Annotated in this window: 203 protein-coding genes and 4 pseudogenes (2 of these 207 running past the window's edge); 97 read left to right on the top strand and 110 right to left on the bottom strand. The window is 59.4% G+C overall.

The genetic code is table 11. The features are described from left to right. From D781_RS11190 to dpgD, 5 genes are all read left to right on the top strand, one after another. On the top strand, positions 1-833 hold the 3' portion of the coding sequence (locus D781_RS11190) for a PLP-dependent aminotransferase family protein (RefSeq protein ID WP_015672438.1). 421 nt of this gene lie to the left of the window's left edge; only the last 833 of its 1254 coding nucleotides appear in the window; its start codon lies beyond the left edge, outside the window; its stop codon occupies positions 831-833. Between the two features lie 96 nt (positions 834-929). Beyond that, positions 930-2015, top strand: a complete 1086-nt coding sequence (gene dpgA / locus D781_RS11185; RefSeq protein WP_015672437.1) for a 3,5-dihydroxyphenylacetyl-CoA synthase DpgA — start codon at positions 930-932, stop codon at positions 2013-2015. A gap of 22 nt (positions 2016-2037) precedes the next feature. Beyond that, positions 2038-2679 (top strand): enoyl-CoA-hydratase DpgB, encoded by a 642-nt coding sequence (dpgB, locus tag D781_RS11180; protein WP_015672436.1) that lies wholly within the window; start codon positions 2038-2040, stop codon positions 2677-2679. 7 nt (positions 2680-2686) lie between these two features. After that, positions 2687-3946 carry an enoyl-CoA hydratase/isomerase family protein gene (locus D781_RS11175; protein ID WP_015672435.1) on the top strand — a complete coding sequence of 420 codons (1260 nt, stop codon included), beginning with the start codon at positions 2687-2689 and terminating at the stop codon, positions 3944-3946. Positions 3947-3993: 47 nt separating this feature from the next. Next, positions 3994-4806 carry an enoyl-CoA-hydratase DpgD gene (gene dpgD, locus D781_RS11170; protein WP_015672434.1) on the top strand — a complete coding sequence of 271 codons (813 nt, stop codon included), beginning with the start codon at positions 3994-3996 and terminating at the stop codon, positions 4804-4806. A gap of 78 nt (positions 4807-4884) precedes the next feature. On the opposite strand, the gene D781_RS11165 is transcribed toward dpgD, so the two are convergent. After that, entirely contained in the window at positions 4885-5823 is a 939-nt protein-coding gene (locus D781_RS11165) for a LysR family transcriptional regulator (protein ID WP_015672433.1), read from the bottom strand. Positions 5824-5930: 107 nt separating this feature from the next. Here D781_RS11165 and D781_RS11160 point away from each other — a divergent pair, with 107 nt between their 5' ends. Beyond that, a complete protein-coding gene (locus D781_RS11160; RefSeq protein WP_015672432.1) occupies positions 5931-6371 on the top strand; it encodes an ester cyclase in 441 nt (146 codons plus the stop codon). A 78-nt stretch (positions 6372-6449) separates the two neighbouring features. Continuing rightward, positions 6450-7187 (top strand): SDR family oxidoreductase, encoded by a 738-nt coding sequence (locus D781_RS11155; RefSeq protein WP_015672431.1) that lies wholly within the window; start codon positions 6450-6452, stop codon positions 7185-7187. A 31-nt stretch (positions 7188-7218) separates the two neighbouring features. Here the strand turns inward: D781_RS11155 and D781_RS11150 are convergent, their stop codons facing one another. After that, a complete protein-coding gene (locus tag D781_RS11150; protein ID WP_015672430.1) occupies positions 7219-7833 on the bottom strand; it encodes a hypothetical protein in 615 nt (204 codons plus the stop codon). Positions 7834-7981: 148 nt separating this feature from the next. Beyond that, the gene (locus D781_RS11145) at positions 7982-8191 is read right to left on the bottom strand and encodes a hypothetical protein (protein ID WP_015672429.1); all 210 of its coding nucleotides are present in this window, start codon (positions 8189-8191) and stop codon (positions 7982-7984) included. 430 nt (positions 8192-8621) lie between these two features. Between D781_RS11145 and D781_RS11140 the strand changes: the two genes are divergently transcribed. Both D781_RS11140 and D781_RS11135 read left to right on the top strand, forming a co-directional pair. Next, a complete protein-coding gene (locus D781_RS11140) occupies positions 8622-9053 on the top strand; it encodes a MerR family transcriptional regulator (RefSeq protein WP_015672428.1) in 432 nt (143 codons plus the stop codon). Positions 9054-9130: 77 nt separating this feature from the next. Further along, entirely contained in the window at positions 9131-10360 is a 1230-nt protein-coding gene (locus tag D781_RS11135; RefSeq protein WP_015672427.1) for an NADH:flavin oxidoreductase/NADH oxidase family protein, read from the top strand. Between the two features lie 64 nt (positions 10361-10424). On the opposite strand, the gene D781_RS11130 is transcribed toward D781_RS11135, so the two are convergent. Continuing rightward, entirely contained in the window at positions 10425-11225 is an 801-nt protein-coding gene (locus tag D781_RS11130) for a MetQ/NlpA family lipoprotein (protein ID WP_015672426.1), read from the bottom strand. Positions 11226-11360: 135 nt separating this feature from the next. Beyond that, entirely contained in the window at positions 11361-12254 is an 894-nt protein-coding gene (locus tag D781_RS11125; RefSeq protein ID WP_015672425.1) for an alpha/beta hydrolase, read from the bottom strand. A gap of 85 nt (positions 12255-12339) precedes the next feature. On the opposite strand from D781_RS11125, the gene D781_RS11120 reads away from it, so the two are divergent. Then, positions 12340-12705, top strand: a complete 366-nt coding sequence (locus D781_RS11120) for a MerR family transcriptional regulator (RefSeq protein ID WP_015672424.1) — start codon at positions 12340-12342, stop codon at positions 12703-12705. Here the strand turns inward: D781_RS11120 and D781_RS11115 are convergent. The 3 genes from D781_RS11115 to D781_RS11105 all read right to left on the bottom strand — a co-directional run bounded on the left by D781_RS11115 (position 12702) and on the right by D781_RS11105 (position 15466). Beyond that, on the bottom strand, positions 12702-13319 hold the full coding sequence (locus tag D781_RS11115; protein ID WP_015672423.1) for a GrpB family protein: 618 nt from the start codon (positions 13317-13319) through the stop codon (positions 12702-12704). The two genes, D781_RS11120 and D781_RS11115, sit on opposite strands and share 4 nt — an antisense overlap. A gap of 79 nt (positions 13320-13398) precedes the next feature. After that, entirely contained in the window at positions 13399-14409 is a 1011-nt protein-coding gene (gap, locus tag D781_RS11110; protein WP_015672422.1) for a type I glyceraldehyde-3-phosphate dehydrogenase, read from the bottom strand. Positions 14410-14488: 79 nt separating this feature from the next. Then, a complete protein-coding gene (locus D781_RS11105; protein WP_015672421.1) occupies positions 14489-15466 on the bottom strand; it encodes a helix-turn-helix domain-containing protein in 978 nt (325 codons plus the stop codon). 399 nt (positions 15467-15865) lie between these two features. On the opposite strand from D781_RS11105, the gene D781_RS11100 reads away from it, so the two are divergent. Beyond that, positions 15866-16699 carry an alpha/beta hydrolase gene (locus D781_RS11100; protein WP_015672420.1) on the top strand — a complete coding sequence of 278 codons (834 nt, stop codon included), beginning with the start codon at positions 15866-15868 and terminating at the stop codon, positions 16697-16699. Positions 16700-16981: 282 nt separating this feature from the next. Here the strand turns inward: D781_RS11100 and D781_RS11095 are convergent, their stop codons facing one another. The 6 genes and pseudogenes from D781_RS11095 to tcuB form a co-directional block, all read right to left on the bottom strand. Continuing rightward, positions 16982-18295, bottom strand: a complete 1314-nt coding sequence (locus tag D781_RS11095) for an ATP-binding protein (RefSeq protein WP_015672419.1) — start codon at positions 18293-18295, stop codon at positions 16982-16984. Then, positions 18292-19032: a response regulator gene (locus D781_RS11090; protein WP_015672418.1), complete on the bottom strand. Its 741-nt coding sequence runs from the start codon at positions 19030-19032 to the stop codon at positions 18292-18294. Before D781_RS11090 ends, D781_RS11095 begins: the two co-directional genes overlap by 4 nt. Positions 19033-19113: 81 nt before the next feature. Next, positions 19114-20070, bottom strand: coding sequence for an alpha/beta hydrolase (locus tag D781_RS11085; RefSeq protein WP_051032630.1), 957 nt, complete (start codon positions 20068-20070; stop codon positions 19114-19116). Between the two features lie 66 nt (positions 20071-20136). Next, positions 20137-21456 carry an epoxide hydrolase gene (locus D781_RS11080; protein ID WP_015672416.1) on the bottom strand — a complete coding sequence of 440 codons (1320 nt, stop codon included), beginning with the start codon at positions 21454-21456 and terminating at the stop codon, positions 20137-20139. A gap of 9 nt (positions 21457-21465) precedes the next feature. After that, a complete protein-coding gene (locus D781_RS11075; RefSeq protein ID WP_015672415.1) occupies positions 21466-21939 on the bottom strand; it encodes a DUF6130 family protein in 474 nt (157 codons plus the stop codon). Between the two features lie 179 nt (positions 21940-22118). After that, a pseudogene (gene tcuB / locus D781_RS24000) lies at positions 22119-22271 on the bottom strand (tricarballylate utilization protein TcuB); the annotation flags it as partial. 417 nt (positions 22272-22688) lie between these two features. On the opposite strand from tcuB, the gene D781_RS11070 reads away from it, so the two are divergent. Beyond that, positions 22689-23861 carry a Gfo/Idh/MocA family oxidoreductase gene (locus D781_RS11070; RefSeq protein ID WP_015672414.1) on the top strand — a complete coding sequence of 391 codons (1173 nt, stop codon included), beginning with the start codon at positions 22689-22691 and terminating at the stop codon, positions 23859-23861. 146 nt (positions 23862-24007) lie between these two features. On the opposite strand, the gene D781_RS11065 is transcribed toward D781_RS11070, so the two are convergent. Then, complete coding sequence (locus D781_RS11065) at positions 24008-24841, bottom strand: oxidoreductase (protein ID WP_015672413.1); 834 nt, start codon at positions 24839-24841, stop codon at positions 24008-24010. A 159-nt stretch (positions 24842-25000) separates the two neighbouring features. Here D781_RS11065 and D781_RS11060 point away from each other — a divergent pair, with 159 nt between their 5' ends. Then, the gene (locus D781_RS11060) at positions 25001-25942 is read left to right on the top strand and encodes an AraC family transcriptional regulator (protein ID WP_015672412.1); all 942 of its coding nucleotides are present in this window, start codon (positions 25001-25003) and stop codon (positions 25940-25942) included. 10 nt (positions 25943-25952) lie between these two features. Here D781_RS11060 and D781_RS11055 read toward each other — a convergent pair whose 3' ends face one another. Further along, positions 25953-26297 carry a GlpM family protein gene (locus D781_RS11055; protein WP_015672411.1) on the bottom strand — a complete coding sequence of 115 codons (345 nt, stop codon included), beginning with the start codon at positions 26295-26297 and terminating at the stop codon, positions 25953-25955. A 166-nt stretch (positions 26298-26463) separates the two neighbouring features. Here D781_RS11055 and D781_RS22730 point away from each other — a divergent pair, with 166 nt between their 5' ends. Continuing rightward, positions 26464-26895 carry a putative T6SS immunity periplasmic lipoprotein gene (locus tag D781_RS22730; RefSeq protein ID WP_080062378.1) on the top strand — a complete coding sequence of 144 codons (432 nt, stop codon included), beginning with the start codon at positions 26464-26466 and terminating at the stop codon, positions 26893-26895. 83 nt (positions 26896-26978) lie between these two features. Next, complete coding sequence (locus D781_RS11050) at positions 26979-27872, top strand: PhzF family phenazine biosynthesis protein (protein ID WP_015672410.1); 894 nt, start codon at positions 26979-26981, stop codon at positions 27870-27872. 71 nt (positions 27873-27943) lie between these two features. Here D781_RS11050 and D781_RS11045 read toward each other — a convergent pair whose 3' ends face one another. After that, on the bottom strand, positions 27944-28402 hold the full coding sequence (locus D781_RS11045; protein WP_015672409.1) for a GNAT family N-acetyltransferase: 459 nt from the start codon (positions 28400-28402) through the stop codon (positions 27944-27946). A 289-nt stretch (positions 28403-28691) separates the two neighbouring features. Further along, on the bottom strand, positions 28692-29879 hold the full coding sequence (gene fdhA, locus D781_RS11040; protein ID WP_015672408.1) for a formaldehyde dehydrogenase, glutathione-independent: 1188 nt from the start codon (positions 29877-29879) through the stop codon (positions 28692-28694). A gap of 804 nt (positions 29880-30683) precedes the next feature. Here fdhA and D781_RS11035 point away from each other — a divergent pair. Both D781_RS11035 and D781_RS11030 read left to right on the top strand, forming a co-directional pair. Beyond that, on the top strand, positions 30684-32033 hold the full coding sequence (locus D781_RS11035) for an MFS transporter (RefSeq protein WP_015672407.1): 1350 nt from the start codon (positions 30684-30686) through the stop codon (positions 32031-32033). A 141-nt stretch (positions 32034-32174) separates the two neighbouring features. Then, entirely contained in the window at positions 32175-33071 is an 897-nt protein-coding gene (locus D781_RS11030) for a PhzF family phenazine biosynthesis protein (protein WP_015672406.1), read from the top strand. A gap of 93 nt (positions 33072-33164) precedes the next feature. Here D781_RS11030 and D781_RS11025 read toward each other — a convergent pair whose 3' ends face one another. Next, the gene (locus D781_RS11025) at positions 33165-33527 is read right to left on the bottom strand and encodes a helix-turn-helix domain-containing protein (RefSeq protein WP_015672405.1); all 363 of its coding nucleotides are present in this window, start codon (positions 33525-33527) and stop codon (positions 33165-33167) included. A gap of 95 nt (positions 33528-33622) precedes the next feature. On the opposite strand from D781_RS11025, the gene D781_RS11020 reads away from it, so the two are divergent. Next, the gene (locus D781_RS11020; RefSeq protein ID WP_015672404.1) at positions 33623-34372 is read left to right on the top strand and encodes a glucose 1-dehydrogenase; all 750 of its coding nucleotides are present in this window, start codon (positions 33623-33625) and stop codon (positions 34370-34372) included. Between the two features lie 569 nt (positions 34373-34941). On the opposite strand, the gene D781_RS11015 is transcribed toward D781_RS11020, so the two are convergent. Next, positions 34942-35400 (bottom strand): NUDIX domain-containing protein, encoded by a 459-nt coding sequence (locus tag D781_RS11015; RefSeq protein WP_015672403.1) that lies wholly within the window; start codon positions 35398-35400, stop codon positions 34942-34944. Between the two features lie 284 nt (positions 35401-35684). Between D781_RS11015 and D781_RS11010 the strand changes: the two genes are divergently transcribed. After that, on the top strand, positions 35685-36281 hold the full coding sequence (locus D781_RS11010) for a hypothetical protein (protein ID WP_015672402.1): 597 nt from the start codon (positions 35685-35687) through the stop codon (positions 36279-36281). 61 nt (positions 36282-36342) lie between these two features. Here the strand turns inward: D781_RS11010 and D781_RS22725 are convergent. After that, positions 36343-36471 (bottom strand): annotated as a pseudogene (locus tag D781_RS22725) (cupin); the annotation flags it as partial. Between the two features lie 203 nt (positions 36472-36674). Between D781_RS22725 and D781_RS11000 the strand changes: the two are divergent. Continuing rightward, a complete protein-coding gene (locus tag D781_RS11000) occupies positions 36675-36890 on the top strand; it encodes a YicS family protein (protein ID WP_015672401.1) in 216 nt (71 codons plus the stop codon). 76 nt (positions 36891-36966) lie between these two features. Here the strand turns inward: D781_RS11000 and D781_RS10995 are convergent, their stop codons facing one another. Continuing rightward, positions 36967-38100: a GGDEF domain-containing protein gene (locus tag D781_RS10995; protein WP_015672400.1), complete on the bottom strand. Its 1134-nt coding sequence runs from the start codon at positions 38098-38100 to the stop codon at positions 36967-36969. 594 nt (positions 38101-38694) lie between these two features. On the opposite strand from D781_RS10995, the gene D781_RS10990 reads away from it, so the two are divergent. Both D781_RS10990 and D781_RS10985 read left to right on the top strand, forming a co-directional pair. Beyond that, positions 38695-40080, top strand: coding sequence for a diaminobutyrate--2-oxoglutarate transaminase (locus D781_RS10990; protein WP_199557134.1), 1386 nt, complete (start codon positions 38695-38697; stop codon positions 40078-40080). Between the two features lie 15 nt (positions 40081-40095). Next, complete coding sequence (locus tag D781_RS10985) at positions 40096-41562, top strand: aspartate aminotransferase family protein (RefSeq protein WP_015672398.1); 1467 nt, start codon at positions 40096-40098, stop codon at positions 41560-41562. Positions 41563-41619: 57 nt separating this feature from the next. Here the strand turns inward: D781_RS10985 and D781_RS10980 are convergent, their stop codons facing one another. Further along, positions 41620-42015, bottom strand: coding sequence for a helix-turn-helix domain-containing protein (locus tag D781_RS10980; protein WP_015672397.1), 396 nt, complete (start codon positions 42013-42015; stop codon positions 41620-41622). Positions 42016-42146: 131 nt separating this feature from the next. Between D781_RS10980 and D781_RS10975 the strand changes: the two genes are divergently transcribed. The 10 genes from D781_RS10975 (at position 42147) to D781_RS10935 (ending at position 53102) form a co-directional block, all read left to right on the top strand. After that, positions 42147-43202, top strand: a complete 1056-nt coding sequence (locus tag D781_RS10975) for an NAD(P)-dependent alcohol dehydrogenase (RefSeq protein WP_015672396.1) — start codon at positions 42147-42149, stop codon at positions 43200-43202. A gap of 383 nt (positions 43203-43585) precedes the next feature. Continuing rightward, on the top strand, positions 43586-43741 hold the full coding sequence (locus D781_RS23865) for a hypothetical protein (protein ID WP_158497481.1): 156 nt from the start codon (positions 43586-43588) through the stop codon (positions 43739-43741). Between the two features lie 133 nt (positions 43742-43874). Further along, a complete protein-coding gene (locus D781_RS10970) occupies positions 43875-45362 on the top strand; it encodes an NAD-dependent succinate-semialdehyde dehydrogenase (RefSeq protein WP_015672395.1) in 1488 nt (495 codons plus the stop codon). Positions 45363-45364: 2 nt separating this feature from the next. Beyond that, positions 45365-46768, top strand: a complete 1404-nt coding sequence (locus tag D781_RS10965) for an aminotransferase (RefSeq protein WP_015672394.1) — start codon at positions 45365-45367, stop codon at positions 46766-46768. A gap of 14 nt (positions 46769-46782) precedes the next feature. After that, the gene (eutB, locus tag D781_RS10960) at positions 46783-47811 is read left to right on the top strand and encodes a hydroxyectoine utilization dehydratase EutB (RefSeq protein ID WP_015672393.1); all 1029 of its coding nucleotides are present in this window, start codon (positions 46783-46785) and stop codon (positions 47809-47811) included. Then, the gene (locus tag D781_RS10955) at positions 47783-48733 is read left to right on the top strand and encodes a cyclodeaminase (protein ID WP_015672392.1); all 951 of its coding nucleotides are present in this window, start codon (positions 47783-47785) and stop codon (positions 48731-48733) included. Before eutB ends, D781_RS10955 begins: the two co-directional genes overlap by 29 nt. A gap of 85 nt (positions 48734-48818) precedes the next feature. Next, the gene (gene doeA / locus D781_RS10950) at positions 48819-50018 is read left to right on the top strand and encodes an ectoine hydrolase DoeA (RefSeq protein ID WP_015672391.1); all 1200 of its coding nucleotides are present in this window, start codon (positions 48819-48821) and stop codon (positions 50016-50018) included. A 12-nt stretch (positions 50019-50030) separates the two neighbouring features. Beyond that, on the top strand, positions 50031-51044 hold the full coding sequence (gene doeB / locus D781_RS10945; RefSeq protein ID WP_015672390.1) for a N(2)-acetyl-L-2,4-diaminobutanoate deacetylase DoeB: 1014 nt from the start codon (positions 50031-50033) through the stop codon (positions 51042-51044). A 49-nt stretch (positions 51045-51093) separates the two neighbouring features. Then, the gene (locus tag D781_RS10940) at positions 51094-51579 is read left to right on the top strand and encodes an Lrp/AsnC family transcriptional regulator (protein WP_015672389.1); all 486 of its coding nucleotides are present in this window, start codon (positions 51094-51096) and stop codon (positions 51577-51579) included. Between the two features lie 80 nt (positions 51580-51659). After that, entirely contained in the window at positions 51660-53102 is a 1443-nt protein-coding gene (locus D781_RS10935; protein ID WP_015672388.1) for an MFS transporter, read from the top strand. A gap of 57 nt (positions 53103-53159) precedes the next feature. On the opposite strand, the gene D781_RS10930 is transcribed toward D781_RS10935, so the two are convergent. Next, positions 53160-54461 (bottom strand): sorbosone dehydrogenase family protein, encoded by a 1302-nt coding sequence (locus tag D781_RS10930; RefSeq protein WP_015672387.1) that lies wholly within the window; start codon positions 54459-54461, stop codon positions 53160-53162. Between the two features lie 13 nt (positions 54462-54474). Next, positions 54475-54900 carry a DUF2231 domain-containing protein gene (locus tag D781_RS10925; RefSeq protein ID WP_015672386.1) on the bottom strand — a complete coding sequence of 142 codons (426 nt, stop codon included), beginning with the start codon at positions 54898-54900 and terminating at the stop codon, positions 54475-54477. A gap of 558 nt (positions 54901-55458) precedes the next feature. On the opposite strand from D781_RS10925, the gene D781_RS10920 reads away from it, so the two are divergent. From D781_RS10920 to pqqF, 8 genes are all read left to right on the top strand, one after another. Further along, positions 55459-57858 carry a glucose/quinate/shikimate family membrane-bound PQQ-dependent dehydrogenase gene (locus D781_RS10920; protein WP_015672385.1) on the top strand — a complete coding sequence of 800 codons (2400 nt, stop codon included), beginning with the start codon at positions 55459-55461 and terminating at the stop codon, positions 57856-57858. A gap of 307 nt (positions 57859-58165) precedes the next feature. Further along, a complete protein-coding gene (locus tag D781_RS10915) occupies positions 58166-59215 on the top strand; it encodes a dipeptidase (protein WP_041411806.1) in 1050 nt (349 codons plus the stop codon). 126 nt (positions 59216-59341) lie between these two features. Beyond that, a complete protein-coding gene (gene pqqA, locus D781_RS22720; protein ID WP_004937827.1) occupies positions 59342-59419 on the top strand; it encodes a pyrroloquinoline quinone precursor peptide PqqA in 78 nt (25 codons plus the stop codon). Positions 59420-59479: 60 nt separating this feature from the next. Continuing rightward, a complete protein-coding gene (gene pqqB / locus D781_RS10910; RefSeq protein ID WP_015672383.1) occupies positions 59480-60391 on the top strand; it encodes a pyrroloquinoline quinone biosynthesis protein PqqB in 912 nt (303 codons plus the stop codon). Positions 60392-60400: 9 nt separating this feature from the next. Continuing rightward, complete coding sequence (gene pqqC, locus D781_RS10905; protein WP_015672382.1) at positions 60401-61156, top strand: pyrroloquinoline-quinone synthase PqqC; 756 nt, start codon at positions 60401-60403, stop codon at positions 61154-61156. Further along, positions 61156-61434: a pyrroloquinoline quinone biosynthesis peptide chaperone PqqD gene (gene pqqD / locus D781_RS10900; RefSeq protein ID WP_015672381.1), complete on the top strand. Its 279-nt coding sequence runs from the start codon at positions 61156-61158 to the stop codon at positions 61432-61434. Before pqqC ends, pqqD begins: the two co-directional genes overlap by 1 nt. Further along, positions 61427-62572, top strand: a complete 1146-nt coding sequence (gene pqqE / locus D781_RS10895; RefSeq protein WP_015672380.1) for a pyrroloquinoline quinone biosynthesis protein PqqE — start codon at positions 61427-61429, stop codon at positions 62570-62572. The genes pqqD and pqqE overlap by 8 nt, the downstream gene beginning before the upstream one ends. Before the next feature lie 2 nt (positions 62573-62574). Next, complete coding sequence (gene pqqF / locus D781_RS10890; protein WP_015672379.1) at positions 62575-64902, top strand: pyrroloquinoline quinone biosynthesis protein PqqF; 2328 nt, start codon at positions 62575-62577, stop codon at positions 64900-64902. A gap of 8 nt (positions 64903-64910) precedes the next feature. On the opposite strand, the gene D781_RS10885 is transcribed toward pqqF, so the two are convergent. Then, positions 64911-66149 carry a phage tail sheath C-terminal domain-containing protein gene (locus D781_RS10885; RefSeq protein WP_015672378.1) on the bottom strand — a complete coding sequence of 413 codons (1239 nt, stop codon included), beginning with the start codon at positions 66147-66149 and terminating at the stop codon, positions 64911-64913. Between the two features lie 573 nt (positions 66150-66722). On the opposite strand from D781_RS10885, the gene D781_RS10880 reads away from it, so the two are divergent. Beyond that, positions 66723-69155 (top strand): glucose/quinate/shikimate family membrane-bound PQQ-dependent dehydrogenase, encoded by a 2433-nt coding sequence (locus D781_RS10880; protein WP_015672377.1) that lies wholly within the window; start codon positions 66723-66725, stop codon positions 69153-69155. Between the two features lie 192 nt (positions 69156-69347). Beyond that, positions 69348-69806 (top strand): DUF943 family protein, encoded by a 459-nt coding sequence (locus D781_RS10875; RefSeq protein ID WP_015672376.1) that lies wholly within the window; start codon positions 69348-69350, stop codon positions 69804-69806. Positions 69807-69867: 61 nt separating this feature from the next. Here D781_RS10875 and D781_RS10870 read toward each other — a convergent pair whose 3' ends face one another. Further along, complete coding sequence (locus D781_RS10870) at positions 69868-70851, bottom strand: NAD(P)H-quinone oxidoreductase (RefSeq protein WP_041412111.1); 984 nt, start codon at positions 70849-70851, stop codon at positions 69868-69870. Between the two features lie 148 nt (positions 70852-70999). Between D781_RS10870 and D781_RS10865 the strand changes: the two genes are divergently transcribed. Further along, positions 71000-71968 (top strand): LysR substrate-binding domain-containing protein, encoded by a 969-nt coding sequence (locus tag D781_RS10865; RefSeq protein ID WP_015672374.1) that lies wholly within the window; start codon positions 71000-71002, stop codon positions 71966-71968. A 194-nt stretch (positions 71969-72162) separates the two neighbouring features. On the opposite strand, the gene D781_RS10860 is transcribed toward D781_RS10865, so the two are convergent. The 10 genes from D781_RS10860 to D781_RS10815 form a co-directional block, all read right to left on the bottom strand. Next, on the bottom strand, positions 72163-73059 hold the full coding sequence (locus tag D781_RS10860; protein ID WP_041411805.1) for a hypothetical protein: 897 nt from the start codon (positions 73057-73059) through the stop codon (positions 72163-72165). A gap of 123 nt (positions 73060-73182) precedes the next feature. Further along, the gene (locus tag D781_RS10855) at positions 73183-74592 is read right to left on the bottom strand and encodes a glycerophosphodiester phosphodiesterase family protein (protein ID WP_015672372.1); all 1410 of its coding nucleotides are present in this window, start codon (positions 74590-74592) and stop codon (positions 73183-73185) included. Between the two features lie 875 nt (positions 74593-75467). After that, complete coding sequence (locus D781_RS10850; protein WP_015672370.1) at positions 75468-76415, bottom strand: alpha/beta hydrolase; 948 nt, start codon at positions 76413-76415, stop codon at positions 75468-75470. A gap of 50 nt (positions 76416-76465) precedes the next feature. Continuing rightward, on the bottom strand, positions 76466-77107 hold the full coding sequence (locus D781_RS10845) for a TetR/AcrR family transcriptional regulator (protein WP_197664881.1): 642 nt from the start codon (positions 77105-77107) through the stop codon (positions 76466-76468). A gap of 45 nt (positions 77108-77152) precedes the next feature. Next, positions 77153-78808 (bottom strand): alpha-glucosidase, encoded by a 1656-nt coding sequence (locus D781_RS10840; RefSeq protein ID WP_015672368.1) that lies wholly within the window; start codon positions 78806-78808, stop codon positions 77153-77155. A 14-nt stretch (positions 78809-78822) separates the two neighbouring features. Beyond that, entirely contained in the window at positions 78823-79938 is a 1116-nt protein-coding gene (gene ugpC, locus D781_RS10835; protein WP_015672367.1) for a sn-glycerol-3-phosphate ABC transporter ATP-binding protein UgpC, read from the bottom strand. Between the two features lie 60 nt (positions 79939-79998). After that, positions 79999-81360, bottom strand: coding sequence for a family 4 glycosyl hydrolase alpha-galactosidase/6-phospho-beta-glucosidase (locus D781_RS10830; protein ID WP_015672366.1), 1362 nt, complete (start codon positions 81358-81360; stop codon positions 79999-80001). A gap of 30 nt (positions 81361-81390) precedes the next feature. Next, the gene (locus tag D781_RS10825) at positions 81391-82236 is read right to left on the bottom strand and encodes a carbohydrate ABC transporter permease (protein ID WP_015672365.1); all 846 of its coding nucleotides are present in this window, start codon (positions 82234-82236) and stop codon (positions 81391-81393) included. Beyond that, complete coding sequence (locus D781_RS10820) at positions 82233-83222, bottom strand: sugar ABC transporter permease (protein ID WP_015672364.1); 990 nt, start codon at positions 83220-83222, stop codon at positions 82233-82235. Before D781_RS10820 ends, D781_RS10825 begins: the two co-directional genes overlap by 4 nt. Before the next feature lie 33 nt (positions 83223-83255). Further along, positions 83256-84521 (bottom strand): ABC transporter substrate-binding protein, encoded by a 1266-nt coding sequence (locus D781_RS10815; RefSeq protein ID WP_015672363.1) that lies wholly within the window; start codon positions 84519-84521, stop codon positions 83256-83258. Between the two features lie 116 nt (positions 84522-84637). Here D781_RS10815 and D781_RS10810 point away from each other — a divergent pair, with 116 nt between their 5' ends. Beyond that, on the top strand, positions 84638-85570 hold the full coding sequence (locus D781_RS10810) for a LysR family transcriptional regulator (protein ID WP_015672362.1): 933 nt from the start codon (positions 84638-84640) through the stop codon (positions 85568-85570). On the opposite strand, the gene D781_RS10805 is transcribed toward D781_RS10810, so the two are convergent. After that, on the bottom strand, positions 85564-85836 hold the full coding sequence (locus D781_RS10805; protein ID WP_015672361.1) for a PTS transporter subunit EIIB: 273 nt from the start codon (positions 85834-85836) through the stop codon (positions 85564-85566). The two genes, D781_RS10810 and D781_RS10805, sit on opposite strands and share 7 nt — an antisense overlap. A 133-nt stretch (positions 85837-85969) precedes the next feature. Between D781_RS10805 and D781_RS10800 the strand changes: the two genes are divergently transcribed. Continuing rightward, on the top strand, positions 85970-86806 hold the full coding sequence (locus D781_RS10800; RefSeq protein ID WP_015672360.1) for a trypsin-like peptidase domain-containing protein: 837 nt from the start codon (positions 85970-85972) through the stop codon (positions 86804-86806). Positions 86807-86842: 36 nt separating this feature from the next. On the opposite strand, the gene D781_RS10795 is transcribed toward D781_RS10800, so the two are convergent. From D781_RS10795 to mgtS, 3 genes are all read right to left on the bottom strand, one after another. Then, positions 86843-89281, bottom strand: coding sequence for a DUF3772 domain-containing protein (locus tag D781_RS10795; protein ID WP_015672359.1), 2439 nt, complete (start codon positions 89279-89281; stop codon positions 86843-86845). Positions 89282-89437: 156 nt separating this feature from the next. Then, positions 89438-89641, bottom strand: coding sequence for a hypothetical protein (locus tag D781_RS10790; protein ID WP_015672358.1), 204 nt, complete (start codon positions 89639-89641; stop codon positions 89438-89440). Positions 89642-89756: 115 nt separating this feature from the next. Next, positions 89757-89849: a protein MgtS gene (gene mgtS, locus D781_RS23795; RefSeq protein WP_015672357.1), complete on the bottom strand. Its 93-nt coding sequence runs from the start codon at positions 89847-89849 to the stop codon at positions 89757-89759. 381 nt (positions 89850-90230) lie between these two features. Here mgtS and D781_RS10785 point away from each other — a divergent pair, with 381 nt between their 5' ends. Together D781_RS10785 and fusA are read left to right on the top strand one after the other, a co-directional pair. Beyond that, a complete protein-coding gene (locus tag D781_RS10785) occupies positions 90231-90749 on the top strand; it encodes a DUF2778 domain-containing protein (protein WP_041411804.1) in 519 nt (172 codons plus the stop codon). A gap of 658 nt (positions 90750-91407) precedes the next feature. After that, on the top strand, positions 91408-93513 hold the full coding sequence (gene fusA, locus D781_RS10780) for an elongation factor G (RefSeq protein ID WP_015672355.1): 2106 nt from the start codon (positions 91408-91410) through the stop codon (positions 93511-93513). Between the two features lie 37 nt (positions 93514-93550). On the opposite strand, the gene D781_RS10775 is transcribed toward fusA, so the two are convergent. Together D781_RS10775 and D781_RS10770 are read right to left on the bottom strand one after the other, a co-directional pair. Then, positions 93551-94516 (bottom strand): DMT family transporter, encoded by a 966-nt coding sequence (locus D781_RS10775; RefSeq protein WP_015672354.1) that lies wholly within the window; start codon positions 94514-94516, stop codon positions 93551-93553. Positions 94517-94635: 119 nt separating this feature from the next. Then, positions 94636-95466, bottom strand: coding sequence for an AraC family transcriptional regulator (locus D781_RS10770; RefSeq protein WP_015672353.1), 831 nt, complete (start codon positions 95464-95466; stop codon positions 94636-94638). A 178-nt stretch (positions 95467-95644) separates the two neighbouring features. On the opposite strand from D781_RS10770, the gene D781_RS10765 reads away from it, so the two are divergent. Both D781_RS10765 and D781_RS10760 read left to right on the top strand, forming a co-directional pair. After that, on the top strand, positions 95645-96328 hold the full coding sequence (locus D781_RS10765) for a type 1 glutamine amidotransferase domain-containing protein (RefSeq protein ID WP_015672352.1): 684 nt from the start codon (positions 95645-95647) through the stop codon (positions 96326-96328). Between the two features lie 18 nt (positions 96329-96346). Continuing rightward, entirely contained in the window at positions 96347-97780 is a 1434-nt protein-coding gene (locus D781_RS10760; protein WP_015672351.1) for an NAD-dependent succinate-semialdehyde dehydrogenase, read from the top strand. 62 nt (positions 97781-97842) lie between these two features. Here D781_RS10760 and oxlT read toward each other — a convergent pair whose 3' ends face one another. Next, entirely contained in the window at positions 97843-99099 is a 1257-nt protein-coding gene (gene oxlT / locus D781_RS10755) for an oxalate/formate MFS antiporter (protein WP_015672350.1), read from the bottom strand. A gap of 259 nt (positions 99100-99358) precedes the next feature. Then, positions 99359-99548 (bottom strand): annotated as a pseudogene (locus tag D781_RS22715) (LysR family transcriptional regulator); the annotation flags it as partial. Positions 99549-99694: 146 nt separating this feature from the next. On the opposite strand from D781_RS22715, the gene ggt reads away from it, so the two are divergent. Continuing rightward, positions 99695-101368: a gamma-glutamyltransferase gene (gene ggt, locus D781_RS10750; RefSeq protein WP_015672349.1), complete on the top strand. Its 1674-nt coding sequence runs from the start codon at positions 99695-99697 to the stop codon at positions 101366-101368. A 191-nt stretch (positions 101369-101559) separates the two neighbouring features. Here the strand turns inward: ggt and D781_RS22250 are convergent, their stop codons facing one another. The 19 genes from D781_RS22250 to D781_RS10655 form a co-directional block, all read right to left on the bottom strand. After that, a complete protein-coding gene (locus D781_RS22250; protein ID WP_015672348.1) occupies positions 101560-106998 on the bottom strand; it encodes a VWD domain-containing protein in 5439 nt (1812 codons plus the stop codon). A 606-nt stretch (positions 106999-107604) separates the two neighbouring features. Next, positions 107605-108657 (bottom strand): hypothetical protein, encoded by a 1053-nt coding sequence (locus D781_RS10740; protein ID WP_015672347.1) that lies wholly within the window; start codon positions 108655-108657, stop codon positions 107605-107607. A gap of 5 nt (positions 108658-108662) precedes the next feature. Further along, positions 108663-109613, bottom strand: a complete 951-nt coding sequence (locus D781_RS10735) for an ACP S-malonyltransferase (RefSeq protein WP_102024974.1) — start codon at positions 109611-109613, stop codon at positions 108663-108665. Positions 109614-109620: 7 nt separating this feature from the next. Further along, positions 109621-111021: a hypothetical protein gene (locus D781_RS10730; protein WP_015672345.1), complete on the bottom strand. Its 1401-nt coding sequence runs from the start codon at positions 111019-111021 to the stop codon at positions 109621-109623. Continuing rightward, positions 111018-111848: an outer membrane lipoprotein-sorting protein gene (locus D781_RS10725; RefSeq protein WP_041411803.1), complete on the bottom strand. Its 831-nt coding sequence runs from the start codon at positions 111846-111848 to the stop codon at positions 111018-111020. The genes D781_RS10730 and D781_RS10725 overlap by 4 nt, the downstream gene beginning before the upstream one ends. Positions 111849-111872: 24 nt before the next feature. Continuing rightward, the gene (locus tag D781_RS10720; RefSeq protein WP_015672343.1) at positions 111873-112625 is read right to left on the bottom strand and encodes an SDR family oxidoreductase; all 753 of its coding nucleotides are present in this window, start codon (positions 112623-112625) and stop codon (positions 111873-111875) included. Positions 112626-112643: 18 nt separating this feature from the next. Then, positions 112644-113969, bottom strand: coding sequence for an FtsX-like permease family protein (locus D781_RS10715; protein WP_015672342.1), 1326 nt, complete (start codon positions 113967-113969; stop codon positions 112644-112646). Next, positions 113966-114595, bottom strand: coding sequence for a hypothetical protein (locus D781_RS10710; protein ID WP_051032582.1), 630 nt, complete (start codon positions 114593-114595; stop codon positions 113966-113968). Before D781_RS10710 ends, D781_RS10715 begins: the two co-directional genes overlap by 4 nt. A 16-nt stretch (positions 114596-114611) precedes the next feature. Then, positions 114612-115322 (bottom strand): ABC transporter ATP-binding protein, encoded by a 711-nt coding sequence (locus D781_RS10705; protein WP_015672340.1) that lies wholly within the window; start codon positions 115320-115322, stop codon positions 114612-114614. Beyond that, positions 115319-116056, bottom strand: coding sequence for a hypothetical protein (locus D781_RS10700; protein ID WP_015672339.1), 738 nt, complete (start codon positions 116054-116056; stop codon positions 115319-115321). The genes D781_RS10705 and D781_RS10700 overlap by 4 nt, the downstream gene beginning before the upstream one ends. Next, entirely contained in the window at positions 116053-117105 is a 1053-nt protein-coding gene (locus D781_RS10695) for a hypothetical protein (RefSeq protein ID WP_015672338.1), read from the bottom strand. The genes D781_RS10700 and D781_RS10695 overlap by 4 nt, the downstream gene beginning before the upstream one ends. Continuing rightward, positions 117098-118324: a beta-ketoacyl synthase N-terminal-like domain-containing protein gene (locus tag D781_RS10690; protein ID WP_015672337.1), complete on the bottom strand. Its 1227-nt coding sequence runs from the start codon at positions 118322-118324 to the stop codon at positions 117098-117100. The genes D781_RS10695 and D781_RS10690 overlap by 8 nt, the downstream gene beginning before the upstream one ends. Beyond that, on the bottom strand, positions 118321-120879 hold the full coding sequence (locus D781_RS10685) for a beta-ketoacyl-[acyl-carrier-protein] synthase family protein (protein ID WP_015672336.1): 2559 nt from the start codon (positions 120877-120879) through the stop codon (positions 118321-118323). Before D781_RS10685 ends, D781_RS10690 begins: the two co-directional genes overlap by 4 nt. A gap of 65 nt (positions 120880-120944) precedes the next feature. Continuing rightward, on the bottom strand, positions 120945-122174 hold the full coding sequence (locus D781_RS10680) for an aminomethyltransferase family protein (protein ID WP_015672335.1): 1230 nt from the start codon (positions 122172-122174) through the stop codon (positions 120945-120947). Beyond that, a complete protein-coding gene (locus tag D781_RS10675; protein WP_015672334.1) occupies positions 122171-122497 on the bottom strand; it encodes a phosphopantetheine-binding protein in 327 nt (108 codons plus the stop codon). Before D781_RS10675 ends, D781_RS10680 begins: the two co-directional genes overlap by 4 nt. Before the next feature lie 18 nt (positions 122498-122515). Next, positions 122516-123106, bottom strand: coding sequence for a 3-hydroxyacyl-ACP dehydratase FabZ family protein (locus D781_RS10670; protein ID WP_015672333.1), 591 nt, complete (start codon positions 123104-123106; stop codon positions 122516-122518). Between the two features lie 16 nt (positions 123107-123122). Next, complete coding sequence (locus D781_RS10665) at positions 123123-123878, bottom strand: SDR family NAD(P)-dependent oxidoreductase (RefSeq protein ID WP_015672332.1); 756 nt, start codon at positions 123876-123878, stop codon at positions 123123-123125. A 23-nt stretch (positions 123879-123901) separates the two neighbouring features. Then, positions 123902-124354, bottom strand: coding sequence for a holo-ACP synthase (gene acpS / locus D781_RS10660; protein WP_015672331.1), 453 nt, complete (start codon positions 124352-124354; stop codon positions 123902-123904). A gap of 443 nt (positions 124355-124797) precedes the next feature. After that, positions 124798-125742, bottom strand: coding sequence for an MBL fold metallo-hydrolase (locus tag D781_RS10655; RefSeq protein WP_015672330.1), 945 nt, complete (start codon positions 125740-125742; stop codon positions 124798-124800). Between the two features lie 91 nt (positions 125743-125833). Between D781_RS10655 and D781_RS10650 the strand changes: the two genes are divergently transcribed. The 4 genes from D781_RS10650 to D781_RS10635 all read left to right on the top strand — a co-directional run bounded on the left by D781_RS10650 (position 125834) and on the right by D781_RS10635 (position 133130). After that, the gene (locus D781_RS10650; protein ID WP_343228821.1) at positions 125834-126766 is read left to right on the top strand and encodes a LysR substrate-binding domain-containing protein; all 933 of its coding nucleotides are present in this window, start codon (positions 125834-125836) and stop codon (positions 126764-126766) included. A 111-nt stretch (positions 126767-126877) separates the two neighbouring features. Continuing rightward, positions 126878-128074 (top strand): SrfA family protein, encoded by a 1197-nt coding sequence (locus D781_RS10645; protein WP_015672328.1) that lies wholly within the window; start codon positions 126878-126880, stop codon positions 128072-128074. Continuing rightward, entirely contained in the window at positions 128074-130977 is a 2904-nt protein-coding gene (locus D781_RS10640; RefSeq protein WP_015672327.1) for a virulence factor SrfB, read from the top strand. The genes D781_RS10645 and D781_RS10640 overlap by 1 nt, the downstream gene beginning before the upstream one ends. Beyond that, positions 130974-133130 carry a virulence factor SrfC family protein gene (locus D781_RS10635; RefSeq protein WP_015672326.1) on the top strand — a complete coding sequence of 719 codons (2157 nt, stop codon included), beginning with the start codon at positions 130974-130976 and terminating at the stop codon, positions 133128-133130. The genes D781_RS10640 and D781_RS10635 overlap by 4 nt, the downstream gene beginning before the upstream one ends. A gap of 548 nt (positions 133131-133678) precedes the next feature. Here D781_RS10635 and D781_RS10625 read toward each other — a convergent pair. From D781_RS10625 to D781_RS10585, 9 genes and pseudogenes are all read right to left on the bottom strand, one after another. Then, a complete protein-coding gene (locus tag D781_RS10625) occupies positions 133679-134284 on the bottom strand; it encodes a nitroreductase family protein (protein WP_015672324.1) in 606 nt (201 codons plus the stop codon). Positions 134285-134378: 94 nt separating this feature from the next. Further along, positions 134379-135707 carry a D-serine ammonia-lyase gene (locus D781_RS10620; RefSeq protein ID WP_015672323.1) on the bottom strand — a complete coding sequence of 443 codons (1329 nt, stop codon included), beginning with the start codon at positions 135705-135707 and terminating at the stop codon, positions 134379-134381. Positions 135708-135821: 114 nt separating this feature from the next. After that, entirely contained in the window at positions 135822-136301 is a 480-nt protein-coding gene (locus tag D781_RS10615; RefSeq protein ID WP_015672322.1) for a VOC family protein, read from the bottom strand. A gap of 11 nt (positions 136302-136312) precedes the next feature. Further along, a complete protein-coding gene (locus D781_RS10610; protein WP_015672321.1) occupies positions 136313-136666 on the bottom strand; it encodes a DUF1428 family protein in 354 nt (117 codons plus the stop codon). Positions 136667-136769: 103 nt separating this feature from the next. Continuing rightward, complete coding sequence (locus D781_RS10605) at positions 136770-138176, bottom strand: efflux transporter outer membrane subunit (protein ID WP_041412094.1); 1407 nt, start codon at positions 138174-138176, stop codon at positions 136770-136772. A gap of 1 nt (position 138177) precedes the next feature. Continuing rightward, the gene (locus D781_RS10600; protein ID WP_015672319.1) at positions 138178-141321 is read right to left on the bottom strand and encodes an efflux RND transporter permease subunit; all 3144 of its coding nucleotides are present in this window, start codon (positions 141319-141321) and stop codon (positions 138178-138180) included. Position 141322: 1 nt separating this feature from the next. Beyond that, positions 141323-142450 (bottom strand): efflux RND transporter periplasmic adaptor subunit, encoded by a 1128-nt coding sequence (locus D781_RS10595; RefSeq protein ID WP_015672318.1) that lies wholly within the window; start codon positions 142448-142450, stop codon positions 141323-141325. Positions 142451-142756: 306 nt separating this feature from the next. Next, positions 142757-142888, bottom strand: a pseudogene (locus D781_RS24130) (AcrZ family multidrug efflux pump-associated protein); the annotation flags it as partial. Between the two features lie 235 nt (positions 142889-143123). Beyond that, positions 143124-143597 (bottom strand): Rrf2 family transcriptional regulator, encoded by a 474-nt coding sequence (locus D781_RS10585; protein WP_015672316.1) that lies wholly within the window; start codon positions 143595-143597, stop codon positions 143124-143126. Positions 143598-143978: 381 nt separating this feature from the next. Here D781_RS10585 and osmB point away from each other — a divergent pair, with 381 nt between their 5' ends. After that, positions 143979-144191, top strand: a complete 213-nt coding sequence (gene osmB / locus D781_RS10580; protein WP_015672315.1) for an osmotically-inducible lipoprotein OsmB — start codon at positions 143979-143981, stop codon at positions 144189-144191. A 156-nt stretch (positions 144192-144347) separates the two neighbouring features. Here osmB and D781_RS10575 read toward each other — a convergent pair whose 3' ends face one another. Both D781_RS10575 and D781_RS10570 read right to left on the bottom strand, forming a co-directional pair. Next, positions 144348-145604 (bottom strand): MFS transporter, encoded by a 1257-nt coding sequence (locus D781_RS10575; RefSeq protein ID WP_015672314.1) that lies wholly within the window; start codon positions 145602-145604, stop codon positions 144348-144350. Positions 145605-145673: 69 nt separating this feature from the next. Next, positions 145674-146855 (bottom strand): M20 aminoacylase family protein, encoded by a 1182-nt coding sequence (locus tag D781_RS10570; protein WP_015672313.1) that lies wholly within the window; start codon positions 146853-146855, stop codon positions 145674-145676. Between the two features lie 119 nt (positions 146856-146974). Between D781_RS10570 and D781_RS10565 the strand changes: the two genes are divergently transcribed. Further along, positions 146975-147910, top strand: a complete 936-nt coding sequence (locus tag D781_RS10565) for a LysR family transcriptional regulator (RefSeq protein WP_015672312.1) — start codon at positions 146975-146977, stop codon at positions 147908-147910. 47 nt (positions 147911-147957) lie between these two features. Here the strand turns inward: D781_RS10565 and D781_RS10560 are convergent, their stop codons facing one another. Continuing rightward, positions 147958-149676, bottom strand: coding sequence for a penicillin-binding transpeptidase domain-containing protein (locus tag D781_RS10560; protein ID WP_015672311.1), 1719 nt, complete (start codon positions 149674-149676; stop codon positions 147958-147960). 102 nt (positions 149677-149778) lie between these two features. Then, positions 149779-151704, bottom strand: coding sequence for a penicillin-binding protein 2 (mrdA, locus tag D781_RS10555; RefSeq protein WP_015672310.1), 1926 nt, complete (start codon positions 151702-151704; stop codon positions 149779-149781). 325 nt (positions 151705-152029) lie between these two features. On the opposite strand from mrdA, the gene D781_RS10550 reads away from it, so the two are divergent. Next, positions 152030-152311, top strand: coding sequence for a YjcB family protein (locus D781_RS10550; RefSeq protein WP_015672309.1), 282 nt, complete (start codon positions 152030-152032; stop codon positions 152309-152311). A gap of 36 nt (positions 152312-152347) precedes the next feature. Here the strand turns inward: D781_RS10550 and D781_RS10545 are convergent, their stop codons facing one another. The 4 genes from D781_RS10545 to D781_RS10530 form a co-directional block, all read right to left on the bottom strand. Next, the gene (locus D781_RS10545; protein ID WP_199557144.1) at positions 152348-152758 is read right to left on the bottom strand and encodes a lysozyme inhibitor LprI family protein; all 411 of its coding nucleotides are present in this window, start codon (positions 152756-152758) and stop codon (positions 152348-152350) included. Further along, a complete protein-coding gene (locus D781_RS10540) occupies positions 152755-153156 on the bottom strand; it encodes a contact-dependent growth inhibition system immunity protein (RefSeq protein WP_015672307.1) in 402 nt (133 codons plus the stop codon). The genes D781_RS10545 and D781_RS10540 overlap by 4 nt, the downstream gene beginning before the upstream one ends. Before the next feature lie 2 nt (positions 153157-153158). Further along, positions 153159-153992 carry an RNase A-like domain-containing protein gene (locus D781_RS10535; RefSeq protein ID WP_015672306.1) on the bottom strand — a complete coding sequence of 278 codons (834 nt, stop codon included), beginning with the start codon at positions 153990-153992 and terminating at the stop codon, positions 153159-153161. A gap of 154 nt (positions 153993-154146) precedes the next feature. Further along, entirely contained in the window at positions 154147-154431 is a 285-nt protein-coding gene (locus tag D781_RS10530; protein WP_015672305.1) for a hypothetical protein, read from the bottom strand. Positions 154432-154909: 478 nt separating this feature from the next. Between D781_RS10530 and D781_RS10525 the strand changes: the two genes are divergently transcribed. From D781_RS10525 to D781_RS10505, 6 genes are all read left to right on the top strand, one after another. Beyond that, positions 154910-155731 (top strand): mannosyl-3-phosphoglycerate phosphatase-related protein, encoded by an 822-nt coding sequence (locus tag D781_RS10525; RefSeq protein WP_015672304.1) that lies wholly within the window; start codon positions 154910-154912, stop codon positions 155729-155731. Continuing rightward, positions 155724-156938, top strand: coding sequence for a hypothetical protein (locus D781_RS10520; protein ID WP_015672303.1), 1215 nt, complete (start codon positions 155724-155726; stop codon positions 156936-156938). Before D781_RS10525 ends, D781_RS10520 begins: the two co-directional genes overlap by 8 nt. A 504-nt stretch (positions 156939-157442) precedes the next feature. Then, positions 157443-159644: a calcium-binding protein gene (locus tag D781_RS22705; RefSeq protein WP_015672302.1), complete on the top strand. Its 2202-nt coding sequence runs from the start codon at positions 157443-157445 to the stop codon at positions 159642-159644. Then, complete coding sequence (locus D781_RS24315) at positions 159536-161041, top strand: calcium-binding protein (RefSeq protein WP_275450140.1); 1506 nt, start codon at positions 159536-159538, stop codon at positions 161039-161041. Before D781_RS22705 ends, D781_RS24315 begins: the two co-directional genes overlap by 109 nt. Positions 161042-161116: 75 nt before the next feature. Then, positions 161117-163237 (top strand): type I secretion system permease/ATPase, encoded by a 2121-nt coding sequence (locus D781_RS10510; protein ID WP_015672300.1) that lies wholly within the window; start codon positions 161117-161119, stop codon positions 163235-163237. Next, positions 163227-164555: an HlyD family type I secretion periplasmic adaptor subunit gene (locus D781_RS10505; RefSeq protein ID WP_015672299.1), complete on the top strand. Its 1329-nt coding sequence runs from the start codon at positions 163227-163229 to the stop codon at positions 164553-164555. The genes D781_RS10510 and D781_RS10505 overlap by 11 nt, the downstream gene beginning before the upstream one ends. Positions 164556-164572: 17 nt before the next feature. On the opposite strand, the gene D781_RS10500 is transcribed toward D781_RS10505, so the two are convergent. After that, on the bottom strand, positions 164573-165451 hold the full coding sequence (locus tag D781_RS10500) for an AraC family transcriptional regulator (RefSeq protein ID WP_015672298.1): 879 nt from the start codon (positions 165449-165451) through the stop codon (positions 164573-164575). A gap of 176 nt (positions 165452-165627) precedes the next feature. On the opposite strand from D781_RS10500, the gene D781_RS10495 reads away from it, so the two are divergent. The 4 genes from D781_RS10495 (at position 165628) to D781_RS10480 (ending at position 169717) form a co-directional block, all read left to right on the top strand. Beyond that, complete coding sequence (locus D781_RS10495; RefSeq protein ID WP_015672297.1) at positions 165628-166533, top strand: DMT family transporter; 906 nt, start codon at positions 165628-165630, stop codon at positions 166531-166533. A gap of 147 nt (positions 166534-166680) precedes the next feature. Further along, positions 166681-167853, top strand: a complete 1173-nt coding sequence (locus D781_RS10490) for an aminotransferase class I/II-fold pyridoxal phosphate-dependent enzyme (RefSeq protein WP_015672296.1) — start codon at positions 166681-166683, stop codon at positions 167851-167853. A 119-nt stretch (positions 167854-167972) separates the two neighbouring features. Next, positions 167973-168983 carry an alpha/beta hydrolase gene (locus D781_RS10485; protein ID WP_015672295.1) on the top strand — a complete coding sequence of 337 codons (1011 nt, stop codon included), beginning with the start codon at positions 167973-167975 and terminating at the stop codon, positions 168981-168983. Positions 168984-169045: 62 nt separating this feature from the next. Next, complete coding sequence (locus tag D781_RS10480) at positions 169046-169717, top strand: dihydrofolate reductase family protein (RefSeq protein WP_015672294.1); 672 nt, start codon at positions 169046-169048, stop codon at positions 169715-169717. A 34-nt stretch (positions 169718-169751) separates the two neighbouring features. On the opposite strand, the gene D781_RS10475 is transcribed toward D781_RS10480, so the two are convergent. Together D781_RS10475 and D781_RS10470 are read right to left on the bottom strand one after the other, a co-directional pair. Next, a complete protein-coding gene (locus D781_RS10475; protein ID WP_015672293.1) occupies positions 169752-170273 on the bottom strand; it encodes a chromate transporter in 522 nt (173 codons plus the stop codon). Next, positions 170270-170839: a chromate transporter gene (locus D781_RS10470; RefSeq protein WP_015672292.1), complete on the bottom strand. Its 570-nt coding sequence runs from the start codon at positions 170837-170839 to the stop codon at positions 170270-170272. The genes D781_RS10475 and D781_RS10470 overlap by 4 nt, the downstream gene beginning before the upstream one ends. Before the next feature lie 96 nt (positions 170840-170935). On the opposite strand from D781_RS10470, the gene D781_RS10465 reads away from it, so the two are divergent. The 3 genes from D781_RS10465 (at position 170936) to pdxY (ending at position 173785) form a co-directional block, all read left to right on the top strand. After that, positions 170936-171850, top strand: a complete 915-nt coding sequence (locus D781_RS10465) for a LysR family transcriptional regulator (protein WP_041412089.1) — start codon at positions 170936-170938, stop codon at positions 171848-171850. Positions 171851-171975: 125 nt separating this feature from the next. Then, positions 171976-172800, top strand: a complete 825-nt coding sequence (gene pbpG, locus D781_RS10460) for a D-alanyl-D-alanine endopeptidase (protein ID WP_015672290.1) — start codon at positions 171976-171978, stop codon at positions 172798-172800. A 151-nt stretch (positions 172801-172951) separates the two neighbouring features. Further along, entirely contained in the window at positions 172952-173785 is an 834-nt protein-coding gene (gene pdxY, locus D781_RS10455) for a pyridoxal kinase (protein ID WP_015672289.1), read from the top strand. Between the two features lie 34 nt (positions 173786-173819). Here the strand turns inward: pdxY and D781_RS10450 are convergent, their stop codons facing one another. Further along, positions 173820-174542, bottom strand: coding sequence for a flagellar brake protein (locus D781_RS10450; protein WP_015672288.1), 723 nt, complete (start codon positions 174540-174542; stop codon positions 173820-173822). Between the two features lie 209 nt (positions 174543-174751). Next, positions 174752-176485: a GNAT family N-acyltransferase gene (locus D781_RS10445; protein WP_015672287.1), complete on the bottom strand. Its 1734-nt coding sequence runs from the start codon at positions 176483-176485 to the stop codon at positions 174752-174754. A 288-nt stretch (positions 176486-176773) separates the two neighbouring features. Here D781_RS10445 and ogt point away from each other — a divergent pair, with 288 nt between their 5' ends. The 3 genes from ogt to uspE all read left to right on the top strand — a co-directional run bounded on the left by ogt (position 176774) and on the right by uspE (position 179358). Beyond that, entirely contained in the window at positions 176774-177298 is a 525-nt protein-coding gene (ogt, locus tag D781_RS10440) for a methylated-DNA--[protein]-cysteine S-methyltransferase (protein WP_015672286.1), read from the top strand. A 209-nt stretch (positions 177299-177507) separates the two neighbouring features. Beyond that, positions 177508-178269 carry an FNR family transcription factor gene (locus D781_RS10435; protein ID WP_015672285.1) on the top strand — a complete coding sequence of 254 codons (762 nt, stop codon included), beginning with the start codon at positions 177508-177510 and terminating at the stop codon, positions 178267-178269. Between the two features lie 126 nt (positions 178270-178395). Further along, positions 178396-179358, top strand: coding sequence for a universal stress protein UspE (gene uspE, locus D781_RS10430; RefSeq protein ID WP_015672284.1), 963 nt, complete (start codon positions 178396-178398; stop codon positions 179356-179358). A 64-nt stretch (positions 179359-179422) separates the two neighbouring features. On the opposite strand, the gene fabV is transcribed toward uspE, so the two are convergent. The 3 genes from fabV to pntA all read right to left on the bottom strand — a co-directional run bounded on the left by fabV (position 179423) and on the right by pntA (position 183850). After that, entirely contained in the window at positions 179423-180616 is a 1194-nt protein-coding gene (gene fabV / locus D781_RS10425) for an enoyl-ACP reductase FabV (RefSeq protein WP_015672283.1), read from the bottom strand. A 305-nt stretch (positions 180617-180921) separates the two neighbouring features. Further along, on the bottom strand, positions 180922-182310 hold the full coding sequence (gene pntB / locus D781_RS10420) for a Re/Si-specific NAD(P)(+) transhydrogenase subunit beta (protein ID WP_015672282.1): 1389 nt from the start codon (positions 182308-182310) through the stop codon (positions 180922-180924). Between the two features lie 10 nt (positions 182311-182320). After that, entirely contained in the window at positions 182321-183850 is a 1530-nt protein-coding gene (gene pntA, locus D781_RS10415) for a Re/Si-specific NAD(P)(+) transhydrogenase subunit alpha (protein ID WP_015672281.1), read from the bottom strand. Between the two features lie 534 nt (positions 183851-184384). Between pntA and ydgH the strand changes: the two genes are divergently transcribed. Further along, entirely contained in the window at positions 184385-185332 is a 948-nt protein-coding gene (ydgH, locus tag D781_RS10410) for a DUF1471 family protein YdgH (RefSeq protein ID WP_015672280.1), read from the top strand. 234 nt (positions 185333-185566) lie between these two features. Beyond that, entirely contained in the window at positions 185567-186961 is a 1395-nt protein-coding gene (locus D781_RS10405) for an amino acid permease (protein ID WP_041411799.1), read from the top strand. Between the two features lie 32 nt (positions 186962-186993). Here D781_RS10405 and D781_RS10400 read toward each other — a convergent pair whose 3' ends face one another. After that, the gene (locus D781_RS10400; protein WP_015672278.1) at positions 186994-187395 is read right to left on the bottom strand and encodes a hypothetical protein; all 402 of its coding nucleotides are present in this window, start codon (positions 187393-187395) and stop codon (positions 186994-186996) included. Positions 187396-187556: 161 nt separating this feature from the next. Here D781_RS10400 and folM point away from each other — a divergent pair, with 161 nt between their 5' ends. From folM to D781_RS10365, 7 genes are all read left to right on the top strand, one after another. After that, positions 187557-188279, top strand: a complete 723-nt coding sequence (gene folM / locus D781_RS10395; RefSeq protein ID WP_015672277.1) for a dihydromonapterin reductase — start codon at positions 187557-187559, stop codon at positions 188277-188279. Between the two features lie 72 nt (positions 188280-188351). Then, positions 188352-189071 (top strand): two-component system response regulator RstA, encoded by a 720-nt coding sequence (rstA, locus tag D781_RS10390; protein ID WP_015672276.1) that lies wholly within the window; start codon positions 188352-188354, stop codon positions 189069-189071. Further along, complete coding sequence (gene rstB, locus D781_RS10385; protein WP_015672275.1) at positions 189068-190378, top strand: two-component system sensor histidine kinase RstB; 1311 nt, start codon at positions 189068-189070, stop codon at positions 190376-190378. The genes rstA and rstB overlap by 4 nt, the downstream gene beginning before the upstream one ends. A 189-nt stretch (positions 190379-190567) precedes the next feature. Then, positions 190568-191602 (top strand): LacI family DNA-binding transcriptional regulator, encoded by a 1035-nt coding sequence (locus D781_RS10380; RefSeq protein WP_015672274.1) that lies wholly within the window; start codon positions 190568-190570, stop codon positions 191600-191602. A 194-nt stretch (positions 191603-191796) separates the two neighbouring features. Continuing rightward, positions 191797-193104, top strand: a complete 1308-nt coding sequence (locus D781_RS10375; protein ID WP_015672273.1) for an MFS transporter — start codon at positions 191797-191799, stop codon at positions 193102-193104. 33 nt (positions 193105-193137) lie between these two features. Next, entirely contained in the window at positions 193138-193902 is a 765-nt protein-coding gene (locus D781_RS10370; RefSeq protein WP_015672272.1) for an SDR family NAD(P)-dependent oxidoreductase, read from the top strand. Positions 193903-193958: 56 nt separating this feature from the next. Continuing rightward, on the top strand, positions 193959-194375 hold the full coding sequence (locus D781_RS10365) for an RbsD/FucU family protein (RefSeq protein ID WP_015672271.1): 417 nt from the start codon (positions 193959-193961) through the stop codon (positions 194373-194375). Between the two features lie 154 nt (positions 194376-194529). On the opposite strand, the gene D781_RS10360 is transcribed toward D781_RS10365, so the two are convergent. Further along, positions 194530-195438 (bottom strand): alpha/beta hydrolase, encoded by a 909-nt coding sequence (locus D781_RS10360; protein ID WP_015672270.1) that lies wholly within the window; start codon positions 195436-195438, stop codon positions 194530-194532. Between the two features lie 163 nt (positions 195439-195601). On the opposite strand from D781_RS10360, the gene asr reads away from it, so the two are divergent. From asr to D781_RS10350, 3 genes are all read left to right on the top strand, one after another. After that, complete coding sequence (asr, locus tag D781_RS10355; RefSeq protein ID WP_015672269.1) at positions 195602-195862, top strand: acid resistance repetitive basic protein Asr; 261 nt, start codon at positions 195602-195604, stop codon at positions 195860-195862. A gap of 28 nt (positions 195863-195890) precedes the next feature. After that, a complete protein-coding gene (locus tag D781_RS23980) occupies positions 195891-196028 on the top strand; it encodes a hypothetical protein (protein WP_015672268.1) in 138 nt (45 codons plus the stop codon). A 125-nt stretch (positions 196029-196153) separates the two neighbouring features. Beyond that, on the top strand, positions 196154-196966 hold the full coding sequence (locus tag D781_RS10350; protein ID WP_015672267.1) for a serine protease: 813 nt from the start codon (positions 196154-196156) through the stop codon (positions 196964-196966). A 43-nt stretch (positions 196967-197009) separates the two neighbouring features. Here the strand turns inward: D781_RS10350 and hrpA are convergent, their stop codons facing one another. After that, positions 197010-200897 carry an ATP-dependent RNA helicase HrpA gene (hrpA, locus tag D781_RS10345; RefSeq protein ID WP_071823883.1) on the bottom strand — a complete coding sequence of 1296 codons (3888 nt, stop codon included), beginning with the start codon at positions 200895-200897 and terminating at the stop codon, positions 197010-197012. Positions 200898-201328: 431 nt separating this feature from the next. Here hrpA and D781_RS10340 point away from each other — a divergent pair, with 431 nt between their 5' ends. Then, positions 201329-201934 (top strand): FMN-dependent NADH-azoreductase, encoded by a 606-nt coding sequence (locus tag D781_RS10340; protein WP_015672265.1) that lies wholly within the window; start codon positions 201329-201331, stop codon positions 201932-201934. Between the two features lie 52 nt (positions 201935-201986). On the opposite strand, the gene D781_RS10335 is transcribed toward D781_RS10340, so the two are convergent. Genes D781_RS10335 through D781_RS10325 form a run of 3 tightly spaced genes read right to left on the bottom strand, consistent with a single transcriptional unit; the run spans position 201987 to position 205127 of the window. After that, positions 201987-202310 carry a YdbL family protein gene (locus D781_RS10335; RefSeq protein WP_015672264.1) on the bottom strand — a complete coding sequence of 108 codons (324 nt, stop codon included), beginning with the start codon at positions 202308-202310 and terminating at the stop codon, positions 201987-201989. Positions 202311-202320: 10 nt separating this feature from the next. Next, positions 202321-202518 carry a YnbE family lipoprotein gene (locus D781_RS10330; RefSeq protein WP_015672263.1) on the bottom strand — a complete coding sequence of 66 codons (198 nt, stop codon included), beginning with the start codon at positions 202516-202518 and terminating at the stop codon, positions 202321-202323. Continuing rightward, positions 202515-205127 (bottom strand): YdbH family protein, encoded by a 2613-nt coding sequence (locus D781_RS10325; protein WP_041411798.1) that lies wholly within the window; start codon positions 205125-205127, stop codon positions 202515-202517. Before D781_RS10325 ends, D781_RS10330 begins: the two co-directional genes overlap by 4 nt. A 448-nt stretch (positions 205128-205575) precedes the next feature. On the opposite strand from D781_RS10325, the gene D781_RS10320 reads away from it, so the two are divergent. Beyond that, positions 205576-206568: a 2-hydroxyacid dehydrogenase gene (locus D781_RS10320; RefSeq protein WP_015672261.1), complete on the top strand. Its 993-nt coding sequence runs from the start codon at positions 205576-205578 to the stop codon at positions 206566-206568. Positions 206569-206601: 33 nt separating this feature from the next. Beyond that, complete coding sequence (hslJ, locus tag D781_RS10315; protein WP_015672260.1) at positions 206602-207033, top strand: heat shock protein HslJ; 432 nt, start codon at positions 206602-206604, stop codon at positions 207031-207033. Positions 207034-207060: 27 nt separating this feature from the next. On the opposite strand, the gene D781_RS10310 is transcribed toward hslJ, so the two are convergent. Continuing rightward, on the bottom strand, positions 207061-207321 hold the full coding sequence (locus D781_RS10310) for a DUF333 domain-containing protein (RefSeq protein ID WP_041412087.1): 261 nt from the start codon (positions 207319-207321) through the stop codon (positions 207061-207063). Between the two features lie 382 nt (positions 207322-207703). Beyond that, on the bottom strand, positions 207704-208036 hold the full coding sequence (locus D781_RS10305; RefSeq protein ID WP_015672258.1) for an SMR family transporter: 333 nt from the start codon (positions 208034-208036) through the stop codon (positions 207704-207706). Between the two features lie 286 nt (positions 208037-208322). On the opposite strand from D781_RS10305, the gene nifJ reads away from it, so the two are divergent. The 3 genes from nifJ (at position 208323) to D781_RS10290 (ending at position 213690) form a co-directional block, all read left to right on the top strand. Continuing rightward, positions 208323-211856, top strand: a complete 3534-nt coding sequence (gene nifJ, locus D781_RS10300) for a pyruvate:ferredoxin (flavodoxin) oxidoreductase (RefSeq protein WP_015672257.1) — start codon at positions 208323-208325, stop codon at positions 211854-211856. A 352-nt stretch (positions 211857-212208) separates the two neighbouring features. After that, on the top strand, positions 212209-213147 hold the full coding sequence (gene ttcA / locus D781_RS10295; protein WP_015672256.1) for a tRNA 2-thiocytidine(32) synthetase TtcA: 939 nt from the start codon (positions 212209-212211) through the stop codon (positions 213145-213147). Between the two features lie 144 nt (positions 213148-213291). Further along, on the top strand, positions 213292-213690 hold the full coding sequence (locus D781_RS10290; protein WP_015672255.1) for a VOC family protein: 399 nt from the start codon (positions 213292-213294) through the stop codon (positions 213688-213690). Between the two features lie 258 nt (positions 213691-213948). On the opposite strand, the gene zntB is transcribed toward D781_RS10290, so the two are convergent. After that, entirely contained in the window at positions 213949-214932 is a 984-nt protein-coding gene (gene zntB, locus D781_RS10285) for a zinc transporter ZntB (RefSeq protein ID WP_015672254.1), read from the bottom strand. A 258-nt stretch (positions 214933-215190) separates the two neighbouring features. Here zntB and D781_RS22700 point away from each other — a divergent pair, with 258 nt between their 5' ends. Then, positions 215191-215439, top strand: a complete 249-nt coding sequence (locus D781_RS22700) for a hypothetical protein (RefSeq protein WP_015672253.1) — start codon at positions 215191-215193, stop codon at positions 215437-215439. A gap of 37 nt (positions 215440-215476) precedes the next feature. Here the strand turns inward: D781_RS22700 and D781_RS10275 are convergent, their stop codons facing one another. Continuing rightward, positions 215477-216409 (bottom strand): LysR family transcriptional regulator, encoded by a 933-nt coding sequence (locus tag D781_RS10275; RefSeq protein WP_051032626.1) that lies wholly within the window; start codon positions 216407-216409, stop codon positions 215477-215479. 134 nt (positions 216410-216543) lie between these two features. On the opposite strand from D781_RS10275, the gene D781_RS10270 reads away from it, so the two are divergent. Further along, positions 216544-217473, top strand: a complete 930-nt coding sequence (locus D781_RS10270) for an aromatic alcohol reductase (protein ID WP_015672251.1) — start codon at positions 216544-216546, stop codon at positions 217471-217473. Between the two features lie 65 nt (positions 217474-217538). On the opposite strand, the gene D781_RS10265 is transcribed toward D781_RS10270, so the two are convergent. Both D781_RS10265 and D781_RS10260 read right to left on the bottom strand, forming a co-directional pair. Continuing rightward, on the bottom strand, positions 217539-219170 hold the full coding sequence (locus D781_RS10265) for an ABC transporter substrate-binding protein (protein ID WP_015672250.1): 1632 nt from the start codon (positions 219168-219170) through the stop codon (positions 217539-217541). Between the two features lie 168 nt (positions 219171-219338). Continuing rightward, entirely contained in the window at positions 219339-219689 is a 351-nt protein-coding gene (locus tag D781_RS10260) for a hypothetical protein (protein ID WP_015672249.1), read from the bottom strand. 206 nt (positions 219690-219895) lie between these two features. Between D781_RS10260 and mpaA the strand changes: the two genes are divergently transcribed. After that, positions 219896-220615, top strand: coding sequence for a murein tripeptide amidase MpaA (gene mpaA / locus D781_RS10255; RefSeq protein ID WP_015672248.1), 720 nt, complete (start codon positions 219896-219898; stop codon positions 220613-220615). Here the strand turns inward: mpaA and ycjG are convergent. After that, complete coding sequence (gene ycjG, locus D781_RS10250) at positions 220612-221586, bottom strand: L-Ala-D/L-Glu epimerase (RefSeq protein WP_015672247.1); 975 nt, start codon at positions 221584-221586, stop codon at positions 220612-220614. The two genes, mpaA and ycjG, sit on opposite strands and share 4 nt — an antisense overlap. Positions 221587-221797: 211 nt before the next feature. On the opposite strand from ycjG, the gene tpx reads away from it, so the two are divergent. Next, positions 221798-222301 carry a thiol peroxidase gene (tpx, locus tag D781_RS10245; RefSeq protein ID WP_015672246.1) on the top strand — a complete coding sequence of 168 codons (504 nt, stop codon included), beginning with the start codon at positions 221798-221800 and terminating at the stop codon, positions 222299-222301. Between the two features lie 44 nt (positions 222302-222345). Here the strand turns inward: tpx and tyrR are convergent, their stop codons facing one another. The 7 genes from tyrR to pspA all read right to left on the bottom strand — a co-directional run bounded on the left by tyrR (position 222346) and on the right by pspA (position 228416). After that, on the bottom strand, positions 222346-223917 hold the full coding sequence (gene tyrR, locus D781_RS10240) for a transcriptional regulator TyrR (RefSeq protein ID WP_015672245.1): 1572 nt from the start codon (positions 223915-223917) through the stop codon (positions 222346-222348). 310 nt (positions 223918-224227) lie between these two features. Beyond that, complete coding sequence (locus tag D781_RS10235) at positions 224228-225286, bottom strand: YcjF family protein (RefSeq protein WP_015672244.1); 1059 nt, start codon at positions 225284-225286, stop codon at positions 224228-224230. Beyond that, positions 225283-226680 (bottom strand): YcjX family protein, encoded by a 1398-nt coding sequence (locus D781_RS10230; RefSeq protein WP_015672243.1) that lies wholly within the window; start codon positions 226678-226680, stop codon positions 225283-225285. Before D781_RS10230 ends, D781_RS10235 begins: the two co-directional genes overlap by 4 nt. Positions 226681-226761: 81 nt before the next feature. Further along, positions 226762-227007, bottom strand: a complete 246-nt coding sequence (gene pspD / locus D781_RS10225; RefSeq protein WP_015672242.1) for a phage shock protein PspD — start codon at positions 227005-227007, stop codon at positions 226762-226764. Between the two features lie 49 nt (positions 227008-227056). Then, on the bottom strand, positions 227057-227416 hold the full coding sequence (gene pspC, locus D781_RS10220; protein ID WP_015672241.1) for an envelope stress response membrane protein PspC: 360 nt from the start codon (positions 227414-227416) through the stop codon (positions 227057-227059). Further along, entirely contained in the window at positions 227416-227643 is a 228-nt protein-coding gene (pspB, locus tag D781_RS10215; RefSeq protein ID WP_015672240.1) for an envelope stress response membrane protein PspB, read from the bottom strand. Before pspB ends, pspC begins: the two co-directional genes overlap by 1 nt. Before the next feature lie 107 nt (positions 227644-227750). After that, on the bottom strand, positions 227751-228416 hold the full coding sequence (gene pspA / locus D781_RS10210) for a phage shock protein PspA (protein WP_015672239.1): 666 nt from the start codon (positions 228414-228416) through the stop codon (positions 227751-227753). 184 nt (positions 228417-228600) lie between these two features. Here pspA and pspF point away from each other — a divergent pair, with 184 nt between their 5' ends. After that, complete coding sequence (gene pspF, locus D781_RS10205) at positions 228601-229605, top strand: phage shock protein operon transcriptional activator (protein ID WP_015672238.1); 1005 nt, start codon at positions 228601-228603, stop codon at positions 229603-229605. Between the two features lie 2 nt (positions 229606-229607). On the opposite strand, the gene D781_RS10200 is transcribed toward pspF, so the two are convergent. After that, entirely contained in the window at positions 229608-230504 is an 897-nt protein-coding gene (locus tag D781_RS10200) for a LysR family transcriptional regulator (protein ID WP_015672237.1), read from the bottom strand. A gap of 87 nt (positions 230505-230591) precedes the next feature. Here D781_RS10200 and D781_RS10195 point away from each other — a divergent pair, with 87 nt between their 5' ends. After that, positions 230592-230686, top strand: partial view of an NAD(P)H-dependent oxidoreductase gene (locus tag D781_RS10195; RefSeq protein WP_015672236.1) — the beginning only. It continues 682 nt past the right edge of the window; the window shows 95 of its 777 coding nt (coding positions 1-95); it begins with the start codon at positions 230592-230594; its stop codon lies off the right edge, out of view.

Here is a 230686-nt window from a genome sequence, read left to right as displayed (position 1 = left end):
CATCCGTTAAAATCGCTATCGACGATCTCGCCCATCCTGCCGGCGGCGTTGATTTTACGCTGCTGCCGGCGGTGATCGAACAGTATCGCCGGCAGGGTAAGCAGATAAAACTTATCTATATCAATCCTGATTTTAATAATCCGATGACCTACCAACTGAGCGAGGCAGAGAAAAGCACGCTGCTCACGGTCTGCATGCAGCAGGGGGTGAAGATTATTGAGGATGGCACCTATTCGGCGTTTTATTACGAGGGCATACAGCCCCGTGCAATAAAAACGCAGGATAACGCAGGCCAGGTCTATTATATCGGCTCGTTCTCCAAAACGTTATGTCCGTCGCTGCGTCTGGGCTATCTGGTGATAAGCCGGCACGGCGACGAAACCTTTAACCATCTGCTGCATATTAAAGATCACACCAGCCTGAGCAGCAGTGCGCTGAATCAGCAAATTGTCGCCGGTTTTTTAATTGAGCATCAATACTCATTGGAAAACTGGATCCGTCCGATCCGCGATGAATACCGTGCCCGGCGTGACGCGATGCTGCAGGTGCTCGAGCAGGAATTGGGCGCCGGTCTGCTGCAGTGGCACGTACCTGCCGGCGGCTTCTTCGTATATATCCGCTTGCCGCAGGAAATCAACACCGCGCACCTGCTCGACTGCGCGGAGGGGTATCAGGTGACATTTCTGCCGGTCAGTTATGCGGTGCGAAGCGACCGGCAGCGCGCTCATGGTATCCGTCTCGCCTTCAGCTATTACCCGCCGGCCGCGATTGCGGCGGGGACCCGCAAGTTTTGTCAGTTTCTTAATGAAAGACTCTTGCCGCAACAGATCTGAGCGTTAAACAGCTTCATTCACAGAGTGATATTTCATTTTCCCGCTAATCGAATGGCATTCGAACGGGTATTTATAGATGACGGTGGATATTTGCAGATGAAAGAGAGAACGAATAACGGAATGAACGCCTATCTTCTGGCCTGCGCGCATGATGTACCGGAAACCGCCTATTCGCAGAGCGCGGTCTGTGACAACCTTAATATTACCGACAGCCGCATTCGCTCCATATTTATTAACAGCGGAATCAGTAAAAGGCATTTGTCGATAGACAATATGGCGGGAAGTGCCGCCGATGGTGAAACGCATGCGCAAATGCTGGCGCGTCATGAAAAAAATGCGCTCAAACTGGGGGGGAATGCAATCCGCAAATGTCTGGATAAAATTGGCATGCGGATTGAAGATATTGACTGTATTTGCTGCGTGACGTCGACGGGTTTTTTAGTGCCGGCGTTAAGCGCCCGTTTTTGTGAATCGCTGGGGGTGTCGGATTTTTGCAACCGGATCGATATTGTCGGCATGGGCTGTTCCGCCGGGCTGAACGGCCTGGATGCGGTAAAAAACTGGTCGCTTGCCAATCCGGGCAAGCTGGCGGTGGTGGTCTGTACGGAAATTTGTTCTGCGGCCTACATTGAGGACGGCACGCTTCCTACCGCGGTCGTTAACAGTCTGTTCGGCGACGGTGCCAGTGCCGCGGCGGTCATAAGCTTGACGGAAGACGATGCGCCACCTGCCGGCGCGATCACACTGCGGGCGAAGCTCAGCCTGACCGAACCTTCGGCCATCGGCATGATGAAGTTTGATTGGAATGATGAGCAGCATAAAAACCGCTTTTACCTCTCGAAAGACGTGCCGTATGTGGTGGGATCAAAAGTTGAAAAAGTGGTGCATAAACTGCTGGGCGAACATCAACTCAACGTCAGCGATATTGATCACTGGGTCGTACATTCCGGCGGCAAAAAAGTGCTCGATTCAATTTGTATCAATTTGGGATTAACGAAAAGTGACCTGCGCCACACGCGCAGCGTATTAAATGATTTCGGCAATCTTTCCAGTGGTTCATTCCTGTTTTCTTTAGAACGTCTGCAAAATGAAAAAATAACGTCAGCCGGCGATATCGGAGTCTTTATGACGATGGGGCCCGGTGCGGCGATTGAAACTGCCCTGGTGCAATGGGAAAAATAATTTAACGTAATTGAGGTCATTTATGGAACGTCTAACAATCAATTTTACCGGCTCAGCGGCGATCACCAGCGACATGATTGAACAACTTAATCAACTTTGCGCTCAGGTTGAGAATACTCCGGCGATCGATCAGGTGCTGTTCGTTTTTGCGGACGGCGCTACGACAGCGCAGGGAACAGAGAGTATGGATGTCGGTCTGTTGCACAAGTGGGAAAAGGCGCTGCGCCGGGTGGAAAACCTGAATGCGCTGCTGATCGCCACCGCCGACGGCGAATGCGGGCTGGTGGCCTTATCAATTATTGCCATTGCCGATCTGCGTCTGGGTACGCCTGACAGCACCTTTGCGCTGCGCGGGAAAGATATCACGTTGCCGGGGATGCTGATTCATCGCTTAACCAATCAGCTGGCGGCCAACTGGGTGCGTTTGCTGCTGGTGCTGGGGAATACGCTGTGCGCCGAGGAGGCGTTGGCCAGCGGTTTGCTGGACCGCACCAGCACGCAGCCCGCCGCGCTGGCGGAGGATCTGGCGATGGGCATGAACCCGCACGCCTTTACCGATATCCGCGTGCGCCGCAAGCTGATGCTGGAAGCCTGTCATACCTCGTACGAGGACACGATCGGCCTGTCGCTGTCCGCCAGCGACCGTACGCTGCGTCAGGGGTAAGCGCCGGATGATGAGTGAATATACCGATGAGTTCTCCCAGGCGCTGCACCAGCAAACCTCAGCGTTAAAGGCCGCGCTGCAGGTGCATTGCGGCAATAGCGCCCTCAGAGACGATATGATCATTGCCGAATGCGCTGCCGACCCGGACGTTACACAATTTTTCTCGTGCTACGGGCTGGCGTTATACCGGTTATGGACGGAGCACTATTGCCGCTCTCAGCGTATTGAAGCGCTTTATCAGTCTGCTGCGGAACTGCTGTTTGACGAGATTGCGCAAGGCACGCCGCAGCAGGCGGCTGCCGACTACTGTTTTTCGCTTTTCCTGGCGCAGGTGCTGCAGGACGAGGACGCCGGTACGCATCTGTTAGACGCCATGTTGCAACCGAAAGACGCGTCGCTGCCGTTGGTCGAGGCCTTTAACCGCAGCGGTTACGTCAGACTGACGGCGTTGGAGATCCGCCAGGAAGACGAGGCGGCGGTAGTCACTTTCCTTAATGGTGATACCTTGCATGCCGAAGACGGCGACTTTGTCCGCGATTTGGAAACGGCGGCAGATATTGTCCATTTATCGGACAAAGTTAAAGTCGGCGTGCTGCGCGGCGGCGTGGTCAACCATCCGAAGTATGCCGGCCGCCGGGTGTTTTGCTCGGGCATCAATCTGAAAAAACTGCACGATGCCGGCATCTCTTATCCGGAATTCTTGATTGGCAGAGAGATGGGTTGCATCAATAAGTTGATTCACGGCGTCGTTTGCCCGTCAAAGGGGGCTGAAGTCTGCGTCACGAAACCCTGGGTCGCCTTGGTGGAGGCTTTCGCCATCGGCGGCGGTATGCAGATGGTGCTGGCCTGCGATTATGTGATCGGCGAGCAGGGGTGTTATGTCTCGTTGCCGGCAGCCAAAGAGGGCATTATTCCCGGGGTTTCCAATCTGCGGCTTACCAGCGCGGCCAGTGAACGGTTTGCCAAGCAGGTGATTTTGCATGGGCGTAAAGTCAGGGCTGACGATGCTGATGCAGGATTTATCTTCGATCGGGTCGTGGTGCCGGAGGCGCTGGAACGGGCCCTGCAGGAAGCGATCACGCTGATGGCCGCGCCGGCCGTACCGGTAAATAAACGCATGCTGGTACTTGCCAAAGAGCCATTGTCGGCGTTCCGCGACTATATGCAGGCATTCTGTCGTGAACAGGTCATCAGAATGTATGCCGTCGATGTAAAAGAAAAGACCGGTAAATTCGCCAGAAAAGTCCCCGAGACGCTGGCGGAGTAATGCCAGGCGCGCTGATCGGCGTGCCTGATGAAACAGGATGAGACCATATGGCAGAACGAGACAACCTACCGCTGGCGGTGTTATACGAGAAAAGGGGGCATGTTGCCTATATCACCTTGAACCGCCCGGCCGTGCTTAACGCGATGAATCTTGATATGCACAGGCAGTTGCTGACGGTATGGGAAGATTTTAACCATGATGACGAACTGTGGGTGGCGGTGCTGGCCGGCGCGGGCGGCAAGTCTTTCTCCGTCGGTCAGGATTTGAAGGAGCTGAAAACGCGTTACGCCGACGGCGAACCTTTTTCCAGCCTGGGCAGCGCCGGCCGTCCAGGCTGGCCGCGACTGACCGAACGCACTGATATTTACAAGCCGATTATTGCGGTGGTGGAGGGTTACGCCTTTGGTGGCGGTTTTGAACTGGCGCTGGCCTGCGATTTGATTGTCGCCAGTGAAGCGTCAGTTTTCGCTCTGCCTGAAGCCAAGCTAGGTTTGATTCAGGGGGCGGGGGGGATTTTCCGCTTGACCCGGCAGATGCCGATGAAACTGGCCATGGAGATGCTGCTGACGGGCAAGCAGATCTCAGCGCGTCAGGCGCAGGCGTTCGGCATTGTCAATCAGGTGGTCGACGGGGAGAAACTGGCGGATACGGTTGAACAACTGGTGAATGATATTCTGCGCTGCTCGCCGGCGGCGACGCGCGCGATTAAAAATATCGCCTACGACAGCGCCGATAAAAGCCTGCCGGAGGCTTTTCAGGCGCAGTATGTCGCAGAACAGCGGCGATTGCACAGTCAGGACTTGCTTGAGGGGGTGGACGCCTTTCTGGAAAAAAGACCGCCGGTTTGGTCGGGCAAGTGAATATCGTCTGGCCGGCAGCCGGCTCGATGTGGCAACGACGGGATGATCGCCGACGGATTGCGCGCTATGGTGCGCGTATTAGCCAGGTGATGCAGCAGGGGGGGTGTCCATCTCGCGGCACACTGCGGCAATCATTGTTCTGAGCCAGCGGTGCGCCGCATGTTCCTCGGTGCGCTGATGCCACAGCAGATGAAACTCAATCTGCGGCATCGCCAGCGGCGGCGGGTAGCTAAGCAGCGCGTCGCGACAGGCCGCGCCTGCCGCCGCCCGGCGCAGCAGCGTGCTGACATAGTCCGTACCGGGCAGCAGGGCCGGAATGGCGAACATGCCGGGCAGCGTCAGTGCCACCTGGCGGCTCAGTCCGCGCGCCCTGAGCATCTCATCCACCAGACCGTAGCGGTTGCCCTCCGGCGACGCCAAAATATGCTTCATCGCCACAAAGCGCTGCAGAGTCATTGCGGCGGGCGGCGCATCGCCGTTTTTTCCCGTCAGGGTGACAAACTCATCGCTCAGCAGCGGCACGGACAGGATCCGGCTTTGCGTCTTGCTGGGCGTGACGCTCAGCGCCACGTCAATTTTGCCGCTGTCCAGCAGCGCTACCGTTTCATCCCGATCGGTAAAGGCGCGGATATGGAGCGTGCCGTGCGGCGCCTGCGCCGCAAACGCCTTACTCAGCGCCGGCAGCATGATGTGCAGCGGATACTCCGTCAGCCCCAGGGTAAAACTGAGCGCCTGCGCCGCCGGGTCGAAGGCCTCGGCGGGGCGCATAACGCTGCGGATGCGCGCCAGCGCTTCGGCGACCGGCGGGGCGATGCCCTGCGCTTTAGCGGTCGGCAGCAGGCCTTCCGCACTGCGGATAAACAGCGGGTCATCGAACACCCGCCTCAGGCGCGCCAGCGCCGCGCTCATGGCCGGCTGGCTGACGCCCGCCATCGCCGCCGCTTTGGTGACGTTGCGCTCCGTCATCAGCGCGTTAAACGCCGCGAGGAGATTGAGATCGAAACCCTCAAAATTCATATTTTATATATTACTCTATACATGATATTTGTTGGATTGATGATGTCACGGCGGTGAATACTACGCAAGGCGGTGAGCTGCACCGCTGATTGCAAAGGCTTTCAACCATGACTCATACCGACGATCTGACCCAACGTTTACAGACGGAGCGCGCCGCCGTCGAGACGCTGTACCGCGCTTTCAATGATAAAAACCCGGAGCTGCTGAACCAGGCGGTCACCGACGACTGGCAGGATATACCGCTGGCGCCGGGACAAGGGCCGGGGCCGGAAGGATTCAAACCGCTGCTGATCGGCTTTATCGCCGCGTTTCCCGATATTCATATCACCATTCACGAGATGCTGCAGGAGCCGGGCAAGGCCGCCGTGCGCGCCGAAATTACCGGCACGCATCTGGGCGAACTGGTGGGCATCGCGCCGACCGGCCGCCGCATCAGCGTCCGGCTGCACGAGTTCCACACCCTGAACGGCGAACGCGTCACCGCCACCTGGCATATGGAAGACTGGCTGGCGCTGTACCAGCAACTGGGTCAGTTCCCGCCGCTATAATCAATACGCTTGCCGGCGGCGCGGGTGCGTCGCCGATGTCCAATCAGCCCGGCGAAGGCGCCGGACAGGAGAATACGTATGTCAGTGGAGAGCAAAAGCGCCATGGTGACCGGCGCCAGTAAGGGCATAGGGCGCGATATCGCGTTGGCGCTGGCCCGTGACGGCTTTGATATCGCGCTGGGCTTCGGCCGGGACCGCGCGGCGGCGCAGGCGGTGGCGGAGGAGATCGCCGCGCTGGGACGGAAAACCGTCCTGGTGGCGGGAGACGTCGCTTCATCGGAGGGAGTGACAAACCTGTTCAGCGCCGCGCAGAGTACGTTTGGCCGGCTTGATACGGTGGTGATCAATGCCGGCATCATGCGTATGGCGCCGATCGTTAGCGCCAGCCTGGCGGATTTTGACGCGATGATGAGCGTCAACGCCCGCAGCGCGTTTCTGATGATGGCGGCGGCCGGCGAACAGCTGCGGAGCGGGGGCAGCATTATTGCGCTGTCGAGCAGCGTGATTGCCAAATCGATGCCTGGCTATGGCCCCTATATCGCCTCCAAACTGGCCGTCGAGGGGCTGGTGAAGGTGATGGCGAATGAGCTGCGTGGCCGGGATATTACCGTGAATGCGGTGGCGCCGGGGCCGACCGCCACCGAACTGTTTCTGCACGGTAAAAGTCAGCAGCAAATTGACGCGCTGGCGCAGGCCGCGCCGCTGGAAAGGCTGGGGCTGCCGCAGGACATCAGCGCCGTGGTGGCGTTTCTGGCCGGCGGACAGGGGCGCTGGATTAACGCGCAGACGATCAGGGTCAACGGCGGTTTTGCCTGACAGCCTGCGCGCCACGATCCCGACGAGGCGGTTAATCGTAGATCTGCTTCACCGCGCTGCGGGGAATATCGCCGTCCAGATAGAAGGCTTCGGACTCCGCTTCGCCGCGCAGATTTTCCAGCGCTTTTCTGACGGTGTTCGGCGAGACTTTTTGCGCCGCCATCAGGCGGTCCGCATCGTCCAGCAGGATCTGCGCGGTGGTTTTAAAGCGGCCGGTGAAGGCGGTGGCGTCGATTTGCACCACGGTGCGGCCGGCGGCGAAACGGTTGGCGGTTTGCAGTGAGCCGCTTAACGACAGCACGCCGCCGCCGCTGCCGCCGGTACGCGCGGTGTGTTTGATAATATCCGCCAGATAGTCGTCGCCGCGCTTTTTATCCGTTTCGTCGGAACGTTCCAGACCGTAGGCGTCGATCTCATCGCGGTCGGCAACGTGCGCACGATACAGCGTATTGGGCAGCGGGTTGTCGCGAGCGAAGTCCCGCAGGTCGTGAATGGAGCGGAAACCGGTCGGATCGACGCTTCTGTCGTTTTGGTCGGCGCCGCGCTGTAGCAGGTCTGCCACGGTGATGGGGCGCGAGGTTGCTTGCTGCGGCGGCTGATTGACGCGGTTGTTACTGAAGACGTTTTTGATCTGTGGCATTTTCACATTGATGACTCCTGACTGAATAAACTGCCATTGAGTGGCGACAATGCGCGATCGGTTTCAATTTTTTTGTAAAGCCCGGGGATCGACGTATGATAATTCCTACTGCCATCCCGCTGATGATGAAATACTTGTTGGCGTTATTTAGTTATTATTTCCGCCGGGAGTAAAGGCTATTACCCAGGAAGGCGCCAATCAGGGTACAGATAAAAATCCCTATGATAAGCACTACAAGGTTTGCATTCATTTGGTCATCACCATGAATAGGCCCCACGATCCAGTACGCAAGATACGGGAATATCAACAACATGGTGCCAATACCGACAGCGGCGCCAACTAAAATAGCAAGAAAACGTCTCATATAACTCTCCAGAACCAAATTTCTCTTGATTTGAAGTAGTTACTAATGGTGCCTTCCCACGACACCCCCCACTGTGAACGTTATTGGCATATTAAATCCTTTTAAAATACGTCATTCACTATGTAATGGTGCTAAATCATCTTCCTGTGTCCTTGGGCAAACGACATATACACCATATGAATCACAATATAGCTATGTATCCTGAATCTCCCGGTGAGCCGACCAAGGCTCACTCTGTCTCGTGAGACAGACCCAGCTTACTTAATTTTTATGATATGAAAAAGGCTTACAGTTGATGAAATTGCCCCGTTCATTCCTTGGACAAGCACCGTTTAGCTAAAAAGGGGCTGTCGCTGCACGGCTGATGCTATCATGGCCGGCGGTGCCCGTTGGCGCCGCCGATATTTTTGAGTTGAGGCGTAGAGAGAAGATGAAAATCAGCGAGCTGGCGAAGCGTTCCGGGTTGAGCGCCTCACGTATTCGTTTCTATGAGCGGGTGGGATTATTGAAGGCGGTTAAGCGGCAGGCCAACGGCTACCGCAGCTATACGCCGGACGCTGTGCAGGAACTGCGGGTGATCGTGGCCGCGCAGAACGCCGGTTTCAGCCTGGATGAGCTGCGCGCGCTGATGCCGGTGACAGCCGGCCAGTGGGATCACCAGCGGCTGATCGACACCTTGGCCAGCAAGCTGCGGGATATTGAACGGCTTGAGGCGCAGTTGGCACAGAGTAAGGCGCAGTTGCAGACGGTGATGGCGGATATTCTGGCCAAGCCGGCAGAGCTGGACTGTGCCGACAATGCCAAACGGGTGCTGGCGAATATTGAATCCCAGAGCGTAGCGGACGCTAAACCGCAGCATTAATCGCTATATCGCGCTCTTGACCTTAAACTTAACGTTAAGGTTAGGCTTTGGGCTTATTATCTCCCGAGGTAAAGCCGATGAATGTATTTGACGAATTAGTACTGCCGAATGGTTCGCGTATCCCCAACCGTATTGCTAAAGCCGCGATGGAAGAGAATATGGCGGATGCGGATCATGCGCCTTCTGACTCGCTGCTGCAGCTGTATCGAACCTGGGCCGACGGCGGCGCGGGGCTGCTGATTAGCGGCAACGTGATGGTCGACAGCCGGGCGATGACCGGGCCTGGCGGGGTGGTGCTGGAGGACGATCGTCATCTGGCGCGCTTTACCCGCTGGGCGCAGACCGGCCAGGCAAACGGCGCGCAGTTCTGGCTGCAGATCAACCATCCCGGCCGGCAGATGCCGGCGGAGCTGGGGCAAACCGCCTGGGCGCCGTCCGCCGTGCCGCTGGATTTGGGCAACATGTCCAAACACTTCGCCATGCCGCAGGCGATGAGCCAACCGATGATCGACGAAACGATCGCCCGTTTTGCCACCAGCGCGCGGCTGGCGGAGCGGGCCGGATTTTCCGGCGTGGAGATCCATGCCGCCCACGGCTATCTGATTAGCCAGTTCCTGTCTCCCCTCAGCAATCAACGCACCGACCAATGGGGCGGTTCGCTGGAAAACCGCGCCCGCCTGCTGCTGGCGATCGTCCGCGCCGTGCGCGCGGCGGTGTCGCCGCAGTTTGCCGTGGCGGTAAAACTGAATTCGGCCGACTTCCAACGCGGCGGCTTCAGCGCGGATGATGCGCTGCAGGTGGTCGGTATGCTGAATGATTTAGCGGTGGATCTGGTGGAGCTGTCCGGCGGCAGCTACGAAGCGCCGGCAATGCAGGGCGCGGCGCGCGACGGGCGCACCCTGGCCCGCGAGGCCTATTTCCTTGAGTTTGCCGCGACGATTCAGCAGGTGGCCAAAATGCCGCTGATGGTGACCGGCGGCATCCGCCGCCTGCCGGTGGCGCAGCAGGTTATCGACAGCGGGGTGGCGCTGGCGGGCATCGGCACAGCGCTGGCGTTGGATCCGGCGCTGCCGCGCGCCTGGCGGCGGGGACAGCACAGCGAGCCGCGCCTGTCGCCGATCGGCTGGAAAAATAAAACGCTGGCGTCACTGGCGAATATGGCGCTGGTCAAGTTCCAGCTGCGCCGTCTCGGCCGAGATAAAAAGCCGGCGCCGCAGGTTTCACCGCTGCGCGCGCTGCTGGAGCAACAGGTGATCAACGCACTGAGCGTCCGCCGTTACCGACGCTGGATCCGCGCCAGAGAGTGATTGGCGGGGGTGAAGGATAGAGACGGCAGCCTGACGCCGCCGTCTTTTCGTCGTGGAGAGGGACTTACCAGCCTTTAATCGCGTCGCCTTTGTACACTTCCATCGCTTTGTCGGCGACCTGCTGGGACTGGAAGGCGTCTTTCAGTTCCTGAATCTTCTTGCTGTCCTTATTATCTTCACGCGCGACGATCGCGTTGACGTACGGCGAGTCTTTCTCTTCCATAAACAGGCCGTCGCGCACCGCGGAAAGCCCGGCCTGGGCGGAGAAGTTGGTGTTGATAATGGAGATCGCCACGTTCGGATCGTCCAGCGTACGCGCCAGCTGCGGCGTATCTACTTCAACAATCTTCAGGTTTTTCGGGTTGGCGGTAATATCCATGGTGTTTGGCAGATAGCCGACGCCGTCCTTCAGCGTAATCAGCCCTTGCGCCTGCAGCAGCAGCAGGCTGCGGCCCAACGTGGTGACCTCGTTGGAGATGGTGATGGTGGCGCCGTCTTTCAGCTCGCTGATATTTTTTATCTTGTGCGAGTAGGCGGCGATCGGGAACACGAAGGTTTTGCCGACAACGGCAAACTTATAGCCGCGCTCCTTCGACTGATCCTCCAGGTAAGGCAGCGTCTGGAAGGCGTTGGCGTCGACGTCCTTATTGTTTAACGCTTCGTTAGGCAGCACGTAATCGTTAAAGGAGATGACGTCGACGTTCAGGTCATATTTCTCTTTTGCGACCTGCTGGACGACTTTCCAGATGGCCTCATCCGGGCCGGTATTGATCGCCACTTTAACGTTATGTTCGTTATCCGGTGAACAGGCGGATAACAGCACGGCAGAGGTGGCGATTAACGCCGAAAACAGCAGTTTTTTCATCAACAATACTCTCCGGTATCAATTAGTTAACCGATACTATGATATTCATTATCCGCTGTATAGTTGTTTGCTGAAATCATTCTCCTTCCGCTATCCGACAGGCGGCGCGCCCGGGAGCAGCGCGCCGCCGTCCGTTTATTGCGCGCTATGCCGGGCGGCAAACGCCGCCAGCTGCCGGTTAAAACGCGGCGCCTCCTCGATAAACGGCGCGTGGCCGGAGTCGTCATAGATCTGGCTCTCAATGTGCGGGTTGACGCTCCGCGCCCTGGCCAGCGCGGCCTGCGGGTTGACCAGCGCATCGTGCCGGCCATAAATAAACAGCAGCGGCACTCGGGCGTTTTTCAGCCCCTGTTCCAGCTGGATCGTCATCGTCGGTACCGCGCGCTGCATCGGCCAGGCGGCCAGCGCCGCGTTGGCCAGTAGCCGTTCGAAGGTTTCCCGATCCGGCTGCTGATAAAAACACAGGCGCAGGAAAGCGCGCTCGCCGTCCAGATGGGTGGCCAGGCGCTCATCGGTCATTGCGCTGTACACCGGCGGATGGGCGGGGATCTGTGCGGGCGTTAATTCCACCACGCCGTCGACGTAGACGGCGCCGCTGAGGTTTGTGTCGCCGTAGGCCGCCAGATAGTTGGTGATCACCGCGCCACCTAGCGACCAGCCGACCAGCAGCGGCCGCCGGGCCTGCGTCGCATCGATCACGGCGGCCAGATCGTCCGCCCAGCGTTTGCCGTCGCGGTACGCCGCTTCCTGCTGCGGCTTGTCGGAGAGGCCGTGGCCGCGCAGGTCAAAGGTGATCAACCGGTAGCGCTGCAGCTGCGGATCCTGCTGCTGCTTTATCCAGTTCAGGTGGCTGCCCAGCAGGCCATGGATAAAGATAATCGGCGGACCGGCGGGATTGCCGGACTCCTGCACCGCAATGCGCACGCCGTCGGGCGCGCGGACGCTGTAGTTTTTTTCGGCGGCGGGCAGAGCGGCGGAAACCAGCGCCAGCATCAGCGCCAGAAGAAGGTGACGAAGGGATAACGGCATAAAAAGCTCCTGTCTCAATAACGATTCCCGGCTATGCTAAACCCTGACATTAATGTCAGAGTCAAGCGGCTATTCAGGGGGAGCGATGCAGTTATCAATCGGCGAGCTGGCGCAAAAAACCGGTGTCAGCGTACGGGCGATCCGCCATTACGACGCGCAGGGGCTGGTGGCCTCGGCGCGCGGCGAGAACGGCTACCGCTATTTTTCCGAACGGGCGATCGTTCAGGTGCGCCAGATACGGCGGCTGATTACCATCGGCTTCAGCATTGCGGAGATCCGCGCGTTTCCGGACTGCATGCTGCTGGTGGAGGGCGCCGCTTTCTGCCCGGAAACGCAGGCGCTGCAGTATCAACGCCTGGCGGATATTGAACGGCAGATTGAGGAGCTGGAACAGCGGCGGGCGCAGCTGATGGCGACGCTGGCCGGCGCGCCGGCGAGGAAGAGCGCTTAATCCGCGCTGTTACGCAACGCGGCGAAAATTTTCGCGTAAATCTGCCGCACGGTCTCCTGCTTGTTGCGGTTGTAATCGGCCATGGTATTCACGCCTTGCCGCGCGCGCCGTTTACTGGCGACGTACCGCTGCCGGTCTTCGGGGTGGGCGATCAGCCAGTCGCGAAACAGCCGGTGGCGCAGGTGCTCGGGACTGCCGATGGCAAACACGTGCAGATTGATCTGCGGCGCATCCAGACGCAGCATCCGGTGCTGATACCATGACGGTTCGCGTATGGTATGGACGTAGCCCAGGGCGGTCAGCGGCGGTATATAGCCCGCCTCATCCGCCGGGTCGGCCACCAGCAGATCGATATCAATAATCGGTTTGGCCGCCAGCGCCGGCACCGCGGTGGATCCCACATGCTCAATATGCAGCGCGTACGGCCCCAGTGCGCGCTCCAGCCGCGCTTTTTCCTGCGCGAAACGCTGCGGCCAGCGCGGGTCATAATCGACGACGTCGATCTCTTCCTGCCGCGGTTTGCCGGCGACCCACGGGTTTTCATCAGGGTCGCCGTCGGCGAAAGTCATCACGGCTTCACGTTCGGCGGCGGTGAGGGGAAATGAGGCAGACATAACGACTCCGTGGCTGAAGGCAAAAAAACACCGCCGTCGGCGGTGTCGTCAGTATAGCCCGGAACCCGGCGCAAAGGGACTACAGGCCCCGTTTTTCCATCAGCAGCGCCAGATCGATCAGCCGGTTGGAGAAGCCCCATTCGTTATCATACCAGGCGAGGATCTTCACCATCTTGCCGCCAATCACCAGCGTCGACAGCCCATCAATAATGGAAGAGCGCGGATCGCCGCGGTAGTCGCTTGACACCAGCGGCTGGTCGCTGTAGCCCAGAATGCCCTGCAGCGGCCCCGATGCGGCGGCGGCGCAGAACGCGGCATTAATCTCTTCGGCCGTTGCCTCGCGCTGCAGGTTGACCGTTAAATCGACGATGGACACCACCGGGACGGGAACGCGCAGCGAATAACCGGTCATCCGGCCGTCCAGCTCGGGGATCACTTTGCCTATCGCCTTGGCGGCGCCGCTGGAATACGGCACGATGGAGACGGCGGCGGCCCGCGCGCCGCGCAGATCTTTTTCCGGCTGGTCGTGCAGCGCCTGGCTGTTGGTATAGGCGTGGGTGGTGTTCATCAGGCCATGCTCAATGCCGAATGTCTGATGTAGCACCTGAGCGGCGGGCGCCAGGCCGTTGGTGGTGCAGCTGCCGTTGCTGACCACCTGATGCCGTGCCGGATCGTACTGCGCGTCATTGACGCCCATCACGATGGTGATGTCGTCATCTTTAGCCGGGGCGGAGATAATCACGCGCTTGGCGCCGCCGTGGGTGATATGCGCCATTGCTTTGGCTTTCTCGGTGAACAGGCCGGTGGCTTCGATGACCACGTCTACGCCGGCGCTGCGCCAGGGGATCGCCGCCGGATCCCGCTGTGAAAACACGCGGATCGTCCGGCCGTCCACCACCAGCCCGCCGTCAGCGGCCTCGACCTGCGCCGCAAGCGTGCCGGCGAGTGAATCATATTTCAGCAGATGGGCCAGGGTGCGGCTGTCGGTGAGGTCGTTAACCGCCACCACCTGAAAATCCGTCCGTCCGAGCGCCGCGCGCAGCACGTTGCGCCCGATCCTGCCGAAGCCGTTGATGCCTACGTTGACCATGATGAACTCCTTCGTTATCGATGTCTGTCATCAATGTAGTGCGGCGATGTTTTGGCGTAAATGACAATAAACAATCAATTTAGGACAGATGGCGCGCGCAGAAACGCTGCCGGTACTCCGTCGGCGTCAGGTGCAGATTCCTCTCGAACACCCGGCGCAGATTGAGGCCGTTGCCGAAGCCGGTATCCGCGGCGATTTGCTCAATGCCCTGCGTCGTTTGCTCCAGCCGCTGTCTGGCGGCGTTCAGCCGCACCTCTTCAACATATTTGGCCGGCGTCACGCCGGTAGCGCGGGTAAACACCCGGGTGAAGTTGCGCGGGCTCATCGCAACGCGCTCCGCGAGCTGGGTGACGGAGAGCGGCTGGGTGAGGTTCTCCGCCAGCCAGCCCTGCAGTTGACAAATCGGGCCGTCGCCGGCCTGATGCAGCAGATAGCGGCTGAACTGCGCCTGTCCGCCGGGACGCCGCAGGAACATGACCAGATCCTGCGCCACATCCCGCGCCAGGCTAAAACCGTGATCTTCTTCAATCAGCGCCAGGGTCAGGTCGAAGCCGGAGCTGACGCCGGCCGACGTCCAGACCGCGCCGTCCTGCACGTAGATCGGCCCGCGGTCGACCGTCACCCGCGGAAACTCCGCCTGCAGGCGATCCAGCAACCGCCAGTGGGTGGTGGCATGGCGGCCGTCCAGCAGACCGGCCTGCGCCAGCAGCAGCGCGCCGCCGCAGATGGAAGCGATCCGACGGGCGTGGGGTGCGGCCTGCTGCAGCCAGTGCACCACGCTCAGGTTCTCGGCGTCGGACTGGCCCTTGTTGGCCACCATCACGGTGTCGTAGGGGCGTGCAGGATCGAGATCGCACAGTCGCTGGTCGGCCAGCAGATTCAGCCCCGAGACGCCGTGCACCACCCGGTGCGTCTGGGTGGTGGCAACCGTCACCCGATAAGAGGCGCCGGGCGCATCCGGCGGCAGCAGGCGGTTGGCCTGGGTAAGAATATCGGCGACGCCCGCCGCCTCAAACAGCATGCCCCCGTCGGGGACGATAATCAGAAAATCATGCATGGCGGACAATGTCTGTAGAAGATGAATAAGGACACTATAACGCTTGTTTAACGGAGGAGGCTAGCGCTAGTGCTGGTGATTTAATGTGAAGCGCTGCTGAAGTTATTGACATTAAAGCCTGGTTTAAGGTTATCACTACAAGCCGGTGGTTGGCTGGCGTAGGCAGCCCATAGGCAACGTGCGCCAGCCCTGAGGCGGTTAACGCACATGTTGATCCCGTGCGGTGTCTCTGTCGGTCAAACCATTTTGATTGAAAATAGCTAATTATTTAATCATAGCGATAGGGAATGACATCGTGATGAATGCCCGTCTCGCCGCTATGCTTTTACTGAGCCATCGCCGGCATTGCCGCGCAGTTGGCGAAACTGGTTCACACCATAAACCTGAGGGAGAAATGCAATGGGATTTGTCACAACGAAAGACGGCGTCGAGATTTTCTACAAAGACTGGGGCCCGAAGGACGCACAGGTTATCTTTTTCCACCACGGCTGGCCGTTGAGTGCGGATGACTGGGATGCGCAAATGCTGTTTTTCCTGGCGCACGGCTACCGCGTCGTCGCCCATGACCGCCGTGGTCACGGGCGCTCCAGCCAGGTCTGGGACGGGCATGATATGGATCACTACGCCGATGACGTGGCGGCGGTGGTCAGCCATCTCGGCATTCAGAAAGCGGTGCACATCGGCCACTCGACCGGCGGCGGTGAGGTAGCGCACTACATTGCCCGCCACGGCGACAGCCGCGTCGCCAAGGCGGTGCTGATCAGCGCGGTGCCGCCGCTGATGGTGAAAACCGACGCTAATCCCGGCGGGCTGCCGAAGTCGGTATTTGACGATATGCAGGTGCAGCTGGCGGCCAACCGCGCGCAATTTTATCATGATATCCCGGCGGGGCCGTTCTACGGCTATAACCGTCCCGGCGCTAAGCCGTCCGAAGGCATTATCAACAACTGGTGGCGTCAGGGGATGATGGGCAGCGCCAAGGCGCATTATGACGGCATTGTTGCTTTTTCTCAGACCGACTTCAGCGACGACCTGCGCAGCATCACCGTGCCGGTGCTGGTGATGCACGGCGATGACGACCAGATTGTGCCGTATGACATTTCTGGCCCGCTGTCGGCCAAGCTGTTGCCGAACGGCACGTTGAAAACCTACCACGGTTTCCCACACGGCATGCCGACCACCGAGGCAGAAACCATCAACGCCGATCTGCTGGCATTTATCCAGCAGGGTTAATCCGCTTGCATAAGCCGGGGATCTCCCCGGCTTCAGACTGCTGACAGAGTCTGTTATTAGGGAGAGCGTGGCGATGGGGTCGTAGCGGCGTAAGCCGCCGGAGCGCCCCTCGTTACGCTAGGCCCGGGTATCTCTGACTCTCAGACAACGTTGTCATCAACCTCAAGCCGGGGATCACCCCGGCTTTTTTATCCCCGCATGAACACTACCTCCTATGGGGTGGTCAACCACAAACGAAAGAGAGGGCGGCAGGCATAATTATTTCTCTGCCCGCCGCGATAATTATGGCGAGGTTATTTCACGCAGCGTCACGCAGGCGTCGAGACCGCCCTGCGGTAGGTTGCTTAACGTCAGCGTGCCGGCCATCTGGCTTGCCAGCTGCGCGGCGATCGCCAGCCCCAGCCCGGTGCCGCCGGTGTGGCGGTTGCGCGACGCCTCCAGCCGGTAAAAGGGCGCCAGCACCGCCTGCAGCTCATCGTCGGGGATGCCGGGGCCGTCGTCGCACACGTGCAGCGTCACCTGGCCCCGCTGCGGCGCGGCCAGCGTGACCGTCGCCCGGCTGCCGAACTTCAGCGCATTATCAATCAGGTTGGTCATGATGCGCCGTAACGCCTGCGGCCGCACGGCGAAACGGTCGTCGCCGCTGCACGGCAGGAAGACGACGGCTTTGCCGATGTCCTGATAGTCGCAGGCCAGGCTGTCGAGCAAGGCGTTCAGGCTGACGCGCTGCCGCGGCTCTTCCAGCGTTTCCGCCGAGCGGGCAAAGGCGATACCCTCGCGCACCAGCCGGCTCATGGCATCCAGATCGCCCAGCAGCTTGTCACGCAGCGCCGGCTGTTCCGCCATCTCCACCCGCAGCTTCATCCGGGTAATCGGTGTCTGCAGATCGTGTGAGATGGCGGCGAGGATCTGCGCGCGCTCCTTCAGGTGATCCTGAATGCGCCCCTGCATGGCGTTAAACGCCCGCGCCGCCTGGCGCACCTCTGCCGGGCCGTCCTCAGGCATGGCCTGCGCGGCGTCGGCGGTCGGTTTCAGCGCATCGACGGCCTGGGTAAAGCGGGTAAACGGCCGCACCACCTGACGCACCGCCAGCCAGGCGCAGCACAGCAGCAGCAACAGCTGCCCGCCCAGCACCAGCGGCAGCCAGCGCGCAATTGCCGGCATGCGCGGCCAGAGATCGAGCGTCAGCGGGGCGCCGTCGTGCAGCGTCAGGTGCACCTGAATATGCTCGCGCGGCCCCGGAATGGCGCTGATGCTGATGGCGTAACGGCCGCCCAGCGCCTCCTGCAGTGAGCGCACAGCACCGCGCGTGCGCCAACCGGTGGGATAGGGGCCGCTGTCGCCTTTCGTCAGTTGGTAGCGGTAATTGCCGCGCGCCAGCCTGGGCAGCCACTGCGGCCGTTCCGCCGCCGGCAGGCGGTCAAGAATGGCGACGCTGGTTGCCACGTCGTACTCCAGGTTGCCCAGCATCACGCTTTTGGCGCTGCTCATCCGTTCGATCATCAGGCTGACCAGGGTCATGCCGTTGGCCAGCAGCAGGCCGCACGCCACGATCAGCAGTAAACGCGCCAGCAGCGTTCGCGGCCACAGCCTCACGGCTTGGCCTCCTTAATCACCACCGGCGCGGCGAGCACGTAGCCTTCGCTGCGCACCGTTTTGATATAGGCGGGTTCGCGCGCGTCCTCCCGCAGCCGCTGACGCAGGCGGCTGATCAGCAGATCGATAGAGCGTTCGAACAGTTCGGCATCGCGCCCCTGCGTCAGATTAAGCAGCTGGTCGCGCGACAATACCCGCTGCGGGTGATCAAGCAACACCCGCAACAGCCGGTACTCGGCGCCGCTGAGCGCGACGATGGTGTCGTCGCTGTCCAGCAGGTGGCGGTTGACGGTGTCCAGACGCCAGTCGCCAAAGGCGATCACGCGCCCGGCCTCGGTAACCTGCAGGTTGGGCGGCAGCGCGCGGGTGCGGCGCAGGATCGCCTTGATACGCGCCAGCAGTTCGCGGGCGACAAAGGGTTTTACCAGATAGTCGTCGGCCCCCATCTCCAGCCCGAGAATGCGGTCGGTGTCTTCATTGCGCGCCGTCAGCATCAGTATCGGCAGGTTGCGTTGCGCGTCGCTGCGCAACTGGCGGCACAGCGTCAGGCCGTCGTCGCCTGGCATCATGATATCCAGCACCACCAGATCGACATGGCTGGCGGCCAGCACCGCGCGCATTTCGCGGCCGTTTGCCGCACCGACGGCGCGATAGCCGGACTTTATCAGGTAATCCGTGACCAGTTCGCGGATATCGCGGTCATCATCCACCACGAGGATGTTATCAATATGCTCCAAATGAAACCCCTGTTTCTGGTTGGTCGGCGAGCGGCGCAACGCCGGAAAGGCCGCAGCAGGGCGCCGCGGCCTGTACACACCTTACAGCGCGGCGGCGTCCACCACCGCCTGGACAAAGTCGTCCGGCGCTTCTGCCGGCGGGTTATGGCCGATATTGCCGCTAAACGTGCGATGCTGATATTTACCGCTGAATTTCGCCCGGTATGTTGCCGGCGCGGGATGCGGCGCACCGTTGTTATCCCCTTCGATGGTGATGGTCGGCACGCTAATCACCGGCAGCGCGGCCAGCTTGCGCTCATAAGTATCATAGCGGGATTCGCCTTTTTCCAATCCCAGCCGCCAGCGATAATTACTGATGGTGATCGCCACGTGGTCGGGGTTATCCAGTGCCGCGGCCGCTTGCCGGAAAGACGCCTCGCTGAACGACCAGCCCGGCGAGGCCTGTTGCCAGATCAGCCTGGCGAAATCATGGGTGTTTTTGGCGTAGCCGGCACGGCCGCGCTCGGTGGCGAAATAGAACTGATACCACCATTGCTGTTCCGCCTGCGGCGGCAGCGGCTGTTTGCCGAGCGCCTGGCTGCCGATCAGATAGCCGCTGACCGACACCAGCGACGTCACGCGCTCCGGCCACAGCGCCGCGACAATATCGGCCGTGCGGGCGCCCCAGTCGAAGCCGGCAAACACCGCCCGTTTAATGCCCAGCGTATCCATCAGCGCCACCACGTCTGCGGCCATCGCCGACGGTTGGCCGTTGCGCGGCGTGGCGGCCGAGAGGAAGCGGGTGCTGCCGTAACCGCGCAGATAGGGCACGATCACGCGGTAGCCTTTCGCCGCCAGCTGCGGCGCCACCCGGGCGTAGCTGTGAATATCATACGGCCAGCCGTGCAGCAGGATCACCGCTTCGCCGTCGCGCGGGCCGATATCCACATAGCCGACGTTCAGCACCCCGGCGTTCACCTGTTTAACCTGGTCAAACGCCGCTGCGTAATCGGCGGTGGTCTGCGCTGCGGCGAGCGCACTGCCTGCGGCGGTCAGCATCAGCGTCGCCAGCAGAGATTGTTGCATCAGTTTTTTCATCGTGGGTTCCTCAGGGATTAGGGGCGTTCAACGCAGTGGACGGAAGGCGCGGCGTAGCTCGGCGGTGAAAATAGCGGGCTGTTCCCAGGCGGCGAAATGCCCGCCGCGCGGCGCGGCCTGGTAATAGCTCAGCGTCGGAAACGCCTGCTCGGCCCAACGTTGCGGCGTCTGGTAGATTTCCCCCGGGAAGACGGAAATGGCGACCGGCACCTTGACCGCCGTGGTCTGCTGGGCGGACGCGCTGAAGTTGTTGTTATTGTTTTCCCAATAAAAACGCGCGGCGGACGCGGAGGTTTGGGTCAGCCAGTAGAGGGAGAGATCGTCAAGAATTTCGTCGCGCGTCAGTACGCGTTCCGGCTCGCCGTCGCTGTCTGTCCATTGGGCGATTTTATCGTACGACCACGCCGCCAGCGCGGTCGGGGAATCATGCAGCGCGTAGCCGATCGTCTGCGGTCGCGTCACCATCATCGCGCCGTAGGCGGCGTTGCGGGTAAAGAAATGGCTAAGCCGATCGAATGCCCGCTGTTCGTCCGGCTGCAGCGCCACGGGCGTAGGCTGGCCCAGATTAATCGCGCTGACCAGCGCATCCGGCACGGTAGCCGGCATGGTCAGGTGAATACCCAGCAGCCCGGCGGGCGCCTGGCGTCCCATCACGTTGGAAATCACCGAACCGTGATCGCCGCCCTGAGCGACATAGTGCGTATACCCCAGGCGCTTCATCAGCGTATCCCACATGCGTGCAATGCGCGCTGGCTGCCAGCCGGTATCGTGCGGGCGTTGTGAAAAGCCGTAGCCGGGAATGGAGGGGATCACCACGTCGAAGGCGTCATCAGCCCGGCCGCTATGGGCGACAGGATCGGTCAGCGGGCCGATAACTTTCAGAAACTCCAGCACGGAGCCGGGCCAGCCGTGGGTCATGATCAGCGGCATGGCGTTGCGCTGGCGCGAACGCACGTGGATAAAGTGGATCGCCAGGCCGTCAAGGCGGGTCACATACTGCGGCAGGCCGTTGAGCCGGCTTTCCACCTTACGCCAGCTGTAACCGCTCGCCCAATATTCCACTAACGGACGGATTTTATGTAACTGCAGGCCCTGTGAGTCATCGCTCACCGTTTCCTTATCGGGCCAGCGGGTTCTCGCCAGCCGGAATTTGAGATCGGCCAGCTCGCTGTCGGCAATGGCGATGGTAAACGGATGGATCTGGTCGTCGGTCGGCGGCACAACGGGCTGGCGGACCGGCGTCGCCCAGGCGTGATCCAGCAAACCGATGGCGGCGGCGCCCGCCGCGGAGGCCAGCAGTAAACGCCGGCGAGATGCATCGGGTAACTCGTTATCTGAACGGTTCATATTTCACCTTTAATGGGAGGCATGCGATACCGGCGCATGCGGCGGTACGGTGAATTCCACGGTCTTGCTGTCAATCGGCCGGTGCGTCGGGTCGGCGAGGGCGATGGTAACCTTATGCTTACCCGCAGGCAGCCCGACCAGGATCACCGGTTCGCCGCTGGCGTCCGCCCAGTGCCACGGGTTGTCGTCGACGGTTACGTGAATATGGCCGATGCGCGGCGCCACCTTGCGCGCCTCGGGGCCGTATACCGGCTCAATCCGCAGGTTTTCCGCGCGGTACTGAATAAACACCGCGCCTTTACGCAGCGGGCCGGCCAGCGGCGCATCGACAATCAGTTTTGCCGGCGGCTGCGGCCGTTCCAGCGGGGCGACGGCGGCCGGGCCGAGAATATCGGCGGCGCGGTGTGCGCCCGGTTCTGCCGACCAGGCGCAGGTTGCCGAGGTAAAAATCAGTAACGGGGACAGGATAAGTTTACGTAGCATGGTGGTTGCTCCTTGTTAGCGCGCCATCCGGAGAGGAATGACAACGCTGTTAGGAGACCACGCGCATGTATAGGGCGTGTTAGCGGAACGCCGCGTTATTGCATCGCCGTGTACCCGGCTGGCCGGCAGATACATTGCGATACAATAGGCGGCGCGTTAGTGCTTGGCGTGGCGGCGATTCAGCCGTCGGCCGCGTGGCTGCCGCGTCGTTTCTCTATCGCCCATTTGAGCAAGGCGGCACAGCGGTAGAAGCCGTGGGCGAATTTGCCATAGGGGATCGTCAGGAACAGCGCCATCACCACGCCGAGATGGAGGGCCAGCAGGACGCCCATCCAGGCGCCGTCTCCTGACGGCGCCTCAGGGCCGATACCTATGGCAGGATCGCGTTGGAACATCTAACCTATTTTGTTACCCCCCTTATATTGGAATAAGTATTTCATTTTATCATAGCAGCGATTACGCCAAATGTGATGCTGCCGTTTAGCAAACCAGCCGTAACGTCTGCTGCCATGAGAGAGTCCTCATGTGCTCCACCAAAATAAATATGACCGCCATCAAAGAATGTAATTTTCATTATTGTTAACAATGAAATTAACGTTCAGTATCGGGCGAATTTACTCGACAGAGTGAACGGCATAACGGCCGCAGGTAAAAACACGCTACGCGCTTTGTGATGGTCTTCTGCTGCGTGGCGTTGCCGAAAGTTTGCGTTACTTACAGTTCGTCGGTTTTAAACAGGAGACAACCGTATGATTAATGGCGTTAAACCTCTGGACAGATCGCTGCGCTGGGGCATGGTGGGCGGCGGCGGCACCAGCCAGATTGGCTATATTCACCGCAGCGCCGCGCTGCGCGACAACACCTTTACGCTGCTGGCCGGCGCGTTCGATATTGACGCATCGCGCGGGCGTGCGTTTGGCGCAAGCCTGGGCGTGGCGGCGGAGCGCTGCTATGCGGATTATCAGGCGATGTTCGCGGCGGAGGCGGCACGGGAGGACGGTATTGAGGCGGTGTCCATCGCCACGCCCAACAACACGCACTACGCCATCTGCCGCGCGGCGCTGGAGGCTGGCCTGCACGTGGTGTGTGAGAAGCCGCTGTGTTTCAGCAGCCAGGAGGCGGAAGAGCTGGCCGCGCTGAGCCGCCGGCAGAATAAAATTATCGGCGTCACTTACGGCTACGCCGGCCATCAGCTGATTTTGCAGGCGCGGCAGATGATCGCCGCAGGGCAGCTCGGCGAAATCCGCATCGTCAATATGCAGTTTTGCCACGGTTTTCACGCCCAGCCGGTCGAGCAGGACAACCCCAGCACCCGCTGGCGCGTTGACCCGCGCTTTGTCGGCCCCAGCTACGTGTTGGGCGATCTGGCGACCCACACCTTATTCCTGGCGGAGACCATGGCGCCGGCGCTGAAGATTAAACGCCTGATGTGCGCCCGCCAGAGCTTTGTCAAAAGCCGCGCGCCGCTGGAGGATAACGCCCACGTGCTGATGGAGTTTGATAATGGCGCCGTCGGTACGCTGTGGTGCTCGGCGGTCAACAGCGGGTCGATGCACGGGCAGAAAATCCGCATCGTCGGCGAAAAGGCCAGCCTGGAGTGGTGGGATGAGCAGCCCAACCAGCTGCGCTTTGAAGTGCAGGGCGAGCCGGTGCGCATTCTCGAGCGCGGCATGGGCTATCTGGATGCGCAGGCGCTGCAGGACGATCGCATTGGCGGCGGCCATACGGAAGGGCTGTTTGAAGCCTGGTCGAATCTGTACCGTCGCTTTGCCATCGCCATGGACGCCAGCGACCGCCGCGATGAAGCGCTGTTGAAAGACTTCTGGTATCCCGACGTGCACGCCGGAGTGCTGGGAGTGCGCTGGGTGGAACACTGTGTCCGCTCGGCGGATAACGGCGCCGGCTGGGTGGAATTCAGTTAGCAGGCCGGCGCAAACGGTGACAGGGAGGTTACCGTTTCTAATTAATCACGATGGCCTGAAAGAAACATTGGGTTATCACCGTGTAAACGCGCTGCCGGCACAGGGTACGGCAGCGGCTGCGGGGTTATTTTTTCTTTCTTGCTTCTTCAGCCATCGGTTGAACCGCTGACCGTTTCCCAGGCGCTGATCTCCGCCTGCATTCGCTGCAGCTTTTCTCTCACCAGCGTGACGGCATCGCTGCCCAGCAGCAGCGCTGTCGGTGGGGCCGGGCTGTCAATCAGCTGCAGAATGGCGTCGGCCGCCTTGCGCGGATCGCCGGGCTGATGGCCGCTGCGCGTCATCCGCGCTTCCCGGATCGGCCCGAAGCTGTCATCGTAATCACTGATGCTGCGTGCGGCACGCACCATGGAGCGGCCGGCCCAGTCGGTACGGAACGAGCCGGGCTGAACGGCCGTCACGGCAATATTAAACGGCTTCAGCTCCTGCGTTAACGTTTCCGAAATCCCCTGCAGGGCAAACTTGCTGCCGCAGTAGTAGCTGATGCCGGGCATGGTGATAAATCCGCCCATCGAGGTAATGTTAACAATATGGCCCGCGCGCCGCGCCCGGAAGTAGGGCAGAAACGCTTTCATCAACGCGACGGCACCAAAGACGTTGACGTTAAACTGCTGCACCATTTCATCGATGGACGACTCTTCCATTATGCCCTCATGGCCGTAGCCGGCGTTATTCACCAGTACATCGACGGCGCCGACCTCGTGCTCAACCGCGGCAACCAGCGGCGGGATGGCGCTAAAGTTCGTAACGTCCAGGGTACGGCCGAAGCTGCGGCCGGGCGACAGGGCTTCGAACGCCGCTTTGGCCTGTTGATTTCTTACCGTGCCGACCACACGGTGCCCGGCCAGAAGCGCCTGTTCCGCCAGCGCGCGGCCAAAACCGCTGCTGACGCCGGTGATAAAAAATAGCTTGGCTGGTTTCATGATATTTCCTCCGTTATGTGGAGCAGGCAGCATACGGCGGGCAGGCGACGACGCGTAGCCCGGATCCTCTCGGTGTTTTGCCTATTCCTATGAGCCGGCTGGACGCGACAGGGCTGCGGTGGCACACTGAAAATCTTCCCCACGGTTAGCGCAGGTGCTATGACACAGACATCCTCATCGGTTCGTCAGCAGATGGTGACGCTGCTGGATCGCCTGACGCCGCACGAAGGCTACAGCCTGACCGCGTTGCCCGACGTCCGTTTTTTACGATCCAACCGCCCGCTGTTGCGTACGCCGGTGCTGTATGAACCGGGAATTGTGATTGTGGTGCAGGGCAGCAAGCGCGGCTTTCTCGGTAATGATGTCTATTTGTATGACGCGCAGCACTATCTGATGGTTTCAGTGCCGGTACCGTTCACTATGGAAACGGACGCCAGCGCGGCGGAACCGATGCTGGCAATCTATATCCGGCTGGATTTCAATCTGGCCGCCGATCTGATGCTGGCGTTGGATGGCCGCGGAGTGAGCGACGTCGATGCCCCGCGCAGTATGGTATCGAGCCGGATGGATGAGCCGCTCAGCCACTCCGTGCTGCGTTTCCTGCAGATTATGGCCTCGCCGCTGGATGCCGAGGTGTTAGGGCCGTCGATGCTGCGGGAGCTTTATTACCGGGTGCTGACCGGCGAACAGGGGCCGGTGCTGAGAAGCGCGCTCACGCTGCAGGGCCAGTTCGGCAAGGTGGCGAAAGCCCTGCGTAAACTGCATGCCGAGTATCCTTCGCATCTGGATGTGGCCGCGCTGGCGCGCGAGGCGGGCATGAGCGTGCCGACCTTCCACAGCCACTTTAAAACCGTCACCAACACCTCGCCGATGCAATACCTGAAATCGACGCGGCTGCATCAGGCGCGGTTACTGATGCTGCGCAATAATCTTACCGTTTCGGCCGCCGGCGTCCGCGTGGGCTATGAGAGCGTCTCGCAATTCAGCCGTGAGTTTAAGCGCCTGTTCGGGCTGACGCCGCTGCAGGAGGTGGAACGGATGAAACGCACCTTCGCCATACCCGCGCCGGTAACGCCTTCAGCATTTGTCTCTTCGCACTGAGCGGGATGTCTTACCCCTGGCCGTGCCAGCGGTTCCAGGCCAGAATCAGCAGCCAGGCGGCCGCCAGCCAGCATATTACCGCAGCGGTCAGCGCCGTCGGCAGTTTGACATAGCCCAGCAGAATATAGAGTGAAACCAGATAGGCCATATAGGGGAACACCGCCCACATGCCAAACAGGATGGTGGTGCGTAAATCTTCCAGGGAACGTTCGGTGCCGACAATATAGTGGGCGATCAGCGCGAAGGTAGGAAACAGGGGAACCAGACCGGCAATGTAGTAGTTGCGTGATTTGGATAACACGCCGATCAGAATAACCACCAACGCACCGATTAACGCCTTGATTCCCAGCCCCATATCGCACCTTTGTAAGCTTTAAGCTACTGATTTGGTTATGTTGGCACGTCTGCTGGTTTTTTGCACGCGTAAAGTGGGGGGCGATTTTGGCAATGGGGATTTGCAGGGCGGGTAGATGCGGGGCATATTACAGTACCGGGCTCCGGTCCCCGAAAGTCATACAAGGATGATGATGCAAATTCATGTAGGTCGCGCAACGTTACTTTTTGCCTCTGTTTTTCTGCTGGCAGGTTGTCCAGGAACCGGTGACCGGTTAACGCCTGACGAGACAGCCATGGCGAGTAACAACGGGGAAGGTGTGTGTTTCCATGTTCCTGACAGCAAAGACTATCAGCCATCTCTTATCTCTATAAATCCCAGGAATACTCCGCCGCAGCGATTATCGGTGGTTGATGCCCCCGATTTAACGATAAACAACGGTATGTTGTGCATTCCCCCTGGCTTTTACTCTTTTCCGTCAGCAGGACAGTTTATCGTGCGCTATATACTCACCTCGCCGACGGATAGCGAATCACCAAGAAGCGTGGTGGCCGGTATTGAGTTATCGGACGGGCAGATTAAAAATATACCGCTCTCTGACGCAGAGATAACGCGTTGATGCTTACCTGCCGCCAAGCAGTATGGCGGCAGGTAAGCACCAAAATGCATTCAGTACTTATAACAGTCAACTTAGGGCAGACAATGAAAAGACGCTACGTCATTGCGGATGTTTTTACGGATCGGCCTTTTCTTGGCAATCCTGTTGCAGTTGTATTAGACGCAGTGGGAATGAGCACAGAGCAAATGCAACGGGTTGCCGTTGAATTTGGTTATAGTGAAACGACGTTTGTCCTTCCTCCTGAGGAGCCGTCTAATACGGCACAGGTTCGAATATTTACGCCATCACGTGAAATTCCGTTCGCCGGCCATCCCAATGTCGGTACCGCTTTTGTGCTGGCAAGCTATGCTGTCGCCAATGGTGAGGCACTTCCTGATACTTTATTGTTCGAAGAAGGTGCCGGTCTGGTGCCGGTCGAACTGATAAAAAGCGGCGGGATGGTTACCGGCGCTGAACTCGTGGCACCGGAGGCATTGTCATGTCGTTCTGAAGTCAGTCTGGAAAAGGTGGCCGCCTGTCTATCATTGACAACGGAAGATATTTGTACGGACGTGCATAGGCCGCTTATCGCCTCGGTTGGACTGCCATTTCTTGTGGTGGAACTGACCTCTCGAGATGCGCTTCGCCGCTGTGTGCCTAATCTCCAGGGATTTCAGGCCGTTCTGCCGCTCGATGGTGCGGTATCGATCTACGCCTATACGCCGGACGTCAACCACGAAGAGCAGTGTGACCTGCAGGCGCGCATGTTTACACCCCGTATGACTGAAGATCCAGCGACAGGCAGTGCGACTGCGGCGGTGACGGCCCTGTTGGCGCAGACCCTCGGTAAAACACGGCTGTCTCTGCGGGTCAGACAGGGGGTGGACATGGGGCGTGCAAGTTTACTTTGTGCAAGCTATGACGCCACGTCGGCAAAGCCGTGTATCCGGGTAGGAGGCAACAGCGTCATCACGATGGAAGGGACATTTAACGTGTGACGCTGGTGGGGCAGCCATTCAGGAAATCAGCTGGAATTGGCGCATTGGCAGATGCCAGTTATACATGCAGGTCAGGCATCTGCAGCCTGCTTGTAAATATCTTTTTTGGCTATCTGCCAGACAAAATCAGGGCGATTAACCGGCTCGTAACCAAATTTTTTATATAGCCAAGGGGCTGATGAGGTGACCAACATGATTCTACGCAGACGTTGCATTATCGGGTGTGACTGACAACACTCTATCAGCCAGCTGCCTAGTCCTTGATGCTGGTGCTCTTCAAGAATATACACATCGCAGAGATAACCAAAAGTGGCGAAATCGGTTGCAAGCCGCGCAAACCCGATTTGTTTGTTATCCAGATACAGGCCAAAGTTTAAACTATGCGCGATGGCCATGCGCACAGTTTCGACATCAATATTCTCTGCCCAATCAGAGCGGGAAAGATAGGCGTGAATAGCATCAATATCGAGACTGGATGGATCTGTACTGATATGGAAAGGCCCTTTATGCCAGGTAACTGCAGTCTGCACATTAAATCCTTGGTTCAGAGGCTCGGATGGAGACTCTAAAATAATGTAATTATCCGTAAAAACGTACTGAAATCTGCCAGTAATTTCTGCCTCAACGCGCTTCTGCTCCGGCTATTTATGCAATGGTTTATGCTACGCTAGCGAAGAGGGCGAAAGAGAGGTTGAATACCGGGAAGCGGAGTGGGGTGTGCATTGATCTCCCGCGGTTCACATTGTGAGATCAGATATCATCTGACAGATAGCAGCAAACTCACTGCTAACTGTCAGATTAGGCGCAAGCGCATCGCGATTAAGCGAGGATTCCGTGAGGATCCAGCACGTATTTTGCCGCCACGCCGGCATCAAAGCTGGCATAGCCTTCGGCGGCGCTTTCCAGCGGAATCACCTTGGCATTGACAATCTTGGCGATGGGCAGACGGTCATGCAAGATCGCATTCATCAGCTGCCGGTTATAGCGTAATACCGGCGTCTGCCCGGTATGGAAGGTCTGCGCCTTGGACCAGCCGAGGCCAAACTTCAGGCTCAGCGAACCTTCGCGCGCGGCCTGCTCATGGGCGCCCGGGTCATCGGTGACGTACAGCCCCGGGATGCCGATATTGCCGGCCACGCGGGTGATATCCATCATGCTGTTTAATACCACCGCGGGCTGTTCTTTGCCCGAGTGCCCCTTGGCTTCAAAACCGACCGCATCAATGGCCGAGTCAACTTCCGGTACGCCAACCACCTCGGCGATCATCTCGCCAAGCCGATCGTGTTTGCCTAAATCGATCGGCACAAAGCCCATTCTTTCGGCATGCGCCAGACGCTCTTTATTGAAGTCGCCAACCATCACCACCGCAGAACCCAGGATCTGCGCGGAGGCCGCGGCCGCCAGGCCTACGGGACCGGCGCCGGCAACATAGGTGACAGAACCGACGCCCACGCCGGCGGTGATCGCGCCGTGGAAGCCGGTCGGCAGGATATCTGACAGCATGGTCAGATCGAGAATTTTCGCCAGCGCCTGGTCTCTGTCAGGGAATTTCAGCAGGTTGAAATCGGCATATGGCACCATCACGTACTTGGCCTGCCCGCCGACCCAGCCGCCCATATCCACATAGCCGAAGGCGCCGCCCGCGCGTGCCGGGTTAACGGTCAGGCACACGCCGGTATCCAGCTCACGGCAGCAGCGGCAGCGGCCGCACGCCACGTTGAAGGGGACGGAGACGATATCGCCGACGTTAAGCATCTCAACGTCGGAGCCTTTCTCTATGATTTCCCCGGTGATTTCATGCCCCAGCACCATGCCGGCCGGTGCGGTGGTGCGGCCGCGAACCATATGCTGGTCGGAACCGCAAATGTTGGTAGACAGGACTTTAAGAATAACGGCGTGGTCGATTTTCTTGCCCGATGGGCTGACGAATTTTGGTTCATCAATATCCATCACTTCCACTTTGCCCGGCCCCTGGTATACAACGCCTCTGTTTGATGAGTGTCCCATAGTTGCTCCGTATCATGCTGTAAGATGTCTATCTCTGAAGCAGAGCGAGCACTAAGTACCGCGATAGCGCACGGGTTCTGCACGCCCAGTCTAGGGGAAGGCTGGGGTAGCCACTGATCTGATAACGACATAGGTAATTCTTATAACCCGTCTGATCGCGACATCGGGGAAAAAGCGTAGGGTATAGCTGCGCGTCGGCAGTGGCTATGGACGGTGCTGACAGATGAAAGCCGAGCATAAAAAAGAGAATTGCCCATTTAAAACCCTAATAAAGGAGAAATGAATAGAGCAATTCTGAAGGAGGGACGGTACGTGATTATAATTTAATATGATACGGTAAGAATAAAATATAAAGCGGATAAAAACGACATATCAATATCTGAAAACGACCAGCGGCATGATGTATTTTCGAACTCAACCGCTCGATATCGATAGATAATTATCAATAAAAACAAAATCAATCGGTTAGTTTCTATATGCCATTAAATCGGGCGTTTCCTCCCTGTAAATGAAAATCCTATGACGAAGTTAACCCATTTAATTCAGTAGGTTAGGTGTCAATCCCGTCCGATAAAATGCTGCTACACCGCGTATTACCCCGGTTATGTTGAACACGGAATAACTTTATGCAACTCTGTCCGGGTAGCTATATCCTGGCTGTGCTATTTATCCGTAATGGGATTAACATCTGGCCGCCGGTTTTAAAAATAGAATTATTTACGCAATAAACATGCATGGGGAAACCATTCCTCTGTGATGTTAACCCACGTCTGGTCAGAACATTCAAGCAGGGGGAAGATGTCTATGAATAATATAGCGCCCGTTTCGACAGCCACGCTGCGTAAGGTAACGACGGCGGCGGCAATCGGCAATTTTGTCGAGTGGTTTGATTTTGCCGTTTACGGTTTTCTGGCAACGATTATCGCACAACAATTTTTCGCGTCAGATCTGCCGCAGGCGGCATTGCTACAGACGTTCGCCGTCTTTGCCGTGGCTTTTGCCCTGCGCCCGCTGGGCGGGGTGATCTTTGGCATGCTGGGGGATAAGCTTGGCCGCAAGCGTATTTTGTCGTTGACCGTGCTACTGATGGCGGGATCGACCACGATCATTGGTCTGCTGCCCACCTATGCCAGTATCGGCGTGCTGGCGCCGCTGCTGCTGACGTTAACCCGCTGTATTCAGGGCTTTTCCGCCGGTGGTGAATATGCCGGGGCCTGCGCCTATGTGATGGAGCATTCACCCAATCATAAACGCGCCTGGTACGGCAGCTTTATCACGGTTTCTACCTTTTCCGCCTTTGCGGCGGCAGCGACGATCACTTATCTGCTGGATGCCGGCCTGAGTACGCAGCAGATGAGCAGCTGGGGCTGGCGTATTCCTTTCCTGGTGGCGGCGCCGCTTGGCCTGGTTGGGGTTTATCTGCGGCTGCGGATGGAAGAGACGCCGGCGTTTCGCGAGGCGCTGGCTGAATCCGCCAGTGCGCATGCGCCATTAAGCGAAACGTTACGCCAGCAGGCGGGCAACATCCTGCGGCTGGGGGCGTTTATCTCTCTGACGGCGCTGTCGTTTTATATGTTCACCACCTATTTCTCCACCTTTTTGCAGCTGGAAGGGCACTTCGGCCGCGCTTCCGCGCTGCTGGTTTCCACCGTAGCGCTGCTGTTTGCCGCCGGGATGTGCCCGCCGGTCGGGGCGTTGTGTGACCGGATAGGGCGGAGAAAAACCATCGCCCTGGCGGGCGTCTGGGTGATACTGAGCGTTTATCCTGCCTGGCAGCTGGCCAGTTCAGGCCAGCTGTGGGCGGCGATTCTTGGCGATCTGCTGCTGGCGACCGGGGCGGTATTGTCCGGCGTAGTGACCGCGGCGCTGCTCTCGGAAGTATTTCCCACCCGCGCGCGCTATACCGCCTCCGCCATTACCTACAATCTGGCGTATACGATCTTTGGCGGAACGGCGCCGCTGGTGGCGACCTGGCTGATCGATTACACCGGCAGCAGCGTTGCCCCGGCATTTTACCTGGCGCTGGTGGCGTTGCTGGCGTTGGCTGGTGGCCTGGCGCTGCCGGAAACTTCGCGCATCTCGTTAAACGGTGAACAAGATAAAGCGCCGACGCGGGCAGGCTTCAGCGCCCTGAAAGCAGGGGGAGATAACTAGGCATTTCGTCGATACGCATAGGATCCCGGCGCCGTCCGGGATCCGTGCGTTAATGCGTATCTATCTGATTGATCTATTGAACAATCTGCATATTCCGGTAGATTGAGACCCCTCTAAGTCAAACATGGCGGATCAGGGTCAATGCTTAAAAGTGATAACGTAACGCAACGCGCCTACAAACAGGTGGACGTATTTACCAGCTCGCCACTGCAGGGCAATCCCCTGGCGGTGATCCTCAAGGCGGAAGGTCTGGATGAAGCGCAGATGCTGGCGTTAGCGCGCTGGACCAACCTTTCAGAAACGACGTTTGTGTTCAAACCAACCCATCCGAATGCCGATTACCGAGTACGCATTTTTACCCCTGAAAAAGAGTTGCCTTTTGCCGGGCACCCGACGCTGGGTACGGCGCATGCCTTATTGGAAGCCGGGTTGGAAACCCAACGGCCGGGGGTGATTATACAGGAATGCGGCGTTGGCCTGGTGGCGGTGAAAGTCATGCCGGAAGGCAAGCTGGCGTTTGCCGCACCTGAGGTTGCGTTGCGCACGCTGACGGTTGAGGAACGCCAGCAGCTGGCGGCCGCTTTTCAGCCGGCGACTATCGCCACAGAAATGATGCCGGTAGTTGCTGATATGGGCATTCGCTGGCTGATGGTGCGTATGCCAGATGCGCAATCCTGCCTGGCGATGACGCCGGATCAGGCGATGATTAAGCAGATGCAAATTGACTATCAGGTGGATGGCGTGGTGGTTTATGGCGCTTATCCATCCGGCGATCCGGCGGATTATGAAATACGGGCGTTTCTGGTTGAGTGGGATAAATTGGTTGAGGACCCGGTCACCGGCAGCGCCAATGCGTGTCTGGCGCGTTTGCTGCAGGCCAATCACTTTCCCGACGGCGGTTTGACGGCGCAGGGCTATCAGGTGCGGCAAGGCACCCAGCTGCATCGAGAAGGCCGGGTCAGCGTGCGGTTTATTGACGGCGAGCCGTGGATTGGCGGCCAGAGCTGCACCTTGATTGATGGTTTGCTGCGGATTTAGCCGTTGGCGAAATCTGCCAGAGCGCGAATCGATGGCAAATTCCACGTAACTCGCTCAAAAAAGAAGGGCGTTATACGGACAGGGCGAGCGCGCTTACAGACGATCGCTCTGTGGCATCTCTCGGTTGCGCACGATTTTTTCAATCTGCTCCGTATGCCGTTCTCCCCACTGACAGAGCGGCGCTAACGCGCGTGCCAGCGAGTCGCCGAAGCTGGTTAAGGCATACTCAACCCTGGGCGGAATTTCGCCGTAGTCGGTACGCGCGACCACGCCATCTTGCTGGAGTTCTTTCAGCTGTTGAATCAATACTTTGTCGCTTACTTTTCCAATCGCGCGCCTCAACGCCCCGTAACGATGTACTTCATGGGCGAGGTGAAACAGTATCAGCGGTTTCCACTTTCCGCTCAGCACCGCCAACGACGCTTCCAGACCGCAGTTGAATTTTTGATTTAACATAACGCTCATCCGCCAGGTACTTACCAAAAGGTGCATACTATACTAAATATTCAACTCTGTTTATGCTAGGGCTTTCCACTGTTGCGGAGGGCGTTATGAGTAGATTAGCGGGAAAAATCGCGGTGATTACTGGCGGAAATAGCGGTATCGGTCTGGCTGCGGCCAGGCGTTTTGCCCGGGAAGGCGCTCAGGTCGTCATCACCGGGCGCCGCCAGAAAGAGCTTGATGAAGCCATCGCGTTGATAGGCCATGAGGCGCTTGCGATTCAGGGCGATGTATCAAAGCTGGCCGATCTGGAACGTATTTTTTCTCATATCCAGCAGGTGAAAGGAAAAGTTGACGTCCTTTTTGCCAATGCGGGCCTGGGTGAGCTTCAGCCGCTTGGCGCGATTACCGAGCAATCGTATGAGCATACGTTTAACGTTAACGTAAAAGGAACGCTGTTTACCGTGCAGACAGCACTGCCGCTGATGTCGCAAGGCGGCTCAATTATTCTGACCGGCTCGACAACCGGCTCAATGGGCACGCCGGCTTTCAGCGTTTACAGCGCTTCGAAGGCGGCTATTCGTAACTTTGCCCGCAGCTGGGCGCTGGATCTGCAGGGGACGGGGATCCGGGTAAATGTGCTTTCCCCAGGTTCTACCGCAACGCCGGGGCTGTTTAATGTCCTGGAGAGCTCGGGGCAAAAGGAAAGTTTACTGGCCAATTTCGCTCAGGCATCGCCGCTCGGACGCATTGGCGATGCGGATGAGATCGCCGCCGTTGCTTTATTCCTGGCCTCTGACGAGAGCAGCTTTATGACAGGCGGTGAAGTCTTTGTTGACGGCGGACTGGCGCAAATCTAAGCGATAGTCTCTGTGTTATGGATGTGTGCGTTTTGGTGAAATCTGCAGAGTTAGGATAGCCAATAATTCTCAGATTTCACGTAGCGCGATCAAAAAGAGGGCGTTTGGCCGGTTCAGTTTGGCTTTTTGTCGATGCTCCAGTCATAGCTGGTTAAGCGGCATCTGCCGGCAACGCGTAAAATACAAAGAGCGTAGTAAGAAGTCCGCTTGCAGGACTGCGCTAAACCATTGTGGTGCTGGCAACGCAGGGTTCCGACTGTCGAAAGGTTGCGTCACCGGCAGAGACGTTTTCATTAGTGGGCCGGTGAGCGATGATTGAGTATGGAAAACCTTTAAACCAGAATTATGGTCAAAGGGATAAATTTGGCAAATGTTGACACGGAAACCTGGCAAAGGTTGAAGGTTAGGTGGGATAGTGAGTCTGGGGGCCTAGTGCGTCGTCATTGATTTGATTTAACATAATATACATTATGCGCACCAAGGTGACGATGCGCGGAATCTAAGGCTTTGGGCTTTGCCATGGGCTTTATGTGAATCATCCGCGCTTTTGTCACTGCCATCCTACGGGCTCACTTTTTGCCTGTTGACTGGATCGATGCCAACAGCTCAACGATATTCTGCGGATAAACAGTCTCGCTGGTTGTTTTGAGTTCTTGTTCACTCCACCAGTGATGCGCGCTGATTATCTGCTGTTCATCGTGGCTCCGGTTATCACCGTTGATCTGATGACCTGTCACACACACGACGAAAAACTTTTCTTCAGCTTTCACCGTTTCGCCACTCGGTAATGTCATGACAAAATCTCGCTGTGCTACACTTGCGCCTATCTCGTCACACACAATGCCGGTTTCTTCCTGCAGTTCTCTGATGGCGGCTTGTTCAAATGACTCTCCGTGTTCAACGCCGCCGCCTGGCGTTGCCCAGTATGAACGTCCTGCCAGCGCATCGGCATCATGCGTAAACTTAAACAGCAAAACATAGCCTGACGAATTGATAACAAAAAGCCTGGCTGCCGGCCGTGATCGCATCCTTCCTCCCGATCGCGCTACGTGAAATCTGAGAGCTATTGGCTATCCCAGCCCTGCAGATTTCACTAAAACGCGCCATTTTTGGTGTTGTTTTTGCTCAGTTCTGCCAGTTGATTATCTCATCCAGACCAGATAATAATGCTGGAAAGTAACTCTATGCCATAAGACTCATTATGGTGACCGGACATTGTTTATCAAGGAAAGATATGCTTATTTAACGAAGCTACCCATAATAAATCATACAGATAGACATTCATCATCCATGGATAGGTTGTATTCCCGCAATGATAAACCCGCTTAAAAAAAGCCTTGAACTGGGCGCCAGCATTGAAAAACAGATCGGCACTGACGATCCCCAACGGCTTGAATCTATTAAGGATGACTTAAAAGACCAAATGGGTGCGCCGGTCGGCTTGCATACTGCTGGCGTACCGTTAATCTTCAGCGCACTCTTTGCCCTCCTCAGCTTTGTTATGCCGCAGCTCACCGTCTGGATCGCGGTTTTCAACTGGATGGCATGGCCACAACACGCTGTTTTTATAGGGATAATCATAACCGGGCTGGTCTATTGTCTGCTGATGTTCCCGTCAATGACGCTGATTTCCAAAGGCAGTGTGTCAGCACTGAAAGTTTACCTTTTGCTGATGCTGTTAACTGCTGTGGTGGCCGTGCTGTATCTGCTCTACACCATTATCACGTTGTTATTCGCTGCTGAATACCCTATGGGATATCCGATCGGTGCGTTTATCGGGCTGGTCTTTATTCTCGCAAGCTTTATCTGCCTCAACAGCGCCATGTTCGTTAAGACAATGACATTCTATTTACATAACCGCGTGTGGCGTCGGCAACTCAAACTGCGCCAATTGCCTAAACGAAAATAATGGCAGGCGTCCGGTACGAACCAGCAACAAATCGGGATGCCCTTTGGCATCCCGCGATGAGTTAAATCGTCCCTTCTTTTTCGATCACCAGGATGTGCGCCTCTCCCTGCGGATGCGCCACGTGCTCGCATCCGACATTGGCATAGAAGATATCGCCGGCAATTCCTCTGTGATTTAACATAACACCTCGCATCATAACTTCCTGTGACGCTGTCACATATATGTATCCAGAATCCCTCCGCCAGATCAAATTCTTGCGTGATTTACCCGCGGATTTGGTCGTTTTGATCTACGTTTAAAACGAGCGCCGATAAGGTCAGTGAATTTATGAGTGACGCTGTAACCTTTGTGCCTTGCGGGCACGGCACACTTTCACCGCGAGAGGAAAACGACATGATGATCCGATGGATTTTATCCGCCGCCCTGCTGCTGCCTGCCTTTGGCGCGGCGGCGGGCGCTTACGACAGCCTGGCCTTTGCGCTGAATCAGCAAACGTTGATTAACGATCTGCGTGCGCACTGCCAAATCGCCAAAGAGGTGCCGGACGAGAAGATAAAATCGGTCTTTACCAAAACCACGAGGCGCTCAGCGCCACCGCCAGCGCGCTGAAGAACCACCAGCAGGAACAGTATCAGCAGCAGCTGCAGCGTATTCGCTGCCCGGATTTTACCCAGCAGTAGGCTCATCAGTATGACCAGCGGTTACGTCCGGCCTGCTTGGCGCGGTACAGCGCCGCGTCGGCCTCGGCGAGCGTTTGCTGCGGCGTCCACCGCTCGTCGGTGGCGGCAACGCCCAGGCTGACGCTGACAAAACGGCCGATCGCTGAGGCGGCATGGGGCAAGGCCGCTTCTTCTATCCGGGCGCGTACGCGTTCGGCAACCTGTGCCGCCTGCTGTGCATCGGCATGCGCCAATACCAGCGTAAACTCTTCACCACCGTAGCGGGCAACCAAATCTTCCGGCGTTCTGACCGCCGTCGCCAGCAGCCCGGCGACCTTGGTCAGGCAGGCGTCCCCCGCCTGATGACCATAGCGGTCGTTGTAATGCTTAAAGAAATCGACATCGACCATGATCAGCGCCAAAGGAACCTGAACCGCGTGCAGGCTGGCAAGATGAGACTCCAGCGCCCTTCTGTTGGCCAGCCCGGTTAGCGGATCCTGCAGCGTCAGCGCCTCCAAACGGGCAATCAGCTGCCGGTTTTCCTGATGCCTGGCCCAGGCCTCATCGAACCAGCGCAGCAGGATCCGGCGGCCATAAATCACAATAGCGGTGAAGATCAGCCATATGGCGGCAAAATGGAGGTTTATCCCGTGGTTGAGATGGACACTGGCCAGCGGCATGGTCAACCATAGCGGCGTCAGAAACAGCGCCAGACCCTGCAGGTAAAAGTAGAGTGAGGCCATACCGGTCAGCATTAAAATACATACCAGCGGCCAGGCGAACGGCAGGTGCCAATAAGCGATAAAACCATAGCTGCTGACGGCCCAACATACCCCCAGCAGCGGCAACAGCAGTAAGGCGCAGCGGCGCACATAGCGGTCGCTGCTATCACGACGAGAAACGCCCCACAGAATCAGTGACGCGGTCACCACCAGCAGCATCATGCCATCCATCAGTAAAGGGATCGCGGCGTTGATGTGCAGCGCGGCGTCAAAACCGGGGAACAGCAGATTACGCAATGCCACCAGCATGGCGAAGGCGATATTGACGGACGCCAGCCAGGGAAGACTGGCGCCTATCGCCTGGTTAACCATATCGCGCCGGCTTGCCCAGTGCGGCGATGCGGCCAGCGTAGGCCGACATTGTTCCATTTTATTCATAGACGCAGACGACTCCTGAATGGTGGCCTGCTGTCATAGTAGTGCAAAATGCGCCTGCCGGCGTCAGAGTTGGTTACGTTCAGGACGGACGAATTCAGGGCTTTGAGCCTTTACTGCAATGACCCCTTCGATATGCCTTTTGCTGGTTTAGCTGGCCGTTAATTAATAACTTTTTGCTCTATGCGTACGTAGGTTATCCCGCCGTAAAAGACCTTATTATTTATCCTGGAAAAGGATAGCGATAAAATAAATGTGGTTTATAAATAATCGCTTAGCGTTTATCGCCGTTACCGCAGGCGTCTTCCTCTGCTACATGATAATAAAAATTCCTTTACAAGACAGTGAGTTGAAAAAAAGTAACATCCCGCCCTCTTGTTAAACCCGACGTGATTCTGTTATGGCGTTCAATTCCGGCCATAAAATCAACAACATATTGATTCATATAGGGAAAATCTAAACAAAATTAAACAAAATAAATGATTGAGCCACAGGTTAAAAAACAATATATTGGGCGCGCTTTTAGGTAGAGCAAATCATTTGTTAATTCAATTTATTCAATCAGGGGTTACCAATAACCCTGGTTGTAGGAGTGATATGATGACGGATAAAGTCCGTATTGATACTTTAGGTGCCGATTCATTTAATGGAAACAACGAAGCCTATTTGGCCAGACAGGCCGAATTTGAATCAAACGTTAGGAGTTACCCTCGTAAATTGCCATTAGCGATTGCGAAGGCTCAGGGTGTCTGGCTGACCGATGTTGAAAACAAACAATATCTGGATTGCCTGGCCGGTGCGGGTACGTTGGCGCTGGGTCATAATCATCCTGATGTCCTGCAGAGCATCCAAAATGTCATTACCAGCGGCTTGCCGTTACATACGCTCGATCTGACCACGCCGTTAAAAGACGGTTTCTCCGCACACCTGCTCTCTTTACTGCCGGGCCAGGGCAAAGAGTACTGCCTGCAGTTCTGCGGCCCGTCCGGCGCTGATGCGGTGGAAGCCGCGCTGAAACTGGCGAAGAAGCACACCGGCCGCAGCGCCGTGATCAGCTTCTCCGGCGGTTACCACGGTATGACCCACGGCGCGCTGTCGGTCACCGGTAACCTGTCACCGAAAGAAGCCGTCAACGGCATGATGCCGGAAGTGCAGTTTATGCCTTACCCGCATGAATACCGCTGCCCGCTGGGTATCGGCGGCGAAGCCGGCGTCAAGGCGCTGAGCTACTATTTCGAAAACCTGATTAACGATGTCGAAAGCGGCGTACGCAAACCGGCAGCGGTGATCCTGGAAGCGGTTCAGGGTGAAGGCGGCGTCAACCCTGCCCCGGTCGAATGGCTGCAGCGTATCCGTAAGGTTACGCAGGAACACGGCATTCTGCTGATCGTCGACGAAGTGCAGGCCGGCTTTGCCCGTACCGGTAAATTCTTCGCCTTCGAGCACGCCGGTATCGAGCCGGACATCATCGTGATGTCGAAAGCGGTCGGCGGCGGTCTGCCACTGGCGGTGCTGGGCATCAAGAAGCAGTTCGACGCCTGGGAGCCTGGCCACCACACCGGCACCTTCCGCGGCAACCAACTGGCAATGGCCACCGGCCTGACCACGCTGAAGTACCTGCAGGAAAACAACATTGCCGATAAAGTCGCCGCACAGGGCGAATGGCTGAAAGGCAAACTGGCCGAACTGCAGCAGCGTTACCCGGTCATCGGCCACGTGCGCGGCCTGGGTCTGATGCTCGGCATCGAGATCGTCAAGCCGCACGAAGCGCCGGATCACATGGGCAGCTACCCTGCCGACGGCGAGCTGTCCGCGCTGCTGCAGAAAAAATGCTTTGAAGGCGGCCTGATTCTGGAGCGCGGCGGCCGTCACGGCAGCGTGCTGCGTCTGTTGCCTTCCCTGCTGATCAGCAATGAAGAGCTGGGCGTGTTCCTGGATAAATTTGAAAATGCTCTGTTGAGCGCGGGCGTCAAGCCTGTCTGAGTGGAGTTGAACGTCATGTCCAAACCAAACCCGATTCTGGCCGGTTCAGCGCAGAGCATTGAAGCCTACCAGCAGGCGATCGCCCAGAGCAGCGAGGCGGTGGCGCAGTGGCTGCAGCAGCCTGAAATGTATCAGGGTAAAACCGTGGCCGAACTGCGCGATCGCATTCAGCTGGACTTCAATCCGCAGGGCCTGGGCAACCAGGCGGCGATTGAACGTGCGGTGGAATACTTCCTGCAGGACAGCCTGGCGGTGCACCATCCACAGTGCGTGGCGCACCTGCACTGCCCGAGCCTGGTCGTCAGCCAGGCCGCCGAGGTGCTGATTAACGCCACCAACCAGAGCATGGACTCCTGGGACCAGAGCCCGTCAGCCACCATCATCGAGATGAAGCTGATCGAGTGGCTGCGCGAGCGCGTGGGTTACCAGGCCGGCGACGCCGGCGTGTTCACCAGCGGCGGCACTCAGAGCAACCTGATGGGGCTGATGCTGGCGCGCGACGCCTTCTTCGCCCGCCAGGGGCACTCGGTGCAGCAGGACGGCCTGATCGGCGACCTGCGTAAAATCAAGGTGTTCTGCTCTGCCAACGCCCACTTCTCGGTGCAGAAGAACATGGCGCTGCTGGGCTTCGGCTATCAGTGCGTTACGCAGGTGAAGACCGACGAGTACGCGCGCATGGATCTGAACGATCTGGCGGAAAAAGTGGCGCAGGTGCACGCCAACGGCGAACAGATTATGGCGATTGTCGCCACCGCCGGCACCACCGACGCCGGGGCGATCGACCCGCTGCGCGATATTGCGCAGATTGCGGCGCAGCACCAGATCTGGCTGCACGTCGATGCCGCCTGGGGCGGCGCGCTGCTGCTGTCCGAGCAGTACCGCCACTATCTGGACGGTATTGAACTGGTGGACTCCATCACCCTGGACTTCCACAAGCAGTTCTTCCAGACCATCAGCTGCGGTGCGTTCCTGCTGAAAGAGGCGCGTCACTATGAGCTGATGCGCTATCAGGCGGCCTACCTGAACTCCGAGTTCGACGAAGCGCAGGGCGTGCCGAACCTGGTGTCCAAATCGCTGCAGACCACCCGCCGTTTTGACGCGTTGAAACTGTGGATGGGGCTGGAAGCGCTGGGACAGAAGCAGTATGCCGAGATTATCGATCACGGCATTACCCTGTCGCAGCAGGTGGCGGAATACCTCAGCGCGCAGCCGACGTTGGAACTGGTGATGCAGCCACAGCTGGCCAGCGTGCTGTTCCGCTCGCGCCCGGCGCAGCTGACTGACAACGCCGCGGTGGCGTTGCTGAACCAGCGCATCGGCGATAACCTGCTGGAATCCGGCCAGGCCAACGTCGGCGTGACCGAGTTTAACGGCGTCACCTGCCTGAAGCTGACGCTGCTGAACCCGACGGTCACGCTGGACGACGTCAAGCGTCTGCTGGATCTGGTGGACAGCGCTGCACAGGGCCTGGCGAACGCCTAACTGCCCTGCCATCACGGCTAAGCCGGTAACCTGCGGGTTGCCGGCTTTTTTTATGCCTCACTCCTCGGCGTGCTGCGCATTGCGCGCCAGATTCTGCTCCATTTCATCCAGCGCCGCCTGGTTATCCAACCCCCACTGATACATCTGCTCAATCGGCTGCGCCAGCGTGCGCCCCAGCGGGGTCAGTGAGTATTCCACCTTCGGCGGCACCACCTGATACACCTTACGGGCAATCAGCCCGCGCAGCTCCAGCTCACGCAACGTCTGGAACAGCATTTTCTTGGAGATCCCCTGCAGGCTGCGCTGCAGCTCGCCGGTGCGTGCGCCCGGCTGCGGCCAGTGCCACAGCGCATGCAGCACCATGGTGCTCCACTTGACGGCAAACAGCGACATCAGCCGGCGCGGCGCCGAGTCGGCATAAAAATAGACTTTCCCATCGATCCAATCCGGCATGTCACACTCCTGAACTTCATGGTTACCAAATGGTAACTACTATCAATAAAGGAACCTTTTGTCTATAGTCTGCCGCCCTAGCGCTGTAGCCTCTACGGCTGCGGGCAGACCAGATAACTGAAGGTGACACGATGAAAATTAACGCTATCGCGGCCAGCCACGCCGACCGCCCGTTGGCCCCCGTCCAGATCGCGCTGCGCGATGTGCAGCCGCAAGACGTCAGCATTGAGATTTTGTACTGCGGAGTGTGCCATTCCGATCTGCATATGGCGCGTAACGAATGGGGCGTCAGCAACTACCCGCTGGTGCCGGGCCATGAGATTGTCGGCCGGGTGCGGGCCACCGGCGCGGCGGTAACCCGTTTTCAGCCGGGCGACCTGGTGGGCGTCGGCGTGATGGTGGATTCCTGCGGCGACTGCCACTTCTGCCGCCAGCAGGAAGAACAGTACTGTGAAAGCGGCTTTGTGCCGACCTATAACGGCACCGACAGATACACCGGCAGGCTGACCACCGGCGGCTACGCCGAGCAAATCGTGGTGGACCAGCATTTTGTGGTCTCGGTGCCGCAAAACCTGCCGCTGCACGCGGTAGCGCCGCTGCTGTGCGCCGGCGTGACCGTCTGGTCGCCGCTGCAGCACCTCAAGCTGCAGCCGGGCGCCAGGGTCGGCGTGATCGGCCTCGGCGGCCTGGGACATATGGCGGTGAAACTGGCCAGCGCGCTGGGGGCGGAAGTCACGCTGTTCACCACCTCGCCGGAAAAAGGCGCCGATGCGCGGCGTCTGGGCGCCAGCCAGGTGGTGGTGTCTAAAGATGCCGGGCAGATGGCCGCCCAACAGCACTCGCTGGACATCATCCTCGACTGCGTGGCCGCGCCGCACCCGCTCGACCCATACCTGGCCTGCCTGAAAACCAACGGCCACCTGGTGCTGGTCGGTATTCCGGACAGTCCGCACCCGCCGACGGACGTCACGCCGATGGTGTTCCGCCGTCTGAGCATTACCGGCACCTCCATCGGCAGCATTGCGGAAACGCAGGCGATGCTCGATTTCTGCGGCCGCCACAATATCACCGCCGACGTAGAGCTGATTGCGGCCGATGAGGTGGAAACGGCGTTCAGCCGCATGCTGCGGGGCGATGTAAAATACCGTTTTGTTATCGATATGCAGCGCGCCCGCTGGGATCAATAACGTTAATCTTGCGGCCCGCCTTAATTGGCGGGCCGATTTTTTTCGACAGATGAAATACGCGTCATACCTATTTCTTATTATTAATTCAGCATGAAATAAAGATTATTGCCTGACGCCAGTTGCAGCAGGAAATGTTATTAATTTTGACGCAGCGCACAATTAGCGGTATTTCTGTGAACTGCATCATTGTTAATTAACTGGTCATATCAGTTTAAAACCATGAGCGATATCACGAAAAATAACTTCAGGTTCTTTATTGACCGGCCTGCGGGTAGCACTGATTATCTCCTACGTGTTGCGCTCGGATTATAACCATTTTAAATCAACACATTACAGTAAAGTTGTTTTGGTGATAATCTCGCTTTAACCAGCGGATTATGCCATTGATTCAGCCAATCATCCCACCGCCGGCGGGATTGACCAGCATTCTGTCCGCCAAAGGAATAAATAAAACCTATGCGGCCATAATTATTTCCTTGGCCCTGTTGAATCTGGCTGATTTAGCGACCATTGCAATCACAACAGAAAAAAACCAATAATTACGACGCTGAAACAGAAATTATTTTTTCACGCTTTCTCTTATCTTCAAAGCATCCCATGTGCCTTTCCCCCGCTGACTATTTACCGGGGAGCAACGGGCGCCGCTGTTGTCCGGCGCTAAGGAGAACGCAGATGAAGTTAGAGGATCCCCGTCTGTTTCGTCATTTCGCCTGGATTAACGGCGAGTGGTGCCACAGTGAATCCGGCGCTGAATGGCCGGTACATAACCCGGCCGATAACAGCCTGCTGGGCTATATCCCGCTGCTGGAGCCGGCGCAGATCGACCGGGCGGTGGATGCCGCCGAGCAGGCGTTCGCCCGCTGGCGACAGGTGCGCGCCGACCGGCGTGCGGCGCTGCTGATGGCCTGGTATCAGCAGCTGTTGGCGCACCGCGACGATCTGGCCACCCTGCTGGTTCATGAACAGGGCAAACCGCGCCGCGAGGCCGAAGGCGAAGTGGACTACGCCGCCGGCTTTATCCGCTGGTTTGCCGAAGAGGCGGTGCGGATCAACGGCGAAACGCTTGCCGTGCATATCGACGGCACCCTGCCGGGCACGTTGAAAGAGCCGGTAGGCGTCTGCGCGCTCATTACCCCCTGGAACTTCCCGCTGGCGATGATCACCCGCAAGGCTGCCGCGGCGCTGGCCGCCGGCTGCAGCGTACTGGTGAAACCCGCCAATGAAACGCCCTTTTCCGCGCTGGCGCTGGCCGAACTGGCGGAGCGCGCCGGGCTGCCGAGCGGCGTGTTTAACGTTATCACCGGCGACCCGCAGGCGGTCTGCGCCCAACTGTGTGAAGAACCGCGCGTGCGCGCCCTGTCGTTTACCGGTTCCACCCGGGTGGGCAAGCTGCTGCTGGCCCAGTGCGCCGGCAGCGTGAAGCGGGTGTCGCTGGAGCTGGGCGGCAACGCGCCGTTCGTGGTGGCGCCGGATGTGAATATCGACGAAGCCGCGGCGGCGGCAATCGACGCCCGCTTCCAGACCAGCGGTCAGGACTGTCTGGCCGCCAACCGCATTATGGTGCATCAGCAGATTCACGAGGCGTTTATTGAGGCGTTCACCGCGCGGCTGCGGGCGCTGAAGGTCGGCCCCGGCGACAGCCCGGACAGCGATATCGGCCCGCTGATCCACCGCCAGGCGGTCGACAAGGCGCAGGCTCTGGTGGATGACGCCCTGTCCCGCGGCGCGCGCCTGATCCACGGCGATCAGCGTCAGGCGCCCGGCGATAACTACTTTATGCCCACCCTGCTGATCGGCGTGACGCCGGCGATGCGGGTCTGGCAGGAGGAGAGCTTTGCGCCCATCGCCGCCGTGGCCGCCTGGCAGCGCGATGATCAGGCGATCGCGCTGGCCAACGCCAGCGAATATGGGCTGGCCGCCTACCTGTGGACCCACGACCAGCGCCGGGTGTGGCGCTACATCCGCGAGCTGGAGTACGGCATGGTAGCGGTGAACAGCGTCAAAATGACCGGCGTCACCGTGCCCTTCGGCGGCATCAAACAGTCCGGCCTGGGGCGCGAAGGCGGCCGCACCGGCATCGATGAATATCTCACTACCCGCTACTTCTGCCTTGGCGGATTGTCAGGCGAACCCACTCAGCCCTCAGTGACAGGAGAATAATCATGGAACAGCGCAACGATTTGATTTCCCGCGACCGTCAGGTGACGTTTCACGCCTCCACCCATCTGCGCGACTACGCGCACGGCGAGCTGCCGGGCCGGGTGATGACCGGCGGCAGCGGCATTATGGTGCGCGACGCCGACGGCAATCAGTTTATCGACGGCTTTGCCGGTCTGTACTGCGTCAATATCGGCTACGGCCGTGAGGAGATGGCCGAGGCCATCTATCGTCAGGCCAAAGAGCTGGCGTACTATCACACCTATGTCGGCCATACCAATGAACCTCTGGTGGAACTGTCGGAAAAAATCATCGCCAAGGCCGGGATGAACATGTCCAAAGTCTATTACGGCATGTCCGGCTCCGACGCCAACGAAACCCAGATCAAGCTGGTGCGCTACTACAACAATATCCTCGGCCGGCCGCAGAAGAAGAAAATCATCTCGCGCCAGCGCGGCTATCACGGTTCCAGCATCGCCGCCGGCTCCCTGACCGGCCTGGCGTCGTTTCACGACCATTTCGACCTGCCGATTGACGGCATACTGCATACCGATGCGCCCTACTACTACCAGCGGGCGCCGGAACTGGCGGGCATCAGCGAGCAGGCGTTCTCACGCCACTGCGCCGAACGGCTGGAGGCGCTGATCCTGGCGACCGGCCCGGACAGCGTGGCGGCGTTTATCGGCGAACCGGTGCTGGGCACCGGCGGCATCGTGCCGCCGCCGGAGGGTTACTGGCCGGCGATTCAGGCGGTGCTGGACAAGTACGACATCCTGCTGATTGCCGACGAGGTGGTCTGCGGCTTCGGCCGCACCGGCCGCGAGTTCGGCTCCCATACCTACGGGATGCGCCCGGATCTGATCACCATCGCCAAGGGGCTGACCAGCGCCTATCAGCCGCTGTCCGGGGTGATCGTCGGCGACAAGGTGTGGCGCGTGCTGGAACAGGGCACCGGCGAATACGGCCCGATCGGCCACGGCTGGACCTACTCCGGTCACCCGCTGGGGGCGGCGGCGGCGCTGGCCAACCTGCAGATTATCGAGCGGGAGAATCTGGTGCAGAACGCCGCCGACACCGGCGCCTACTTTCAGCAGCGCCTGCGCGACAGCTTTGCCGACCATCCGCTGGTCGGCGAGGTGCGCGGCGTGGGGCTGATGGCGGCGATCGAATTCTCCGTGGATAAACAGCGCTGCCGGCCGTTTGACCCGGCGCTGAAGGTCGGGCCGCGCGTATCGGCGGCGGCGCTGGACAACGGGCTGATCGCCCGCGCCATGCCGCAGGGGGATATTCTCGGCTTCGCGCCGCCGCTGGTGATAAACCGCGCCGAGGTGGATGAACTGGTCGATCGCGCGCTGCGGGCGGTGAACCGGGTGGTTGACCAGCTTGCCGCCGCCGGCCAGCTGCGCTGACGGAAGGCGTGACGATGAACCCTGAACTTCCGGGCGGCGTGACGCTGGCGGATGTCTGGCAGGCGCGGCGACGCATCCGCGGCCAGGCGGACCACACGCCGCTGCGCTATTCGCCCTATCTGTCGCAGCGCTATCGCGCGCGGGTCTGGCTTAAGCTGGAGAACCTGCAGCCCACCGGCGCCTTTAAGCTGCGCGGCGCCAGCAACATGATCGCCGCCCTGCTGGAGCAGTACGGGCCGCAGCGGCTGCAGAGCGGCGTGATTACCGCCTCCACCGGCAATCACGGCCGGGCGGTGGCCTGGGCCGCCCGCGAGCTGGGCATTCCGGCCACCGTCTGTCTCTCCTCGCTGGTGCCGGCCAATAAGGTAGCGGCCATCGAGGCGCTGGGCGCGGAGGTCTGCCGCTGCGGCGACAGCCAGGACGAAGCGTTTGAGACGGTGCATGAACGGGTGCAAAGCCGCGGTCAGGTGGCGATCCCGCCCTTCGACCACCCGCTGATTATCGCCGGTCAGGGTACGCTGGCGCTGGAGATCCTCGAGGCGCGGCCGCAGCTCGATATGGTGCTGGCGGGCCTGTCCGGCGGCGGCCTGCTGGGCGGCATCGGGCTGGTGATGAAACAGCTCAGCCCGCGCACCGAGGTGGTCGGCGTCAGCCTCAGCGCCGGGGCCGCGATGTGGCATAGCCTGCAGGCGGGCAAACCGGTCAGCGTGGCGGAGACGCCGAGCCTGGCCGATTCGCTGGGCGGCGGCATCGGGCTGGATAACCGCCACACCCTGGCGCTGGTGCGCGCGACGATGGACAGCCACTACCAGGTGCCGGAGGCGGCCATCGCCCGGGCGATGGTCACCCTGCTGGAACAGGAAAAGATGTTGCTGGAAGGGGCCGCCGCCGTCGGGCTGGCGGCGATTGAACACCACCGGATCCCGATCGCAGGCAAGGAGGTGGCGCTGGTGCTGAGCGGCAACAACGTCGCGCTGGAAACCTTCGACCGGGCCAGACAGGAGCAGGCACAGGATGCAGATCTATCACCGACAGCAGATTAGCGCCGCGGTGCGGCTTGACGCCGACGCACTGGCGGCGGTCGAGGCGGGGTTTCGCGCCCTCGGCATGGGCAACGTGGTGCAGCCGCCGATCCTCTCGATGGCGCTGCCGGAGGTCAACGGCGAAGTGGACGTCAAGACCGCCTGGATCCGCGGCAGCGACAGCTTCGCCATCAAAATCAGCCCCGGCTTTTTTGATAACCCCCGGCGCGGGCTGCCCAGTCTTAACGGGCTGATGGTGGTGCTGAGCGCCGAAACCGGCATTCCGCGGGCGCTGCTGCTGGATGAGGGCTACCTCACCGCCATCCGCACCGCGCTGGCCGGCGTGCTGGCGGCCAAGTACCTCGCCCGGCGGGAGAGCCGCCGCGTTACGCTGATCGGCGCCGGCGAACAGGCGCGGCTGCAGCTGGCCGCCCTGCGGCTGCTGTTCCCGGTCGAGCGGGTGTCGGTCTGGGCGCGGCGTCCGGAGGCGGCGCAGCGGCTGGCCCGCGAGCTGGCGGAGGACGGGCTGCAGGCGGCGGGATACCCGCAGATCGGCGCCGCCTGCGCCGGCGCGGACATTATCGTCACCACCACGCCCTCCCGCGAGCCGCTGCTGTTTGCCGAGCACCTGACGCCCGGCGTACACGTCACCGCCATGGGATCCGACAGCCCGGAGAAACGGGAGGTGGATATCAGCGCCCTGCTGCACGCCGACCACGTGGTCTGCGACCTGCGCAGCCAGAGTGAGCGCAACGGCGAGCTGAAGGTATTTCAGGGGCGGCAGCCGCCCTTCACGGTGCATGAATTGGGCGCGTTAGTCGCCGGCGGTACGCCGCTGCGCCTGACGACGCAAGAGATCACCCTGTGCTGCCTGACCGGCACCGGGGTGCAGGACAGCGCCATCGCCGCTTTTGCCCTGGCGCAGTTAGAGCAGTCGCAGTAACCCCGCGCCCTGGGTACAGGGTAAACAGGCCGGCCTCTCCTCAGCCGGCCAGGGCTTCCACGCTTGCGATAAGTGATAAAACAGCATGTTGACGAAAACTTTGCCCTTCACACGCGAAGAGTACGACCAGCGGATCGCCAAAACCCGCGCCGCGATGGCGCAGCAAGGCATCGAGCTGTTGGTGGTCAGCGACCCTTCCAATATGGCCTGGCTGACCGGTTATGACGGTTGGTCGTTTTATGTACATCAGTGCGTGCTGCTGGGGCTGGAGGACGATCCGGTGTGGTTCGGCCGCCTGCAGGACAGCAACGGCGCGCTGCGCACCTGCTGGATGGATGACGAACGGATTATCGGCTACCCGGAGCGGCTGGTGCAGAATCCGGACGAACACCCGATGCGCTGGCTGGCCCGGGAGGTGCTGCCGATGTTCGGCTGGCGTCAGGCGCGCATCGGCGTGGAAATGGATAATTACTACTTCTCCGCCAAGGCTTTTCTCAGCCTGCAGCGGGACTGCCCGCAGCAGGCGTTTATCGACGCCACGGCGCTGGTGAACTGGTGCCGGGCGGTCAAATCGCCGCGCGAGCTGGAATATATGCGCATCGCCGCACGCATCGTCGGCAAGATGCATGAGCGCATCTACCAGATGGTGGAACCGGGGCTGCCGAAAAACATGTTGGTGGCGGAGATCCAGCGCTGCGCCATCGAGGGCTGGGTGGACGACAGCGGCGTTCGCTTCGGCGGCGACTACGCGGCGATCGTACCGCTGCTGCCGGGCGGCGCTGACGCCGCCGCGCCGCATCTCACCTGGGACGACCGGCCGTTCCGTCAGGGTGAAGGCACCTTCTTTGAAATCGCCGGCTGCTATCGCCACTATCACGCACCGCTGTCGCGCACCATTTTCCTCGGCGACGCGCCGGACCACTTCCTGCGCGGCGAAGAAGCGCTGCTGTCCGGCATTGAGCTGGGGCTGGCCGCAGCCTGTCCCGGCAACAGCTGCGGCGACGTCGCCCGGGCGCTGGAGAGCGCCATGCGCCGCGCCGGTATCGATCGCGGCGGCGCGCGCTGCGGCTACCCGATTGGCATCAGCTACCCGCCGGACTGGGGCGAGCGCACCATGAGCCTGCGCGCCAGCGACGACACGCCGCTGCAGCCCGGCATGACCTTCCACTTTATGCCCGGCCTGTGGATGGATGACTGGGGGTTGGAAATCACCGAGAGCATCGTTATCACCGCACAGGGCGCTGAAGTGCTGTGCGACTACCCACGACGTCTGTTTGTCAAATAAGGAGCCAACAGCATGAGTCATGAAAAACCCAGCCCCGTGTATGCCGGGGTGGATTTCGGCCAGCCCGGCGTGCAGCACGGCTTCCTGAAGCTGCCCTGGTCCCACGATAACTCCGCCTGGGGCGCGGTGATGATCCCGGTGACGGTGATCAACGGCGCGCCGGGGCCGACGGCGCTGCTGACCGCCGGCAACCACGGCGATGAGTATGAAGGCATTATCGCCTTGCTGAAGCTGGCGAACACGCTGCAGGCCGAGGAGGTTCAGGGGCGGGTGATCATCGTGCCGATGATGAACGCGCCGGCGGTGCAGGCCGGCACGCGCACCTCTCCCATCGACGGCGGCAATCTTAACCGCAGCTTCCCCGGTGCGCCGGACGGCGGCGTCACCGCGCAGATTGCCGACTACTTTACCCGGGTGCTGGTGCCGATGTGCGACGTGGCGCTGGATCTGCACTCCGGCGGCCGCACGCTGGAGATTATGCCCTTCGCCGCGCTGCATGCGCTGGACGATGAGCGTCAGCAGGCCGACAACCTGGCCGCCGCGCAGGCCTTCGGCGCGCCGCTTACCGTGATGATGTATGAACTGGACGCCAGCCAGCTGTACGACACGGTGGTGGAAAGCCAGGGCAAAGGCTTTGTTACCACCGAACTGGGCGGCGGCGGCACCACCACGCCGCAGCGTCAGCAGTTGGCGGAGCGCGGCGTGCGCAATTTTCTGGCCCATCACGGCGTGCTGACGCAGGCGCCGCAGCCCTGGGAGGGAGAAACGCAGCTGCTTGATATGCCTGATGCATCCTGTTATGTACAAAGCGAGCACTGCGGCATTCTGGAGTTTCTCTGTCCACTGGGCCAGCGCGTAAGCGCGGGTGAACGGCTGGCCCGCGTTTATGATCCCTCCCGCAGCGGCCAGCCGCCGGTGGAATACCGGGCGCAGCGCGACGGCATTCTGCTGGCGCGGCGCTTTCCGGCGCAGGTTGCGATGGGAGACACACTGGCCGTTATTGCCCGGGAGATCGTATCGCCATAGCGATAAACGGCCCCGGCGCGCCGGTCGCCATTAAGGATGTAATCACCGTATGAAACTCGATCGCTATGACCTGAAGATCCTCGACATTCTGAGCAAAGACGGCCGCATTACCAAGTCGCGGCTGGCGGAGTCGATAAACCTGTCCGTCAGCCCCTGCTGGGAGCGGGTAAAACGTCTGGAGCAGGCCGGACTGATCGAAGGGTATTACGCCAGGCTCAACGCCCGGGTGCTGATGAAGCGCCTGCCGATCTGGGTGTCGATCGAGCTTAACCAACATAACGCAGAGAGCTTTGCCCGTTTTGAAAAACGCGTGCTCAATACGCCAGAACTGACCGAATGTGTGGCAGTGGGCGGCGGCGTGGATTACTGGGCCAAATTCGAAACGCTGTCTATCGACGAGTATCAGCGTCTGATTGACAGCTGGCTGGATTCTGACCTGGGCATCGAACGCTATTTTACCTATATCGTCACCAAAAACGTGAAGTCCGTCGCGCCGCTGCAGAGCCTGCGCCGCGAAGGCGACATAGAGGTATAAACGCAGGGAATATGGGTAATGCCGTGGGCGGCGCTTCGTTCCCGCCGCCCCGCTCTCCAGATTAATCATGGAGAAAAATAATGAATAGCAACACAACACCTGCACCACAAAATCACGCAGACGCGGTACCCGATGTCACCATCATCGACAAATCCCTGGTGAAACGCGCCGTGGCGGCGGCCTCGCTGGGCAACGCCATGGAGTGGTTCGACTTCGGCATCTACGGCTATCTGGCCGTGACCCTGGGGATGGTGTTCTTTCCGGAGATCAGCCCCGGCGCCCAACTGCTCTCCACCTATGCCGCCTTTGCCGTCGCCTTTCTGATCCGCCCGCTCGGCGGCATGTTCTTCGGCCCGCTCGGCGACCGCATCGGCCGCAAACGGGTGCTGGCGCTGACCATGATTATGATGGCGCTCGGCACCTTCGCCATCGGGCTTATCCCGAGCTACGCCAGCATCGGCCTGTGGGCGCCGGTGCTGCTGATCGTGGCGCGCGGCGTACAGGGCTTCTCCACCGGCGGCGAATACGGCGGCGCGGCCACCTTTATCGCCGAATACGCCCCGGACAGAAAGCGCGGCCGGCTGGGCAGCTGGCTGGAGGTCGGCACCCTGCTGGGACTGATCTTCTCCGCCGCGCTGGTCACCGCCATGACCCTGCTGCTGGGCAATGAGGCGATGCGCGAATGGGGCTGGCGGGTGCCGTTTCTGATCGGCGGCCCGCTGGGGCTGATCGGCGTCTGGCTGCGCCTGCGGCTGGAAGAGACCCCGGCGTTCGCCAAGCATATGGAAAACAGCGCGCCGCCGCCGGGGATGCGCCAGCAGTGGCAAGAGATCGTCACCCATCATCTGCGCGCCTTCCTGCTGTGCATCGGCATGGTATTTATCCTGAATCTGGCTGATTACATGCTGCTGACCTGGATGCCCGGTTACCTGAACGTGGTGCTGGGACTGAGCGAACTGGCGGGGCTGACCATCGTGGTGGCGGCGATGCTGTGCATGATGGTGGTGCTGCCGTTTATGGGGGCGCTGTCCGATAAAATCGGCCGCAAGCCGCTGTGGACCATCGGCTGCGTCGGTTTTCTGCTGCTGACGCTGCCCTGCTTTTACGCGCTGGGCAGCCAGAACCTGGCGCTGACCTTTATCGGCATGCTGGTGATGGGATTGCTGTTGACCTGTTTTCTCAGCACCGTGGCCTCCACGCTGCCGGCGCTGTTCCCCACCGCGGTGCGCTACGGCGGGCTGGCGATCGCCTATAACCTCTCCACCTCGCTGTTCGGCGGCACCGCGCCGCTACTCAGCGCCTGGCTGGTCAACGTCACCGGCAACCCGCTGGCGCCGGCCGGCTACCTGATGTTTGGCGCCCTGGTGGGGCTGATCGCGGTGCGGATGAGCAAAGAGAGCGCCTGTCAGCCGCTGGAAGGTTCGCCGCCAGCGATTGAATCCCGCGCCGAAATTATGGATCACCTGTATCGCCATCAGCGCCGCAAGCGTCTGCGTCTTTCGACCCTGTCCAGCGACGGCTGAGGATAAAAAAACGCCGTCTGGCTGATGCTGCCGGACGGCGCTCGCGGTTTGGCCGGGTTAGCGGGCGGCGCTGACGCGCCAGACGCTGTCGCCGGCGTCATCGGCAATCACCACGCCGCCCTGCTTATCCATCGCCAGGCCGACCGGCAGACCGCGCACCTGCTTCTGGTCGTCGGTCAGGAAGCCGGTGACCACCGGCTGCGGCTGGCCGACCGGTTTGCCGTTTTCAAACTTCACCCACACCACCTGATAGCCGTTGAGCGGCGTGCGGTTCCAGCTGCCGTGCTCGCTGACAAACGCCCCGCCGCGGTACTGCGGCATATTGTCGCCGGTGTAGAACAGCAGCCCCAGCGGCGCAACGTGCGAACTGAGCGCATAGTCCGGCTTGATCGCCTTCTCCACCAGATCCGGCCGCGGCGGCTGCGCGCGCGGATCGACATGCTGGCCGAAGTAGCTGTACGGCCAGCCGTAGAAGCCGTTTTCCTGCACCGAGGTCATATAGTCCGGCACCAGATCGGAGCCGATCTCATCGCGCTCGTTGACGATGGCCCACAGTTTGCCGCTCTGCGGCTCCCACTGCAGCCCGGTCGGGTTGCGCAGGCCGGCGGCATAGATACGGCTGGCGCCGCTGGCGGCGTCAACCTCCAGCACCGCCGCGCGCCGATACTCGGCGCCGATGCCGTTTTCCGTGATGTTGCTGTTGGAACCGACCCCGACATACAGCTTGCTGCCGTCCGGGCTGGCGAGCAGCGCTTTGGTCCAGTGGTGATTCAGCGGCCCGCCCGGCAGTTCGGTCACTTCAACCCCCGGTTCGCGGATCTCGGTCTGCCCCTCCTGGTAAGGGAACTTCACCAGGCTGTCGGCATTGGCCACCCACAGCGTGTTGCCGATCAGCTGGATGCCGAACGGCGAGCGCAGGTTTTCGATAAAGGTATGTTTTTGCCACTGGCCGTTAACGTTGCGCAGCAGCGTAATGCGGTTGCCGCCCGCGCCGCCTTTGCCGGAGGCTTTCTGCACGATGCCCATAATCAGCTGCTTCGGCCGCGTGGTGGGCTTGGCCGGCGCGTTGGATTCGGCCACCAGAATATCGTTGTTCGGCAGCACGTAAACCTGGCGCGGATGCATCAGGCCATCGGCGATTTTTTCAATTTTCAGCCCTTCAGCCACCTTCGGCTGCTCACCCTGCTGCCAGGCGGCGCCTTCCGGCACCTGCATCGGCGGCATCAGGAAGTTTTTCGCCTGCGGCAGCTCCGGGTCCGGGCCAATCTGTTTCTGCGGATCCAGCTGCGCGCCATTATCGCACCCGGCCAGCAGTGCGCTGAGGATGGCGGCGGTCAGGACGGTATTGAATTTTTTCATGGTCGGCTTCTCCTTAAGCGGCGCGTTGACGTAACGCAAATTGCACATTGCCCAACAGCAGCAGGATCACCACCAGGGTCGAGAGCGTAACGCCCAGCGGCACCACCGCATAGGCGTCGCGGCTGTGAATAAAGGCGTTGACGATCGCCAGCACGATCGCCAGCAGATTCAGCCAGAAGTGCAGCGTGGCCCCGCGCTCGCGCGCGCTTTTGCTGAACCAGACCTGCCCCAGATTAATCAGCCGGGGAATAATGGCGATCACCAGCCCGAAGGCGATCAGCCAGCTGGCGGCGTGGGTCCACATCAGGACAAAGGTTTTGAGGTAAATAATGTCGAAAATCCAGGCGGCGACAAAGAATCCGAGCGGAATCGGGTTCAGCAGTTCGTACAGCGCCACGGCAAGCGTCGATTTTCCCGAGGTATTGTGGTGGATATTCATGTCCGTCTCCTAAACGCATCCAAAGGTAGGCATAACGACCAACGTACAGCCGCGCCTGTAATAGATTAGTAAAGATGATGAAAGACGCGGGCAAGGCGGATAAAAAAAACGCAGAAGAAAACAACGTGAAAATCAGGGGTAATCGAATTTAGAATCCTCTGAGCGCGCGGATATATTGTTGCAGAAAAACTAAGGATATATTTCACCGGCGCGGCAATGGCCATAAATAACGTGCGCTATTTGGTGGTAAATACGCCATGCAGCGCTACGCCGCTGCGACGAGGCATTAATTGTTCACCGTCCGCTCAGGCCGCATGATAACTGGCTCCAGGCGCTCTTCGCCCATCATGGCGGCGGCGAAAAAACGCGCGCCTTACCATTAAAGCTCTACCATATCTGTGAAATAAGTCTCATACTTGCGCATCTTTATTGGTTCCAGGGTCAATAAAGCGACCGGCCGATCGCTATTTTCGGCTCGGTTAAACAAAAAACAGAATGCTTTTTGAGATTTGGCTTATTCTCAAAATGAAGCTTTTTTAATTCACGGTGGTTAATTCTATGGAAAAAAAACACCCCTCATCCATCCTGATCCTATTAACAGCGCTGTTCGCTGCGTTAAGCGGCGTATATCTGTTAGTCGGCGGGATATGGTTGACCAAACTGGGCGGCTCGTTCTATTACATCGTCGCCGGTGTGGTAATGTTGATAACCGCATGGCTGTTGTACCGTCGCCGTGCTACTGCCCTGTTGCTGTACGCCCTGTTCCTGCTGGGCACGGTGATTTGGGCGCTGTGGGAAGTCGGCCCTGACTTCTGGGCGCTGACGCCGCGTCTCGACGTCACCTTCTTCTTCGGTCTGTGGATGGTGCTGCCGTTCATTTACCGCAAACTGGTTGCCGGCGGCAAACTGGCCTACGGCGCGCTGAGCGCGGTGCTGGTGCTGACCGTGGCGGTGCTGGCCTACGCGGTGTTCAACGACCCGCAGGAGATCCACGGCACGCTGGATCCGGCGCAGACGCAGGCGGTGGTCGATCAGGCCGCGCAGGCTGACGCCGCAGACTGGCCGGCCTACGGCCGCACCCAGGAAGGCACCCGCTACTCGCCCCTGAAGCAGATCAACGACAAAAACGTTGCTCAGTTGAAAGAAGCCTGGACCTTCCGCACCGGCGATCTGAAAACCGAGAATGACCCGGGCGAGATCACCAACGAAGTAACGCCGATTAAAATCCGCGACACGCTGTATCTGTGCACCGCGCACCAGAAACTGTTTGCGCTGGATGCCGCCACCGGTAAAGAGAAGTGGCAGTTCGATCCGCAGCTTAAATACAACTCAACCTTCCAGCACATCACCTGCCGCGGCGTTTCTTATCATGAAACGCCGGCTGCGGCGCAGGCCGATGCCAACCATACGCCGGCAGCCCAGTGCGCCCGCCGCATTATCATGCCGGTGAACGACGGTCGTCTGTTCGCGCTGGATGCCGAAACCGGCAAACGCTGCCCGGACTTCGCCGACAACGGCGAGCTGAACCTGCAAACTAATATGCCGCATGCGACGCCGGGCCACTATGAGCCGACCTCGCCGCCGGTGGTCACCGACAAAGTGATCATCATTGCCGGCGCGGTGACCGATAACTACTCCAACCGCGAACCTTCTGGGGTTATCCGCGGCTTTGACGTCAACAGCGGCAAACTGCTGTGGGCCTTCGACCCGGGCAGCGCCGATCCGAACAAGATCCCGGCCGACGAACACCACTTCGTGCCGAACTCGCCGAACTCCTGGGCGCCGGCGGCCTATGACGCCAAGCTGGATATGGTTTACCTGCCGATGGGCGTGTCCACGCCGGATATCTGGGGCGGCGACCGTACGCCGGAAATGGAACGCTACGCCAGCGGCCTGTTGGCGCTGCACGCCAGCACCGGTAAACTGGCTTGGTTCTACCAGACCGTGCACCACGATCTGTGGGACATGGATATTCCTGCCCAGCCGACGCTGGCGGATATCACCGGTAAAGACGGCAAGAAAGTACCGGTGATTTACGTACCGACCAAAACCGGCAACATCTTTGTGCTGAACCGCACCAACGGTGAGCTGGTGGTACCGGCGCCGGAACGTCCGGTGCCGCAGGGCCCGGCGAAAGGCGACCGTCTGTCGCCGACGCAGCCGTTCTCCGAACTGACCTTCCGTCCGGAGAAAAACCTGACCGGTGCCGACACCTGGGGCGCCACCATCTACGATCAGCTGGTGTGCCGCGTGATGTTCCACAGCCTGCGCTATGAAGGCACCTTCACCCCGCCGTCCGAGCAAGGCACGCTGGTATTCCCGGGCAACCTGGGGATGTTTGAATGGGGCGGCCTGTCGGTGGATACCGACCGTCAGGTGGCGATCGCCAACCCGATGGCGCTGCCGTTTGTCTCCAAACTGATTCCGCGCGGTCCGGGCAACCCGATCGAGCCGGATGAAAACGACAAAGGCGGCAGCGGTACCGAGTCCGGCATTCAGCCGCAGTACGGCGTACCGTACGGCGTAGAGCTGAATCCGTTCCTGTCGCCGCTGGGCTTCCCGTGCAAACAGCCGGCCTGGGGTTACATCTCGGCGGTCGATCTGAAAACCAACCAGATCGTGTGGAAGAAACGTATCGGCACCGTGCGCGACAGCTCGCCGGTCCCGCTGCCGTTTAAAATGGGTATGCCGATGCTGGGCGGTCCGGTGACCACCGCAGGCAATATCTTCTTTATCGGCGCGACCGCGGATAACTACCTGCGTGCGTTTAACGTCAGCAACGGCGATAAACTGTGGGAAGCGCGTCTGCCGGCCGGCGGCCAGGCAACGCCGATGACCTATCAGGTTAACGGCAAGCAGTACGTGGTGATCGCCGCAGGCGGCCACGGCTCGTTCGGCACCAAGCTGGGCGACTACATTGTCGCTTACGCCCTGCCTGACGGCACCGAAAGCAAGTAATCTGACGCGCTGACGCGTGTGAGTACCGCAGATGGCCGCCCCGCAGGGCGGCCATTTTTTGTCTGCCATTCCTGAAACCCTGTCTCATCTCCACAGGTCGCGCCGGAAAACAGCCTGGGCTTGCGCTGCTGATTTTTTCAGCATATAAGGATGCGATTAACCTGATGTTCTGGGGGATCTGAGGATCCGGTGAGCCAATGGCCGTTGCGCTCTGCCGAACAAATCGCCGTTTGGCACCGGCGGCGGTTGCCCTGTCCCGGCAGATCGGGGAACATAGACATTCACCTGCCGATATAGTGAAACCATGATGACCCCCTTACCGCCCCGCGCCGTATTTGACGGCCATAACGACCTGCTGCTCAAACTGTGGCTCGAACATCCCGACGATCCGGCCGGCGCTTTTTACCAACAGGTCCCAGGCGGCCACCTCGACTATCCGCGCATGCGGCGCGGCGGCTTTGCCGGCGGACTGTTCGCGGTGTTTATCCCGCCCGTGGCGTATGTCGCCCAGCAGCGCGGACAGAGCGAAGCGCAGGTGCAGAGCTATTTCGATCCGCTGACCATCGTCGAACAGCAGATCGCCATCATGTATCAGTTGGAGCAGGCGGCGCCGGAGCGGCTGCGCGTCTGCCGCACGGCCGACGATATCCGCCAGTGCCGGGCCAGCGGGCAGATCGCCGCGGTGCTGCATATTGAGGGTGCCGGCGCGCTGGACGCCGAGCTGTCGCAGCTGGAGCATTTCTACCGGCTGGGCGTACGCAGCATCGGGCCGTTCTGGAACGTGGCCAACGCCTTCGGCGAAGGGATCCGCGGCGCGTTTCCCGGATCGCCGGACAGCGGCCCCGGCCTGACCGACGCCGGCAAGGCGCTGATCGCCGCCTGCAACCGCCGGCGCATCATGATCGACGTCTCACATATGAACGAAAAGGCCTTCTGGGACACCGCCGCCCTCAGCGACGCGCCGCTGGTGGCAACCCACTCCAACGCCCATGCGCTCTGCCCGCAGCCGCGCAACCTCACCGACGCCCAGCTGGACGCCATTGCCCGCAGCGGCGGCATGGTCGGCGTCAATTTCGGCACCGCCTTTTTGCGCGCCGACGGCCAACGGGACAGCGCCAACACCGATTTGACCGAAATTGTTAAACATATTGAGTTTTTAATCGCTAAACTTGGTGAAGATCACGTTGGCTTCGGCTCGGATTTTGACGGTGTGAATGTGCCGCAGCCGCTGGCGGACGTCAGCGGCCTGCCGGCGCTGATGGGGGCGCTGGCGCAGGCGGGGTTTGATCAGCCGCTGCTGGACAAGCTCTGCTGGGACAATTGGCTTAAAACGCTGACTGTCAACTGGCGCGCATAGCCAAAAACTTTTACCCTTTAAAGGTTGCGAAGTTCATCACATTTATTCAACATCGCAGCGGCCGGATGTAAACGGTTTTCTTAATGGGCGTTTTTTGCCCACGACAATAAAATAGGAGTATGACATATGACCACCTGGACCAAACCTGAATTCGTCGACCTGCGCCTGGGCCTGGAAGTGACGCTGTACATTTCCAACCGTTAATTGCCCGTCATGCCCGCCCCGTGCGGGCATCTCTTTGGTTTCCCCTTATCTGGTCCACACATGCAGATTAAAGTTCTCGGCTCTGCGGCAGGCGGCGGTTTCCCCCAGTGGAACTGCAACTGCAAGAATTGTCAGGGCGTGCGCAACAACACCATCAAGGCGTCGCGCCGCACCCAGTCCTCCATCGCCATCAGCGACGACGGTAAAAATTGGGTGCTGTGCAACGTCTCCCCCGATATCTGTCATCAGCTGCTGGCTTCGCCTGAATTGAATAACCCCGACGTGCTGCGCGGCACCGGCATCGGTTCGATCATTCTGACCGACAGCCAGATCGATCACAGCGCGGGTTTACTCAATTTGCGTGAAGGCTGCCCGCACCACGTCTGGTGCACCCGCGAAGTACACGACGACCTGAGCAACGGCTTCCCGCTGTTCACCATGCTGTCGCACTGGAACGGTGGGCTGATCCACCACCCGGTCGAACCGCTGGCGAGCTTCCAGACCGCGGTCTGCCCGACCATCCGCTTTACCGCCATCCCGCTGCTGAGCAACGCGCCGCCCTATTCGCAGTATCGTCATCGTCCGCTGCCGGGCCATAACGTCGCGCTGTTCGTCGAAGACACCGCGCGCGGCAGCAGCCTGCTGTATGCGCCGGGACTGGGCGAGCCGGACGACGCCCTGCTGCCGTGGCTGCAGCGCGCCGACTGCCTGTTGATTGACGGCACGCTGTGGCGCGACAATGAGCTGGCGGACGCCGGCGTCGGCCGCAACACCGGCAAGGATATGGGCCACCTGGCGCTGGCGGAAGAACAGGGCCTGGCGGCGCTGCTGGCCTCGCTGCCGGCAAAACGCAAAATCCTGATCCATATTAATAATACCAATCCGATCCTGGACGAAGATTCCGCCGAGCGTCACAGCCTGACGCAGGCCGGCATCGAAGTGAGCTGGGACGGGATGAACATCGACCTGTAGGTTAACGCCATGACACAGCAACACCCCCTTTCCCCGGCCGAATTTGAAGCGGCGCTGCGGGCGAAAGGCGCGTATTACCATATTCATCATCCGTACCATATCGCCATGCACAACGGCGAGGCGACGCGCGAGCAGATCCAGGGCTGGGTCGCCAACCGCTTCTACTATCAGACCAGCATCCCGATCAAGGACGCGGCGATTATGGCCAACTGCCCGCAGCCGGACGTGCGGCGCAAATGGGTGCAGCGCATCCTCGACCACGACGGCTACGGCGGCAGCGAAGGCGGCATCGAAGCCTGGCTGCGGCTGGGGGAAGCGGTGGGCCTGCAGCGCGATACCCTGCTGTCCGAAGAGCTGGTGCTGCCGGGCGTACGCTTCGCCGTTGACGCCTACGTCAACTTCGCCCGCCGCGCCTGCTGGCAGGAAGCGGCCTGCAGCTCGCTGACCGAACTGTTTGCGCCGCAGATCCATCAGGCGCGCCTCGACAGCTGGCCGCAGCACTATCAGTGGATCGAAGCCGAAGGCTACGACTATTTCCGCAGCCGCCTCGGCCAGGCCAACCGCGACGTGGAGCACGGACTGGCGCTGGCGCTGGAGTACTGCGACAGCGTCGAGAAGCAGCAGCGTATGCTGGAGATCCTGCAGTTTAAACTGGATATTCTGTGGAGCATGCTGGACGCCATGACCATGGCCTATTCCCTGAACCGAGCGCCGTACCACACCGTGACCGATGCGCGGGCGTGGCATACCCAGAGGCTGGTGTAATGACGTTGAATCCTGAACAGACCCCGATGTTTCGCCGCGGCTACCGCCTGCAGTGGGAAGAGGTGCAGCAGAGCCATGTGATTCTGTACCCTGAAGGCATGGCTAAACTGAACGACAGCGCCGCCGCCATTTTGCAACTGGTGGACGGCAAGTCGACGCTGCAGGGCATTATCGACCAGCTGAACGCGCGCTTTCCCGGCGCCGACGGGCTGGCGCAGGACGTGCTGGAGTTTTTCCAGCGCGCCTACGAGCAAAAGTGGGTAATTTTCCGTGACTGAACATGCTGTAAAACCGTCGGTCAACCCGCCGCTGTGGCTGCTGGCGGAGCTGACCTACCGCTGCCCGCTGCAGTGCCCCTACTGCTCCAACCCGCTCGACTTCGCCGCGCAGGAGCAGGAGCTGACCACCGAGCAGTGGATTGAGGTGTTCCGCCAGGCGCGGGCGATGGGCAGCGTGCAGCTGGGCTTCTCCGGCGGCGAGCCGCTGGTGCGCAAAGACCTGCCGGAACTGATCGCCGCGGCGCGCGATCTGGGGTTCTATACCAACCTGATCACCTCCGGCATCGGGCTGACGGAGAAAAAGCTGCAGACCTTCGCCGACGCCGGTCTGGACCATATCCAGATCAGCTTCCAGGCCAGCGATGAAACGCTGAACGCGGCGCTGGCCGGCAACCCGAAGGCCTTCCAGCAGAAACTGGCGATGGCGAAAGCGGTCAAGGCGCTGGGCTACCCGATGGTGCTCAACTTTGTGCTGCACCGGCATAATATCGACCAGATCGACCGTATTATCGAGCTGGCGATCCAGCTGGAAGCCGACGACGTAGAGCTGGCGACCTGCCAATTCTACGGCTGGGCGCAACTGAACCGCGAAGGCCTGCTGCCGACCCGCGAGCAGATTGCCGATGCGGAACAGGTGGTGCAGCGCTACCGCGAGAAAATGGCCGACAGCGGCAACCTGGCCAACCTGCTGTTCGTCACGCCGGACTATTATGAAGAGCGGCCGAAAGGCTGTATGGGCGGCTGGGGCGCGATCTTCCTCAGCGTGACGCCGGAAGGCATGGCGTTACCCTGTCACAGTGCCCGCCAGCTGCCGGTGAAGTTCCCGTCGGTGCTGGAGCACAGCCTGGAGCATATCTGGTATGAATCGTTCGGCTTTAACCGCTACCGCGGCTACGACTGGATGCCGGAGCCTTGCCGCTCCTGCCCGGAAAAAGAGCAGGACTACGGCGGCTGCCGCTGCCAGGCGTTTATGCTGACCGGCGACGCCAGCAATGCCGATCCGGTCTGTTCCAAGTCACCGCACCACGGCACGATTCTGGCGGCGCGCGAGGCGGCGAACCAGACGCAGATCGGCATCGATCAGCTGCGGTTCCGCAACCGTACCAACTCACAGCTGATCTTTAAAGGTCAGGCCTGAACATGCCCCAGCCCCCGGTCACGCTGCGGCTCGCGAGCGGCCTGCGGCTTAACCTGCTCGCCGATGCCGCCGCGCCGCGCGCGGCGGCGTTGATGCAGATTGACGCCGGCAGTTACCACGAACCGTCGGACTGGCCGGGGCTGGCGCACCTGCTGGAGCATATGCTGTTTCGCGGCAGCCACGCCTTTGACGGTGACCAGCGGCTGATGAGCTGGGTGCCGGCCCACGGCGGCCGCCTCAACGCCACCACCCGCGAAACCGCGACCCACTTCTTTTTTGAACTTGACGGCGAACGCTTCGCCGACGGCCTGGCACGACTGATCGACATGCTGGCCGCCCCGCTGCTGGCCCTGCCGGCGCTGGCGCAGGAGGTTGAGGTGATCGACGCCGAATACCAATTGCTGTGCCAAGACGCCGATACGCTGTGTGAGGCCGCGCAGCAGCAGGCGTTTGACGGCATTGCCGCCATGCGGCGCTTTACCGTCGGCAACCGCCGGGCGTTTGGCGACGATATGCCGGCGCTGTGCGCCGCCCTGCGTGATTTCCACCGCCGCTATTACCACGCGGCGAATATGACGCTGTGGCTGCAGGCGCCGCTGCCGCTTGCACAGCTGCGGCAGCTGGCGGAAACGCTGACGCAGCCGCTGCCGTCCGGCGTTGTCGCCGACAGCACGGCGGCACCGCGGCTGATCCCGCGCGACGATCGCCGGCTGAATTTGCCGGGACTGCCGCAGCTGCGCTTAACCTTTGCGCTTAACGCGGCGGATGCCGCCGCCCGTGACGGGCTGCGCCTGCTGGACGCGCTGCTGCAGGACGAAGCGCCCGGCAGCCTGATGGCACACCTGCGCCGCAGCGCCTGCTGCGACGCCGTCCGCCTGCGGCATACCCCCTGCGCCGACGGTCGCGCGCTGCTGACGTTTATCTTCAGCGTCAACCGCGGCAGCGCGGCGGAGGCGGCAATCATTGAAAACGCCCTGCTGGACTGGCTGCAGCTGCTGCCGTCGCTCAGCGCGGCGCAGCGTGAACACTACGCCCGGCGCGGCAATCAGGACTTTATGCGACTGACGCCGCTTGACCAGCTGCGGGCGCGGGCATTCGGCCTGCCGCCGCTGGCGGAAAATGCGCCGTGGCCAGCCTGTCTGGCTGAACTGACGGCCGGCAACCTGCGTCGCCTGTTGGTCAGCGCCGAGACGGCCGCCGAATCGCGCGGGGTGCAGGGGTTGCCGCTGGCGCTGACGCCTTTTGTCGCCGCCCACAGCGCGCGCCGGCCGCCGCATTACCGTTTCTACCCGCGCCACGACGCCCCGTCGACGCCGTTGGCGCTGCCTGCGGAACGCGCGCCGCTGAGCTGGCGCGCCGACGGCGATCATCCGCCGGTGCTGCTGCTGCGCCCCGCGCCGTCTACGCCGCTGGCGTCCGAACGGGCCGCGTTGCTGACGTCGGCGCTGCGCACGCTGGCGGCAGAAATTACCCATCAGGGCGGTTCGCTCGGCTTCACGCAGAGTTACGGCGTCTGGACGCTGCAAGTGTCCGGCGACGCGCCGCTGCTGTGCCGGGCGCTCAGTCAGATCAATCAGCGCCTGACCACTCTTGACGATGCACTTAAACAGGAGGCGGCGCTCAGCTGGCAGCGAACGCAGCTGCGCGCTCAGGGCGAAATCGCCGTGCGCCGTCTGGCGGCGCAATTGCCGGAGGTGCTGGCGCCGCCGGCCGACGCGGTGAGCTGGCAGGCGACGCTGTTTGCCGGCGATGCGGCGCTGCATCAGCAACTCAGTCAGTTGCTCTCCGCCTTTCCGGCGCCGATCGTCACCGCGCAGGATGTCGCACCGATCGCCGCTGCGCAACCGGTGCGACTCAGCGACGACCACGCCGACGATCGCACGCTGCTGCTGTTCTATCCGCTGGCGGACGCCACGCCGACGGCGCGGTTGGCGCTGCGGCTGCTGGCGCAACTGTATGCGCCCTGCTTCTTCCAACGGTTGCGCGTCGAGCTGAATATCGGCTACGTAGCGCACTGCGCCTATCACCGCTGCGCCGATCGCGACGGCATACTGTTTGCCTTACAGTCGCCGCGCTGCAGCCTTGAGCAGTTACACAACTATACCCGCGAGTTTTTACAGCAGATGCGCCAGGAGTTAGCCGCATTGGACGCGACGGCGCTGCAGCAGGCGAAACAGACGCTGGCGCAGAGCCTGCAATCCGCCGCCGGCGATTACTGGCAGCGCACGCGGGACGAGGTGTTAGAACAGCGGCCGGACGCCGCCGCGCTGGCGGCGCTGGATTTGCCGGCGCTGCTTGACGGACAGCGCCGGTTGTTTACTGCGGACTGAATGAGCGTTTAGGCCAACGGTGCGATATCCTGGGTAAATTCGAGGTAGATAAACTCTACCGGGCGCAACGCCGCCAGTCCGACACGCACCCGTAGGATCCCGTTATCGATGTTGTTGTCTTCTATCGCCAGCTCCACACGATAGGCCGATTCAGGTGTGTTACCGCACAAGCCCCCTTTCTTCCACAACGTGTAGAGATAATTGTTAATCGCAGCCGTAACGGATTGCCAGGTGGCAGCTGAATTAGGCTCAAACGCTACCGGGGCGAGCATGTTGCGAATATCTCGTTCAACCATGTCGCAAGTACGCCGTACGCTGATATAGCCCCAGTGACTCCCAGAAACGCCCATCGTTCTCGCCCCCCAGACCAGCGTACCGCGCCCCGGAAAACTGCGGATCATGTTTACGGATAACGTATTTTGATCCGGGCTGGTGTACAGCGCCTGTGTCTTATCTTCAACGTTGACCGTCGGAATCAACCCGGCACTGATAGGGATATTGGTCGGCGCTTTCCATACTCCTCGCTGGCTATCGGCTTTGCATATCAAACCCGCCACCACCGCACTGGGCGCGACTAAATGAATGTCTTGTCGGTCAATCGGCGATCCATCACGATCATTAAGGTGCCAATCCGCCGCCAGCCACGGGTAATAAACCGCCGTGTGCTCTGAGGGGGGCATTTTAGGGTATACACTTTCCAGCGTTTCCTCTTTGGGGCCATCCAGCAGCCCGAACAGCATGCTGCCAGGCGTACAAATCTGTTGAATTACCGCCGCTGCTGCGGGTTCCCCGGCCTGAACAATCAGGGTGACATCGTTCATCTGCGGTACAGCATCAGCCAGTTGGTCATACGGGCAGAGATAACAATAGCCCCCGCCGTTGTCAAAATAAGCGCGCAGGGCCGGAGCAAGCGGCTGGCTCCATTCCGCCTCGTTACCAAACGCGCCGGCACCGTCAATTTTTGCCAATGACGCCAAGCTTGGCCAATAACGGCCGCCTGCCAAGTTACGGTTGGGCTGTAAGCTGAGTGCGCTTTGCGGTTGGTCATTGACCGCACCAAGGACGTATCTTTCAAACTCGGAGAATGAATGAATACGCAGTGGCTGCTGTATTGTTTCCCACCAGGGGTGATCGTTTGTCTGGGAGAGAGCAAAAACCGGCACGGCTGTCGTTGCTGATGAAACGGATAACGACAATCCTTCAAATTCGTCGATATATACACCCGGAGCTTTGGGGAAAGTGATCATAAATAAATACCTGCCGAGTAAAAAAGTTGTAATAAATATTCAGTTGCAGCTCGCAATAATACGTTCTGCATTAAGCGTGATTTGTTTCACAGCCACTTCATTACTTCCAGGCTTGGCCCGGTTATACCGGTCGGCAATGCGTTAGTAACGTGCCAGGTTACATAATGGTGGGATTATTTTCACTGACTGTGAAATTATTATTCCACAATGGCGAACATTAAAAAATATCATATCCCGAAATGACTATCAAAAACGACTTTTTTCAGAAATTGGCCAGCCTGAGGTATATGTTAATTAAACAGTGCAAAAATGAAGTGTGGCCAGACGCTATCGCACCGCCAGCGGCCGGACCTGCGGCTGGCAGCAACGTCTACGTCTTTCGATCTAAATCTTCACATTAATCCTTTTTATACGACACATATCTGTAACGACAAAAACGTATCAAATGGTACAATGTCTGTCTTAACGGTCTCATCGCCCAGCTATGCCCCGCTTCGGTGGCGCAATGCTGGTCAGCGATTACACTTTGTTAACACACAACGATAGGTAATATGATTCGGGAGAGTCGCTGATATGTCTGATGTAAATGCCCGACCGGGTATGAAAATATGGTGCGTGCTATTGGGGATCGTCCTCGCCGCCACCGGGCTGTTTTTCGCCATTGCCGGCGGCAAGCTGGTCTCGTTGGGCGGTAGCTGGTACTTCCTGATCGCCGGCGTGGTGACGCTGCTGGCGGCTATCCAACTGTTCCGCCGCCGCTCGTCGGCGGTGGTATTGTTCCTGCTGGTGTTTATCGGCACCCTGATCTGGTCGGTGATTGATGCCGGCTTCGACTTCTGGCCGCTGGTGTCGCGCCTGATGGTGCCGACCGGCCTGATGCTGCTGGCGTTTCTCACCTGGCCGGCGCTGCGCAAGGCGGAAGGTAAAGCGCCGCTGGGCAAACTCTCCTACCTGCTGTCGGCGCTGTTGGCCGTCGGCATGGGCGTGACCTTTGTGCAGATGTTCCAGCCGCATCCGACCGTGGCCTTTAGCGGCGAGCAGCTGCCGCTGGTGCCGGTGGATAAAGCCAAACAGCAGAAAGACTGGGACAACTACGGCAATACGCCGGGCGGCGACCGTTTTGTGGCGCTGGACCAGATCACCCGCGACAACGTTAAAGATCTGAAAGTGGCCTGGACCTTCCACACCGGCGACATCCCGCTTAGCCCGGACGGCAACGGCGCGGAAGATCAGCAGACGCCGCTGCAGGTCGGCAACCGTATTTTCCTCTGCACCCCGCACAATAACGTGATTGCGGTTGACGTCGACAGCGGCAAACAGATCTGGAAGCGTGAAATCAACGCCCAGTCTCAGGTCTGGAACCGCTGCCGCGGCCTGGCCTATTTCGACGTTAACAAGCCGATTCCGCAGCCGAGCGTTCCCGGATCCACCCCTGCCGCGCCGGTAGCGCTGGCGGCCGGCGACAGCTGCCAGCGTCGTATTCTGATGAACACCATCGATGCGCGCCTGGTGGCGATTAACGCCGACAACGGCGAGTTCTGCCAGAACTTTGGCCAGAACGGCATCGTCGATCTGAAAGCCGGCCTCGGCGACGCCGCCGATCCGAAATATCAGCTGACTTCCGCGCCGACCCTGGCCGGCACCACCGTGGTGGTGGGCGGCCGCGTGGCGGATAACGTCCAGACCGATATGCCTGGCGGCGTACTGCGCGGCTTTGACGTCATCACCGGCGCCATGCGCTGGGCGTTCGACCCGGGCAACGACGACCCGAACGCAGCGTTGAAACCGGGCCAGCACTATGTGCGCAGCACCCCGAACTCCTGGGCGCCAATGTCCTACGACCCGGCGATGAACACCGTGTTCCTGCCGATGGGCAGCTCGTCGGTAGACCTGTGGGGCGCCAACCGCACCAAGCTGGACCACAAATATGGTGCGTCCATCCTGGCGCTGGACGCCACCACCGGCAAAGAGAAATGGGTCTACCAGACCGTGCATAACGATCTGTGGGACTTCGATATCCCGATGCAGCCGAGCCTGATCGACTTCCCGATGAAGGACGGCAGCACCAAGCCGGCGCTGGTGTTTGGTGCGAAAACCGGCCAGATCTTCGTGCTGGATCGCCATACCGGCAAGCCGCTGACCGAGGTCAAAGAGCTGCCGGTGAAAACCCGCAATATCCCGAACGAGCAGTATTCCGCTACCCAACCGTTCTCGGTCGGCATGCCGCAGATTGGCGCGCAGAAGCTCAGCGAATCGGATATGTGGGGCGCCACGCCGTTCGACCAGCTGATGTGTCGCATCAGCTTTAAATCGATGCGCTACGACGGGCTGTTTACCGCACCGGACACCGACGTCTCCCTCAGCTTCCCCGGCTCGCTCGGCGGCATGAACTGGGGCGGCCTGTCGGTTGATCCGAACAACCACTATATCTTCGCCAACGATATGCGTCTGGGCCTGTGGGTACAGATGATTCCGCAGAAGCAGGAAGACGCTAACGCGCCGGCCAGCAACGGCGGTGAGTCGGTGAATGCCGGTATGGGCGCGGTGCCGCTGAAAGGCACGCCGTATGCGGTAAACAAAAACCGCTTTATGTCGCCGCTGGGCATTCCGTGCCAGAAGCCGCCGTTCGGCACCCTGTCCGCCATCGATCTGAAGACCCAGAAAGTGGTCTGGCAGGTACCGGCCGGCACCGTGCAGGACACCGGCCCGTTCGGCATCAAAATGCATGCGCAGATGCCGGTCGGCATGCCGACGCTGGGCGGTACGCTGGCCACTCAAGGCGGTCTGGTGTTTATCGCCGGTACGCAGGATTACTACCTGCGCGCCTTTGACTCGTCCACCGGTAAAGAGGTATGGAAAGCACGCCTGCCGGTCGGCAGCGGCGGCACCCCGATGAGCTATATCTCACCGGAAACCGGCAAGCAGTACATCCTGATCTCCGCCGGCGGTGCACGTCAGTCGCCGGATCGCGGCGATTACGTGATTGCCTACGCGCTGGATAAATAATCCCGCCCCGTAAGATGAGATAGCCCGCTTGGTAATCAAGCGGGCTTTTTTATGCCAGCCAGTTTGAGAAGCCCAGCTCAACATTAAGCGTTTAATATTGACACTCTCCGCTGTACAAATAACATGCCAATACCCACTTAAATGATATGGGGTTAATGGGATGGCTGTTACTAATATTGAGGGAGGCCGTTAGTGAAAAAGTTGCTGTTAACCCTGTGCCTAATGGCCTTTCTCGGCGTTGGGTTATATGCTTATCTAAATAGTCGAACGGTTAAGATCATGGATGCCCATCATGGGCAATATACAGCGCAAATTCTTGTTGACCATCTACCATGGTCCCACTCCGCCAGCATAAACTGGTGGTTAAAAAACCAGTCATCAATTCTGAAGCAATATAATATCCCCTCTGCCGACGCAGATGGGCCGATATTCATCACTATCTATGCATTTGGTGACGGTTATAAAGAAGCGGGAAAAAAGGATCGCCGCTGTTTTGATGAGATGCAGGCAACGAAGAACTGTATCGACAAAAATATTTTGATGTCGGTTCGCCGTACACGAGACGGGGATACCGAGTTTAGTTTTGATGATGTCGCTTACCTGAGAAATCAGGATGGTAAAATTACGCGATCTTCGCGTGATGAGTATTGAAATATCATGGCCCGCTTGGTAATCAAGCGGGCTTTTTTATGCCTTCTCTGCCGCTGTCGCGTCAGCCGATGGTCAGCACAATTTTGCCGATATGTTTACCGCTGTCCATTTCCTGATGGGCGCGCGCCACATCGTCTAATGGCCAGGTCTGGTAGATCAGCGGCGGGCGGCACTGGCCGCTTTCCAGCAGCGGCCAGACGTGCTGTTGCAGTTCGCGGGCAATCTGCGCTTTTTCCGCTTTGCTGCGGGCGCGCAGGGTGGAACCGGTCACCCGTGCGCGCTTGAGCACCAGCTTCATCAGGTTGGCCTTTTCCGCCTCGACGCCGCCGAGGAAACCGATAATAATCAATTGGCCGTCCTTCTTCAGCACCTCGATATTCTGGTTAAAGTAGCTGCCGCCCATAATATCCAGCACCGCGTCAACGCCGACGCCGTTGGTGTGCCGGGCAATCGCCGCCACAAAATCTTCGCTGCGGTAGTTGATGCCGATGCCGCCCAGTTCGGCGATGGCGGCGCATTTCTCATCGCTGCCGGCGGTGGCGTAAGCGGTGATGCCCAGCGCCCGGCACAGCATCAGCGCCGTGGTGCCGATACCGCTGGTGCCGCCGTGGATCAGTACGCTGTCGCCCGGCTTCACCCGCTGGTCGGCCAGCAGGTTGGCCCAGACGGTGAAGAAGGTTTCCGGCAGTGCCGCCGACTGCTCCATGCTGAACCCCTGCGGTACCGGCAGCAGCTGCGTTTCCGGCACCACGCAGTACTCGGCATAGCCGCCGCCGTCGGTCAGCGCGCAGACGTTAGCGCCCAGGGCAAAACGCGTCGCCCCTTCTCCGCGCGCCACGATCTCGCCGGCGATCTCCAGGCCGGGGATCGGCGTCACGCCGGCGGGCATCGGGTATAATCCCTGCCGCTGCATAATATCAGGGCGGTTAATCCCCGCCGCCCGGACGCGCACCAACACTTCACCGGCGCCGGGACGCGGCAGCGCCGCGCTGACCGCCTGTAATACCTCAGGGCCGCCGGCCTCGCGGATAATGATTTGCTTCATACTGGCCGGCAGCGCCGTGCCGTTCGTTTCAACTGACATACTATGATCCCGTTTTACGTTAACTCTGTTACCATTTAGCTTAAACTTGGTACGCACAGGCCACAAATGCCAGTTTTAGAATTCATTGTTGCAATATTGGAACGTAAAGATGCAGAACCTGGATGATATGTATTACTTTGCCCGCGTGGTCGAACACGGCGGCTTCAGCGCCGCCGGGCGCGCGCTGGGCATCCCCAAATCACGGTTAAGCAGACGCATCAATGCGCTGGAAGAGCGGCTGGAGATCAAGCTGATCAACCGCTCCACCCGGCAGTTCTCCGTCACCGAGCTGGGCCACGCCTACTACCGCCACTGTATGGAGCTGACCGCCGCGGCGGAGGCGGCGCAGGCGATCGTGCACCAGAGCCAGACCGAACCGAAAGGCGGCATCCGCATCGCCTGCCCGACGGCGCTGCTGAATTTTCTGGTGACCGGCATGCTGGCGCGCTATATGAAACGCTATCCGAACGTTGAGATCTATCTGGAGAGCACCAACCGCCAGGTGGATATTCTGCGGGAAGGCTTTGACCTGGCGCTGCGTATCGACGTGCCGCCGCTGCCCGACAGCGGATTGGCGAGCAAACGGCTGTCGCCCTGCACTTATCAACTGGTCGCCAGCCCGCAGCTGCTGGAAAAGTACGGCGCCATCGGCGATCCGGCGGCGCTCGACCGCTACCCCAGCCTGTCGGTCACCACCGCCTATCAGTCGCACGAATGGCAGCTACACGGCCCCGACGGCGCCGAACGCCGTATCCGCCACAGCCCCAATCTGGTGACCGACGATATGATCACCCTGCGCCGTGCGACGCTGGAAGGCCGCGGCGTGGTGCAGATGCCGACCTTTGTGGTGTATAAGGATCTCAAGCGCGGCAAACTGCGCACGGTGCTGCCGGCCTGGCAGCCGAAACCGGCGGAGGTGAACGCCCTGTTCCCGTCGCGGCGCGGCCTGATGCCCGCCATCCGCAGCCTGCTGGATGCGCTGACGGAGGAGTTCGCCCATATTGATGTGGCCGCCTTGTACGCCCGCTACCAGCAGAGCGGCGATGGCGACGCCTGTATTCTGATGGATGAATCCTGACGCCGTGCGCACGGCCGGCGAGCAGCGCCAGCCATCCATCAGCTGCGCTGCCTGCTCGCTCCTCTTGTTGGTCAACGTTGCGTACGGTGGAACGCACTAAATAAAATGACTGATGTAAAGGTTAACGCCGCGCCCCTGCGTCTTATCCAAAGTATTCCTCCAGTAGCACGTGGAAATGGATAAATGGGCGCACATCACTTGATCTTACAGCCGTTCCTGATGTCGTAAATATAAACTTCGCTGATCTCTTTTTTATACCCTGGATAGGGTCTGATAGGCATACCCTTCTCGATATGCATCCCACGGTTATTTAACACCAGCAACTCATCGTTGAGTACGTTAACCCCTTCTATTTCCCCGGAATCGGTAAATTCAGTAAATTTATGTTGCAATACGGCGTTGTCACCTGTCTGGTTCAACGCCTGCTTGATATTCACCCGGTATAAACTGTCAGGTTCTTTTTTATCCGCCTGGCCATCATCCGTCGTAATAAAAAGATTACCCTTGTCGTAGCTAATGCCCTGGATAAAGGAAAGGGTCGGAGATAATTTAATACGTTGAATAAATCGTCCATCACTGATTGCGTACTGATAAACATAATGGCTACTTTCATCATCCCCCCATGCGGTTGTCCAGAATGATTGGTTATCATTATCAACCGTGATGGCAGAGATTTCTTTTTGCCCTGATGTGGTATCTAACGGGATATTTTTTATAAACTTCAGGGTATTGGCGTCATAAATGGATATATTTAAATTACGCGCCTCGCCATCCTTGAAGAATTCAGCCCCCAGATACAAAAGACCATTATTTGAAGACAGATCGCCGAAATGATTAAGCAACTCACTTTGCTGATCGAAAGGGGTGTTATTGGCTAATAACATCTTTCCATTTTTATCATATTTTTCTATTGACGTTGTTCCTGACACAAAATAGTGCTCACCATCAGTGGTGATGCCTTGTCGTCCGATGACCTGAAAACTTTTTTTCAATATATAGTTATTATGTGAATGACTGCAGTCAGTGTCGGCAGATTTGGCGACACCGGCAGCAAGCCCCAAGAAAAGTACGGACCAGCGAAGTATTTTCATTTTTATCAGCCTTTGTTATCAGCGCGTGCGGTTACGGGTTATAAATAATACGTTAGCATCGGGATGTTGAACATACTGATGGTCAGGTTCCCTCCTGACCATTAATCTTATCTTATTTTAACGTCAATAGGCGTGAGCAACTTCCAGTTGACTTAATCCGTTAACCTCCACTTGCGTTGGCTGCGCAAGTTCTGTAGGGTTAGTCCCCTCGTCAGTGGCAAGCAGTGAATCAATATCCAGCGAGTTGCCTTCTAGCATGATTTTATTTGCAACCTGGCCATTGGAATCCACGCCGTTCTGAACGACGATATCGCCTCCATCATTAAATTGAATGACTAAATTCCCTTGTTGCTCAAGGAAAGATAACTCATTAGCCTCATACCCTTCAATGTTGATTGCTCCACCACCGACGACCAGGTTGTTACCCTGGGTGTTGTGATCGTAGATGATCGTATCATCACCGCTGAAATGAATGACATTATTGCCGGCGCCGCCGTAAATCGTATTTCCTGAACCGACAGAGTAGATGAAGTCGTCACCGCTGCCGCCGTTGATATAACTGTTATTCCCGCGATTAACAATGAGGTCATCACCACCATCGGCATATATTTTGTTATTATTCCCGCCAATGCTGATCGTATCATTACCCTGCATGGCGTATACCGTTGTCTTATCCTTTACGCTGATAGCATCATCACCTTTTTTTCCATATTCCACAGTCTCCATACCATTATATTTCTCTATCGCTGTCCTCGCTGCTTGCGTGTCATCAACATAAATTGCATCCGCGCCTCTATCTAGCAGGTTGTTATAATACGACTCTCTGACTCCATCATGGGCTGTCCAGGTATGGATTTCTTTACCTTGTTTATCGAGGATCTCTCCGAGTGGTTTTACCCTTGATATATTTGAAGGAAAGGCATAACCATCTATAATATCTCGATCTGCGGTGTTAATGACATTGGCATAGGCCTTCTCTACGGATTTGAATATATCAAGGAACCCGCTCCAAAGTACACTCCCCACAGGAACGATTTTTATCAACTGAACATCCGACAGTCCGGGGGTTTCTAGGTATTTAGCATTGATCTCATCGTTAATATACTTTAAAGTGTCCGCATTAAAACTATTGATATAAAGCTTATCCGGGGAAGTGAATTCTTTCTCAACCAAGATAGCAATGGCCGCACTCGCCGCCTGTTGTGTCAACTCTTGCGTAGCGCCTTTTTTGATCTCAATGGTGAGACCAACTTCCCGCCCCGTCTCAATGCTTCTCTCTTTGACCATATCAACAACGTCTGAAAACTTTGCCACCTCAGGGTATTTTTTAATCACCTCCTCATAGGTCAGTTTTGAAAAATTATGGTCATCATGACTGGTAATCACGACGCCGTCTTTTGTAATAAATAGGTCCGTCTCCACATAGTCGGCACCAAAATCTATGGCGGCGCTATATGATTCAAGAGAATGCTCTGTGACCTTTTCTCCGTCACTATTCCTGACGGTGCCTCTGTGCGCTAATAATTTGGTCATCGTTAACCTATCCTTATACAGATTTATCAAGATTGTAATTTGGTTATTTCACTAAGTTAGTGATTTCGTAATTTCATAAATCAAGCAGAAAAGCGTTGTCGGATGCGACAACCTTTTAGCGCCATCATAATTTATCATGGTGCTAAAATACGGGTTATGCCAAATGCCAACATCAATACTTATCGATTAAGAACTAACGTCACGTTGAAATCAGCCTGCTGATAAGGATGTGATTTTCTCCTTCTCCGCGCTATGAATATAATTACAGTGGCAGGTCGCAGACGCCTGAAATATGTCTGGGCAGAAATGAAGAATAACCAACCACGGCGCAGAGGCCCGCGATGTTGCGCGACGCTGTTGTCCGCGGGGGCAAGCAGGCAAATTCCTTGGTGGAATCAGGTGTGAAAACACTCAGCATGGGCGCTTTTGACATGGTCTTCTCCTTTAACATCTATTTAATTGATTTTTATTAATAATATCCCAACCTTTCTTCTAAGTTTTCACCGGGTCCGCACTGGTTATGTTGCTTTATTTTCGTTTGATTATTATCTATACGCACAAATTAATCACATGTCGTTAACAAATGTGCGTTACCGTGATCGATATCGCAAACTTGTCGGTTTTTTACTTTTATTTGTGTTCGTTATTGTTTCTTTTCGCGCATTAATGATGGGCGGCAACATACCCGCAGGGCACTAACCTGAGATGACGCCGATGAAGGGTTAAATGTTATTTCGGCGAGGGGAGAACATGGATGACGGGCATTGTCGCTTTCGGCATGCCCCATGTACTTACTCTGAGCGTGGCTGATATAACCTGTTACGCCTTCCACCTTATCGGCCGCGCCCGTCAAAATCGCCCGCCCCAGTCAGGCGTTACGCACCAGCGTCGGATAGAGACCAAAATGCCGTTAGCTCATCTGCGAGGCGGCCGGGCGCCTCTTCCGGCAGATAGTGTCCGGCGCCGGCAATCACCCCGCCGCTGACGCGGTGCGCCAGCCCCGCCATCGCTTTAACGATGCCGTCGCCCACGCCGCGTTCGGCGCCAAGCGCTAGCACCGGCAGTTGCAGACGCGTCTCAGCCCGGCGCTGGTTAGCGGCCACGCCCGCCGGGGAAAAGGCCGCCTGATAGTAGGCCGAAGCGGCGGCCAACGCGCCGGGCGCCGCCAGCTGACGGGCGTACACGGCAATATCCTCCGGCGCAATCGTCCAGCCGCGCAGCGTTTTGGCGCGGAACAGCCAGGTCAGAAAGGCGCTTTCTTTGCCGCTAATCAATATCTCCGGCAGATCGTCCAGGCGGTTAAAGGCAAAGTGCCAGCTGCGCAGGTTGGCCTCGGCGGCATCCAGATCGCTGCGCGGCGTCGACAGGCCGGGAATCAGCGCATCCATCACCGTCAGGCTGCGGAAATCCTGCGGCCAGTCGCTGGCGCAGGCGTAGGCGATCCAGCTGCCGACGTCGTGCCCGACCAGATCAATCGGGCCGTCCGTCAGCAGGCCGCTGGCGACGGCGAACTCATGCACTTCCGCCGCAACGGTTTGCTGATCGTAGTCGCCGCGCGGCGCATCGCTCTCGCCCATGCCGCGCGGATCTAACGCGATGACCCGGCGTCCCGCCGCCGCCAGCTGCACCATCAGGTAGCGCCAGGCATACCAGCTCTGCGGCCAGCCGGGGATCAGCAGCACCGGCTCGCCCTCGCCGCCGGCGACGTAGTGCAGATTAACGCCGCGCACCGTACAGACGCCGTGGTGAAACCTGGCCCAAAAATCGGTGCGGGTAAAAAACTCTGCGCCGACGTGCGCCGGCATGTCGTGATGGTCAGACATCGTATTCTCCTTTAAATGGAAACATTCATTTCCTATTTGAGTAAAAAATTTTAATCGAGCAGGCACATCGCTTTATGAATGATGCGCGTCATAGATTCTTCGCTGGCGCCGGTCTTACCCAGCACGCGCATGCCGCGCGTCAGCGCGATCAGCAACGTGGCGGTGACGGCCGGCTCGCACGACGCGGCGACGCTGCCGTCTTGCTGTCCCTCTTCCAACAGGCGGCTTAGCTGGCTTTCCCAGCGCTGCTGTTGGGCGGCCAGCCGCCGGGCGATCTCATCATCGTAGGCGGACAGCTCAACGGCGGTGCCGACGATCAGGCAGCCCTGACGCCCTTCAGAGCCGCTGCTGAGTTTGGCGTAGGCGGCCAGAAAGGCGTACACCTTCTCCCGTCCGCTGCCGGCGGCGGCGGTGGCAGCCCGCACGCTCTCAATGCGCTGTGCGATATAGTAATCCAACGTGGCGAGGAACAGCCCACGCTTATCGCCCCAGGCTTTATAGATGCTGCCCGAGGTGAGATTGAGCGCCCTGTTCAGATCGGCGATGGAGGTGCCGTGGTAGCCATACACGCTGAACTGTCGCACCGCCTGCTGCAGTGCACGTTCAGTATCAAATTCGCGCGGTCGGCCACGTTGGCTTGGGGAGATATTATTCATGCCGCCAATATAGGAAACGATCATATTCTTTGTCAACCGAAGGTTTTCCCGGCGGCGGTATCGCTATCCACGGCGGTGCGGTTACTCCAGCAGGTAAACCCGCGCCTCGTAAGGGCGCAGCGTATGTGACGCCGTCACATCAAGGTAATTGCCCAGCTGCAGCACCGCCCCGTCCAGCGGCAGTGCATCGGCGGCGAATGCGGCGGCGCGCGCGCTCAGGTTGCAGAGGATCAGCATCTGCCGCGCCTCTGCCTGACGGGCGTAGGCGTAGATCTGCGGATGCTCAGGCAGCAGCAGCTGATAACGGCCGTACACCAACAGCTGGCGATACTGCCTGCGCAGAGCGATCAGCGCCCGGTAAAACTGGAAGACCGAGCCGGGTTGCCGACGCTGCGCCGCCACGTTGATCTGCCGGTAGTTCGGGTTGAGCGGCAGCCAGGGTGTGCCATGGCTAAAGCCGCCGTTCTCGCCGCTGTCCCATTGCATCGGCGTGCGCGCATTATCGCGCGCGCTGCGGCGCAGCAGGGCCATCGCATCTTCTTCAGTTCTGCCCTGTCGGCGCAGTTCGGCATAACGGTTTTTCGCCGCCACGTCGTTAAAATCGCCGACGTGGTTAAATGGCGCGTTGGTCATGCCGATCTCCTGCCCCTGATAGATATAGGGCGTGCCCTGCATCAGAAAGTACATCGCCGCAATCGCCGTGGCGCTTTCACGCCAGTAGCGCCGGTCGTCGCCCCATTTGGACACTACGCGCGGAATATCGTGGTTTTCCACGTACAGCGCATTCCAGCCCTTGCCGTCCAGCAGGGTCTGCCAGCGGGTAAAAATAGCTTTAAGCCCGGCCAGATCGAGACCGGCGTCCGGCTGCTGCTCCCAGAGTCTGACGTGTTCGAACTGAAAGATCATGTTCAGCCGCTGCCGCTGCTCGCCCACCCAGTCTTCACCCTGCTCGGCCGAGGCGCCGTTCATCTCGCCCACCGTCATAATGTCGTAATGATGGAAGGTCTGGCGGCACATCTCATCCACATAATCCAGCAGGCCGGGATAGTTCAAATGGCTGGCGAACGACGGCACATAGGGCAGCCCGTGCGGATTAGGCAGATCCGCCAGCGTCGGCTCTTTTTTCATATGGCAGATGGCGTCGATGCGAAAACCGTCGATGCCCTTATCCAACCACCAACGCATCATGTCATACACCGCCTGGCGCAGCTGCGGGTTCTCCCAGTTCAGATCGGGCTGGCGGGCGGAGAACAGATGCAGAAAATATTGCCCGCTCTGCGCATCGTAGCGCCAGGCGGAGCCGTTAAAGATGCTCTCCCAGTTATTCGGCTCTTTGCCGTCGCGGCCATCGCGCCAGATGTACCAGTCGCGTTTCGGGCCGTTTTTTGATGACCGGGATTCAAGAAACCACGGATGTTCGTCGGAGGTGTGGTTAACCACCAGATCCAGAATCAGCCGCATACCGCGCGCGTGAACCTGCGCCAGCAGCGCGTCAAAGTCGGCCATGGTGCCAAACTCCGCCATAATTTGCTGATAGTCGCTGATATCGTAGCCGTTATCGTCGTTGGGTGAGCGATACATCGGGCACAGCCAGATCACGTCAATCCCCAGTTCCTGCAGATAGTCCAGTTTGTCGCGCACGCCGTTCAGGTCGCCGATGCCGTCGCCGTTGCTGTCCATAAAGCTGCGCGGATAAATCTGGTACACCACCGCCTCTTTCCACCACCGTTGTTTCATGCCTGCTCCTTCGGTTAGTGCGCCTGCTCGGAGGGAAGCTGGCGCGGGAACGCCCGGCCGTAATGATCAAACAGATAGCAGCACTCCACCGGCAGCCGCACGCCGACGGTCTCGCCCGCCGTAATCGGCGATCGCTGCGGATTACGCAGCACCCAGGGTTCGCCGGCGTTGCCGTTGTCCAGGTAGAGGTAGGTCTCGTTGCCCATATGTTCGACAAACATCACCTCCCCCTGATATTCGCACTCCTCCAGCCGGCCGCCCTGAATATGCTCCGGGCGGATGCCGAGGTTGACGCTTTGCCCTTCCGCCGCCTGCGGCGTCGCCACCGGCAGCACCAGTTGCTTGCCATTATCCAGCTCCACCACGCTCTGCCGCTCGCCGGCGCGCTTGAGCATCGCCGGGATCAGGTTCATTTTCGGCGAGCCGATAAACTGGGCGACAAACTCGTTGGCGGGATGGTCATACAGCTCCAGCGGCGTGCCGACCTGTTCGATATGCCCTTTGTTCAGCACCACGATGCGGTCGGCCAGCGTCATCGCCTCCACCTGATCGTGGGTGACATAAATAATGGTGGCCTGCAGGCGCTTATGCAACGCGGCCACCTCCATCCGCATCTGGACGCGCAGCGAGGCGTCCAGGTTGGACAGCGGCTCGTCAAACAGAAACAGTTTGGGTTCGCGCACGATGGCGCGGCCGATCGCTACCCGCTGACGCTGGCCGCCGGACAGGTCTTTGGGCTTGCGATCGAGCAGGTGATCCAGCTGCAGCACGCGCGCGCTGTCGCGCACCCGACGGTCAATTTCGCTTTTGCCAACCTTCGCCAACTCCAGCGCAAAGGCCATATTCTGATACACCGTCATATGCGGATAGAGCGCGTAAGACTGGAAAACCATGCCGATGCCGCGTTCCGCCGGCGAGTCGTCGTTAACGTAGTTACCGTCGATATACATGCCGCCGCCGCTGATCGCTTCCAGCCCGGCAATCATCCGCAGCAGGGTCGATTTGCCGCAGCCGGACGGGCCGACGATCACCACGAATTCGCCGCTGTTGATCTGCAGATCCAGCGATTTAATCACCTCGGCGTGGCCGCCGTAGCGTTTTTGCAGTTTTTCCAGCGTAAGTTGCGCCATAAGGGTCTCCTGTTCGCGACGTCGATGGCGGCGGAGCGACGCGCGCCCCGCCGCAGCGGTTTATTTCAGATAGTCCAGCCACGGGCTCTGGCGGGCGATCATCAGATCCACCAGCTCCGGAATGGCGCGGCACTTGTCGTTCACCGAGTCCACCAGCAGCGCCTGGATCACCAGATCGCGCGAGCCGTTGATCACCGCCTCGGCGGTCAGGTCGTGCACCGCAATCTGGTTGCTGAGCAGCCCGCCGATGCCGGCCGGCATCTCCACCTTGATGCCGTGAATGCCCTTCTTATCGACAATCGCCGGCACTTCCACCGCGATAAACTCCGGCAGCTGTTTGATAAAGCCGCGGTTGGGAATATTCACCGCCGCCTCTTCATAGCCGGCGTCGGTCAGCATGCCTTCCATAATCGGCACCACGCGCTCTTTCAGCTTCAGCTCGATGCGCGGCTCAACGTGGCCGAGGTAGTTGCGGTAGAAGGTGTAGAAATCGAGAATGCCGCGGTGGTCGCTCACCTCGTAGGCCCAGCGGATATACTCGCCGAAGTGGCTGTCGCCGGTGATCGGCAGGTGGTGGAACTTCTCCAGCACCTCTTTGAACAGCGTGCGGTCCGCCCACGGATAGAGGCTGTCTTTGCCGCCGAGCGCGTCGCGTTCGGTGCTGCCCTCCGTCTCCACCAGTTTGCCGTGCTGGCGGGTGTAGGCGAGAATATCGCTGTAGCCCGGCAGACGCTCGAAATAGCCCGGCGCCTTGACGCGCACGTCCGGATAGGCGTCGCGGCCGCTGTCTTTATAGCTGGCCTCCAGCAGGACGCTGAAGTGGTTCAGACCGGCGGCGCGCAGCTGCAGGTTGCTGAACGGCGTGCCGAGCATTTCCGGCAGATAACGCTCCAACGAGGCGATTTCGTGGCACATGCCGACAAAGTTCAGCTCGGGGAACTTGCGCTGCACCGTGGTGCAGATACGGCTCATCGGGTTGGAGTAGTTGAACACCCAGGCGTCCGGGCAGATATCGGCGACATCGGCGCAGATAGCCAGAATCGGCGGGATGATGCGCAGCGAGTGGAACAGCCCGCCCGGGCCGCCGTTTTCGCCGTAAACCTGCTGGATGCCGTACTGCTGCGGGATCTGCCAGTCCTGATCCCACAGGGCAAAGCGGTCGCCGACCTCGATGGAGATAATCACGAACTCGGCGCCCTGCAGCGCGGTTTTACGGTCAGTGGTGGCGCTGATGCTGAACGGCAGATCCTGCGCCGCCAGGAAGTCGCGCGCGGTTTTTTCCGTTACCGCCAGTGAGGTGGGGTTAATGTCGTGCAGCACAATCTCACTGCCGTACAGCGTCTTGCTCTGGAAGATATCCCCCAGGGTGCCGAAGCCGAACTGTGCGCTGCCCGCGCCCACCAATACGATTTTTGTCGCCATTGCGTTTTCCTCTCAGGGTTAGTCGAAATATCAGCCTTTTACGGCACCGTTAGTTAAGCCGCTGACGATGCGGCGCTGGAAAATCAGCACCAGTACCACAATCGGCAGTGTGACAATCACCGAGGCGGCCATAATCGCCCCCCACGGCAGTTCAAATTGCGAAGCGCCTTGCAGCATGCCGATGGCCACCGGCACGGTGCGTTTGCCGCTGGAGATGACAAACGTCAGCGCGAACATAAATTCATTCCAGGCGCCGATAAACGCCAGCAGCCCGGTGGTCACCAGCGACGGCCCCATAATCGGCGCAAAGATGCGGCTGATGATGGTCCAGGTGCTGGCGCCGTCGACGATGGCCGCCTCTTCCAGCTCCTGCGGGATGGACTTCATAAAGGTGGTCAGCACCCAAACGGTGAACGGCAGCGAAAAGGTGGCGTAAGACAGCACCAGCGCCCCCAGCGAGTCATACAAACCGAGAAAACGCACCAGCTCGAACATGCCGGACAGCACCGCCACCTGCGGGAACATCGACACGCACAAAATGGTGAACAGCAGGTATTTGCGGCCGCGGAAGGAGATGCGCGCCAGCGCGAACGCCGCGGTGATCGACACCAGCAGGCACAGCCCCACCGTTACGCCGGCCACCAGAATCGAATTCAGCAGGCTGCGGGCGATGCCGTTTTCCATCAGCGCGGTAATATAGTTGCCCCAGTGCCAGGCATCCGGCAGATAGGCGACGCGGAACAGATCCTGCCCGCCGCGCAGCGAGGTAATCAGCGCGTAATAGAACGGAAACAGGCAGATCACGCTGGCCAGCGCCGCGCCGGCGTAGATCATCGCGCGGTGGCCGAACTGCCGTTGTTGACGCGTCAGTTTCATGCGCGTTTCTCCTTATCGTTCAGGCGGGACAGCGTCAGGAAGCAGGCGGCAATGCCGGCCACCATCATAAAGACCAGCACCGAGGCGGCCGAGCCGCTCCCCATCTCCTGGTAGCTGACCATCTGGTCGCGGGCATAGCCGGAGACCGACACCGTGGCTTCGCTGTTGGAGGTCAGCACGTAGATCAGGTCGAACACCCTCAGGGCGTCCATCACCCGGAAAATCAGCGCCACGATCATCGCCGGCATAATCAGCGGCAGCGTAATGCGGCGGAAGCGCTGCCAGGCGTTGGCGCCGTCCACCCGCGCCGCCTCGTACAGATCGCCGGGAATCAGCTGCAGCGCCGCCAGCAGCATCAGCGCCATAAACGGCGTGGTTTTCCACACGTCGGCGATCACCACCGCCCACATCGACAGCCCCGGCTCGGCCACCCAGGCCAGCGGCGTATCAATCAGGCCGATTTTCAGCAGCAGATCGTTCACCACGCCGTACTGGTCATGGAACATCCAGCCCCACATCTTGGCGGAGACGATGGTCGGGATGGCCCACGGCACCAGAATGGCGGTGCGTACCAGCCCTTGGCCGCGGAACTTCTGGTTCATCAGCAGCGCCAGCAGCATGCCGAACAGCAGCTCCAGCGAGACCGACAGCAGACTGAAGCGCAGGGTATTGCCCACCGCCTGCCACCACAGCGGGTCGGCCAGCACGCCGTAGCTGCGTTCCTCGGCCAGGTCGAGATAGTTGGCAAAGCCGACAAAGCGCCACTCGTCCGGCGTATCCAGCATGGCGTCGGTAAAGCTGTAAAACAGCGTGCGCAGCAGCGGCCAGCCGGCGATCGCCAGCAACAGCAGCAGCGCCGGCGCAACCAGCAGCCAGGCGATGCGGCTGCGCTTTTGCTGATAGTTCAGTTTGCGGCGCGTTTGCGCGCGCTTCTCCAGCGGCGGATGGGCCACCGTCAAGGACACAGAGTGTGTATCGCGTTTCATGGCATAGGGCTCCTGATGGTTAATCGGCGGCGCTTAGCGCCATCCCCGGGCGCGGATGCGTTCCAGACGCGCCTGCAGCGTCTGCACGGCGCCGGCCCCATCGCTGTCGCGACGCAATACGTTGAACGAGGTGTTGTAAATCGCCTTGGAGACCTGGGCGTATTTGCGCCGCGTCTGGGTCGCCGGCCGCGGCGTAGCCTTGGCCAGAATGCCGCTGAAGGTCGCCAGATACGGCGCCTGCGCCAGCACCTGCGGATCCTGATACAGCGCCTGACGCGACGGCGCCCAGCCCAGCAGCCCCTGCGCTTTTTTCTGCGATTCGGCGTCGCTGACAATCTTCAGCAGCGCCACCGCCGCCTGCGGGTTCTTGGTGTAGCTGCTGATCGCCCACTGCCAGCCGCCCAGGGTGCTGACCGACTGGCCGTCGGCGCCGCCCGGCACCGGCATCACCCCCACCTTGCCGCGTATCGCGCTGCTTTTGTCCTGCGTCAGTACGTAGGCATACAGCCAGTTGCGCATAAATACCGCATCGCCGTTCTGGAACAGCGCGCGCCCTTCTTCCTCCATGTAGCCCAGCACGCCCGGCGGCGCGATGGTGCCGACCCAGCCGGCGGCCATTTCCAGCGCCTGCGCCGCACGCGGGTTATTGACGGTGATATTGCCGTCGGCGTCGATAAAGGTGCCGCCGCCCTGCGAGGCCACCCACTCCAGCGCGTTGCAGGTCAGCCCTTCATAGGATTTGCCCTGGAACACCAGCCCCCACAGCCCTTTATGCCCGTTGGCGCGCTCCGCTTGTTGAATACGCGCGGCAATGCGCGTCAGCTCAGCCCAGGTTTTAGGCGGCTGTTCGCCGTATTTCTCCAGCAGGTCCTTGCGGTAGTAGAGCGCGCCGGTATCCATATAGGCGGGGATCGCCTTGACGCGGCCGTTCACCATGTCGTTCTGCCAGGCGGCGGGAAAGAAATCCTGCCGCATGTCGCTGACGTATGGCGTCAGATCGAGCAGGTGTTTATTGAGCACGCCGATCCACACCGTATCGGCCTGGAACAGATCGATGGCGTTGGCGTCTCTGGCGGCAAACAACTGCTGAAACAGCGACAGCTTCTCGTCAGAGGCGCGGGGTAAATCGATAAACCTCAGGGTGTGCCCGGTCTGGGCTTCAAAGCGCTGTTTAACGTAGCGGCAGAACTCGCGCCCCTCTTTGCTGGGCGCGCACTCCATCCTCAGCGTATCGGCCTGCGCCAGCGCCGGCAGCAGCGCCAACGAGCAGGCGGTCAGGTTTAACAACAGTTTTCTCATGGCGTCCCCTGTGCGGAATCAGTCGGCATAGGAGCACGCTATCGGCTGGGGGACATTGGCGGAAATTGTTTTTCACACCTACGATATAGAAACTATCTATATCAACAGCGGAAAACATGATCGTGGACAAAATTCTGCGCCAGTTTATCGAAGTCGCCATGTTTAAAAATGTGAGTCATGCAGCAAACAAGCTCTGCCTCAGCCAGCCGACGCTGACGCATAACATGAAGAAACTGGAGGAGAATCTGGGCGTGCAGCTGCTGGAGCGCACCTCCACCGGCGTGACCACCACCCAGTACGGCGAGCTGCTGCTGGAACAGGCGCAGATGATGCAGCGTATCTATGACAATACCCTGCTGAAGATGGCGGCGATCAAGGCGCGTCAGGCGCAGAGCCTGCGTATGGGCAGCGGCCACGCCTGGTGGTATATGTTTGTGCGCGACTGCTTTAATCGCTACCGTGAGCAGCACGCCACGGTCAATATCCATATCGATCTGGGCAACCACCTGCGGCTGATGGATCTGCTGCTGGGCGGCGATATCGATCTGTTTATCGGCCATGAAATCCAGGGGCTGAACCCGAAGGCCGGCATTACCTTTCTGCCGCTGTTCGCCACCTCGGACACGCTGTTTGCCCGCCGCGACCATCCGCTGCAGGGGCGCGCCGTGCGGCCGGACGACCTGTTGGATTATCCCTGCGTAGAGCTGACGCCGGATGAGACCCGCTATCAGCATATGGTGGCGGACATGCAGCAGAAAAAGCTGACGCGCAACCGCCAGCATCTGGCGGAGCGGGTGATCTGGTCCACCAACTCAATGATGTCGGCCATTGATATGGTCAATGATTCTGACGCGGTGATGCTGACCTATCCCCGCTGTATGGCCGGCTACTTCGCCCGCTACGGCATCGCGCCGCTGAACATGGAATCATCCAATATCTGTACCGTGGGGATGTATCTGATGCGGGAAAAGGCGGACGCGCCGCACGTGCAGCAGATGCTGGCGCTGATGCGCCAGCATATTGAACGGCTGGGGCCGCAGCTTCAGTAGTCGCGGCCGGCGGCTTCGCTCATCGCCTGATACAGCGAACGGGCATTGCCCGGGCCGACCACCAGTTGATACTCAACGCCGTTTTCCCCGTCCGGCACCTCCAGCAGGGCCTTGATGCCCTCCAGCCCGGCGATGCCATCACGGTTCAGGCCGCGGTCCTCATTCAGCGAGACGCGGATGCGGCTGGCGCAGTAGCGCAGACGGCGCACGTTTTGCGCGCCGCCGAAGGCCGTCAGCAGTACGTCGGCCAAATTGCAAAGCGTCATAACTCTCCCTCCGAAAGCATGGACATGCCCTTTCAGCATAGAGCGGGCGTCCGGGGAAGGGAAATTGATTTAATCCGCGGGGATATAGATTCTTTCTATGCCCTACGCACCATCAACGGAGAAACGGATCGGCATGCGTCATTCATCCCTGGATTTTTATCCGCACCTACCGGTCACCACGCTGGCGCCGTCATGGATTCAGCAAAACGCCACCACCCGACTGTCGGAAAAGTGGCAAAAAGCGCTGGTTTCGTTTTTTGTCAGAAAACCACACAGCGTCAAGGAGGCGCAGCTGATCGGCAGCGGCTTTCTGCATCTGCTCGGCGGCGTTCAGCCCTGTATCATCACCGCGTCGCACGTGGTCAACGATCTGCGCCAGGGCGATACGCCCTTCTTTTCGATCGACGGTGAGAAATTCCGCTTCCGCAACCTGGAGTTCTACCATAATGCGCAGCAGGACTATGCGGTGATCCCCTTCAGCCAGGAGATGCTGGCCAGCGAACGCGGTTATACGCTGTTTCGCGGCGATGAGCGCGCACTGCTGAATAAGACCTCGTCATTCGTCATTATGGGCTACCCGTCCAACCGCAACCGGCTGCATGTGGATCGCAGTAATGACGGGCTGTACCTGCAAAACCTGACCTTCCACCATTTCAGTTACGATACGGACAGCGAGGACATCTATTTTGCCTTCGACCCGAAAGCCAAAAAAGGCGGCCTGACCTATGAACAGGCCAGCACCCGCACCTCACTCTCTTCACTGGCCGGTATGAGCGGCAGCGTGATCGCCCAGATTATGGAACACCAAATTACCGGGGATTTTACGCTGCGCGCAGTGGGCATCTTTAAAGAGCAGCCGAAAAAACGGCAGGAAAAGGGGAAGTTTCTGGTGGGGTGCACGCTGATCCAATTTGCCGATGAGGTGAACGACCTGATCCGGCTGGGGAAAATCATGCGCGGCGAGGTATAACGCAACGCCGGCCCGGTTGCCGGGCCGGCATGGGGATCAACCGTTCTGTTCCTCGTCATCGGCCGCCAGCTGCTGCTGGCGCTGCCTCATCACCACCACCTCCTGCGGGCTGGAGAGATGCACCTGCTCCTGACGCAGCAGCTTGAGGATGTTGAACAGCAGCTCGCTTTTGGTGGATCCGACCATCCGCGGGCTGGCGACATAGCCGGTGACGCTGAGGATAATGCCGTCCGGGCCAAGCTGGCTGAAGCGCACATAAGGCGCCGGCGACTCCTGAATCGCCTCATATTCCTGGTAGGCGGTCAGCAGCAGGCTGCGCACCTGCTCAGGGTCTATTTCGGTCGGGAACGTCAGGGCAATAGTCACCACCCCCTGCGCATTGCCCATAGTGGCGTTGCGCACGTTCTGCGAAATCAGCTGCGAGTTCGGCACGATCATGGTGGAACGGTCGCTGAGCTGGATTTCAGTGGCGCGTACGTTGATGCGCCGCACGTCCCCTTCCACGCCGCCGATGCCGATCATATCCCCCACTTTCACCGGTCGTTCGGTCAGCAGAATCAGGCCGGAGATAAAGTTCTTCACAATCTCCTGCAGGCCGAAGCCAATACCCACCGACAGCGCGCTGACGATCCAGGCCAGGTTATTCCACTGGATGCCCAGCGCGGCCAGCGTGATCAGAATCAGCAGCACATAGCCGACGTTGGTGAACAGCGTCACCAGCGAGGCACGGATGCCGACGTCGTTGATGGTTTTCGGCAGCAGCTCGTTATTCAGCCAGCGGCTGCTGGCGCGCAGGATATAGCCGCCGATCAGCAGGCAGATCAGCGCGTTGATCAGATTGCCGGGCACAATATGCAGCTTCTTCAGCCCCTCACCGCTGAGAATGGCGACAATTTTTTCCAGCAGTGAGTTCGGCGTGGTGGTGCCGAAGGTGCCGTTGAGCAGCGCCACGATCATCAGCAGCAGCAGTCCGCATTTGAAGGCGGCGGTAAAGACGATGGTCAGCTGTTCCAGATGGCGTTCGCCGAGGCCCAGCGAACGCATCAGCGAACGGCCGCTGGCAGTATGCGGCGAGAAGATGGCGCTCCAGAGGTCAGTGGAAAACTGAATCAGGAAGTAGAACGCCATCAGCACCAACGTGGTCCAGATCACCTGATAAATCAGGAAGCGGGCAAACGAGATATAGCCGATCAGCAGTGCCAGCAGCACCACCAACGACACCAGCAGCGTGGCGATTTGCACCAGCCCGCCGATCATCGAGCGTTTTTCCACGTGTTCACCCTGACGTTCGCTGCGCTGGCGCAGGCGATGGGCACGCAGCGGTATTGCCAGCAGCACCAGCGCCATCAACGCGGCCAGCAGGCCGTTGCCGAATATGGTGCTGCCGAGGCTGGCGCCGATCACGTTGTTAATCAGTTCGACGGTGCCAAATGCCAGCACCAGCGCCGCCAGCAGCGGCGAGAAGTTGCGCAGCCCGGCGGCGATGGCGTCGTCGAGGGCCGCCAGCCGCCAGGAAGGACGACGGTTGGACAAAAATGCCCGCCCCAAACCGGCGATCAGCGCGCAGAAAATCCCCAGGCGGGTAAAGCCGTCGGCAAAGTCCTGCAGCATCGGCGACAGCTCGGCAACGCGCGCAAACGTCTGGTACAGCAGGTTAAGCGCCAGCGCGGTGGTGCACAGCGTAATCAGCGAGGTGCCAAGCGCGCTGAAGCTGCGGCGCAGGCGGCCGTCCGGCAGATAGCGGATGCTGAACCAGGCAAGCATCTGCTCGGAGAAATAGCGCCCCAGCGACCAGATAACGCCGGCCAACAGCAGCAGCCCGGCGGTGCCGTAGCGCCACGGTTCCTGCCAGCTGGCGTTCCAGACGGCGCGCAGCTCGGCGACAAACTCCGTCAGTCGCTGGCTGTCCTGCGGTTGCGGCGCGATTGCCGGCGCCCAGAACGACAGACTGAGCACGCTGCCAGAGTTCAGTGCCAGCTGCGTTTTAAACGCCACGCGGCGTAAGTCGCCGATCTGCTGCATCAGCTCATGGGTGCTGCTACGGATGGCCTGCGAACGCTTCACCGAATCATCCAGCACTTTTTTACTGTTGTTCAGGCTGTTGCGCTGCTGCACCACCGCGGCGGTTTCCGCCAGCGCGCCCGGCGCCGGTGGCGGGCCGAGCACATCAAGCTGCCCTTTCAGCTTGTCCTGCATCGGCTGCAGGTCAGTCAGCAACTGTTCGGCGTTGGCCGCCAGCTGCTGCGTGCGTTCCTGCAGTTTGCTCAGTTGATTATCGGTGGTGGCTTTGGAAACCTGTTGCTTAATATCGTCCAGGTCTTTCTGATAGTTTTTCAGCGCGACGGTAATATCCTGCTGGCTCAGCTCGGCCTGTTCGGCAGGCTGCTCCTCGTCGGCGGCATAGGCGCCGTAAGGCGCCAGCGGCAGCCCGCACAGCACCAGTATCAACAGAACGATCCATAACGGCCTTATCATAAATCTCGATGCTCAACATGATGGATAGACAGACAAAACAGACGGAACAGCCCCGGCTCTCCCGTCTATAACAATAAACCGAGATTATGATAGCTGCTTAATGATAGGCAGAATATCGGAATCCTGCGCGCCGTCACCACGGCTGCGCGTCGGCGGTCAATCCTGCGGTTTAGGGCGTTTTTTTTCGCCGCGCCGGCCGGCAAAACGCCAGATCAGGCCCAGCAGCACCAAGGCGCCGAAGAAGGTCAGCAGCAGGCTGATAAAGAAGGCAGATTCACCGGTGGAGGTGAAGTAGATCTCGTTGATACCGACGGAGATCATCAGAATGGCATACAGCAGAACAAAAATTGAAATAATCATGATAGCGACACACTGTGCAACAGCATCCAGGTTAGGTCGTTACAATCTCCTCCCCGTAATACGCAGCGTGATTGCGGGGAGGAGCGGACTGGGTGGATCGTTAAGATTCATTTAGTTAGTCGTCCCATTTGGTGCTTAGATAGGCTGCCAGCAGTCCAAGAGTGCTGATCACGCCCAGAAAGCCGAGAAATACCGTCATGTTTCCCATTTTCATTTCCTCAGGTTTAAGTGTTTTCGATAATGACCTCACGTCGTCGCATTAAAGGTTTCAACCTCCGTATCGCCAGGAACAGGAATCTGCAGTGGGGTTATTGATGGCAGAAAAACCGCCCCGCTACGCTTTTTATTTCGCGGGGATTATAGGTTGGATTGATTTATGTTGCCGATAAATATGCCGTTTATTTAGGGGATGTTTAATAACCGCCGCTGACGCTGGGTCAGTCGCTGTCTTTCGGTATTTGGTTAAATAAATCCAAGCAAACTCCTGTTTTGCTATAAAAATTGCAAACCGCTAATTAAAAAAATTATTCCGCGGTTTATGTTGTCCATTCGCAGGAACAGCGGTTTTATATCAATCACGATAGAAAACATGGCACTATATGGAAAGTTTATAGTTAATGATGCGGATTATTCACCGCTGACGCTTTATGGTATCGGTACGTTTCTCGCCTTCTCCGGCAACGGGAATTACCGGAACGCGCCGGGGTGCGGAGCCATCCCCGATAACGGCCCAATCCCGGCCGGGAAATACTGGATTGTGGATCGCCCCTCCGGAGGCGTCAGGGAGCCAATAAAGACGTGGTTTAGCGATATGGTAAACCGACGTCTATATAATGTTCCAACAAAGAAAAAGGACTGGTTTGGTTTGTTCAGGGATGATGGGATAATTGACGATCATACATGGATAAACGGGGTTGTGCGGGGGAATTTTAGACTTCATCCAGGTACTGTGTCACGCGGCTGTATCACGTTAAAGCATCATTCGGATTTTGCCACGATTCATACCGCGCTACTGCGGACGGCAGCAATACCGGTTAGAAATACCGGATTACGCGCATACGGTATGATTGAGGTTATTAGCTACGGCACATGCAAAGTGAGTGAGTGATGAATGGATTTTTTTTGATTTCACTAAAAGCATTTATCTTTATTGCAGTTTTGGCAATTGTGACAATGCGGTTTCCTTATTACATCCCAATTAGAAACAACATGTCTCACATAATGACATTAAGTACGGCAAAGGCTATCACTGATGCCATTGGTGGATATCCTGAACCATACGATTTAGTTGCTCTATTTATAGAGATAATTGCAAATATATTATCATCACTTATCGTGTGCAAATTAATATTCATGTTAACTCGGCGTTTAAAAAAACAATTTCTCCGTTAAATTATGGCCGGTTAACACCGGCCGTTTTCCAGCCGATCGCCCGGGAAAACGACGCCCGGGCATGTTCTTACCCACACTGGATTATACCGCTCACCACGCGCCGCTCGGCGCTCTCAGACTAGCGGGTGTTACCTGCCTCATCCTGTCGCTACCGGGGTAAAAGTAATAACAGTAAAATCAACCTATTGAAAAGTTACGTCTATCGCAGCCATAGGTTAATAAAATCACCGGGGTAAACTACGATTAATGAGCACCCGGCGACAAGCGCCGGGTACGGCATGAGCGTCCCATGCTGGGGCGCCCTTATCATTAACGGGTATATGGCGCCCGCAACGGCGCCGAGTCAAACGCCACACGGCTAAGCAAGGTTAATTATGGCACGCACTACCCCTATCGAACGTTACCGCAATATCGGCATCTCGGCACATATCGATGCCGGCAAAACCACCACCACCGAGCGGATTCTGTTTTACACCGGGGTCAGTCACAAGTTGGGCGAAGTTCACGACGGCGCGGCAACGATGGACTGGATGGCACAGGAACAGGAGCGTGGGATCACCATCACTTCGGCGGCGACCACCTGCTTTTGGAACGGTATGGAACATAATTATCCGCAGCACCGCATCAATATTATCGACACCCCCGGGCACGTCGATTTTACCATTGAGGTCGAGCGCTCCATGCGCGTGCTCGACGGCGCGGTAATGGTCTATGACTCGGTGGGCGGCGTGCAGCCGCAGTCGGAAACCGTCTGGCGGCAGGCCAATAAATATCAGGTGCCGCGGCTAGCGTTCGTTAACAAGATGGACCGTGTCGGCGCCAACTTTTTCCGCGTGCGGCAGATGATGATCGACCGCCTGAAGGCCAACCCGGTGCCGATCGTCATTCCGATCGGCGCTGAAGACCACTTCAGCGGCGTGGTGGATCTGATCCGCATGCAGGCCATTTTGTGGGACGACGCGACTCAGGGCATGACCTTCCGCTTTGAGGCGATCCCTGCCGAGCTGCAGGCCGAAGCGGACGAATGGCGGGAAAAAATGGTGGAAGCCGCCGCCGAAGGCTCGGAAGCGCTGATGGAAAAATACCTGGCCGGCGAAGCGCTGAGCGAGGCGGAAATTACCGCCGGCCTGCGCGCGCGCACCATCGCCGGCGAAATCCAGCCGATGCTGTGTGGCTCGGCGTTTCGTAATAAAGGCGTGCAGCGCATGCTGGACGCGGTGATCGAACTGATGCCCTCGCCGCTCGATGTACCGCCGATGGCCGGTCACGACGAGGATGACCATATCGTGGTGCGCCGCGCCGACGATGAAGAAAAATTCTCGGCGCTGGCGTTCAAACTGATGACCGACCCGTTCGTCGGCCAGCTGACGTTTGTGCGCGTCTACTCCGGCGTGCTGGCAAAAGGCAGCAGCGTCTACAACCCGGTGAAAGGCAAGAAAGAGCGCATCGGCCGCATCGTGCAGATGCACGCCAACGACCGTAAGGACGTCGACGAACTGCACGCCGGCGATATCGCCGCCTGCGTCGGCCTGAAGGACGTCACCACCGGCGATACGCTGTGCGACCCCGACGCGATTATCACGCTCGAGCGCATGGTGTTCCCGGAGCCGGTGATCGCCCAGGCGATCGAGCCGAAAACCAAGGCCGACCAGGAGAAAATGGGCATCGCCCTGCAGCGTCTCTCCTCCGAGGATCCGTCGTTCCGGGTACGTACCGATGAGGAGTCCGGCCAGACCATTATCTACGGCATGGGCGAGCTGCATCTGGAGATTATCGTCGACCGCATGCGGCGCGAATTTGGCGTAGACACCAACACTGGCAAGCCGCAGGTGTCGTACCGCGAAACCATCCGCAGCAAAGTGAGCGATGTGGAAGGCAAATTCGTGCGCCAGTCCGGCGGTAAGGGCCAGTACGGTCACGTGGTGCTAACGGTCGAACCGAACGAAGCCGGTAAAGGCTTTGAGTTCTTCGATGAGATCAAAGGCGGCGTGGTGCCGGGGGAATATATCCCGGCGGTGAAAAAAGGCATCCAGGAAGCACTGAACAACGGCATTCTGGCCGGGTTCCCGGTAGTGGATGTCAAGGTGCATCTGACCTTCGGCTCTTACCACGACGTCGACTCCTCGGAACAGGCGTTCCGCATGGCGGCGATCTTCGGCTTCAAAGAGGCCTGCCGTCAGGCGAATCCGGTGATCCTGGAGCCGATTATGAAGGTGGAAATAGAAACGCCGGAAGAGTATGCCGGCAGCGTGATGGGCGATCTGTCATCCCGCCGCGGCCAGCTGCAGGGCATGGAGGATATCGCCGGCGGCGGCGGCAAGGAGATCCACGCCAAGGTGCCGCTGTCCGAGATGTTCGGCTACTCAACCACCCTGCGCTCGATGACCCAGGGGCGCGCCACCTTTACCATGGAGTTCAGCCACTACGCGGAAGCGCCGCGCAGCGTGGCCGATGAGATCATCAGCCAGCGCGCCCGTTAAGTTCTCTCCCGCCTGCCGCCGATAGCGGCGGCAGGCATTACGCCTTGCTGTCCACCGAGACCACCACCGGCTGCGGCCGGATGCGCATGGCGTAAATCACCCCGACCATCAGACAGACGATACCGGCGCTGGTCAGCAGCGGCGGCCAACTCTGGCGCAGCATAAAGGTATAGGCCAGCCCGGCCAGAATTTCGAACACGATCAGCGGCCCGACCAGCACCGTCGGTAAGCGCTGGCTGGCTTCATTCCAGCACAGCGTGCCAATCCACGAGCAGAAAAGCCCGAGCACAACCATCAGCGAAACAAACACCCAGGGCCTGGGGCCAAGCGGCAAAGCGAACTCGGGCTGCGTCAGCGCCAGCTGTCCGCACACCAACAGATAGCCGGCCAGTGACAGCGGCAGCGTCGCCACCCCCATCGCCGTCGCCCAGGTGGCCGGCCGCAGCTGCGGATGCTCGCGCAGCCAGCGCGCATTGCGCAGCGGATACCAGGTCCAGCAGACCACCGCCAGCAGCGCCAGCGTCAGACCGCTGGCGTAACGCCAAAGGTCCACCGGCACCGTACTGCCGCGCAGTTCGGCAACGTTAACCAGCACCAGCCCCAGGGCAATCAGCAGCAGCGCCGGCGTCAACCGACGCCAGGAGAGCCGCCCTTCATGACGGCCGTAACACAGGTTGGCGGTGACCGACATCACCACCGGCAGGGTGCCGATAATCATGGTGGAGATCGGCGCACCGGTGCGCTGAATAGCGCTGGCCAGGCACAGGTAATACAGCAGGTTACCGATGGCGGTAAACTTCAGCGCCTCCAGCCAGTCCTGCCGCCGCAGCTTTTTCAGCCGCTGGCGATCGAGCCAGGCCAGCGGCAGCGCGATCAGGCCGAATGCCAGATAGCGGCCGGTAGACTGCAACGCGGCGGGATAATCCGGCACGATCAGTGGCCCGACGAAAATCAGCCCCCACATCAGCCCGGCAGAGAGCGCAAACATAATCCCTAACAACATGACGACTCCATAAAAAACGCCAGTGCGTGACAACGCTCTGGCAGTGTGCGAAGCGATAATGGGCGCCAATCTAACGCAATCGGGTCCGGTTGGCTTGTAGCAAATTGCTGTTTTAGCGCTTATCTGGTGGGAAATACCTGCTTTTGATAGCCGCTGGGGGTGGTGCCATAACGCGCGGCGAAAGCGTGCGTCAGATGCGACTGATCGCTCAGCCCCACTGCCGTCGCAACCTGTGCCGCCGGCAGCCCCTGCGTCAGCAGCTGTTTGGCGCGATACAGGCGGATCGCCATCAGCATCTGGTGCGGCGTCACGTGGAACTCCGCCTTGAATTTACGCTGAAAGTGAAACGGGCTGAGCATCACCAGCGCGGCCAGCTGCGCCAGCGTTACCGGCTGGGCATAGTTGTCCCACAGATATTCCCGCACCCGCGCAAAACGGTGGGCGGTTTCCGAGGGCGTCGGCCGCGCACCACGCGCATGGGGGCGAAAGATATCGACAATATCCAGCAGCAGGCCGTCCTGCGCCAGCGGATCCTTCGCCTGCCACAGCGCGCCCAGCGTGGCGGCGATGCGCCGCGCAGCCAGCGGATCGTGGCGTACCGCATCGCTGAACCACATGGCTTCTTCACCGCTGATTTGCGCCAGCGTTGCCGGCTCCAGATAAATCATGCGGTAGTGCCAGCCGCCGTCGCTGGCGGATTCGCCGGTATGCAGTTCATCGGGGTTCATCAGCACCAGCGAACCGGGCGCCGCCAGGTGCTGCGCCCCCTGATAGCGAAAGCGCTCCGCGCCCTGCACCACGGTGCCGATGCCGAAGGCGTCATGGGTATGGGGCGCAAAAGCGTAGCGCTCAATATAGGCGTGATAAAGCTCTACGCCGGCATGCTGCGACAGATGGCGAAAGCGGGCATGGTCTTTTTTATCGGGGAATCTGTCGGGTACGCCTTGCACGTCAGAGCATCCTGTTGGCTACAATTCAGTAGCGAAGCATAGTTGAAAATTGCCTGGCTTTTGAGTGGTACGTTCACATCTTGTGCGTTGCCGGGACGAAAATCCACGCCGGGCTAGAATTCACCGGGCGAACATGCCACCCTAGACGACTGGTCTAATCCCACTGAAGGAACCTATGATGAAAATTCTAATGGTGCTCACATCACATGACCAACTGGGCGACAGCGGCAAAAAAACCGGCTTCTGGCTGGAAGAGTTTGCCGCACCCTATTATATCTTCAAGGATGCCGGCGTGCAGCTGGTGCTGGCCTCGCCGGCCGGCGGCCAGCCGCCGCTGGATCCGAAAAGTAACGAAGAGGATGCGCAAACCGCCGACACCCGCCGTTTTGTCAACGACGCGCCGGCGGTGACGGCGCTCTCCTCCACCCGGAAGCTGGCGCAGATCGTACCGCAGGAATTTGATGCGGTGTTCTATCCGGGGGGCCACGGGCCATTGTGGGATTTGGCCGAAGATCACCATTCGATCGCGCTGATCCAGGAAACGCTGGCGCATGGCAAACCGGTTGCCGCCGTGTGTCACGCGCCGGGCGTGCTGCGCCACGTCAAAGATTCCCGCGGTCAGCCGTGGGTGAAAGGCAAGTCCGTCACCGGCTTCAGCAACAGCGAAGAGGACGCGGTCGGCCTGACCGACATCGTCCCGTTCCTGGTTGAAGACGTGCTGAAACAGAACGGCGGCCGCTATAGCAAAGGCGAGGACTGGGCATCGTACGTGATCACCGACGACCTGTTGGTGACCGGCCAGAACCCCGCCTCATCGGCGGCCACCGCCAAAGCGCTGCTGGCGCTGTTGAATCAGAAGTAAGACATGAAAAGAGGCCCTATGTACCCAAATACACAATTATTTATCGATGGTGAATGGCGCGACGCCGTCTCCGGTAAAACCCTGAGCGTCACCAACCCGGCCACCGACGCCGTTATCGGCCAGGTGGCGCACGCCGGCGAAGCCGATCTGGAGCTGGCGCTGGCCGCCACCGAACGCGGTTTCAAACTGTGGCGCGAAACCTCCGCCCACCGCCGCGCCGCCATTATGCGTCAGGCGGCGGTGCTGCTGCGCGAGCGCGCCGGAGACATCGCCAAAGTGATGACCGCAGAACAAGGCAAGCCGGTGGCGCAGGCGAAAGTCGAGATCCTCGGCGCCGCCGACGTGGTCGACTGGTTCGCCGGCGAAGCCAGCCGCACTTACGGCCAGATTATTCCATCGCGCCAGCAGGACGTGCAGCAGCAGACGCTGAAGCTGCCGGTCGGCCCGGTGGCCGCCTTCACGCCGTGGAACTTCCCGATTAACCAGATCGTGCGCAAACTGTCCGCCGCGCTGGCGGCCGGCTGCTCCATCATCGTGAAAGGCCCGGAAGAGACTCCGGCCTCACCGGCCGCGCTGATTCAGGCCTTCATCGACGCCGGCATTCCGGCCGGCGTGATCGGTCTGGTGTACGGCACGCCGGCGGAGATCTCTGAATACCTGATCCCGCACCCGACCATCCGCAAAATTTCCTTCACCGGCTCTACCCGGGTGGGCAAACATCTGGCGGCGCTGGCCGGCCAGCATATGAAAAAAGCCACCATGGAGCTGGGCGGTCACGCGCCGGTGCTGATTTTTGACGATGCCGATCTGGACGCCGCGGCGAAAGAGCTGGCGGCGGCCAAGTTCCGCAACGCCGGACAGGTGTGCATCGCCCCGACCCGCTTCCTGATCCAACAGGGCGTTTACGACGCCTTTGTCGAGAAGTTTACCGCCGAGGTGAATAAACTGGTGGTGGGCAACGGCCTGGAGGACGGCGTCACCATGGGGCCGATGGTGCTGGACCGCAGCGTCGACGCGATTGAAGCCTTTGTTGAAGACGCCATCGCCTCCGGCGCCAAACTCACCACCGGCGGGCAGCGTCTGGCCGGCAACGGCAACTTCTTTGCGCCGACCGTGCTGCGCGACGTGCCGCTGAGCGCGCGCGCCATGTCGGAAGAGCCGTTTGGCCCGGTGGCGCTGCTGCGTCCGTTCAAGGATTATGACGAAGCGATCGCCGAAGCCAACCGCCTGCCTTACGGCCTGGCGGCCTATGCCTACAGCCGCAATATCGCCACCGTCAACGCGCTGGGCCGCGACGTGGAAAGCGGTATGCTGACCATCAACCATATCGGCTTCGGCCTGCCGGAAACGCCGTTCGGCGGCGTGAAAGACTCCGGCCACGGCACCGAAGGCGGCAGCGAAGCGATCGAAGCCTATCTGGAAACCCGCTTCGTCACCGTCGCCGGCCGTTAATCCGCCGACGCTGGCAGTCCAACAGCCGGTTAGCGATCGCTAACCGGCTTTTTTTATTCCCGTTACCCCTGCCGCTGCATAAAACGCCGACGCCACGGCAGCAGCAACCACAGCGCCAGACCGGCGGTGATAAAGTCCAGCGCAATCGCACAGCCAAACACCAGATGCCAACCGCCGGTGTATTGATACATCAGCGCCGCCAGCGGCCCGCCGAGGACCGAACCCATGCCCTGCGACATGTACAGCCAGCCGTAATTGGCGGTGGCATGCCGGCTGCCGAAGGTATCCGTCAGCGTTGACGGAAACAGCGAGAAGATCTCGCCCCAGCCGAAAAACACCACGCCGGACAGCAGCACAAACAGCAAGGCGTTATCCCGCGACAGCAGCCACAGCGTCATCGCGCACCCTTCCAGAGCAAACGCGATAAACATGGTTTTTTCCCGGCCGTAGCGGTCGGAAATAAAGCCGAACAACGGCCGCGTCAGGCCGTTGGTAAAGCGGTCCAGCGTTAACGCCAGCGGCAGCGCCGCCATGCCGAGCACCACCACGTCGGCAATGCCGAAGTCACGGGCAAATATCGCCATTTGCGAGGTCACCATCAGCCCGGAGGTCGACATCATCGCCATCATGGCGAACATCAGCCAAAACAGCGGCTCGCGCAGCATTTCGCCGGAACGGTACTGGCGCGACGACTGCGCCACAAAGCGGCTGGCCGGCGCGGTGGCCTCCTCCGGCGGCGCTTTCAGGCCCTGGCTGGCCAGCAGCCCGACCAGTGAGAAAATAGCGCCGAACAGCCACAGCGTATGCTCAAGGCCGTAAACCGCCAGGCTGTTCGCCACCGGAAAAGTGGTCAGGATAGCGCCCATGCCGTAACCGGCGGCCACCGCCCCGGCGGCAAAGCCGCGCTGCTGCGGGAACCAGCGCACCATCAGCCCGACCACGCCGACGTAAACAATGCCGGTGCCCAGCCCGCCCAGGCAGCCGTAGGCCAGGTACAGCCCGGTCAGGTTGGTGACCTGGGAGGCCAATACCCAGCTCAGTCCCGACAGCAGCGTGCCGATGGCGATCAGGCGGCGCGGGCCGAAGCGGTCAATCAGTTTGCCCTGAAACGGCGAGAAAAAGGTCTGCAGGATAATCAGCAGGGAAAACGTCACCTGCAGCTCCGCCAGGCCGACGCCCATTTTCTCCGCCAGCGGACGGGTTAATAATGTCCAGACATATTGCGGACTGGATATTGATGCCATACAGACCAGCCCAAGAAATAACTGAATCCATTTGGTGCGTGCGCTGACAACGACGGGAAGGTTAAGCGTGGTCATATTTCCTCCGGCAAAAGGCCATACGCCCTATTTGGCGCAGGCAACGATGCGTTATATTGAATAAGCGAGCTTCCGGAGGTATGCATCAGGCATGCCACTATCAATAAGTCATTATTAAACAGTGTATAACGGCAGGCGCGTGCTGTTTTATTACGGCATCAATTCACTGCAGGCGTGCAGCGGGAGTTATTTTAGTGCAGCCAGGTCGCGCTTATTTTCCATTAATGAAAAATATCACTATGTCTATTAATTAAATTTATTACATCTTCACATGATCAATAAACGCCCTGAGCTTCGGCGCCAAATATTTTCTGCTGGGGAAATAAAGATAGAAGCCGGGGAAAGTCGGTAGCCATGCATCCAGCAGCGTCAGCGAGGTATGGCTGAAAGGTCTCCTCCATGCCAAAGCTGATGCCGCCGCCTGCGCAGGCGGTGCGTACCATTCTTCCATTTGCGTCATATCACGAAACCCGACCTTCGTCCGGCGTCCTGTCGTTTCTGCTGCTATTTTCTTTAAGCCGAATGCGGCGCCGCTATGCAGGCTGCTGTCCGGCAAGGAAAAACCTAATAAGAATCTACCCTACAAGGAATCATTATGCAGACCCGTCTGTTCAAAATCCTGACGCTCAGTGCCGCCATCATGGCGGCAAGCACCCCGCTGCTGGCGGCGGAACTCAACGCCGGTGCCGTCGCTGCGCCGGATGAATACGGCGCCAAGGTGGCGGCGCAGATCCTGAAGGCCGGTGGCAATGCGGTCGACGCCGCGGTGGCCACCGCGTTTACCCTGGCGGTGACCTATCCGGAGGCCGGCAATATCGGCGGCGGCGGATTTATGACGCTGTATGTCGACGGCAAACCCTACTTCCTCGACTATCGTGAAACTGCGCCACGGGCCGCCAGCAAAGGCATGTACCTGAATGAAAAAGGTGAAGTGATTGAAAACCTCAGCCTGATCGGCAGCAAGGCCGCCGGCGTGCCGGGCACGGTGCTCGGGCTGTGGGAGGCGCATAAGAAATTCGGCAAGCTGCCGTGGGCCGAGCTGCTGACGCCGGCCATCGGCTATGCGCAACAGGGCTTTAAGGTCGCCGGTCAGCAGTATCAATACCGTGAAGACGCCAATAAGCTGTTTGCTGGCAAAACCAACTTTGGCGACTACTTCGGCAAGATGCAACCGGGCGTGGTGTTTAAACAGCCCGAGCTGGCGAAGACGCTGACCCGCATCGCCGATAAAGGCGCGACGGACTTCTACCAGGGTGAGACCGCCACCCTGCTGCTCAAGCAGATGCAACAGGACGGCGGGCTGATCAGCGCGCAAGATCTGCAGGACTATCGGGTTAAATGGCGCGAGCCGATGCAGATCGGCTGGCGCGGCAATATCCTGTATACCGCCCCGCTGCCCAGCTCCGGCGGTATCGCGCTGGCGCAGCTGCTGGGCATCAAGGAAGATCGCGCGGCGGATTTTCGCGGCGTAACGCTGAACTCGGCACGCTATATCCACCTGCTGGCGGAAATTGAGAAACGGGTATTTGCCGACCGCGCCGACTATCTGGGCGATCCGGACTTCAGCCAGGTGCCGGTAGAGAAGCTGACCGCCGCCGACTACCTGCAGCAGCGCGCGGCGGAGGTCAATCCGCAGGCGATCTCCGCTACCGAGAAAGTACGGCCGGGTCTGGAGAGCCACCAGACCACCCACTTCTCCATCGTGGATGCCGACGGTAACGCGGTCAGTAACACCTATACCCTGAACTGGGACTTCGGCAGCGGCGTGGTGGTCAAGGGCGCCGGCTTCCTGCTGAATGACGAAATGGACGACTTCAGCGCCAAGCCCGGCGTCGCCAATGCGTTTGGCGTGGTCGGCAGCGACGCCAACGCCATCGAGCCGGGCAAACGCATGCTCTCCTCGATGAGCCCGACGATTGTCACCCGCGACGGCAACGTGACGCTGGTGATCGGCACGCCGGGCGGCTCGCGGATTTTCACCTCAATCTTCCAGGTGCTGAACAATATTTATGACTACCACCTGCCGCTGCAGCAGGCGGTAGCGGCGCAGCGGGTACACCACCAGCTGCTGCCGAAAGACACCATTTACTTCGACGGCTTTGCGCCATTAACCGGCGAAGTGGCCGCGCAGCTGAAGAAGATGGGCTATACGCTGGAAGATCAGGGCTGGAATATGGGGGATATTCAGGTGATTCGGGTCAATAACGCGACGCCGGAAACCGCCTCGGATCCGCGCGGACGCGGCACCGGCCTGGTGGTCGCCAGGTAAAAACACAGCCCGGCTGCGGCCGGGCCATAAAATTTCGCGGGTGACCCGGCATCCCGCAATGGGTAACCGGATCGCCTGCAGGTTATCAGTGCACCTTTGCCATCGCCTCGGACGATATGGCAGAAAAAGCGAGCACACGGCAGGTCACTGCCGACGCATCGATTTCACCTTATTGGGAAACAGATTTCTTACTACTTGCTTGTGTTGTTCATTGCACTCATGTCAACCCGTACTGGCTTTAAGCGTCTCGTCTTCGTGCCATCCCCCAACTGACCGTAACTATTAGAACCCCAGGCCCACAGTTCGCCACGATCATCCACCACAAAAAAGTAAAATGAGCCTGCAGAAACAGCCACGACCTTGCGACCGTTCAGCGGCGTAAGATCAACCTGTACGGGACGGTGCTGATTTATGGTGGTACCGTCACCCAGCAAACCACTTTCATTGGGACCCCAGGCCCACAAGCGCCCCAGCTCATCAAGCGCCACGGTGTTCCAACCACCTGCCGAAATAGCCACAACCTTATGGCCATCCAATGATGTAAGATCTACCTGCACCGGACGGTGCCGATCCGTGGTCGAACCGTCACCTAACCTACCGCTATCATTAAGACCCCATGCCCACAGACCTCCCTGTTCATCAAGCGCCACAGTATGGTGTTCGCCTGCCGAAACAGCCATGACCTTACGGCCATTCAGCGGCAGCAGATCAACCAAAACAGGGCGGGTTTGATATGTGGTCGTACCATCACCTAACTCACCGTATTTATTTTTCCCCCAAACCCACAGACGGCCCAGATCGTCCAGTATTATGGAGTGGAAGTCACCTGCCCAAACGCCTGTTACCGTACTGCCAGCAAGGGGCTCAAGATCCACCTGGATCGGGAGGGGGTAGGCTACGTTTGTTCTTGTGCCGTCACCCAACTGACCGTCACCATTATGGCCCCAGGCCCATAAACGGCTCTGATCGTCAAGCACCAGGTTATGATAACGACCTGCCGCAACAGCCGTTACCTTGCTACTGCCAAGCGACGCAAGATCAACCAGAACAGGCCGGTTTCGATCGATACCAGTACCATCACCTAAAGCGCCGGCGAAGTTATAGCCCCAGGCCCACAAACGCCCCTGGTCGTCGATTGCCTGCGAACGGGATGCTCCACTACCTGTCGAAATAGATACCACGGTACTCCCACCCAGCGGCGTAAGATCGGTCAGAACAGGTCGGGTCCTGTCTCTATTCGTACCGTCACCCAGCATCCCATCCCGATTAAAACCCCAGGACCATATTCGGTCTTTGTTATCCAGAATAAGCGAATGGAGCGATCCGGCAGCCATCCTGTTTTTATCTCCTGTTACCGTAAAGCAAGAAAGATATTGTTCACCCAATAGTTGCGACGCGAACCCCGACAAGGGATCTGTCGCCCACAGCTGTACGGCGCCCGTGGACGGCCAATCGGTGCCTGATTTTGACCAGAGAGAATCGGGGGTATCACACTGCACATCAACTGAAACATCCAGGCTGCCCGTTGCGGAAAAGCTCTTTTGCAGAGCACCAGCACTACCTTCGCTGAAAAAGGCCGAAGCACCCCGTGGGGGCCGGATTGTCAGCAGGAACTGGCCCCCGCCGCTGTAGTGCATAACGTTGTAGGCCTGCCTGAATCCTGTGCCGAGATAGCCTGGTAAACCTGTCTCTTTGCTGCCAACAGACGATAGCGTATACACCGGTACATCCACACCAGGGGTCACCAGTTGATCCGCCATCGCATTCAGGTCTTCAGTATTGGCGTAGTAGTCTTTGACCAGCTCGGTTGAGCCGGTCAAACCCACGTCGTTAATGCATGCCTGTTTGTAAAAACCGGTCAATCCGCCACAAGCGACTTCGCCGACGGCACGTTGTTCCGGTGTAAGTTCCACAGGTTGTGTTGCAAAGCTCGGTTCAGTGTTGCAGCCACTGGCAAACAGACACTCACGCGGTTTGACCAGCCAATCGCCACCAAACAGGGCGTACAGCGCGGTTGAACTCAGAGGCGTTGCCTGCCCCAGGATCTGGCCATTGCGACGGATAAAGTCATTGTTGGGATCGCCGTCGTTATTGCCCAGCAGGCCGCGTTCGCGCCCGGCATACTTCTGCGGGCGGGTAAATTGCAACTCCATAAACGGTTCAGGTGCGGTAAACTGTCCATCCAGCACCGAAACATTGACCGCATACCCGTCAAACGATCCATTATCCGGCCAGATGACGGTCAGACTGCGTGGCTTGTATGTAAAATACTGCTGAACGAACGCGTCTACATAGAGCAGGCCGCCACCAGGCAGTTGTACCAGCCGCTCAGAGGTTTGCGGCCAGGTACCGCCCGTGCCGTTTTTAGCGGGTGCATAGAGATATTCACCATTGACCATAACCTCGAGCCCGATACTGAATGTACCATGGCCCAGAATGGCAGGACGGAGTTCCACCACATCATCACCAACCTGCATGGCCGTTGAATAAAGCCAGGCCGCGCCGAAGCCGGGCAGGAAGTTTGCCTGGACTTCAAAACCATGCACCGGCTGTTCTCTGGCATCATGCACACGCGACAGAATGTAGTTTCCCGTAGCCAAATAGGTATAGGCCATGCCGTCTGCGGTTACCATGTAAGGGTCGCCCCAGACGCGGTCGCAGTCCTTTGAGCCCGGTTTGCAGTGGCAGATCAGCATGTTGGACTGCTCATCCACGACCTTGCCACCTGTCGAGAGCTGGGTCTTCCCTCTCGTCACACCGCGCTGCGAGCATGTGGCATTGACCCGGAACGCCTGAGGACTGGCAGGGGAAACCACGAACGCGTTTTGCTCTGGCTGCAACGGCGAACCGGTAACACTAACATCAACGGCTTCTGCGCCATTAGCGCCAATAATGCCGCTTGTGCTTGCCTCCTCGTCCATATAAGCCCAGGCTATCATTGGAGAAACCCAGGCTATTTTGCAAAAGTTAGCGTTTGTATCCACCGGGCCACAGAAATGGCGGCCCATGCAAGCAATCAGCGGTGTGCTAATCACGCCACCACGAGACTCGCATTCATCCAGATCATAGGTTACATCTTCGGTAGAATCATTATAGACCGAGCTGCCTTCCAGACTGGCATAACCCTTTATACGGTTAGTAAAAATATTCGCTAACCCGCCATTGACAGAAAGTTCTTTAAAAGAAACTGAACCTTGCCCCGCTCCACTATCATCCACTTTTTTTATGCTGTAGTTTGCTTCACTAATGATGTTAAAGGCGTTGAAATTGGTTTTTGTTTCCCATGTGGTGGGTAACCCCAAATAGCTCAAAATTTGAGAAAACCCTGCTGACATGCTCAAATTGCCATGGGGTTTGAAGCTGGTAGAGCTTTTTGATGGACTTTTGCCCTGCTTAATTGCTGCCGCATTACGATCCTGCATGGAATGGCCCATATTAAGGCCCACGTCGGCCTGTAATGTTCCAAGTTGAAATAAGTTACCGAAGTCTTCACTTTCAAAAGGGTCAAGCGATAGATTCACCTTGAGACCCAAATTACTTCCGAAAAGAATATTCAAGGCCAAAGGTTCACTCTTTAGGCCATTGGCAGATTCCAGCAGGCTTCTGATCTCAAATTTGGGTACCGAGCTTCCATTAACATCGACATTTCCCGCAGCCGTAAAAAAGGCTTCAACCCCTGTATGGGTTTCCTCTTCCAGATCGGACTTAAGCTCGATATACATGGCAGCCTCAAGATTGGCGCCAACCAGCGACTTAAGTCGCTGCAGAGGAAGTTTTTTTAAAAGAAAGTCAGAAACATCTACTTCAAGCGAGCAATCGGCTTTGATACCTGCCAGACCCAGCATGTATTCAAGAATGACATTAACATTGGGCTCAGCAATTGCCAGTCTGGGTGTAAGGGCAATACTTCCTATATGTTCACACCCCCCCTCAATGATTCCACCACCAATAGGGCTCCTTCTCGTCTCCTTTTTAGCCGACGCAGGTTGAATGGCTCTGGTTTTTATTCCACTACGTTCTTCTGGTCCAAAATACTCAAGTTCAGGCTCGCCCTGTTCCCCCGGTATTTGCTGCGCTGAACCCAGACGATAGGTGACAAATTCAGGCATAACGCCTTCTTTGACCAAGGGATCGTCTTCGAGCAGGTTGTACACGGAGGCCAGATCAAAGTTAAGGATGGCGAGCTGCTGTCCGTTACTACCCTGGATAACGCGCAGTACCCGACCACTGTAGGGATAGACCCCTCCTTCAGGGCGTGGAATACGTGCATCAAGGAGCTGATTGATAGCCAGGTTGGCCCCCGTAACGACCAGAGGTTTGATTATTCCTTCATCAGGAAAATCGATGGTAGCCTGTTGCAGATGCGCTATTATCTCGCCCTGACTGAAGGCACTGCCGGCACGAGGCTGAATGCCTTTGCTGTACCGGGTTGGATAGTAGATGCTATTAAGACTGATGGTTTGTACACCCACTCTCTTGGGCCAGATTTCTACAACGACGGATACACTCCAGCGTTCAGCGATCGCGGTCTGGCCTTTGTCTTTAAATCGGGGGCGGATACCAATGAGAAGACGCCCTTGGTTCAAGTCTGACGGCACCTGAATGTGCAGACGACCAGGCGTGTTGTCGTCCCAGCGGATGTAGTCTTTGTGGGTGTGGGACGGAACATAATTAACGGTAGTCTCGTTCTTCTGAATACGAACTTCAAATTTGAGCCTGGCCCGATCGGTTTTACTCAGAGCGCCAAGATCGTTTCCTTGCAAATCAATTTTATTGAGATCAACAACATAACTGGAACCTGGTTCGCCAATAATGAAGTCCGTGCTGCTGCCGGTCTTGTGCCAGGTCGGATCGGGATCGACGGCACCCAACACGAGTCTGTGGTTTTGGTGCAGGCGGTTGTTGTGTGCAATGACCTCAGGGTCCTTTTGAGCCTTGAACGCTTCCTCCAGCTGTTTTGGCGTGCTGAGGGGGATGCGCTCATCGCCATCGGCCAGTGCCTGGGCGCGGTTTATGAAGTCGTCCGGGGTTTGTGGGTTGTCTATGAAGCTGTCGTTTCCACCATTACCCCCCTCTGATATATATGCTATATGCATAACACAGCTTGCCTCGTATTCCAGGCGAACCCCTGGCGTGCAAGTGGTTCCGGGCGTGGAGGTAAGGCTGTATTGATTGGCGCTGTCATTGTCAATACGGATATCTTGTACAATGATGGCATGGCCTGTGGTGTTCTGTACCAGAACACTGTCGTTCTGGCCCTCTTGTACCTGCAGTATGGCAGGGCTACTCACCAGCGCCAGCGTCCGCTGCGTGAGCTGTGTGCGTGCCATGTCAATATCGGCAAGTCTGGTGGGCAGCACCAGCAATGCAATGACGATCGCGAGCCCGGACACAACCGCGAACAGGCTGATGCCGCGCAGCTTGCCTATACGTACGGCAAGCAGTGTGACCAAGATAATGCCCAATGCAGTCAGCAGGAATATATACCCTGCTGGAACAGTATGAGTATCCGCACTAAAGGTGACAATAATCTGCGGCGGTAAAGCCTGAGCCCAAACCAGCCCGGGCATGATGGCTGCCAGCAGAAACGCAAAAAAATAAAAAAGAGTTTTTACTAAGGTTATTTTCATGGTTGGAATCCGGAAAGCTCGACAGAAAAGAAAACAAAATAACGCAACACTTGTCTGACTAATCGACGGGTGCACAAAAACAAATAAAGCAAGCAAGACAACGAGATCAAGGCAGGAAGGGTAACATTGAAGTGACTTTAAATTTGTTACAGCAATCAAAATTTATACATGAAGTTAATTTATAAAATAATATTTATGTATAAGATATGGTTTAACAGAGTAGGACATTATAGTTCCAGTGGTGATCTGCGGGCTGAACCTGCGTTTTACTTCGTTTAATTCCGGACTGATAAATAGTCGTGCAAAATGATAGATCAACCTCTATTCATCGCGATAATTAATAATCCCCTAACTGGATTTATCGGCATAATATTAGAAAACAAAATTTTTGACAGCATGCAGTCCTAGCCTATTATTATCTTTCTTATAATTTCTTAATGCTTATTCAGCACACCACCTTCAGCGAATAACGTCAGTCTCTCCATGATGTAATAAATCATTGGATTCTCCCTTAATGCCATTAATTTTTATAAATACCTTCTGAATCATACATCCTCCTTGATCATACCCAGTCACACAGCCCGGCTGCCGCCGGGCTGTGTGCGATTACGCTTTATTCAGTTTGGCATTCACAGCCGCCGCGGCGGCTTCATAACGCTGCCGCATTTCCTGCGCCTCAAGGTGGTTGTCATACAGCGCCTGATAACGCTCGGCGCAGTAAATCAGCACGATGGGCAGCAGGCTGCACAGGTAAAACGGCACAAAACTCTGCGGCAGTTTCAGCGCCTGGAACAACAGGCAGATCGCCACGCTCCACAGCGCCACCGCTACCAGCCAGATAACCAGCCGCCACGGGCGCGCCAGCCTGGCGGTCAGCGCCCAAGGGGCGCAGGGCGCGAAGTCCGCCGCGATGTTGCCGATCAGCATATCGCCCAGGATCACATAGCGGCGCGGGCGAATGGCGAAGAAAAACATAAACAGCATCACTATCGTCAACAGAATCATAAACGCGACGATAAACGCCGGATTGCCGTAGCCGGCCGCCAGGCTGAACTCGGCTTTACGGCCGATGGGCAGCACCAGCGCGAAGTTGATCAGCAGCCCAAGCAGCAGATCCTCCGCTAGACAGGCGGGTAAGCGCCGCGGCCGCGGTGAATAACTGGCTTGGTCTTTATAAATGATCATCGCCTGACGGATTAAAAAAGGAATGGAACGCTCCAACTGCCAGAGCATCACCGCCGGCAGCAGCACCACGCCCAGCAAAGCAATCAGCGGATAGCGGTACTGCGGCCCGCACAACCACACCCCCAAGCTCAGCAGCAACACCACGCCGAGCGTCACCAGTGAGGCGGCCAGCGGCTGATAAAACAGCCGGAACGCGCCGCCCAGCGGCATATGCTCAATACGTCGCGCAATCTCCTCCGGTGTTTCGTACACCCGCATGGTAAAGACCGTGTAAACCCAGTAGCCGCGCCCATCACGCATCATGCTCCAGACGATCGACAGACAAATCGCTCCCAGCCCGGCTACCATCTCCCACAGGCTGATATCGATCACATTACGCAGCAGCGATGAGGTCAGCAGCGCGGAAACCACCACAACCGGAATGCATGCCGCCCGCAGGTAGCGCGTACTGAAGGTATCAAAATTCGGGATCATCCGCGTTACCCTGCCTGCTGCTGCACGTCGCGCTGCAGCTGATAGTAATGCTGAATATCATGCCCGCTGTCGGCGGCGTAGTGCTCATGCAGCAGATGGCTCAGCGTTTTTTTATTGCCGATCTCCAGAAAACGGCGATAGCCCATGCCTGACCATAGGTCCATACTGTCGCGCCAGCGCACGGTATCGGTCAGGTGATGCGCCAGGTTTTCCTTTATCTGCGCTATGGCGTACTCTGCCCGGCCGCTACGGTTCATAATCACCGGGCAGCTCGGCGAGGAGAACGGCAGCGCTGCCAGCGCCTCACGCATCTGCGCCACCCCTTCAGCCATCAGTGGCGTATGCCAGGCGCCGTTCACCGCCAGCTTGATGGTGGTCACGCCCTGGCGCGCCAGCTGACCGACCAGCGTTTTCAGCGCCGCGACATCGCCGCCGACCACCTGCTGCTGCCGGCCGTTATCGCAGCAGACATTCAGCCTATCGCTCAACGTCATCTCGTCGATCAATCGCCGCAGCGTTGCATATTCGTACGGTTTCACCACATACATCGCCCCTTTACGCTGTTCCGCCAGTTGCTGCATGATGGCGGCTCGCCGGCTGACGGCGCGGAACAGGGTTTCCAGATCCATGACGCCGGCCGCGTACAGCGCGCTGTATTCGCCGGCGCTGTGGCCGGCATAGCCGCTTTCCAGCGGCGCTTGGCGTTCACGCAACAGCGTCAGCATCGCCGTGTTGACCGTGGTGACCGCCAACTGCTGATACAGCGTTTTGGTCAACCGCATCATCGGCCCTTTCTGACACAGCTTGCGTACGTCGATACCGGAAATATCGCTGGCGCAATCCCACACCGCGCGGGTGCCCGGCGACACATCGCATACATCGCCGCCCATGCCAACCATCGGCGCCCCCTGCCCCGGAAAGAGCACCACCCAGCCTTCGGCCTGCGTGGGCGTCATACAACGATTACCAACTGATTCGCATACCTGCATACAAGTTTCCTTTTTCGCCAAAGATGCCAAATTCGCTGTCCCTGCGGCCAACGCTGGCGATGGCGCCAGCGTACAATTCAATATTGTTTTTCATCGGCGCGCGGAGATGCACATTCAGTACCGTGCTGTAATCGATCAGATTGGCCATGCTCGACACGGCCCCATCGATCTCCCCGACCCGTTCCTTGTTGGTACGGGTATAAAACGTCAGATAATGTTTGCCGAACAGATTGCCGCCGCGGCTGACGTTGGTGTTTTCCGCCGCCATCAGGTGTGAATACTGCCGGAAACTGTCACGCACCACCGGCAGCCAGAACGGATCCAGTATGTTGGCATAGCCACCATTGACAAACTTGATGGTGTCGGTGTTATTGCGCCATTCACTGCGGCTATAACCCTGGCTTTGACCATAGTATTCCACGCCGAATTCCGTCTGCGCGGCGGAGGTGTAGCGCAGGCCGACGCCGATCTCCCCTTCGACGCCCTTGCCGTTAATCCGGTAGGCCTCTTCCCGGTAGATCAGATCCTCACGCATACCGCGCGCGTAGCGACTGTCCAAGTGCCGCCAGGTTTCTCCGTGGGATAGTGACCCCTCGATGCTGAAAATCAGGTTGTCGCTCAGGTTGCCGCTGGTGCCCAGCGCCAGCGTTTTTTGCTGGCCTGCCAGCAACGATACCGTCGGGTTGAACTTGTTCAGCCCGGTCGAGGTGTAGCTGGCGTAATAGCGCTCGCTGCCGTTGGTGCGCAGCAGCGCATTCCATTCCGACGCGGCCTCGCGTCGCTGTGAAAAGCGCCTCAGCTGCGGCAACACCGCCAGCGTGTAGGATCCCTCTTGGCGGTACAGCGTGCCGCCGGCACCGTAGCTGCCTTCATCGTATAATCCACGCCAGCTGTCACCGGTGGCGTACACCCGGGCGGTGCGCAACCCACCGCTGAAGTTGCGCAACACATCCAGCGGCGAGCGTGAAAACAGATAGCCGCTGGTATGGCGCAGTTTGCCCAGATCGAGATACAGGTTATCGCGCAGCGCCAGGCTGGCCACCAGTTCATTAAGGATCGCCACGCCCTGCTGCCGCTTATCTTCCAGATCGCCGGGAGTGCGCGCCTGCTGCGTATAGGCGCCGCTGGCCTGCCCCTTGATGCTCAGCGTTTCGCCAAGGGTGCAGCGCGCCACCGACGTCAGATACAGATTGACGAAGGCGTTGTTGCGGAACGCCGGATCGTCAAACTTCCATAACGATCCGGACGTCAGCGCCCCTACGCCCTCCACGCCGGCGAAACCGCGCTGCAGGCGGCACTCCGCCGCCGCCCAGGCGCTGTCGCTGCAGGCCAGCAGCAATAACCCCATCAGCGGCAGCCGGTTGACGCGGATCATCCGTTCAGTCTCATCAGATACTCTTTCTGGAAGTTACTCTCCGGCAGCGATTCCAGCACCAGGTTGCTGTATTGCATCGTGGTGTAATTATCCTTGCGCAGCGCGTCCTCCACCACGATGGTGCTGGGCCGCATGCGCCCCAGCACCTGCTGATAATTGCGGTAATAAGAACGTTTAATCAGCACGCCGTCCGCCGACAGGAAATCCGCCCGTCTGGGGTTACCGCTGTCCTTCTCCACCCAGTAATCGACCGCCGGATAGGTGACGTAAGGCCAGCGGCGCTTCAGCGTCAGCTTGTAGCAGGTTTTGTCGCCGCAGGCCTCTTCGCCGACCAGCGTGGAAATGTAGGAATAGTCAAAATCCGCCGCCACCACGTCGCCGTTGGAAACCTGTCCCATCAGCCGCTGCTGACGCGATATCGGGATCGGCCGCCGCAGATCGGGGGCGTAATACCACATTTTGTCCAGGTCGGAGAGCAGCGCCTTGCCGCGATCGCGCGCCGGTGAGACGAAACGCACCAGCGCGCGCGCGTCGCCTTTCGCATAGCGTTCCGACGGTTTATAAAAACGCATCGAAATATCCAGTACCTGCTGGTTCTCGATAATATCGCGCCCGCCGCGGTGCTCGGTCAGCGTCAGGGTATAGCGGAACGGCTGCTCCGGCGCCCTGACCCGGTCGGCATGGCGGATAATGTCGCGCGCGTGCTGGTCTTCCTGCGTCAGTTTCTCCAGCTCGGCGCGCTCCAGCGACTTCGGCAGCGACTCGCCGGCCCACGCGCTCAGCGAGGAGGCGCAGAGCAGCCAGCCGGCAATCATTGAGATTCTCATGGCCAGTTCTTCCGTAAATTGGGGTTAAGCTTCCAGCGACATGCCCAGATCCGCCGTCAGCGTGGTGCCGCGTATGGCGCTTGAACGATCGGAAATCAGGAACGACACGATATCCGCCACTTCCTGCGGCTCCAGCAGCCAGCGGCGCGGCGAGTGTTCGTAACGGTCGTGCAGCGAGGGCCACAGGTCTTTCAGGAACTGCGCCATATCGGTGTTGACCATGCCGGCGCACACGCCGTTGACGCGGATATTGCGCGGATACAGTTCCACTTCGAGGTAGCTCACCAGGTTCTCCAGCGCCGATTTGGCGATGCCGAGCGGATATTTCGGCAACACTCGCTGACTGCCCATGCTGGAAATGGCACAGATCGTGCCGCCGTCGCTCATCAGCGGCGCCACTTCCTGTACGCAGGCGGTATTGCCAATCAGGTTGGTGTTGAACAACAGCTTCCAGTCGCTGCGCGTCATCTCCATAAAGCCTTTGAACGGCGCGGCGGCGGCGTTCAGCACCAGGTGGTCGATGCGTTCCACGCCGTCCGCCCGCAAATTTTTAATCATCGCCTGAATATCGCGCGTTTCACCGATGTCGGCCTTCGCCAACCGCACCCTGACGCGGGTTTCCGCTGCCTGAAAACGCTGCAGGTTGGCGGCACTTTTGCCCTGATCTTTGCGGTAGTTGAGGATCAGGTCATAACCTTCCGCCGCCAGCGTTTCCGCCACGGCCATGCCGATGCCGCGCCCTGCGCCGGTAATCAGTACGGTTTGTCCTTTAGTCATTGATGTTCTCCCTGAGTGTTAAACGAAACGGAACGCTTCTGCGATCACCAGTTTTGAGGCGCGACGCGCCGGAATAATGGAAGCAATCAACGCGGTCACCAGCGGCAAGGCACAGGAGAACCAGAACAGATTGATGTCCTGATCCCACATGACAAAGGCCAGATAGCCTTGGGTGTAACCCGGCGACGGCGGCATCGGAATGCCGTTGATATTGATGATGGAGGCGATCAGAATGCCGAAGCTGACGCTCAGCACCGAGCCGATAATGCCGATAATGATGCCTTCCAGGACGAACAGGCGGCCGATATAGGATTGGCTCAGCCCCAGCGCCCGCAGCGTGGCGATCTCACGCGTGCGCTCCACCACGTTCATCATCAGGGTGTTGCCGATCATAAACACTACGATCACGCTGACGATGGATTTGATAAACAGGAAGATGCCTTCAAACAGGTTCACCACCTGGTGGTAGAACACCGCCAGATCGTCCCAGGAGCGCGCCTCCAGCGGCAGTTGCCGCTGTTCGATCAGCCGGTTGATCTGCGCCAGCACCGCCGGCGTCTGCTCGGTGTCCTGCAGCATAATGATGATTTTGCTGACGTCGCTGGTCTGCAGCAGGCGCTGCGCGGTTTTCAGCGGCAGTTTGATCGCCGTATCGTCATACTCTTTAATGCCGGACTGGAACACGCCGCGCACCTGAGAGGACATGGCATTCTGCCCGCCCTGCGGGTTCACCACCAACATATCCACCCAGTCGCTGTAGCCGGCCGCCAGCGTGCTGGCAATGCCGGAACCGATGGTGATGTCCTGCTGTTCGACGCGCGACAGGTCGCTGCCGGAAACAATGCGGTCCAGTGAGCCCAGCACCAGCGAGGTTTCCGGCTCAATGCCCACGCCGGTAAAGAAGGTCGAGGTGCCGGTATCGTACTGGGAAATAATGCCGGAAAACGCCAGTTGCCCGGTGACGGTGGCGATCTGCGGCGCGATCTGTGCATCCGCCAGCAGCAGTTGCTTCACCTCATCATAGTTTTTAATGGTGTACTGCAGCGAGTTGTTGGCGCCGCCGGTGAGATAGCCTTTCTCATACAGCTGAATATGACCCAGGTTGGTGCGGATGGTTTGCTCCCGCAGCGCCCAGAACGAGTAGTCGACGAAGCCGCCGAAAATAAACACCGCCACGCCGCCCAGGGTGATGGCCAGCAGCGTCACGCCGGAACGCCGGCGCTGGCGGAACAGATTGAGGAAGGTGTAACGGATATCGGTCGGCTTGCGCAGCGCGGTGACGATCACCACCAACAGCGCGTACACGATAATGATGTTGGAGATCCAGAACAGGATATTCATCATAACGCAGCCTCCGCCAACGGCTTGAGCACCAGGCTCAGCTCAGCCGGCGCCCACGCCGGCGCCGGCTGATTGCGCAGCGCCAGCAGGTGCCGTCCCTCGTCACCCTGCTCGCCCAGCACCGCCCAGGCCGCGACGGCCTTCTCCTGCTGACGGCAGGTTTCCAGCGCGCGTGCCGCCATCAGCGTCACCATCGGCCGCAGCGCCGCCGGCAGCGCTGCGCTCTGCTGCAGATAGCCGGTATCTTTTATCGCCACCACGCAGCGGCCGTTGTCGGCCGGTACAAAAGCGTCCATTCGCGCCCGCAGAAAACGCAGACGCCAGTTGTCTTCATCGGTTTCCGCCGCCTCGTCAATATAGAAAAAGCCCAGCTTGGAGGCCTCGGCGGCGCGCAGGTAATTCTTTTTGTTTAAAAAATCCGTGGCGATAAACAGCTGTCCGTAGCCGTAGAACATCTTGCCGGCGCTGTAGTCCGGATGCTGCTCAAACTGCGTCTTCAGGCTGACAGTCGCGCGGTTCAGCTCGGCGATCGGCGCCTGGGCGCTCACCGTCAGTATCGTCTGCAGCCGTTCGTTCCCCGGCATCGCATGCTCCCCGGCGATGACCGTGGCGCTGACGGCCAATAACATTGTTACACCGTAACGCTTAAGCATTGAGAAAGTCATTGCTCAGTTCTCCGTCCTTGATTTCCAACACGCGTCTGGCCTGATCGCGCAGCTGCAGCGAATGGGTCGAAATCACAAAGGTGGTTTTCAGTTGTTGGTTCATCGTCAGCAGCAGGTCGACAATCTCCTGTCCGGTGCGGGTATCCAGGTTGCCGGTCGGTTCGTCGGCGACGATCAGACGCGGGCGCTTGACCAGCGCGCGCGCAATGGCCACCCGCTGTTGCTGGCCGCCGGACAGCTCACCGGGCTGGCGACGGTAGTGATCGATCAGCCCCACCTTCTCGAGCATGTCCATCACCTGGTCCTGCGCCACGCGGCGGCTGAAGCCGTTGAGCATCAGCGGGTAGTAAACGTTGTCGAACACGCTCAGCACCGGCAGCAGATTGAAGAACTGAAAGACAAAGCCAATTGCGTCGGCGCGCAGGCGCGCAGTCTGCTTATCGTTTAACGTTGCCAGATCGTTGCCCAGCAGATAGACATGGCCGCCGGTCGGATAGTCGATGCCGGCCATCAGATTCAGCAGCGTGCTTTTGCCGCTGCCGGACGGCCCGCACAGCGCGATAAACTCGCCGTCATGAATCTCGGTGCTGATGGCCGCCAACGCGGTGATGGCGCCAGGCCCTTTACCAAAGCGTTTGCTGGCCTGTTGCAGGGACACCACGGGTAAGGGTTGCGCAGCGCGTATTGTCATAATCCTTTTTCCTGAACGTTGGGCGGTAAATGGGAGGCCTCCGGCACCAGCCGCAGGCGATAATCGGCAGAAATTTCGTACACCAGATAGCCGTCCCGGTTGACCCAGGAGCGGTGATTGGCGTCCCGCCGCTGGCCGCTGCTGACAATCTGGCACAGACCCGGCGTCGCGACGCCGTCGCCGGGCAGCGTCAGCTCGCCGACGTCGACGTAACGGCTCTCGGCCTGCACCACTTCGCCGTCAATCGGCATCAGCATCCGCTGGCTGCCGTACGCCCCCGCCTGCTGCAGCGCGCAGGGTTTGGGAAAACGCAGGGCGAACAGCGGGAAATCAAACGTCGCTTTGGCCACCGTCAGCGTCTCCGGCGGTTGCTGGTCGCGGCGCACCGTCAGCGTCAACGCCTGCGCGCCGGGTTGCCAGCCACCGCTGACCTGGCGCGTCTTACCGTCATTATCTTCCTCAATCCGGTAGCTGAACCCACCGTCGGCGCCATAGCGCACCTCATCGCGGTAGCGGTACTGGTGCGAACCCAGCAACCCCCGCCAGCGGAAGCGAATGCTGGCCTGCTGCAGATAACTGTTACTGTCCGGCTGCCAGCGCTGGCTGACGCGGTACTCCCCGATTGGCGCGTCGCCGCGCAGCGGCAGAATGTGGTATACCGCCTGATAGTCAGGCCGCGGCGCGGCCGAAAGCGGCATGGCGGCGAGCAACAACAGTAACGTGCCTCTCTTCATGGCATCGCCTCCGTCAGCCAACTCTCCAACAGCCAGGCGCCGCCCTGCCCATCCAACACGCTCAGCAGCGCATGGCCGGGCGACGACGGGAACTGCTGCAAATAGCGCCAGAACAGCGCGGGGTTCATGCAGCCGCTGTCGCCGTACAGTTCATTCAGCGCCCGATGACCCAGCGTGGTGGGCAGGCGATCGAACGCCCGCTGCTGCAGCTGACGCAGCACGCCGGCCGGCGGCGTAACGCCCAGCACCTGCCGGGTATTGGCACCGCAGTGCTGTAACCAACCATCCGCCAGACAACGCGCGGCCTGTCCTGCGGCCTCCGGCAACCGCAGGTAGCGGCTGATGTGCAACCAGGGGCCGTCGGGGGCGGTTTTTTTCAGGATCAGACAGCCGACCCGCTCAACGCTGGCCTGGCTGTTGCCTTGCGCGCCAGCGCGCAGGCGGGCGTAACGCTGCATCTCCGAAAAGACCAGCACCGGGATGCTGCGGAAATGGCCGCAGATAATCACGTTGTCGCTGAGATCGCTGTTCAGCATGTCCTGTGCAATGAGCAGCGCGCTCATCAGGCCGTTGCGCTCTCCGCGCAACTTGCCGCTGAAGCCGTTGATACCGTAGTCGCGCACGATATTTTTCGGCAGGATGTCGACGCTCAACGCATCGCGCCAGCTGTTCACCCCTTCGAAGGTGGTGGTTTCCCCCCAGGAATCGACGTACAACAAGGCGTTGCGCTCATGGCGTAGCTGGAACTCACCCTTGGCGCCCAATTGTGCCACCGCCTGATGGCAGGCGTCCCCCAGACCGTTCAGCCAGTCGCGGTAGTTGGTTTTGCGCAGCGCCTCGGCAGGCTGTATGGCGTCGTCGATACCGAAGCGGCGCAGCAGCCACTGGCTGCTGCCGGCCCTGGCGTTAGCTTTCTTATATTGCGCCGCTTCCCAGACGTTGAACCAGGTGGGTTGAAAACGCTGCAGCAGCGTATCCGGCTCCAGCAGGGAAAAACCGGCCAGGCGGACGGCGTTCGGCGGTATTTGACGTTCAGACGGATTACTCATTGATGCCCTCCCGGCAGTCTGAGAGCACCATGGCGATCACCGACCCGTCCAGCCCAATGCCGGACTTGAGCAGGTGCGGCGTGTGCAGCGGCAGCGGCGGCGCATCCATGTGCACGTGGATCGGCAAGGTCGCGTCAACCGGGTGGCGGCCGGTGGCGGCCAGCAGGCGCCGCTGCAGCAGCGCATCCGCCGCCAGCATAAAATCCAATACGCCGCTGCAGGTGGCAACATAGCCCGCCTGCCCCTTGTAGCTGACCACCGGGATGCCGTTTCTGCCCCAGACTTTCTGCAGCGCCATCGCTTCAGCCTTATCGCCGGCGACAGTGCCGTTAGCGTGCGGCAGCGCACAGGCGATATCCTGCGGCGTCAGGCCGGCCGCCCGCAAAGCACCGTCGATGGTTTGCGCGATAGTGCGGAAATCGGCGGTAAAGGCACCGCCGCGGCCGCCGCTGCTCTGGCGACACACCGAACTGCTGATGGCGACCGCCGGGACAACGCCACGACGCCTGGCATGCTCTTCGCTTTCAATCACCAGCGCCACCGCACCGTCGGCCAGCAGCACGCTGTTGTCCTGATTGTTGAACGGCTGCGACTGGCCGTTGCCAAGCATGCCCTGCCCGCCCATAAACACCACGTCCTGCAGCACGATCTTCAGCCAGCCGACCACCAGCGCCACCTCGGTCTGGCCGGCGGCGATGCCGGCCTGCGCCAGATGCAGCGCCGTCAGCGAGGAGTTGCTGGCGCTGTATACCGAGGTTGGCGGCCAGTCAAGGCGGTAGGCGTCGACAAAGCGGTGCGCCAGCGCGTCCTGCGCATAGCTGTCAGCGTGCAGCTGCTTGATCGCCGGGAAGAACAGCAGGTCTTCCGCGTCGTTGCGATCCTGATAGCCGGCAAAGTCGGCAATATTCGGCCGCATGCCATTGCCGGCCAGAAATACCCGCACGCGCGGCCCCTGCAGCGCGGACGCCGGCAGGCCGGCCATCGCCAGCGCCTCGTCAATCACCGGCTGCAGCTGCCGCCACGGCGCGGCGTCGGCACACGCCGCCCGCGCCGTGTGCGGGTTATTGCCCAGACGCAGATTTTGCCAGTCGTCGTCGTTGTCGAACCAGGGAGCACTCGTCGCGCAGCGTCCGGCAGCAATCGCCTCAATCAGCGTCGGAACATCGGCCGCCAGCGGGCTGCACTGCCCCCAACCGCTGGCTATCACCCGCTGTTTCACACTGCCTTCCTCAACACCACCGCGTAGTGGTTGCCGCCTTCAGTGGCGCCGATCACCAGCGCCGTATTCACCGCCTGCTGCAGCGGCGCGGTCACGAAATGGAAATCTTCGGCGCAGAACTCCTGCGTATACGGGATCGGCAGAATTTCACCGCGCTGCATAATTTCGCTGACCACGGCAATATTCAGCAGGCCGATGCTCGATTCGACCAGGCCGAACCAGCCGTTATAGTTGACCAGCGGCACCCTGCGGCGCGCCTCACCGAGGCTGCGGCGCAGCGCATCGATTTCCACCGCGTTGCGCAGCGGCGTGCCATCGCTGGTGCCGCACACCAGATCTAATTCATGCGGTTCGAGCCCCGCTTCCTGCAGCGCCTGTCCGATAGCGCGCGACAGCGAGGCAGACCGGGCCACAACATCATGGGGGTCAAAGAAGCAGCCGTCATTGTCTTTGCCATAGCCGATGATTTCGGCGTGAATATGCGCCCCGCGCGCCTGAGCATGGTGCAAATCTTCCAGGAGCAGCATCGCCGCCCCCTCACCCGGGATGTAGCCTTGTGCATGATTGCTGTACACCTGAAAAGCCGTCGGATCGCAGGTCAACTGCAGATCGCCGCTGAGCGCCTGCAGATACACCGCGAAGATGCTCATATTTTCATCCGCGCCGCCGACGATGACCTGCGGCTGCAGCGCCTGACGCACCAACTCGTAACCGTAGGTCAGCGCCCCTAATCCGGCATTAATGCCGGTCGCCAGCGAGGTGTTATACCCCTTAATGCCCTCGGAGATGGAGCAAAAGGTGGAGATGGCGTTCATCAACGAACCGGGGAATTCCGAGGTCCGCACCTTGGTCGGATCCGGGAACAGGCTCTGCAGATAGCGGTCCACCGTCGCCTGCGGGCCTTTGGACATGCCGAGGATCATGCCCAGCGTCTGGCCGTCGCGCTTGATTTTACGCCCGGCGTCGTTCATCGCCTGCGTCAGCGCCAGCAGCGCGAAGGTGCTGATCAGGTTGGCCTTGCGCGGGTCGAAACGACGTAGCGTCTTGCGTGGATCCAGATCGGTGATCTGATGCACGCCTGTCGCCTTGTCCAGTTCGCTGTCAATGTCCATACCGGCAAAACGCTGATTGAGGAAGGCGCGCGATTCGCTGTTCTTGTTGACCGCCCCCAGCATCTGTCGAAACTCTTCGCGCGTACTCTCGTCCAGCTGCAGCGACGTCAACCCGTCCGGCACCTGCTGCTGCCACATGCGCTGCAGCATCGCCTGCAGCGTGTGTCCGACGGCGCTGACCGCGCCCATCCCGGTGATCGCTACCCGCTTTGGCGCATAAACGCTCGGGGGGCTTTGCTCCGGCTTCACGCTGGCGATAACGCAGCAGTTGTTGCCGCCGAAGGCGTAGTTGTTTTTCATAAACAGCCTGACGTCGCCATCCTGGAACTCATTGGGCACATAGTTGAGATCGCAGTTGGGGCGCGGCGTGGTGAAATTGAGCGTCGGCAGAATTTTGTTTTCCGGCAGCGTCAGAAAACAAGCGATCATCTCAATGATGCCGGCGGAGCCGATATTGTGACCAACATAGGCCTTGGTGGAGCTGACCGGAATGTCCATGATGTTGGGAAACACTTTCTTCATCGCCAGCGTTTCACAGCGATCGTTGGCCTCGGTGCCGGTGCCGTGCGCATTGATATAGCCGATATCTTCCGGCGTCAGCGCCGCATTCTGCAGCGCGTGGCGCATCACCTGCACCGCGCCCTCGCCGCGCGGATCCGGTGCGGTTTCATGGTAGGCGTCACAGGAGGTGGCGTACGACACCATTTCGCCGTAGATGGTCGCGCCGCGCGCCACCGCATGCTCATACTCTTCCAGCAGCAGTGCGCCGGCACCTTCGCCGATCGACATGCCCGGCGAGCCGGAAAACGGGCTGGACGGCGTCCGTTTCATAGCGTGCAGCGCATAGAAGCCGGCGAAGGTCGGCAGATAGATAGGTTCGGTGCCCACCACCAGTGCGGTGCTGTTTTTACCGTTCTGGATCAGGTCATAGCCGATGCCCATGGCGTTGGTGCTGGCGGTACAAGCGGTCGCGACCAGCTCAAAGCCGCCCTTAAGTCCCAGCAGCGATGATACGATCGCACTGCACGAGGCGAAACTGCCGGAAATAATCGCCTTCTGCAGTGAAAATGCCTCCATCCGCTGCTCAATCAGCGGGATAAAGGCTTCGGTGCCAGCCGAGGAGACGCCGATGATCAACGCCGTTCTGTCACGCAGCTCGCCCGCCGGCAGGTTCCCCTGCTCTAACGCCTCATGGCCCACCTTATAAGCCCACAGCGCAGCGTTATCCAGCGAGGCAACCATCTCGTCGGACAACCCCGGCCAGCTCAGCGGCTGCAGCACTTCCGAGGCGTTGGCGTCTTCAAACCACTCCAGGTATTTTTTGCTCGGTTTAATACCGCAGGTTTTATCGAACAGCGCCTGCTTGAATTCAGGCACGTTGGTGGCGATGGAGGAGAGATGCCCCATCCCGGTAATCACCACGCGTTTGCGAGTAACAGTCATAATGTCTTCCGTGTCATGGTTCCGTGTCGGCAAACCGACGCGCCCCACCGGGCGCGTCGTGAGCGTCAGGCCTGCTCTGCCTGGTCCTGCGCGGCTTTTTCCGCCGCTTCCTGCTCTTCCTTGATGCGCTGCCATTCAAACTGCTGCAGCAGATCGCGCGGACGCGTGCTGTCGACGTAGCTGTGCTCCGACGGGTTGATCAGGAAGCTGTAGTTACGGGCGAATGGCACCGCGGCGGTGTTTACCGCCACCAGCGCATCGCCGCACTGCACCTGATAGCCGTCGATATCCGCCCAGGCCCAGGCGTTGTGCAGCATCAGACGCCCCAGACAGGCGTCCAGATCGGCGGAGTAGTCGCAGACGATTACTTCGCCGATGCACTCGCCGTTCAGCAGCACTTTATCGCCGCGCTGCGGCATCGGCTCGCTGCGGCCGGCCAGGGTCATGCCGACGGCGCGCTGGGCGACGCCCTGTTCAACGCGCCCGCCAATGGCTTCCTGGCCGGTGAACCGATCTTTGTCGTAACGCACCGTCCACTGCATTTGCAGCTCGATCGGGCAGCGGCTGTAGTCATTGAACAGCCCTGGCTCCCAGCACGGGTTCTCCAGACGGGCCAGGCGCTGATAGTCCAGACCACCGGTGCGCAGGTCGAACTTCTCACCAGCCTCCAGCAGTTGCTGCCAGACGTCGGCCAGCTCATCGCGCGGCCCCATCAGCTTGTAGGAGAATTCGCCATGCTTGCCGCTGCGCAACAGGATCAGTTCGTCAACGTGCATATGCTCCTGAAACGGCAGGCCAATCACGTCCATCCCGTACAGTTCCGCCAGCAGCTCCCAGGCGTAAGGGCCTTCAAGATGCAGCACGCCCCACTCCGGCGTCAGCGGCTCAATGGCCTCAATCTCGTCAAACTCTTCCTCGTTGCCCGCCAACTGGTCGCGCAACAGCTGGCACAGAGCTTCACCGCTCATCCACTCGGAAATCAGCAGGAAGCGCTCGTCATCGCAGGCGATGTACAGATCGCTGACGATCATGCCGTGCTGGTCTAGGATCAGACTGTACATCGCCTGTTCGTCGCGGATAGAGGAAACGTCGCCGGCGACCACCTGGTTGAGCAGCGCCCAGGCGCTGTCGCCGCTGACGCTGGCAATACCGAAGTGCGAGTAGTCGACCAATAGAATGTTCTTGCGCAGCGCCTGATGCTCTGCAACAGCGTCGAAGTAGCGCAGCGGGACGTTCACGCCGTTACGTTCGCCCATGATGGCGCCATTTTGCTGATGAATATCGATCAGTTTCATGCCTTCTCCGCCTCTTCCGCTACCTTGTCTGCCGTCATTTCGTTTTGTTTGGCGATCACAAACGACGCCAGAGTGTTCACACTGCGCATATAGGAAGGATCGTCGCCCTCTTTGACCCGGATATTGAAGATTTCATCGAGCAGTACGATCACCTCGGTGGCGTCAACCGAATCCAGTTTCAGCCCACTGCCGAACAGTGGCGTATCGTCATCGATCTGTTGTACGCTCTGATACAGATTGAGGCGCTCAATCAGCCCCGCCTTGATTTTTTCCAGTACCTGTTGTCGTTGTTCAATTACGGCGTTTAGCCCGGTGTTACTCATGGTGTTGCTTCCCCACGGTTAATTAATCTGGATGCCCTTGGCTTCCGCAATGCTGCGGTCGATGCGGAAATTGACGATGCGGCCGGCGCAGGCGATATGACGCCCGACGCGGGCTTCCACTTCGTAATGGTGGAAGCCGTTGGGATCGGCGAACGCCAGTTTGCTATGCACTTCAATGGTGTCGCCCGGGTTGACCACGTGCCGATACTTGACGTCCTGCGACGCCAGAAAACCGATAATGCGGTGGCGCTCGGCCATCACCCGTTCGATCCCTTCGGCGTTCGCCAGCGAGCGCGCCACCTCGTCGAATTTCTTCAGCGTCGTTGCGGTTTCCCGCTCATGGCGCTGGCAGTAATCGCACAGCAGGCTGAAATATTCGCTGGCCTGGCCGAAAATCTCGGCGATCAGCACGCCCGGCATCACCGGGTTATCCGGAAAGTGCCCTGGAATATAGGGTTCATTGAAGGTGACGTGCTTGATCACGGTGATCGAGCCTTTCTCGCCGGGGGTAAAATCCACGATGCGATCGACCATGAAGATCGGTGCGCGCCAGGCCCCCATCCGTAGTAGCACCGAAGGGGGAACCAGACTTTTGTTATAGTTAGCCATGCGACTTTCCTGTCAATTAACGCATGATCAGGCCGCCATCAACGATCAGGGTCTGACCGACGATGTAGCTGGATGCGTCCGAGCTTAAAAACGCCACCACGTTGGCAATCTCGTCAACATGACCAAGACGCTTAAGTGGTATGGCGGACATCACGTTGCGCACAATCTGGCGCGGAACTTTCTTCACCATGCGTGATTCGATCATCCCCGGCGCCACCGCATTCACACGCACCCCTTTGGTGGCCATCTCGGCGGCCAGCGTGCGGGTAAAGCCGACGATACCGGCCTTGGCTGCGCTGTAGTTAGTCTGGCCGAAGCTGGACGTGACGCCCGATACCGACGAAATATTGACGATCGCCGCCTGACGCGCGAGGCGCAGCAGGCGCATACACTGCTTGGTCATATTAAAGGTGCCGTACAGGTTGACCTTGATGACTTGATCAAACTCCTCAAAGCTCAGGGCGCTGAATAAGTTATCTTTATAAATACCGGCATTATTGATTAATACATGAATAGAACCGGCCTCGGCCTCGAGCGTATTCACCAGTTCATCGACGGATTGAACCTCCGATACATTGCACTGATGAATATTTAACGCCTGACCCTGCGGGTGTTTGACCTTTAATTTCTCCAGGCCGCTAACGTCGTTATGGTAAACCGCATACACCGTTGCGCCACACTCAAGATATTTCTTGCATATAGCCAGACCAATATCTCCGCTTGCGCCGGTAACCAGCACATTTTTCCCGTTTAGATCAGGATATATCGCCATAAACAATCCTTTATATTAACACGTCAACTAAATGCCGCCGCGGCAATAGCATGCGTACGGCAATGTGAAATACTCAGCGTTGATTGCGCCAGACCACGTGCTTTCATCTGGCGGGCAAACTCACCGGAGAAGAAATAAAAGGGCCGGCCTAATTCATCGTGGCACACTTCAATGTCATGGAAGGCAATACCGAGGCGGAATCCGGTGCCCAGCGCTTTCACCGCAGCCTCCTTGGCGGCCCAAAAGCCCGCAACGCGCTCGCAGTTGTGCGCAATGTCGCCCAGCTCACGCCGTTCATCATCGGTTAAAAGACGGTACAGTAATTTATCTCCGCTGCGCGTTATTGCTGTTGCGACACGATCTATATCTATAATATCGACACCAAGATTCACTCTGACTTTATCCTTAGTCATTAAATCCAAAAAATTATTACCCGGCGAATGCGGACAATACTTAACGGCAGGAATGAAGGACATCCATTCCTTAATAGGTTGAGTGCAGTTTTCATTGAGTAAATACGGCGGGGTTCCATCCGCGTCTGGTGGGGAATGTTAGCGCATGTTATTTCAAACAATCAATAAAGCACTAAATAAAAAAAAACCATTCACATCAAATTGGAACTTTAAACTGATATTTGGTCAATAAGAAAAACAGATGCATTAAATAAAGATAACTAACGAGACGAAAAACCATAAAGTCGTAAAAATCAAATATTATATTCTATGAGAATTTTCCTTATGCATTAAAATCACCCAAGTCATTAGGATTTTATTGATAATAACCGAGAAATTATCCGGAAATTGATTATAAATATAGAATCCGTCCAATAATTAGGCTGGTCTGATACTTTATTGCAGCGAATAAATAAAGTCACACTCACGCCATCCCTGATGCCGGATGGCGTGACGCGCGCTGAACCTTACTTCGTCAGTTGGGTGGAGTAGTTGGCCGGCACCCAGCGATAGCCGTTGCCCTCACGCTGTACGTGTCCCAGCCCCGGGAAGGAAATATGCGCGGCGGCAACCCAGAAGCCCTCCTTCGCCGCCTGCGCCAGGATGCGTTCACGCGTGGCTATCGCCTGTCGCCGGTCAACGTCAAAGTGAATCGCCACCTGCGGATCCGGCATCTGTACCGCTTTGGCATGAATAATATCGCCCCACAGCACCAGCGTCTGCCCTTCGCTCTCCACGCGGTAGGTAACGCTGCCCGGCGTATGGCCGTAGGCCGCCTGCGCCTGAATGCCCAGCGGCAGCCGCGCCGGGGCGCTGAAGGTTTTCAGCTTACCTGCGGCGATCAGCGGGTTAAGCGCATCGGCGGATTCTTTAAAGGTGTGTCGCTGGCTCTCTTCCACCTTGCTTTGGTTGGCATCGTTCAGCCAGAAGTCCGGATCGCGCCTATCGACATAGACATCCGCATTGGGGAACGTCGGTTTGCCCTGCTGCGACACGCCGCCGGAGTGGTCGCCATGCACGTGCGTCAGCAGTACCGCATTGATGCTGTCGGCCGGGTAACCCGCCGCGCGCAGGTTTTCCAGCAGGTGGCCGCCATTATTGCCAAACAGCTGACCGGCGCCGGTATCCACCAGCACCCGCTGCTTGCCGTCATCAATCACGAAGGTGTTGAGCGAGGTTTCCGCCTGCGGCGTCATTGCATCCTCCGCCATGCGGCGCTGCAGCGTTTCCTTGTCGATCGGCACCAGCAGCCGATCGAGCGGAATGGTCACCGTACCGTCAGACACCGCAGTAACGGTCAGTTTGCCCAGCGTCATGCGGTAATACCCCGGCGCCTGCTGTTTTGTATCAGCGGCCTGCGCCGCAGCAGTAGTCATCAGCAGGCCGACGGCCAGCACTAAATGTCGTTTCATAGCTTCCCCATATGATATTTAACGTCATCTTTAACGCTGGCAGAGATTATTGTATTGTCCAATAACATCATTCAAATTGATTGGGCTGATTGTGAAAATCAGAGAAAATGATTTTAGTCGTATCGACCTGAATTTACTGACGGTATTACTGGTGCTGTACCGTGAACGCAGCGTGACGCGCGCGGCACAAAAGCTGTTTCTGGGGCAACCGGCGGTTAGCGGCGCGCTGGCGCGCCTGCGTGAGATGTTTAACGATCCGCTGTTTGTCCGTTCGGCCAAAGGTATGGAGCCGACGCCGCGCGCCGTGTCGCTGGTGGCGGAGCTGACGCCGCTGATGGAAAATATGCAGCAGGTGCTGTTTCAGCAGCCGGAGTTCTCCCCCACCCGCGCCCGGCAAACCTTTCGCCTGGGCGTGACCGACTGGGTGGAGAGCTGGCTGATCCCGCCGCTGTATCAGTTTCTGCGCCACCACGCCCCCGGCGTCCGTCTGCAGGTGACGGCGACCGATCCGTTTCAGGATGCCGCACTGCTGATGCGCGACGAGATCGATTTGGCGATTTCGGTGGCGGTTGACGCACCGCACGCGGTGGTGCGCCAGGTGCTGACCACCATGGGTTACCAGACTTTCTGGCACCCACAGCAACAGCAGCCGCCAACGCCGCTGACGCTGGAGGCCTATACCCGCGCCGACCATCTGCTGGTTTCCTACCGCGGCGCTGACAGCAGCCTGATCGACCGTCAGCTGGCCACGCTGGGTAAACGCCGCCGGGTGGTTTACACCACGCCGCACTTTGCCACGCTGCCGCAACTGCTGCAGCGCAGTGCGGCCTTCGCCACCGTGCCCGCGGGGCTGGAGACAAACTGGCGACAGCATTACGGGCTGTGCGCCAGCCCGCCGCCGCTGGAGATCGCGCCGTTTGAGGTGGCGATGCTGTGGCACCGCCGGCGCGACCATGAACCGGCGCTGCAGTGGCTGCGTCAGACGGTGAGCGCGCTGCTGGCAGAGGCCGATCGCGGCGGCTGATAGCGTAAACAGACGGCGATTTTGCCCCGTTTTCCCCTCTTTGCTTTCCTTACGCGCGCATTACAGTGACCGTTGGTGTTGTAGCAAGTCTTACACAAGGTCTTTCTGAGCGTGACGAAACCTTTTTTACGCAGCGGCAGTCTGGATAGGCTGGTCGCGTTGGGGGAAAATGGCCAGCCCATTTATGCCCAGGCGCAGTCAATCCGCGAGGCGCTGCGCCTCAAACAGCAACCGGCGATCGCAGATTGTCTGGCGATTCCGCAACTAAACGCCCAACAAGATCGCATCGATTGGTATGCACCGTTCAGCGGCCAGGTGCGCCCGTGGTCCGCGGCCGACGATAATCAACGACGTGCGGCGCTGACGCAGCTGGACGCCTGCCTGACTGACGTTGAAGCGCTCAGCCGGCAGGCAGTGGCCGCACCGCAGGCGGCCCTGCAGCGCTTCGGCGCCTTACTGCGCTACCTGCTGCGCTTTCCCGATATGCAGCACGTCTATCTGGTTGACGGTAAACCGGTGCTGACGTTCTGGGGGTTTAGCCATGCCGAGCACCGCAGCGACGACGATCCGTTCGCCTGCCTGCGCCCGGATGACGCTCCGCCGCCCGCCGTAACGACGCCCGCTGCCGTCGTCGCGCCCGACATGCCGGCGCCAGCGCCAATGGTTCCGTCGCAGCCGCGCGCCGCCGGCCGACGCCGACTGTTGCTGCCGGCTATCGTCGTGGTGGTGGCGACGCTGGCCGCGTTGGTCTGGCAATGGCGGCAACCTCCCGTCGCCGCTCCGCAGGCCGCCGTGTCCGCACCTGCGCCAGTGCGTCCGGCCGCGCCGCCGGCGATCGCCCTCCTGCCGCCGTTGCCACTGGCCAAGGCGACGCTGCTGCCTACGCCCGCGCCGGTTACCGCGCCCGTCGCGCCGCCGGACGACGGCAACGTGCTGATCATGCCCGCGGCGGCGGTGAAAGCCGGCTCCACCCGCTTTCTTAACGGGCAGTGGCGCGCCGTGGCGGACGTCAAAACGCCGCTCACCGGCAGACTGCCCAGCCTGCTTTACCGACTGCATAACGGCACGGGCAGCGTCACGCTCCGACAGGCGGATAACGTGCGCTGTCAGGTCAATGTTGAAACCGGGCTGATGCCGTCCGGCAAGCTGGTGATCAACAGCCGCAGCAAAGCGCGCTGCAGCGACGGCTCCCGCTATCAGATGCCGGAAATCATCTGCCAGCCGCAGGAAGAACACCCCGCCGCATGTAGCGGCCGCTACGGCCCCGACACGCTCTACCCCATGACGATCACGCGCGAGAAAAGATAATGCTGGCGACGCTTCCCCATTACCCCGCTCAGGTTACGCTGGTGCAAAACAGCGGCGTACAGTTTCTGGACTTCGGCCTGCCGCCGGAGGAAACCACGCCGGCGCTGCCCGGCGCCTACGTGCGTAAAACCGCCAACGGCCCGCTGCTGCAGCTGCGCTTTGACGCGGCATCAGGCAAACATCTGCTGACCCATGACGACGGCGCACCGCCGGAAACGGTGCGGCCGGAGCTGCGCCTGCCGTTCGAGCGTTCGCTGGCGCTGCTGGCGGAGCAGTGGCTGCCGCTGCCCTTTTTCCGTTTCAGTCAGGCGGGCGGATTTCTCAACGGCCCGGCAAACTGGGCGCGCATGCGTTTTACTCCGTTGACCCAGCCCGATGAGGACGGCTGCCTGTGGCGCATCACCCTGGCGTTCGATACCCAGCGGCAGGAGACGGATCCGCCGGCGCTGGCGCCGGATGCTAACGACGTCAGCGCCGGGCTGGCGTTCGCCCTGGCGCACCACAGCCGCGATCTCGATGAATTTCTCGATCAGACCTGGGTCGACGGCTGGCTGCGGGACGTGTTCCGCCAGCAGGCCGCGGCGCGTGAACGGCGCAGCGAAAGCGCGCTGCATGGCGCGCTGAAGACGTTTGAGTATCAGGCGCACTATCTGAACCTGCTGACGCTGCTGGGAGAGCGGCTGCGGCTGCCAACGATTCGCCTGATCGCCGACGGCCCGCAGGCGGTGCCGGTGCCGGTCGATCTGATCCTCGACGTCGGCAACTCCCACACCTGCGGAATTTTAGTCGAGCAGCATGCGCAAGAGCGCGACGGCCTGAAGCAGACTTATGCGCTGCAGCTGCGGGACTTCAGCCAGCCGCACCGGCTGCATCAGGCACCGTTCGACAGCCGGCTGGAGTTTGCCCAGGCGTCGTTCGGGTCGGAGAATTACTCTTTCCAGAGCGGGCGCGAGCGGGCGTTCTGCTGGCCGTCGCTGGTGCGGGTCGGCGACGAGGCCAGCCGGCTGGCGGCACAGCGTCAGGGCGCCGAGGGCAGCACCGGCCTTTCCAGCCCGCGCCGCTACCTGTGGGACGAGCAACCTTATAGCCACGGCTGGCGCTTTAATCAGCCGCAGGAGCCGATGGCCGCCGCCGCGCCGCTGTCGTTGCTGCTGAACGATGAGGGGCAGCCGCTGTATACGCTGCCGCCGGCGCAGCGGCTGCCGGTCTTCAGCGCCCATTACAGCCGCAGCGCGCTGATGACCTTGATGCTGAGCGAGCTGCTGGCGCAGGCGCTGATGCAGATCAACAGCGTGGCCCAGCGGCTGACCCAGCCGCACGGCAACGCGCCGCGGCGGCTGCGGCACATAATCCTCACCCTGCCCGCCGCGATGCCGAAACCGGAGCGCGAACTGTTCCGCCGCCGCATGGGCGAAGCCGTCGTTCTGGTCTGGACGGCGCTCGGCTGGCAGGCAGACGATGCGCCGCCGCAGCCGGAGATCCAAATGGAGTGGGACGAGGCCACCTGCGGCCAGATGGTGTATCTGTACAACGAAACGCAGGTCAACTTCGCCGGCGACAGTAAAGCGTTTTTTACCGCCATGGCGCGCCCGGATCGCCCCGCCGACCAGCGTGGCGCGGCGCTGCGCATCGCCTCCATTGATATCGGCGGCGGCACCAGCGATCTGTCGGTCACCCAGTTCTCGCTGGATGATGGCCTGGGACATAACGTAAAAATCATCCCGCAGCTGCTGTTCCGCGAAGGTTTCAAACTGGCGGGAGACGATATCCTGCTGGATGTGATCCAGCGCTATCTGCTGCCGGCGCTGCAGCAGACGCTGGAGCGGGCCGGCGTGGCGCATCCCGCCGCGCTGATGGACACGCTGTTCGGCAATCAGGGGCGGCTCGACGGCCTGTCGACGCGCCGCCAGCAAACGGCGCTGCAGCTGTTTATGCCGCTCGGCCGGGCGATCCTGCAGGCCTACGAAGCGTACGATCCACTGGACGCCGGCGCCGAGCTGGCGGCCACCTTCGGTGAGCTGCTGAGCCAGAGGCCGACCGACGGCGTACTGCACTTTATCAACGCGGAGGTTCAGCGCCGGCTTGGCCCCGACGCGCCGGCGTTCGACATTCTGCACACCCCGCTGCTGCTGCCGCTGCGCGATCTGCACGCGGCGTTTTTATCCGGGCAGATCCGCATCGCCGCCTGCCTGCGCGCCCTTTGCGAAGTGGTAGCCCATTACGCCTGCGACGTGCTGTTGCTGACCGGCCGCCCCTGCCGGCTGCCGGGCGTACAGGCGCTGCTGCGCCACCTGCAGCCGCTGCCGGCGGGCCGCATGCTGTCGCTGGACGGCTATCACGCCAGTCAGTGGTATCCGTTTGCCCGCCACGGACGCATCGACACGCCGAAATCCACCGCGGCGGTCGGCGCCATGCTGTGCCTGCTGGCGCTGGATCTGCGCCTCGGCAGCTTTTACTTCAAGGCCGGCGATTTTCAGCCCTATTCCACCCTGCGCTACCTCGGCATGCTGGATGCCCGGCAGAGCCTGAGCGACGATAACGTCTACTACCGCGATATCGATCTGGACCGCCACGACTTCAGCCTGGATGCGCGTGCCTTTAGCCTGCGCGGCCCGCTGCGCCTGGGCTTCCGCCAGCTGGATAACGAGCGCTGGCCCGCCTCGCCGCTGTATAGCCTGCAGATTGTCGATGCGCAGCTGGCGCGTCGGCTGGCCGGCAGCGCGGTGCTGCAGGTGCGGCTGCAGGTGGCCGACGGCGAACGGTTCGAACTGGCGACCGCCACGCTGGACGACGGCGAAACGGTGCCGCTGTCGCACCTGCAACTGAGATTAAATACCCTGGCGGCCGGCGACGACGCGGCAAACCATTACTGGATCGACAGCGGGAGCGTGTTTCAACCATGAATGCTATTTCTTTACCGGCACGCCGCCTGCAGGACGTTGCGCAGCAGGCGCTCGACTGGCTGCAGGAGGCGCGCCATGATTCGGCGCGACTGGCGGCGGAAGCGGAGAGTCTGGCGCTGCGCCTACGCCGCTGCCGGCGCGACGCCCGGCGGCTGGCCGCCGCCGCTGACGACGACTGCAGCCTGGGGATCTACGGCCATGCGCCGCAGGTAAAAGCCGCGCTGCTGCATCAGTTGGCTATCGCCCGGCTGCCCGTCGGGCAACCGGCGCTGACGCTGCGCTATCGCCGGACGCCGCAGCCGACAACCCCCTGCCTGACGCTGCTGGAGGAGAGCGATCTCGCCGGGCTGCTGTTTTTCGCCGCCGGCGCACAGCCGCCGGACCGCCAACGGCTGGCGGCTGGCCTGTCCGCCCTGCGCCGTCACTCCGCTTCATCACCGTCGCCAAGCGTTGATGAAGACCGTCTGCTGACGCTGTGGGAGACCCTGAGCCACTACCTGCCGCAGATCGCCGACGATCCGTTCTGGCCGGCGGCGCTAACGCTGGCGCCGGGCCTGAGCATCGACCAGCGTACGACGCTATTCGCCCCGCTGTGGGGGGAACGACCGGCATTCAGCGCGCTCTATCGCCGGCTGGCGCACCGGCTGCAGGATCTTGGCGGCCGCCGCTTTGCGCTGACGACGGACAGCGACACGCTGAGCGCGATGATCGACGGCTCGGCGGCGGACTGGCTTAACGACGAAGACGCATGCTATACCGTACTGCAGCCGCTGTCGGGGGAACAGACGCCACAGCGCTGTCCGCAGGCGGAACTGGCGCTGCTGGCGGCCGAACTGACGCTGAGCACGCCGTCGGGCGACGACATCTTTAATCATCCCGTCGATCTGCTGGATATTCCCGGCGTCGACGCCGAATGTGAGCAGGCGCTAACATCAACCCTGTTGTCTGCCAAACGCCGCTGGCTGTTGCACCGCAGCGGCGATGGCAGTCAGCCCGATCTGCTGCTGGTCAGCAGTGCGGCAGCCGAGCGACTGGCGGTATTACCGGCCGCTAAAGCGCTCGCCCGCTGGCAGCGCGTGCAGCAGGGCTGCCTGCCGGCCCCGGCGGACAAACCGGATGTTATCTGGCTGCTCACCGCACGCAGCGACGCCGCACAGGCGCATGAGGCCGCCGTACAGCGCCATATCGGCCAGCCGGGCGTCCACTGGGGCACGCTGCTGGCGCAGGATGCGCAAGACACCCGACGCATGCTGGATTACCTGACGACGGCGGTCGATCGCCACGCCCGCCAGCGGCGGCTGGACGACCAGCGGCAGGCGCTGCTTGATATTCTGGCGAAAACGGTGCTGGGCGACTGGCTGCCGGCGGCGGACGGCGATGAGCGCCGGCAACAGCAGCAGATCGCCCGGCGTCTGCTGCAGACGCTGCAGGCGCGCACCGGGACGCACGGCGATCTGCTGCAACAGCTGCTGCCGCCGCAGGAAGCGCTGCTGCATCTCTATCAGCAGCCGGCGCCGCTGGCCGGCGATCGGCCGTTCGGGATCGGCATCGAGCTGGATCTGCTGGCGCCCTTGGCCGCCGGCGGCGATAGCTCCCCGCCGGCGTCATCTTTTGCCGACGCCGCGCTGCGCCTGTGGCTGGCGCACCTGCGCCGTCTGGCGGATAACCGCGCGCTGCAACGGCAGCTGGATATCGACAGCCGCTGCCTGAGCCTGCTGGCCGATACGCTGATTAACGCCGCCTGGCGGCTGGGCATCGACCGCCAGCTGCGCGACGCGCTGGCGACGGACAGCGGCAATGCACAGCGGCAAACCTCGCTGACGCTCGGCGTGCTCGGCGATTTTGTCGCCTGGCTGGGCTTTCAGCAATGCCCGCCGCCGCAGCGCCCCGCCAGCCGCATCCATCAGGGACAGCCGATTTTTGTCTCCCCGCATACATCGTCCGGCGATCCGGCGACGTCGCGCCTGACCCGGCTGGCAACCGCGCCGGTCAATAACGCCGCCTTCTATGTCTATGACTGGCTGGTGGGATTGCAGACGCTGGCGGAAGACAACGCCGGCCAGCGCGCGGCCGCCAGCCTGCCGGCGCGGCAGCAGCAACGTCTGGCGCACATTGTGGCGGCGCTGGATGATGACGGATTGACGGGGGAGTAATAAAGACGGTGACGTACGGGGTCATGGTCGGAGAGCGCGAAAAAAGGCCCCGCGTCACCGCGATGGGCTCAGGAGCCTTTCATCTTCCTGGACATAAGATCCATGATTTTATGAACAATATAAAAAACCACCACCGTCGCGGTGATGGCTATCAGCCGTGCGGTCACCGTTTCAAAGTGAAAGAAAAAATAGACGCATAGTGCCAACATGACGAAAAGCATCAGTTGAAACAGTACATCCCGGAAGAAGCTTATGCCTCGTTTGAGAATTCCAGCGTTTTTCATTGCGCTCTATGTTCCAGAATCTCCAGTATTTTCACAAATTCCCCTTCGCCGTACCGGTTACGAACGCTCAATGCATCAATGAAAGGTTCCAGATACGGTTGTAGGATAATGAACGGGAAAGGTACTGTAATGTGCCGGGAAAATCTTATGGTTGGTACTAAGAAGAGGCAGACTTTTACTGAAGCGTAGCGCTCTATCAATAAGTGTTAGCGCCATCGCTATTCTGTACGGCAATATGGGGCCGCAGCCCCATAGCGGGAGCGATCAGTAACGATCGACGCTGACAATCTGCTCCAGCGGCAGTTTGCCGATGCGCGGATAAGGCTGGCTGATGCCCTTGCCGATCGCCACCATCAGGGCGATCTGATAATGATCCGGCTTATTGACGACCTTGCCGACCGCCTCAAAATCGAAGCCGTCCATCGGACAGGAGTCATAGCCCTGCGCTTTGGCGGCCAGCATCAGCGTCTGGGCGAAAATGCCGCTGCTGCGCATGATTTCATCGCGCTGCACCTGCGGCTTGTCACGGTAATACTGGTCAATCGCCGGGTACATAAACTGCTGCACCGGCTCCGCCGCCTCGCCCCAGATGCTTTTCACCTGCGATTCCCAGCTGGACAGATCGCCGCACAGCAGCACCAGCATGGAAGCGTCGGTCACCTGCGCCTGATCCCAGGCCAGTTCGCGGATCGCCGCCCGCTGGGCAGCATCTTCCACCAGCAGCGGACGCCAGTGCTGCAGGTTAAACGCGCTCGGCGCATTTTGCAGCGCGATATTCAGCAGCGCTTTTTTCTCATCCAGCGTCATCGCATGCTGGCTGTCGAACTGTTTGGTCGCCCGGCGTTGGGCAATTGCGTCAAGCGTATTCATCCGTAACCTCATTGAATTTATATGTAGCGTCGCTGCTATTCTCAGAATATTTCATCGCATGTCCAGCCCGCGCCGCGCCGGTGAGCACGTTTTGTCAGGTTCCCTGCCGCAGATAGGCGGCCATTTCGTCCTCCGGCACCATCCCGCCGCCGGTGGCCCACACCACGTGGCTGGCGTTTGCCATCTGCTGTTCACTCAAACCTTGCTGCGCCTGCCACTGCGGGTTAGCAACCACTCTCCACGGCCCCGGCATGCCGGCCAGCGCCGAAGGCTCCAGCCGGATCTGCTCATGCCGATCCAGCAGCGCCAGCAGCTGGTACATCTCCTCATCGCTCAGGGTATAAAAACCGTCCAGCAGGCGCTCCATTGCCCGGCCGACAAAGCCGGAAGGCCGCCCCACCGCCAGGCCGTCCGCCGCCGTCAGGTTATCGATGCCGATATCCTGCACCGCTATCGCGTCGTGCAGGCCGGTATGCACGCCCAACAGCATGCAGGGGGAATGGGTCGGTTCGGCGAACAGGCAGTGAACATGGTCGCCGAAGGCCAGCTTCAGGCCGAACGCGACGCCGCCCGGCCCGCCGCCCACGCCGCACGGCAGATAGACAAACAGCGGATGCTGTTCATCCACCACGATGCCCTGCCGCTCGCACTGCTGCCTCAGCCGGCCGCCGGCCACCGCGTAGCCGAGAAACAGCGTTTTTGAGTTTTCATCGTCGATAAAGAAACAGTGCGGATCCGCTGCCGCCTGTTGCCGCCCCTGTTCTACCGCTACGCCGTAATCTTCTGCATATTCGATGACGTTCACTCCGTTTTCCCGCAGCTTCTGCTTTTTCCAGCCGCGGGCATCGGCGGACATATGCACGCTGACGTTAAAGCCCAGCTTGGCGCTGATAATGCCGATCGACAGCCCCAGATTGCCGGTCGAACCGACGGCGATGCGGTAGCGGCTGAAGAACGCACGGAATTCGGCCGAAAACAGGCGCGCATAGTCATCCTCCGGCTGCAGCAGGCCGGCGCCCATCGCCAGCATTTCCGCGTGGGTCAGCACTTCGTAAATACCGCCGCGCGCTTTGATTGAGCCGGAGATCGGCAGATGACTGTCTTTCTTCAGCCACAGCCGCCCCGTCAGCGCGCGGCCATAACGGCCGTTCAGCGCCTGCCGCATGGTGTCGATCGCCACCAGTTCCGATTCAATCACCCCGCCCGTCGCACGGGTTTCCGGGAAGGCCGCGCTCAAATAGGGCGCAAAACGCGCCAGACGCTGCTCCGCCAGCGACACGTCCTCGCGCCCCAGGCCGACAAACGGCAGTCCCTGCGCCAGCGTGGTGGCGCGCGGGTTAAACCAGGTAAGCGGTTCCAGAGCCTGCAGTCTGGCGACCAGAGGATAGCGGTGAATCAGGGTGTTCAGCTCTTGCTGCTGCATAACGACAGCTCCTTGCAGGTGAATGGCGACAGCATGACGCACTATCGCTGATAACGATATCTTTTTTCTGCGTTTTCCCTCCCCGCAGCGGAGAGGGAAAACATCGTAGCTGCTTTACCCCTGACGATTAGCCGCCGCCTCCAGCGCGGCGATATCGATTTTACCCATTTTCAACATCGCTTCGGCCACGCGCTGTGCCCTGGCCCGATCGTCACCCCGGACCAGCTCGCCCAGCCGTTTCGGCACCACCTGCCAGCTGATGCCCCAGCGGTCCTGCAGCCAGCCGCAGGGTTCGGTCTTGCCACCTTCGCTGAGCGCCGCCCACAGGCGATCGACCTCGGCCTGATCGTCACATTCGGCGGCAATCGCAAAGCGGTGGGTAAAGGGATCCATCGGGTGAGCCTCAAACGCCAGATAACGCTGATCGCCCAGGATAAAGCCGGCCATTTTGACGCTGCCCGCCGGGCCGGACGGCGAATCTGCGGGCAGCGTCGAATGCCATTCCAGCTTCGAGCCGGGAAACAGCGCGATATAGCAGGTCAGCGCGTCTTCCATACCTTGCGCAAACCACAGTTGCTGCCTGATGATGGCCATAGCGCCCTCCTTTACTCATCGAGCAGCGTGGAAAAACCGCCGAAAATCATCCGCGCACCGTCAAACGGCATCTCATTGCCGAACGCCTGCATGCGCGGGTCGCTGCGCATCTTGCCGTTCGCCTCGTCGCGCACCTGTTTGGACGGATACTCAATCCAACTGAATACCACCACCTCGTCAGCCGTGGCCTTCACCGCGCCGCGAAAATCGGTGACTTTACCGTCGGGTACGTCGTCCCCCCAACACTCCACCACGCGGGTGGCGCCGAACTCCTTAAACAGCGGCGCGGCTTTCGCCGCGAGCGCACGGTACGCCTCCTGATTGGCGGCGGGCACCGCCACCACAAAACCGTCTACATATTTCATGTTCAGGCTCCTCTGTCTTGTCAGACAGTCAGGTTGTCGACGACGCCGATGGAAAACCGGCGCCCCCTACCATTTTAGTCGCCCGTGCAGATAGTCACGCAGGTTAATCAATTTTATCCGCCGCCGGCAGCGCCGTGCCGCCGCCCATCACCTTATACAGCGTGATCAGGTTCTGGTAATGGGTCTGCTGCACGGCGATCAGCGACTGGCGCGCGCTGTACAGCGTGCGCTGCGCCGTCAGCAGGTTCAGATAGCCGTCGACGCCGTGGCGGTAGCGCAGCTCCGCCAGCTGCGCGTACTGCTGCGCCGCCGCAACGTTGCCGCGCTGCGCGCTCAGTTGCTGATGCACGGTGGCGCGGCGCGCCAGCGCGTCCGACACCTCCTGAAAGGCGGTCTGCACCGTCTTCTCATAGCTGGCGACATAGGCCTTCTGCTGGGCGTTGGCGTAATCCAGCGTCGCCGAGTTATAGCCGCCGCTGAAAATCGGCAGGCTGATGCTCGGCGCAAACGACCAGATTCCGGCCCCCTGGCTGAACAGCGATGACAGCGACGCGCTGCCGACGCCGCCGCTGGCGGTCAGCGAAATGGTGGGGAAAAACGCCGCCCGCGCCGCGCCGATATCCGCGTTGGCCGACTTCAGCGTGTGTTCGGCCGCCAGCACGTCCGGCCGGTTCAGCAGCACCTGTGACGAGACGCCCGCCGCCAGTTCCCGCATGCTGCCGGCCAACGCCTCGATGCCCGCTGGCAGCAGATCGGCCGCGACCGGCTGACCAACCGCCAGCACCAGCGCATTGTTGTCCTGCGCCACCAGGGTGGCGTATTCGGCCACGTCGGCGCGCGCCGCCTGATAGACGGTGTCCGCCGAGGCAACGTCCACCAAAGAAGCGATGCCGTGCCGCTGGTTGTTGCGCGTCACCGCCAGCGAGCGCTGCGCGCTGACCATGGTGTCCTGCGCCGCCGCCAGGTTGCTGCGGTCGGCCGCCAGCGTGATCCACGCCTCCACCACGGTGGCGATCACCGATAGGCGCGTGCTGCGCGCCGCCTCGGCGCTGCTCAGGTAGCTTTCATACTGGGCGCGCGTCTGGCTGCGGTTTTTGCCGAACAGATCCAGTTCAAAAGCGCTGGTGCTGGCCTGCGCCTGATAGCTCTGACTGATGGCGGTGGCATTGCCGCTGCCGCTCAGCGCCCGCGAGCGGCTGCCGTCGAGGCCGGCGTCAAGGGTCGGCAGCAGCGAGGCGCGGCTCTGCGCATACTGCGCGCGGGCGGCGGCGATATTGGCAATCGCCTCGCGCAGATCGCGGTTGGCGTCCAGGCTCAGCGCCACCACCTGCCGCAGCCGGGCGTCGGTAATGTAATCGCGCCACGCCACCTGCGGATAGCCCGCCGTCTGGCTAGCCGCGGCGCTGTCGCCGAGCGTGACCGGCAGCGCCGGTCGCTGATAGTCCGGATCCAGCGACAGGCAGCCGGCCAGCAGCCACGGCAGGGAAACCACCGCCAGCCGTTGCAACAGCTTATTCTGCGTCATGTGAAGCATCCTTATCATCGGTCAGTCCCTGCGGCTTGCCGGCGAACACGCGGCGCACCAGGACGAAGAACAGAGGAACAAAGAAAATGGCCAGTACGGTCGCGGTCAGCGTGCCGCCAAGGATGCCGGTGCCGATGGCGATCCGGCTGTTGGCGCCGGCGCCGCTGGACAGCGCCAGCGGCAGAATACCGGCGCCAAAGGCCAGCGAGGTCATCAGAATCGGCCGCAGCCGCAGCGCCGCGGCCTCCACCGCCGCCGCCGTCAGGGTGGCGCCGCGCCGGTAGGCGTCTTCGGCAAACTCGACGATTAGAATGGCGTTCTTCGCCGACAGGCCAATCACCGTCAGCAGCGCCACCTGGAAGTAAACATCGTTCTCCAGGCCGCGCAGGCCGATCGCCAGCAGCGAGCCGACCACGCCCAGCGGCAGCACCATCATCACCGAGAACGGAACCGACCAGCTTTCATACAGCGCGGCCAGACACAGGAACACCACCAGAATGGAGATGGCGTACAGCGCCGAAGCCTGCCCGCTGGTCAGCCGCTCCTGATAGGACAAACCGCTCCAGGCGTAGCCGGTGCCGGCCGGCAGCCGCTCCGCCAGTTTGGCCATTTCATCCATCGCCGTGCCGGAGCTGACGCCGGATGCGCCCTGTCCCTGGATTTCATACGCCGCCAGACCGTTGTAGCGCGACAGGTTTTCCGGCCCGTTGATCCAGCGGCTGCTGGCAAAGGCGGAGAACGGCGTCATGCTGTCGTCGCTGCCGCGCACAAACCACTTATCAATGTCCTCCGGTTTACTGCGGTATGGCGCATCGCCCTGCAGATAGACCTTTTTCACCCGGCCGCCGTCGATAAAGTCATTGACGTAGCTGCCGCCCAGCGCGCTGCTGAGCGTGCTGTTGATATCGCTGGTGCTCAGCCCCAGCGCGCTGGCTTTGGCATCGTCGACGTCCACCTGCAGCTGCGGCATATCCGGCAGCGTATTGGCGCGCACCGCCGACAGCGAGGCGTTTTCACCGGCCTGCTGCAGCAGTTGGTTGCGCATCGCCAACAGCTGTGCGCGCGTGGTGCCGGCGCGCGCCTGCAGTTCAAAGGTAAAGCCGTTCGACTGGCCGAGACCGGACACCGACGGCGGCGTCAGCGAGAAAATCTGCGCATCGCGTTCGCGGGAGAAGTGGGCCATCGCCCGCTTGGCGATCGCATCGGCGCTGTTCTCGCTGCCCGGCCGCTCGCTCCAGTTTTTCAGCGAGATAAACCCCATGCCGGCATTCTGTCCGCTGCCGCTCAGGCTGAAGCCGGAGACGGTGAACACCACGTTGACGTTGTCTTTCTCCTGAGTCAGGAAGTAATCCTTGATTTTATTGCTGATAACCGCGGTGCGCGCGTCCGTCGCGCCGGCCGGCAGGGTAAACTGCACCATCACATAGCCCTGATCTTCCGTCGGTAAAAAGCCGGTCGGCAGGCGGAAGAACATCAGCCCACAGCCCGCCAGCACCACGGCGTACAGCAGCAGATAGCGCGCCGGGCCGTGAATCACCCGGCCGACCCGCTGCCGGTAACCCGCCTGCAGCCGTTGATAGCCGCGGTTAAACCGGCCGAACAGCCCGCGGGTGCCGTGCTGTTCATCCAGGGGTTTGAGCAGCGTGGCGCACAGCGCCGGGGTCAGCGTCAGCGCCACCACCACCGACAGCACCATGGAAGAGACGATGGTGATCGAAAACTGGCGGTAGATGACCCCGGTCGAACCGCCGAAGAACGCCATCGGCAGAAACACCGCCGACAGCACCATCGCAATGCCGACCAGCGCGCCGGTGATCTCCCCCATCGACTTTTCCGTCGCCTGGCGCGGCGGCAGCCGCTCTTCACGCATCACGCGCTCAACGTTTTCCACCACCACGATGGCGTCATCCACCAACAGACCGATGGACAGCACCATGCCGAACAGCGTCAGGGTATTGATCGAGTAGCCGCACGCCGCCAGCACGCCGAAGGTGCCAAGCAGCACCACCGGTACGGCGATCGCCGGGATCAGCGTGGTGCGCAGGTTCTGCAGGAAGACAAACATCACCACCACCACCAGCACAATCGCTTCCAGCAGGGTTTTCACCACCTCTTCGATCGAGATATGGATAAAGTCGGTGCTGTCCAGCGGGTAGGCCACCTTATAGCCCTGCGGCATGCCGCGCTGGAAATCGCTGATGGCGGCCTTGACCGCCTGCGCCGTCGACAGCGCATTGGCGCCCGGCGCCAGCATCACCGCAATGCCGGCCCCCGGATGGCCGTTGACCTGCGAGTGGGCACTGTAGTCTTCCGCCCCCATTTCCACCCGCGCCACGTCGCCCAGGCGCACCAGCGCACCGCTGCCGGCGCTTTTAACGATAATCTGGCGAAACTGCTCCGCCGTCTGCAGCCGCGAACGCGACATCACCGTGGCGGTCAGCTGCTGATCGCCGCCCGACGGCAGCGCGCCGAGTTTGCCCGACGACACCTGAGTGTTCTGCGCTTCAATGGCGCTGGTCACATCCGACGGCATCAGCGAATAGGACGCCAGCTTGGTCGGGTTAAGCCAGATGCGCATGGCATGCTGCGCGCCAAACACCCGCACGTCGCCCACGCCCTGCACCCGCGCCAGCGTATCCTGCATATTGCTCACCAGGTAGTCGGAGATATCGTTGGCGCTGCGGCGGTCGGTTTCATCGTACAGCGCCATAATCAGCAGAAAGTCGCTCTGCTTTTTGGTCACCGTGATGCCCTGCGCCGTCACTTCGCTCGGCAGACGGCTCTCCGCCTGCTGCACCTTGTTTTGCACCTGCACCTGGGCGATATCCGGATCGGTGCCCTGATCAAAGGTGACCGTGATCGATACCGAACCGTCGGAACTGCTGGAAGAGGAGAAATAGAGCAGACCGTCAAGGCCGGTCAGCTGCTGCTCGATCACCTGCGTTACGCTGTTTTCCAGCGTTTCCGCCGAGGCGCCCGGATAGGTGGCGGAAATCGCCACCGACGGCGGCGCCACGTCCGGGTACTGTGAAATCGGCAGCGAGCGGATCGCCATCAGGCCGCACAGCATAATGATAATGGCGATGACCCAGGCGAATACCGGGCGACGGATAAAGAATTTCGCAAACATGTTACTGCACCTTATCCTTGGCGGTCGCCACTTCGACGGCGCTGACCCGGCTGCCCGCCTTCACCTTATCGGTGCCTTCGACAATCAGCCGATCGCCCGCCTGCAGGCCGGAGGTCACCAGCCAGCTGCTGCCAATCACCCGGTCGGTCACCACCCGGCGCTGTTCCACCTGATTCTGTCGGTTTACCACCCAGGCGGTGGCGTTGCCGTCGGCATCGCGGCCGATCCCCTGCTGCGGCGCCAGAATCGCCTGCGGATCGACGCCGTTTTCCACCGTCGCCCGCACATACATGCCCGGCAGCAGCTGGTGCTGCGGGTTGGGCACCACCGCCCGCAGGGTGACCGAGCCGGTTGACTCATCCACCGCCACTTCGGTTAACGCCAGTTTTCCCTGCTGGGCATAGGCCGTGCCGTCCTCCAGCTGAACCTTCACCGGCACCGTCTGCGACGTTTTGACCCCCGCCAGGCGTTTGCGCAGCTTCAGCAGTTGGCTGCTGGACTGCGTCAGGTCGATATAGATCGGATCCAGCGCGCGGATAGTGGCCAGCGCGTCGCTCTGACCGGCGGTCACCAGCGCGCCGGGAGTGACGGCGGAAATGCCGATACGGCCGGCAATCGGCGCCCGCACCTGGGTGTAATCCAGATTGACTTTGGCGCTGGCGACCGCCGCGCGGTACTGCGCAACCGACGCCAGCGCCTGTTGATAGCTCGCCTGCGCATCATCGGCGTCCTGCTGAGACACGCCGTTTTCTTTTACCAGCGCCGCATAGCGCTGTGCCTTAAGGCGGCTGGATTTTACCGTCGCCCGGGCATTCTGCAGCTGCGCCAGCGCCTGATCGTAACTGGCCTGATAGCTGGCCGGATCAATCTGATACAGCAGCTGACCTGCCTTCACCTCCGCGCCCTCGGTGAACAGCCGCCGTTTGATAATGCCGTCAACCTGCGGACGCACCTCAGAACTCATCGCGGCGGTCACCCGCCCGGAAAGCTCGCTGCTCAGCGTCACCGGCCGGGCCTGCAGCGTCCGCACGCCAACTTCCAGCGGCCCCGCCGCCGGCGCGTCCAACGGCCGATCGCAGCCGCTTAACAGCAGCGACAGGCCGAACAGCGCAACACGTGTTACTCGCATAGAAAATCACCGATAGATAAAGAATGAACGTTTATTCTCAATGATAAGGAGATCGCCGATGCGCAACCGTCAGGATTTGGTAAAGGTTACCGAGGCAGAGTGAAAAAGTGGTTAACAGCGGCGAAATACTGCACACAGTGTGCAGAACGCGGTGCGGCGGTTTACGATAAAAAAAGGGCCGAATCGTCTGCCGATTCGGCCCTGTTTACTGGCATAATGCGATTATGCTTCGGCGTTGGCGGCCGTGGGTTTGACGCGCGCTTCCGTAGCCGGCTTCGCCTGTACGGCGGCGGCTGGCGCAGATTTTTCTTTCTTCTTGCCGGCGTTGGAAATCAGGTTAAACAGTTCGCCCAGACCGTAAATCGCCCCGAGCAGCACCGCTACCATCACCGGCACCAGAATCACCACCATCGCCAGGCTTTCTAACATCTCAATCATCGTCGTCTCCTGGTCAATACTATTAATAACGGCGCACCTGGCCGTCAGCGGAAAAATGAGCAAAATATCCCCTCCCGAAGAGAGCGTTCTCTCAGGGATTTTTCCTCATCGAATAAAGATGTCCCATTTGTGACAAGAGTGGTCACACTTTGACGTGGATCAATGTAACGTACACAGTTACATTAAAGCAATGCAAAAAAATGCTCTTTAAAGAGCCAATGATTCATCAGATTGATTAATTGGGCAGGTGTGACGTCGATGCCGGTTCGCAGGGGGTAAAAGGATAGCCGGCGCAGGCTTCTACCCGGCCGACGATATCGGCCAGCGTGGTTTTCGCCAGCGTATGGTCCATCTGGCGGCTGATGCGCTCAAACTCGTCTTCCAGCACGGGAATTATCGCGTGGCCGATATAGCAGGCATCGTTGGGTTTGGAACGGTGCAGCGGGAAGTAAGGCTGCTCTTCCACCGCATGGTAGATATCGCGCAGCGTAATCTCGTCGGCCGGCCTGGCCAGCAAGGCCCCGCCCCCTTGTCCCATTTGCGAATGCGTCAGCCCCGCTTCCGCCAGCGCGCCGAGAATGCGGCGCACCACCGTCGGGTTGGTATTCACACTGCGGGCAATATCCTCAGAACGCACCGCCTGGCCGCGGAACAGCGTAATATTGGTAAGTATGTGAATAGCAACGGCAAAACGGGTTGAGGTAGACACGCTGGCACCTGCTGTATTTCTTATGACTGGATAAGAATGTCATATCTGTGACACGAGAGTCCCATACTGAATAGCGGATCGCCAAAAGTCAATTCATGCGGCGTACGCTTTTAGCTTTTTGTGTCATTGGTAACACAATCGCGCCTGCGCCGATAATATCGCGCTTTTCTCCGCCATGTCCGCGTCCGCCGCGCAGCGTTGCAGGCTGCCTCTGCGCACGCGACGATTTCCCGCACAGGTAAATAAGGTTCCCCCCATAAAAAATTAAGAATATTTCCCTATTTTATTTTTGAACGGCGGAATACATTCACTGCAACTTTTACCGAGGCATTAATCTTTACGTTATCGTTTATTAATTCCTCACTTTTACCAGGAAACACTATGAACATTAAACGTACCGCTGGCGTAGCTGTTTTGATTCTGTCAACGCTGTCTGTTACTGCGTGTGGTCACATGTCTAATCGCGATCGTAATACCGCCGTCGGCGCCGGCGTCGGCGCTCTGGGCGGCGCGGTGCTGACCGACGGCAGCACCCTGGGAACCCTGGGCGGCGCTGCGCTGGGCGGCATCATCGGCCACCAGACCAGCCGTTAATTACCGTTAACTCAGACGTTGCAGCCGCTCCCTGGCTGCAACGTCGGCTTTATTCCACGGCTAATTAATACCTTTATTTCCCTTTCGGCGCGGACGCTGAAAAATAGCATAGCGCTGCCGCCGTCTATTTTCTTTTTAACGTTAACCACGCGTCACTTATTCCAACGCCTTATCGCCGGTTTCTTCAAAACGGGCAACCGCCAGCAACGAAATTAATACGCAGATCATCATATACCAGGCCGGCGCCATTTTATTGCCGGTAACGTCCAGCAACCAGGCGGCAACCAGCTGCGCGGTACCACCGAACAGCGATACCGCCACCGCGTAGGCGCTGGCCATATAGCTGGCGCGGATATGGCGCGGGAAGCTTTCCGGCATCAGCGCGTAGGCCGGCGCGGAGCCCATGGTGTAGAACAGCATCAGCACGATCATCACCGACATGACCGCCGGCAAGGTGGGAAAGTGCGTCATGGCCCAGAAGGCCGGGTACAGCAACAGCAGCAGCATCAGGCGGCCGAACATCGCCAGCGGTTTACGCTTGCGCAGTTTATCCGACCAGGCGCCGTAGATCGGACACATCACAAACGAAATCACGCTGGTCGCCAACGCCACCATAATCGACAGCCGCTCCGGCAGCCCCAACTGCTGGATACTGTAGGTCGGCAGGTAGTAAATCATGATGTAACTGGAGACCGACATGCCCATGATTGAAAAAACCGTCAGCAGCCAGTTGCGCACGTGGCGCGCCTCGAACATCCGCCGTTCTGCCGGTTTGGCCGCCGGCGGCTCGTCAACGATATGCCGGCGCAGATAGATGCCCACCGGCACAATCAGCGTGCCGAGCAGGAACGGGATGCGCCAGCCCCACTCCGCCAGCGCGTCCGCCGACAGGCTGAAGGTCAGAACGGCGGCCACCGCCGCCCCCAGCAGCGCTGCCGCCCCCTGGCTGGCAAGCTGCCAGCTGGCGCGAAAACCGCGGCGCTCGTCGGAGCCGGTTTCCAGCAGCGTGGCGGTGGCGGCGCCGAATTCGCCGCCTTGGGCAAAGCCCTGAATCAGCCGCGCCAGTACGATCAGCGCCGGCGCGGCCACGCCGATGGCGGCATAGTTGGGCGCCAGGCCAATCATCGCCGCCCCCAGCGCCATCAGCATAATGGTCAGCGTCAGCGCCGCCCGGCGTCCCTTTCTGTCGGCATAGTAGCCCAGCACCACCCCACCGAGCGGCCGGGCGACAAAGCCGATGGCAAAGGCGGAAAACGCCAGCATGGTGGAGATGACCGGATCGTGGCTGGGGAAAAACTGTTTACTGATCGCCAAGGCGAAATAGCTGTAGACGGTAAAATCATAAAACTCGAGAAGATTACCGAACACGGCAGCGACAATAATCTTTCGCTGCGAGGTTTCAACCGTGTGCATAGACACTGCTCCTGTCTGTTAACCCTGTCTGTCATTAAGGCCGCGCCAGGCGGCGTATCGTTGTTATGGTTATGCCGTGAGGAAACGTTCCGTCAGCCGCGCCCAGTAAGCGGCGCCGACCGTCAGGTTGGCATCGTTAAAGTCGTAGGCGGCGTTGTGCAGCATGGCGCTGTCGCCATTGCCGAGGCGCATAAAGCAGCCCGGACGCTGCTGCAGGTAGTAGGCGAAATCCTCACTGCCGGCGATCGCGGGAAACGGCGCGACCACCTGCTGTTCGCCCAGCAGCTCTGTGGCTACCTGACGGGCGAATTCAGTTTCCTGTGGGTGATTGATCAGCACCGGGTAACCCGGCAGGATGTCGACCTCGGCACGCGCGCCGTAGCCGGCGGCATGCTGCTGCGCCAATTCGCTGATGCGCTGTTTTAACTGCTCGCGCACCTGCGGATTAAACGAACGCACGCTCAGTTCCATCGTGGCGCTTTGCGGGATGACGTTGGCGGCGTGACCGGCATGCAGCGAGCCGATGGTGACCACCGCCGCCTCGGTCGGGTCGATATTGCGCGCCACCACCGTCTGCAGCGCCATCACCAGACTGCTGGCGGCAACCAGCGGATCGACCGCCAAATGCGGCCGCGCCGCATGGCCGCCCTTACCGTGCAGCGTGATGGTGATGGTATCGCAGGCCGCCATAAAAGGGCCGCTGCGGAACATCATGGTGCCGGCGGGATAGCCGGGATGGTTATGCATGCCGAAAATGGCGTCGCACGGGAAGCGTTCAAACAGGCCGTCGGCGATCATGCGCTGCGCCCCGCTGTTGCTGCCCACCTCTTCCGCCGGCTGAAACACCAGGTGCAGGGTGCCGGAGAAGCTGCGGCTCTGTGCCAGATAGCGCGCCGCCCCCAGCAGCATGGCGGTATGGCCGTCATGGCCGCAGGCATGCATTACGCCCGGCTGCCGGCTGCGGTAGGCGTGGTCGCCGCTTTCCTCGATCGGCAGCGCGTCCATATCGGCGCGCAGCGCCAGCCGCTTGCCGCCATCGCCGACCTGCAGCGTGCCCACCACGCCATAGCCGCCGATGCCGGTGGTGACCTGATAGCCCCACTGCCGCAGCTTGTCCGCCACCAGCGCGGCGGTTTGCTGCTCAACGTTGGACAGTTCAGGATGCTGGTGCAGGTGGCGTCGCAGCGCGGTAAGCTCCTCCTCCAACGGCGCGACATCCGTCAACTCCGTATAATTACCGTTACTTTTCATTTGGTTACACCCATCAATCAGTAAAGGGAACCATCGAGTCTAGCACCGGTTTTTTACTGCTCACATAACATACCGCGTGCTATTGTGTTGCCTTTAAGTCAACAATCGAGGCGGCAATCATGCGTGGAGACAGCTTTGTCAGCGAGGTGGATGAGCGCCAGCTGCGTTATCTGTATGAAGTGGCCAACTACGGCGGCGTGCGCGCCGCCGCCGATAAACTGGGCGTTAACGCCTCCGCCGTCAGCCGCCAGCTGGCGCAGTTGGAACACAAGTTGGATATGGTGCTGCTGGAACGTCAGGGGCGCGGCGTCACGCTGACGGAAATCGGCCTGCATCTGGTGGATTTCTACCGCGAACGTCTGCAGCGCCAGCAGGAGCTGACGATGCAGCTGCAGGAGTTCCGTCAGTTAAAGCGCGGCCATATCGCCATCGGCGTCGGCGAAGGGTTTATCGACCGGCTGCTGGGCCGCGCGCTGCGCGATTTCAGCGAGCACTATCCGGATATCGTGGTGGACGTGCGCTGCGGCTCCACCGCCGAGATTATCGCCATGGTGCGCGAAGGCCAGGTGGATATGGGGCTGTGCACCGGCGTTGACGATTTTGATCCGCGGCTCAAGGTGCGCTCGTTTCGCGGTGCGCCCTTTTCCGCCGTGGTCAGCGTCAGCCATCCTTTGGCCGGACAGCGCAGCGTGACGGTGCGCGAGCTGCAGGCCCAGCGGCTGATTTTTATGCCCGACCACTTTGGCGTACAGCGCTATCTGCACGCGCTGGCGCAGGCCGAACAGATCCACTTCGCCCCGTCCTACCGCTGCAATATGTTTACCGCCGCGCAGGCGATCGCCGCCGCCGGGCTGGGCGTGGCCTTTATGTCCAGCGACGCCACCCGGCATCCGCTCGACGAGCGGCGCGTCACGGCGATCCCGATCGATCATCCGATCGCCCGCGCCTTTCCCAGCCAGCTGATCTGCCGCGCCGGGCGGCGTATGACGCCCGCGGTCAGCTACCTGTGGAAACAGCTGGAGCGCGGCATGATGCGCACGGGCGGGAAGTCATAACGGGAAGAGACGGCCTGCCGGTACGTTGCCCGGCAGGCCGCGGGGGATCAGCCTTTAATGCTGGATACCACGTTCAGCGGCTGGGCGTCCGGCAGGATATTCATATGCTCCAGCACCTGACCCATGATTTTACCGAACACCGGGCCGGCCACCGAACCGCCGAAGTGTTTGCCGGCCTTCGGGTTGTTGACCATCACCACCAGCGCCACCTGCGGGTCACTGGCCGGCGCGACGCCGGCGGTGTAGTTGATATAGCCGCCGTCGTATTTGCCGTTGCTGCCCATTTTCTCCGCGGTGCCGGTTTTAATCGCCAGACGGTAGCCCGGCACCGCGGCGCTGACGCCGCTGCCGCCCGGCAAGGCGTCGCTTTCCATCATATGCACCACCGATTTCACCACCGAGGCCGGCATAATGCGCTGCCCCACCACCGGCGGTGTCACCTTGGTGATCGACAGCGGCCGGTAGACGCCGAACGCGCCGATCGCCGCGTACTCGCGCGCCATCTGCAGCGGCGTCACCCGCAGGCCGTAGCCGAACGAGAAGGTCGCGCGCTCAATATCCGCCCAGCGCGTGCGGTGCAACGGCAGATAGCCGCTGCTTTCGTTACCGATGCCCAGCTCGGTCGGTTTCCCCAGGCCAAAGTTCTGGTACACCGCCGGCAGAATGGTGGCCGGCATTGCCAGCGCAATATGCGACACCGCGATATCGCTGGATTTTTGCAGCACGCCGGTGATGCTCAGCTTCGACCAGTGCCCCACGTCGCGGATCAGGTGGCCGTTAACCCGGTACGGCGTGGTGTCCAGCACGGTATCGGGCTGGATCAGATGGCGGTTGAGGCCGACCATCACCACCAGCGGTTTCACGGTGGAACCCGGTTCGAAGCTGTCGCTGCTGCACACGTTGCGGATATTCTGCGACGGCGCGTTGGCGTAGTTATTCGGGTTAAAGGTCGGGTAGCTCGCCATGCCGAGCACTTCGCCAGTGTTGACCTTCACCAGCACCGCACAGCCTGAATCCGCCTGGTTGGCGATCACCCCGTCGCGGATCTGGGCAAACAGCACATACTGAATAAATTTATCAATGCTCAGCGTAATGTTCGGCGGCGGCACCGGATCGACGTTTTTCAATACGTTAATCACCGCGCCGTTGCCGTCTTTCTGGTACACCCGCAGGCCGTTTTTGCCCTGCAGCAGGTGGTTAAAACCGCGTTCGATGCCTTCCAACCCCTGATTATTCTGGCCGACAATGCCGATCAGCCCGGCGGCGTCTTGCCCCATCGGATAAAAGCGGCTGAAGTCCTGCTCGCTGCTGACCCCGGTCAGATGCAGCTTCTTGATATATTCCGCATTGTCATCCTCTACCTTGCGCGCCAGGTAGACGAAGCGTTTGCGGGCGTTACGCTGGATCAGCGCTTGAATATCGCTCAGCGGCATCTTCAGGATATTGGCCATGCTCTGCCAGCGTTCGTCGCCGGTATTGGTCTGGGTGTCGATAATATGTTTCGGGTCAAGCACGATATCACGTGAGGAAACGCTGACCGCCAGCGCTTCGTTATGGCGATCGCTGATCATACCGCGGTTGGTCGGCACCACCTGAGTACGCACCGAGCGCTGATCCGCCTGGCTGGTCAGCTGCTGGTGCTCCAGCAGCTGCAGATAACCGACGCGCAGCATCAGCAGGATAAAGCACAGCAGTATCCCGGCGCAGATCCAGCCAAAGCGTAATGAAGAGTAATTTTTAACGTTTTTTTTTGAAGATGGTGCCACTGTTAACCCTGCGTTTTTATTCGGATTCTTTATCTCTGCAGTCTACCCAGAAAAATCCAAGCGGAAGGTTGCAGTTTGTAAGAAAGTAACAATAAGCTTCAGTTACTGTTGCACATCGGCACTGTCACTCATCGGCGCCTTCACTTTCTCCGGTTCACCGGCCGGCGGCGCGTTGGCCGGGTCGAAAATATGATCGAGGATCGCCCGCGCGGTCGGCCCGGCGACCACGCCGTCCCCCCCGCCGTTCTCCAGGATCAGCGCCATCGCCACCTTCGGGTGTTGATACGGCGCAAACAGGGTGTAGAAGATATGGTCACGCAGCCGCACCGGGATCATTTTGGCGTTATAGGTCTGGTTCTCCTTCAGCCCGAACACCTGCGAAGTACCCGACTTGGCGGCAATGTGGTAAGGCGCGCTGTGGAACAGCTTGTAGCCGGTGCCGTTAGGCAGGTTAGCCATGCCGTACATGCCGTTGCGCACAATGCCCCAGTACGGCGAGTGGGGGTCGCCGACCTGCGCGCCGTGCGCCGGCTGCCGGTAAAGGCTGACCTGCGCGCCGCGCTTCATGGAGTACAGCAGGTGCGGATTTTTCACCTTGCCGTTATTGAGCAGAATGGTCAGCGCCTTGACCATCTGAATCGGCGTGGCGATCCAATACCCCTGGCCGATGCCCACCGAAATGGTATCTCCCTGATACCAGGTCTTTTTGTGCACCCGCTGTTTCCACTCACGGCTCGGCAGCACCCCGTTGTACTCTTCATTCAGATCGATGCCGGTCGGCCTGCCGTAGCCGAACTGACTGAGCCAGCTGTGAATGCGGTCGATCCCCAGGTCGAACGCCACCTGGTAGAAGAAGGTATCGGCGGATTCCTCAATCGCCTTGGTGACGTTCAGCATGCCGTGGCCGCTTTTCAGCCAGTCGCGGTAACGGCGTTTGGTGCCGGGCAGCGTCCAGGTCGGCGCGCCGAAATAGGTGGTGCTCGGCGTGATCACGCCGGAGAATAAGGCGGACAGCGCCATATAGGGCTTCACCGTTGACGCAGGCGGATACAGCCCCTGAGTCGCGCGGTTGATCAGCGGCAGATCGGGGTTGGACAGCAGCGTTTTATACGCCTTGTAGCTGATGCCTTTCACAAACGGGTTGGGATCGTAGCTCGGGCTGGAGACCATCGCCAGAATGCCGCCGTCGCGCGGGTCTTCCACCACCACCGCCGCACGCTGGTTCTTCAGCACCGATTCGATGTACTGCTGCAGATGCACGTCCAGCGTCAGATAGATGTTTTTACCGGCCTGTGGCGGCTGCTCTTTCAGCAGCCGGACGATGCGGCCATGGTTATCCACTTCCACTTCCCGATAGCCGGTCACGCCGTGCAGCTCTTTCTCGTAATAGCCTTCGATACCCTGCTTGCCGATGTTGTGGTCGGCCGCATAGTTCTCCATCTCTCCGCTTTGGCTCAACCGTTTAATGTCGCGATCGTTGATTTTCGACACGTAACCCACCACGTGCGCCAGCTGCGTGCCGTAGGGGTACTGCCGCTGCTGATAGCTGTCGACCGTCACGCCGTTAAAGCGGTATTGATTAACGGCGAAGCGCGCCACCTGCGTTTCGCTCAATTCACTTTTTAGCGTCACCGGTTTATAGCGGCTGGTGTGCGCCATTTCATCGCGGAAGCTGCTGATATCGTCCGGCGTTAAATCGACAATCGGCGTCAACGCCTGCAACAGCGCCGACATGTCGCTGATTTTGCTGGGGACGACCTGCAATTGATACAGCGTAAGGTTGCGCACCAGCGGCACGCCGTTACGATCATAGATCAGCCCGCGGCTGGGGGCGATCGGCACCATTTTGATATCGTTCTGATTGGAGCGCGTCTGATAGAAATCGTGTTGTTTCACCTGCAGGCGGTACAGGTTGTAAATCAGCGCGCCGAAGCAGGCCACAACGACCAACAGCGCCACGCCGGCGCGGCGGACGAACAGCATTTCCTCGGCGGAATGGTCGCGAATTTTCTCTTTTAATAGGGCCATGCGGGGCGGGTTACCTGTCTGACTGTCTCTTTCCCGCTGTAAAAACAACGGCTTGAAAAACGGCCAAGCATAGCGTTATTCCGCAAACCTCCCCATGAAAAGGTTGCTAATGATGTAGCAGAAATGTTTCAGCATGTTTGAATGTGTCGCGAAACGGTAATTTCTCCGCGCGCAGGCATTGAGCCGCCAACCAGGCCGGTGCTACAATGTGATCCGGATCACATTGCTGGTCCTGTTTTTCTTCACGTCGCTTCCACCGCTCTGCGTTATCGGCACGCCGAATTGAGACGGACGAACGCCAATTTGTAGTCAAGGATCTGTTTCGATGAGTACCATAGCCACGGGCTTTATCATGATGCGCTGGGAGTTGCTGAGCGCCGTCATGATGTTTATCGCCAGTCAGTTAAACGTTGTTTGCCGTAAAGCCAGCCGTAACGGCATGGCATTTATCTTCAGCAGCCTCGGGCTGTTTACCACCATCTGGTTTGTGATGGGCCTGATGGGCATCACCCTGACCGTGGAAGGCGTATCGCACTTCTGGGCGGTGAGCAAAGATGTGTTTATCGATGTGATGAGCCAGATGCCGACCGACTGGCCGATCCCCTGAACGACATGCGCCGGCCTGACGACCGGCGCGCTGGGTTTATGGCGCCGGCGGTACCGGGCAGCGGGTGTCACCTTCCGGGCAGTTCAGCAGCTTGTCAAATTCCGCGCTGCGGGCCTGCGTTTTTCCCGTCAGGCAGTTGCTCAGCACAAACCCGTGCAGCGAACCGCCTTCGCTGGCGCCGGTGCTGAACTGGCAGTCCGCATCGCGAAAGCCAATCCAGGCGCGCTGCGCGGCAACCAGCCGTTTGGCAGCGACCTCATCCCCTTTTAGCCGGCTCTGCAGCTGTTTATAACGCGCATTAAGCTGCGCATCCGCCTGCTTGTACTCGCCGGCGGCGCAGACGTTCATTTCGGTCTGGCTGGTTTTATCGCCGCACGCCTGCGCCGCCCACGCCGTTTGTGATGCCGTCAACAGCAGCGCGGCGCCCAACAGAGCTACTTTCATCATGCCTCCCGGCCAAGTTTGTTCTTTTGCGAATTTGCGTATTGAGTATCTGTCTGTCCCCCTCGAGCAGATTGAGGACGCATACCATCATCAGTATACTCACTCAGCGCCTGGAGTATCTTACTCTTCACCAGTTGAAGAAAATTCGCTGGGCTAGTCCCCCACAATGCGGGGTCAAACTCAAATCCAAACTGCAGCATAAACTCACTATCCAGGTCGTCACTTTCCTCTACCAACAGGTCAATATCCGCAAGCAGACCGTGCCAGTTAGCTGTGTCCGAGCTATTTAGAAAGGCGCTGATTTTGGGTTCTATCTCATTACTGTCGTCAATAAGATCATAGTCCTGACCAAAATAAATCGTAATGAAACAGCCCAATTCGTTGAGATTTAGTTTCCTCATTATTACACCTTCGGGAATGCAGTAAGGATATAGTAAGGCTTACCGTTCCAACGTTCAAAATGTAAGACAACTCTAACTTTGTAGCATCTTATAACCTGCTTTGACCCTCTTGATACCAAAATGCCTGTCTGGCTGGAGAAAGTACCTTCCAGCTCCATTTTTGCCTTCATTTTCGGCGGAACATGCTTTACCCAAGCCTGGATCTGATTCCGGTTATTACTAAGCACTTTAGATATGATTCTTTCCGCTTCATGTTGGTTTCTGAAACTACTGGTCGCGCTTAACGAGGGGCGTCGCCCTAATCTCGCAAATAATTCTTCCGGAGTCTTGCCTATATGTCTTTCCAGTGCATGTCCGCCTGGCTTTGCCCCCGTCATAGACTCATGCTCATTCAACCGGACACGCCCAGCACGTACGGAGGCAACACGTACCGCACCGATTGCCGCCGCAAACGCCAACGGTACTGCAATATCGACCGTTAGCCCTACCTTGTAGGCCGTATCGTCATCAGCCCCCAGCGTTTTAGCCAGAGAGACGGCTGATTGATAGCTATCTGTCGTTGTCGGTTGCCCGGTAATCATCTGATTGGAAGCCGCTTTGATGCTATCCATGCTGTGGGTGCCCACAATGACGCAGCCAACCTTGGTTAACAGCGTGGGATCGGGGGCGTAACACATCGCGCCGGCGCCAATAAGCTCAATAACGCCGCCCGCCAACCCCAAACCGCCAAGCAGGCGATTACTCAAGGTTTCCCCTTCGGTGACGCTTTTGTCTGACATTGCCGCAGCCAGCTGAACCGGCGACAATACCACCCTTAAACCGTTTTCTTCTGCCATACCCTTTCCATCCGTTGGATTGGTTCAATAGCGCACATGAAATGACATAGCGGAAATTTTATGGTGCGTAGGAAAATGATGCGGCTAAGGCATATAGGCCCCTGCCTGCGATAGACATTGGCCGACGCCGCTGCGCGGAGCCGGCGCACGGAGCTCAATCCTTTAGCTGTTTTTCCAGAATATCCGCCACTTCGGCCGCAGCCCCCTTATACAAATCCATCTGTTTGCTCATTCTCTTACCAACAAAAATAAACATGCCGGCCATCAGCAGGAACGGACCGGCTACATAGATCCCCAGAGGACCCAGCCCGAAGAGCAGCGGGACCAAAATAATGATTACGGCAATACTCAAGCAGCTCCAGCCCAGCACCCTAAAACCTTTGGCAAATTTCTGCCCGCCCTTGGCCTGGCTTTCAAATAATTTCCTGGTATGACTCATTAGCAAACTCCCTGTTTGTTATGGGTGAAATTAAACCGTCTCAACCACGGCGGTTGATATCGGCTGCACTGATTCTATGCCTGCCCTCGATAAAATCAACGCCCCGCAACGCAATTTTACGCCTTATAAAACAATAACATCGCAATCTCATTAGCTATAAAAATAAAGACGAATGACTCATCATAAACATGAATTCACGACTTCACCTGTAAACGAAATATTTACAAAAAACGGTAATTACACGGGCTCAAAATATCTATTAAACACGCCGCCCGGAGCGGCTGCGTATTTCTCCACTCCGCCACCACTATGCCGCTGATGATTGCTCTCGCTTTCTCTCATCCAATCCACCCTGCGGCGCGGAAACTTGCGCGAAGCGGGATAACCCATTAGGGTTAATTGTGACGTACATCACAGAACCCACTCTGGGGCGCGCGCTACGCACCGGCGGCGCGACGTAATAACCAATGGGGGTAAGATGCTAACGCTGAAAGACAATTTGCTGATTTTTACCGACCTGGACGGCTCGCTGCTGGATCATGACAGTTACAGTTGGCAGGCAGCGCAGCCCTGGCTACAGCGGCTAAACACCGCGCGCCTGCCGGTGATTATCGCCAGCAGTAAAACGGCGGCGGAAATCATCGTGCTGCAGCAGCGCCTTGGCCTGAGCGCCTTTCCCTTTATCGCCGAAAACGGCGCACAGGTCGTCTTCCCGACCGCCTGGCACCGCCCAGCACACGTGTTTGGTGCCGACTATGCGGCCATTGTTAACGCACTGCGCCGGCTGCACGCCAGCTTCGCCTTTCGCGGCTTTGCCGACGCCGACGACGCAACGGTGGCGCAGTGGTGCGGGTTTACCCCGGCAGAAGCCCGGCTGGCACGGCAGCGGGCAGGCTCTGAACCGCTGTGCTGGCTGGATAATGAACGGCAGCTGGCCCAGTTTCGCCGTGCGCTGGCGCAACAACGGCTGACGCTGACCCGCGGCGGCCGCTTTTACCACGTCATGGGGCGCGGCGTCAGCAAGGGCCACGCCGCACGCTGGCTGACCCGCCGCTATCAGTTACGCCATCAGCGCACCTTCACTACGCTGGCGCTGGGCGACGGACCGAACGACCTGCCGCTGCTGCAAAGCGCGGATTATGCCGTCCTGATCCGTGCGCGGCATGGCGCGGCGCTCCGGCTGCCGGCGACGCACCGTGGCCGGCTGTACCGCAGCCGGCAAACCGGTCCGGCCGGCTGGAGCGAGGGGCTGGACCATTTCCTGTTATCTGGCAACGTACGGAGGATCGCCCATGAGTGAATTTTATCAGGACGGTATCATTACCAACTTCCATAACCTGACCCGTCGGCCGGTCGAGGAGTTGGAATATGAGCTGCAGGTGTTCGCCGGTCGCACGCCGATGGGGCTGATTTTGCCTTCGCTCTACTCGGAGCTGGAGGGCGCGGCGTTGGACCATATCGTCGCCACGCTGGCGCAGGTGCCCTATCTGCAGGAGATCGTTATCGGCCTGGACCGCGCCGACCGGCAGCAGTTTGAACATGCCAAACGCTTCTTCAGCCGCCTGCCGCAGCGACACCGTATCTTGTGGAACGACGGCCCGCGTCTGAGCGCCATCGCCAGCCGGCTCAGCGATAAGAGGCTGGCGCCGAGCGAATCCGGCAAGGGGCGCAACGTCTGGTTCTGCAGCGGCTATACCCTGGCGTCGCGCCGCAGCAGTTGCGTGGCGCTGCACGATTGTGACATTGTCACCTACGATCGCCAGTTGCTGGCCCGCCTGCTCTATCCGCTGGCCAACCCGCACTTCCATTATGATTTTTGCAAAGGCTATTACGCCCGCGTGGCGGACAGTAAATTAAACGGCCGGGTCGGCCGGCTGCTGGTGTTCCCGCTGCTGAAATCGCTGCAAAAAGTGTACGGCAACTCGGACTTTCTGGACTACCTGCGCAGCTATCGCTATCCGCTGTCCGGCGAGTTCGCCATGCGCACCCAGATACTCAACAACCTGCGCATTCCCAGCGACTGGGGGCTGGAGATCGGCGTCCTGTCGGAAGTACAGCGCACCACTGCCACCAACCGTATCTGCCAGGTGGATATTGCCGATAATTACGATCACAAACACCAGCCGATGTCGGAGCACGACCCCGCAAGCGGCCTGCAGCGGATGGCGACCGATATTACCAAGGCGCTGTATCGTAAACTGGCGATCCAGGGCGTCAGCATCACCGGCGACTCTTTCCGCGTGCTGCGCGCCACCTATTACCGCACCGCGCTGGATATGATCGACGCCTTCGATCACGACGCCAGAATCAACGGCCTGACGTTCGACCGCCACAGCGAGGAGTCGGCGGTAGAGCTGTTCGCCCATGTGATTACGCAGGCCGGCCAGCAGTTTATGGAGGCTCCGGCGGAGAGCAAACCGTTTGTGCCCAGCTGGAATCGCGTGCAGTCGGCCTTCCCCGATATTCTGCAGCAGCTGTATCAGGCGGTGGAGGAGGATAATCAATAAGGTTTTTCTCTATAGCCAACATACAGACCAGAGTTGGCTATTTTTATCTACAATCATGGTGGCAGACATTATTTTTAAAGACGAAATAACGTTTTCTAAAAAGAATGTATTTCACATAATTATCGCCATACTGGCTGCCGTATGATGTCGAGCCGTTACCGAACGGCATCTTCCCCCAGAATTTTCCTGTGCTGGACAACAGAACTACAGTTAAAGTGAAAGGCGTACCGGTAAATTCATCTGTGAGCATCTGTTTTTTTCAAAGTGATGGTAAGGTATCAGCGACGGTAACACCAATCACTCTGCCCCTCACTTTTTCATGCCCTCCGAATAAGTAGCGAACCTTATAATATTTATTTTCACCATAATATTAGCGAAATAAAATAATTTGACATCCACTAAATTAATGGACAAAGTTAAGCCCGTTAGCCATCCGCTTATATGCACAACCACACCCCCAGTAAAAATATAGTCTTACCCAGGTGATAATCAGGAGAAAAAACAATGACAGAGGTAGTCAGAAATAGCCAAAACTTAGCTCGGGAATCACAAGCCTTTGCACAAGCAATAAACTCAGGGATAGTTTCATTCCTGAAAGATAGATATTCTTTATCTTATGCAACAAAATTTTCAAAATGGGGTTCAAAACACCTAACAAAAAGCATTGCAGAAATGGCAAGTTTTCACCGCTTATCAGAAAAAGGACATAATGGAACGTTAACGGTACAGGATATTAGAAGTTTTATGTCTGATATTGATTCTGTGTTGACTCCCATTCTGTCAGACATCGGCGTACCTAATAATACACCAACCGCCGAATTACGATGGAGCATCGGAAACTCATTAAAAGCAGCCAAACACAGCATAAAATTTGCTGCAAAGGTAATGCTTGCCTACTTTGATCAAGCAAAAAAAGCCATCGATGATTTTTTAGCAGAGAATTTCGGGATGGGCGAACCCTGTGAAAAACCCAATGAACAAGGGCCTAGTGACGGCGGCGCCAGTGATGAAAAACAGTGCCCCATCATCCTGGACCTCAATCGTGATGGTGTAATAGGAACCACCGGCCGTGACAGCGGTACGTACTTCGATCATGACGGCAATGAGTTTGCCGAAAGCACCGGTTGGGTGGCGCCAGAAGATGGCCTCTTAGTTTTAGATAGCAATGGCGACGGAATTATTGACTCTGGTAATGAGTTGTTCGGCAATAATGCCACGCTAAAAGACGGCTCAAAAGCGAAAAACGGTTATGAACTACTGGCCGAATATGATGATAATCAGGATGGTGTCATCGATCATCAGGATGCCATTTACGAGAAACTGCAGGTTTGGCAAGACAAAAACGACAACGGTATCGTTGACGATGGTGAACTCTTATCATTGGCAGACGCCAATATCGCAGCAATAGGCACCGACTATAAAAACTCCGAGTATGTCGACCAACACGGTAATGCTCACCAACAAACTGGGAATATTACCTATACCGATGGCAGTCAGGGGATCTCCAGCGATGTTTGGTTCGACGTTAACAAGGGTAACAGCCAGTATGTCGGCGATGTAACGATCGCTGACGATATCCTCAAGCTGCCGTTTATCCATGGGTTCGGTAATCTGGCCAGCTTTTACGTCGCCATGAGCAAGAATAACGAACTGAAAGATCTGGTAAAACAGTTTGTCGCCGATCCATTAGGCGCCATAAAAAATGGGTTAATCGACAACCTGTTATATTCATGGGCAAATGCCACAGACATCGATCCAGGCAGCCGCGGCAAGCATTTTGATGCACGCAAGCTTGCCGTTCTTGAAGCCGGCATGGGCGTGGACTATTTCAGCAAAATAAATAACAGTAAAGATCCGGTTAACACGGCGGCTCCCATACTGGAAAAAGAGTACCAAAAATTCCTTAATTACGTCTCCGCCCAGCTACTGGCACAAACCGCATACAACGCAGATTTTAATCTGATCCGCCTCTCTTCACAAAATGGTGAGTTAAGGTGGAACTTCAGCGCCTTCGAAAAACACCTCACCTCATTACAGTTTACCGATCCGGAAAGGTATATTTCGCTCCGTCAGGTCTTCCACTCTTACTTCGAGTATTCAACGGACTATGCTACCGAACGCAAAGAGATTGGTTTAGCACCTGAAAATTCGTTCATCGGCGATGATGGCAATAATACCTATACAGGAACGTCAGCGGATGATATTGCCTATGGGGGTGCCGGCAACGACAAGCTGTACGGCGGCGCTGGCAACGATACCCTGATCGGCAGTACCGGCAACGACTATCTGGAGGGCGGCGCCGGCTCCGACACCTACGTCATTGGCCGCGGTCACGGCCAGGATGTCATCTACAACCGGGACACCGGCAGCAACAAGACCGACGTACTCAAATTTGTCGACGGCATCAGCGCAGCGGAAGTCACCTTGCGGCGCGAGTATGACAACCTCTACTTTAATATCGCCGGCACCAACGACTGGGTGCGCATCGACTACTTCTTTGATAAAGACGGCAACAGCGGCCACGCCGTCGATGAAGTCCATTTTGACGACGGCACGGTGTGGACCCGCCAGCAGCTGCTGGACATGAAAATTCGTTCATCGGCGATGATGGCAATAATACCTATACAGGAACGTCAGCGGATGATATTGCCTATGGCGGTGCCGGCAACGACAAGCTGTACGGCGGCGCTGGCAACGATACCCTGATCGGTGGCACCGGTAACGATTATCTGGAGGGCGGCGCCGGCTCCGACACCTACGTCATTGGCCGCGGTCACGGCCAGGATGTCATCTACAACCGGGACACCGGCAGCAACAAGACCGACGTACTCAAATTTGTCGACGGCATCAGCGCAGCGGAGGTCAGCCTGCAGCGCAAGTCTGACGACCTCTACTTTAATATCGCCGGCACCAACGACTGGGTGCGCATCGACTACTTCTTTGAGAAAGATGGCAACAGCGGCCACGCCGTCGATGAGGTTCACTTTGACGACGGCACGGTGTGGACCCGCCAGCAGCTGCTGGACATGGCACTGCAGGGCGGCAGCGGCAACGATATCCTGAAGGCCTACGCCACCGGCAGCACGCTGAACGGCGGCGCCGGCAACGACAAGCTGTACGGCGGCGCTGGCAACGATACCCTGATCGGCGGCACCGGCAACGACTATCTGGAGGGCGGCGCCGGCTCCGACACCTACGTCATTGGCCGCGGTCACGGACAGGATATCATCTACAACCGGGACACCGGCAGCAACAAGACCGACGTGCTCAAGTTTGTCGACGGCATCAAAGCCTCCGAGGTCAGCCTGCAGCGCAAGTCTGACGACCTCTACTTTAATATCGCCGGCACCAACGACTGGGTGCGCATCGACTACTTCTTTGATAAAGACGGCAACAGCGGCCACGCCGTCGATGAAGTCCATTTTGACGACGGCACGGTGTGGACCCGCCAGCAGCTGCTGGACATGGCACTGCAGGGCGGCAGCGGCAACGATATCCTGAAGGCCTACGCCACCGGCAGCACGCTGAACGGCGGCGCCGGCAACGACAAGCTGTACGGCGGCGCTGGCAACGATACCCTGATCGGCGGCACCGGCAACGATTATCTGGAGGGCGGCGCCGGCTCCGACACCTACGTCATTGGCCGCGGTCATGGCCAGGATGTCATCTACAACCGGGACACCGGCAGCAACAAGACCGACGTACTCAAGTTTGTCGACGGCATCAAAGCCTCCGAGGTCAGCCTGCAGCGCAAGTCTGACGACCTCTACTTTAATATCGCCGGCACCAACGACTGGGTGCGCATCGACTACTTCTTTAATAATGATGGCAACGGCGGCTACGCCGTCGACGAGGTCCACTTTGACGATGGCACGGTGTGGTTGTCGCAAGATATTGTGAACGCTATAAATCATGATATTCCGTTACCAACGGCAGAATCGTTTGCAGCCACCCCATCCATGCCATTGCTTAAACAGATGGCAAGCCAATTTATGCTGATGGATGACAATGATGACAGCGGTGATAATGCTGCTGAAGGAATGAGTCAATTAACGTTGCCACAAAATAATGCATCAAGTTGGGCGCCTGCCTCACACTATTGATCGTATAGATTAGGTAAAAAAAGAGCGACAAATTTGTCGCTCTATTTAATGATTGTTCATAAGGAAAGTGACAGCATGGCGAACGTCCATCAGGATTTATGGCAAGGCTTTAGTTTAATTGCACAGTATTGGGGGATCTCCGCCAACATCCCCGCGTTACAACAGCAGTTCTATGCCGATAAACGGCACGACATTAAAACTCAATTTATCCGAGCCGTACGCAGCAGCGGCTTAAAATGCCGTCATGTAAAAAAATTAAACCTGATAAAAAACCCACCACCATTACCTGCCATTATTAATCTGCCGGACAAAGGCTATGTGGTTTTACTGGCAATTAAAAACGAACGCCTCCTGATTCAATCCATCGAGTCCGCAGAACCTGAGATCATAGAAATCTTGCCTGAGCAACGCTACTCTGGTTTTCTCTTTGCCCGCAGAGTAACTTGGGAATCATTAGAGCAAGAATTTAACTTACAGTGGTTTTACCGGGCATTTTTACGCTACAAAAAACTGGTTGGCGAAGTGCTGTTGGCCTCATTTTTTATGCAGATCCTGGCCTTAGTCACACCGCTGTTTTTTCAAGTGGTGGTTGATAAGGTATTGGCCCACCAAAGCTTAACCACGTTGGATGTGTTGGCCATTGGCATGTTCTGCATCGCTTTATTTGATGTTGTACTTGGCGGTTTGCGTAATTATCAACTGGCACATACCTCACAGCGGATCGATGTGACGTTAAGTTCATTACTGTATAAGCACCTATTATCATTACCGCTGGGCTATTTTAAACAGCGTCAGGTAGGTGTCACCGTCGCCAGGGTGCATGAACTAAAAACGGTGCGGGAATTTTTAACCGGCAGTGCGCTCACCTTATGCCTTGATATCCTGTTTACGCTGGTTTTCTTTATCGTGATGGCTTTTTATAGCGTCCCCCTGACCTTGATCGTCATTGTTTCGTTGCTGCCTTATATCATTCTGTCGGCCATCATCACGCCTGTATTACGGCGAAGATTAAATGAGCAATTCCAACAGGGCGCAAAAAATCAGGCGTTTTTAGTGGAGAGTATTACCGGTATTGAACCGGTTAAGGCAATGGCGGTTGAAAATCATATGACCCGACGTTGGGATGAACAGGTGGCTTCGTTTGTTACCAGCTGTTTTAAAACCCAGAATCTGGGCAATATCGCCGGGCAAATTTCTCAGCTGGTCAGTAAAGTCACCAGCGTTGCTATTTTATGGTATGGCGCCCAGTTGGTCATCAATGGCGAGCTAACGGTGGGTGCATTAATCGCGTTTAACATGTTTGCTGGTCAAGTGACTGCGCCAGTATTGCGGCTGGTACAGCTATGGCAAGATTTTCAGCAGGTCTCTATTTCGGTAAAACGGCTGGGCGATATTCTTAACGTTACGCCTGAACACCAACAAACCAGCGTCAACACCCTGTCGGAAGTCAAGGGCGCGGTGCGCTTTGCCAACGTCGTTTTTACCTATCAACCCAGCGCCGCGCCTGTGGTCAATGGCGTCAATCTGGCCATCCAACCGGGAGAAATTATCGGGATAGTTGGCCGTTCAGGGTCGGGAAAAAGCACCCTGACGCGTTTAATTCAACGTTTGTATACCCCGACCGGCGGGCAAATTTTCATCGACGGCATTGACATTGCCCAAACCGATCCTCTGTGGTTGAGAAAGCAGATTGGCGTGGTGTTACAGGAGACCCAGCTGTTTAACGGTACGATCCGCGATAATATTGCGTTAGCGCTGCCGGAAGCCTCATTAGAACAAGTCATTGAAGCCGCCACTATGGCAGGAGCACACGATTTTATCAGCGAATTCGCTTTGGGTTACGATACCCCAGTGGGTGAACAAGGTGGGCAACTATCGGGGGGGCAAAAACAGCGCATAGGGATTGCCAGAGCGCTGATGGCTCAGCCGAAAATACTGATTTTTGATGAAGCAACCAGCGCATTAGATTATGAGTCTGAACAGGTTATTCAACAAAATATGGTGAAGATTTGTCGGGAACGCACGGTTTTTATCATCGCCCACCGTTTATCAACGGTACGTCAGGCTAACCGTATTATTGTGATGGAAAAGGGGCAGATTATTGAGCAGGGTTCACACCATCAGTTGCTGACCAAACAGGGCATGTACTCCCACTTACATCAGTTACAGAGCGGTGTCGTTGCCAATGAAAATTAATCATAATGATTTTTTACCGGCCGTTTTAGAGGTGCAGGAAACCCCTCCTTCCCCGCTTGGACGATTGATTATGTGGGTGGTTATGGCGCTGCTGCTGCTTGCCGTCGGCTGGGCCGCCTACAGCGAGGTCGATATTGTCGCCGTCACGCGGGGAAAATTAGCCGTGACACGATTGTCACGCCCGGTACATACTGCGGTGACGGCGAATATCGCCACCGTATTAGTCCAGGAAGGGGAACGGGTTAAAAAAGGTCAGGTTCTCGTCGAGTTAAACAGTGCGGCTCTGGTCGCCCAGCGAGAAGAGAATCTCTTACGGCAGCGCATCAACCGGTTACATATTGCCCGGCTCGACCAGCTTGCTCAACAGTATGCCGATTTACCCGCCAACGGTAATTTACCTGAGCATTTAGTGCGGCAAGAGCCTGCCTTTAGCCTGCCGGTTCAAACTCAGCTCGCTGCTGAAATCGAAGCCGACCGTCAGGAGAAGCAAGTGTATAAGAGCATGTTGGTCACATTAAATGCCCAGTTGGAATCCTATCAACAGCAGCATCAAATGGCCAAAGATCTCCTGCCAATCTATCATAAGCAATATAAGGCGATTGAAAGCCTGCATAGCAAAAAGATGACCAGTCATGATAGCCTGCTGGAAATTCGTAAAACGTATTTAGAAGCCAGCTATAACGTTAATGCTTTATCAGCTCGGGTCAAAGAAGCCAAGTCAAATTATCAACAAAAAGAGGCGGAATTAACCGCTAATATCGCCAATAAAATTCGCGATGCGGAGAAAGAACGCGTTAATTACCTCAACGAAAATGCCCTACTCTCCGCTCAGTTGAAACAGCTGGATGCGACGATAGAACAATACACGCTGGTTGCCCCCATCGATGGTAAGGTTGACTCCCTGAGCTTTAGAGACAGCGGCGCAGCGGTTGAAGCGCCACAGGAAGTATTAAAGATTGTGCCTGAAAATGAACGCCTAAACGCCGAGGTTTGGGTAAGTAATCAGGACATCGGGTTCCTAAACATTGGGCAGGCGGTAACGGTAAAGATCGACGCTTTCGATTTCACGCGTTATGGCTGGGTTGAAGGGACATTGAAACACCTGTCGGCCGATGCTATTGAAGATCAAAATCTGGGGTTAGTTTATAAAGCGGTGATCGAACTCGATCAAAATGCTATCGCGATTAGCAAAGTAAAGAAAAAACTCGAACCGGGCATGTCTGTCTCGGCAGAGATAAAAACCGGCCAGCGAACTGTGCTCAGTTACTTGCTCAGCCCAATGCTGGAGGCGCTGGACGACGTAGGCAAACAGCGCTAACTAATCAATAAGGCAGCTCAGGCCGGTGCGTTTCCCTGGCGCATTTGCTGCGGCGTCATGCCGTAATACGTCTTGAAGCGGTTGCTGAAGTGGCTGGCGGAGCTGAAACCACAGGCCAGCGCGATCTGCGTTACCGGCAGTACGCCGTGACGCAGCAGGTGCGCCGCCCGCTGCAACCGCGCCCGCATCACGTATTGGTGCGGCGCCAGGCCGGTATCGTGTTTAAACATGCGGGCAAAGTGAAATTCGCTGAGCCCGGCCTGCACCGCCAGTTCACCCAGCAGCAGCGGCTGTTCCAGATGCTCATGGATAAACTCACACACCCGGCGCAGCACCGCCGGCGCCAGCCCGCCGCGCACCGACGGCAGTCGCCACTGCAGCTGGGTATAGTGCTGCAGCAGGTGCGACATCAGCATGCCGGCCGCGCTGCTGATGGTCAGCTGGTTGGCGCGCTCCTGCCAGTCGACGTTCAGCAAAAACTGCCGGTAGAGCCGCGTAATCTGCGCATCTTCACCGAAAGAGCGCGCCTCGACGTTGATCGCCGCCGGGCTGCGATCCCAGGTCTGTTCAACCAGCTGCCGCAGATGACCATCGGTACAGTACAGATGGACAAACGACAGGCTGCTGCGCACGTCCCAGGTTGACTCATACTGGCGCGGCATAATGCAGAAATGGTCCGGCCCGCCGCCGTTACGCCAGCCGCCCGGCACTTTTTGGTAGCACTCGTAGCCGTCGGCGACGTACAGGCTGAGGGTATGGTGGTCGGCGCTTTCCTGGGTGATGCGATCGTCGCAGTTGGACCAGGCCGCCAGCTCCACGCCGGACGCCAGGCGCAGATGATGATGCAGCTGTGCCTTATGCTCATGCAGGGTGGCAAACGCCTTGTACGCTGACATGCCGTGCTCCGGGTGGTAAACAGGTTCTCAGTGTAAAGCGTTGCACGGCGCGGCACCACCGGGCCGCGAAAAAAAGCGCAAGAATATGCAACTCGCCGCAAACGCCGGCAAGCGCCCTGCGGCCCGGCCGCGCATAATCGCCCCTCTTGCCCTTTTCCCGTCGGAGTATTTACCTGATGAATGCGTTGTTATACCTGGCGGTGGTGCTGATTTGGGGCACCACCTGGATTGCGATTAGTCTGCAGCAACAGGGGACGGTCGCCATTCCGGTCTCCATCAGTTACCGCTTCGTCATCGCCGCGCTGGTGCTGTGGCTGGCGCTGCTGCTGACCCGTAGGCTGCGCCGTATCAGCCTGCGGGACCATCTGTTCTGCATCCTGCAGGGCTGCTGCGTGTTCGGCCTGAATTTTTACTGCTTCTATCTGGCGGCCGCCACGATCGGCAGCGGGCTGGAGTCGGTGATTTTTTCCATGGCGGTGCTGTTCAATGCGTTGAACGCCCGGATTTTCTTTGGTCAGCGCCCCGGCCCGAACCTGCTGCCCGCCGCGTTGCTCGGCATCTGCGGCATTGTCGCGCTGTTCTGGCACGAGCTGCGCGACGCACAGCCGGTGCCGGAACTGCTGCGCGGCGTGGGGCTGTGCCTGCTCGGCACGCTGGGCTTTTCGCTCGGCAATATGATCGGCAGCCGCCATCAGCGGCGCGGGCTGGATATTCTGTCGACCAATACCTACGCCATGAGCTACGGCGCGCTGTTGATGGGGCTGCTGGCCTGGGCGCAGGGCGCATCGTTCCAGATTGAGTGGAGCAGCCGCTACCTCGGGTCTCTGCTGTATCTGGCGATTTTCGGTTCGGTCATCGCGTTCGCCGCCTACTTCAGCCTGCTGGGGCGCATCGGCGCCAGCGCCGCCGCTTACAGCACCCTGCTGTTTCCCCTGGTGGCGCTGACCATTTCGACGCTGTATGAAGGGTACGTCTGGCATGGCAACGCGGTGCTCGGCCTGTGTCTGATCCTGCTCGGCAACCTGGCGATGTTCAGTAATCCCCGCTGGTTCAGGCGTTTAGCGCCGCGCCGCGTCGCATAACTGCACGCATCATGGTGCAGCTGCCCGCCCACCGTGATGCGTTAGCGGGCAACGTCGGATAGCGGCATTTACGAATCAATAAGTTACAAGTTGGCACGATTCCTGCCACTGCTCCCTGCCACGATTTTTCAGCAAGGAGAAGTGCAGATGCAAGACAGCCATACAATGAATGTAAAACGCAGACAGTTATTAAAACTTTCGGGCGCACTGGCCGGCGGCGTCGCGCTGGCGGGGCTGAGCCGCAGCGCCCTGGCCGATGCGCAGCCGTCGTCATCCGCGACCTTCAGCGCGCCGACGGCCGAGCATCCTATCCGCATCAATTTCAATGAAAATCCGCTCGGTATGTCGCCGCGGGCGCAGGCGGCGGCGCGCGACGCCGTGGTCAAGGCCAACCGCTACGCCAAAGAGGAAATTATTGCGCTGCGCAGTCAGTTGGCCGGCCGCTATCAGTTGCCTGATGAGTCTATTCTGCTGACCGCCGGCTCTTCGGAGGGGATTCGCGCGGCCATCGAGGCTTACGCCACGCTGGATACCCAGTTGGTGATCCCGGCGCTGACCTACGGTGACGGCGAGCATTTTGCCGCCATCGCCGGGATGAAAATCACCAAGGTGCCGATGCTGGCCGGCTGGCAGTTCGATATTAACGGGCTGAAGCAGGCGGTCGCCAACCACGCCGGCCCGTCGCTGGTGTATCTGGTCAACCCGAACAACCCCACCGCCACCATCACGCCGGCCGAGGTGATCGAACCCTGGATCGCCAGCAAGCCGGCCAATACGCTGTTTATTGTTGATGAAGCCTATGCCGAATTCGTCAACGATCCGCGCTTCCGCTCGGTCGGCCCGCTGCTGAAACAGGGCGCCGACAACGTGATCCTGCTGAAAACCTTCTCCAAAATCTACGCCATGGCCGGTATGCGCGTGGGATACGCCGTAGCGCAGCCGGCGCTGATCGCCCGCCTGGCCAATCACGTGGCCGGCGAGAAGATCAATTTTTGCGGCGTGGACGCCGCCCTGGCTTCGCTGCACGATGACGCCTTCGTCACCTACAGCAAGAAAAGCAACGATACCTCGCGGCAAATCTTGCTGCAGGCGCTGGACGCGCTGAACCTCGACTATTTGCCGTCGGAAGCCAACTTCGTGTTCTTTAAGCTCAACACGCCGCTCGCCGCCTTCCAGCAGCAGATGAAGCAGGCGGGCATTCTGGTGGGGCGCGCGTTCCCGCCGGCCGACGACTGGTGCCGCATCTCGCTGGGAACGCCGCAGGAGATGACCTTCGTCGCCCATACCCTAAAACAGTTCCGCAGTCAGAAACAGCTGTAACCGCCCGTCGCCCCGCCGCATCAGCGGGGCTAGCGCCATCCCGTTGACCGTTCTTTACCTCGTACGCACCTATTAGCCACTATACTCACAACTCTTTCGCTTTTTATAAGGACTTCAGGATGTTAAAGCTTTCCCGTTGCGCCCTGCTGGCGGGCGTGCTGCTGCCCTGCACCGTCAGCGCCGCGGCAACCCCTCAGTACGGCGTCGAGCTGCAGGGGTTTCACTACCCTTATCCGCTGCAAAAGTTCAGCTTCCGTACGCAGGGCCAGACGCTCAGCATGGGGTATATGGATGTCGCGGCCGATGGCGATGCCAACGGCCAGACCGTGGTGCTGATGCACGGGAAAAACTTCTGCGGCGCCACCTGGGAAGAGACGATCAAGGCGCTGAGCCACGCCGGTTATCGGGTAATCGCCCCGGATCAAATTGGCTTTTGCAGTTCCAGTAAACCGCCGCATTACCAATACAGCTTTCAGCAGCTGGCGCAAAACACCCATGCACTGCTGAAAAAACTCAATATTTCTACGGTCACGCTGGTCGGCCACTCCACCGGCGGCATGCTGGCGACCCGCTATGCGCTGATGTACCCGCAGCAAACGCGGCAGCTGGTGATGGTCAACCCGATCGGCCTGGAGGACTGGAAGGCGAAAGGCGTGCCCTGGCGCAGCGTCGATCAATGGTTTGAACGCGAGCTGAAAACCAGCGCCGCCGGCATTAAACGGTATGAACAGCACACCTACTACGGCGGCCGCTGGCAGCCGCGCTACGACCGCTGGGTCGATATGCTGGCCGGGCTGAACAACGGCCCCGGCAAACGACTGGTGGCGTGGAACTCGGCGCTGATCTACGACATGATCTATACCCAGCCGGTCTATTACGAATTTAACAACCTGCAGATGCCGACGACGCTGCTGATCGGCACCGACGACACCACGGCGATCGGCAGCGATATCGCCCCGCCGGCGGTCAAGGCGCAGGTCGGTAACTATCATCAGCTGGGCAAACAGGTGGCGAAGCTGATCCCGCAAGCAACGCTGGTCGAGTTCCCGGGGCTGGGCCACGCGCCGCAGATGGAGCAGCCGGAGAAATTCCATCAGGCGCTGCTGAAGGCGCTGCGCGCACAGGGGTGAATTGGCGGAGTCGACGCCGGCGCTCTACCCTTAAAAGGTAATAATCAACCGAGGGTAGCATTATGCGACGGATTATCGTTGGCGCCTTTCTCAGCCTGGACGGGGTGATGCAGGCGCCGGGCGCGCCGGAAGAGGACCGCGCGGGCGGCTTTCGCTACGGCGGCTGGACGGTGCCGTACTGGGACGACCAGATCGCCGCCGCCATGGGCGACCTGTTCTCGCGGCCGTTCGACCTGCTGCTGGGGCGCCGAACCTATGACATTTTCGCCGCGCACTGGCCCTATGTGGAAAGCGACCCGGACGCCGGCAGTTTCGACCGCATCAGTTACGACGCCGCCTGCCTGTTCAATCAGGCGACCAAATATGTCGCCACCCATCACAGCGACACGCTCTGCTGGCAGAACAGCCACTCCCTGGGGCCGAACGTGCCGGCGGCGCTGAACGCGCTGAAGGCCGAAGACGGGCCGGATTTGATCGTCCAGGGCAGCGGCGAGCTGGTGCAGCAGCTGCTGTCCTACGATCTGGTGGATGAGCTGCGGCTGCTGATTTATCCGGTGCTGCTGGGGGACGGTAAACGGCTGTTCGCCGAGGGGCTGACGGCGATGGCCTTTACGTTGGAAAAAGCGCTCAGCACCCCCAGCGGCGTGGTGATTGCCAACTACCAGCGCGGCGGGGAAATTGAGCTGGGCACCTTTGCGTTGGAACGCGCCCGCGAGCCGGAGCATCCCTGGTGAACTGCGCGCGGGCAGAGGCTGTCCGCGCCCGGCCTCAGGCCATCAGCAGCCCCAGCAGCGCGCCGCCGGCCAGCACCCACAGCGGATGCAGCCGCTTGCTCATACCGAGCAGCGTGGCGACGCCAATCAACAGCGCCAGCCGCCAGTTGCCGGCCGAGGCCTCGGCGATCAATGCGCCGCTGGCGGCGACCAGCCCCACCGTCACCGGCACCAGCCCCGCCTGCACGCAGCGCCGCCACGGCCGATCCTTAAAGCGCTTCCACCCCTGCATCACCAGCAGGGTCACCAGCGACGACGGCACAAACTTGGCCAGCGATGACACCAGCAGCCCCGCCCAGCCGGCGACGTGCCAGCCGATCAGCGGCACCACCATCATATTCGGCCCCGGCGCCGCCTGCGCCATGGCGAACAGCGCGCTGAACTCCTGCGCGCTCATCCACTGATGCACCTCGACCACCTGCCGCTGCATCTCCGGCAGGATGGTAATGCCACCGCCGAACGCCATCAGAGAAAGCTCGCTAAAAATAACCGCCAACGCGATCAGCAGCGGGATCATAACCATTTCCTCCAGGCCAGCAGGATGCTGAGCGGCGCCAGCGTCAGCATGGTCGGCAGCAGCGGCAGACGCAGCCAGGCGATCGCCAGCAGGCACAGCGCGGCAATGGCCAGCGCCAACCAGCGGCCGCGCAGCGGCTGCAGCATCTTCAGCGCGGTCGACAGCAGCAGACCGGCGGCGGCGGCGGCCAGCCCGGCGAACAGGTGCTGAACATGCGCGTCGTTCTGAAAGCGCGCATAGACCGCGCCTAGCGCGACCACAATCGCCGTCGGCGCGCAAATCAGCCCCAGCAGCGCGCAGCAGGCACCGCGCAGGCCGCGAAACTCCATGCCGACCGCCACCGACAGATTAATGATATTGCCGCCGGGCAAAAACTGACAGAGACCAAGCAGCTCGGTAAACTGTTCGCCGCTGAGCCAGCGCCGCTCCTCAACCAGCATCCGCCGCGCCAGCGGCAGTACGCCGCCGAAGCCGATCAGCCCCAGCAGCAAAAAACCCTGAAACAGCGCCCAATTGCCGGGCGCCGCCGCTGCTGTCGGCCCCTTCACCACGTTCATTTCCGCCATCACGTCTCTCGCTCATTGTCTGATGGCTGGTATGATGCGCGCGCGCATGCCATGATGTCTAATGCATTTCTTAGACATCAACCATACTTCAAAGGTATCGATATGATTGAACTGCGCCGGCTGAAAGCCTTCGTCACCGTGGTTGAAGAAGGCAATATTACTCGCGCCGCCGAACGGCTGTGCATTCAGCAGCCGCCGCTCAGCCGCCTGCTGCAGGGGCTGGAGGAGGAGCTGGGCGTGCAGTTGCTGCAGCGCCTGCCGCGCGGCGTACGTGCGACCGACGCGGGCAATGTGCTACTGCACGAGGCGCGGACGCTGCTGGCGCGCGCCGCCACGCTGGGAGACGCGGTGCGCCGCGCCGCCCGCGGCGAACAGGGGCATATCGCCATCGGTTTTACCAGCTCGGCGGCGCTGCATCCGTTCGTGCCTAATCTGCTGCGCCGCTACCGCGAAATCCTGCCGGATGTCACCACCCAGTTGGAAGAGGCCGGCAGCGGAGAGCTGATGGACGCCTTGGTTGATGAGCGTCTTGACGCGGCCTTTGTGCGTTCGCCGGTCAGCGAGATCCCCGGCGTCAGTATCGAACCGGTGCTGCGCGAAAGTATGCTGATCGCCCTGCCGGTCGGCCACCGGCTGGCTGACGAGCCACAGACGCCGCTGCCGCTGGCGGCGCTGGCCAGCGAAGCGTTTATCCTTTACCGCCGCCCGGCGGGACAAGGGCTGTACGATGCCATCCTCGCCGCCTGCTACCGCGCCGGCTTCAGCCCACGCATCGTGCAGGAGGCGCCGCGTCTGCCGGCCACCCTCAGCCTGGTGGGCGCCGGGCTGGGGTTATCCATCGTGCCGGCCTCGATGCGCCGCCTCGGCGGCGACGGCATCGTTTATCGCGCCATCAGCGACGCCGATGCGCCCGGCGCGCCGCTGTATCTGGCGCTGCGCGGCAATCGCCACTCGCCGACCGTCAGCCGCTTTCGCGATCTGGTCAGCGAAGCGGTGGCGGCAGAAAAATAGCCTGCTTATTATTGATCATGGGGCGTTTGCTCAAAACCTCGCCCCGTTCCCCCTATTTTCTCCACATTTGCTCGGCAGACTCACGACGGTATCTGTTAATCGTTTAGTCAAAAAGTCACGGTGTCATGTCATTGTTGAATTCTCTTTCCCGCCGGCTGATTGCTGCCGCAGCCGTCTGCGTCATGCTGTCCGCAGTTTCCGCCGCCCAGGCTTCTGCCCCACTCGCTCTGCACTCCCGCGCCGCCCTGGTGGTCAACGCCAAAACCGGTAAAACGCTGTATCAGAAGCAGGCTAACCGACGCATGCCGATCGCCTCGCTGAGCAAGCTGATGACCGCCATGGTGGTGCTGGATAACAAACGTCCGCTGAGCAATAAAATTAAGGTGACCGGCGCCGACCGTGATTTACTGAAGAAAACCCATTCGCGCCTGACCGTCGGCTCGGTCCTCAGCCGGCGCGATATGCTGCACATTGCGCTGATGTCGTCGGAAAACCGCGCGGCGGCGGCGCTGAGCCGTTACTATCCCGGTGGCCGGCCGGCCTTTGTCGCACGGATGAACCGCAAAGCGCGCCAGATCGGCATGACGCACACCCGCTTTCGCGATCCGACCGGGCTGACGCCGCGCAATGTCTCCACCGCGCGCGATCTGTTGAAAATGGTCAATCACGCCTATCGCTATCAGACCATCCGCGCCTTCAGCACGGATAAACAGCAGATTGTCCATCCTGGCCGCGGCCAACTGGTGTACCGCAGTTCCAACGGCCTGATTAATAATCATGCCTGGCATATCCGGCTGCAGAAAACCGGCTACACCAACGAGGCCGGCCACTGCCTGGTGGTGCGCACGGTGATTAAAGGCCAGCCCATCGTGATGATTTTACTGGGCTCTCAGCAGCGCTACGGCCACTACAGCGATGCCATCCGCCTGAAAAACTGGCTGGAATCCTGACCCCGAATGGCCGCGTCCCGCGCGGCCGCCCTGCTGACAGCCAGCGCCGATATACTCTCCCATCGTGACACTTCCGCTATCTGGCTATCGCATCTTGCCGCGCGCGGCGCGATAATCGATGACAGACTCTTTTCGATTAAAGGATGCGCCCATGCCACAGTTTTCCCCTTTGTCGCCTGCGCCGATCGATGTGATCAGCATTCAGTCGCAGGTTATTTACGGCAGCGTCGGCAACGGCATTGCCTACCGCACCCTGCTGGCCAAAGGATTGCAGGCCCTGCAGGTACCGACGGTACTGTTCGGCTGTCCGCCCTACTATGGCCCGCCGCACGGCGGCGTGATTCCCGACGACTGGTTCGGCGGTTTTCTTGAGGATTTGCTGGCGCGCGGCGTGGCGCAGCAGGCGCGCGCGGTGATCGTCGGTTACCTGGGCAATGACAGCCAGTGCCGGCTGCTGGACGACTGGCTGCGGCGCGTCCGGGCGCTCAACCCGCAGTTGCTGATCGTGATTGACCCGGTGATGGGCGACTACGGCGAGGGGGTGTACGTGAATCAGCGCCTGGTTGACTGCTATCGCTCACCGTTCCTGCAGTTGGCCGACGGACTGACTCCCAACGGCTTTGAGCTGGAGCAACTCAGCGGCACGGCGCTGACCAACCGGGAACAAATCGTGAGCGCCGCACGGGCGCTGCTGAATGACGTCACCCGCTGGGTGCTGGTGACCAGCGCCCCCGACCAGCAAACAGCGCCGCAGGATATCAGCCTGCTGTGGGTCACCGCCGATGAGGTCAAGGCCATCAGCCACCGCAAGATTGACGCCAATGTGAAAGGCACCGGCGATATGTTTACCGCGTTGCTGGTCAGCCGTCTGCTGGCCGGGGAACCGGCGGAAAACGCCGTTTACCAGGCGATTGACGAGGTCTGCGCCGCACTGACGGAGGCGGCACATTACGGGTGGGGAGAAATTGGCCGCCTGCCGGCGTAACGCGGGTCGGTACGGTACACGCCGCCCCGGAACTCTAGCGCTTTTTCTTTTTATTGAAGTCCAGATCGAAGGCATACACGGCGCTTTGCAGTTTGCGCATCGTGACGGGGCTGACATCGGTAAAGCGGCAGGAAAGACGGGAAAACTGCCGATTATCGCCCTCTTCTTCCGCATTAATGTCGTGATCTTCGGTGATCGCCAGCAGCTCCATATTCACTTTGAAGGTGCCGTAACCGTCCAGATTCAGCTGAACTTTGTGAAAGATAAAGCCGGGATGCAGAAAAGATGGGATCTCCCCGTCCAGACGCAATCCTACGCCGCCCACGGAGATATCGTGGATACGCAGCTGCAGCGGGGAACCGTCGGGATACTCGCCATGGCAGTAGAAATCGCGCCAGTAAGGCGTGGTAATCCGCGGTTGGCGGCGGCGCTGAATGTACTTCAGCTCTTTCGGCAGCTGGGCGGAAAACGCCTCGTTTTCCTGATGTCGCACCCGCTCCGCACTGTCGACCAAAAATTCAATCTTGGCATCATAGCCTTCAACCACTACCTGCAGTTGGCCACCGGTACACTGCTGGCAGTCGCTGCAGTCAAACACGATATTGCCGACGCCCACGCTTAATAGCTGGCTGTAAAAAAATTGCTGCTGTTGATTAGCGATGCGCATCGGCGTGCGCTGCTTGTAGATATCCCGCAAAATGGCCAGAACTTCAAAACGCTCTTGCTTGATAAACAGTCCGTTATTGAGCTGCTCCACTCGTCTCTCCTGACTTTTCCACTGGTGCTTACAAATTCCTTACGCTTATCATCACTGGGAATAATCCTAAAGTCAAATTTACATATTTTTACACCTAACCCAAGAGATATCTGCTACTTACCACTTTCCGGGCCGGCGCGACGGCGAATAAAAGCGCGTGCCCCTAACGGTTGCGGCGTCAGAGGCGGCGTAAACGGAGGGATAAAGGGTTAAGACGCAGAGCAGTCTTCTTTGCCCTGCGCCACCTGATGAATGGCGATATAGCGCTGATAACGGGCCGGCTTGAGCCTGGACAGATCGACCAGCACCAACCCGTCGATGCAGTTATTAAAAGCGGGATCGGTGCCGAAATCGATAAACTGCACGCCGCCCGGCTCGCACAGTTCGCTGTACTGTTTGTACAGCGTCGGGATCGAGCAGCCCAGATTATTCAGCAGGCTCTTCAGCCGTACCAGATCGCCTTGATAATCATCGCCAGCGAACTGCGCCAGCACCTGCGGCAACGAGGCGGGATAAGGCTGGCGCGACTGCGCCAGCGGATTGTCTGCGGCAAAATAGAGCCGGTAAAAAGCAATCAGCAGATCCCGCGCCGCAGCCGGCATGCCGCCGGAGATGGACACCGGGCCGAACAGATAACGGTATTGCGGATACTTGGCCAAATAGGCGCCGATGCCCAGCCACAGATAGTCCAGCCCGCGTTTCCCCCAGTAGGTCGGCTGAATAAAGCTGCGCCCCAGTTCAATGCCCTGTGCCAGTATCGGCATCATATCGCGACCATAGTCAAACAGGCTGTTGCTGTAGATGCCCGCCAGCCCTTTACGATCCAACTGTTCGCCGGTGGGGATAAAGCGATAGGCGCCGACGATATCCAGCGCATCCTCATCCCACAGCACCAGGTGGTAATAGTCGTCGTCGTAGCTGTCCAGATCGCGGCGGCGGCCGGAGCCTTCCCCCACCGCGCGGAAGGCGATTTCCCGCAGCCGTCCCAGCTCCCGCAGGATCGGCGAGCGCGCGTCGTCCTGCCGGCGATAGAGGAAAATCGCCTTGCCGTCGGGGGTTTTCCCCAGCAGCTCGCAGGTCTTCAGCGCCTTTTTCAGCTCCTGACGCTCTTCCGGCAGGGCAATCGCTGATTCGCTGGTAAACAACCCGCTTTTCCCCTGGCCCAGACGATAAACATGACGGCGAAAACGTCCGGCCAGCTCACGGGCATTTGTGTGGCCGTCATGCCAGTTGTTAAACGGAATGCGGCCGCCGATACGCAGTTTGATGCGGCCGCCGCGCTGCTGAAACATTTCGCGCACCAGCAGCAGCGTCGACAGCGGGCGATAGGCCAGCGAGGCAAGGTAAAACAGCGTGCTGTTGCGGGCGCTGATATGAATCGGCACGATCGGCGCGCGCACTTTGGCCGCCAGTCGCAGAAAACCGGTATGCCAGTGGCCGTCGCGGATCCCCTGCGGGCTGATGCGCGACACCTCTCCGGCCGGGAACATAATCAGCACGCCCTGCCGCTCCAGCTGCTGCTGCATGGCCTGTATCTGCTGACGGCTGGTTTTGTACGCCACATTATCGACCGGCACGAACAGGCTGCTCAGCGGTTCGATATAGCTCAGCACCTGGCTGGCGACCACTTTCACATCCTGACGCACCGCCGCCACGGCGCGCAGCAGCGCCAGCCCGTCCAGCGAACCAATCGGATGATTGGCCACCAGCACCACCGGCCCCTGACTCGGGATATTTTCCAGATCGCCGTCCACCAGTTCGCAGCTGAGGTTGAAATAGTCCACCACCTGTTCCACCAGATCCAGACCGCGCAGGTGCGGATAGTCGGCGGCAAACTGTTTAAATTCTTTTTCGAAGAGCAGATTTCTCAGCAGGCTACGCTGCCAGGCGGGGGGATTGCGATGTGGAAAAGCGTCTTGCAGCAAAGTGTCCAAGCTAAACATCGTGTTATCTCCTTGGCCTAGTCGCAGCAACGGTAAGCCAGCGGTATGACTGCGACATGTCAGAAAGATGACGAAAAAATTAAACCTCCCGCCGCGCCGCGCCATCCCGGGCGGTGAAAAAGGCAGCAGGTGTATTGAGCATAGTTCGGCTTTGGCTCTGATTCAAAAATACGCCACCGCCGGCGCAGTAATCCCTTGTGGGTAATGCGCAGGTTAATGTCCGAAAACCGCCATCGCCGCACAGGGTTTCATGCAATAATCGGGGCATCAGTAAAGAGGAGTGAACGTATGCAGACATTTTTAATTGACCGGATGCCAACCCCGGTGGGCGAACTGGTGCTGATCGCCGATGAGCAAGGTCAGCTGCGCGCCGTCGACTGGACCGACTATTACGACAAGCTGATCAGACTGCTGAACACCCATTACCGCCGCGACGGTTTCCGGCTGCAGGAGCAGCGTGACCCCGGCGGCCTGAGCAGCCTGATGCAGCGCTACTTTGCCGGCGAGCTGGCGGTGATCGATGATATCCCGGTGATGACCGCCGGCAGCGAGTTCCAGCGCACCGTCTGGCAGCAGTTGCGCCGTATCCCGTGCGGTGAAACCATCACCTATGGCGAACTGGCCAAACGCATCGGCCGACCGACCGCTTCACGCGCCGTGGGTATGGCGAATGGCTCCAATCCCATCAGCATTGTGGTGCCCTGCCACCGGGTGATTGGCTCACAGGGCGCGCTGACCGGCTATGCCGGCGGCATGGCGCGCAAGCAATGGCTGTTGCAGCATGAAGGCTTTCTGCCCAAGGCGTTGCTGTAGCCGTTTCTACCCGCCTTAATCATGATGGCCGCCCCCAGCGCGGCCATCATGCCTCGAAAGAGCGACGCTTAGCGTGCTAACAGCATAAAAGCGCCATGGGCTGGTTAAATATCGCACAACATGCCCCTATTCTTACTATTGTTTCCCTTATCAGCTGACGCAAAAGATGTTAAAATTGACACATATCAATTATTGCGTGAGCGTAATCTATGATCCCTGAAAAACGCGTGACCCGTCGTATCCAGTCCGGTGGTTGTGCGATCCACTGTCAGGATTGCAGCATCAGCCAACTGTGTATCCCTTTCACCCTCAATGCCCATGAGCTTGACCAGCTCGACAACATCATTGAAAGGAAGAAACCGATCCAGAAAGGCCAGACCCTGTTCAAGGCCGGTGATGAACTGAAATCCCTGTACGCTATCCGTTCAGGGACCATCAAGAGCTACACCATTACCGAACAGGGCGATGAGCAGATTACCGGTTTCCACCTGGCCGGCGATCTGGTTGGTTTTGACGCTATCGGCTCGCTGAAGCACCCGAGCTTTGCCCAAGCGCTGGAAACCTCCATGGTGTGCGAGATTCCGTTCGAAACCCTTGACGATCTGGCCGGTAAAATGCCGAATCTGCGTCAGCAGATCATGCGCCTGATGAGCGGTGAGATCAAAGGCGATCAGGATATGATCCTGCTGCTGTCGAAAAAGAACGCGGAAGAGCGGCTGGCGGCGTTTGTCTATAATCTGTCGCGCCGCTTCGCCGAACGCGGTTTCTCGCAGCGTGAGTTCCGCCTGACCATGACGCGCGGCGATATCGGCAACTACCTCGGCCTGACGGTAGAAACCATCAGCCGCCTGCTGGGCCGCTTCCAGAAAAGCGAGATCCTCAGCGTCAAAGGCAAATACATTACCATTGAGAATGCGGACGCGTTGTCACAGCTGGCCGGCACCCCGCGCATCAGCGTCGCCGCCGTCTGATACCCTTGCCGGATCAATAATTTCTAATTATTGATCCGGCTCATCTTCTCTCTACTGTTCTGTTTTTCAATGTTAGGTTACTCTGTAAATTAACAGACTGTTGATTTCAGCTGTAAGGAGGCCCTAATGGCGATGTATCAGAATCTTCTGGTGGCTATTGACCCCAACCAGGATGACCAGCCGGCGTTGCGCCGCGCGGTATACCTGGTCAAGCGGAATGGCGGGCGCATCAAGGCCTTCCTTCCTATCTATGACTTCTCTTACGAAATGACCACCCTGCTGTCGCCCGATGAACGCACGGCGATGCGCCAGGGCGTGATCAGCCAGCGCGCCGCATGGATCAAGGAACAGTGTCGCTTTTACCTGGAAGATGGCGTGCCGATCGAAATCAAAGTGGTCTGGCACAACCGTCCGTTTGAGGCCATTATTCAGGAAGTGCTGAGCGGACAACATGATTTATTGCTGAAAATGGCGCATCAGCATGACCGGCTGGAATCGGTGATTTTCACCCCGACCGACTGGCACCTGTTGCGTAAGTGCCCATGCCCGGTGTGGATGGTGAAAGATCAGCCCTGGCCGGAAGGCGGCAAGGCGCTGGTGGCGGTTAACCTGTCCAGCGAGGAGCCGTACCACGACCCGCTCAATATTCGCCTGGTGCAGGAAACCGTCGAACTGGCGGAAAACGTTAACCAGACTGAAGTCCATCTGGTCGGCGCCTACCCGGTTACACCAATCAATATCGCCATCGAACTCCCCGATTTTGACCCCAGCGTTTACAACGACGCCATTCGCGGCCAGCATCTGATTGCCATGAAGGCGCTGCGCCAGAAATTCGGCATCAATGAGGAGTTTACCCACGTCGAAAAAGGTCTGCCGGAGGAAGTGATTCCGGATCTGGCCGAGCATCTGCAGGCCGGCGTGGTGGTGCTGGGCACCCTGGGGCGCACCGGTATCTCCGCCGCATTTATCGGCAATACCGCCGAACATGTGATCGACCATCTGAAATGTGACCTGCTGGTGATCAAACCGGAAGACTTCAACTGCCCGATTGAGGCCGATGAGGATGATGAACACGACGATGAGGACTGAGGCCGCGCCGCAGCCGTAAAAACAAACAGGGCCCCGCGGGGCCCTGTTGACGTCTGGCTGAAAATTACAGCTCGATAACGTCGAAGCGTACGTCCGGATTGACGTCCGCATCGTAGTCCACGCCTTCCAGACCGAAGCCGAACAGGCGCAGGAACTCCTGCTTGTAACCGGTGTAGTCGGTCAGCTCGCTCAGGTTTTCCGAGGTGATGGATGGCCACAGGTCACGACACGCCTGCTGCACGTCGTCACGCAGTTCCCAGTCGTCCATACGGATGCGCTCGTGGTCGTCCAGCGACTTGTCGTCGCCGTACAGACGGGTGCGCATCAGGCGGTAGACCTGTTCCATGCAGCCTTCATGGATGCCTTTCTCTTTCATGATCTTGAAGGCCATGGAGATATACAGCGGCATCACCGGAATGGCGGAGGACGCCTGGGTCACCACGGACTTCAGCACCGCCACGTGCGCGGTGCCGCCTTTGGCGGACAGGTCGCCGCGGATAGCGGTCGCTGCGCGGTCCAGATCTTCTTTCGCCCGGCCCAGCGTACCGTGCCAGTAGATTGGCCAGGTCAGGTCGGTGCCGATATAGGAGTAAGCCACGGATTTCGCGCCTTCCGCCAGCACGCCGGCGCCTTCCAGCGCGGACATCCACAGTTCCCAGTCCTGGCCGCCCATCACGGTGATGGTGTTTTCAATTTCTTCTTCCGTCGCCGGTTCAACGGTGGCGGAGACGATCTGATCCTTGTTGGTGTCAATCGCCGTGGTGGTGTACACCTCGCCGATTGGCTTCAGTGCGGAACGCACCACTTCGCCGGTTTCCGGCATTTTACGCACCGGAGAAGCCAGCGAGTACACCACCAGATCGATCTGGCCGAGGTCCTGCTTGATCAGTTCAATCACTTTCTCGCGGCATTCGTTGGAAAACGCATCGCCGTTGATGCTTTTCGCGTACAGGCCTTCTTCTTTGGCAGCCTTGTCGAACGCGGCTGAGTTGTACCAGCCGGCGGTGGCCGGTTTGGTTTCGGTGCCGGCTTTTTCAAAGAACACGCCGATAGTGGCTGCGCCGCTACCGAAAGCCGCAGCGATGCGGGAGGCCAGACCATAACCGGTGGAGGCGCCGATAACCAGTACGCGTTTCGGGCCATCAGCGATAGCGCCCTGCTGCTTGGTATAGGCAATCTGGCGACGTACATTGGCTTCACAACCCACCGGATGAGTGGTGGTGCAGATAAAGCCGCGAACCTTAGGTTTGATAATCATATTGGGTCTAGGATCCGTTAAATGGATGAAATCGGGACATAAGATACCGCATTACGCCCCTTAATTGTGATCTGATGTGTTGGATTGCACAAGTTATGAGCAATTTGGTGCGCGATTCCGCATTTTTTACCCGCCCATATAGGTAACACTGTCACTTTATTCGTGCGTTCAACACGCGCCCCCTTCGCTCGGTGATTCACCGTTTATAAACTACTCAGCTTAGGCGGCACGCCGGCCGGGAGCAAAAAATGCCGGCCACGTAATGTGGCCGGCATGGTGGTTTTCAGCAGGATGACGCCGGACAATTACAAGGCGCTTTTAATCGCATCCACGCTGGCTTTGGCGTCGCCAAACAGCATCTGGCTGTTTTCCTTGAAGAACAGCGGATTCTGCACGCCGGCATAGCCGGTGTTCATCGAGCGTTTAAACACGATAACGTTCTGCGCCTTCCACACTTCCAGCACCGGCATACCGGCGATTGGGCTGCGCGGATCTTCCAGTGCCGCCGGGTTGACGGTGTCGTTGGCGCCGATCACCAGTACGGTGTCGGTGTCGGCGAAATCGTCATTGATCTCGTCCATTTCCAGCACCACGTCGTACGGTACCTTGGCTTCCGCCAGCAGCACGTTCATATGGCCCGGCAAACGACCGGCAACCGGGTGAATGCCGAAGCGCACGTTAATGCCGCGGGCGCGCAGTTTTTCGGTGATTTCCGCCACCGGATACTGCGCCTGCGCCACCGCCATACCGTAACCCGGGGTGATGATTACCGAGCTGGAATTACGCAGCAGCTCGGCCACCTCTTCCGCCGTGGTTTCACGGTATTCGCCCATCTCTTCCGCCTCGCCGGTAGACGAACCGTCGGTGCCGAAACCACCGGCAATCACGCTGATAAACGAACGGTTCATCGCCTTACACATAATGTAAGACAGGATGGCACCGGAGGAGCCGACCAGCGCACCGGTGACGATCAGCAGATCGTTGCTCAGCATAAAGCCGGCCGCCGCCGCCGCCCAGCCGGAATAGGAGTTGAGCATCGACACCACCACCGGCATATCCGCCCCGCCGATCGAGGCCACCAGATGCCAGCCGAACGCCAGCGCAATCGCCGTCATCACCAGCAGCGCGAACACCTGCAGCCCGACGCTGTCGCTGGAGACGAACATCACCATCAGCAGGAAAGAGACCACCAGCGCCGCCAGGTTCAGCTTATGGCGGTTTGGCAGCATCAGCGGCTTGGAGGAAATCTTGCCGCGCAGCTTGCCAAACGCCACGATGGAACCGGTAAAGGTCACCGCGCCGATAAAGATGCCGAGAAACACTTCGCTCAGATGGATATTTTCCATCACCGGCTCCATCGGCGCGCCGTGGTCCAGATAGCTGTTGAAGCCAACCAGCACCGCCGCCAGGCCGACGAAGCTGTGCAGCATCGCCACTAGCTCCGGCATCTCGGTCATTTCCACCTTCTTGGCCAGATAAACGCCGATTGAACCGCCGATAATCATCGCGATGATGATCCAGCCTACGTTGCCGGCGTCCGGCCCGAGGATGGTGGCGATCAACGCAATCGCCATGCCGGCGATGCCGAAGCGGTTGCCCAGCTTGGAGGTTTCATGACGCGACAGACCCGCGAGGCTCAAGATAAATAAAATAGCGGCAACAATGTATGCAGCTGTAACTAATCCACCAGACATTGGTTACCCCTTATTTACGGAACATCTTCAGCATGCGCTGAGTGACGGTGAATCCACCAAAAATATTGATGCTGGCAATCAGCACGGCGATAAAGGAGAGGAAACTCACCCAGCCGCCGTGGCCGATCTGCAACAGGGCACCCACCACGATAATGCCTGAAATCGCATTGGTGACCGACATCAACGGCGTATGCAGCGCGTGGCTGACGTTCCACACCACGTAGTAGCCAACCACGCAGGCCAGCGCAAACACGGTGAAGTGCGACAGGAACTCTTTCGGCGCCGCGTCCGCCAGCCAGCCGAACAGCACCACCGCCAGCGCCATCAGGCCATACTTCAGCCATGGCGAGAGCGGTTTTTTCTCCTCTTTGACCGGCGGCTCTGCGGCCTGCGCCTGCGGTTTCGGCTGGGCGGAGACCTGGATCGGCGGCGCCGGCCAGGTAATCTCGTCCTCGCGCACCACCGTCACGCCGCGGATCACGCTGTCTTCAAAGTCGATATCCAACTCGCCGTTTTTCTCCTTGGCCAGCAGCTTCAGCAGGTTGACCAGGTTGGTGCCGTACAGCTGGGAAGATTGGGTCGGCAGGCGGCTCGGCAGATCGGTATAGCCGATGATTTTCACCCCGTTATCGGTGGTGGTGATGCGATCGGCCACGGTCAGTTCACAGTTGCCGCCGGTTTGCGCCGCCAGATCGACGATCACGCTGCCCGGTTTCATGCTGGCGACCATCTCTTTGGTGATCAGCTTCGGCGCCGGTTTGCCCGGGATCAGCGCGGTGGTGACGATAATGTCCACCTCTTCCGCCTGCGCGGCGAACAGCGCCATCTCCGCCTTGATAAAGGCTTCGGACATCACTTTGGCATAGCCGTCGCCGCTGCCCGCTTCTTCCTCGAAGTCCAGCTCCAGGAATTCCGCGCCCATGCTCTGCACCTGCTCCTTCACTTCCGGGCGGGTGTCAAAGGCGCGGACGATCGCCCCCAGACTGCCGGCGGCGCCGATGGCCGCCAGGCCGGCAACGCCGGCGCCGATAATCATCACTTTCGCCGGCGGCACTTTACCGGCGGCGGTGATCTGCCCGGTAAAGAAGCGGCCAAATTCGTGCGCGGCCTCCACGATGGCGCGATAGCCGGCGATATTGGCCATCGAGCTCAGCGCATCCATCGACTGCGCGCGTGAGATCCGCGGTACGGAATCCATCGCCAGCGTGGTAATGCGCCGCGCCGCCAGTTTTTCCATCAGCTCAGGGTTCTGCGCCGGCCAGATAAAGCTGACCAACGTGCTCCCTTCACGCATCAGGGCGATCTCCTCTTCCTGCGGCGCGTTGACCTTCAGGATCAGATCCGACTGCCACACCTCGGCGGTGTCGACCACCGTCGCGCCGGCCTGTTCGTAAGCGACATCTTCAAAGCTTGCCAGTTTGCCCGCATCGCGCTCAATGGCGACGCTGAAACCCAGTTTCAGCAGCTGCTCCACCGTTTTCGGCGTGGCAGCGACGCGAGCTTCATTGGCCAACCGTTCTCTAGGTACACCAATACGCATAATATTCCCTTCCGGATTATGATCTTATTATCTTCCAACCCCATAGTGATAACGCCGTTCCCGCCCCCTTTGCCAAAGGCTGGCGGCGGATAGCGGGCGGCGCTATCTATAACCTACTGAAAATAAGATCGATGATCTACGTTTGCTTAACCCATCGGATGAGTTTTTACATAAAAATTCACGCACGGATATGACAAAACGCAATTTTCCCTGAGAAAGACGGCCTAAGCGCCAATAAAAACAGGCAGTTTTCTTCTCACCGCAAATCCGCGCAAACTCAGCCTGCTGCGGCGATGCGGCATAAAAGTTATAGAAATGTGAATAAACAACACTTATCCAAACAAAATCTTTATTATGGATACTTATACTTGAAGCCAACGGAAAATAACGCCGCCGCATTAACAGATTTGTCTCATGCGATGCCATAAAATGCTGAGACACCTGCCAAGATTACATGTAATAATCACTGGCTGAATAACACCTCAACAGTTCAGCACGTTATAAACGTTAATGCGCTAGGCGAAAGGATTTTTTATGAAGCTGAAGAACACGATCATCGCATCAGCCTTGTTATCACTTACCGCGCTGTCCGCTCATGCTGCGCAAGAGTTAACGCCTGAGAAAGCGGCGGCGATCAAGCCGTTTGATCGCATCACCATCACCGGCCGTTTCAACGCCATCAACGAAGCCGCCACCGCCGTCTCTCGCCGCGCCGACAAACTGGGCGCCGACGCTTTCTATATTCAAGACATTAATAATAGTAACAACGGCGGCAACTGGCGCGTGACGGCAGACATTTACCGCAGCGATGCGCCGGAAGTAGAGAAAAGCCACTACCGCGTCTTCAACGGTGTGAAAGAGCTGCCGAAAGAGCAGGCCTACCAGTTAGAGCCGTTTGATACCGTCAGCGCCAGCGGTTTCTTCCGCAGCCAGCCGGACGTTAACGACGCCATCTCCAAACTGGCGAAGAAAAAAGGCGCCGATTCCTTCTTTATCGTCCGTCAGGTCGACGCCAACCAGGGCGGCAACCAATATGTGACCGCCTACGTCTACAAAGCCAATGCGCCGAAACGCGTGGTACAGAGCCCGGATGCAATTCCGGCCGACTCGGAAGCTGGTAAGGCCGCGCTGGCCGCCGGCGGTGCCGCTGCGGCGAAGGTCGAGATCCCGGGCGTCGCCTCTTCCGGCTCACCAAGCCGTGAAGTCGGCCGCTTCTTCGAAACACAGTCGTCAACCGGTAAGCGTTACACTGTCACCCTGGCCGACGGCACCAAGATTCAGGAAGTGAACAACGTGACCGCCGCGCAGATGCAGCCGTTTGACTCCGTAACCTTTACCGGCCACTTCAACAGCATGACCGACGTCTCCACTGAAGTGGCGAAGCGTGCGGCCGCCAAAGGCGCCAAGTACTATCACGTCACCCGTCAGTGGCAGAACAAGAGCGGCGGCAATCTGACCGTCAGCGCCGATCTGTTCAAATAATCCGCGTTTTACTCCCTCCTGCGGGCAGCCCTGGCGCTGCCCGTTTTTCTTTCCGCCGCGACTGAATAACTTTTTAACCGTTCCGCATATTCAATCATTGCATCCCGCTGCGTCCGTCCGTAGAATCTGCGCCGTTTTTCAGGGTTGATTGTCTAAATGCACGGTGATCGTCACCCTGTTTTTACTGCTCAATCGGCGCTCTCCAGCTGTTTATTCTGTATTCGGGATCCTTCATTGGAAAAAAAATTAGGTCTACTCGCATTAACCGCTCTGGTGCTCAGTTCCATGCTCGGCGCCGGGGTATTCAGCCTGCCGCAAAATATGGCGGAAGTGGCCAGTCCGGCGGCCCTGCTGATCGGCTGGGCGATTACCGGCGTCGGCATTCTGTTCCTGGCCTTCGCCATGCTGCTGCTGACCCGGCTGCGTCCCGATCTGGACGGCGGTATCTTCACCTATGCCAAAGAGGGCTTCGGCGAACTGGTCGGCTTCTGCTCCGCCTGGGGCTACTGGCTGTGCGCGGTGATCGCCAACGTTTCCTATCTGGTGATCGTCTTCGCCGCGCTGAGCATTTTCACCGACCGCAGCGGCGCGGTGATCTTCGGCGACGGCAATACCTGGCAGGCGCTGGTGGGGGAATCCGTTCTGCTGTGGGTGGTGCACGCGCTGGTGCTGCGCGGCGTACAGACCGCCGCCAGCATCAATCTGGCCGCCACGCTGGCCAAACTGCTGCCGCTCGGGCTGTTTGCCGTGCTGGCGGTTATCGCCTTTAAAATAGACGTATTCACCCTCGACTTCACCGGCGTGGCGCTCGGCAAGCCGGTGTGGGAGCAGGTGAAAAACACCATGCTGATCACCCTGTGGGTGTTTATCGGCGTGGAAGGCGCGGTGGTGGTGTCGGCGCGCGCGCGTAATAAAAAGGATGTCGGGCTGGCCACCATGCTGGCGGTGGTGTCCGCGCTGGCGGTCTACCTGCTGGTGACGCTGCTGGCGCTCGGCGTGGTGCCGCGCAGCGAGCTGGCGCAGATGCGCAACCCGTCGATGGCGGTGATGATGGTCGATCTGCTTGGCCCGTGGGGCGATGTGATTATCGCCGTCGGCCTGATTATCTCAGTGTGCGGCGCCTACCTGAGCTGGACCATTATGGCGGCCGAAGTGCCGCTGCTGGCCGCGCAGCACGGCGCCTTCCCGAAGGTGTTCCGCCGGCAGAATAAAAACCACGCCCCGTCCGCCTCGCTGTGGCTGACCAACGGCGCGGTGCAGATTGCGCTGGTGCTGATCTGGTTTACCAGCAGCAACTACAACTCGCTGCTGACCATCGCCTCGGAAATGATCCTGGTGCCATATTTTCTGGTCGGCGCCTTCCTGTTCAAAGTGGCGCTGCAACGCCATGACAAACGCCTGATTGCGGCAGCCAGCGGCGCCTGTCTGTACGGCATCTGGCTGCTGTATGCGTCGGGACTGATGCATCTGCTGATGTCAGTGCTGCTGTACGCGCCGGGGCTGCTGGTGTTTATCTATGCTCGCCGCGGCCATGATGAGGTGAAGTTGCTGAACAAGCTGGAAAGAAGCAGCATTCTGCTGCTGTTGCTGGCCACCGTACCGGCCGGCTGGTTTATGCTGCAGTCATAACGAAGAAGACCGGGTGCCATACCCGGTCATTTTTACTGCGCGCTGATGGTGAGCCGCTCACCCACCTGCGTTAATACCACCCTTGCCGCACACTCCTGCTGAATCGCCGCCAGTTGGGCTTTGTCCAGCGCATAGGGCAGCAGAATATCAAATACCGCCAACCCCTGCTGTTGCCCTAAATCGATCAGGCGTACGATGTTGGTTTCATCGCTGACCTGGGTGGAAACCACCTGCAGCGCCAGCTCTTTTAACTGCTCAGTACGCGTCTGCGTGGATACCGCACGCGATTTCAGCACCATGCCGAAAATCGGCATAACGCCGTAAATTGCATCAACAAAGCGCCAGTGCTTCTTGCACGATGCAGACAGAAATTCCATGTAGTCAAAGCAGATTGTTTCACTGCGCGCGACGGATGCAAGGTGACCGTTACTCATCCCCTCAGTTCCTCTTTTGGCCAGCGTATACCCTGTCGCCCTGGATATTCAGGGTATATTACATCCTGAAATGGATAATCGATGCGAAGCTATAACGATTTTACGCCGTATAATGGCATAATTCCCCTATTGTTTGCCAGCCTGTCCAGGAGCTTTAATCGATGGAACCCCATGACTCTGCGCCGGTGCTGATCACCGGTGGCGCCCGCCGCATAGGCCTGGCGTTGGCCCGTTCGCTGCTGCAGCGCCAGGTACCGGTGATCGTCGCCTACCGCAGCGACTATCCGGCGCTCGCCGAGCTTAAATCACTGGGCGCCACCTGTATTCAGGCCGATTTCTCCACCCACGACGGCATCTATCAGTTTGCCGAACAGGTGCGGGAAATCGCCCCTAAACTGCGGGCGCTGGTGCATAACGCCAGCGCCTGGCAGGCCGAATCGCCGTATACGCCGCCGGAGCAGGTGATGGCGTCGATGCTGCAAATCCACGTTTACACCCCCTATCTGCTCAACCAACTGCTAGAGCCTTGCCTGCGCGGTCAGGGACAGGCCGGCGCCGATATTATCCATCTGACGGATTACGTGGTGGAAAAAGGCAGCGACAAGCATATCGCTTACGCCGCCAGCAAGGCGGCGCTGGATAACATGACCCGTTCGTTCGCCCGCAAGCTGGCGCCGGAAGTGAAGGTCAACGCCATTGCGCCGGCGCTGATTATCTTTAACCCCGGCGACGATGAAGCCTATCGCCAGCAGGCGCTGCAAAAGTCGCTGATGAAAGTCGCCCCCGGCGAAAGCGAAGTGGTCGAACTGGTGCACTACCTGCTCGGCAGCCGCTATGTGACCGGCCGCACCCACGGCGTCGACGGCGGCCGTCCGCTGCGCTGACCGGAGCGCATGGCGCAATGTGTAACGGCGCGCTATGCTGAATGCCGTCTTGCTGAGAATCACCCGGAAAAAATGCACAAAATTGTTTTTGTAGAAGACGACGCCGACGTCGGTAAATTAATCGCCGCCTACCTGGGTAAACATGATATTGAGGTGCTGGTCGAGCCGCGCGGCGATAGCGCCCAGGCGCGCATTGCCCAGGAGCAGCCGGATCTGGTGCTGCTGGATATTATGCTGCCCGGCAAAGACGGCATGACGCTGTGCCGCGATCTGCGGCCGCAGTTTCACGGCCCGATCGTACTGCTGACGTCGCTCGACAGCGATATGAACCATATTCTGTCGCTGGAAATGGGCGCCAACGACTATATCCTGAAAACCACGCCGCCGGCGGTGCTGCTGGCGCGCCTGCGCCTGCATCTGCGCCAGGGCGCCGCGGGGCACGACGACGCCGCGCCCCTGACGCCGCACAACGCGCTGCACTTCGGCCTGCTGTGCATCGACCCGGTTAATCGCCAGGTGACGCTGGCGGACGAAACCATCACCCTGTCCACCTCCGATTTTGACCTGCTGTGGGAGCTGGCGACCCACGCCGGGCAGATTATGGACCGGGAAGCGCTGCTGCAGAACCTGCGCGGCGTCAGCTATGACGGCCTGGATCGCAGCATCGACGTCGCCATTTCCCGCCTGCGCCGCAAGCTGTACGACAATGCGCTGGATCCCTTCCGCATCAAGACCGTACGCAACAAAGGCTACCTGTTCGCCCCCAATGCCTGGGAACCGGCGCAGCCATGAGAAAACTCTTCGTACAGTTCTTTCTGCTGCTGTTCGTCTGCTTTCTGGTGATGGCGATGCTGGTCGGGCTGGTGTACAAGGTCACCGCCGAACGCGCCGGCCGTCAGTCGATGGATGACCTGATGAAAAGTTCGCTGTACCTGATGCGCAGCGAACTGCGGGAAATCCCGCTCAAGGACTGGAATAAAACCATCGATACGCTGGATCTCAACCTCTCCTTCCAGCTGCATATTGAACCGCTGGGCAAGCAGAAGCTGAGCGATGAGATGAAAAAACGGCTGCGGCTGGGGGAAATCATCGCGCTGGACGATCAGTACACCTTTATGCAGCGCATTCCGCGCAGCCACTACGTGCTGGTGGTCGGCCCCATTCCCTACCTGTTCTACCTGCACCAGGTGCGGCTGCTGGATCTGGTGGTGCTGCTGCTGATCGGCCTGTCGCTGGCGCTGCCGGTCTTTCTGTGGATGCGGCCGCACTGGCAGGACCTGCTCAAGCTGGAAAACGCCGCACAGCGCCTCGGCGCCGGGCATCTGGATGAACGCACCCATTTTGATCCCACCTCCAGCCTCAACCGCCTCGGTGTGGCCTTTAATCAGATGGCGGACAATATCAATACCCTGATCGCCAGTAAGAAACAGTTGATTGACGGCATCGCCCACGAGCTGCGTACCCCGCTGGTGCGGCTGCGTTACCGGCTGGCGATGAGCGATAACCTGTCCGACGGCGAACAGCAGGCGCTGAACCGCGATATCGGCCAGCTGGAATCGCTGATTGACGAGCTGCTGACCTACGCGCGCCTCGACCGCCCGCAGGTGGCGCTGAATATCGAGCCGATCGACCTGCCCGGCTGGCTGCAGGACAAAACGGACGATCTGCGCCTGATTCATCCTGAGCGCGATATTGCGCTGGATATTCCCCACCGCGGCGACTTCGGCGGCGTGGATCTGCGCCTGATGGAGCGGGTGCTGGATAATCTGGTGAACAACGCGCTGCGCTATGCGCAACGGCGCCTGCGCATCGGCCTGTGGTTCGACGGCGATATCGCCTGCCTGCAGGTGGAAGACGACGGACCGGGCATTCCGCCGGACGAGCGCCAGCGTATTTTTGAACCCTTTGTACGGCTGGACCCCAGCCGCGACCGCGCTACCGGCGGCTGCGGCCTGGGGCTGGCTATCGTACACTCCATCGCCGTCGCCTATCAGGGCCAGGTGTTTGTCGACGCCAGCCCGCTCGGCGGCGCCAGCTTCCGCTTCTGCTGGCCGGTAAAATCCCCGCTCCTGTTAAAAAACGCCGCTACCGCCGATTAAGCACTGCCGCTGTTTAGTAAACAGCGGCGGCTGCGCATGACAGTTTTCACAAAAGCGATATTCGCCGGCGTTCTCCGCCCGCTTGCCGCTTGCCTGCGCCACCGTTCCCTTATAGATTGCAGCCTATCGGCGCAGCAACGCCGTCCGCAGCGGCTTCTCGCGGCCGGCAACCATAAGGATAGCAACAAGATGGCCAATATTCGTGACGTTGCCCGGCTGGCCGGCGTTTCTATCAGCAGCGTGTCGAACCTGCTTAATCATCGCACCCATCAGATGAGCGCGGAAACGCGGTTGCGTATTGAGCGGGCGATGGAGGAACTGCATTACCGCCCGCTGAGCGCGCCGCCGCGCCAACACGGACAGCCGAATATTATCGGTTTGCTGGTGCCGTCGATTGTTAACCCCAGCTTTTCGGCGCTGGCGCACGAGGTTGACCTGTCCGCGCGGGCGTATCGCTACCGCGTGCTGCTCGGCAACTCATACCGTCAGGAAGACGAGGAGCGCGCCTTTATCAGCGATATGTTCGCCCACGGCGTACGCGGCATTATCGTCGCGGCCAGCGATATCCGCCAAACGCATTTTGTCCGCAGCGCCGAGCAAGGGATGATGATCGTCAGCTATGACAACCGCTTTAGCGACAGCATGGCGGCCGATACCCGGCTGGTCGACAGCGTCTCCATGGATAACGTTGAAGCCGGCCGTCTGGCGGCGCAACACCTGATTGAACGCGGCTGCCGGCAGATTATATTTGCCACCGAAGCCACCCTGACGCTGAGCCGCAGCAATAAAATCGACGGTTTTCTGGCGGCGCTGCGTAGCCATCAGCTGCCGGCGTATGAACGGGTGATCGAAGGCAAGGCCAGCAGTGAATATGGCGACACGGAGATGTTTGAACTCGGCCGCTCAATGGTCAGCCGCATACTCGCCATGACGCCCCGCCCGGACGGCATTGTGGCGATCAACGATGCACTGGGCATTGGCCTGATGACCGGGCTGCGCGCCGCCGGAGTGCGCATACCGCAGCAGATGTCCATCGTCGGCATCGACAATATTTCGCTGGCCGGCTTTGCCGAACCGGGGCTGACCTCGGTGATGCCGCCACAGGCCGCCATGGCGCAGGTGATGGTTGAACGCTTAATCCGGCGCATCAACGACCCTCAGCTGCCGCCCGGCGAATTTCTTTTTCCGCCGACCCTGGTCAGCCGCCGGTCAGTCAAAGCGTAACGGCCGCTCAGCGCCAGCTGCGATATTGCAACGGTAGAGATAAACAAGAGGAATAAATAATGAATGCCAACGGCACGGTCATCATCGATTAACGCCCAATAGCAGCACGCAAATAACACGTTTATTCATTACACCGGCGAGCGCCAAGCGCCGGGGACGGATCACGCCAATAAACCTATCTCGGATAAATAATCATGAATAACAGAACGCCGCAGGATATTGAACGCAGCGCAATACGAAAGCTGACGCTGCATATCGTCCCTTTAATGATTTTATTATATTTCCTGGCCTTTCTTGACCGCAATAATATGGCCTATGCCGCCATGGCGCTGGAAGACAGCCTGGGGCTGACCGCCTCGGCGTTCGGCTTTGCCTCCGGTATTTTCTTTATCGGCTATTTTATGTTTGAGATCCCCAGCAATGCCGGCACGATCAAGTTCGGCCCGCGCATCTGGTTTGCCCGCATTTTGATCTCGTGGGGCATCTTCGCCACCCTGCTGGGCTTTGCCCGCACGCCGATGGAGCTGTATATCTACCGTTTTATGCTGGGCGTATGCGAAGCCGGTTTTTTCCCGTCGGTGGTTTATTACTTTACCGTTTTCTTCCCGGAAAAGTATCGCACCAAAATCCTCGGCATGTTTATTATTGTGCAGCCGCTCTCCAATGCCATCGGCTCGCCGATCTCCGGTTTTATTCTGAATATCGATCAGGGCTGGTTCGGCCTCGAATCCTGGCAACTGCTGTTTATTATTGAAGGCGTACCGCCCATTATTATCGGCCTGCTGATTCCGTTTATCATTAAAAACTCACCAAAAGAGGTTGGCTATCTGGACATAGAAGAAAAAGCCTGGTTGATGAATAATAATCAGCGCACCAAGTCCGGTTCCAAAATTACCCTGGGCGATTTTTTTAACGGGATTAAAAATAAAAAATACCTGATTTACGCCCTGCTGAATTTCGGCATGGTCTGCGGCATTTATGGCTTTGGCATGTGGCTGCCTTCCATCCTGACCGCCATTTCCGGCGGCGATATTCTCCACGTCAGCCTGCTGGCGTTGCTCCCCTACGGGCTGGGCGCGCTGCTGATTTATCCGTGGAGCCTGTGGGCCAGTAAAACCCGGCAAATCGCTATTTTTGCCGGCATCAGCATGGTGATGGCCGCCATCGGCCTGGCCGGCGCGGTGGCGTTCTTCCAATACAACCTGTTTGTCTCACTCTCTTTCCTGTGCCTGGCCGCCGTCGGCATCTACACCGCCGTGCCGTCGTTTTTATCCATGCCGGCCAATATCTCCTCGGGCGCGTCGGCCGCCGCCGGCCTGGCGGTGGTGAGCTGCATTGGCAACATCGGCGGTTTTGTCGCCCCCTATGTGGTGGGCGTCCTTAACGACCTCACCCGCAGCAGCATCCCGGGGCTGATTTTCCTGGCGCTGTGCCTGCTGGTCACCGGCCTGATCTGCATTTTTTACTGCGCTAAACAGCGCGAAGGCGTCATCAGGGCGTAACTCACTTTTCATCCTTAACACGAGGTATTCATCATGGGTCATCTTAGCGGCAAGAAAGTCTTTATCACCGGCGCGGAGCAAGGCATCGGCCGGGCCACGGCGGAGCAGCTGATTCAGGCCGGCTGCGATATTTACCTGCACTACCACAGCGGCGAAGAAGGCCCCAAGGCGTTGGTGGCGCTGGCGCATTCGCTGGGGCAGCGCGCGGCTTACGGCTACGCGGATTTGATTGAGACCGCAGACGCTGAACGCTGCGTGCGCGCCGGGGCCGAATTTCTCGGCGGCATTGATATCCTGATCAATAACGTCGGCGGCATCGTCGGCCGTAAATGGCTGGGGGAGATCGACCGTCAGTTCTGGCAAACGGTGCTGGACGTAAATATGACCACCATGCTCAACGTCACACAAAGCGCGCTGCCGTTCCTCAAGGCGGCGCCGGACGGCGCCAGCGTCGTCAATCTGGCCTCGCTGGCCGGCCGCGCCGGCGGACATTCCGGCTCGTTGGTTTACTCGTCCTGTAAAGGCGCGGTGCTGACCTGGACGCGTTCACTGGCGGCGGAACTGGGGGAGCATGGCGTGCGGGTCAATGCGGTGGCGCCCGGGCTGATCCTCGGTACGCGTTTTCACGATCGCCACACCACCCAGGAATCGGCGGAAGAAACCGTCCGCGCTATCCCACTGGGCAGAGCTGGCACGCCGCAGGATGTGGCGCGGGTCATCACCTTCCTGGCGGCAGAGTATGACGGTTTCGTCTCCGGCGCCACCATCGATATCAACGGCGGTATTTACCGTATGTAATCCCCCCTGGCCGGCAGCCCGCAACGGCGGCCGGCTATGCTGACGGAGCATTAACCATGATTAAATCAGCGCTTATCCACCCGCAGCTGCTCGGCGCATTGGCGGCATGCGGCCACAAAAGTCAGCTGCTGATCGCCGACGCCAACTACGCGGTCACCACCAACGCCCGTAAAGACGCCGCCGTGGTGTACCTCAATCTGGCGCCGGGAATGATCCCCGCGCCGCTGGTGCTGGAAAAAGTCCTGACCTGCATCAACGTGGAACATGCCGCCCTGATGACGGCGCCGGCCGATTATCCCCATACTCCGGCGGATGAATACCGGCGTTTGTTGCCGGACGGCTGCCCCGTCGCCTATCTGGAGCGGGAGCAGTTTTACGCCGAGGTGAAATCGGAACGCACGGCGCTGATTATCGCCACCGGCGAGCAGCGGCGCTTCGCTAACCTATTGCTGACGGTTGCCCCCGTCTTCTGATCGGCCCCGCTACGTGGCCGGTTTTATAGCGCACTTATCCTACCAACAACACGGCGGCCGCAGAGTGCCGCCCTGCCACTCACCCAGTGTATGTTGTAACTAAAATAACAGGGAAACGCGCCGGCATACCACACACGGCCGGCCTGTTTCCCTGTCAGTGCGGCGCCATATGCTGTGCAATCAGCGTCGCTAACGGCACGCGCAGCGGCTGCGGCAGGTCATGGCCCATATCCGGCACAATATGCAGCCTGGCATGCGGAACCGCCCGCGCCACCGCTACGCCCCCGGCCTTGCGCACCATCCGGTCGGCGCTGCCGTGGATCACCAGCGTCGGCGCCTGAATACGCCGGCTGTAGCGCCGCAGATCGCCGCTGCCCAACAGGGCGGAAAACTGGCGCTGCAGCCCTTCGCTGTCGCCGCCGCGCCGCAACAACTGGCTGACCAGCGTATCCAGCTCTGACTCCTGCATCGGATACCGTTTACTGGCCAGCAGACGCAGGCGGGTTTTACAGTAGTGCTGCTGCTGCGTGCGCGACGCCTTTACGGGAAACGGCCGCAGCAGCTGGAATAGCAGCGTCGGCGCCGGCGGCGGCAGCAGCGGCTGATTGGTGCTGGAAAACAGCACGATCAGGCTGCGCACCCGCTGCGGGTATTCCGCGGCCAGTACCTGGGCAATCATGCCGCCCATCGAACCGCCCAGCACGTGCGCCTGTCGAATCTGCAGGTGGTCCAGCAGCTGAACCGCATCGGCCGCCATATCCGCCAGCGTATAGGGCACCGCGCTCTGCCAGCCGAGCTGGGCGCGCAGTATCAGCAGCCACAGCGGCTGCCGGCGACGCCCGCTGGTTTTGCCGGACAGGCCGACATCGCGGTTGTCAAAGCGAATCACCCGATAACCCTGCTCAACCAGCGTCCGACAGAATTCGTCCGGCCACAGTAGCATCTGCGCGCCAATGCCCATAATCAGCAATAAGGGCGGCGCGCTTTCGTCGCCCCAGTCTTCATACGCAATCGGCAGGCCGCCGTTTGGCGCTATCCCGGTTCGCACCGCAATCTGCTGCATAAACAACCTCTTAATCTCCGCCTCGCTGAGGCCAGTGTAGCATGTACATACCGTTACACGCCGAAACCAATCATGCACGGAAAGCCGGCGGCGCTTCCCCTATGCTGTTATCCACGGCCCCGCAGTGGGGTTAAGACACGAAAAATCACTTGAGGAACCGACAATGAAAAAAGCATTAGCTCTGGTTGTTGCCGCTGCAATGGGCCTGTCCAGCGTCGCCTTTGCCGCCGATGCCGCCACTCCGGCAACCCACACTCACGCCAGCCACCATCACGCGGTTAAAGCGAAAAAAGCGCCGGCACAGAAAGCGCAGGCGGCGAAAAAACACGTGAAATCCGCCCACAAAAAGGCGCCGGTGCAAAAAGCCCAGGCGGCGAAAAAAACGCACAAGCACGCCAAACACCAGAAAAAAGCGGCGCACTAATCCGTCCGGGCGCCCCGCCTGACCGCGTATGACGTTCATCCAGACACCCGGCCCGCCGGGTGTTTTTTATCGGAGGCTGTCATCTATGCTGCGCCGTTATCTGTTCGAAATCGTACTGGCCGTGCTGATTGTTTGCGGCCTGATCGCCGCGGCGTTTTATCTCTGAGCATCAACGCCCGTTCATGCAGAATTTATTGAAAAATCAATCAGCGAACGTTCCAACACGGCAATTTCCGTCTATAGTAGACATTCAGTGAGTTTATGGATTACCCCGTATCAGGCAAGAGATCTATGCGCATATCCGCTTTGCTGTTGTTGTGCTCATTTCCACTGATGACCGCCGGACCGGCCCGGGCCGACGGCCCCTCCCATGCGGAGAAAAACCGCCTGTTTTTTGGTAAAGACGATCGTATCAAAGTCAGTGAAACCCAAGTCTGGCCGTGGCAAGCTATCGGTCAGATCGAAACCGTCAGCGGCAACTTATGCACCGCCACCCTGATTTCACCGCACCTGGCGCTGACCGCCGGCCACTGCGTACTGGCGCCGCCCGGCGTGCTGGACAAGGCGGTAGCGCTGCGTTTTATCGCTCAGCCCAAAGGCTGGAAATACCAAACGGATAAGATTGAAACGCTGGTCGATCGGAAACTGGGGAAAAAGCTGAAGCCGGACGGCGATGGCTGGATTGTGCCGCCGGGTGCGGCGGCCTATGATTTCGCGCTGATACGTATCAAAGAAGAAAAACCGCTGCCGCTACGGCCGCTGCCGCTGTGGCAGGGCGATACGCCGACCCTGACGCAGGCGATGAAACAGGCCAGACGGCTGATCACTCAGGCCGGCTACCCCGAAGACCATCTGGACAGCCTGTACAGCCACCAAGGCTGCAAGGTGACCGGCTGGGCGCAGCAAGGCGTGCTGTCGCACCAGTGCGATACCCTGCCCGGCGACAGCGGCTCACCGCTGCTGCTCAAAACGGCGGACGGCTGGCGGCTGATCGCCATTCAAAGCTCGGCGCCGGCGGCCAAAGACCGCTATCGCGCCGACAACCGGGCGCTGGCGGTGACGGCCATTTACGCCCAGCTACAGCAGTTGGCGCAGCACAAATAGCGCGGCCTGCACGTACGGCAGAACGCGCCACTCCGGCCGGACGTTAAGCCGACAGCTGCTCGATGGTCTGCAGGATGCGTTTGTCAGACACCGGATACGGGGTGCCCAGCTGCTGGGCGAACAGGCTGACGCGCAGCTCCTCAATCATCCAGCGCACCTCTTTCACCTCCGGTTCTTCCCGGCGCTTCGGCGGCAGTTTGTGCAGCCACTGCTGCCACGCCTGCTGAATCTGCTCCACCCGCAGCATCTGGGCGCGGTCGCGGTGCGGATCGATCGCCAGTTTCTCCAGACGGCGCTCGATCGCCTGCAGATAACGCAGCGTATCCGGCAGGCGCTTCCAGCCATTATTGGTGACAAAACCGCGGTACACCAGCCCGGCCAGCTGCGCTTTAATATCCGACAGCGCCAACGCCAGCGACATATCCACCCGTCCCTTCAGGCGTTTGTTGATGTTAAACACCGCGGTCAGGATCTGCTCGACCTGCTGCGCCACTTCCACCACCGTGTCGTTCAGCTCGGCGCGGATGCGCTCCTGCAGGCTGGCGAACGCCTGCTCCTGCCACACCGGGCCGCCGTATTCGGCAATCAGCTTGTCGATGCCGCAGGAGATGCAGTCGTCGATCAGATCCAACACCTTGCCGTACGGGTTGAAGTACAGCCCCAGCTTGGCCTTGTTCGGCAGTTTTTCATGCAGATACTTGATGGGCGAAGGAATATTCAGCAGCAGCAGGCGGCGCGTGCCCTGCCACATCGCCCGTTGCTGCTCCTGCTCGCTGTCAAACAGGCGGATCGCCACGCTGTCTTTTTCATCGACCAGCGCCGGATAGGCCTTCACCGAGTAGCCGCCGCGCTTCTGCTCGTAAAACGCCGGCAGCTCGCCAAAGCTCCAGATATGCAGATCGCTCTGCTCCAGCCCGTCGTCGGCCACCGCCGACAGCGTTTCCTGCACTTGCTCTTTCAGCTGCAGCTTCAGCGCCGCCAGATCTTTCCCCTCGCGCAGGGTCTTGTGCTTGTCGCCCAGCACGCGGAAGGTCATTTTCAGATGATCGGGCACCTGTTCCCACTGCCAGTCATCACGTGACACCGTCACGCCGGTCATGCGGCGCAGCTCGCGCTCCAGCGCATCCAGCAGCGGCATCTCCAGCGGCGTCACCCGCCCCAGAAAGGCTTCGGCATAGTTCGGCGCCGGTACGAAATTGCGCCGCACCGGCTTCGGCAGCGATTTGATCAGGGCAATCACCAGTTCACGGCGGATCCCCGGGATCTGCCACTCAAAGCCGGCCACTTCCACCTGATTCAGCAGCGGCAGCGGAATATGCACCGTCACGCCGTCGGCGTCGGTGCCCGGCTCAAACTGATAGCTCAGCCGCAGCTTCAGGTTGCCCTGATGCCAGAAATTCGGGTAATCCAGCGCGCTGATTTTATTCGCCCCATCTTTGATCAGCATCGCTTTTTCAAAGTTGAGCAGCTCCGGCTGCTGTTTCGCCGCCTGTTTCCACCATTTATCAAAGTGGCGCGCCGACACCACGTCGGCCGGAATACGCTGGTCATAGAAGCTGAACAGCGTTTCGTCATCCACCAGAATGTCGCGCCGGCGCGATTTGTGCTCCAGCTCTTCCACCTCGGCCCGCAGCTTCAGGTTGGCGCTGAAGAACGCATGGCGCGTCTGCCAGTCGCCCTCCACCAGCGCATGGCGGATAAACAGCTCCCGGCACAGCAGCGGGTCGATGCTGCTGTAGTTGACCTGGCGCGCCGCCACAATCGGCAGGCCGAACAGCGTCACCTTCTCACTGGCCATCACCGCGCCCTGCGATTTCGACCAGTGCGGCTCGCTGTAGTGCTGCTTCACCAGGTGCTGCGCCAGCGGCTCAATCCACTCCGGTTCGATACGCGCCGCAATGCGTCCCCACAGTTTGCTGGTTTCCACCAGCTCCGCCACCATCACCCACTTCGGCGGCTTTTTAAACAGACCGGAACCGGGGAAGATAGAGAAGCGCGCGTTGCGTGCGCCGCTAAACTCCTGTTTATCGGCGTCTTTCTGGCCGATATGCGACAGCAACCCGGTCAGCAGCGCCGTATGCACGCTGCGCGCATCCGACGGCTCGCTGTTGACCGGCAGCCCAAGCTCCTTCACCACCTGCCGCAGCTGGGTATAGATATCCTGCCACTCACGCACCCGCAGATAGTTGAGGAAATCGGTGCGGCACAGGCGGCGGAACTGGCTGGAAGAGAGCGCTTTCTGCTGCTCTTTCAGGTAATCCCACAGGTTGACGAAGGTCAGGAAGTCGGAATCCTTGTCGGCGAAGCGGCGGTGCTTCTCGTCGGACGCCTGCTGTTTATCCAGCGGCCGCTCGCGCGGATCCTGGATCGACAGCGCCGCGGTGATGATCATCACCTCGCGCACGCTGCCGCTGTTGCTGGCCTCCAGCACCATCCGCGCCAGACGCGGGTCGATCGGCAGCTGCGCCAGCTGGCGGCCGCGCGCGGTCAGCTGGTAGTGGCCGTTCGCCGCGCTGTTAATCGCCCCCAGCTCTTCCAGCAGCCGGACGCCGTCCTGCACGTTGCGCTTGTCCGGCGCCTCCACAAACGGGAACGCGGCGATATCGCCCAGCCCCAGCGAGGTCATCTGCAAAATGACCGACGCCAGGTTGGTGCGCAGAATCTCCGGGTCGGTAAACTCCGGCCGCGACAGGAAATCCTGCTCCGAATACAGGCGGATGCAGATACCTTCCGAGACGCGGCCGCAGCGCCCTTTACGCTGGTTGGCCGACGCCTGGGACACCGGTTCGATCGGCAGCCGCTGCACCTTGGTGCGGAAGCTGTAGCGGCTGATGCGCGCGGTGCCGGGATCGATAACGTATTTAATCCCCGGCACCGTCAGCGAGGTCTCCGCCACGTTGGTGGCCAGCACGATGCGCCGGCCGTGGTGCGACTGAAACACCCGGTTCTGCTCGCTGTTCGACAGCCGCGCATACAGCGGCAGCACCTCGGTATGCGGCAGATTCAGCTTGTTCAGCGCATCGGCGGTGTCGCGGATTTCGCGCTCGCCGCTCATAAAGATCAGGATATCCCCCGGCCCTTCGCGCCCCAGTTCGTCCACCGCGTCAAAGATGGCCTGCAGCTGGTCGCGGTCGCCGTCGTCGGCATCATCCGCCACCGGCCGGTAACGCACCTCCACCGGGTAGGTGCGGCCGGAAACCTCAATCACCGGCGCATTATTGAAGTGGCGCGAGAAGCGCTGCGGGTCGATGGTGGCGGAGGTGATGATCACCTTCAGATCCGGACGCTTCGGCAGCAGCTCGCGCAGATAGCCGAGAATAAAGTCGATGTTCAGGCTGCGCTCGTGCGCCTCATCGATAATCAGCGTGTCGTACTGCATCAGCAGACGGTCCTGCTGGATCTCCGCCAACAGGATACCGTCGGTCATCAGTTTGACCAGCGACTGTTCGCCGACCTGATCGTTAAAACGCACCTTATAGCCGACGCTGCCGCCCAATGGCGTCTCCAGCTCGTCGGCGATGCGGTTGGCGACGGTGCGCGCCGCCAGACGACGCGGCTGGGTATGGCCGATCAGCCCTTTCACCCCGCGCCCCAGCTCCAGGCAGATCTTCGGCAGCTGGGTGGTTTTCCCCGAGCCGGTTTCACCGGCGACGATCACCACCTGATGGTCGCGAATCGCTTCCAGAATCGTCTGTTTCTTCTGGCTGACCGGCAGCCCCTGCGGATAGCTGATGGCCGGGCAGGAGGCGGCGCGCGACTGCACTTTCTGCAACGCGACGGCGATGTCGCCGGCAATTTCATCGGCGACCGCCTGCTGAGCATCGGAATTTTTGATTTTGCGCGCGCCGTGCAGCCGGCGCTGCAGGCGCTGTTGATCACGGAGCATCAGCTCGCCCAGTTGGGAAGATAATGCCGCGAGCGGAGATTTCACGTTTGGTATTCCTTTTTCCGCGCTGCCGCAACGGCTGGTCGGCAGCGCCATGTCAATTGAGTTCAGCCGATAACGCTGTTATCCCCGTCATACTTCAAGCCGCAGATGCGTTGGCCGCGCTCAGTCACCTGAATCATTGACCAGCGTCAACTCATCGGAAGTCCATCCCTTGCCGCCTGCCTGCAACTTGAATTATTTAGGGTATATGTCCGATAGAGTAGCACAAGGCGTTTTTTCTCCATAACCCCCCTGTTTAGCCACGGAATTGTCTTTCAATAAAATCGAACAAAGATCTCGAAATATTCCGCTATCCCTGCCGACGAAAGCCAAATAAAGTGTAATCCATGCGAGGGGTGCCGAGTCCTGCGGCTCCCCATCCTCACCCAACGGTTCCAACACGGCGGGTATTACGATTACGTAAGGAATTAACGATGAGCAAATTACTGGTTCTGAAATCGAGCATCCTGGCAAACTACTCACAGTCTAACCAACTGAGCGACTTCTTCGTCGAGCAGTGGAGCAAAAACCACGGCGGCGATACCATCACCGTCCGTGACCTGGCGGCAAACCCGGTGCCGGTGCTGGATGGTGAACTGGTTGGCGCCCTGCGCCCTTCCGACGCGCCGCTGAGCCCGCGTCAACAAGAAGCGCTGGCGCTGTCTGATGAGCTGATCGCCGAGCTGCAGGCTAACGACACCATCGTGATTGCCGCGCCGATGTACAACTTTAACATTTCAACCCAGCTGAAAAACTACTTCGACCTGATTGCCCGCGCCGGCGTAACCTTCCGTTACACCGAGAAAGGCCCGGAAGGTCTGGTGAAAGGCAAACGCGCAATTATTCTGACCAGCCGCGGCGGCGTTCACAAAGGTACGGCGACCGATCTGGTTGAACCTTACCTGCGTCTGTTCCTGGGCTTTATCGGCATCACCGACGTGGAGTTCGTGTTCGTCGAAGGCGTGGCCTTTGGCCCGGACGTCGCCGGCAAAGCGCAGGAAGAAGCCAAAGCCGTACTGGCTCAGGTGCTCACCGCCTGATTCTGCCCCGAGGGCGCCGCGTGCGCCCTCAAACGTTTCTCTTCTCCGCCCGCTATTTCTTCAGCCACTGGCCGTTAATGCCGCGCACGTATTCCCCCTGCGCCGCCCGCGTCACCAGCTTCTGCCCGGTCATACGCGCCACTTCGTCCAGCGTAATGTGGTTACCTTCGGCAATTTTCTGGTACTGTTCCGTCCGGCCGTCATTAATGCGTTTCACCAGCGCCAGCGTCTCGTCATCCTGCTTCAGCGGTGCCACATAGCCGCTCAGCGTTTCGCCGACGCGCCCCTGCTGTTTCGCCTCGTCCAGTGTCAGCGCCATCACGCTGCTGCTGAGCAGCCAGCCGGCGCCGACCAGCCACAAATATCGCTTTTTCATTTACCGGCTCCTAAAACAAATCGCTGCGGTTTTTCAGCATATTTTCGACATCCTTATCCACTTTGATATGGATTTCGTGCTCAATCTTGACGTTCATATTGATGGTGATCGGCTCTTTCGGCGTCGCCACCTCAATACGCGGCACGCAGCCGCTGAGCAGCACGCCGCCGACGGCGACCGCCAGGGCCGGCCCGGTAATGATCTTCATGGTTGTTCCCCTGGTTGTGCGAGGGCCTGTTCCAGCCACTCCTGCAGGTTGTCGCCAAAGCGCAGGCTGCGCCACAGCTGAAACACGTTTTCCTGATGGCTATAGTTCAAAATAACCTCTCGTTTGGCGCTTTTCTGCGGGTTAACCCCGTCGATTTTGGCCGTTAACGTCAGTACACCCAGGTTGTCGAGATCGACCCTGGCCTGTGAACGGTGTATTTCCATATAGCGCAGCCAGTCGATCGCCGCGCCGGTCGCCATATTGTTGCTGGCGATGGCGTCGGCCATATCCTTGTCCAGCCGCAGCGTCAGCAGGCCGGCGTTGGCGATCCAGCCGTCACGCACCAGCCACTGCGAGTTGTTCAGATACAGCGGCAGCTCGCCGTTCACCCGGCCGGACATGGCGAACTGTTTCGGCTTCAGCGCGGTAAACAGCGCGCTGAGATCGACGCGGTCCAGCTTCAGCACCGCGGCGTCGTGCTGCGGCAGGCGCAGCGCCGACAGGCCGATATGGCCGTTCAGCATATCCACGCCGACGTTGCTCAACGTCAGCGGCTGCCGCTCGCTGTAGGGATAGTAGCCCTGCAGGTCGGCGGTGATATTCTGCATCTCAAACAGGTTGCTGAGCGATTTGATACGCAGCGTCACCGGCTGTTTGGCGCCCAGCAGCCACAGGTGGTTCTGCAGCCGGTAGGACATCACGAAATCCAGACCGCTCAGTTCGCCGTCCTTCATCCACATGCCGCCGTTTTTCACCACCCAGTGGCCGCCGGCGGCGAAGCCCTGTTCGCGCGCGGCGGAGAACGCCGCCTGCGCGTAAAACTCGCCGTCGCGCAGCGTCATGTTCAGATCCGGAGCCAGCAACGGCTGGAACACCGCCAGCCGCTGCTTCGGCCACCAGCCTTCTCCGCGCAGGCGCTCGCCGTCCCAGCGGCCGCGCAGCGCGATCGGGCCGATATCCTGCGCCTGCAGCTTGCCCTGCCACTGGAAGTTCTGCGGATCGCGCCCTTGCAGCCGCAGCGCCAGCGTCGACGACGGCAGATGGCCGCCGCCGCTGAAGCTGACCTTGTCCGCCACCAGCTGCAGTTCGCCGTTCAGCGCCGGACGCGCCTCATCGCGCTGCCAGCTCAGCGGCTTGTTCAGCGTCAGACGCGGCGCATCCACCGTGACCATGCCGTATTTCAGCCGGTCAAAGCCGGTGGACAGCCGGTCGAGCGTCAGGCGGCTGTCCCGCCAGTCGCCGCTGCCCGCCACGTCCCACTTCGCCTGTAGCGGCGGCAGCTGACCGTTGCCCCAGTAGCGCCACTGCCAGCGGCCTTTATCCGGCCAGAAATCCTGCGCCAGACCGTCGAGATGCAGTCTGAAGCGTCCCCAGTAGCTGTCGCTGGCGCGGATAATCGACTGCAGGCGGCCGGTAATGCCGTTGGCGGTCACCTTGACCCCGGCCAGCGGCAGGCGCGCCTCTTCCAGCTTCATTTCCGGCGAGGCCTTGCCCCAGGCGCGCAGCAGCGAGCCGGGCCGCAGCTCCAGCGTCGGGTTAAGAATGGAACCGCTGACCACGCCGGGAATCGACGCCGTCAGTGAAAAATCGGCCAGGTTGGCCTGCCCGGTGAGCTGAAAATCCAGGTTGCTGCGCGTCAGGCCGACGCTGCCCGGCCCCAGCGTCAGCACCGCATTGCCCTTGCCGTTGTGGCCGGCGGTGAGCACGTTCAGCCGGGCGCTGATTTGCGTTTCATCCAGCCCCTTGCTCCAGTCGTGCAGCGCAATGCTGACGCCGCCGCTTAGCGGCTGATCGATATACGGCCAGCGCCATTCGCCTTTATCGATGCGGATCTGCTGCGGCGTGATCGCCCAGGGTAAGGTCGCCAGCGGCTGCCGATCGCCTTTTTCCGTCAGCGTCACCACCCCTTGCCCCTGCTGCCAGCTGATATCCATCAGCAACGGCTGCTGCAGATAGGCGGTCTGTACTTCGCCGCGCAGCTTGCCCTGCGGCGGCAGCGTAGAGAAATCGCTGGCCACGCTGATAGCGCCGCTTAGCTGCAGCGGATGCGGGCTGTTGGGCGGCAGCACGTTCAGCGAGGAGATCGTCAGCTGCTGCCGGTCGTCCAGCAGCGCTTCGGCGTTGAGGTTTTTTCCCTGGTAAGACAGCCGCTGGCCCGCAGCGGTGTTACGCAGCTGCAGACTGCCGGCGTAGTGCTGCCAGGGAAGAATGGAAAGTTGTTTGATGGTCAGGTCGATCGCCGGCAGCTGGCGCTGCAGCGCGTCCAGCGTCAGCGGCGCGTCACCGCCATCACCGGCGGGCAACTGGCTCAGGCAGGCGCTATCGACGCTGAGTTTATCGCTGTCCAGCTGCCAGCGGCCGGCGCGATAATGCAGACGCGTCGGCCCCAGATCCGCCAGCAGGCACTGCTGCGCTTTATATTGCGCGCCCGCCAACGATAAACCGCCGTCTTGCCAGCGCAGCGGCCCCTGCAGCGTCAGTTGACTGCCGGCCGGCAGCCAGTGCGAGAGCACGCGCGGCAACCAGCGCGGCGTTGTTTGCCACAGGGCCGCCAGCAGGATCGCCATCCCCGCCACAATCCCTATGAATATTCTCAATCGTTTAGCCATTAAATGATTGCTTCATTCCTAGATAAGGCACGCCCGCAGTTGCATTAAGTCTATGCCAGAAAGGGGAATTATGATGGCACGATTTTAGACCAGGGTGAAGTTAGACAGGACACTGACGGGCTGTTTCTGCCATTTTCACCGATTTTTATTCAACATGTGTCGATTTTGTTTACATATCAGCCGCCGGGAGAACAGCATATTTCAGACTTTTGTTATTGTCGTTGCTGGTGATGATTAATAGTCTTGCAATGATTCTAATAAGTAAGTGATATACCCACCGTATCCTGCGTGATGGTATATATGAAGAAGCCATTTCCCCACCCTCATACGTGGGGATTTTTTTGCCCGTGCCGCGTCTTTCCCGCCCCGTCTCCTGATGGCTAACTAATTGTCAAAAATGGCAAAAAAAACTAAACTAGCCGTAAGAATTATCGGTGGAGAAACCGCAATGAAACTGGCGATATACAGCACGAAACAGTATGACCGCAAATACCTTGAGTTGGTTAATCAGCAGTTTGGTTACGAACTTGAGTTCTTTGATTTTCTGCTCAGTAAGAAAACGGCCAAAACCGCGATCGGCTGTAAAGCGGTATGTATCTTCGTCAATGACGACGGCAGCCGCGAAGTGCTGGAAGAGCTGGCGGCGCTGGGTGTGGAAATTCTGGCGCTGCGCTGCGCCGGCTTTAACAATGTCGATCTGGCCGCGGCGGAGCAGCTCGGCATCAAGGTAGTGCGCGTCCCGGCCTATTCACCAGAAGCGGTGGCGGAACACGCCGTCGGCCTGATGATGAGCCTCAATCGCCGTATTCACCGCGCCTATCAACGCACTCGCGATGCCAATTTCTCCCTGGAAGGGTTGATCGGCTTTAATATGCATAACCGCACCGCCGGGGTGATCGGCACCGGCAAAATCGGCGTGGCCACCATGCGTATTCTGAAAGGCTTCGGCATGACGCTGCTGGCCTACGATCCCTATCCCAGCGCCCAGGCGCTGGAGCTGGGTGCGGAATACGTCGATCTGCCGACGCTGTATGCCCGTTCGGACGTCATCACCCTGCACTGCCCGCTGACGCCGGAAAACCATCATATGCTGGATGCGCAGGCCTTCGCCATGATGAAAGACGGCGTGATGATCATCAATACCAGCCGCGGCGGCCTGATTGACTCCGCCGCCGCCATCGACGCGCTCAAGCAGCAGAAAATCGGCGCGCTCGGCATGGACGTGTACGAAAACGAACGCGATCTGTTCTTTGAGGACAAATCCAACGACGTGATTCAGGATGATATCTTCCGCCGGCTGTCGGCCTGCCATAACGTGCTGTTTACCGGCCACCAGGCCTTCCTGACGGAAGAGGCGCTGACCAGCATTTCTGAAACCACGCTGCAGAATATCGACCAGCTGACGCGCGGCGAAGCCTGCGCCAACCAGCTGCATGGCTGACCCCCAGGAACAACAACCTCAGGAGAGTAAACGATGAAAGCATGGATCCCGCTGGCGCTGGCCAGCACGCTGCTGGCCGGCTGCGCCGGCGGTACGCCTGCCGGCAAGCCGGTACAGGAAAGCGATCTGCTGCACCACAACTTTGTGCTGCAGAGCGTAGACGGCGTCGCCGCCAATGCGCAGCAGGGGCGTGGCCCGAGCATTGAGTTCGGTGAGAAAATGCATATCTCCGGCTCAATGTGCAACCGCTTCTTCGGCAACGGCCAGTTGGACAACGGCGTGCTGACGGTCAAGAACCTGGCCACGACGCGCATGATGTGCCCTGACCCGCAGCGTAACCAGTGGGATCAGATCATCGGCAGCGTGCTGAATAACGGCGCGCGCGTTACGCTGGCCGCGCAGCAGCTGACGCTGAGCGATGGCCAACACACGCTGGTTTATACCCTGAAAGACTGGGTGCAATAAGCCCGCACGCTCCTCCGGGGGCGGCGCTTAGCCGGCGCTGGCGCAGGCCCCCTGACCTAACGCCCACTCCTCGCACTGCTTGCCGTCCGGCATCTGGCACATTCTGACCGCTTCGCCGTTCAACGTATGGGCGATGGTGGTGGTGCCGCCGACGTTGGCGCAGTGCGCGCTGGTCGGTAAGTGATCAATTCTGGCGCTGGTGCCCTGCTGCTGCGGCTCATCATTATTGCTGCTGCAGGCGGCCAGCAGCAATACGGCGCCGGCCAGCGACCATTTGTGCATTTGCATTGCCATTGTTTTTCTCCTGAACCCGATGTGATAAGAAATAACAGCGCCTCTTGGCGGGCGCATGGTATTGCAATTAATACAAACCTATTTAATTTAGCCTGTTCGTTTAATAATGAGAATAAGGCGACACCATTATTTTGCTTTTTTTTTCACCACCTGCAGCATAATAAACGGCAAGCCGTATCACCCCCCGCCGCCGGCCCGGCGCACCGTGGCTCAGGCGGCCGACGGCACGCCGCATTTTCTGCCACGTGGCAAGCACGGCGCAGCGCGTATGCTAGAGGCGCTAAGAGATTAGCATTCCACTATTTTTCAGTTAATTAACTGAGCTCTTCACCCCGCATGATTAGCGTCATGCGGGTTTTTTTATTCATCGTATATATTAGTGGGCGCTGGTTTTGGACAACAGATTAATCACCAATACGCCGGCGACGATTAATCCCATGCCGATAATTGCCGGCCAGTCGAGCTTCTGGTTATAAATAAACACCGCGGCGATCGACACCAGAACGACGCCCATGCCGGACCAAATCGCGTACACAATGCCAAGCGGCATGCTTTTCACCACCATCGACAGCCCCCAAAAAGCCACGCCATAGCCCAGCACCACCACCAGCGAGGGCCACAGCCGGGTGAACCCTTCCGACGCCTTCAGCATGGTGGTGGCGATCACCTCGGCGATAATCGCCATGGTTAAATACATCAGTCCCGTCATTTACCTAACTCTTCTGTTAATTCCCAACGTCGTCATTATGACGGCCAAGCGCTAAATTATGGTTAAACCGCGCCGCGGCCGCCAGCAAATAACGTGCTTTATTGCGACATATCAGGTTACAACTCCCGCGCCGCCAAAGCCGCACTCTGCACACAAACGTGATAAAGAATGCGATTTTCCCTCTGCTAGACTTTATTTAACGTCTTTTTCGCCGGTTTTTTTCCCGATTCCAGGGCATTCTTTTCCGCATGGCGCCACGCCATGGCGCTGAAATAAGGTACTTCCCATGATTACGACAGATGGCAACCATGCCGTTGCGTCGGTGGCTTACCGCACCAGCGAAGTCATCGCGATTTACCCCATTACTCCCAGCTCCACTATGGCCGAGCAGGCGGACGCCTGGTCCGGCGACGGTCGCCAGAACATCTGGGGCGATACGCCGCGGGTGGTGGAAATGCAATCGGAAGGCGGTGCGATCGCCACCGTACACGGCGCCCTGCAGACCGGCGCGCTGTCGACGTCGTTCACCTCCTCGCAGGGATTGCTGTTAATGATCCCGACGCTGTATAAGCTGGCCGGCGAGCTGACGCCGTTTGTACTGCATGTCGCCGCGCGTACGGTGGCCACCCATGCCCTGTCGATCTTCGGCGACCACTCCGACGTGATGGCGGTGCGCCAGACCGGCTGCGCCATGCTGTGCGCCAGTAATGTGCAGGAGGCGCAGGACTTCGCCTTGATTTCACAGACCGCGACCCTCAACAGCCGTATCCCGTTTATTCACTTCTTCGACGGCTTCCGCACCTCACACGAGATCAACAAAATCGTGCCGCTCAGCGACGATACCCTGCGGCAGATGATGCCGCAGGCCGCCATCGCCGCCCACCGCGCGCGGGCGCTGTCGCCGGAACGCCCGGTGGTGCGCGGCACCTCCGCCAATCCGGACACCTATTTCCAGTCCCGCGAGGCGGCCAACCCGTGGTACGCGCAAACCTATCGCCACGTCAGCGAGGCAATGGCGCAGTTCGCCGCGCTGACCGGCCGGCAGTATCAGCCGTTTGAGTATTACGGCCATCCCGACGCGGAACGGGTGGCGATCCTGATGGGATCGGCGATCGGCACCTGTGAGGAAGCCATCGATGCGCTGCTGGCGCGCGGTGAAAAGGTCGGCATGGTGAAAGTGCGGCTGTTCCGTCCCTTCTCGGCCATGCACCTGCTGGAGATGCTGCCAGCCAGCGTGCAGAAAATCGCCGTGCTGGATCGCACCAAGGAACCCGGCGCGCCGGCCGAACCGCTGTATCTGGACGTGATGAGCGCGCTGGCCGAAGCCTTCAGCCGCGGCGAGCGCGCCACCCTGCCGCTGACGATCGGCGGCCGTTACGGTCTGTCATCCAAAGAGTTCGGCCCCGACTGCGCGCTGGCGGTCTTTGCCGAACTGGCGCTGGAGCGGCCGCGGCCGCGCTTTACCGTCGGCATCTTCGATGACGTCAGCGGGCTGTCGCTGCCGCTGCACGACAATCCGCTGCCGTCCCGCGCCACGCTGGAGGCGCTGTTCTACGGCCTCGGCAGCGACGGTTCCGTCTCCGCCACCAAGAACAACATCAAAATCATCGGCAATAGCACGCCGCTGTTTGCCCAGGGCTACTTTGTCTACGATTCGAAAAAGGCCGGCGGCCTGACGGTATCGCACCTGCGCGTCAGCGAACGACCGATCAACTCCGCCTATCTGGTCAGCCGCGCCGATTTTATCGGCTGCCACCAGTCGCAGTTTATCGATAAGTACCAGATGGTCGAACGCCTGAAAGACGGCGGGATTTTTCTGCTCAATACGCCTTACGACGCCGATGAGGTCTGGGATCGGCTGCCGCAGGAGGTGCAGGCGCTGCTGCGGCAGCGTCAGGCGCGCTTCTATATTATCAACGCGGCCAAACTGGCGCGTGAGTGTCAGCTTGGCGCGCGTATCAACACCGTGATGCAGATGGCGTTCTTCCATCTGACGCAGATTTTGCCGGGTGATATCGCCCTGCAGCAGCTACAGGACGCCATTGCCCGCAGCTACAGCAGCAAGGGGCAGGAGATTGTCGAGCGCAACTGGCAGGCGCTGGGGGCAACGCGTCAGGCGCTGACCGCTATCGCGCTACGGCCGGTCAACCCCGCCAGCCCGCAGCGTCCGCCGGTGGTGGCCGACGCCGCGCCGGACTTTGTCAAAACCGTCACGGCGGCGATGCTGGCCGGGCTGGGCGATGCGCTGCCGGTTTCCGCCTTCCCGCCGGACGGCACCTGGCCGGTGGGCACCACGCAGTGGGAAAAACGCAATATCGCCGAAGAGGTGCCGATCTGGCGGCCAGATCTCTGCACCCAGTGCAACCACTGCGTCGCCGCCTGCCCGCACTCGGCCATTCGCGCCAAAGTCGTGACGCCGGCGGCGATGGAACACGCGCCGTCCAGCCTGCAGTCGCTGGACGTCAAGGCGCGCGATATGCGCGGACAGAAATACGTGCTGCAGGTGGCGCCGGAAGATTGCACCGGCTGCAATCTGTGTGTGGAAGTGTGCCCGGCCAAAGACCGCCAGCAGCCGGAGATCAAAGCGATCAATATGGCCTCGCGGCTGGAGCATCTGGAGGAAGAAAAAGCCCATTACGACTTCTTCCTGCAGCTGCCGGAAATCGACCCGACGCAGCTTGAACGCATCGATATCCGTACCTCGCAGCTGATTACGCCGCTGTTCGAATATTCCGGCGCCTGTTCCGGCTGCGGGGAGACGCCTTATATCAAGCTGCTGACCCAGCTGTACGGCGACCGCCTGCTGATCGCCAACGCCACCGGCTGTTCATCCATCTATGGCGGCAACCTGCCCACCACGCCGTACACCACCAATGCGGCCGGCCGCGGCCCCGCCTGGGCCAACTCGCTGTTTGAGGATAACGCCGAATTCGGGCTGGGCTTCCGCCTAACGGTCGATCAGCACCGCCGGCGCGTCCTGCGTCTGCTGACGCTGCTGGCGCCGCGCCTGCCGGCGGAGCTGGCCAACGGGCTGCGTCTGGAAGATATCGCCCCCGCTCTGCGGCTGCAGCAAATCGCCGAGTTGCGCACCCGGCTGGCGCAGTTTGACGATGACGACGCCCGTCAGCTGGCCGACGATGCCGATCACCTGCTGGATAAATCCATTTGGCTGATCGGCGGCGACGGCTGGGCTTACGATATTGGCTTCGGCGGATTGGACCACGTGCTGAGCCTGACGGAGAACGTTAACGTGCTGGTGCTGGATACGCAGTGCTATTCCAACACCGGCGGCCAGCAGTCGAAGGCCACGCCGCTCGGTGCGGTGACCAAGTTCGGCGAACACGGCAAGCGTAAGGCGCGTAAGGATCTCGGCGTCAGCATGATGATGTACGGCCACGTGTACGTGGCGCAGATTTCGTTAGGCGCGCAGCTGAACCAGACGGTCAAGGCGATTCAGGAGGCGGAAGCCTATCCCGGTCCGTCGCTGATTATCGCCTACAGCCCCTGCGAGGAGCACGGCTACGATCTGGCGCTGAGCCACGACCAGATGAAACAGCTGACCGCCAGTGGTTTCTGGCCGCTGTTCCGCTTCGATCCGCGCCGCACGCAGGAAGGCAAAGCGGCGCTGGCGCTGGATTCGCGGCCGCCGAACAGCGAGCTGGCCGCCACGCTGTTGAAAGAACAGCGTTTCCGCCGTCTTAACAGCCTGCAGCCGGAGGTCGCCAGCGCGCTGTATCAGGAAGCGGCGCAGGAACTGCAGCAGAAATACGATTTCCTCAGCCTGCTGGCCGGCAAGGCGGAGAAGTCAACCAGCGAGTAACCTCATCGGGCGCGCCTAAGGCGCGCCTTTCCCGCCAACGTGCCACCGCCTCACCTCGCCATCATACGCCGCGATATATCCCGCCTCGTGTCGACACGTCTCCCGCTTGCCGCCATGCCAGATGAACGTCCGGCAGCAGTAAAACCCACTGGCATTCGTCGCCATAATCCGTACCATACACGCCAAACTGCACCGATACCGCAAGCCATGTTTATGCTCTGCGGTCAGGGCGCCACCGCATTTCAGCACTCGGGAGGCGGATGGATTTCTCCTATCCGTCCGTTGAATGGTAAACTGGCCGCTACCGGCGCCATATCCCTAGTGCAACCCAATGAGAACGAGCACGATTTAAATGTCAGAAAAACAAACAGTGAGCCAGAAAGAACAGTACAACCTCAACAAGCTGCAAAAGCGCCTGCGCCGCAACGTGGGCGAGGCCATCGCCGATTTCAATATGATAGAAGAAGGCGACCGCATCATGGTTTGTCTGTCCGGCGGCAAAGACAGCTACACCATGCTGGAAATTCTGCGCAACCTGCAGCAGAGCGCGCCGGTTAACTTCTCGCTGATCGCGGTCAACCTGGATCAAAAACAGCCGGGCTTCCCGGAGCACATCCTGCCGGCCTACCTCGATGGGTTGGGAGTGGAGTATCAGATCGTCGAAGAAAACACCTACGGCATCGTGAAAGAGAAAATTCCGGAAGGCAAAACCACCTGTTCACTGTGCTCGCGCCTGCGCCGCGGCATTCTCTACCGCACCGCCAGCGAACTGGGCGCCACCAAAATCGCCCTTGGCCACCACCGCGATGATATTCTGCAGACGCTGTTCCTCAATATGTTCTACGGCGGCAAAATGAAGGGCATGCCGCCCAAGCTGATGAGCGACGACGGCAAACACGTGGTGATCCGTCCGCTGGCCTACTGCCGCGAGAAAGATATCGAACGCTTTGCCCAGGCGAAGGCCTTCCCGATCATTCCCTGCAACCTGTGCGGTTCGCAGCCCAACCTGCAGCGCCAGGTGATTGGCGACATGCTGCGCGACTGGGACAAACGCTACCCCGGCCGTATTGAAACCATGTTCAGCGCGATGCAGAACGTGGTGCCTTCGCACCTGTGCGACACCGAGCTGTTTGACTTCAAAGGCATTCAGCACGGCGACGAAGTGGTGAACGGCGGCGATCTGGCGTTTGACCGCGAAGAACTGCCGCTGCAGCCGGCCGGCTGGCAAGCGACGGAAGCCGACGACATCGTCGCCGCGCCCGAACGGCTGAACGTATTGGAAATCAAATAAGTTCACGCGCCATGCGTCCTCGACGGATGGCGCGTTCCCCTCGCCTGGCTTTACGATCCCGCTCACATTTGGCGCTAAAAAATCGCCTGTCGTCACCGGCTTTACCCTATACTGTTTTTTCATACAGTAATATGGAGTTTACCGATGAACATTACCCCCTGTCTGTCCCACGTCTCCGTCGGGACCAACCATTTTGACCAGGCGGCGGATTTTTATGACCGGGTGCTGTCAGCCTTGGGCTGCCGTCGCGTGCTGGAGCACCATGGCGCCATCGGTTATGGCCGCGACTACCCGGAATTCTGGCTGCAAACCCCGATCGACGGCCGGCCAGCCGGCGTCGGTAACGGCATCCACATCGGTTTTTTCGCTACCAGCAAGCAGCAGGTCGATGAGTTCTATCGCCAGGCGTTGCAGGCCGGCGCGACGGATGAGGGCGCACCCGGCTCCAGGCCGCACTACGGCGAGCAGTATTACGGCTGCTTCGTCCGCGATCTGGACGGGCATAAAATTGAAGCCAGCTTCTGGGATGAAGCGGCGGCCTGAACCGGCCGCATGAAGCGCCGCTGGCCGAAGGCGGCGAAAAAAAGACAAAAAAATGCCGGTGATAAAACACCGGCATCGTGTGAATCAAATTTGCTATGCAGTAATTCTAAAATAAGAAAGTAAGACAATTATGGAGCGCAACGCCCATCGCTTGACGTTGCATTCACCTGCGAGAAGAATAATGCCGCATTCTCCGGCGACAAATGTTGATTTCGCGCAACTTTAATCAGGTTTTGCCGAAGTTTCTCCGCCTGATAGCTACAGCCAGCGGCTGCGTTTCAGCCACCAGGTCACGCCTGCCCCCAGCGCCACCAGCAGCAGGCAAAACAGCGCAAAGCCGAACGGCTTGTCGCCGCCGGGAATGCCGCCCAGATTGACGCCAAACAGCCCGGTCAGGAAGGTGGCGGGCAGAAAGACCATCGCCAGCAGCGACATCGTATAGGTACGCCGGTTCATGGCGTCCGCCAGCACGCTGGTGATTTCATCGGCGAGTATCGCCGTCCGCGCGATGCTGCCGTCCAGATCGTCCAGGCCGCGCCCCAGCCGGTCGGCAATGTCCTGCATACGACGGCGGTCGTCATCGCTCATCCAGGCCAGGCGATCGCTGGCCAGCCGGGCGAACACGTCCCGCTGTGGCGCCATATAGCGGCGCAGCACGATCAACTGTTTGCGAATCAGCGCCAGCTGGCCGCGCTCGGGGATCTGCTGATCCAGCAGTGCATCTTCCAGATCGATAATCTTATCGTGCAGATCCTCGATAAATTCGCTGGTATGGTCGGTCAGCGCGTCGCTGACTTCCACCAGCCAGCTGCCGCAGTCGGTCGGCCCCACGCCGCTCTGCAGTTCATCAATCACTTCATCAATGGAATACACTTTACGGTGGCGCGTGGAGACAATCAGCTTATCGGTGATAAACACGCGGAACGTCACCAGCTGGTCAGGACGCGAATTAACGTTAAAGTTAATCCCGCGCAGCGTAATCATCGTGCCGTCCCCCTGCCGCGCCACGCGCGGCCGGGTGCTGTCGCCGGCCAGCGCATCGCGGACGGAATCCGGCAGCAGCGGCGTTTCACTCAGCCATTGCTGGCTCGCCGGATGGGCATAGTCCAGATGCAGCCAGCCAGGCTGCTGACTGGTGATGCTATCCTGCGGGCCGATCGGCGTTACGCCCCCCTTGCCATCCAACTGAAAGGCGTACACCGCATCGGCAATGTGTAGTTGGCTGCCGTCAATGACGTCCATTCACTACCCTCTTATCTTGATTCATTAGCGCAAAGTCTAGTCTTTATGCTTTTAAAATCAAAGCAGAAGCCGGTAAGCAGCGATGTCAAAAGCGGCTAGAAAAGCCCCGATTCCCTGCGTGATTATTACTCTTTATTATTCATTAACATTTACACATCCTTTTTAATTCCAAACAACAATAAAAAATCAACAAAAGTAGGTTTACCTCAAATTTCATCGGCATATACTTGCATCTACCTACGAGGAGGTAGTGTAGTTATGTTAAGAGATCATTTGAAAATAGATGAAAGCCATACGCTGGAGAAGGTTAATCATATCCAGCTGCGTCACCAAGGTCAGGAAGAGATTAGCGAATTTATCGTTAAGGACGCCGGCGGTAACCCCATCGGCAAGGTTTCCGTTCATGACCACCTGAGTACCCGCCGTTCCTACCCAACCTCCTACCGAGTGACTCAGACCGACATGGCTGGCCGCGTTGTCGTTGATACCCTGAGAGAAGTTCTCTAACGCCGTCATCTGGCGAGCCGGTGAGAACCCAAACCCGCTATTTCAGCGGGTTTTCTGTTTCTGCCGCACAACAATCGTTCGCTGAACTCAGCACACTCTGACTCCAGTCATAAAAAGCGCGCACGGCGGGAGAAAGATATCGGTTCTGCGGATACACCAGGGATAAGGGTAAATCAAAGGCGTCGTCGTTCAGGCACGCAATAAGCGCCCCGCTGCGCAAATAGGGAGCCGCCAGATAGCTGGCCACGCGAATTAACCCCAGCCCCTGTACGCCAGCCTGTATGTAAGCATCCGTATCGTCTACCACCAGCGTTTCCGGCATACGGATCGCCCGCACGGCGGCGCCATGCGCAAAAAACCACTCTGTCGTGCGCCCGGTTCGGTGATTAAGGTATCCCACTGCGCGATGGCCGTTCAGATCGTCCAGACACCTCGGCTCGCCATAGGCATCAAGGTATTTCTGCGCCGCCAGCACCATCCATTTAAAATTCGCCAGCGGACGGGCCACCAGCGTGGTGGAGTCCTCAATTCTCCCTGCCCGGATCACGCAGTCGTAGCCCTCCCGTATAAGGTCCTCCACCTGATCGCTTGAGCAAAGCATGAGATCCAGCTCGGGATAGTGCTGCAAGAACGTCTGTATTTTGGGAATGATGCAGTGCCGGGCCAGGGATTGCGGCATACCGACTTTAAAGCGCCCTTTGGGTTGACCCGATTTGCCGGGAAATGAAGACTCCATGGCGGCGATATCAGCCAGCAGCCGTTTACATTGCGTGTAGTAGCCTTCTCCGTCAGACGTCACGCTGAGCTTGCGCGTGGTTCGCTGCAACAGCTGCAGCCCCAGGTAAGCTTCCAGCTCCTTAATCACCCGGGATACCGTTGAGCGCGGCATCCCCAGCACTTCCGCCGCCTTGGCAAAGCTCTGTGCCTCAACGACCTGCGCATATACCCGCATTGATTCCAGTCTATCCACCTTCTCCCCCTGACGACGCATCCTGATTATCCCATATTAACGAACAGTCTAACCTACAGCCGCTGACTTATCGAACGCGGCTCGCCACCGTAAACTTGTCCCACACTCCATCAACACCAGCAGTGAGGTAGCAAATGCCACAACATGACGTGAACGCAGACAAACGAGTATTGGTGCTGGGAGCGGGACAACTGGGAGATGCGGTGCTGGATGCGCTGCTGCCGGCGGTCACACAGCGCAACGGGGCGGTTACCGTCATTGTTTCGCCCGCTTCCCGCGATACACACGGCAAACTGCGCTCGGCGACTCATCAAAAACATGCTGATGCCGGCGCAACCTTTATCGGCGTAGACCTGGCCGCCTGTTCGACTGAACGGTTAAGCAGGATATTTAAGCCGTTTGATACCGTGATTAACTGTATGGGGTTCGTTGCCGGGACCGGTACGCAGCTCAAGATCACGCGCGCGGTGCTGCATGCCGGGGTGCGGCGATACTTCCCCTGGCAGTTTGGCGTTAATTACGATGTGGTCGGTAAAGGGAGCGGCCAGCCCGTCTGGGATGAACAATATGATGTCCGGACGCTATTACGGGCGCAGAGCACCACGGAATGGGTGATTATTTCAACCGGTATATTCACCAGCTTCCTCTTCGAACCGGCATTCGACGTCGTCAATTTATCGGCCAACACCCTCAACGCGCTGGGAGGATGGGACACTCAGGTTACCGTCACCTCGCCGGCCGATATCGGCCGGCTGACCAGCGCCATCTATTTACATCAGCCGCGCATCGTCAACGACGTCATCTTTGTCGCGGGAGAAACGACATCATACCGGCAACTGGCGGCAACGGTTGAGCACGTGACGCAACGGCGTTTTAGCAAAAACGTGTTCACCCTGCCGGCGCTGCTGGAGGAACTGCGTCTACGCCCGGATGACCCGATGCTGCGCTATCGCGTCGCATTCGCCCGGGGTGACGGCATGTGGTGGCCAATGCGTGACACCTACAATGCGCAACATGCAATTCGGACCCAGGATATTGCCTCCTGGCTTACGGCATCGATTTAGCCCCCAATAAGAAACGGCCGGCGCGTAACAACGCATCGGCCGCTTTAGCGAGGAAACAACGCCCGTCAATGCTTGACGATATACATCGTCTGGCTATAGGCCACATCTTCCGGGTTGGTAATCGGGTAGCCTTTTACCCAGGGTTTGATCAGGCGGCCGTTAGTGTACTGGTAAATCGGTGCGATCGGCGCCTGATCGGCCAGGATCTGCTCCGCCTTGTTGTAATCGTCGTTCAGCGCCGCCGGGCTGGTGCGCCGGCTGGCTTCCGCCAGCACGCGGTCATAATCAGCATTGCGGAACTTGGCAATATTACCGGCATGCGACGACCCCAGCAGCGACAGGAAGGTGGACGCCTCGTTGTAATCCCCCACCCAAGAGGCGCGGATCACGTCAAAGTTGCCGGTATTACGGCTGTCGATATAGGTTTTCCACTCCTGATTCTGCAGTCTGACGTTCACCCCCAGCTTTTTCTTCCACATTGAGGCCACGGCAATGGCGATCTTCTGGTGGCTTTCCGAGGTGTTGTACAACAGCGTCAGTTTCAGCGGCTTATCCGGGCCATAGCCGGCAGACTGGATCAGCGCCTTGGCCTGCGCGTCCAGCTCCGCCTGCGATTGCTGCTGCAGCAGGCTCTCTTTGGCTTTAAAGCCGGCGGTCACGTCCGGGGTGAAGTGGTAGGCCGGTTTTTCACCGGTGCCCAGCACTTTTTCGGCGATAATTTTGCGGTCGATGGCGTAGGACAGCGCCTTGCGCACCCGCACATCGTTGGTCGGCGCGCGCTGGGTGTTAAACGCATAATAATAGGTGCCCAGCTGATCGGGGGTGTAGACCTGATCCGGAATATCCTTCAGCAGCTTGCGGTACATATTCTTCGGGAAGGATTCGGTGATATCGATATCCCCCGCCAGATAGCGCTTGGTGGCGTTGGATTCCTGATTGATCGGCACAAACGTCACCTTGGTCAGCACGGTGTGTTTATGGTCCCAGTAGTGTTCATTCGGCGCCAGCACCAGCTTCTCATTCACCACCCGCTGCTGCAGTTTAAACGCGCCGTTGCCGACCAGGTTGCCCACCTTGGTCCAGTCGCTGCCGTATTTCTCCACCACCGCTTTCGGCGCCGGGAACAGGCTGAAGTTGGCGGTCAGGCTGACAAAGTACGGCACCGGCTTATTCAACTGCACCTTCAGGGTATGGGCGTCCACCGCCGTCACTCCCAGCTTGTCGGCCGGCAGCTTGCCGGCGATGATTGCGTCGGCGTTCTGGATCCCCGCCAACTGGGCAAACCAGGCAAACGGCGACAGGCTTTTCGGGTCTACCAGCCGCTGCCAGCTGTAGACGAAATCCTCCGCCGTGACAGGGTCACCGTTTGACCAGCGCGCATCTTTGCGCAGGGTAAAGAGGAAGGTCTGGTTATCCGAGGTCTGCCAACGGCTGGCGACGCCGGGGATAATATTGCCCTGCGCATCCTGATTCACCAGCCCTTCAAACAGGTCGCGCGCCACCTGCGCCTCCGGCAGGCCAACGGCTTTAATCGGGTCGAGCGACGCGGGCTCATCTTTGATATGGCGCACGATTTCCTGTTTATCCGCCAGCACCGTACCGGCCGGCACCTGGGCGGCGCTGACGCCAGCGCTCAGGCAGGCGGCCGCTGCGCACCCTGCCAAACGGAAACCCCGTTGAATTTTTTCTCTCGCCATCGTTATTATCCCGCGTTAACCATCTGAATTTTTTATCATATACCCAAAAGCGCCGCGGCGCATCATGGCGGCGGCGGCGCTGTGGGAAAAACGGTGCTGGCGGTGCAAAAATGCGATAGCGGCCCGCTTTACGCCGCCGAGCCATCGGTCGGCGGCGCGCTCTGGGGCTTAGTCGTAGAGGTGGATGGAGCGGATACGGTAGGTGAACTCTTCGCCTTCTTCTTCATCAAAGATGGTGAACTGGCCGTTCTCCTCCAGCGCCCTTTGCTGAATATCGGTGGTCTGCAGCTGGCGATCGTTGGCGTCGTCATAGCCGTAATCGAGGTAGAAGCTGTTTTTCTGGTAATCCACATGCAGAGTAAACGGGTAGTTGGATTCGTCCCCGCGTCCGTCATCGTTTTTCACCACGCCGAACCACTCCCCCTGGCGGATCTGATTCTCATCATCCACGCCGCACAACAGCGTGATCGTGTCCTGCTCGTGTTCCGTGTAACTGGCGACTATTCTGGCGACTGGCATAGTAAATCTCCTTGCTGATTATCGGCTTGGCTGTCTGCTTAGTATAACAAGCGGCGGCGGCGACGGCAGCGAACATTACGCCGCGCCGCCGCCGACCGCTCAGATAAGCCGCAGGGCAACAATGTAGTGGGAAAGTCGCAGCAAAGCGTAATACACTGAATAAAATAACAATGCATTTTCACCGACTGACGACACAGGGCGACACCATGACTCAACAACGACCGCGTAGTGAACGCGGCCAGCTGGCCGTGGCAGGAGAAAGTTACGGAAAATCGTTATTAGGCGCACCGCTGCTCTATTTTCCCGCCGCCGCGCGCGGCCCGGACACCGGGCTGATCATCGCCGGCACGCACGGCGATGAAAGTGCCGCCATCGTCACCCTGTCCTGCGCCTTGCGCAGCCTGTCTCCCGCCGCGCTGCGCCACCATGTGGTGCTGGCGGTCAACCCGGACGGCTGCCAGCTCGGGCTGCGCGCCAACGCCAACGGCGTGGATTTAAACCGCAATTTTCCCTCCGCCAACTGGCGCTCCGGCGATACGGTGTACCGCTGGAACAGCGCCGCGCCGACACGGGAGGTGAAGCTGTCAACCGGCGGCCGCCCTGGCTCCGAACCGGAAACCCAGGCGCTCTGCCACCTGATCCACCGGCTGAAGCCGGCCTGGGTGGTCTCTTTTCATGAGCCGCTGGCGTGCATTGAAGATCCGGCCAGCTCACACCTGGGCGTCTGGCTGTCGCACAAATTCGCCCTGCCGCTGGTCAGCAGCGTCGGCTATGAAACGCCGGGATCGTTCGGCAGCTGGTGCGCCGACCTGTCGCTGCCGAGCATCACCGCCGAACTGCCGGCCATCTCCGCCGATGCCGCCAGCGAACAGTATCTGGAGGCGATGATTGAGCTGCTGACCTACCCGCTGGTATCCCGCCCTTAGGCGTCCCCCAGCCGGATGACGCCGCAGGCAAAATCCAGGCCGGGTTCGACATCCTGCGCCAGCCAGGTCGGCCCGTCCAGATCGACAAATCGCGCCGCGGGCGCCAGCGGCAACGCCGCCGCCACCGCCCGCGAGGTGCACAGCATACAGCCGAGCATCAGCGTAAATCCCTGCTCGGCGGCCTGTGCGGCCAGCGCCAGCGCCTCCGTCAACCCGCCGGTCTTATCCAGTTTGATATTGACCATCTGATAGCGCCCGGCGAGCCGGGCCAGATCGTCACGGGTATGGCAGCTTTCATCGGCGCAAATCGGCAGCGGATGGATAAAATTGGCCAACGCCCGATCGTTGCCGGCCGGCAGCGGCTGTTCCAGCATCGCCACCCGTAAATCCGCCAGCAGCTGGCAGCGCGCTGCCAGCCCCTCCGCCTGCCAGGACTCATTAGCGTCGACGACCAGCGTCGCCTCCGGCGCCGCGTCGCGGATCGCCACCAGGCGTTCGCTGATCAGCCGGTCGTCCAGTTTGATTTTCAGCAGCGTAGCGCCGCGGCGGCTCAGCTCCAGCGCGGCCCGGGCCATCGCCTCCGGCGTATCAATGCTGACGGTCTGCGCCGTCGTCACCTGCGGCGGCGGCTGCACGCCCGTAGCCTGCCACAACGTCCGCTCCTGCCGGCGGCACGCCAGATCCCATAAGGCGCAGTCCAGCGCATTACGCGCCGCGCCGGCCGGCATCCGCTGCTGCAGTTCCTCACGCGACAGGCCGCGCTCGATCTCCGGCCTGATCGCCTCCAGCTGCGCCAGCACCGAACTCTCACTCTCGCCGTAGCGCGGGTACGGCGTGCACTCTCCCACGCCGCATACGCCCTGCTGCTCGATTTCCACCACCACCACGCTGGCCGCGCTGCGGCTGCCGCGTGAAATAACAAACGCGGCGCGCAGCGGCCAGGCCTGTGGGTAAAAACGCATGCTTCTCATCACCGCTCCTGGTTGAATAGTACGCGTAATATCAGCGCGGTACGCAGGGGTATGCCAATATATACAACTGTTTAGCCAATTTTGTATACCCAAGCGCCATGCATTGACATAGACTGACGGCAAGGTGTGAACCTAATGTTAAAATGAGCGTCAGCCGCTCGCCGATTAGGTGCACATCTTTTGTATAAACACCTGTCAAAGGAATCTAACCATGACTCAGACCGTAAAGTTCCAGAGTAACCCCGTTGCCGTGGCCGGCCAACTGCCGAAAGCCGGCGAGCAAGGTCAGCCGTTCACCCTGGTGGCAAAAGATCTGTCCAACGTTGCGCTGAGCAGCTTTGCCGGCAAGCGCAAAGTGCTGAATATTTTCCCAAGCATCGACACCGGCGTCTGCGCCACCTCGGTGCGTAAGTTCAACCAGCTGGCCAGCGGCCTGGACAACACCGTGGTGCTGTGCATCTCCGCCGACCTGCCGTTCGCCCAGTCCCGTTTCTGCGGTGCGGAAGGCCTGAGCAATGTGGTTACCCTGTCCACCCTGCGCGGCGCCGAATTCAAGCAGACCTACGGCGTGGAAATCGCTGACGGCCCGCTGGCCGGCCTGACCGCGCGCGCCGTGGTGGTGCTGGATGAGCAGGACAAGGTGCTGTACAGCGAACTGGTGGCAGAGATCACCTCTGAGCCGGACTACGACGCCGCGCTGGCGGCGCTGAAGTAATTCGCGCATAAAAAAGCCCGGACAGTCCGGGCTTTTTTTCGTCCTTACTCGTCGGCGTCTTCCGCCGGCTTGCGGCTGCTGAGGCCGTAATCGCGCAGCTTATTGGCGATCGCGGTATGCGATACCCCAAGACGCTTCGCCAGTTTGCGCGTGCTGGGATAGGTGCGGTACAGCCGGGTCAGCACCGAACGTTCAAAACGCTTGCTGATCTCATCCAGCGTTCCGTCAATCGCCTCATCCCCCAGCGACATCTCCACCTCAAACTCCGGCAGCACGATATCCTGCGGGCGCAGCTCAAAGCCTTCGGTCTGGGTCAGCGCGCGATAAATCGCATTTTTCAGCTGGCGCACGTTCCCCGGCCAGCCGTACTTGCTGAGGAAGCTGTTCAAATCACTCGACAGCTTCGGCCGGGCGACGCCCTGCTCATCGGCAAAGCGCGCGACGAACAGTTCGGTCAGCGGCATGATGTCTTGCGGGCGCTCGCGCAGCGGCGGCACCGTGATGGTCAGCACGTTCAGACGGTAATAAAGATCCTCGCGGAACTCGCCGCGCTGCACCAGCTCAATCAGGTTTTTCTGCGTGGCGCAGATCACCCGCACGTCGACGTGCACCTCATGGTCTTCGCCGACGCGGCGGAAGGTGCCGTCGTTCAGGAAGCGCAGCAGCTTGGTCTGCATCTGCGGCGACATTTCGCCAATCTCGTCCAGCAGCACCGAGCCGCCGTTGGCCTGCTCGAAAAAGCCCTTCTTTGCCGCACCGGCGCCCGGGTAGGCGCCCGCCGCATGGCCGAACAGTTCGCTTTCCGCCACGTCATCCGGCAGCGCCGCGCAGTTGAGCGCCAGGAACGGCTGTTTGCCGCGCGGGCTGCGCAGGTGGCAGGCGCGGGCCAGAATGTCCTTGCCGGTGCCGGTATCGCCGACGATCAGCAGCGGCGCATCCAGCATCGCCAGTTTGCGCGCCTGCTCCAAGACCTGACGCATCTTCGGGCTGACCGCCACGATATGGTCAAACTCGGTATCGTCGTTCACCGACAGATTCTGCAGCTGCCGCCCCATACGCGCGGTGGATTTCAGCATCACTACGGCGCCGACCACGTCCGGCTGCTGGTTTTCATCTTCCAGGTGGATCGGCGTAATATCCATCAGGAAATCCTGACTGCGGATCACCACCCGCTCAGAGTGCGGCGCGGCGTGCTCATTCTCCAGCCAGCGGCTGAAGTTATAGCCGCCAATCAGCTGCCCCGCCGTCTGGTTGCGGATCTTGTCTTCATTCAGGGCGAACAGCGCCAGCGCCGCCGGGTTGGCCAGCTCGACCTTGCCTTTCATATCGATAGAAAATACCGGCTCCGGCATGGATTCCAGCAGCGCGCGCAGCGCCCGGTGTTCACGCTCGGAAGGCATAAAGCTGACGGTGCGCACGTCGGTCACGCCGGCGATACGGCGGATTTCCGCCATCAGGGCGCGGAAAGTATCGAAATCAAGCTGGGAAAAATTCAGGTAAATCCGGCCGATAGGATCGATTTCGATACCGCGTAGATCAATGCTGCGTAATACCAAGAGATCCAGCAATTCTCGGGTCAGACCGATCCGGTCTTCGCAAAATACTTCCAAACGCATCAGTATTGGCCTTCTCTGCAGGTTTTGCGTACGCGGGATAAGTGGCGCTCATCATACTCTCTCATCCCGGACAGAAGAAACGTTCTGTCAGCAAAAGTTGACAGAACGCTGATTTATCATTGTGGTTATTGATTCTAAGCGCAAATGAATAACACCATTCGCGTCATTTTAGCCTATTGCCAGATATTTATCATGGCCTTGAGATTATTTTTGGATAATTATCACGAAATTACAGCAGGATGTTCTTTCGTCAACGCGGGCTTACGCCGTACGGGAAAACGCCGCACCGGGCGGTGCGGCGGCGGGACTATCAGGCTTTCTTGTCGCCCTTTTTCATCACGTCCTTCAGCTGACCAACCAGTTGGCCGCGGAAATCACTCAGTTTGGGTTTATCGTCCTCCAGCCACGGCAGCGGCCGGCACAGCTCCATCGCCTTGATGCCCAGACGCGCGGTCAGCAGACCGGCGCCGATGCCCTGCGCGGCGCGGGCGGACAAGCGCGCCGCCAGATCCTGCGACACCCAGTCCATCCCGACTTCGCGCACCAGTTCCGAAGCGCCGGCGAACGCGATGTTCAGCAGCACCAGACGGAACAGACGAATGCGGCTGAAGTAGCCCAGCTCGATGCCGTACAGCGCGGCGATACGGTTAATCAACCGGATATTACGCCAGGCGATAAACGCCATATCCACCAGCGCCAGCGGGCTGACGGCGATCATCAGCGTCGACTCCGCCGCCGAACGGCTGATTTCACGCCGCGCCTGGTTATCCAGCACCGGCTGCACTAACCGCGCGTACAGCGCCACCACCTCACGGTCGTTCTGGGTTTCATGCAGCGACGCCTGCCAGCGCTGCAGCGCCGGATGCCCCTGATCCAGCCCGGCCTGGCGCGCCAGTTTTTCGCAGAACTCGCGCCCCTTGCCCAGCCCGTGGCTGTGCAGCAGCTCCCGCGCCTCGTCGCGCTCTTCGGCGCGCTGGCGCAGGCGATACAGGCGGCGCCATTCCGCCACCACCGATCCGACGCCGGCGCCGACGATCAAACCGCCGGCGACGCCGCCGCCGAGCGCGATCCAATCCTGCTGCAGCCAGGCCTGATGCACCCACTGCACGCCCTGCGCCACTACGCTGACGCCGAACAGCGTCAGGCCGGCGGTGACCATTTTGCGCCACAGGCTGCGCTTCGGCTTCAGCGCCGCATTGACGATGCCTTCAACGCGCCCTTCTTCTTCTTCCTGCTCCAGCTCCGGCGCGGCGGGAAAGAAGCTATCCGCCTGCTGCTGGTCAAAGGCCATGCCGGCGCGCAGCGTCGGCTCCTGCGGCGGCTGCAACGGCTCTTCAAAATCGATCCGCGGTTTTATCGGCTCGCTCATCGCACTTTATCTCCCAGCAAAAACTCCATCACCGCGTCCAGACGAATATGCGGCAACGGGCTGTCCACGCTCATCGCGCGCGGACGAAATTCATCAAAGTGGAACCCCTGCTGCTGCCAGAACGCCGGTCCCGGCAGGCGCGCCGGCACTTCGCCGGGGAATACCGTCAGCGGCGCGCCGTCCGACAGGCGGTTGCCTTTCAGCGCCGGAATGCGCTGGCCCTGATGATCCACCATGCCGCTCTCGGTCGCCTGCACCGAGGCCAGCCCGACGCAGTCCATGCTGATGCCCTCAAACGCCGCGTTCTGCCAGGCCTCCTGCACCAGCTGCTGCAGCAACGACACCAGATTGGCGTGCTGATCGGCGGTGATATGGTCGGCCTTGGTGGCGGCAAACATCAGTTTGTCGATGGTGGGCGCAAACAGGCGGCGGTACAGCGTACGCTTGCCGTAGTGGAAGCTCTGCATCAGCTGCGTCAACGCCAGACGCATGTCGTTAAACGCCTGCGGCCCGCTGTTGAGCGGCTGCAGACAGTCCACCAGCACGATCTGGCGGTCAAAGCGCACAAAGTGTTCTTTGTAGAAGTTCTTCACGATCGACTGGCAGTAATAGCCGAAGCGGGCGCGCAGCATGCCGATATTGGTGTGCTTGTCGGCCTGCGCCAGCCTTGATTCGCTGCCGGCGTCAACGTTCGGCCACGGGAAGAACTGCAGCGCCGGCGCACCGGCCATATCGCCCGGCAGCACAAAGCGTCCCGGCTGAATAAAGTGCAGCCCTTCGGCCTTGCAGCGCAGCAGATAATCGGTGTAGGCCTGCGCGATCGCCGCCAGCTGGTTTTCATCGGCGGGCGCCAGCGGATCCAGCGCGTTGCACAGCGTCAGCCACGGTTTGGCCCATTCGGCGCGGTCGCCCTGCAGCAGCCCGGTCATCTGTCGCGACCAGGCCAAATAGTCCTGCTCCAGCATCGGCAGGTCGAGCAGCCATTCGCCCGGATAATCGACGATCTCCAGATACAGCGTCGAGGTCTCTTTAAAATGGCGCAGCAGGGAGTCGTTGGAGCGGTAGCGCAGCGCCAGGCGAATTTCGCTGACGCCGCGGGTGGGGGTCGGCCAGGTCGGCGGCGTGCCGTACAGCTGCGCCAGCCCCTCATCATAGGTAAAACGCTGAATGCCGAGATCGCGCTGCGGGATGCGTTTTACCCCCAGCAGGCGCTCTTCACGCACCGGCGAAAACAGCGGCAGCCGCGCGCCGCTGTGAACGTGCAGCAGCTGATTAACCAGCGCGGTAATAAAGGCGGTCTTCCCGCTGCGGCTCAGGCCGGTCACCGCCAGACGCAGGTGGCGGTCCATACCGCGGTTGACCAGCGAGGTTAATTCATTTTTTAATCGTTTCATTCTTCTCCTTGGCATAAATACCCAAAATCACCCAGCGCTGCGGCGGGGCTGCGCCGTCCACCGCCCAAGGCAGCCTGCGACTCAGCGGGTATAACGCCCGAATGCCTTATTCAGCCCCTTGCGGAACATCGGCTCCAGCACCATCGCCAACAGCAGGCGCAGCGGTTTACGGCTGACGGTTCTCAGCAGCCATGAGGTGGCCCCCGCCGGGCCGTAACTGAGTAACGCTATGATGATGACTTTAGACAATCTCTTCAACATTGCACCAGCTCCTCGTTGGAAAGTGGCGGATTTGCCGCCGTTGGCGGCGTGGTTTGCTCTGGTCATAACGGCCCTCCGGCGAAGGTGACGGCGGCGCTCGGGCGTCAACCGTCAATTACAGTTTACGAAAACGGCTCTGTACGCCGAAGGTATCCGAGGTCACGTAGCGCTCAACCTGGCGCAGCTGACGCTCGCCGCTGCCCAGTTCATACTCCAGCTGATCCAGCAGCTGGCGCGGCGTACGCTGATGTTCGCCGTCAAAACGGCTCGCCGGCGCCGCTTCCAGCAGGTAACCCATGGCGAAATAGGCGACGACGGTAAAGAAAAACAGGCCGAAAATCATCGACAGCACCACCATCACGCGGATCAGACGCACCGGGACGTCAAAGTAGTGCGCCAGACCGGCGCAAACGCCCTTCACCATGCCCTCTTCAGGCACGCGATACAGTTTTTTACTGCCCAGCAAATTTCCCATCAGGACTGCCTCCAGTTCGGATGTTCGGCATCCAGGATCTCTTCCAGCGCCTGAATACGTTCGCGCATGCGTTTGGCGTCTGCCGTCAGCTGCGCCAGCCGCTGCATTTCCTGATGCGACAGCTGGATCCCACTCTGTTGCCGATTGCTGTAATGCAGCCAAAGCCAAATCGGGGCGACGAACAGCACAAAAATCGTCAATGGAATGGCTAACAATAACGCACTCATTTCAACTCCTTGTTATTCCCACCTGCCGGACGTCGCGCTGCGGCGTCGGCACGCCGGGGTTCTGTTATCGGATATCGGACGGCCGCCGCCGGGCGGCCGCAAAACGGTTACTCTGAGCGGTTCATTTTGGCTTTCAGCGCCGCCAGCTGCTCGCTGATGGCGTCATCCGCCTTCAGTTCGGCGAACTCCTGATCCAGGGTTTTCTTTTTCCCCAGGCTGACGCTTTCGGCTTCCGCTTCCATATGGTCGATACGGCGCTCGAACTGCTCGAAACGCGCCATCGCCTCATCCAGCTTGCCGCTGTCCAGCTGACGACGTACCTCGCGGGAGGAAGACGCCGCCTGATGGCGCAGCATCAGCGCCTGCTGGCGCGCGCGGGTTTCGGTCAGCTTGCTTTCCAGCTCGCCGATTTCGCTCTTCATCCGGCTCAGGGTTTCTTCCACCGTCGCCACTTCCTGGCTCAGGGTGGCGATCAGATCGGACACTTTCTGTTTTTCAATCAGCGCCGCACGCGCCAGATCTTCTTTATCTTTGCGCAGCGCCAGCTCCGCTTTTTCCTGCCAGTCGTCGAGCTGTTTCTCACCCTGCTCGATACGACGCAGCAGCTGCTTCTTCTCCGCCAGCGCGCGCGCCGAGGTGGAACGCACTTCAACCAGCGTGTCTTCCATCTCCTGAATCATCAAACGCACCAACTTCTGCGGATCTTCCGCCTTATCCAGCAGCGTATTGATGTTGGCGTTCACAATGTCGGCAAAACGAGAAAAAATACCCATAATTCACTTCCTCTTGGTGTCAGTGGCGTCTTCAGCGCCGTCGTAAGTCATACTGCGGACGCCAAGATATAATCAAAATGCGTGCCAACTTTTATTTCACTGAAATTAAAGGATTATTTATTTTTGACTCTGCCGCGCCATGCTGTAAAGTGATTATTTTCACCAACTATTGGCGAATTTCATCATGAGCGAGCAGATCGAGCCCCTGTTGGGCGAAGCGAACGCCTTTGTAGAAGTATTGGAACAAGTCTCGCAGCTGGCAACCCTGAACAAACCGGTGCTGGTGATTGGCGAGCGCGGCACCGGCAAAGAGCTGATCGCCCACCGCCTGCACTATCTGTCCAACCGCTGGCAGGGGCCGTTTATCTCCCTCAACTGCGCCGCACTGAATGAAAACCTGCTGGATTCCGAACTGTTCGGCCATGAGGCCGGCGCGTTTACCGGCGCGCAGAAGCGCCATCTGGGGCGGTTTGAACGCGCCGACGGCGGTACGCTGTTTCTCGACGAACTGGCGACGGCGCCGATGCTGGTGCAGGAAAAACTGCTGCGGGTGATCGAATACGGCCATCTCGAACGCGTGGGCGGCAGCCAGCCGCTACAGGTGGACGTACGCCTGGTGTGCGCCACCAACGACGATCTGCCGGCGCTGGCGGCGGCCGGCAAGTTCCGCGCCGATCTGCTCGACCGGCTGGCGTTTGACGTGGTGCAGCTGCCGCCGCTGCGCCGGCGCCAGCAGGACATCATGCTGCTGGCGGAGCACTTCGCTATCCAGATGTGCCGCGAACTGGCGCTGCCGCTGTTCCCCGGCTTTACCGCCCATGCGCGCGAGACGCTGCTCGGCTACGGCTGGCCCGGCAACGTGCGCGAACTGAAAAACGTGGTCGAGCGCTCGGTATACCGCCACGGCAGCAGCGAGCAGCCGCTGGACCGCATCGTGATCAACCCGTTCGCCCAAAGCGCGCCGGCGGCTACCCCGGCGGCAGCACCGCAGGCGGACGGCGACCCGACGCTGCCGCTGGATCTGAAGGGCTGGCAGAACGAACAGGAGAAACGGCTGCTGGAACAGGCGCTGCGCCAGGCGCGTTTTAATCAGCGCAAGGCGGCGGAACTGCTGGGGCTGACCTACCACCAGCTGCGCGGCATGCTGAAAAAACATGCGCTGCAGCCCGGCGAGGAGCCGTCCGCCTAACGTTACGCCAGCGACGCCATAATGTGCGCCCGCAGCCACTGGTGGGCCGGATCGCGGTGGCTGCGCTCATGCCACAGCATCACCATCTCGAAGCCCGGCACGGCTAACGGCGCTTCCTGTACCTGCAGGGCGGGATTGCCGCGCGCCAGCCGTTCCGGCAGCATCGCCACCAGATCGCTGGCCAGCAGCGCCGAAATGGCAAACAGAAAATGCGGCACCGACAGCACCACCCGCCGCGACAGCCCCGCTTCCGCCAGCGTTTTATCGGTCACGCCGTAAAAACCGCCGCCGTCCGGCGATACCATCACATGCTCCAGCGCGCTGAACGCCGCCGCCGTCAGCGGCGCCGCCAGCGCCGGATGCCCGGCACGGCCCGCCAGCACATAGCGTTCGCTGAACAGCCGCCGCTGCCGCAGCCCCGGCGGCGCATCGTCCAGCGTGTGCAGCGCCAGATCGATATCGCCGTTTTCCGCCCCTCTGGCTATCTGCGCCGGCGCAACCTCCATCACCGCCAGCCGGCTGCCCGGTGCGGCCTGACGCAAGGTGCGCAGCGCCGGCAACAGAATCGTCGATTCGCCATAGTCAAACGCCGCCACCCGCCAGGTATGGCTGGCCTGCGCCGGATCGAACGGGCTGCCCGGCTGCACCGCCTGCTCCAGCGTCGCCAGCGCCTGCCGTAGCGGTTCGCGCAGCGCCAGGGCGCGCTGCGTCGGCCGCATGCCGCGCGGCCCCGGCAGCAGCAGCGGGTCATGGAAGATCTCGCGCAGCTTAGCCAGATGAACGCTCACCGCCGGCTGCGACACATGCAGCCGCTGCGCGGCGCGGGTGACGTTATTTTCCGCCAGCAGCACGTCCAGCGTCACCAGCAGGTTAAGATCCAGCCGCTTGAAATTATCCATGCTTATACCTGGAATATTTGAAATTAATTTCTAATATACCTCAGCGGCGCCTACTCTGCAGTCTCTGACCATCACGGAGAGTACAGCATGAAGATACTACTGGTTTACGCCCACCCGGAGCCGCATTCACTGAACGGCGCACTGAAGGACTTTACCGTCAGCCACCTGCGGGAGGCCGGCCA

Origin of the sequence: Serratia sp. FGI94, from assembly GCF_000330865.1 — a bacterium.
In the GTDB taxonomy this organism is placed as follows: Bacteria; Pseudomonadota; Gammaproteobacteria; order Enterobacterales; family Enterobacteriaceae; genus Serratia_B; species Serratia_B rubidaea.
This window is presented reverse-complemented; position numbering and strand designations above follow the sequence as displayed.

What these genes read in the sequence shown, in the direction of transcription:
- D781_RS11160 (WP_015672432.1), top strand. Translation starts at nt 5,931, where the DNA reads ATGACTCATACCGACGATCTGACCCAACGTTTACAGACGGAGCGCGCC.
- D781_RS10625 (WP_015672324.1), bottom strand. Translation starts at nt 134,284, where the DNA reads ATGAATACGCTTGACGCAATTGCCCAACGCCGGGCGACCAAACAGTTC.
- D781_RS10670 (WP_015672333.1), bottom strand. Translation starts at nt 123,106, where the DNA reads ATGGCTAACTATAACAAAAGTCTGGTTCCCCCTTCGGTGCTACTACGG.
- D781_RS10620 (WP_015672323.1), bottom strand. Translation starts at nt 135,707, where the DNA reads ATGCAGCAGCAAGAGCTGAACACCCTGATTCACCGCTATCCTCTGGTC.
- D781_RS11025 (WP_015672405.1), bottom strand. Translation starts at nt 33,527, where the DNA reads ATGTTAAATCAAAAATTCAACTGCGGTCTGGAAGCGTCGTTGGCGGTG.
- pqqA (WP_004937827.1), top strand. Translation starts at nt 59,342, where the DNA reads ATGACCACCTGGACCAAACCTGAATTCGTCGACCTGCGCCTGGGCCTG.
- pspA (WP_015672239.1), bottom strand. Translation starts at nt 228,416, where the DNA reads ATGGGTATTTTTTCTCGTTTTGCCGACATTGTGAACGCCAACATCAAT.
- tyrR (WP_015672245.1), bottom strand. Translation starts at nt 223,917, where the DNA reads ATGCGTTTGGAAGTATTTTGCGAAGACCGGATCGGTCTGACCCGAGAA.
- D781_RS10475 (WP_015672293.1), bottom strand. Translation starts at nt 170,273, where the DNA reads ATGATCCCGCTGCTGATCGCGTTGGCGGTTATTTTTAGCGAGCTTTCT.
- D781_RS10975 (WP_015672396.1), top strand. Translation starts at nt 42,147, where the DNA reads ATGAAAATTAACGCTATCGCGGCCAGCCACGCCGACCGCCCGTTGGCC.
- D781_RS22700 (WP_015672253.1), top strand. Translation starts at nt 215,191, where the DNA reads ATGTTAAGAGATCATTTGAAAATAGATGAAAGCCATACGCTGGAGAAG.
- tpx (WP_015672246.1), top strand. Translation starts at nt 221,798, where the DNA reads ATGACTCAGACCGTAAAGTTCCAGAGTAACCCCGTTGCCGTGGCCGGC.
- pspD (WP_015672242.1), bottom strand. Translation starts at nt 227,007, where the DNA reads ATGACCAGAGCAAACCACGCCGCCAACGGCGGCAAATCCGCCACTTTC.
- D781_RS11140 (WP_015672428.1), top strand. Translation starts at nt 8,622, where the DNA reads ATGAAAATCAGCGAGCTGGCGAAGCGTTCCGGGTTGAGCGCCTCACGT.
- mgtS (WP_015672357.1), bottom strand. Translation starts at nt 89,849, where the DNA reads ATGGGAAACATGACGGTATTTCTCGGCTTTCTGGGCGTGATCAGCACT.
- D781_RS11105 (WP_015672421.1), bottom strand. Translation starts at nt 15,466, where the DNA reads ATGCATGATTTTCTGATTATCGTCCCCGACGGGGGCATGCTGTTTGAG.
- pqqF (WP_015672379.1), top strand. Translation starts at nt 62,575, where the DNA reads ATGCCCCAGCCCCCGGTCACGCTGCGGCTCGCGAGCGGCCTGCGGCTT.
- D781_RS10335 (WP_015672264.1), bottom strand. Translation starts at nt 202,310, where the DNA reads ATGAAAAAGCGATATTTGTGGCTGGTCGGCGCCGGCTGGCTGCTCAGC.
- fabV (WP_015672283.1), bottom strand. Translation starts at nt 180,616, where the DNA reads ATGATTATCAAACCTAAGGTTCGCGGCTTTATCTGCACCACCACTCAT.
- ogt (WP_015672286.1), top strand. Translation starts at nt 176,774, where the DNA reads ATGCAGACATTTTTAATTGACCGGATGCCAACCCCGGTGGGCGAACTG.
- D781_RS10880 (WP_015672377.1), top strand. Translation starts at nt 66,723, where the DNA reads ATGTCTGATGTAAATGCCCGACCGGGTATGAAAATATGGTGCGTGCTA.
- D781_RS10935 (WP_015672388.1), top strand. Translation starts at nt 51,660, where the DNA reads ATGAATAGCAACACAACACCTGCACCACAAAATCACGCAGACGCGGTA.
- D781_RS11130 (WP_015672426.1), bottom strand. Translation starts at nt 11,225, where the DNA reads ATGAAAAAACTGCTGTTTTCGGCGTTAATCGCCACCTCTGCCGTGCTG.
- D781_RS10350 (WP_015672267.1), top strand. Translation starts at nt 196,154, where the DNA reads ATGCGCATATCCGCTTTGCTGTTGTTGTGCTCATTTCCACTGATGACC.
- D781_RS10495 (WP_015672297.1), top strand. Translation starts at nt 165,628, where the DNA reads ATGAATGCGTTGTTATACCTGGCGGTGGTGCTGATTTGGGGCACCACC.
- ggt (WP_015672349.1), top strand. Translation starts at nt 99,695, where the DNA reads ATGCAGACCCGTCTGTTCAAAATCCTGACGCTCAGTGCCGCCATCATG.
- D781_RS10535 (WP_015672306.1), bottom strand. Translation starts at nt 153,992, where the DNA reads ATGGCAGAAGAAAACGGTTTAAGGGTGGTATTGTCGCCGGTTCAGCTG.
- D781_RS22250 (WP_015672348.1), bottom strand. Translation starts at nt 106,998, where the DNA reads ATGAAAATAACCTTAGTAAAAACTCTTTTTTATTTTTTTGCGTTTCTG.
- rstA (WP_015672276.1), top strand. Translation starts at nt 188,352, where the DNA reads ATGCACAAAATTGTTTTTGTAGAAGACGACGCCGACGTCGGTAAATTA.
- D781_RS11055 (WP_015672411.1), bottom strand. Translation starts at nt 26,297, where the DNA reads ATGGGGCTGGGAATCAAGGCGTTAATCGGTGCGTTGGTGGTTATTCTG.
- dpgB (WP_015672436.1), top strand. Translation starts at nt 2,038, where the DNA reads ATGGAACGTCTAACAATCAATTTTACCGGCTCAGCGGCGATCACCAGC.
- D781_RS10825 (WP_015672365.1), bottom strand. Translation starts at nt 82,236, where the DNA reads ATGAAACTGACGCGTCAACAACGGCAGTTCGGCCACCGCGCGATGATC.
- D781_RS10885 (WP_015672378.1), bottom strand. Translation starts at nt 66,149, where the DNA reads ATGATCACTTTCCCCAAAGCTCCGGGTGTATATATCGACGAATTTGAA.
- D781_RS11065 (WP_015672413.1), bottom strand. Translation starts at nt 24,841, where the DNA reads ATGAAACCAGCCAAGCTATTTTTTATCACCGGCGTCAGCAGCGGTTTT.
- D781_RS10615 (WP_015672322.1), bottom strand. Translation starts at nt 136,301, where the DNA reads ATGGCCATCATCAGGCAGCAACTGTGGTTTGCGCAAGGTATGGAAGAC.
- D781_RS10940 (WP_015672389.1), top strand. Translation starts at nt 51,094, where the DNA reads ATGAAACTCGATCGCTATGACCTGAAGATCCTCGACATTCTGAGCAAA.
- D781_RS11030 (WP_015672406.1), top strand. Translation starts at nt 32,175, where the DNA reads ATGCTTAAAAGTGATAACGTAACGCAACGCGCCTACAAACAGGTGGAC.
- D781_RS10860 (WP_041411805.1), bottom strand. Translation starts at nt 73,059, where the DNA reads ATGAAAATACTTCGCTGGTCCGTACTTTTCTTGGGGCTTGCTGCCGGT.
- D781_RS10310 (WP_041412087.1), bottom strand. Translation starts at nt 207,321, where the DNA reads ATGCAAATGCACAAATGGTCGCTGGCCGGCGCCGTATTGCTGCTGGCC.
- D781_RS10290 (WP_015672255.1), top strand. Translation starts at nt 213,292, where the DNA reads ATGAACATTACCCCCTGTCTGTCCCACGTCTCCGTCGGGACCAACCAT.
- D781_RS10545 (WP_199557144.1), bottom strand. Translation starts at nt 152,758, where the DNA reads ATGATGAAAGTAGCTCTGTTGGGCGCCGCGCTGCTGTTGACGGCATCA.
- fdhA (WP_015672408.1), bottom strand. Translation starts at nt 29,879, where the DNA reads ATGGGACACTCATCAAACAGAGGCGTTGTATACCAGGGGCCGGGCAAA.
- D781_RS10830 (WP_015672366.1), bottom strand. Translation starts at nt 81,360, where the DNA reads ATGGCGACAAAAATCGTATTGGTGGGCGCGGGCAGCGCACAGTTCGGC.
- pqqD (WP_015672381.1), top strand. Translation starts at nt 61,156, where the DNA reads ATGACGTTGAATCCTGAACAGACCCCGATGTTTCGCCGCGGCTACCGC.
- D781_RS10510 (WP_015672300.1), top strand. Translation starts at nt 161,117, where the DNA reads ATGGCGAACGTCCATCAGGATTTATGGCAAGGCTTTAGTTTAATTGCA.
- dpgA (WP_015672437.1), top strand. Translation starts at nt 930, where the DNA reads ATGAAAGAGAGAACGAATAACGGAATGAACGCCTATCTTCTGGCCTGC.
- D781_RS10265 (WP_015672250.1), bottom strand. Translation starts at nt 219,170, where the DNA reads ATGGCGAGAGAAAAAATTCAACGGGGTTTCCGTTTGGCAGGGTGCGCA.
- D781_RS10325 (WP_041411798.1), bottom strand. Translation starts at nt 205,127, where the DNA reads ATGGCTAAACGATTGAGAATATTCATAGGGATTGTGGCGGGGATGGCG.
- pspF (WP_015672238.1), top strand. Translation starts at nt 228,601, where the DNA reads ATGAGCGAGCAGATCGAGCCCCTGTTGGGCGAAGCGAACGCCTTTGTA.
- hslJ (WP_015672260.1), top strand. Translation starts at nt 206,602, where the DNA reads ATGAAAGCATGGATCCCGCTGGCGCTGGCCAGCACGCTGCTGGCCGGC.
- pntA (WP_015672281.1), bottom strand. Translation starts at nt 183,850, where the DNA reads ATGCGTATTGGTGTACCTAGAGAACGGTTGGCCAATGAAGCTCGCGTC.
- osmB (WP_015672315.1), top strand. Translation starts at nt 143,979, where the DNA reads ATGAACATTAAACGTACCGCTGGCGTAGCTGTTTTGATTCTGTCAACG.
- D781_RS10730 (WP_015672345.1), bottom strand. Translation starts at nt 111,021, where the DNA reads ATGATCCGCGTCAACCGGCTGCCGCTGATGGGGTTATTGCTGCTGGCC.
- D781_RS10810 (WP_015672362.1), top strand. Translation starts at nt 84,638, where the DNA reads ATGATCGTGGACAAAATTCTGCGCCAGTTTATCGAAGTCGCCATGTTT.
- ydgH (WP_015672280.1), top strand. Translation starts at nt 184,385, where the DNA reads ATGAAGCTGAAGAACACGATCATCGCATCAGCCTTGTTATCACTTACC.
- D781_RS11015 (WP_015672403.1), bottom strand. Translation starts at nt 35,400, where the DNA reads ATGCGATCACGGCCGGCAGCCAGGCTTTTTGTTATCAATTCGTCAGGC.
- D781_RS10765 (WP_015672352.1), top strand. Translation starts at nt 95,645, where the DNA reads ATGAAAATTCTAATGGTGCTCACATCACATGACCAACTGGGCGACAGC.
- D781_RS10570 (WP_015672313.1), bottom strand. Translation starts at nt 146,855, where the DNA reads ATGAAAAGTAACGGTAATTATACGGAGTTGACGGATGTCGCGCCGTTG.
- ycjG (WP_015672247.1), bottom strand. Translation starts at nt 221,586, where the DNA reads ATGAGAAGCATGCGTTTTTACCCACAGGCCTGGCCGCTGCGCGCCGCG.
- D781_RS10470 (WP_015672292.1), bottom strand. Translation starts at nt 170,839, where the DNA reads ATGGCGGAAATGAACGTGGTGAAGGGGCCGACAGCAGCGGCGGCGCCC.
- D781_RS10260 (WP_015672249.1), bottom strand. Translation starts at nt 219,689, where the DNA reads ATGCCAGTCGCCAGAATAGTCGCCAGTTACACGGAACACGAGCAGGAC.
- D781_RS10640 (WP_015672327.1), top strand. Translation starts at nt 128,074, where the DNA reads ATGCTGGCGACGCTTCCCCATTACCCCGCTCAGGTTACGCTGGTGCAA.
- D781_RS10505 (WP_015672299.1), top strand. Translation starts at nt 163,227, where the DNA reads ATGAAAATTAATCATAATGATTTTTTACCGGCCGTTTTAGAGGTGCAG.
- D781_RS10720 (WP_015672343.1), bottom strand. Translation starts at nt 112,625, where the DNA reads ATGACTAAAGGACAAACCGTACTGATTACCGGCGCAGGGCGCGGCATC.
- doeA (WP_015672391.1), top strand. Translation starts at nt 48,819, where the DNA reads ATGTTGACGAAAACTTTGCCCTTCACACGCGAAGAGTACGACCAGCGG.
- D781_RS10270 (WP_015672251.1), top strand. Translation starts at nt 216,544, where the DNA reads ATGCCACAACATGACGTGAACGCAGACAAACGAGTATTGGTGCTGGGA.
- D781_RS10320 (WP_015672261.1), top strand. Translation starts at nt 205,576, where the DNA reads ATGAAACTGGCGATATACAGCACGAAACAGTATGACCGCAAATACCTT.
- pntB (WP_015672282.1), bottom strand. Translation starts at nt 182,310, where the DNA reads ATGTCTGGTGGATTAGTTACAGCTGCATACATTGTTGCCGCTATTTTA.
- D781_RS11165 (WP_015672433.1), bottom strand. Translation starts at nt 5,823, where the DNA reads ATGAATTTTGAGGGTTTCGATCTCAATCTCCTCGCGGCGTTTAACGCG.
- D781_RS10870 (WP_041412111.1), bottom strand. Translation starts at nt 70,851, where the DNA reads ATGAAGCAAATCATTATCCGCGAGGCCGGCGGCCCTGAGGTATTACAG.
- doeB (WP_015672390.1), top strand. Translation starts at nt 50,031, where the DNA reads ATGAGTCATGAAAAACCCAGCCCCGTGTATGCCGGGGTGGATTTCGGC.
- D781_RS11070 (WP_015672414.1), top strand. Translation starts at nt 22,689, where the DNA reads ATGATTAATGGCGTTAAACCTCTGGACAGATCGCTGCGCTGGGGCATG.
- D781_RS10965 (WP_015672394.1), top strand. Translation starts at nt 45,365, where the DNA reads ATGGAACAGCGCAACGATTTGATTTCCCGCGACCGTCAGGTGACGTTT.
- D781_RS10815 (WP_015672363.1), bottom strand. Translation starts at nt 84,521, where the DNA reads ATGAGAAAACTGTTGTTAAACCTGACCGCCTGCTCGTTGGCGCTGCTG.
- D781_RS10995 (WP_015672400.1), bottom strand. Translation starts at nt 38,100, where the DNA reads ATGAATAAAATGGAACAATGTCGGCCTACGCTGGCCGCATCGCCGCAC.
- D781_RS10915 (WP_041411806.1), top strand. Translation starts at nt 58,166, where the DNA reads ATGACCCCCTTACCGCCCCGCGCCGTATTTGACGGCCATAACGACCTG.
- D781_RS11020 (WP_015672404.1), top strand. Translation starts at nt 33,623, where the DNA reads ATGAGTAGATTAGCGGGAAAAATCGCGGTGATTACTGGCGGAAATAGC.
- ttcA (WP_015672256.1), top strand. Translation starts at nt 212,209, where the DNA reads ATGTCAGAAAAACAAACAGTGAGCCAGAAAGAACAGTACAACCTCAAC.
- D781_RS10705 (WP_015672340.1), bottom strand. Translation starts at nt 115,322, where the DNA reads ATGACAATACGCGCTGCGCAACCCTTACCCGTGGTGTCCCTGCAACAG.
- D781_RS10820 (WP_015672364.1), bottom strand. Translation starts at nt 83,222, where the DNA reads ATGAAACGCGATACACACTCTGTGTCCTTGACGGTGGCCCATCCGCCG.
- dpgD (WP_015672434.1), top strand. Translation starts at nt 3,994, where the DNA reads ATGGCAGAACGAGACAACCTACCGCTGGCGGTGTTATACGAGAAAAGG.
- D781_RS10485 (WP_015672295.1), top strand. Translation starts at nt 167,973, where the DNA reads ATGTTAAAGCTTTCCCGTTGCGCCCTGCTGGCGGGCGTGCTGCTGCCC.
- D781_RS10550 (WP_015672309.1), top strand. Translation starts at nt 152,030, where the DNA reads ATGAGTACCATAGCCACGGGCTTTATCATGATGCGCTGGGAGTTGCTG.
- D781_RS10480 (WP_015672294.1), top strand. Translation starts at nt 169,046, where the DNA reads ATGCGACGGATTATCGTTGGCGCCTTTCTCAGCCTGGACGGGGTGATG.
- D781_RS10380 (WP_015672274.1), top strand. Translation starts at nt 190,568, where the DNA reads ATGGCCAATATTCGTGACGTTGCCCGGCTGGCCGGCGTTTCTATCAGC.
- D781_RS10365 (WP_015672271.1), top strand. Translation starts at nt 193,959, where the DNA reads ATGATTAAATCAGCGCTTATCCACCCGCAGCTGCTCGGCGCATTGGCG.
- D781_RS10710 (WP_051032582.1), bottom strand. Translation starts at nt 114,595, where the DNA reads ATGTTATTGGCCGTCAGCGCCACGGTCATCGCCGGGGAGCATGCGATG.
- D781_RS10980 (WP_015672397.1), bottom strand. Translation starts at nt 42,015, where the DNA reads ATGCCGGATTGGATCGATGGGAAAGTCTATTTTTATGCCGACTCGGCG.
- D781_RS11155 (WP_015672431.1), top strand. Translation starts at nt 6,450, where the DNA reads ATGTCAGTGGAGAGCAAAAGCGCCATGGTGACCGGCGCCAGTAAGGGC.
- pqqB (WP_015672383.1), top strand. Translation starts at nt 59,480, where the DNA reads ATGCAGATTAAAGTTCTCGGCTCTGCGGCAGGCGGCGGTTTCCCCCAG.
- D781_RS10685 (WP_015672336.1), bottom strand. Translation starts at nt 120,879, where the DNA reads ATGACTGTTACTCGCAAACGCGTGGTGATTACCGGGATGGGGCATCTC.
- D781_RS10955 (WP_015672392.1), top strand. Translation starts at nt 47,783, where the DNA reads ATGCAGATCTATCACCGACAGCAGATTAGCGCCGCGGTGCGGCTTGAC.
- D781_RS10360 (WP_015672270.1), bottom strand. Translation starts at nt 195,438, where the DNA reads ATGCAGCAGATTGCGGTGCGAACCGGGATAGCGCCAAACGGCGGCCTG.
- oxlT (WP_015672350.1), bottom strand. Translation starts at nt 99,099, where the DNA reads ATGACCACGCTTAACCTTCCCGTCGTTGTCAGCGCACGCACCAAATGG.
- D781_RS10595 (WP_015672318.1), bottom strand. Translation starts at nt 142,450, where the DNA reads ATGCGAGTAACACGTGTTGCGCTGTTCGGCCTGTCGCTGCTGTTAAGC.
- D781_RS11080 (WP_015672416.1), bottom strand. Translation starts at nt 21,456, where the DNA reads ATGAACCGTTCAGATAACGAGTTACCCGATGCATCTCGCCGGCGTTTA.
- D781_RS11075 (WP_015672415.1), bottom strand. Translation starts at nt 21,939, where the DNA reads ATGCTACGTAAACTTATCCTGTCCCCGTTACTGATTTTTACCTCGGCA.
- D781_RS10680 (WP_015672335.1), bottom strand. Translation starts at nt 122,174, where the DNA reads ATGAAACTGATCGATATTCATCAGCAAAATGGCGCCATCATGGGCGAA.
- D781_RS10700 (WP_015672339.1), bottom strand. Translation starts at nt 116,056, where the DNA reads ATGAAGAGAGGCACGTTACTGTTGTTGCTCGCCGCCATGCCGCTTTCG.
- D781_RS10970 (WP_015672395.1), top strand. Translation starts at nt 43,875, where the DNA reads ATGAAGTTAGAGGATCCCCGTCTGTTTCGTCATTTCGCCTGGATTAAC.
- eutB (WP_015672393.1), top strand. Translation starts at nt 46,783, where the DNA reads ATGAACCCTGAACTTCCGGGCGGCGTGACGCTGGCGGATGTCTGGCAG.
- folM (WP_015672277.1), top strand. Translation starts at nt 187,557, where the DNA reads ATGGAACCCCATGACTCTGCGCCGGTGCTGATCACCGGTGGCGCCCGC.
- D781_RS10330 (WP_015672263.1), bottom strand. Translation starts at nt 202,518, where the DNA reads ATGAAGATCATTACCGGGCCGGCCCTGGCGGTCGCCGTCGGCGGCGTG.
- D781_RS10530 (WP_015672305.1), bottom strand. Translation starts at nt 154,431, where the DNA reads ATGAGTCATACCAGGAAATTATTTGAAAGCCAGGCCAAGGGCGGGCAG.
- D781_RS10925 (WP_015672386.1), bottom strand. Translation starts at nt 54,900, where the DNA reads ATGAATATCCACCACAATACCTCGGGAAAATCGACGCTTGCCGTGGCG.
- fusA (WP_015672355.1), top strand. Translation starts at nt 91,408, where the DNA reads ATGGCACGCACTACCCCTATCGAACGTTACCGCAATATCGGCATCTCG.
- D781_RS10990 (WP_199557134.1), top strand. Translation starts at nt 38,695, where the DNA reads ATGATGACGGATAAAGTCCGTATTGATACTTTAGGTGCCGATTCATTT.
- D781_RS11050 (WP_015672410.1), top strand. Translation starts at nt 26,979, where the DNA reads ATGAAAAGACGCTACGTCATTGCGGATGTTTTTACGGATCGGCCTTTT.
- D781_RS10865 (WP_015672374.1), top strand. Translation starts at nt 71,000, where the DNA reads ATGCAGAACCTGGATGATATGTATTACTTTGCCCGCGTGGTCGAACAC.
- D781_RS11135 (WP_015672427.1), top strand. Translation starts at nt 9,131, where the DNA reads ATGAATGTATTTGACGAATTAGTACTGCCGAATGGTTCGCGTATCCCC.
- D781_RS22730 (WP_080062378.1), top strand. Translation starts at nt 26,464, where the DNA reads ATGATGATGCAAATTCATGTAGGTCGCGCAACGTTACTTTTTGCCTCT.
- D781_RS10490 (WP_015672296.1), top strand. Translation starts at nt 166,681, where the DNA reads ATGCAAGACAGCCATACAATGAATGTAAAACGCAGACAGTTATTAAAA.
- D781_RS11125 (WP_015672425.1), bottom strand. Translation starts at nt 12,254, where the DNA reads ATGCCGTTATCCCTTCGTCACCTTCTTCTGGCGCTGATGCTGGCGCTG.
- D781_RS10525 (WP_015672304.1), top strand. Translation starts at nt 154,910, where the DNA reads ATGCTAACGCTGAAAGACAATTTGCTGATTTTTACCGACCTGGACGGC.
- D781_RS11035 (WP_015672407.1), top strand. Translation starts at nt 30,684, where the DNA reads ATGAATAATATAGCGCCCGTTTCGACAGCCACGCTGCGTAAGGTAACG.
- D781_RS11100 (WP_015672420.1), top strand. Translation starts at nt 15,866, where the DNA reads ATGGGATTTGTCACAACGAAAGACGGCGTCGAGATTTTCTACAAAGAC.
- D781_RS10565 (WP_015672312.1), top strand. Translation starts at nt 146,975, where the DNA reads ATGCGTGGAGACAGCTTTGTCAGCGAGGTGGATGAGCGCCAGCTGCGT.
- mrdA (WP_015672310.1), bottom strand. Translation starts at nt 151,704, where the DNA reads ATGGCCCTATTAAAAGAGAAAATTCGCGACCATTCCGCCGAGGAAATG.
- D781_RS10600 (WP_015672319.1), bottom strand. Translation starts at nt 141,321, where the DNA reads ATGTTTGCGAAATTCTTTATCCGTCGCCCGGTATTCGCCTGGGTCATC.
- D781_RS10715 (WP_015672342.1), bottom strand. Translation starts at nt 113,969, where the DNA reads ATGATGAATATCCTGTTCTGGATCTCCAACATCATTATCGTGTACGCG.
- pbpG (WP_015672290.1), top strand. Translation starts at nt 171,976, where the DNA reads ATGTCATTGTTGAATTCTCTTTCCCGCCGGCTGATTGCTGCCGCAGCC.
- D781_RS10695 (WP_015672338.1), bottom strand. Translation starts at nt 117,105, where the DNA reads ATGAGTAATCCGTCTGAACGTCAAATACCGCCGAACGCCGTCCGCCTG.
- D781_RS10760 (WP_015672351.1), top strand. Translation starts at nt 96,347, where the DNA reads ATGTACCCAAATACACAATTATTTATCGATGGTGAATGGCGCGACGCC.
- D781_RS11000 (WP_015672401.1), top strand. Translation starts at nt 36,675, where the DNA reads ATGATGATCCGATGGATTTTATCCGCCGCCCTGCTGCTGCCTGCCTTT.
- D781_RS10655 (WP_015672330.1), bottom strand. Translation starts at nt 125,742, where the DNA reads ATGAAACGACATTTAGTGCTGGCCGTCGGCCTGCTGATGACTACTGCT.
- D781_RS10800 (WP_015672360.1), top strand. Translation starts at nt 85,970, where the DNA reads ATGCGTCATTCATCCCTGGATTTTTATCCGCACCTACCGGTCACCACG.
- nifJ (WP_015672257.1), top strand. Translation starts at nt 208,323, where the DNA reads ATGATTACGACAGATGGCAACCATGCCGTTGCGTCGGTGGCTTACCGC.
- uspE (WP_015672284.1), top strand. Translation starts at nt 178,396, where the DNA reads ATGGCGATGTATCAGAATCTTCTGGTGGCTATTGACCCCAACCAGGAT.
- D781_RS10305 (WP_015672258.1), bottom strand. Translation starts at nt 208,036, where the DNA reads ATGACGGGACTGATGTATTTAACCATGGCGATTATCGCCGAGGTGATC.
- D781_RS10340 (WP_015672265.1), top strand. Translation starts at nt 201,329, where the DNA reads ATGAGCAAATTACTGGTTCTGAAATCGAGCATCCTGGCAAACTACTCA.
- pspC (WP_015672241.1), bottom strand. Translation starts at nt 227,416, where the DNA reads ATGGGAAATTTGCTGGGCAGTAAAAAACTGTATCGCGTGCCTGAAGAG.
- D781_RS10725 (WP_041411803.1), bottom strand. Translation starts at nt 111,848, where the DNA reads ATGAGAATCTCAATGATTGCCGGCTGGCTGCTCTGCGCCTCCTCGCTG.
- D781_RS10375 (WP_015672273.1), top strand. Translation starts at nt 191,797, where the DNA reads ATGAATAACAGAACGCCGCAGGATATTGAACGCAGCGCAATACGAAAG.
- D781_RS10920 (WP_015672385.1), top strand. Translation starts at nt 55,459, where the DNA reads ATGGAAAAAAAACACCCCTCATCCATCCTGATCCTATTAACAGCGCTG.
- D781_RS10855 (WP_015672372.1), bottom strand. Translation starts at nt 74,592, where the DNA reads ATGACCAAATTATTAGCGCACAGAGGCACCGTCAGGAATAGTGACGGA.
- D781_RS10520 (WP_015672303.1), top strand. Translation starts at nt 155,724, where the DNA reads ATGAGTGAATTTTATCAGGACGGTATCATTACCAACTTCCATAACCTG.
- D781_RS10230 (WP_015672243.1), bottom strand. Translation starts at nt 226,680, where the DNA reads ATGAAACGATTAAAAAATGAATTAACCTCGCTGGTCAACCGCGGTATG.
- D781_RS23980 (WP_015672268.1), top strand. Translation starts at nt 195,891, where the DNA reads ATGACGTTCATCCAGACACCCGGCCCGCCGGGTGTTTTTTATCGGAGG.
- D781_RS10740 (WP_015672347.1), bottom strand. Translation starts at nt 108,657, where the DNA reads ATGATCCCGAATTTTGATACCTTCAGTACGCGCTACCTGCGGGCGGCA.
- D781_RS11060 (WP_015672412.1), top strand. Translation starts at nt 25,001, where the DNA reads ATGACACAGACATCCTCATCGGTTCGTCAGCAGATGGTGACGCTGCTG.
- rstB (WP_015672275.1), top strand. Translation starts at nt 189,068, where the DNA reads ATGAGAAAACTCTTCGTACAGTTCTTTCTGCTGCTGTTCGTCTGCTTT.
- acpS (WP_015672331.1), bottom strand. Translation starts at nt 124,354, where the DNA reads ATGTCCTTCATTCCTGCCGTTAAGTATTGTCCGCATTCGCCGGGTAAT.
- D781_RS10610 (WP_015672321.1), bottom strand. Translation starts at nt 136,666, where the DNA reads ATGAAATATGTAGACGGTTTTGTGGTGGCGGTGCCCGCCGCCAATCAG.
- D781_RS10235 (WP_015672244.1), bottom strand. Translation starts at nt 225,286, where the DNA reads ATGAGCGAGCCGATAAAACCGCGGATCGATTTTGAAGAGCCGTTGCAG.
- D781_RS10435 (WP_015672285.1), top strand. Translation starts at nt 177,508, where the DNA reads ATGATCCCTGAAAAACGCGTGACCCGTCGTATCCAGTCCGGTGGTTGT.
- asr (WP_015672269.1), top strand. Translation starts at nt 195,602, where the DNA reads ATGAAAAAAGCATTAGCTCTGGTTGTTGCCGCTGCAATGGGCCTGTCC.
- D781_RS10370 (WP_015672272.1), top strand. Translation starts at nt 193,138, where the DNA reads ATGGGTCATCTTAGCGGCAAGAAAGTCTTTATCACCGGCGCGGAGCAA.
- D781_RS10785 (WP_041411804.1), top strand. Translation starts at nt 90,231, where the DNA reads ATGGCACTATATGGAAAGTTTATAGTTAATGATGCGGATTATTCACCG.
- D781_RS11175 (WP_015672435.1), top strand. Translation starts at nt 2,687, where the DNA reads ATGATGAGTGAATATACCGATGAGTTCTCCCAGGCGCTGCACCAGCAA.
- D781_RS10400 (WP_015672278.1), bottom strand. Translation starts at nt 187,395, where the DNA reads ATGAGTAACGGTCACCTTGCATCCGTCGCGCGCAGTGAAACAATCTGC.
- ugpC (WP_015672367.1), bottom strand. Translation starts at nt 79,938, where the DNA reads ATGGCGCAACTTACGCTGGAAAAACTGCAAAAACGCTACGGCGGCCAC.
- D781_RS10840 (WP_015672368.1), bottom strand. Translation starts at nt 78,808, where the DNA reads ATGAAACAACGGTGGTGGAAAGAGGCGGTGGTGTACCAGATTTATCCG.
- D781_RS10985 (WP_015672398.1), top strand. Translation starts at nt 40,096, where the DNA reads ATGTCCAAACCAAACCCGATTCTGGCCGGTTCAGCGCAGAGCATTGAA.
- D781_RS10675 (WP_015672334.1), bottom strand. Translation starts at nt 122,497, where the DNA reads ATGAGTAACACCGGGCTAAACGCCGTAATTGAACAACGACAACAGGTA.
- D781_RS11115 (WP_015672423.1), bottom strand. Translation starts at nt 13,319, where the DNA reads ATGTCTGCCTCATTTCCCCTCACCGCCGCCGAACGTGAAGCCGTGATG.
- D781_RS10575 (WP_015672314.1), bottom strand. Translation starts at nt 145,604, where the DNA reads ATGCACACGGTTGAAACCTCGCAGCGAAAGATTATTGTCGCTGCCGTG.
- D781_RS10795 (WP_015672359.1), bottom strand. Translation starts at nt 89,281, where the DNA reads ATGATAAGGCCGTTATGGATCGTTCTGTTGATACTGGTGCTGTGCGGG.
- D781_RS10540 (WP_015672307.1), bottom strand. Translation starts at nt 153,156, where the DNA reads ATGAGGAAACTAAATCTCAACGAATTGGGCTGTTTCATTACGATTTAT.
- pdxY (WP_015672289.1), top strand. Translation starts at nt 172,952, where the DNA reads ATGCCACAGTTTTCCCCTTTGTCGCCTGCGCCGATCGATGTGATCAGC.
- D781_RS10200 (WP_015672237.1), bottom strand. Translation starts at nt 230,504, where the DNA reads ATGGATAATTTCAAGCGGCTGGATCTTAACCTGCTGGTGACGCTGGAC.
- D781_RS10790 (WP_015672358.1), bottom strand. Translation starts at nt 89,641, where the DNA reads ATGATTATTTCAATTTTTGTTCTGCTGTATGCCATTCTGATGATCTCC.
- D781_RS10500 (WP_015672298.1), bottom strand. Translation starts at nt 165,451, where the DNA reads ATGTCAGCGTACAAGGCGTTTGCCACCCTGCATGAGCATAAGGCACAG.
- D781_RS11010 (WP_015672402.1), top strand. Translation starts at nt 35,685, where the DNA reads ATGATAAACCCGCTTAAAAAAAGCCTTGAACTGGGCGCCAGCATTGAA.
- zntB (WP_015672254.1), bottom strand. Translation starts at nt 214,932, where the DNA reads ATGGACGTCATTGACGGCAGCCAACTACACATTGCCGATGCGGTGTAC.
- D781_RS10735 (WP_102024974.1), bottom strand. Translation starts at nt 109,613, where the DNA reads ATGACGCCCACGCAGGCCGAAGGCTGGGTGGTGCTCTTTCCGGGGCAG.
- D781_RS10635 (WP_015672326.1), top strand. Translation starts at nt 130,974, where the DNA reads ATGAATGCTATTTCTTTACCGGCACGCCGCCTGCAGGACGTTGCGCAG.
- D781_RS10850 (WP_015672370.1), bottom strand. Translation starts at nt 76,415, where the DNA reads ATGTCTGACCATCACGACATGCCGGCGCACGTCGGCGCAGAGTTTTTT.
- D781_RS10930 (WP_015672387.1), bottom strand. Translation starts at nt 54,461, where the DNA reads ATGAAAAAATTCAATACCGTCCTGACCGCCGCCATCCTCAGCGCACTG.
- D781_RS11085 (WP_051032630.1), bottom strand. Translation starts at nt 20,070, where the DNA reads ATGCTGACCGCCGCAGGCAGTGCGCTCGCCGCAGCGCAGACCACCGCC.
- D781_RS11120 (WP_015672424.1), top strand. Translation starts at nt 12,340, where the DNA reads ATGCAGTTATCAATCGGCGAGCTGGCGCAAAAAACCGGTGTCAGCGTA.
- mpaA (WP_015672248.1), top strand. Translation starts at nt 219,896, where the DNA reads ATGACTCAACAACGACCGCGTAGTGAACGCGGCCAGCTGGCCGTGGCA.
- D781_RS22705 (WP_015672302.1), top strand. Translation starts at nt 157,443, where the DNA reads ATGACAGAGGTAGTCAGAAATAGCCAAAACTTAGCTCGGGAATCACAA.
- D781_RS10775 (WP_015672354.1), bottom strand. Translation starts at nt 94,516, where the DNA reads ATGTTGTTAGGGATTATGTTTGCGCTCTCTGCCGGGCTGATGTGGGGG.
- gap (WP_015672422.1), bottom strand. Translation starts at nt 14,409, where the DNA reads ATGGTCAACGTAGGCATCAACGGCTTCGGCAGGATCGGGCGCAACGTG.
- D781_RS11145 (WP_015672429.1), bottom strand. Translation starts at nt 8,191, where the DNA reads ATGAGACGTTTTCTTGCTATTTTAGTTGGCGCCGCTGTCGGTATTGGC.
- D781_RS10805 (WP_015672361.1), bottom strand. Translation starts at nt 85,836, where the DNA reads ATGACGCTTTGCAATTTGGCCGACGTACTGCTGACGGCCTTCGGCGGC.
- pqqC (WP_015672382.1), top strand. Translation starts at nt 60,401, where the DNA reads ATGACACAGCAACACCCCCTTTCCCCGGCCGAATTTGAAGCGGCGCTG.
- pspB (WP_015672240.1), bottom strand. Translation starts at nt 227,643, where the DNA reads ATGAGTGCGTTATTGTTAGCCATTCCATTGACGATTTTTGTGCTGTTC.
- D781_RS10445 (WP_015672287.1), bottom strand. Translation starts at nt 176,485, where the DNA reads ATGTTTAGCTTGGACACTTTGCTGCAAGACGCTTTTCCACATCGCAAT.
- D781_RS10665 (WP_015672332.1), bottom strand. Translation starts at nt 123,878, where the DNA reads ATGGCGATATATCCTGATCTAAACGGGAAAAATGTGCTGGTTACCGGC.